The organism is Ruegeria sp. CDSA020, assembly GCF_059612345.1.
The window spans coordinates 55,746-281,191 of sequence record NZ_JBXWQK010000006.1 but is presented as its reverse complement, the minus strand read 5'-3'; the positions used below and the strand labels follow the sequence as shown (position 1 = coordinate 281,191).

Here is a 225,446-nt window from a genome sequence, read left to right as displayed (position 1 = left end):
GTGGTTCCGATACTGGTATTGGGGCGGCGCCTGCGGGTTATTAGCCGGGAAAACCAAGACTGGATCGCAGCCTCATCGGGCAACGCCGGTGAAGCGCTGAGCGCAGTTCAAACCGTTCAGGCCTTTACCCATGAGCAGGCCAGCCGAACTCAATTCGGTGAGATGACCGAAACGTCCTATACTGTCTCGCTGCGCCGAATTCAGACCCGGGCCGTGCTGACCGTCATCGTTATATTCCTGGTGTTTTCCGGAATCGTGGGCGTGTTGTGGATGGGGGCGAATGATGTCCGCAACGGTGTCATGACCGAGGGCGTTCTGATCCAGTTCGTGATCTATTCGATCATCATGGCCGGTTCGGTTGCGGCCCTGTCCGAAATCTGGAGCGAATTGCAGCGTGCGGCCGGTGCGACCGAGCGGTTGGTCGAGCTGTTGAATGCTCAGGACACCGTGAACGATCCCGGCCAGGCGCAAGCTTTCCCCGCGCCCGTGCGCGGCGAGATTCAGTTCGACGATGTAACTTTCCGCTACCCGTCGCGTCCGGATGTCGTGGCGTTGAATGAACTGTCGCTGACAGTCAACCCCGGGGAAACCGTCGCATTTGTCGGCCCCTCGGGGGCTGGAAAAACAACCGTGATCCAGATGATTCAGCGATTCTATGATCCTGACTCGGGACGCGTTTGTTTGGATGGCATTAACCTGCGAGATTTGGATCGTTCCAATTTCCGCCGTCATATGGCACTTGTACCTCAGGATCCCACGATATTTGCAGCATCGGCGCGCGAAAATATCCGATTTGGGCGGCTCGATGCGACGGATGCCGAGGTTGAAGACGCAGCCCGCGCAGCTGCGGCCCACGAATTCATCTCGACGCTGCCCGAAGGCTATGACAGCTTTGTAGGAGAGCGAGGCGTCATGCTGTCCGGGGGACAAAAACAGCGGATCGCCATCGCCCGCGCCATTCTGCGCGATGCTCCGATCCTGTTGTTGGATGAGGCGACATCGGCATTGGACGCTGAAAGCGAGCGCGCTGTGCAAGGGGCTGTTGACAGATTGCGTGCAGGGCGGACGACGCTGATTGTTGCGCACAGATTGGCAACCGTGAAAAAAGCCGACCGCATCATCGTCCTGGAGAACGGGCAGATCGTTGCGCAGGGAACGCATGACGATCTGGTATCGCAGGATGGGCTGTACGCGCGTTTGGCACGGTTGCAATTTACCGATGGTGTTGCAGCAGAGTAACCTGATGGCGAGATATTTTGTTTTGCGCCCCAGCGTCATTCTACATTCTGGGTTGTTCTGCCGTTAAGCCCTTACTTGCACATGAGCGGGTTTTACTTTCATCCTAGATGAGAGCCTGCGCGTGACGCAGTAAAAGTACAGGGAGGAACTAATGGCATTCGCGGGATTAGACGATAAGGCAAGAATAGAAAATGAAATGCCGTGGGAGGATCGAGACGTACCGGTAACCTTTCATCAGTTACTTTCTCGAACGGCGGCCAAGTTCCCCGACCACAAGGCCATTAGCTTTCAGCTGTTTTCCGGCCCAACCGATAAGGCCGAGACACTGACGTGGTCTGATCTGCTGGGTAAGGTCAATCAGGCCGCCAATCTTTTCAGATCCCTGGGTATCGGTGAAAACGATGTGGTGGCCTATGTGCTGCCCAACTGCAACGAAACTCTGGTGACCCTTATGGGAGGGGCCGTCGCAGGGATCGTGAACCCGATCAACCCGTTGTTGGAGCCCGAGCAAATCGCAGCAATTTTGCGCGAGACGAAAGCCAAGGTTGTTGTGACGCTAAAGTCATTTCCCAAAGCCGATGTTGCACAGAAGGTGGAAGAGGCCGTACGCCACGCGCCCGGTGTGAACACAATTCTGGAAATCGACCTGAATCGCTATCTGACGCCTCCGAAATCGTGGATCGTCCCCCTTGTGCGTCCCAAAATGGGCGACAAGGCTAAATTGGCTCATGCGGACTATTTGAATTTCAGTAAAGAGCTGGCGAAACAGCCCAAGACACTGACATTCGAAGACAGTAAATCAGACCGTGTTGCGTGCTATTTCCATACTGGTGGTACAACCGGCATGCCCAAGGTTGCACAACACAAATATTCCGGCCTGATCTATAATGGATGGTGTGGTGGCACCTTGTTGTTCGACGAAAACGATGTGGTCATGTGCCCACTGCCCATGTTCCACGTCTTTGCTGTGCATGTGATCGTCATGGCTGCGGTGAGTTCGGGTGCGCATGTGGTCTTCCCGACGCCTCAAGGATACCGCGGGGATGGCGTTTTCGACAATTTCTGGAAACTGATCGAGCGTTGGAAGGTCAGCTTTATCATCACGGTTCCGACAGCGATCTCTGCCAAAATGCAGCGCCCTGTCGACGCCGATATCTCGTCAGTGAAAACGGCCTTCTCAGGCTCGGCTCCTTTGCCGGTTGAACTGTTCCGTCGCTTTGAAGAGGCCACCGGCGTCACAATAGTCGAAGGCTATGGCCTGACCGAAGCCACCTGCCTTGTGTCGTGCAACCCGGTGGATGGCGAAAAGAAGATCGGTTCGATTGGCGTTCCGTTCCCTTATACGGATGTGAAAATCCTGCAGGATGGGCCCGACGGTCCGACCGAATGTGGCACTGATCAGATTGGTGAGATCTGTATCTCGAACCCCGGCGTATTTGCGGGCAACACGTATACAGAGGTCGAAAAGAACGTGGGCCTGTTCCACTATGACAAATATCTGCGCACCGGTGATTTGGGCCGGTTTGACGATGATGGCTATTTGTGGATCACCGGTCGTGCCAAGGATTTGATCATTCGCGGCGGGCACAATATCGACCCGGCCGAGATCGAAGAGGCGCTGTTGGGGCATGAGGCCGTGGCATTTGCCGGTGCGATCGGTCAACCAGACGCCCATGCGGGCGAAGTGCCCTGTGCCTTTGTCGAACTGGTCTCTGGGGCCAGTGTGACAGAGCAGGAGCTGATGGAATACTGCAGGGTTCACGTTCACGAGCGTGCCGCGCAACCTAAGCACATGACCATTCTGGACGAACTGCCCAAGACGGCAGTGGGTAAAGTCTTTAAGCCCGAGCTACGTAAGCAGGCGATCACACGCATCTACAATGGTGCGCTTGAAGACGCAGGCGTTGCTGCGCGTGTGGTTTCGGTTCTGGATGATAAAAAGCGCGGACTTGTCGCGCAGCTTGACGCCAACGGTTCCTCGGACGACGATGTCAGCAAAGTGCTGGGATCGTTCACCCGGCCATGGGAGTGGGCTGCCTGATCGCGGAGGGGCTATGGACTATGAACGTCTGATTGATGAAGAAACCTGGGCGTTCATAAGACGAACGGCTGAAAGCTATCCTGATGACGCGGTCGAATTGTCGATCGAAGATCAGCGCGGCGTCTATGACGTAATGTGCAAGGATTTTCGCCAGCCTCGCCCAATGGGTGTTGAAACAGAAGACAGGCGCGCCGATGGCGTGCCTGTTCGCATTTACACCGCAGGCAATCCAAGCCGGACGGTGATCTATTTCCACGGAGGCGGGTTTGTCGTCGGCGGACTGGACAGTCACGACGATGTCTGTGCCGAACTTTGTGCACAAACTGGGTATCGGGTGATTGCCGTGGATTACCGCCTGAGCCCCGAACATATTCATCCTGCCCAGTTTCACGATAGCTGGGCGGCAACCAACTGGGCGGTGCAAGAGTTCCAGGACCCTTTCGTTCTGGCGGGCGACAGCGCGGGTGGAAATCTGGCCGCCGCAGTTTCACAGCACGGACGGACGCAGTTCGACAATCTTCTTGGTCAGGTCCTCATCTATCCAGGCTTGGGCGGAGATTCATCCCGTGGTTCCTATAAGGAACATGCCCATGCGCCTTTGCTGACGCTGGAGGATGTAAGTTTTTACGAGAAGATGCGCTGTGGTGGAGATGTGCCGGAAAACGACCCGACATTCGCTCCATTGCATGACACGGATTTCTCGGGGCTGCCCCCAACCGTGGTGGTAACTGCAGATTGTGATCCCTTACGTGATGATGGTGCGATCTATTGCGAGCAGATCAGGGCTGCAGGTGGGCAAGCTCATTGCATCAATGAACCCGGCCTTGTGCACGGCTATCTGCGGGCGCGCACCATGGTCAAACGTGCGGCGGACAGCTTCGAGAGGATCTCGGTGGCGATAGAGGCGTTGGGCCAGCAGATCTGGCCCTACGACTGATCCCCTACTTCAAGAAGGGCTGACCCTTCATGGTTTCGGCAACCGGGGCACCCAAACGGTCCAGAATCGTGGGCGCCAGCTGTAGCTGGTCGATCACAGCGTCCGCATCGGGGCCTTCGGCGTCACCGAAGTAATACAGCGCGGTTTCCTGCTGCAATGCGCCACGCCCACCGTGATGGCCACGATCGTCCTGGCCGTGATCTGCGGTGACGATGACGTCGTAACCCAACTGCCGCCAGCGCGGGATAAACGGGGCCAGCATTTCGTCCATCACGAAACAGGCATGGTCCATCTCTTCACATTCATGAAAGAACCTATGACCCATGCTGTCCAAAGTGCTGGTATGCAGCAATCCATAGTCCAAGCCATGGCGTAGGCAGAGATTTGTCAGCGTCGCGAACAGATCGACGTCACAGGGCGTCATCTGGTTGGCTTTGCCATAGCCTGTCATCGTGTGGAAGCGACCATGATTGATCGTTTTGCTGTTGGGCTCGTCATATTCAACATCGCGGACATAGTCGAATGGATGGCGATTAAAGAATTGCGACCAGAAGCTGTGGGCCACAGCCCCAGTCACGCCGCCGGCTTCGCGCACTTGGCTGAAGATGTCCTTCTGACTCAGGCGGAACACGTTGCCATTGCCGGTACAGCCATGCTCCTGCGGTGTAACACCGGTATGGATCGAGGCATAGCAGCTTGCCGAGATTGACGGCAGCACAGCGCGCTTCTTCCAAACGCGCGCCTCGCCGGTGTCGACCCAGCCTTCCAGATTGCCGAACAAACGACGGAAATTGCGCCATGGAACACCGTCCAGAATGATGAGGAGAAGTTTGCGGTCCATGCTCTGACCCTTTTTCAGATTGCTTCAGCCGACCCTAAAAGATTCGGTGCGGTCTGGCTGCCTGATCCCGCCCCGAATGGCAAAATCCCGACACCTTAATCGAATGGCGCCGGGATTTCATAAACTTACGGGAAAGGCCAGGATCAGTTCCCGGCGCTTTCCATTTTGCGGTGGGCGACGACCTCTTCCAGCCAGCCCAGATGCATTTCGGGGACAGAGCTGAGCAGTAGGTCGGTATAGTCATCAAACGGTGGGCTCAGCACCTGCGACTTGGGGCCGTAGCGGACGACTCGGCCCTGATACATCACCGCAATACTGTCGCTGATCGCGCGCACTGTTGCCAGATCGTGGGTGATGAACAGATAGGCCACATCCTCGATCTTTTGCAGGTCCAGCAGCAGTTTGAGGATACCATCCGCGACTAGCGGATCCAGCGCCGAGGTGACCTCGTCACAGATGATCATCTTGGGCTTGGCCGCCAATGAACGCGCAATGCAAACACGCTGTTTCTGGCCGCCAGACAGTTCCGCCGGATAGCGGTCCATGTATTTTTCGCCCAGCTCGATCTCATCCAGCAGTTCCACGATCCGCTTGCGTTTTTCCGCGCCGCGCATACCGAAGTAGAACTCCAGCGGGCGCCCGATGATAGTGCCGACGGTCTGACGCGGGTTCATCGCCACATCTGCCATCTGATAGATCATCTGCAACTCACGCAGGTCTTCTCGGCTGCGGCCCTTCAGATCGCCACTGAGCTTGCGTCCGGCGAAATTGATCTCGCCATCGCGCGGTGGAAGCAGCCCGGTGATCACCCGTGCCAGCGTGGACTTGCCGGAACCGGATTCGCCCACAACCGCTAATGTTTGGCCTGGATGGAGCTCGACATTGACGTTGTGCAGCACGTCGAAATTCAGCCCCTTATAGCGCGCAGTGATCCCGTCAACTGTCAGCACTGGTTCGGATGTTGGCTTCTTTTCTTCATGTTCGATGGAGCGGACCGAGACCAGCGCCTTGGTATACTCTTCCTGCGGGTTGTTGATGATCTGATCGGTGTTGCCGTACTCGACCGTGTTACCCATGCGCAGAACCATGATGTCGTCGCTGACTTGCGCAACGACTGCCAGATCGTGGGTGATATAGAGCGCGGCAACGCCGGTATCACGAATGGCTTCCTTAATGGCCATCAGAACATCGATCTGGGTGGTCACATCCAGCGCAGTTGTCGGTTCGTCGAACACCACCAGATCAGGCTCAGGACAAAGCGCCAGTGCTGTCATACACCGCTGTAGCTGACCGCCCGAAACTTGGTGCGGATAGCGATCACCAATATTGTCCGGATCGGGAAGCCCCAGCTTGTCGAATAGTTCCCGCGCGCGGGCTTCGGCCTCTTTACGCGAGAACTTCTTGTGCTCCACGGCGGCTTCGATCACCTGATCCATGATCTTCTTGGCTGGGTTGAACGATGCTGCGGCGGATTGCGAAACATATGCTACCTCGCCTCCGCGCAGATTACGGATATCGCTATGCGGGGTTTTCAGGATATCGCGCCCGTTAACCCAAACCTCTCCGCCGGTGAGTTCAACACCACCACGGCCATAGGCCATTGAGGCCAGACCAATGGTGGATTTACCGGCCCCGGATTCACCGATCAGCCCCAACACCTTGCCGCGTTCAAGGTCAAAGCTGACCCCGTGCACGATTTCGATATCATGGGGTTTTTCACCCGGCGGATAGACGGTCGCGCCGATTTTGAGGTCGCGGACCTTGAGAAGGGTATCACTCATCCCCGGCCTCCTTTCAGCGATGTGGTACGGTTCAGGACCCAGTCAGCAACAAGGTTGACCGAGATGGCGAGGGTCGCGATGGCAACAGCCGGATATAGCGCCGCGCCGATGCCATAGACGATACCGTCTTTGTTTTCCTTCACGATTCCACCCCAATCCGCCAGCGGCGGTTGGACGCCCAGACCCAGGAACGAGAGGGTCGAGATAAACAGAACCATAAAGATGAACCGTAATCCGAACTCGGCCACCAGAGGCGACAGAGCATTGGGCAGGATTTCCCGGAAGATGATCCAGATACGACCCTCACCGCGCAGCTTGGCAGCCTCAACATAGTCCATCACATTGATATCCACAGCGACAGATCGCGACAGGCGATAGGGGCGCGTTGCGTCCAAAAGGCCCATCACCAGGATCAGGATCGGGACAGTCACCGGGACAATCGCCAGAATGACCAGCGCCAGAATCAGTGTCGGGATCGACATGACCAGGTCAACCGCTCGGCTGAGGACCTGATCGGCCCAGCCACCAAGAACAGCGGCCAGCAAGCCCAGCGTGGTGCCGGTGGCAAAGCTGAGGATCGTGGCAGCAGCAGCGATAAAGATGGTCGTGCGCCCGCCATAGATCATGCGAGTTAGCAGATCGCGCCCGATATTGTCCGTACCCAACAGGTGTTTGGCACTAGACGGTTCCCAGACATCACCGACCACCTCGGCCATGCCGTAAGGAGCGATCAGAGGTGCGGCGAGCGCCACGAAAAAGTACAGCCCGGTGAAAAACAGACCGATCATGGCCGAAATAGGAAGATTCTTCATCATTTCGGGTGCCTCAGTCTTGGATTGGCAAGGATGGACACGATATCGGCAACCATGTTCAGCCCGATATAGACCGCAGCGAAGACAACGCCGCAGGCCAGAACCACAGGCACGTCACGCTTGGTCACCGAGTCCACAAGATATTGCCCCATGCCAGGGTAAACGAACACCACTTCGACCACGACGACGCCCACGACCAGATAGGCCAGGTTCAGCATCACAACGTTGACAATGGGCGAAATCGCGTTGGGGAAGGCATGTCGTGCGATGACCTGAAAACTGGACAAACCTTTCAGCTCAGCCGTTTCGATATAGGCCGACTGCATCAGGTTTAGGATTGCGGCGCGGGTCATCCGCATCATCTGTGCCAATACCACCAGCGTCAGCACAAAGGCCGGCAAGGCGATTGCATAGAGCTTTTCGCCGAAGGACATCGAATCGTTGATCATCGCAAGCGAGGAAAACCAGCCCAGTTTTACGGAAACGAAATAGATAATCACGTAGCCGATCAGGAATTCGGGGATCGAAACCGTGGTCAAGGTCACAGCCGAGATCAATTTGTCCGGCATACGATTGCGATAACGGACGGCCAACAAGCCAAGGAAGATAGCGAGTGGTACGGAGACGACGGCGGCGGCACAAGCCAGGAACAGCGTGTTGCCCAGGCGCTTGCCGATGCTTTCAGCGATATCCAGTTTGTTGGTCATCGATTGGCCCAGATCGCCTTGAACGATCCCGCCCAGCCATTCGGCGTATCGGGTCAGGGCAGGGCGGTTCAGCCCCATTTCCTCACGTAAGTTAGCAAGAGCCTCAGGAGTTGCGGACTGTCCCAGGACGGCTTGCGCGGCGTCTCCGGGCAGGGCTTCGGTCAGGCCAAAAATCAGAGCCGAAGCGCCAAACAGCAATAGGAGTCCCAGCGCAAGGCGCTGGGAAACCAATTTGATGATAGGATGCATGATCCGTGGTCCTTATCAGGAGAACCACATCTTGCGGGACATGTTGCCGTTCATCATCTCTTGGGTCGGGTCGCTTTCCCAACCTTCCAGCTGATTGCTGACACCTTCGACGAAATCATTGAACATCGGGCAGATTACGCCGCCTTCGTCGCGGACCATCATGCCCATCTGTTTGTAGATGTCCTTGCGCTTGTCATTGTCCAGCTCGGCGCGGGCTGCAAACAGCATCTCGTCAAAGGCCGGAACCTTGAACCGCGTGTCGTTCCAGTCTGCGGTCGACAGATACGCGGTCGAATACATCTGGTCCTGCACCGGACGGCCACCCCAGTACGAGGCGCAGAACGGCTGTACGTTCCAAACCTCGGACCAGTAACCATCGTTGGGTTCACGCTTGATTTCCAGCGGGATACCAGCCTGAGCCGCGGTCTGCTGGAACAGGGCGGCGGCGTCCACCGCACCAGGGAAGGCGCCATCAGCGACCTGCAGAATGATTGGTGAGCCGTCATGACCCGACTTCTTGTAATGCTCAGCTGCTTTTTCGATGCTGAATTCACGCTGCGGGATCGAACCGTCAAACAGCGGGTAGGCCGCGTTGATCGGCATGTCATTCCCAATCGAGCCATAGCCACGCAGAACCTTGTCGACCAGATCCTGACGGTTAATCGCGTGTTTCAGGGCCAAACGCAGTTCATTGTTATCAAACGGTGCCGTGTCGCAATGCATGATAAACACATAGTGGCCACGGCCTGCGGTTGAATGCACAGTCAGGTTCGGTGCGCGACCCAGCAGATCAGCAATCTTGGGCTCAACCCGGTTGATCGCGTGGACCTGACCGGATTGCAGCGCGGCGGTCCGGGCGGTTGCGTCATTGATAACAACCACTTCGACGCTGTCGAAATTGCCATAATCGCTCCAGTGGTTGGCGAACTTTTTGAACACGTGGCGGACGCCGGGTTCGTTGACTTCCACTTGGTAAGGGCCGGTGCCAACCCCTGCGCCAGGATCTTCCATGCCGCCATCCGGCTGGATGATCAGATGATAGTCTGCCATCAGATAGGGCAGGTCGGCATTTGGTTCATTCAGCGTAACCTGGAAATTGTCGCCATCAGCCTTCATCGATTCGATGCCGCGCATGATTCCCAGAGCACCAGATTGGGAATCCTCGTTCGAGTGACGCTCCATGGTTTTCAGCACGTCTTCGCTGGTCATGGTCTTGCCGTTGTGGAATTCCACGCCCTGACGCAGTTTGAAGGTCCAGACCCTGGCATCCGCGCTGCCTTCGACGCTTTCTGCAAGGCGCGGTTCGATCGATCCATCGGGCGCAACCTCGACCAGTTGGTCGCCGAACTGCTTGCCGTTCTGGAACGGAACCGAGCTGGCATAGGTGGCCGGGTCAAGCGAGTTGGTGGATTCCCCGCCCTGCAGGCCAAATTTCAGATCACCGCCCTTTTTCGGGCCAGCCGCGCGTGCAGCATCGGCAAACATTGTGCTGGCCATCGCAGCAGACACACCAAGTGCTGCAGCTTTCCCCATAAATTCGCGGCGGGTCAGCTTGCCAGCTGTAACCTGCTTGGCCATGTGAGTGATTTGTTCGTTCATTCAGATATCTCCCAGTGATTTATCTCGTCAGCCCCTGACGGGTTTTTTTATTGACGCGCCAGTCAAGTTAGGCGCAATTCGGTTGGTCGAGCAAGAAAAAAGTCCGGCTCAGACCTGCTTGAATTTCACATATGATTACGCGGTACGGTATCCTCCTTAGTCTTTGAAAATACCAAACTGCCGTTTTCAAATGCCTTGAGTTCAGCACAGAGGTAGAAGTTTCCGGCGTCTGACCACATTTCGCAAGATGTTTCTGTACGCAGCTCTGTGCCGTCACGGATTATCTCTTGTGTCCAATGGCAATATCCGCGCGCAGATAACGGGTCATCAGGGCGAATCGACCAACGTTCAAAGGCTGTTCCGCCATGTGTCAGGCCGTGGTGGTTGTCTGTAACAAGGCCAAAGTCATCTTCTATAATCAGATGAGTTTCCCCCGAGTTCATGTCAGTTTCGACCTGTCGAGAGTTCCGGCTGTCTCGGACATTCGAGATGTCGTGTGCGGCCTCGGCATCCGGGGGAGGGAATACATATGCCTCGCTCGCCGCGTGACGGATGGGCAGCTTGATTTGGCCCTCGGTCAGATGCAGTTCTGCAGACTCGGGTGAAGGCCAGATCAGCGGCCAATAGGCGCTGGATACCGCAATCCGCAAGCGGTGTCCCCTTGGCACCCGATATGCGATATGGTCCAGATCCAGCGTGACCTCGTAAACCTTGCCGGGGACCAATTCGGTCGGTTGCGAATGGGTATCGCGATGGCACAGGTTAAGGACACCGTATGTTATGCGTGTTGTTGCCCCATCGGGATGGACGTGATTCAAGCGCACGGCCATCTGGGCATGGGGACGGTCGGCACTGATGTGCAGGCATATTTGCGGCGCGCCCACGATGTTCAAATCATTGGCCAGTGGGGCGCTGTCGAAGCAGGCCGAAAATGCATCATCCACACGCTGATCGCCCGGCATATCCGGCCCCAACCAGATGGCGCAGTATTCTCCGCCTTCCATCCCGCAGGTCTGGGGGGATCGGATGCACATGTCCAGCGGTCCGGGTTGGTCCAGCCCAGCATTAGAGATATTCAGAGTTTGAATAGGAAGATGCGAGGTCGCGCCTTTATCCTCGGTTATCCAGCAACCGGGCCGTTCCTTGTACCAGCGCTGGGGGCGTACCCCATCCATAAGATAGGCGCGATAGTCGGGTTCCTGGTCGACGCCAGTATCCTGGCCTTTCAACCAATGGTCCCACCAACGCAGGGCCTCTTGCAGAAATCCGATTCGGGGCTCGGGAACAGCAAAATGCGGATACTTGTGAACCCAAGGTCCGACGATCCCCTTGGCCGGAGAATCAAGCTGTTCAACCAATAAAGGCACCGTATTCTTATAGGCGTCACCCCAGCCGCCAACAGCCAAAGTCGCCGCCCGGATAGCGCTGAAATCCTCGCAGACTGACCCGTGACGCCAATAGTCATCTCGCGTCTGATGGCGCAACCAGACAGAGGGCAGAAAGGGCTCGTTCTCAAGGCGGTCCAGCCACAGCTCGCGCCAGTTCGGACGCAGGGCCGGATCGGGAGCGCGCGATGAATAAGACCACATGGTCGCACCCCAGCCGAGATTTTCGTTCAGCAGGCAGCCACCCTTGTAGTGGATGTCGTCCGCATACCGGTCGGCGGTCGAGCACAGCGTGATAATCGCCTTCAGCGCCTCTGGCTGTAGTGCCGCCACCTGCAAAGCATTGAAACCGCCCCAACTGATCCCCATCATTCCTACAGAACCAGAGCACCACGGTTGCTGCGCCAGCCACTCGATAGTTGCAACTGCATCGTCCAGTTCCTGCTGGGTATACTCATCCTCCATCAGCCCTTCGCTGTCACCATTGCCGCGCATGTCCACGCGGATGCAGGCATAGCCGCGCTTGGCAAACCATGGATGGGTCAGGGCGTCTCGTGTCGCAGTGCCGTCGCGTTTGCGATAGGGCAGGAACTCTAGAATGGCAGGTACAGGGTGGCTTTCTGCATTCGACGGCTTCCATATCCGGGCTGAAAGCCGGCACCCATCCGGCATGTGAATGCCGATATCTGGCAGGTCTTCGATGTCGAGTAGCGAATTGTCGGCTGGATTCATTCGGTCAGTCTCGGGGCCAAAAGGGTTTTGGTGCAGGTGAAAATCGTCAAATCAGCTTCGGATTGCGACAATAAGGTCCATTACGTTGGTACCGGTCGGTCCGGTGACGAAAAGAGCATTTACGCGTTCCAGATAGCTGCCGCTGTCAGCATCCCGCAGCGCCTTTTCCGCACCATCGCCCCAGGTGGTCCCGTCAACAATCGCCCCCGCGGCCTGGGTCGGCCCGTCGGTGCCGTCGGTGCCCCCGACAAGCAGCGTCAGCCCAGCAATACCCGCGATTTCTCTGGCCAACGCTAAAGCGAGGGCCTGATTGCGCCCACCCTTGCCTGGATTTCTGGGCAGCACGACAGTTGGCTCTCCACCGAAAACCATGACGCCTTCGGGCATATTGCGCAGCTGTGGCCCCAAACGGGCTGCTATGCTTTTCAGGTCATCGTGCAGGCATTCCTCATTCGCTAAAACGGGTGCGCCCTCGGCCATGGCCTGTCGGACGGCGGCAGCACGGGCATGCTTGTTCGATGCAACGATGCGAGCAACTCCCTGAAAATCGCGCGGCTCAGGAAGTGCGCCAATGCCCGATCCGATAACGTTCAGGTCATCGCCGGGCACATCGGAAATCGCCAGAACAGTCGCCTTCGCTCCTTTGAACTGGGCCAACAGGCCAGACCCTTTGATTTGGGACAGTTTGCGCCGTTCGGCGTTCATTTCAGAGATATTCAACCCTTCCGACAGCAGTTTTCGGTTCAACTGCTCCAGATTCGCCAGCGTTTTGCCGGGTACAAGGTCCTCAGCCAAAGACGAGGCCCCGCCCGAAGCCAGCAGCAGCAAATGCGAAGATGATCCCATCGACTGGACCATCTCACGCAGTGCGCGGCCCGCTTGCAGACTGCGGATATCAGGAACGGGATGAGAGGCCTCGATCACCCTGACATGGTCAGGCAGGGCGTCCCCGTGGCCATCCTTGGTGACAACCAAAGCGGGGAGGGGGCCGAAATGGTCCAGCGTTGCGCGGGTCATCGCCGCCGCAGCTTTGCCGACAGCTAAAATTTGGTCGGGCGCCTCGATATCATTCAGCGCCGTTAACGTCGCCGCATATCCACTAACCGCGTCAACCCCGGCCTGCCATATTCGGGTTGCCTTTTGCCTTTGCTCCATCAGCTTTCGACCCAGATCGTGACCGGGCCGTCATTGACCAGTTCGACGGCCATATCCGCCCCGAATTGACCGGTTTCGACAGGGACGCCAAGACCACTTAGCCGATGCGCGAAAACCTCATACAAGCGTTTTCCAACCTCTGGCGGTGCCGCTTCAGAAAACCCCGGGCGGTTCCCGCGCGAGGTATCAGCGGCAAGTGTGAACTGGCTGATTACTAGGGTCGAGCCGCCCATATCCAGAACCGACCTGTTCATCTTGCCGGCCTCATCCTTGAATATCCGCAGCTTCGAGACCTTGGCAGCAAGCTGTTCGGCCTTTTGGTCGTCGTCTCCTTGCATCGCGCAAACCAGTATCAGCAGGCCCGGACCGGTTTGTCCGATCACCGTACCCTCGACCGAGACTTTTGCCAGCGAGACCCTCTGCAACAGCGCACGCATTTGGTTCCTCCATTTGATGGTCAGTCGACCCACTCGACAAACGCGTCGGGCGCGGCGCGACTGGTTCTGAACCCGTTGGCCGGGTGGTCTTTGTCTGCATAGCCGAAAGAGATCGCACATAGGATCAGACGGTCATCCGGGATTTTGAAATATCGGTGCAGAAAAGGGCCATAGCTGGCCACTGCGGCCTGCGGAATTGTCGCTATGCCCAGAGCCTGCGCCGCCAGCGTGAAGGCCGTAACAAAGCCACCACAATCCATGGCGCCATAAGCGCCGAGTTCCGTTGGGCTGGATATGATTGCACAATGGGGCGCTCCGAAAAGGGCGAAATTCTCCATCATCTGCCGGGTGGACCCGGCGCGATCTCCGCGTTCAACGCCAACGGCTTCGTAAAGGGCCCAGCCGCATTCACGGCGGCGTTCCTGGTAGATGCCCGAATAGGAGGCAGGAAAGGGCAGGTCCGGGGATGGCGTGTCCGCGATTACCTCATCCTGCAGTGCCTTCCGAAACTTATCGGTCTCTGGCCCGCTGGTGATGGTTACGTTCCAGGGCTGCGCATTGCACCAGCTTGGAACGCGGGCTGCGCTGGTCAGGATCTGATTAATCTGATCCTTTGGCACCGGGTCAGAAAGGAAGGCGCGGCAGGAATGCCGTTGATCCAGTAGATTGTTCAGAGCGGATAGTGTCACACAGGCCTCCCCATCGGCGTTGACAGGGCGCAGGATGAGGTCAGACTGGCGGATGTTCAAGTGCTGATGAGGTTAGCCGGTCACGTCATTGCTGACCGGTTGCCACCATGTAACCAACACCGGCAGCTGCCAAAAGGCCAAGGCACACGGCGACAGAGATCTTGAGCGCTGACCAGGGACGTTCCCCCTGAACGCGCCCGGTGCGGCCGTTTACTACAAACCTGTACGTCTGCCCCCGATATTTGTAGGCGGCCATCCAGATCGGCAGGAGGACATGCTTGAAGGTCACATCCCGCACATCGGTCTCAACCGCATGAACGCGCTGCCGATCGCCACCAATGTCAAAGCGTACATCCCGTTCTATCACGCGGGACATATGTGTGCGGGCTTCGGTGTAGCCGTCATTCAATTCGACTGTATAGGCCTCGGCCCGAAAACCGGCGAGGTACTCAGGCTGATACGGTTCCAACGCGGGTAAATCCCAGGGTTCCAGCGCGTCGGTGTACTTCTTGGGCAAAGACTGGGATGCCAAAACCAGAACGTCATCAAAGAACCGTGCGACCCGGCCCGATTTCGGGGACCATTTCACCTTGGCGACCCTTTGCTGTACACGCTTGCCATCGCGCATGACGCTGCGTGTTTCATAGTAAACTATGCCGCGCTCGCCGTGATATGTGGATTTCGTATCCGCATCGAAGGTCCAGTATGGAACATAGATACCCTGCATCTTGCGCCCTTTGCGGGCATAATCCTTCAACCCGTTTGGGGCGAACCATAACCGTCCCAGCCAGTCTCCCATGGCCTTATGCGCAGTGCGTTCATCCAGCGCAAAGGGCAGCACGCCGCGGGGTTTGATGTGACGGCTGATGCCGGTATCCGTTACTACTGGGGTTGCGCAAAAGGGGCATTCGGCTGCGTGCGTGGCCGGGTCGAATTCAACCTGAGCCGCACAGTTGGGGCAGGTCAGAACACGCGTTTCCTCGATCTCATCGTCAGGCAGCTGATCCGAAAGCGCACTGTTGAAATCCAGCTCTTTCAGGCTGGCACCGCCCCACGGTCCGGCGCCAACCGCCTCGGAGTGACCGCAATGGTCACAGGTGAGCGTACCATCATCGGGATTGAACCGATAATCCGCCCCGCATTGATCGCAGGGAAAGCGGTGTTCGTCTACAATGTTAGGGTCGGTAGGGGCCATTGAAGCCTCGAATTTGCGTTATCGGCCAGAGGACAGGCGCATCCGGTGCAGCACCCCGTCCCGTTTGATGAAATGATGCCAGATGGCAAAGGCAGCGTGACCTAGTGCGACGAACAACAGGGCATTGCCCACGGTTTCGTGGACCTCACCAGCAACATGGATTCCCCCGAACCAGGCCAACATGCCGAAGATTGGCACCGCGACCATCAGCGCATAAAGCAAGAGATGTCCCAGTTTCGCAGCGGTCGCCATCAGGGCCGAGCTTTCCTCGACAGGGGCAGGCGCGCCCTGTCGCCACCGAAGAAGAATGCGGACCAGGATCAGTGCAAAGACGATGCAGCCAAGCCAGACATGAGGGGTGGCCCCTTCTGTCCCGACCGTGTTGCCATCAAGCCGGGCATGCAGGGCGCGTCCCATGCCATCGCTGCTGATCCATTCGCCGATGATGATCACAGCGATCAGCCAGTGCAATACGATTTGGGGCTTTGAGTAGCGGTCCAAAGTAGACATTCGTTTGCTCTTTCAGAAAGGTTGCGGATACGCGTTAAACGTTGCTGCCTAAGCTTTCCGTCACTTCAGGCTCCGGGCGGGGGCGGCGGCAAGATCGTGAACAACTGCGCCAGTTCCTGTACCTCACCCGCCTTTTTCCAGCCGTCCTGACCGGCGGTCCAGACATGGGTGTCACGGGTGATCTCTCCCTCTGTCGCCATGCGGCCCATCTTGGCCTTGGAAAATGGCCCGCTGGTTTGCCCGTCAACGGCGATATGCCAGACATGTTCCACTGGCGGTGGCGGCGGAGGCGCCGTATGCGCCGCAGGTTGCTGGGCAGCGGGGGCGGAACCGCCCCACGGACCGCTCGGCTGACCCGCTGCCATGTTTGACATCTGCTGTGCCATGGCCATGCCCATTCCCATGCCAAGGCCAGCGCCCATGCCACCGCCCTGACCGGGATTGTTGGCCGCGGCTGTCATCGCCTCAGCGGCTGAATACTGGGTGAATTTACCCAGATCACCAGCCAGCCCCATCGATGTCCGCTTGTCCAGCGCCGCTTCAACTGCGGGTGGCAGTGAGATGTTCTCGATATAAAATTCAGGCATCTCCAGCCCGTACCCGTCCAAGACCGGGGTCACTTCTGCCGCGATCAACTTGCCCAGATCGGCGGTATTGGCGGCCATGTCCAGAACCGGAATGCCTGATCCTGCGATGACCCGGCTGAATTCCTGAACGATGATATTGCGCACCTGAAAGCTGATCTCGTCCATCGTGAACTCACCATCGGTGCCGACGATTTCGATCATGAATTTTGCTGGGTCTTTGACCCGGGTTGTATAAGTACCGAAAGCGCGAATGCGGGTCGGTCCGAATTCCGGATCGCGCAGCATGATCGGATTCTTGGTGCCCCATTTCAGGTCATTGAAGCGAGTCGTGTTGACGAAATAAATCTCGGATTTGAACGGAGACTGAAAGCCATGGTCCCAATGCTGCAGTGTCGTCAGGATCGGCATATTGTTGGTCTCAAGCATATAGAGACCGGGGGTGAAAACATCCGCCAGCTGCCCCTCATGCACGAAAACGGCCGCCTGGCCTTCGCGCACGGTCAGTTTGGCGCCGTATTTGATCGCATGGCCCTCGCGTTCGAACCGCCAGACCATCGTATCGCGGGTGTCGTCGACCCAGTGGATGACGTCGATGAACTCGCCGGTCAGAAAATCGAAAATACCCATTTGGGGTCTCCTTATCTTGGGCTCACAGCTGCTGGCCCATCAGTTCGCGCGCAATGATCCGCACCACGGGACGCGCGTCTTCGACAGCCACGCCAGGCTCAAGACGCGGGTCATAGAGCATTGTCAGTAATTTCTCGTCATGGCTGGTCAGCAACGCAAATTCATCGTCATCATTAAAGATGGATGGTCGCGCAGCGTTGCTGTCATTGGAGAGTCCCAGCCCCTGCGCCATTTCTTCGTGGATGCAACTGCGCCGCAGCATATCAGGCAATTCAGCACGGATCAGCACCACCGCCCGAACAAATCGGTGCAGGGACCGGTTGGTCGGAGACGCGATGACAAAACAGTCAATATTTGAACGCGGGTTTGCAACCAGGTCAAGCAATGGCTGATCGATACCCGGCACAAGCTGTTTCAGGCGGGAGACCACGTATGCACTGTCATCCTTTCCCGCGAAAAAGACATGGAAATTTGCCTTGCGGGTAACGATAGACATCGGATGACCAGTCACTTTGGACAGCCGCGCGGTAAAGATCTCGACCTGTTCGGCATCCTTTGCCCGCATTTCGGGGGACACAGACGGGGCGAATTCTGTCTGAACACGGATGGGGGTGGACCATCGGCTAAGCTGGCCCTCGGTCGAATATGTGGTCGCGGTGACGGCGTGATCTGGATACTCGTTGAAAAAGGCAATCGCCTCGAAATTGCGCTCCAGATCGCTGGCATCATAGGGAGTGTCCGGCCCGCCGCCATCGCTGCGCAGCATACCACGCGTCAGCAGGTCACGTTCTACCCGCTGATAGAACCGCGCCAGATCCTGACTGGCCGCAGATGGAGGTACATAGGCATTAGGGGCAGGCGCTGGGGGGGCTACGGGGCGCGGTTGAGGGGCAACCGAAGACGTCAGGGCCTCGTCGCAGTTGGCCAGCGCCAGCAATGCGACCAGACCCAATACGGGCTTCAGATATCCCTGTGACCGCACCTTCAATCCACCATCAGCCCGGAACAGCTGTTCCGGCGTTGTCACCGATACCGTCCTTGCGCGCTTTGGCTGCGGCCAAAGTGTCGCGCAGTTCGGTTTCCATCTTCTGCAGCTCTTGCTCGGCAGCGGCGCGTTTGGCCTTGCCTTCATCCGCAATCTCCAGGCTTTCATTGATGGTTCCGATCAGATCGGCATTGGCCTGTTTTACGGCCTCGATATCAAAGACACCGCGCTCCATTTCCTGACGGATCACCTTGTTCGACTCGCGCAGGTTGGCGGCATTCGCGGTCAGAAGGTCGTTGGTTAGGTCATTCGCATCGCGCACGGCGGCGGCGGCCTCGGCGCTGCGCTGAATGGTGACGGCTTGTGCCAGCTGGGTTTCCCAGAGCGGCACGGTGTTCACCAGGGTCGAGTTGATCTTGGTCACCAGGGATTTGTCATTTTCCTGAACCAGACGGATCGAGGGCAGCGACTGCATGGTGACCTGTCGCGTCAGCTTCAGGTCATGCACCCGGCGTTCCAGATCATCGCGCGCAGCACGCAAATCGCGCAGCTCCTGCGCTTTCATCACCTGATCCTCTTCGGGCGCGGCCTGAACCTCGGCCTCTTTCTGAGGAATGTCCTGACTGTCCAGTTCGGTCAGCTTCTCTTCGCCGGCCGCGATGTAAAGTGCCAGTTCATCATAAAAGCCCAAGGTTTTTTCATACAGGATGTCTAGGGACTTGATGTCCTTCAACAGCGTATGTTCATGCGAAAGCAAGTCATCCGTGATCCGGTCGATCTGGCCTTGAACCTGTTCGTATTGGGCGGTGAACTTGGCGAACGGGGCGGCCTTGCCCAACAGTTTTTCCCACCAGCTACGCTCGCGCCGCACGTCGAGTTCGCTGACCGAGAAACCACGGATCGTGGTCACGATATTGCGCAGGCTGTCACCCGCCGGGCCGACATCCTTGTTGCGCACATCTGCCAGCATCGCCTGGCTGATTTCCTGCAACTCGGCCTGCGCACCCGAGCCGAAGGACACGATGGAATTCGTGTTCCCCATGTCGATCTCGCCCATGCGTTTACGAATTTCAGCACCTACAGGCTCGTCGGCCTCTTTCAGAAGGACAATTTCCGCCGTGGGGTCGGGCAGGGCGACGGCGGTCACTTCCTGTACCAGCGTTTCGGCTTCGACTGCCTTGTTCTTTACTTCCTCGGACATGGGGTAATCCTCTCTGTATACTTTGGGCCGGTCAGTCCAACCGAACGCCTTCGCGCTGCAACCGTTCGCGCAGCACGTCAATTTCAACCGTCAGATCGCTGCGGTCATCCAATAGCATCTTACGGGTCCTGGCAGAGAAATTCTGTTCCAGGTCATCCAGTAGAGACGAGTAATCCTGCAGTGACTGCGCATCACGTGTTCTGGCATAAACATCCGAGAACTTGACCGTCGCGTCACGGGCACCCTGCAGATAGACGGTCAGGTATTTTCTTGCTCCGGCCAGATCGCGCGGGTCTTCTTCGACGGTGCGAAACAAATCGCGGGCAGTTTCCTGAAATCGCTCGACCCGCGCTTCGATCCGGCGGTCCCCAGCACGTTTGATGGCGTCGGTCATTTCGGTCAGATGCGCCTCAGCGTCTTCGACTACCCGTGCGACACGGTCCTGCTGAAAGGTATCGATGCCTTCCATGCCTTTGTCTGACATAGGGTCCAGGCCGAAGGAAACGGAATGCAACACAGCAGCGGCGGTGCCGAATAAAACCGGGGCGATGAGGCTGGCGTCAGACACGGTTGCCGCATCGAGAAACTCGGATCGGTATGAGGCCAACCCGGCCCCAAGGCCGGTCAGAACGCTGGAAAATATCTTGCGGGGAATGGCCGGGCGCCGGGCTGTGCGCCGTGCGTTATAGGCCGCCTCTGCCCGCAATCCTTCGCGCAGCAGAAAGGCCGCCCCGGTCAGCAAACCAGCGGCAACAAGTCCAATGGTCATCCCGATCGCACCGTCGTTCAGCGACAGAAACACCAATGGAACAGCCGGGATAAACAGGATATTAGCTCGCGCGCCAGCCGGTTCTACGCGCGCGCCATCAAACTGACCGCGCGCCGGTTGATCTGTCGACGAATCTGAGTCGTTTGGGCTGTATTTGCCGCCAAAGCGTTTGGCCATGTGCTTACAGCCCTCCCAGTAACCCGGTGCAGACGCCGAACAACAGAACCAACAAGGCCACGTAAGCCAGTTTTTGTACTCCGGACCCGGACATGATGCTCCCTGAGTTTCTCTTTGCGGAAAACTTAGGGGATGCGCGGCCCCGGCGCTAGGGGGAAGGTTACCTAACCCTTATCATTTGCGAGATTTCTTGCCGATCGGAGGCCGTTTGCGCTGTGGTCGTGCAGGGCGTTTGGCCGGAGCCTCTGGCTCAGCCTCAAGACCAAGCTGATCACGCATGACCCGGCGGCGAATTTCCTCGACCTCTCCGGGTTTCAGTTTGCCCAACTGAAACGGGCCGTACGAGACGCGCAGCAACCGGTTCACGGCAAAGCCGATATCCTCGATCGCGCGGCGGATTTCGCGGTTTTTACCTTCGCGCAGGCCAATGGTCAGCCAGGCGTTTGCGCCCTGTTGCCGATCGAGTGTTACATCCATCGGTTGGAACCGTTCACCCTCGATCACCAGCCCCTTTCGGAGCGGCGCGAAATCCTCGTCTTTTGGACGCCCGTTTACACGGACGCGGTATCTGCGCAGCCATCCGGTGGCAGGAAGTTCCAGCTTGCGCTTGATGCCGCCATCATTTGTCAGCAACAGCAACCCTTCCGAGTTCAGGTCAAGCCGCCCGACGCTCATGACGCGGGGCATGTCCTCGGGCAACTTGTCGAAGATCGTCGCGCGGCCTTTTTCGTCCTTCGTCGTCGTAACCAGACCGGGTGGCTTGTGGTACAGCCAAAGACGTGACGGTTCCGGCTCGGAGACCGGTTTACCGTCGACGGTGATCTTGTCTTTGGCGGTAACGTTCAGCGCGGGGCTGTCGATGGTCTTGCCGTTCACAACCACACGACCTGCTTCGATCATGCGTTCCGCTTCCCGGCGCGAGGCGACGCCAGCGCGGGCAAGGACTTTGGCGATCCGGTCGCCTGGAGGAGGGGTATTAGTCATTTGCAGCCCATAGCGCATCCCGCCGCCTTGCGAAAGGCAGGTTTCTGATGCAGTCAGAGGCATGGAGTTCAAATCGTACATGGATATCGCGCTTGAGCAGGCGCGCGAAGCCGGTGAACGCGGCGAAGTTCCGGTAGGGGCTGCTATCGTGCTGGGCGACCGGGTTGTCGCCGTGGCAGGCAATCAGACACGCGAGTTGAACGACCCAACCGCACATGCCGAGATACTGGCCCTGCGCGCCGCCTGTGCTGCAACCGGATCGGAACGCCTGATTGACCACGACATCTATGTCACACTGGAACCCTGCGCGATGTGCGCCGCGGCTTTGGCCGCCGCTCGTGTTCGGCGGATCTATTACGGGGCCTCTGATCCCAAATCGGGTGGGGTAGCTCACGGGGCGCGGGTGTTTTCCCATCCACAGTCGCACCATAAACCCGAAGTGTTTGACGGTATTGCCGCCAAGGATTGCGAAGCCCTGCTGCGCGAATTCTTCACCAAAAAGAGGGACAGTAAATAATCTGGGTTGGGACCGACCTGCGGTGCTAGGGTTTGGCCCAGTCCACGCGATAGACCGTCTGTGGCCCACCGAACCCCTTTAGTTGAGCCGAAATCGGAGCGCTGAACTGCAGCCCGGCGGTCGCGCCCAGCAGCAATCGGGTAACGTCGGTGACAAGAATTTCATTAGCGCCACAAAGGCCAGTCACCCGTGCGGCCTTATTGACCACCGATCCAAAGAAATCCTCGTCACGCTGAATGACATCGCCGGTATGAATGCCAACCCGAAGACCCAAGGGTATATCAGACTGTAGGGCCGCATTTTCCCTTTGGAATTCGGTCGCCGCTTGGATCGCGTCGTGGACAGAGGAGAAGATCGACATCGTGCCATCCCCAAGTGATTTGACCAGTCGGCCGCCATGGGTGTGAATCAGATTTTCAGCCAGATCGAAATGGCTGGATATGAGCGCGGTCCATTTGTGATCTCCGACCTGACGCGTGATTTCAGAAGAACCTGCGATATCAGTAAACATGACCGATGCCGCACCCTCTTGTTGATCCTGAGTGAATTCCTGCCGAGCTGCCGCGATCAATGCGTTCAGCGCTTCATGCTCGATCCCGATTTTCTCCATGTTCGAAGTTGGGTTGGAGACATGCATCTGGATCATCTTCCAGGCACCGTTTTCCAGATGCAATACAAAGGTGAACCTATGGAGCGCGGCTTTGCCGTTTGATGTGAATGCAAGTGTTGCTTCGCAATGGGCCCATCCTATGTCACCGCATTCAAACGCCTCGAGCGAATGTTCGTCCCAGCTGAAATCCGGAATTTCGCGAGTGTGGTCGGCAAAGCCCTGGCGGAACACCTGTCCGGACCAGCTTTCGCCATCTGCCGACCCCTGATACCGCAAATGTTCAGATGACGAGAGCAGGTTCATCAGCGCGGCGCGATCCTTGAGGCGAACCGCATCATTCCAGCGCCGTATGACAGCGACCAGTTCTGGAGAGGGTGTTACCGCGTTACTCATCAAGCGGCTACAGCTTGATGGCTTGCATCAGCTGCGGTTCGATCACCTCGACACCCGGCAAACCGTCCTCCAGCACCTGCGCGGATTGCTCCAGAATCGGGAAGGTCTTGTAATGGCAGGGAATCACGGTTTTGAAATTGAAATAGCGCTTTGCAGCATAGGCGGCGCCTTTCATGTCCATGGTAAAATGGCCCCCTGCGGACAGGATACCAATATCGGGATTATAGTAATCCCCCATCCAGTCCATATCGGCCATGATATCGGTGTCGCCCGAAACATAGAGCATGTGCCCCTCGGATGAGATCATGAAACCGACCTCGCTGCCACCGGTGCGCAGCCCGTCTGGGGTCGAAAATGTCGAGCTGTGCGAGGCGGGTACCATCGAGACCATAACGCCGTTCAGGTTGACCGTGCCGCCTTTGTTGAAGCCGACTGTTTCCAGACCTTCGGCTTCGCTCCAGTACCCCATCAGGTCATACTGACCGACCACGGGGACGTTCAGATGTTTGGCCAATGAGACAACGTCAACAACATGATCGAAATGCGTGTGTGTCAGCAGGATATGTGTCGCGCCTTCCAAAGCAGCGTCATGCTGATCTTCAGGCAAAACGGGGTTGCCGGTCAGCCAAGGGTCGATCAGCAGAACCTGTCCTGCTGTTTCAATGCGAAAGCTGCCATGCCCAAGCCAGATGATATTCATGAAAAGCACTCCCAAATGAACTGTTGGCAGCAGACTAGCATCGGGTATGTAAAATTTCATGGATTGGTTTCGGGAAATTGACAGTTATTGCGAGCGTTTATCGCCTGCCTATTGGGCAGAGCCGATAAATGCGGTTACGAATGCCGCCTTTTTGATTGCGGCTTTCATTATGTGGCGGCGGGTGCGCGGGCCGGGGATGCCATTGGCAAAAATGCTTGTGGTTATCCTGGTCGGCATCGGAATTGGCAGTTATTTGTTTCACACCCATGCACAGGTCTGGTCCGCGTTGGCGGATACTGCACCCATCCTGCTTTTTATTCTGACCTATATTTTTGTAATGAATCGCAACGTCTGGCAGTTGCGGCCGCTTTACGCGGGGATCTGCGCGGCCCTGTTTGTGCCATATGCCGCTTTGACGATTCCGGTGTTCCAACTGATTCCGGGTTTGGGCGGATCGGCCGCCTATGCTCCGGTGCCGCTATTGATCCTGATTTACGCCGTCCTGTTGTCGAAACGCCTGCCTGATACCGCCCGCGGGCTGGCGACCGGCGCAGTGATCCTGATCGTGTCGATTACCTTTCGCGCTTTGGACGCACCGATTTGCACGCAGTTCCCGACTGGTACGCATTTTCTGTGGCACATCCTGAACGCCACGATGTTGGGCTGGATGATCGAAGTCTACCGCAGTCACCTAAGCCGTGCGTCTCAGGCCTGAAACGCAGCAGCCAGTTCTGCCGGCAGGTCAAATTCGGCCAGAACCCTGGTGCGTGCATCGGATGACATCTTACGCGCGGTTTTCTCGACAATGCTGAGGATTTTTTCCTGCGAGTGCTTTGCGGCGAAGGGAGCGAAATACCATTTGAGGAACACAAAACAGGCCACATCTTCCAGCGCCTGCACCTCGTTGTCACGTTTGATACCCTGCTTGCGCACCATGCGTCCGGCGTCTTGGATTTCGTTTTCTTCAAATCCGCACTGCTTCATCAAGGTCATGACGGTTTGCGCATGGTGTTCGCCCTGCGCCTTGCGCCAAGCCAGATATCCGGCGCGCCCTTCGGGATATTCACTTCGGGCCAGCTTCCAGCGTTCAACATGTTGCCCGCGTGCGGCGATCTCAAGCGAGTTCGATGCATCGGGAAAAAGCCTGGCCAGTTCAGCGCTCATGCGTTGTCCGTAAAGCAACGCTGCGGGTTGGCCGTTCTCTAAGGTTGGATCTTGGGTGTTGGCTGCGTCGATTGCGTCCAGGACTGCCTGTTTTCGCGCGCTCATTCTATGCTCCGTGGGCTTGCCGGAAATCCGGCGGTGTGTTCGGGCGCATCGTAGCGAGTCGGCAAATCAAACGCAGCAGTCAAATGCGAAATTCCGGGTCGGAGAGGGGGGATCCGACCCGGACGAAGTTGTGGCGTCAGTTACCCAGCTTCGTTTTGTCCTGTGTAACTGGTTCGGAAACCTGATCGGGGAAAGACAGGTCGCGGGTTAGCGAACCCATGGTGGGTCCGAATGCCTGAGCTTGCGCAGCAAGAACAGTAGTGGCCAACACAAATGCGGTCATGAGCGTTTTCATCATCTTACTCCAGTTAGTGGCTGTGCCATGCTGTAAGAAGTGAACGGCGCGGTTCACTTTTTCAAGGCGGATTCTGAACTAATTGGTTTACTTTTGTGCATAGGCGCTATGCATTTTTGTATGGCTAAGCCACCTCCTTGCATAGAAGGGGCAGAACAACCGCCTGCTACCCTTGCGACCGAGGCATCAGACAGGTAAATGCCCCCTGACGCATATGAGGTTTTCCGATGTCGATTGACCAAAGCACCGCCGCAAAGGTGGCCAAACTGGCCCGGATCAAGGTCGAGGATGACGCGCTGCCTGCGCTGGCATCCGAGTTCAACACCATTCTTGGGTTCATCGAACAGTTGAATGAAGTGGATGTCGACGGTGTCGAGCCGATGGTTTCGGTCGAACCGATGCGCCTGAAGCGCCGCGAGGATGTGGTCACCGACGGCAACCAGCAGGACAAGGTTCTGGCCAATGCCCCCGACGCACGCGAAGGTTTTTTCGCAGTCCCCAAAGTGGTGGAGTAAGATATGAGCGATCTGAACAAACTGGGCCTGGCCGAGGCCCGCGACGCGCTGCGTGCCGGTGATGTCACCTCGGTTGAGCTTACCGAAGCCTGCTTGACCGCCATTGATGCCGCCGATGCGCTGAACGCTTTTGTCCACAAAACGCCAGAGCTTGCGCTGGAACGCGCCAAGGCTGCGGATACGCTCATCAAAGCAGGGGATGCCCCGTCGATGTGCGGTCTGCCGATCGGCATCAAGGATCTGTTCTGCACCAAGGGCGTACCCTCGCAGGCGGCCTCGAAGATTCTGGAAGGCTTCAAGCCGGAATATGAATCCACCGTTTCGCAGCAACTGGCCGACGCCGGTGCCGTGATGCTGGGCAAGCTGAACATGGACGAGTTTGCCATGGGCAGCAGCAACGAAACTTCGGTCTATGGCAATGCGGTCAGCCCGTGGCGCCGTGGAAATGACGACGCACAGCTGACACCGGGCGGGTCCTCCGGCGGGTCGGCTTCGGCGGTGTCGGCTGATCTGTGTCTGGCCGCCACTGGCACCGATACTGGCGGCTCGATCCGTCAACCAGCGGCTTTTGTCGGGATTACTGGCATCAAGCCGACCTACGGCCGGTGTTCGCGCTGGGGCATCGTGGCCTTTGCATCCTCACTGGATCAGGCCGGGCCGATGACCAAGAATGTCCGCGACGCGGCGATCATGCTGGAAACCATGTGCGGTCATGACCCCAAGGATTCCACCAGCGCCGAACTGGCCGTCCCGAATTTCGAGGCCATGCTGACCGGCGACATCAAGGGCAAGAAGATCGGTATCCCCAAGGAATACCGGATGGACGGCATGCCCGCCGAGATCGAAAAACTCTGGGCAGATGGCGCGGCGATGCTGAAGGACGCAGGGGCCGAGATCGTCGACATTTCGCTGCCGCATACCAAATACGCGCTGCCCGCCTATTACGTGATTGCGCCTGCCGAGGCGTCCTCGAACCTGGCACGCTATGATGGTGTCCGCTATGGCCGCCGCGCGCAGTTGGGGCAGGGCGACGGCATCACCGAGATGTACGAGAAAACCCGCGCCGAGGGCTTTGGTCACGAGGTTCAGCGCCGGGTTATGGTCGGGACATATGTTCTGTCGGCGGGTTTCTATGACGCCTATTACAACCGCGCCCGCAAGGTCCGCACGCTGATCAAGAAAGATTTCGAGGACGTTTTCGCCGCCGGTGTCGACGCCATCCTGACCCCGGCCACGCCGTCGGCGTCGTTCGGTCTGGGTGAAATGACCGAGGCGGATCCGGTTCAGATGTATCTGAACGACGTCTTTACCGTGACGGTCAACCTTGCTGGTTTGCCGGGCATTTCGGTTCCTGCAGGTCTTGATTCTCAGGGTTTGCCGCTTGGTCTGCAGCTGATTGGCCGTCCATGGGACGAAGGCGATTTGCTGAACACGGCCTATGCGCTGGAAAGCGCTGCGGGCTTTGTGGCCAAGCCGGGGAAATGGTGGTAATCCTCTAATCAACAAGACAACGTAGAACGGAGCAGCTGGATGCGCTTTTCGATTCTGATCCCCGCAATCGGGCTGATGGCCGCCTGTAACACGGTGGCTCCGGTTCAGGGTACAGGGTTCAACACCCCGACTTATCAGGCGCAAAGAGAAGCTGAGCTGGCAGGGCAGGGCGGCACTGGAAGCCCTCTACCGGAACCCTATGAGGTCTCGCAACAACCTCTGGGGTCGTCCACATCGGGCGCGGATGGCGCTGACCTGGCCACGGCCACTGCTGCAGCGCTTGCAAGCACCTCGACGCAGGCGACCGCCACTTCAGCATCGGTGCCGACTGCCAGCAACAGTGGCATCTCTGACGAACAGGATTTTGCTGCGGTTTCTGAACGTCGCAGTATCGAAACCGATGCTGCTCGAATCGAACAGAACAGCCAAACCTATGAGGTTGTCGCCCCAACCGCGGTTCCGCAACGCGGAGCGGATGGTCAGCCAAACATCGTCCAATACGCGCTGAGCACATCCAATCCGGTCGGTGCCCAGCTTTACAGCCGTGCGGGGTTCAACCTGCAGGCCAAGGCACAGCGGAATTGCGCGAAATTCCCATCGGCGGACCAGGCGCAGATCGAGTTCCTGTCAAATGGCGGTCCCCAGAAGGACCGCAAGGGGCTGGACCCTGATGGCGACGGATATGCTTGCGGCTGGGATCCCAGCCCGTTCCGCAGTGCCGTCAACAACTGATCCAAAGCCCATCTGGCACCCATCCCCCAATTTCGGAGATCGCCGGGATGGGCTGACGCCGTCATTGATCGTTTTGCACTACACCGCAATGGACAGTGCACAGGCTGCGCTGGATCGCTTGTGTGACCCGGCCTTCGAAGTCTCTGCGCATTACCTGATCGGTTCCGATGGCACGCTTTGGCAAATGGTGCGCGAAGAGGACCGGGCCTGGCACGCCGGGGCAGGAGAGTGGCGCGGGCGAACCGATATCAATTCGCGTTCGATTGGGATAGAACTGGACAATCTTGGCACCCATCCTTTTCCCGAACCTCAGATGACCACGCTTGAGTGGCTTCTGGCCCGTATCATGGCCCGATGGGCGATTGCACCGGACGGGGTTATCGGCCATTCCGACATGGCTCCGGGGCGCAAGGTCGACCCCGGCCCTCGCTTTCCCTGGCAACGGCTCGAACATCTCAATCTTGCTGGCCAACGTGGCCAGGATGACGGCCCGCAAGAGGCCTCGATGCCGCTGTTCCGTGCGTTGGCGCAACAGATGGGCTTTTCGCCCGAAACGGACGACGACACGCTGCTTGCCACCGTGCGTCTCAGATACCGCCCTTGGACCAAAGGCCCGTTGGAACCTGCGGATTTCACCCCGCTCGGCCATGCGGCGCTCTGGACCTGATCGGCTTTTCATCTGACCAAAAATATCTCGGGGCTGAATTGACCGCAGGCCAAGAAGGGGCTGCCCCTTAACGCCCTATCGGCCCTTGACGCGGCCTGACACTGCGCATACCCACGTCTCCGCGCGGAGGGCCGGATGGCTGCTGGGGCGTAAGCCCGAGAGGAAAGTCCGGACTCCACAAGACAACGGTGCCGGGTAACGCCCGGGCGGGGCAACCCGACGGAAAGCGCCACAGAAATCAGACCGCCATGCGTGCATGGTAAGGGTGAAACGGTGGGGTAAGAGCCCACCGCGCCCCTGGCAACAGGGGTGGCACGGCAAGCCCCACCGGGAGCAATGCCAAATAGGGTCCCCACGCGGGCAGGTCGGCGTCCGCCGATACCGCCGCTAAGTGCGTCTTGGCCGAGAGGGACCGGGTTGGCAGCTTGAGCCGTGCAGCAATGCACGGCCTAGAGGAATGGTCATCGAAGGGGGCAACCCTGGAACAAGATCCGGCTTACAGGCCCTCCGCGCGTTAATATTGCTAAGACGAATCGCGTTGTTCCACAGGTGGGTCACGGCTGGAGTCATCCTTTGATAAAGGTCTTGCTGTGGCTGCTGAGCTGGCATCCCTTGTGGCCGAAATGGCCGCGTTAAGGTCTGCGATAAGCTGGGTGCAGGGACGATCTTGTGTTTTGATGAAATCTGCGCCGATCTACCCGAATTCAGGTTGACTCGGCTGCATGACCGGGTAAAAGCGCACGCTCATAGGAATTCAACCGAAAGGCCCCTGCCTTTTCGGACGCAGGAGATAACCATGGCGAAGCCGACGACAATCAAGATCCGTCTGAACTCGACCGCGGGCACGGGCCACTTCTATGTGACCAAAAAGAACGCGCGCACCATGACCGAGAAAATGACCGTTCGTAAATACGATCCGGTCGTTCGGAAGCATGTCGAGTACAAGGAAGGCAAGATCAAGTAATCTGCCGTCCAGCTTGGACAGAATAACAAGGGTCCTGTTTCGACAGGGCCTTTTTCGTTTGCGCGACGATGTTTCATACCTGAATCTATCGGGTCAAGGCAGCCGGAGCGCGCTTGGAGGCCGTTGCAGCGAAGCATCAGCAGCCGAGGCATTCGTTTGCCCGCTGGGTTGCTTTTTGGAGTGTATTGCAACTACGCTTGAGCTAACCGTTCCAAAATGTTGGCCGTCATGAAAAAAATCTTGTTATCCACAGCAACTATTCTGGCTCTCGCAGCCTGTGAAGACCCCTATAACCGCGAGGGTGTTGGCTTTACGGGCATTGATGGTGAGCCGCGGAGCATCAGCGAAGTGCCGGGTGCGGCGGCGTTTGTTCCAGAGTCCACCAATGTTCCCGCAGAGTTGGCAGAGCTGCCCCCGGTCAGAGTTTCAACGGACGAGACCGATCCGGGTAAAATTGCACGTGTTGCAATAGAAAATGGCGCGCGCAGCGATACCAGCGCAGTAGTCGTTTCCGGCTCAGATACAAACCTGTTCCTGAGCACTGTTGAAGTGAACGGAACGCTTTTCGGCGTCGTGCGTACCGAAAATAGCCGCACCAGGGTTCCGAATACGATTGGTGCAAACTTTGGTACTGGCGCTGAACAATTCACTGGCTGCTTGCCTGTCGGCGACGTTTATCGCAAAGGTTCAGAAAAGCGCAGCTCCGGATTTGCTGTTCAGTTGAACTGCAGCTAAATTCATATTGCTGTGGAATTGAAGGGCCTCTCATCGTCAGGATGAGAGGCCTTTTTTGTTGCGGCATTCGAGCCTAAAGCCAGTGCGCTAACCAGAAAGAACAAAGGCGGACCAATCGGCCCGCCTTTGACATTTTCAAAATGGTTGGTGGTCCGGACTATTCACGGCTTCCAAACAACTGCAGCAGGAACATGAACATGTTGATAAAGTCCAGATACAGGCTCAGCGCGCCCATGATTGCGGCTTTACCCAACCATTCCTGGTCGCCCGAATGAGCCATCTGCAGGTAGGTGGTTTTGATCTTTTGCGTGTCATAGGCGGTCAGACCAGCAAAGATCAGAACGCCGATCACCGAGATCGCGTACATCATCGCGGGTGACTGCAGGAAGATGTTTACAACCATCGCCACGATCAGGCCAATAAGACCCATGATCAGGAATGTACCCATTCCGGACAGGTCTTTCTTGGTGACGTAACCGTACAAGGATAGTCCTGCGAAAGCGATCGACGTGATCAGGAACACCTGAATGATCGACATGCCGGTAAAGGCAATGAAAATCCAACTGATCGACAGGCCCATCACTGCTGCGAATGCATAGAACACCAGCTGTGCAGCTGCGGCGGACAAGCGGTTAATACCGGCGCTAAAGCCAAAGATGAACGCCAGCGGTGCAAACATGATCACCCAGCGCAGAGGCGATGTATAGATCGCGGCACCCAGCGACGTCAGATAGGTGCCCGAGTTTATTTGCCCGGCTGCCGCCGATGGGTCGGTTGTGGTAGCTAGCCCGGAAACGGCCCAAGCCGCCATGAATGTAATCAGCATGCCCACGGACATTGTGCCGTAGACTTTGTTCATATGGGCGCGCAGGCCCTCGTCAATCTGGGCAGCGCGCGTACCGGTCGCCGTCCGGATCGTGTCAAATTGTGCCATTAAAAGGTCTCCCTCCACATATTCTTTCTGCGTCCCGATGTCAGGCCGCGCTCCTCGCAAATATCGGCAAGTGCGGGCTGTGTTTCAAGGGTTTAACGTGGGAAACAGGCTAAAACACGCAACAAAAATGGCGGCTTCGAGGTGTCAGCCGCCATTCAGTGGTAAAAGTAGTGGATTAGGTTCATTTTTGCCAGAATTCCGGAGCATCCCATATGCGGCGTTTTGCTTCGGCTTCGGCCTCTTCACGGGTAATGCCGATATCGAGAAGGGCGCGGTCGTCCAATCTGGCGAGCTGACAGCGTTGGCGCCGTAGCGATAGCGCATCCAGAACAGAAGTGAGCTTAAAGCGCTGCCGCGGCTTGCAATATGTTGAAGCTGTGATTTGCGTCATAGCCTTGTCCTTTCGGTTTTGCTGATGTGTTGTGCCTATTGCATCAACTTCCTTGATTTATATGGAGGGCTGTGACACATTTTGAAAATGAATATTATTGAACACATCCATAAGGAATCGTGAAGATGCGAAATCTGGACATCACCACTCTCCGCTCCTTTGTGGCAGTTGCCGATCAGGGTGGCGTGACGCGGGCAGCCGGTTTCCTGCACCTGACACAATCTGCCGTATCGATGCAGCTAAAGCGGTTGGAGGAGCTTTTAGGTCTGGAGCTGCTGGACCGAAGTGGCAGAACCATCGCGCTGACAGCGTCGGGCGAACAGCTTTTGGCCTATGCCAGACGCATGATCTCGTTGAATGACGAGGTGATGTCCAAGCTGACGGATCAGGCCTATGAGGGCGAGGTCGTTCTTGGTGTGCCGCATGATATCGTCTATCCGGCGATCCCCCGGGTGCTGCAGCGATTCAACGCGGATTTCCCACGCGTCCGTGTGCAGCTTATCTCCTCCTATTCGCTGCAACTGAAGGATATGTTTAAGCGCGGAGACTGCGATTTGATCCTAACGACCGAGGCGACAGTGGGGCAAGGGGCCGAGACGATTGCCGAGCTTCCTTTGCGCTGGATTGGTGCGCCGGGCGGGTCTGCCTGGCGAAAACGCCCCATTCCGCTAGCGCTTGGGCGTCGGTGTCTGTTCAGGCCGCAGGTCATTGCTGCGCTGGACGCGGCTGGAATTCCCTGGGAGCTTTCGGTGGAAACCGAAAATGACCGTACTATCGAGGCAACGGTCAGCGCCGATTTGGCGGTTCATGCCATGCTCGAAGGGACAGAGGCCGCACATCTTGCCCAGATCGATTCGGGTGGCGTCCTGCCAGAGCTTCCCGCGCATATGATAAATCTGTATGGCGGCGAAACTGGCCGCGGGGCCGTGGTTGAGGCGTTGGCGACGCTGGTGCGCCAGAACTTTCGTTTGCTTGGGGGGGTGCCGCTCAAAGCCGTTGTCGGTTGATCATCCCTCAGGGGGTTATGACGACTTTCCCGGTGGCCGTCCTGTCGCGCAGCATGGCCAGTCCGCGTTCGGCTTCGGACAGGGGCAGAACATGGCTGATATGCGGTTTGATGCGGCCCTCGCTATGCCAGCGAAACAGCGTTTCAAAGCTGTCCGTCACAATCTGAGGTCGAAACTTCAAGTAGCCTCCGATGTAGAGCCCGATAACTGTCAGGTTCTTGACCAGTAGGTGGTTGGCCGGAATTTGAGGCACCTCACCGCCCGCAAAGCCAATGGGCAAGATGCGACCTTCGGGGTTGGTCGCGCGAAAGGCGGCTTTAAACACATCGCCGCCGATCGCGTCATATACGACATCCGCGCCTCCTAATGCCTGGACACGGGCGCGGAGATCTTCGGATGCGTCGATCAGATGATCGGCCCCGGCCCTCTGTGCCACCTTGAGTTTCTCACTGCCGCGCGCCTGCGCAATAACCGTGGCGCCCATAAGCTTGCCGATCTCTACCGCCGTCAGGCCGACGCCACCTGCCGCACCGGTCACCAGCAGGGTTTCGCCGGGCCTGAGCCGCGCACGATGATCCAAAGCAATATGGCTGGTGCCATATGTGATCTGAATTGCGGCGGCGTCTTCAAAGCTCATAGAGTCAGGGATTGCGATTGCACGATCGGCGTCGAACACTCCGAATTCAGCAAGGCCGCCCTGGCCGGAATAGACAGCGACGCGGTCACCCGGGTTCAGGTGGCGTACATTGTTTCCAATTTCTCGAACAATCCCTGCGACTTCCATGCCCAAGGAAAAGGGCGCCACCGGGGTGTCCTGATACGTCTCCTTCTGCATAAGGAGATCCGCAAAATTCAAACCGCAGGCTTTGATTTGAATGCAGACCTGGCTGTCGCCGGGTTCTGGCGGGTCAATATTGCAAAGCTGGGCCTTGGCCCCGTTGGTCTGGATATGAAACGCCAGCATGATTTGGCTCCGTCTTTTCGGGCATAGGTCAGTGCTGTCGTGGTCTTGTCAATCTGTTACCCTGCTGAAGACCCCGTTAATCCGGTGTTGATCGGGTGATTGTTTCTAGATTGGAAGCAACGTGTGCGCGGTATTCACAACACAACTATAAACCATTGTTTGTGGAAACAGATTCAACCTTCTTGAAAAAAGCGCCAAAAAACGTAATAGTGCGCTATGGTGCTGATTTGGGGGGCATGTTCCAAATTAGGGAGTGGTTAAGTCGGGCTCGCTAATGTTGCGGTAACAAAGCATGTTGCGCACCCGTTTCAGTTGTGTGTGTAAGGGAGGATAGTACCAATGACCCATCACGTCGATGTCCATGTGGGCAAACGCGTCAGGCATCGCCGCTGGCTGATTGGCATGACCCAACAGCAGTTGGCACAGCAAGTTGGTATCAAGTTTCAGCAAATCCAGAAATATGAAACCGGTGCCAATCGAATCAGCGCGTCTCGTCTTTGGGACATTGCCGAGGCATTGGATGTTCCCGTCAGTTTCTTCTTTGAAGGCCTGGAAGAGGTCGAGAAAGGAAGCTCGGATAAGAAATCGGTACCTGCAGACCTTATGGGCGACAAAGAGGCCCTGGATCTCGTCCGCTCTTACTATGCCATACCGGAAAACCAGCGTCGCCGCTTGTTCGAGCTTGCGCGCGTTCTGAGTGATGTTGCCTGATTTCGCGGGTTGACTCTGATCCTGACGGAACGCACGGGTAGCGTATGGATAAGATGTCGCTGAGTGATCTTGAAGTAGCTGAAGAAATGGCCGACGCGGCGCGTGCGGCCATTCTTCCTTTTTTCAGGCAGTCTAATCTTGAGACTTCGAATAAGCTGGATCAGGGATTTGATCCGGTCACTGTCGCCGACCGCGCAGCTGAAAAAGCTATGCGCGCGGTTTTGGCCCGACATCGGCCCCAAGATGGAATCTTTGGCGAGGAATATGGGCAGCACGAGGGGCAAAGTGGCCGAACCTGGGTTCTGGATCCGATCGACGGCACCCGAGGGTTTATCAGCGGGACACCGACTTGGGGCGTTCTGATTGCGCTTAGCACGCAGGACGGGCCAATCATGGGGATCATCGACCAGCCGTATATCGGGGAACGCTTCATCGGCTCAGCGGATATCGCGCGAAGCCATGGTCCTACGGGCGATATGTCCCTGAAGACCCGGTCAACACCTTCTCTGGACCAGGCGATTCTGTTCACGACCTTCCCCGAGGTCGGCGCGTCGGAAGATCGTGCCGGGTTTGAGGCCGTGTCACAGCACGTACGCCTGACCCGCTATGGGATGGATTGCTATGCTTATGCTCTGCTTGCAGCGGGTCAGGTGGATTTGGTGATCGAAGCAGGTCTGAACGCCTATGACATTCAGGCTCCAATCGCCGTGATTCATGCGGCTGGCGGTATCGTTACAGACTGGCAAGGCGGCCCCGCCCATAATGGCGGTCGGGCTCTGGCGGCGGCAAACCCGGATATTCACGCAGCTGCGCTGGAAATTCTGCGCAACTTCTGAAAACTGTTGCGGCGACCCGGCGAGCGGATTAGCCTTGAGCCGGCTGGTTCTTGTGCCCGTTTTCCGCCAGCTTTTGCACTCCATGCATGAAACGGGCGATGCAAGGAGAGCAAGATGACTGATATCCTCATCAAAAATGCAGACACGATCCTGACCATGGATGACCAGCGCCGTGAGCTTTCTGGCGCGGATATTCTGATCCGAGATGGACAGATTGAACAGATCGGCCATGGGTTGCAGGCGAGCGCTGAGATCCATGATGCAAGCGGATGTGTGGTTACGCCCGGCCTCGTGAACACGCACCACCATCTGTACCAGACCCTGACCCGCGCCGTTCCTGGCGGGCAGGATGCGCTTTTGTTCGGATGGCTGAAAACGCTCTATCCGATCTGGTCGCGATTTGGCCCCGAAGAGATGTTCGTATCCGCCCAGATCGGTTTAGCCGAGCTGGCGTTGACGGGATGCACGCTCAGTTCCGACCACTTATATTTATATCCGAACGGTGCGCGTCTGGATGACACTATTGCTGCGGCTGCCGAGGTTGGCCTGCGGTTCCACCCAACACGCGGCGCCATGAGTATTGGTGAAAGTGATGGTGGCTTGCCGCCGGATTCACTGGTCGAAGCCGAAGCAGATATTCTCGACGACATGATGCGTGTGGTCGACGCGTTTCACGACCCGTCAGAGGGTGCAATGTGCCGGGTCGGGTTGGCACCTTGCTCGCCGTTCTCTGTCAGTCGTGACTTGATGCGTGACACGGCCATTCTGGCCCGTGACAAAGGCGTAATGCTGCACACACATCTGGCCGAAAATGACGAGGATATCGCCTATTCTCAGGAACAATTCGGGTGCCGTCCTGGTCAATATGCCGAGGATTTGGGATGGACCGGGTCAGACGTTTGGCACGCCCATTGCGTGAAACTGGACGGGGCAGAGATTGATCTATTTGCCCGGTCCCGGACTGGCGTGGCCCACTGTCCCTGTTCGAACTGCCGGTTGGGCTCGGGGATAGCACCGGTAAGGTCGATGCGAGATAGTGGCGTGCCTGTGGGTCTTGGCGTCGATGGGTCGGCCAGCAATGACAGTGGCAATCTGATCCTCGAGGCGCGGCAGGCCATGTTGTTGCAGCGTGTCGCCAGCGGTGCCGATGCCATGTCCTCTCGCGAGGCGCTTGAAATTGCCACGCGGGGTGGGGCGGATGTCTTGAACCGACCTGATTGCGGCCGTCTGGCTGTCGGAAAGCGTGCCGATATAGCCATTTGGAATACGCGCGGCATCGAAAGCGCGGGCAGTTGGGATCCGGCAGCCCTGTTACTTGCCGGTCCGACGAGGGTAAAGCACCTGTTTGTCGAAGGCCGTCAGATCGTGCGGGACGGGCAGATCGCAACGCTGGATCTGCCCCGGGTGATTGAACGGCAGAACCGATTGGCCCTTGCCTTGCAATCCTAGGTCCTGACAGGTTGACCTGCGATCCAAACCTCGGCAATCGCCCTGTCATCGCCCATCATGATGGTGGGAAAGAGGGCCTCCCACAGGTCATCGGCGCAGGCCTCGCGCTGAGCTATGGCCGGGGTGGAGGCGAGATCGAGCACGATCAGGTCGGCCTCCATTCCCGGGGCGATATTGCCGATGCTGTCATCCAGCCTCAGCGTTCGGGCCGACCCTACGGTGCCCAGCCACAGCAGTTGCGCGGCGTGCAGCGGCGTTCCGCGCAGTTGTCCGATCTCATAGGCCGATGCCATCGTGCGCAGCATCGAGAAACTTGAACCGCCACCAGTATCCGTTGCCAGACCAACCCGGTGTCCGTCGCGCATCAACCCTGCCATGTCGAACAGGCCTGACCCGATAAAGGTGTTTGAGGTCGGACAATGGATCAACGCAGCGTCGACCTCACGCAGTCGGTCGCGTTCACGTGCCTCAAGGTGGATGACGTGGCCATACAGGCCGTTGGGGCCCAGCAGGCCGAACTTTTCATAGGTGTCCAGATAATCGCGGGCGTCGGGAAACAGCTCGCGTACCCAGGCAATTTCATCAGTCTGTTCGCTGAGATGGGTTTGCATCAGGCAATGGGGATGCTCTGCCCATAATGCGCCCATGGCCTCTAGTTGTTCGGGTGTGGAGGTGGGTGAGAAACGCGGCGTAATCGCATAGGACAGGCGGTCGATCCCGTGCCATTTCTCAAGCAAAGTCTGGGATTGGTCATAGGCAGTTTGCACGGTATCTCTCAGGCCATCGGGTGCGTTGCGATCCATGCAGGTTTTGCCCGCAACCACACGTTGACCGCGTTGTTTGGCCGCAAGGAAAAAGGCATCAACACTCTCGGGATGGATGGTGCAATAGCTGCACATCGTGGTGGTGCCGTGTGCCGCTGTCAGGTCCAGATACCGGTTGGCAATCTCAGAGGCATAGGCTGCATCCCCGAATTTCATCTCTTCGGGGAAGGTATAGGTGTTCAGCCAGTCGATCAGGCGTTTGCCCCAACTGGCGATCATGGCGGTCTGCGGATAATGCACATGCGCATCAACAAATCCTGCAAGGATCACGTGCTTACCATGATCCACGACTTTTGCCTCGGGGTGGGCATTGTTCAGACTGTCGGCATCCGATACGCTGGAAATCCGACCGTTTTCGATCAGAACCGCTTCGCTGATTTTCACAGCCTTGGTCGGTTCGCCCTCGAACGGGGTGCCAGTGAAACTCAGGACACGCCCTTTCAGCAGCGTTTTTTGCGCCATACTCATTCATCTCCGCCTGTCTGGGACTGCGAAACAGCATAGGGGCAGGAAAGTTGTCGGTAAATCGGCGCATTGTCATTGTTTTCCGGTAGCTGCTTCTTCTATTTAGGGGCCAATGGGCGAACAGAGCGGGGGCAGATATGACAACAGGTATTAACGAACCCGTAACTGAACCGACTTCTGATGATGACGCCTATGCGCTGGATCGTCGAACGGTAGCATCCATTCTGTATGCAGTTGATGTCGATGACCGCGAAAAGCTGATCGAATTGATGGACCCGCTGCACGCTGCCGACATCGCCGACCTTCTGGAACAGATCAACCCCTATGACCGCGCCCGGTTGATCCGTCTGTATGACAAAGAGTTCGACGGCGATATTCTGTCTGAACTGGACGAAGGTGTCAGGGAAGAAGTTATTGAAGTCCTGCGTCCCGATGTTCTGGCGGATGCCGTACGCGACATGGAAAGCGACGATGTCGTCGATCTGCTGGAAGACCTTGAAGAGCCCCAGCAAGAAGCCATCCTGGGTGCGCTGGAGGATTCCGAACGGATCGCGGCCGAACAGGCGTTATCCTACCCGGAAAACTCGGCCGGTCGGCTTATGCAACGCGAAGTCGTCATGGCGCCCGAGCATTGGACGGTTGGGCAGGCCATTGACTTTATGCGTGCCAATGACGGGCTGCCGGACCAATTTTACCATGTGGTCCTGGTTGACCCGCGTCTGAAGCCAACCGCGCAGGTCACGCTGGGCAAGCTGATGGCCACTCGGCGCGAGGTGGCTCTGCATGAGATTGCCGAAGAAGAATTCTACACCATCCCGGTCGATCAGGACGAAGAAGATGTGGCTTATGCGTTCAATCAGTATCACCTGATCTCGGCCCCGGTGGTGGATGGTGACGGACGGCTGGTCGGGGTGATCACCATTGATGACGCGATGGTGGTTCTGGATGAGGAATACGAAGAGGACATGTTGCGTCTTGCCGGCGTCAGCAACGAAAGCTCGCTGTCCGACAGTGTGGCCGCGACAAGCAGGCGCCGCCTGCCGTGGTTGGCGGTAAACCTGTGTACTTCGATCTGCGCCTCGCTGGTGATTTCCCAATTCGAGGCGGCGATTGATCAGTTGGTGGCATTGGCCATTCTGATGCCGATTGTGGCCTCGATGGGGGGCAATGCGGGGACACAATCGCTGACCGTCGCAGTGCGAGCCCTGGCAACGCGCGACCTGACAGGTGCGAACGTGATGCGGGTGATCCGACGGGAACTGCTGGTGGGCATGTTGAACGGGCTGTGTTTTGCCACCGTTCTGGGCGTGGTGGGAATGTATTGGTTCGGCTCGCCGTTGCTGGGTGTCGTGATTGGCTCCGCTCTGGTCGTGAACATGGTGATCGCAGGCTTTGCAGGTACGGTAGTACCGGTCGTGCTGGACCGGATGGGTATTGACCCGGCGCTGGCTTCAGGGACCTTTGTGACGACAACGACGGATGTCATGGGATTCTTTATCTTTCTTGGGCTTGCCAGCGTGGTGCTATTGTGACCGATCTGACCGAAATCAAAGCTGCCGCGCGCAAAGCGGCCTTTGCCCGGCGCAAATCTGCGTTTGATGCAAATCCGCCCGGTGCCGCCGGGCGACTATCTGAAATTCTGGCCGGGCACCGCGGAGTACCCCTGTCGGGTTATATGCCCATCCGGACCGAGAGTGACCCGCTGCCCGCCATGGCCGAGGCGTCCGCTTATGGCCCGGTTGGCGTACCGGTTATTCAGGCGGTCGGGCAGCCGCTGAAATTCTCTCGCTGGACGCCCGAAGGCAGGCTGAAGGATGGCCCGTTTGGCGCCAAGGTGCCTGAGGTCGATGACTATTTCGATCCCGAAATTCTGATCGTTCCGCTGGTGGCATTCGATGCAAATGGAGGGCGTCTGGGTTATGGGGGTGGGTTCTATGACCGGACATTGGAAGGGCTGCGCGCGAAACGCCCGACTCTGGCCATCGGTTTTGCCTTCGATGCGCAAGAAGCAGACAGGTTGCCGCTGGAACCGACGGATCAACCGCTTGATATGGTTGTCACCGAAAGCCGCGTGTTGACCATTTAACCAGCCTATCAGCCCTGGTTTTTGGCGCGGAAGTATTCCCAGGCGTTTTTCTCGGTCCCATCAGGCAATATGCACACGCCGGTCTGGCCATTCTCTCCGTCCCGAATTTCATACCTCCCACCGCTGTCGATGCAATAGATGGCCGAGGGGTTTGGCAGCTGTGGGTTTGAGTTGACCGCTTGCTCTTCCGAGCAGGCAGCAAGGGTGGCACAGACACCAAAGGTCAGACCGATCCGAAACATAAAGAATCTCCTAAATAAAGAGTTTTGCCGTTCATTGGGTCAGCTTAACGGCTTGTACTTGCGAATTGCCACACTTAGACGGTTTCTATGAGGATACTTTTTCTGGGTGACGTTATGGGCCGCGCTGGACGCGCGGCTGTTCAGCAACATCTGCCACGTCTGCGCGACGAATGGCGGCTGGATTTCGTGGTGATCAATGGTGAGAACGCCTCGAACGGAATGGGTTTGACCGGGGATCATGCCAAGCTGCTGTTAGATGCAGGGGCGGATTGCCTGACGCTGGGCGACCACGCTTTCGACCAGAAGGACATGTTGCAATTCATCGAGAGCGAACCGCGCATTGTGCGCCCTGTTAACTTTGCCAAGGGTGCTCCGGGACGCGGGCACCGTCTGTATACCGCGCCGGGCGGGCGCAAGGTTTTGGTCGTACAGGTGCTGGGGCAGGTCTTTATGAAGCGGCCCTTCGATGATCCGTTTTCGGCGATCGAGCCAATTCTGAAGTCGCACCCGCGCGGCGGTCAGGCCCAGGCGATCATCGTTGATATGCATTGCGAGGCCACATCCGAAAAGATGGCGATGGGGCATTATTGCGACAAGCGCGCCAGCCTCGTGGTTGGAACCCATACGCATGTTCCGACCGCGGATGCTCAGATACTTCCGGGGGGAACAGCCTATCTGACCGATGCCGGGATGTGCGGGGATTACGATTCTGTCATTGGTATGGAAAAGCTAGAACCGATGCGTCGGTTCATCACCGGGATGCCCAAGGCGCGGTTTACGCCTGCAAATGGCGAAGCAACGCTAAGCGGTGTGTTCGTGGAAACCGATGATCGCAATGGTCGGGCAAAATCCGTGCAAATGGTGCGCGTTGGGGGTCGCTTGCAACAAGCCGGGCCGCAATAGCGCGACGTTGGGCTTGCCCTGCTGCCCGCAATACGGGAAACTGCCCGACGGGCGCGCAAGCTGGGCCAGGGTTCGGACTGAATACCACGAATGCAATTTCTTCAACTGACAGAAACGGGCAGCGCGATCGTGGCGCTATTGGTTGTCGCAGGCATGTTTGTCATGTTCCTGCGCGAGGCTTACCCGACCGAGGTTGTCGCCATCGCGGGCGTTGCCCTGATGCTGGTGACCGGTATCCTGCCCTATCAAAGCGCGTTGGCAGTTCTGTCCAATCCTGCGCCATGGACGATTGCGGCGATGTTCATCGTCATGGGGGCTCTGGTCAGAACCGGGGCATTGGATTCCTTTACCGCAACTGCGCAGAAACAGGCACAGGTTAACCCGCGTATCGCGATTGCCATGCTGATGGGGTTTGTGGTTCTGGCCTCGGCGGTGGTGTCAAACACACCCGTGGTCGTCGTGATGATCCCGGTTTTTGTACAGATTGCCCGCACGTTGAACGTGCCGGCCTCGAAATTGCTGATCCCGCTCAGCTACGCTGCCATCATGGGGGGGACGCTGACACTGATCGGCACCTCGACCAACCTGCTTGTGGATGGTGTCGCGCGATCTCAGGGTCTGGCTGCATTCACGATTTTCGAAGTCACGCCCTTGGGCATCGCAGTAGTGATCTACGGCATGATCTATCTGCGCTTTGTTGCGCCGCGCCTGCTGCCGGAACGCGACAGCATGGCCTCGCTTCTCAGTGATCGCTCTAAGATGAAGTTCTTCACCGAGGCCGTCATTCCGCCCGACAGCAACCTGATCGGGCGCGAGGTGACAGGGGTGCAACTGTTCAAACGCCCCGGCGTACGCCTGATTGACGTGGTCCGCGGGGACGAGTCTTTGCGGCGCAACCTCAAAGGGGTGACGCTTGAGGTTGGGGATCGCGTGGTCCTGCGGACCGAGATGACCGAGTTGCTGAGCCTGCAAAGCAACAAAGAGTTAAAGCGTGTTGATCAGGTTTCTGCGGTCGAGACCAAAACGGTCGAGGTGCTGATCACACCGGGGTGCCGTATGGTTGGGCGAACGCTGGGCGTGATGCGCCTGCGCCGCCGCTATGGTGTCTACGTTCTGGCGGTACATCGGCGGAACCAGAATATCGGTCGTCAACTAGACGACCTCGTGGTGCGAGTCGGGGATACTCTGCTGTTGGAGGGATCACCTGCCGATATCCAGAAGCTTGCCGCTGATATGGATATGGTCGACGTGACACAGCCCTCGGCGCGGGCGTTCCGCCGCAATCACGCTCCGGTGGCGATTGGCGCACTTATCGGGATCGTCGTATTGGCTGCTTTAGGTGTGGCGCCAATTCTGCTGCTGTCCATTCTTGCGGTCGCTCTGGTTCTGGTCACCCGCTGCATAGACGCGGATGAGGCGTTTTCCTTTATCGAAGGGCGACTTCTGGCATTGATATTCTCGATGCTGGCCATCGGGGCCGCGCTTGATAAGTCCGGGGCGGTTTCCCTGATCGTCGATGCAATCGCACCTGGGCTTAGTGCGCTGCCACCGTTCCTGATCGTTTGGGCCATCTATGTTTTGACCTCGGTGCTTACCGAACTCGTCTCCAACAACGCCGTTGCGGTAGTGGTCACGCCGATCGCAATCGGGTTGGCGCAGGCCGTCGGCGTAGACCCAAGGCCGCTGGTAGTTGCGGTGATGTTGGCGGCATCTGCATCCTTTGCGACACCAATCGGATATCAGACCAACATGATGGTCTATGGTCCGGGGGGATATCGGTTTGTCGATTTCATGAAGGTTGGCATCCCCTTGAACCTGACGGTAGGGCTGCTTGCTTCGTTGCTTATTCCGATCATCTGGCCGTTGTAACACCGGCGCGAACCCGCCGGTTTTGCGCTGACGGTCTTGTAAAGGCTGATCCAGACACAATCTTTTCCTCTAGAACTTGGACGAAAGGACGGGATTATGCCTTTTCCAAAATTTGGTCAATTGATCGTGATGGGTGCGATTATGGTGGCGCTGATTGGCAGCGATGTATCGGCCGGTTCGGTGACCGGTACCGCCTCCTATCGCGAACGGATTGCCGTACCTGAAGACGCGACGCTTTATATCGAGCTGCAGGATATATCGCTTGCGGATGCGCCAGCGGTAACGCTGGCTGCGCAGCGCTACGTGCTGAGCGGGGTGCCTGCCGAGTTTGAACTGACCTATGATGATGCTCTGATCCGTGACGGGATGACCTATGCGGTGCGGGGGGCAATATATCGTGGGTCACAACTGCTGTTTACGACCGACACGGTGTATCCGGTCCTGACCAATGGTGCGCCGGATACAGCCGACCTTTTGTTGGTCAAGACGGGCGGCCCCACGTCGGCGGGGCTGGAAAACACAAGCTGGACGGCGATTGGTGTGGATGGGGCCGTGCTGAACAGCGAACGCGCACCGCAACTTGATTTTGCGCAAGGCGGTGCCTTTAGCGGCTCAGGCGGTTGCAACCGGTTCACCGGGCAGGCCGAGATATCGGGCACTTCGCTGACGTTTCCAGACAATATTGCGGCCACTTTGATGGCCTGCCCGCCCGAGATGGAGCAGGTGGAGGATCAGTTCTTTGCCGCCCTGCAAAACGTGGTGTCCTATGCGGTGGCGGGCGATAGCCTTGCGCTGCTGGACAGCGCAGGCGACCCGGTTCTGAAATTCATACGCACGCAGTAATCAGGCCACAGCGCGCGACCGTCCTGCGTTGCGCCCGGAAAAGATGCAGCCGCCCAGAAATGTGCCTTCCAGCGCGTTGTATCCGTGATAGCCGCCGCCGCCGAAACCGGCGACCTCTCCTGCGGCGAACAGCCCGGGAACGACCTGACCGTTTGCGCCGATCATCTGACTGTCGAGGTTGGTCTGCAAACCGCCCAGCGTTTTGCGCGTCAGCATGTGAAGTTTGACCGCGATTAGCGGCCCATTGGCTGGATCAAGGAACTTGTGTGGTTTGGCGGTGCGGATCAACCTGTCACCCCGATAGTTGCGGGCCGCCAGAATAGCCGCCATCTGCGCGTCCTTGGTAAACGGGTTGTCGATCTGTGAGTCCCGCGCTTCGATTTGGGCGCGCAAATGCGCCTCATTGATCAGATCGCCACCCAGTTGGTTCATGCCGCTGACCAGTTCGGTCAGAGTGTTGGCAACGATGAAATCTTCCCCGTGCTGTTTGAAGGCCTCGACCGGCGCGGTGGCTTGCGATCCTGACAAAATGCGCTGACGGATAACCTCTTTCCAGCTGCCCGAGGTGAAATCCGGGTTCTGTTCCGACCCCGATAGCGCAAATTCCTTTTTGATCACCTTTTGGGTCAGCACAAACCAGCTGTATTCATAACCGGTCTTCAGGATCTCTTTCAACGTGCCCAACGTGTCGAACCCCGGCAAACAAGGGGGCAACAGACGATTGCCGCGCGCGTCAAACCACATAGAGCTTGGGCCGGGCAGGATACGAATTCCGTGCGATGGCCAGATCGGGTTCCAGTTTTTGACGCCCTCGGTGTAATGCCACATCCGGTCGCCGTTGATCACATGCCCACCGGCCTTTTCGCTGATGGGGATCATGCGGCCGTCAACGTGAAACGGCACGCCCGCGATCATGTCTTTGGGTGGTTCGCCCAGGCGGTCGCGCGGCCAGTTCTTGCGCACCATTTCGAAATTGCCACCAATACCGCCCGAACTGACGATGACCGAAGGAGCATAGACCTCGAATTCCCCAACCTCTTCCCGGTTGGTCTTGGCGCCATGCGCGGCTGCGTCCTCAGCCAAGACCTCTCCCGAGACGCCTTTGGCACAGCCGTTTTGCATAATGATATGGCTGACTTGGTGGCGGAACTTCAGCTGAATCAGGCCTGTGTTGACATGTTCGCGCACGCGACGGATGAAATGTTCCAGAACACCAGGGCCGGTGCCCCATGTGATGTGGAACCGGGGTACCGAATTGCCATGCCCATCGGCATAAGAACCGCCACGTTCGGCCCATCCAACCACAGGAAACCATCGCAGCCCCATATCGTGCAGCCAGGGCCGCATTTCACCGGCGGCGAATTCGACATAAGCCTCGGCCCATTTGCGGGGCCAAGCGTCTTCTTCGCGGTCAAACTGCGCGCTGCCCTGCCAGTCACGCAAGGCCAGTTCGTGGCTGTCCCTGATGCCCATCCTGCGCTGTTCCGGCGTGTCGACCATGAACAGTCCACCGAGGCTCCAGAATGCCTGACCGCCGAGGAAATGACCGGGTTCCTGATCCAGTATGATCACCTTTTTTCCGCGGTCGCCTAGCTCGGCCGCGGCCGCAAGCCCGGCCAGCCCAGCCCCAACGACAATGGCATCTGCGGTGTTATTGGACATGTTCTTTCCTCTCAGCGGCGGCGCAGCCAGGCGATAAATGGCAGGGCGACGACATACATCAAGATACCATAGACGGCCGATGGCAGAGCAAGAGGGCTTAGCCCGTTTTCCGTGCTGGTAATCAGCGCTGCCAATGTGATGCCAAGAGTCGAGTTTTGGATGCCAGTTTCGATCGAGATCGTCTTGCTCTCGTTCCATGACAGGTTCACGGCGCGGGCCAGTCCCAGCCCGATCAGCAGCAGCGCACTGTTCAGGGTGATCAACGCCGACCCCATCAGCCCCAAATTTTCGACGAACATTTCCCAGTTCCCGGCCAGCGCGGCGAGAACGATCAGGACGAAAAGAATCGAAGCCAGTTTGGACAATGGGGCATCGAAACGTTCTGCGAATCCTTTTGCGAAATGCCGTATACTGACGCCGATGGCGACGGGCAGGGTGGTGATCAGGAACATCGCTATGGCCAGCCCGGTGATCGAAACCTCGGGTGCGTCCTCGCCCATGAAGTGATTGATCGACCATGCTGCCAATACGGGTACCGTCACCATCGACAGCAAGCTGATGATGGCTGTCAGGCTGACGGAAAGAGCGACATCACCCTTGGCCAGTTTAGTCAGGATATTGCTGGTAACACCGCCGGGGCAAAAGCTGAGGAGCATAACACCGACTGCTATTTCCGGTGGCAGTGCAAAGAGATTGACCGTCGTAAATGCCACAATGGGAAGCAAGATCACCTGGCAGAACGCCCCTATCGCAAAAGGGTAACGTCTGCTGACAACCCGGCGGAAATCGGCGATCTCAAGCCCGACACCCAAGGACAGCATGATTATGGCCAACGATAGTGGCAGGCCGACATTAATAAGCAGATCCAACTACAACTCCTCCCAAAGCCGTTCGGACCAGCGTAAGCGAGGGTCAAAGCCGCAGGCAACCGCGCCGTAGGGTCAGCCGTAGCGTTGGGCGAACCTGCGCAGGATTTCACCGGGCAGAGTGACATTGGCGGCGTGGCAAATGTCGATCAGACGCTGCGCATCTTCGGGCGGGAAATAGCCGTGGTGTTTGTAGATGGTGATACGTTCTTCAAAGTCGCGGGCATCAGCCTCGGGGTGGAACTGTGTGGCATAGACATTCTGGCCCCAGCGGATCATCTGGAAGGGGCAAGGGTCCGAGGCAAGCAGATGCACGCACCCATCTGGCAGGGATTGCACAGCCTCTTTATGGCCCACAAAAGCATCAAAACTCTGACCCAGCCCCGAGATCAGTGGATCGGTTGCACCGTCCTCTGTCACGTGGCAGGTCGAAGGGCCGACGGGCTCTCCGAACTGGTCCTTGCTGACATCGCCACCCAGATGCGCGGTAAGAATACCTAGCCCATAGCAGCACCCCATGAACGGATGATCGCGCGCGGTGATCTGCGGCATCAGGCCCATGATCGCGGCTTCGATGCGGGCATCCATGTGCGACTTTGCAGTTGGATCATCGCTGACACAGCCGGGGCCGCCGCCGACGATCACTCCGGCATAATCTGTCACGTCCAAACCCTCGGGCAGGTCTTCGCAGTCCAGCCGGATGCGATGAGTTTGATCAGGGCTTAGGCCGGTCTTGTCCAGAATCGAGGCATATTCGGCATCCGACGCATCGGTTTCCGGGCGTAACTGCAGGATCAGAAATTGTTTCATGGAACGGCTCTTACCCGTCACAACGGCCAGAACACAAGGATGGCGGGTATCGAAACCGCAATGATCAGGATTTCCAGCGGCAGGCCCATGCGCCAGTAGTCTCCGAACCGATAGCCACCCGGACCCAGAACCAGCGTGTTGTTCTTATGCCCGATAGGTGTCAGGAACGCGGCCGAGGCTGCAACGGCGACCGTCATCAGAAACGGGTCGGGGGAAACCTCAAGCGTGCGGGCCATCTGAATGCCGACCGGGGCCGCCACAATCGCCGTAGCGGTGTTGTTCAACACGTCCGACAGGGTCATGGTGACCACCATCAGAACGGTCAGAATAGCCCATGCAGGCAGGCCGTTAGTTAACTGGATCAGCGCATTGGCGATCAGTTCGGTGCCGCCCGAGGTTTCCAGTGCGCTGCCCAGGGGGATCATCGAGCCCAGCAAAACGACCACCGGCCATTCGATGTGAGTATAGAGATCCGCGATTGGCATGATCTTGGTCAGCACATAGGCAACCACAACAAGCCCCAATGCGACCGGCAGGTAGATCAGCCCAACACTGGCCGCCAGCACCGCGGTGGCAAACAGGCCAATCGCAAGCCACGCCTTTTCATTGGCGGTGACGTTCAGACCGCGTTGGGCCAGCGGTAGGCATCCCAGCCATTCGGTCACATCGGCGCTGCGATCACGCGGGCACAGCAACAACAGGATGTCGCCAGCCTCAACCTCGGTTTTGCGGACCTGTTCGGTGATGCTGCGGCCCTGGCGCGAAATGCCCATCAAAACGGTGCTCTGCCGCCATGCCAATCCCAACCCCTGCGCCGTACGCCCGGTGATGCGGGCGTTTTCGGTCACGACAACCTCGACGACTTCCAGCCCGTCGCCTTCAGCGGTCAGAAGCTCCTGTCGACGTGTGTCCGAAAAATCCAGCTTCAGCGCCGCGCGGAATTCATCCAGCGCCTCGGGGCGGGCCTCAAGCACCAGCGCGTCACCCTGATTCAGTGTTGCATGGGCCGACCGGCCATAGCGGCGCTTGCCGTCGCGGATCAGGCCGATGATGGCGACGTCGGATTTCTCGGCATCTTCATAAAGCTCGCTGACCCGTTTGCCGATCAACGGCGATTCCGGTGGGACGGTCAGTTCTGCGATATATTCGGCCAGCGCCTCAGAGGTTTCGGTTTGCGGTCCCCGGTTCGGGATCAATCGCCAGCCCACCAGTGAGACAAAGGCAAGCCCGGCAATCGCAGCAATGCCACCCACAGGGGCGAAATCGAACATACGAAAGGGCTCGCCCAGAGTTTCTGCGCGGATTGAGGCGATGATGATGTTCGGTGGCGTGCCAATCAGGGTCGCCATCCCACCCAGAATTGTTGCAAAGCTGAGCGGCATTAGGGTCAGGCCGACGGCTCGTCCGGCTTTTCGTGCGGTCTGAATGTCGACCGGCATCAACAGGGCCAAGGCAGCGACGTTATTCATGAAGGCGGACAGAACAGCCCCGATACCGCCCATCAAGGCGATATGGGCCCCAAGGCCGCGTGACGCGTCAACCAGGGATCGCGTGATCAGGAATACCGCACCGGACCGGACCAGCCCGGCCGAAACGACCAGAACCAGCGCGACGATGATGGTTGCCGAGTGACCAAAACCGGCAAAAGCGTCATCGACGGGTACGACACCCAACACCACTCCGATCAGAAGCGCGGAAAACGCAACAAGATCATAGCGAAACCGCCCCCAAAGCAGCATTCCGAATACAGTGGCAAAGAGAGCGAAAAGTATGATCTGATCTGTCGTCATACCGCCAACATACTCGCAGAAGAAGCCGTCGCAAGCCGGTCTCTTGATCCCATGGCCCGCAAACGTCTATATGGGCGCCAAATACGCAATCACTATCACGAGGACGCACCATGGCAGGCCACTCCAAATGGGCCAATATCCAGCACCGCAAGGGACGTCAGGACGCCGCGCGGTCCAAACTGTTTTCCAAGCTGTCAAAAGAGATCACTGTTGCCGCTAAGATGGGCGACCCCGATCCCGACAAGAACCCGCGTCTGCGTCTGGCGGTGAAAGAGGCCAAGTCAAACTCGGTCCCCAAAGACGTGATCGACCGGGCGATCAAGAAATCGCAGGCGGGCGATGGCGACGAATACGAAGAAATCCGGTATGAGGGCTATGGCCCCAACGGCGTGGCCGTCATCGTCGAGACGATGACCGACAACCGGAACCGGACCGCATCGACCGTGCGCTCGACCTTTTCCAAGAATGGTGGCAATCTTGGCGAGACCGGTTCCGTCGGCTTTATGTTCGAACGCAAGGGTGAAGTGGTCTATCCGGATACGGTTGGTGATGCCGACACCGTGTTCGAAGCGGCCATTGAGGCAGGCGCGGAAGATGTTGAAAGCTCGGACGAAGGTCATATCATCTGGTGCGCCGACACCGATCTGAACGACGTCTCGAACGCGCTCGAGGCCGCGCTGGGTGAAACGGAATCCACCAAACTGGTTTGGAAGCCAAGCACCACGACCGAGCTGGGGCTTGAGGATATGCAAAAGCTGATGAAGTTGGTCGATGCGCTGGAAGATGATGATGACGTTCAGCGCGTCACAACCAATTTCGAAGCATCGGATGAGGTGATGGCGCAGCTTTGATCTGCCCCGCATCCTGAGATTTGGAAACCCGGCCCTCAGGCCGGGTTTTTTTGTTGGTTGGAGGATAGGGCTATTGGCCGATCAGGTTCGAACTCATAGGCTGGGTCGAATAGCTGGAGCAGCGAGTCAAAGTGCAGATGACCGAACCCCAATCTGAATTGGCCAAACGTAATGTGCCCGTCCTGACCGGGCAGAGCATTCTGTCCCAGGTCGCCTGGACCCTTGGCAGCCCGTCCATTGTCTTGCCGTTTCTTGCCGTTTCGCTGGAACTTCCGATGTTCATCGCCGGCGCGCTGGTTTCAATCCGCATGGTCGGCAGCATGATCGCCGACGTGTTTCTGGCCCAGGTCATTGCGCTGCGCGAACAGAAGAAACGCAGCATCGCGATGACCGAAGTATTGATCGGGGCCTGCCTTGTCATGGCTCTGGCGGCGGCCGCGACGGGCAGTCTCGTGTTCACGGCCACAGCCTTTATCACCGCATTTTTTTTGATCGGTCTTGTGGGTGAGATCCAGACATTGCTGCTTACTGACCTGCTGGGCGCGCACGTTCAGTCCAGGTCACGTATGATCATGCGATATCTGCAGTTAGGCGCCGGCGGATTGGGCGCAATCGGTCTTGTTCTGTTGGTCCATCAAATCACGCTGGGCAACCCTCCGTTTGCGCGCCATTCGGTTGTGATCGGAGTTGCAGTGGTGTTTTTTCTGTTGTCTGGCCTATCAATCCTGGCGATGTCCGAAGTTCCGCATCAGAAAATTTCCACAGCGCCTGAGGACGAAAACAAAAGGCATTGGTCCGAATATTTCACCGATATTCTGGCGATGTTCAACCAGACCTGGTTCCGGCGCTATATGGTCATGCGCCTTCCGATTGTGGTTGTCAGTCTATCGGTTCCGTTCTTTGCCCTGATGGCGGCCGAGGCACATCACAGTTCGGCCAAAGGCCTTACCGCAATGATCATTTCGTCGGCCTCTGGATATCTGGTCTCTGCGCCTTTGTGGCAGTTTGTTAACCTGAAATCCCACCGGGCGGTCATGGTATCCGGAACTCTGATGGTGGCCTTGACCGGAGCAGGGCTGCTGGCGGTCCATTACCTCCATATCGGTCATCAGGTGCACACTCATGCGGTTGCCCTGTTTGTGGTGACCGTGGCGGTTACAGGCATCAGCAGTGCCCGAAAGTTGTATTTTCTGGATATCGCCCCGTTTGATCAGCGGGTCAAAGGGGCGGCTGCGGTGAAAAGCATCTCGCGGATTGTTGCGGTCATCGTGTCGGCGGCGCTGGCTGGGCTGGCGCATATGCACGAGGTCTCTGCGGCGGTTTTGATCGTTGTCTTGGTCAGCCTGATCGCAGCTTTTGCCTGTTACCGGGTGGTGACGCCAATTCCTAAAGCGCCCGAGCCATCCTGATCGGCCAATCCTGTCTATCGTTGAATAAGCGCGTCGACAGCCGCGCGCTTTACAGCGGCGGTCAGCGGCGAAAGGGCCGAGGATAAGACACGCCCGACCTGCCAGGTCAGCGGAACATCAAGGGGCTTGTCAGGTATCAAGGGGCACAACAGGCCATCTGCCAAAGGCTTTTGTACCAACTCAATCGGGTTCATTCCCCACCCGATGCCGGCGATCGCTGCATCCACAAACCCGTGTGAGGATGGCAGAAAATGCGATGGCGGGGAAATGTGGTGCCCGAACTCTCTCGCAAACCAGGCTTTCTGAAGACCGTCCTTTTGATTGAAGGTCAGGCACGGTGCCATGGCAAGGCTGCTTTTGGTTACACCGTCCCGGAACCAGTTTTGCATAAAACCTGGGCTGGCCGTTGGAATATACCTGAAATCCCCAAGTGGATGGGCATCGCAGCCAGAGACCGGTTGTCCTCCGGTGGTAACAGCCGCGCTGACCTCACCGCGGCGCAACCAATCGGCCGAATGGTCCTGATCATCAATTACCAGATCGAACAGCAACTCATCTGTTTGGGCCATCGCAGCGATGAACCATGTGGCCAAACTGTCTGCAGGAATTGCAATGCGCACCTGGGTCGGGCCAGAGGTTCCCTCCAACGCCAGTTCACGGGCCAACTGTGCCTCAAGCAGCCCGATATCCTCGGCGTATCTGGCAATGCGCAAGCCGGCGGGTGTCGCTGTGCAGGGCGCACCACGAGTGATCAGGGCGGCGCCTATCCGATCCTCTAATGACTTGATCCTCTGCGATATCGCCGAAGGCGTCACCGACAGCTCTGTGGCGGCGGCGTCAAAGCTTCCGTGGCGTAGAATGGCCGAAAGTGCGGCAAGGTGATTGGGATCCAGCAACATTAGCAGAGCTTAACCAGGTGTAGCTTCTTTAATTTGATAAATCGACTGACTGGCTCTAGTCAATCAAAACGAACACAGGAGGTTTCATGTCCGCATCTCTGATTTCCGGATTCGCTCTGGGCTTTAGTCTGATTTTGGCCATTGGTGCGCAGAACGCCTTTGTCCTGCGTCAAGGGCTGCGCCGCGAACATGTTTTTGCCCTATGCCTGACCTGCGCCGTATCGGATGCCATTCTGATTGCGGCAGGGGTTGCCGGGTTCGGAACGCTTGCTCAGACTGCTCCTTGGTTCGAGCCGGTCATGCGCTATGGCGGGGCTGTGTTTCTGACCTGGTACGGGTTGCGCAGCCTGCTATCGGCCTGGCGCGGCGGGTCTTCCATGGATGTCAGTGAAGGGACACGTTCAAGTCTGAGGTCTGTCCTGCTGACCGTGCTGGCATTCACCTGGTTAAATCCGCATGTCTATCTGGACACGGTGGTTCTGATCGGGTCGATATCTGCACAGTATGATGACCGGTTGGCCTTTGCTATTGGAGCGATGCTGTCCAGCTTTGTCTTCTTCTTCTCGTTGGGCTACGGGGCAAGGATTCTGTCGCCGGTCTTTGCCCGCCCAAGGGCATGGCAGATTCTGGATGTTGTTATCGGTTTTGTCATGCTGGCGATTGCGGCCAAGCTGGTGGCGATCTGAGGTCTTGTTCCCGCCTGTGTTTCGGTGTTGAACCGTTAACATGACAACTCAACCTAACACCTATCGGCCATTGGCGGGAATGTTCTGGATGTTTTCCGCCGGTCTGTCCTTTGTTGTCATGACTGCGCTCGTCAAATCTCTGGGCACCTCCATGGACCCGATACAGGCCGCATTTCTGCGCTTTGTCTTTGGGTTGGTGTTCCTACTGCCAGCGTTACGGCTGATCGTTACGACACCTCTGACACGTAGGCATCTGACACTGTTCGGCATCCGCGGGGTGGTTCACGCCATTGCCGTGATGCTGTGGTTTTTTTCCATGACCCGAATTCCGTTGGCCGAAGTCACGGCCATGAACTACATGACGCCGGTCTATGTCACATTGGGTGCTGTGCTGTTTCTAGGCGAGAAGCTAGCCTTCCGCCGGATTGCCGCCATTGGTGTCGCATTGATCGGTGTAGCAATTATTCTCCGACCTGGGTTTCGGGATATCTCGGTTGGTCACGTGACCATGTTAGGCACTTCGTTGACGCTTGGTGCATCCTACCTGCTGGCCAAGATGCTGGTGCGAGATCTGCCGCCCTCGGTCGTGGTTGCACATATGTCCATATGGGTGACGATGGCGCTGATACCTTTCGCCATTGCCGTGTGGTCCCCTCCAAGTCTCCATGATTTGGCTGTGCTGTTTCTGGTTGCCTGTTTTGCCACACTTGGACACTATTTGATGACATTGGCCCTGCAGGCCGCCCCCGTAGCAGTGACGCAGCCCGTCACATTCTTACAGCTGATCTGGGCCACGCTGGTTGGGGCGTTGGTTTTCCACGAAAGCGTAGATTTGTGGGTGGTCGCGGGGGGCACGCTGATTCTGTTGGCAGTCAGTTTTATTGCCTGGCGCGAGGCCGTGTTGAACCGCAGCAGCCTGACGACCCCCAGTATTGCACCTAAACTTTAGCCGGTTTCTACCGAAAAAACGTTATTAATTGACGAGTCAATAAAAATCTCCTAGCGTTTTTCTATCAAAAGCAGTTGAGGGGTACGGATGCCGAAACTCGGAATGGAGCCAATCCGCCGTGATGCGATCGTAAAGGCAACGATTGCTGAGCTCGGGTCGAAAAAATCCCTCGATGTAACCGTCAGCCAGATCGCTAAGCGGGCTGGCATGTCCAGCGCGCTGGCACATCACTATTTCGGCGGTAAAGATCAGATTTTTCTGGCAGCGATGCGCCGCATCCTGTCGGATTTCGGGGCAGAGGTCCGGTCAGAACTGAAAACAGCCACGCCAAGTGGACGCGCGCAGGCGATCATCCGGGCATGCTTTGCCCCATCCTGTTTCACGCCGGATGTGACGGCAGCGTGGATGACGTTCTACGTTCTTGCGCAGACCAATGACGACGCCCTGCGATTGTGGCAGATTTATCAGGCCCGTATCCGGTCGAACCTGGTTTATGCGCTGCGCCCGCATTTGGCCGATCCGGTTGAGGCGGCCGGGAACATGATCGCCTTGATCGACGGACTTTATATCCACGCCGCGCTGAGCGCCCCGGAAGAACCGCAACTGGCTGTAAACCACGCGATGCGCGTGCTCAGCACCTTGCTCGAGGCCGAGAAATGACAAAACCTAATATTCTGATCCTGATGGTGGATCAGTTGAACGGGACCCTTTTTCCTGACGGTCCTGTCGACTGGCTGCATGCGCCAAACCTGAAAAAGCTGGCCGAACGATCCACGCGATTTGCGAATGCCTATACGGCGTCGCCCCTGTGTGCGCCGGGTCGGGCCAGTTTTATGTCCGGTCAGTTGCCGTCGCGCACTGGTGTCTATGACAATGCCGCCGAGTTTGGTAGTGATATTCCGACATATGCCCACCATCTGCGCCGTGCAGGGTACTATACCTGTTTGTCGGGCAAGATGCATTTCGTCGGGCCCGATCAGTTGCACGGGTTTGAAGATCGCCTAACCACCGACATCTACCCCGCCGATTTCGGCTGGACCCCGGACTACCGTAAACCAGGAGAGCGGATTGACTGGTGGTATCACAATATGGGTTCGGTCACGGGCGCAGGTGTAGCCGAGATTTCCAACCAAATGGAATATGATGACGAGGTGGCCTATAACGCCAAGTCCAAGCTATACGATCTGGCCCGTGGCAAGGACGACCGTCCATGGTGCCTGACTGTAAGCTTTACCCACCCGCATGATCCCTATGTTGCACGTCGCAAATACTGGGACCTGTACGAAGATTGCGAGCACCTTCTGCCCGAGATTGCCGACCTTGGTTATGATAATCAGGACCCGCATTCGAAACGGATTTTTGACGCCAATGACTGGCGCAGCTTTGACATCACTCAAGAAGATACCCGCAAATCACGCCGCGCTTATTTCGCCAATATCTCTTATCTGGACGACAAGGTCGGAGAAATCCTCGAGGTGTTAGAGACCACGCGGCAAGAGGCGATCATCCTGTTCGTTTCGGATCATGGCGATATGCTTGGTGAACGCGGATTGTGGTTCAAGATGACCTTCTATGAAGGGTCATCCCGCGTCCCGCTGATGATCTGTGCGCCCGATCTGCCAGCGGGCCGGATCGACGCTCCGGTTTCGACCATAGATGTGACGCCGACCTTGGGTGCTCTTGCTGGTGTCGATATGGCAGAGATCGCGCCGTGGACAGATGGCGAAAACCTTGTGCCGCTGGCCATGGGGCACGAGCGCAGTGCGCCGGTCGCGATGGAATATGCAGCCGAGGCCTCCTATGCGCCACTGGTGTCCTTGCGCTATGGCAAATGGAAATACAACCGATGTGCGCTAGACCCTGATCAACTGTTCGACCTCGAGGCGGACCCTTCCGAGTTGGAGAACCTCGCAGACAGGCCAGAGCATGCAGGAACGTTGCAGACCTTGCGTGCCAAGTCCGATGCCCGTTGGGATCTGGATCGGTTCGACGCCGAAGTTCGCGCCAGCCAGGCGCGTCGCTGGGTCGTGTACGAGGCGTTGCGCCAGGGCGGGTATTATCCTTGGGACTACCAGCCCCTGCAGAAAGCATCTGAGCGGTACATGCGTAACCACATGGATCTGAATATCGTCGAGGAAAGCCAACGCTTTCCACGCGGAGAGTAACAACCCGAATTAACAAGACCCTCTCCGGTCAGGCAGAGATTTTTCGATGAAAAATCTTGGCTCCGGTTGAGAATGGAGACCCGAAAATGGAAGCAGATTTCGTCATCGTCGGCGCAGGTTCCGCAGGCTGCGCGATGGCATATCGTTTGAGTGAGGCCGGTGCCTCGGTTCTGGTGATCGAGCATGGCGGCACCGACGTCGGGCCCTTCATCCAAATGCCCGCCGCGCTAAGCTATCCGATGAACATGTCGCGCTATGACTGGGGCTATCAATCCGAGCCTGAACCGCATCTGAACAACCGCCGTCTGGCCTGCCCGCGAGGGAAGGTGATCGGCGGTTCCTCTTCGATCAACGGAATGGTTTATGTGCGCGGCCACGCCCGAGACTTCGATACCTGGGCCGAGATGGGCGCGGATGGCTGGTCTTATGCGGATGTGCTGCCGTATTACAAACGGATGGAGACCTGGCATGACGGCGGTCATGGTGGTGATTCCGCGTGGCGGGGCACTGACGGGCCGCTGCATGTGTCGCGGGGCCCGCGTGCGAACCCGCTGTTCCAGGCCTTTGTCGATGCGGGCCAGCAAGCCGGGTATGAAGTCACGGGCGACTATAACGGTGAAAAGCAAGAAGGCTTCGGCCCGATGGAGCAGACCGTCTGGAAAGGGCGGCGCTGGTCGGCGGCAAATGCCTATCTGCGGCCTGCGCTCAAGCGCGAGAACTGTGATATCGTGCGCGGTCTGGCGACCCGGATTGTTCTGGAAAACGGAAGCGCTGTTGGCGTTGAACTGATCCGTGGCGGCAAGACAGAGGTCATCCGCGCCCGCCGCGAAGTGGTCATCGCAGCCTCGTCCATCAATTCGCCGAAACTTTTGATGCTGTCTGGAATCGGCCCGGCTGCGCATTTGGCTGAGCAGGGGATCGGAGTTGTTGCAGACCGTCCGGGGGTTGGCGCAAATCTACAGGACCATTTGGAGCTGTATATCCAGCAAGCCTCGCTTCAGCCGATCACGCTCTACAAACACTGGAACCTGGTCAGCAAAGGCCTGATCGGGGCGCAATGGCTGTTCACCAAGACCGGCCTTGGTGCCTCGAACCAGTTCGAAAGCGCGGCCTTCATCCGATCAAGGCCGGGTGTCGAATACCCCGACATCCAGTACCACTTCCTGCCGATGGCGGTGCGCTATGACGGGCAGGCTGCGGCCGAGGGGCACGGGTTCCAAGCACATGTGGGTCCGATGCGATCGGAATCACGGGGTGCTGTGACATTGCGCTCGGCTCGACCCGAGGACGCACCTGTCATCCGGTTCAATTACATGAGCCAGGAAAAAGACTGGGAGGAGTTCCGCACCTGTATCCGCCTGACGCGAGAGATTTTCGGGCAAGAGGCGTTCAGACCCTTTGCCGGGAAAGAGATTCAGCCCGGTGCTGCGGTACAAACAGATGAAGAGTTGAACGCCTTTATCGCTGAGCATGCCGAAAGTGCCTATCATCCCTGCGGCACCTGCAGGATGGGACGGGCGGATGACCAGAACGCGGTTGTCGACTCCGAAGGCCGGGTGATCGGCGTGGATCGGCTGCGTGTGGCGGACAGTTCGATCTTTCCGCAAATCACCAACGGCAACCTTAATGCGCCGTCGATCATGGTGGGCGAGAAAGTCTCGGATCATCTGCTGGGCAAAGATCCGTTGCCCAAAGCCAATGATCAGCCTTGGATTCATCCGCAATGGGCCTCGGCGCAGCGCTGATTTGATCCGCGTCAAAGCGGGGGGAGTGGGACCAATATAGACCTGAATCGCAACGCATTTTCTAAGGAGCGAACAGGAATGTCCCACACCCCGCACGAATTGGCCGAAGAGTTTCCCGACAAGGTCGAATTGATCAGTCAGCTTAAACAGTCTGATGCGCATTTTTCTCGGCTGGCCGAAGAGTATCACGAGGTCAATCGTATCGTGCACCGCGCGGAAACTAACGTCGAGCCGATGGAGGACCTTGCCGAAGGCGAGCTGCGCAAGAAACGCGCCGCATTGAAGGATGAGATCTGGGCGATTTTGTCGAACGCTTAAGGGTTGGGCGGGGGCATTGCCCCCGTTTCGGCTGGCCGCGGTTTTAGGCCGGGTAAAGCTCAGGTGACTTCATAGGGTAGGGTTCCGCGGGTATGAGTGTCGATGGACAGGCGACGTTCCAGCGGAGGAACTGACCGTTGGTGGCAGTTCTGGCGTTCGCAGATCCGGCACGAGATACCTATGGGCTCGTAGGCACTGGCGTTTGAGATATCCAGATTGTCCGCATAGACCAACGCTTCGGCGTGGCGGACCTCGCATCCCAGCGCAATCGCATAGCGCCGGACAGGCGCTCCGTACGAACCGCCCGATTTCGAAACATCCCGCGCTAGCGAGATATAGCGGACCCCGTCCGGGGTTTCGGCAAGCTGCCGCAGGAAGTGACCCGGAGTTTCAAAGGCGCGGTGCACATTCCACAACGGGCACGCACCGCCAAAGCGCGCAAATTGCAGGCGCGTGGCGGAGTGGCGTTTTGTGATCGTTCCGGCCTGATCCACCCGAACAAAGAAGAATGGTATCCCCTTTGCACCGGGGCGCTGCAGCGTCGAAAGCCTGTGGGCCACCTGTTCGATGGATGCTCCAAAACGATTGCTGAGCAATTCCAAATCATGGCGGTAAAGCTGGGCTGCACTGAGAAATTCGCCATAGGGCATCAGAGAGGCGCCAGCGAAATAATTCGCCAAGCCGATCTTCGCAATCGCGCGCGCCTCATCACTGTGAAATTTGGCGAAATCCAGTGTCGCTTCAAGCAGCTTGTCCTGATTGATTAGGGATACCTGCAAGAGCAGCTGAAACACTTGTGTTTGCGGTGCAATCCGTGATGACAGCAGCAATGTTTTGCTATCCGCATCGTATTTCCGGGTTTCTTCGATATCCGGGAACTGAACGCGAATACCATTTTCACCCAAGCTTTCGATTGCGGCGGCGCGAATTCCGCCTTTGTCCTGGGCGCGGCCAGAAAATCGTTCCGCAGCCCGGTCAACCGCGTCAATGTAGTTGTCGCAATAATGGAAAAAGTCTCGCACTTCTTCCCAGGGGCTGGCCTGAATCTGTGCGTCTTCACGTCCCAGGGCTTCGTCCAGCGAGGCCAGCCTTTCATGCGTCTGGCGATACGTGCGGTGCAGGGCGATAAACGCTCGGGCCATTGCGGGGGCGTTTGAAGCTGTCAGGCGCAGATCAGCGAGCGGTGGCATGGCGTCATCAAACACGGGGTCCGCCAGCGCCTCGCGCAGGTCTGAGACCAGACGTTCGCTGTCGCCAGTGCTAAGTTCGGTCACGTCCATGCCGAATTCCTGCGCCAGAGCCAGAACAACCGTGGTCGAGATCGGGCGGTTGTTATTCTCCATCTGGTTCAGATAGGGAAGCGAAACCCCCAGTTTGGCTGCGAATTCCTTTTGTGTCAGCGTCAGGCGCGTGCGCATTTCACGCAGTTTTGCACCAGCATAGAGCTTTTGGGTCGCCATGGCGTGCCTTTGCAACTTTTCTAATCTTGAACGCTAGCTTTGCAAACCGTCCTGCGCAAGGCGTGTTACAGGCCCAAATACCGTTCGCGCCGGATCACGATGGCAATAGCAACGATGGCAAATGTTGCAGAGGCCAACATCAGCCACAGCAGCGGCATCGCGCCTGTTTCATGGGTTAGTATTGCGCCCGTGAGCGCGCTCAGGCCAGCTCCGCCGCCCAGCATGATGGCCCCGCTCAGCCCAGATGCTGTCGCGGCCAGGTGCGGGCGGACGGACAGTGCGCCTGAAGTTGCGTTTGGAATGGTCATACCATTGCCCACACCAACAATGGTCATGAACCCAAAGAAGCTGAGAACCGAGCCGAAGCCCGTAAGGAACACGATAGTCGACAGTGCAACGCCGGTTGCGTTCATCCAGCACCCCCAAAGAACCATCCGGTTCACGCCAAAGCGGACAGAGAACCTGCCGCTGAAGAAGTTGCCGAAGAAATAACCCACCGCAGGGGCGCCGAAGTAAATGCCCAGTTCTGACGCTGTTAGGCCGAACAGTTCAGTCCCGACGAAAGGCGCGCCGCCCAGATAGGCGAAAAAAGCGCCCGACGACAGGGCTGAGGCCATGGAATAGCCCCAGAACCGAGGGGATCTGAGCAATTCCGGGTATTCACGAAACTGCTGCAGCAAGGTCAGCCCGCTTTTGCGGGATGTTTCTCCGAAGTCGGAATAGGTCAGCATTAGCGCCAGTAGACCCAGCCCGAAAGGAAGCCAGAAATTTGCCTTCCAGCCAAAGCTCTCTTCCAGAAAGCCGCCGATGGCAGGGCCAATCATTGGAACAATGGCCATTCCCATGGTGACATAGCCGATCATCGAAGCGGCCTGATCTGCTTCGTAAAGGTCTCGCACCGCTGCACGGCTAAGGACCATTCCAACTGCGACGACCGCTTGAAACATCCTGAAGGCCAGAAATACTTCGGCGTTCGGGGAGTAGATGCAACCCAGTGTCGCAATCAGAAACAGAACCAATCCCCAGAGAATAACTGGCCTGCGGCCAACCTTATCTGCGATGGGGCCGATCAGAATTTGGATTACTGCGCTGATCATCAGATACAGAGCGATCGACAGCTGCATGACTTTGTAGTCTGCGTCAAAATACGCGGCCATATTGGGCAGGCTGGGAAGGAAAAGATTCAAGCTCAGCGCTGACAGCCCGGATAGCATCACAAGTGTGGCAATGGTGGGGGGCGAACGACGCGCTGGCGAAAAAGTAAACTGCATGGTTCACATGTATAGTGACGGTTTTTGGGATTGCCATCCGTGACCGTGTCTCAGTGCGAAACTTTGCATGTTTACAATTACCCGAAACTGTATTTTCAAAGATTTGCAAATTTGCCGAATGAGGCTTTGGTCTGAACGAAACTAAGTATAGTGTCGCGCCAAATTTCAAAGGGGATCATCGTTATGAAAGACATCCTTTCCGAGCTTGAAGGCCGCCGCAACGATGCACGGCTGGGAGGTGGGCAAAAACGTATTGATGCGCAGCATGCGCGGGGCAAGCTCACCGCACGCGAACGCATAGAGCTGTTGGTGGATGAAGGCAGTTTCGAAGAATTCGACATGTTTGTCAGCCATCGTTGCACGGATTTCGGGATGGAAAATCAAAAGCCTGCAGGCGATGGTGTCGTCACCGGATGGGGCACAATCAATGGTCGTATGGTCTATGTCTTCAGCCAGGACTTCACCGTTTTCGGCGGGTCTCTGTCGGAAACCCACGCGCAGAAAATCTGCAAGATCATGGACATGGCAATCCAGAATGGTGCTCCGGTGATCGGCATCAACGATTCGGGTGGTGCGCGAATCCAGGAAGGTGTGGCCTCGCTTGCGGGTTATGCCGAGGTGTTCCAGCGTAACATCATGGCCTCGGGCGTGGTTCCGCAGATCAGTGTGATCATGGGCCCCTGCGCCGGTGGCGCCGTCTACAGTCCGGCGATGACCGACTTTATCTTTATGGTCAAAGACACCTCGTACATGTTTGTGACAGGCCCCGATGTCGTCAAGACAGTCACCAATGAGGTTGTAACCGCCGAAGAGCTGGGTGGTGCATCGACCCATACCAAGAAATCCTCGGTTGCCGACGGTGCATTCGAAAATGATGTCGAAGCACTGGCCGAAGTGCGCCGTCTTGTCGATTTCCTACCGTTGAACAACAAGGAAAAACCGCCCGTTCGTCCCTTCTTTGACGAGCCGGGCCGGATTGAGGCTTCGCTGGATACGTTGATTCCGGACAACCCGAACACGCCTTATGACATGAAAGAACTCATTGCCAAAGTGGCGGACGAGGGTGATTTTTACGAAATTCAAGAAGATTACGCCAAGAACATCATCACGGGCTTTATCCGTCTGGAAGGTCAGACCGTAGGTGTTGTAGCCAACCAGCCGATGGTGCTGGCCGGCTGTCTGGATATCGACAGCAGCCGAAAAGCCGCGCGCTTCGTCCGGTTCTGTGATTGCTTTGAAATTCCGATTTTGACACTGGTCGACGTGCCGGGCTTTTTGCCGGGAACCTCGCAGGAATATGGCGGTGTGATCAAACATGGCGCAAAACTGCTGTTTGCCTATGGCGAGGCGACCGTTCCGAAGGTCACAGTGATCACCCGAAAGGCCTATGGCGGTGCCTATGACGTGATGGCATCCAAACATCTGCGTGGCGATTTCAACTATGCCTGGCCAACCGCCGAGATCGCGGTGATGGGGGCCAAGGGCGCGACCGAAATCATCCACCGTGCGGATCTGGGCGATGCCGAGAAAATCGCACAGCACGCTCAGGACTATGAGGACCGGTTCGCCAATCCGTTTGTGGCTGCGGAACGTGGATTCATTGATGAGGTGATCATGCCGCATTCGACCCGCCGCCGCGTATCGCGAGCTTTTGCAAGCTTGCGTAACAAGCAACTGAAAAACCCCTGGAAAAAGCACGATAACATTCCGCTGTAAGCTGAAGGTCGCGGGGCAGGTGCTCTGGTGTGCCTGCCTCTCGGCACGTTGGTGTAAAGACCCCCAAACGGCGAATTTGACTTTGAGAGCAAAGCTGCTAGATGAAATGCCTTATTGGACATAGAAAAGCGCGGGCCAGTAGGCATGCGCGCGCGATCCCGGAGAGAGGAGCTCGCCTTTGGTGGGTCTGGGATCGCGCCTTATGTCTGGCAATTCTCTGTCTTGGTTCGCCTACATTCGCTGAAGCATTGGTGCCGGTGCCCTCTGGGCAGCCTGTACATCTGAACGACGTCCTGCTGGACAACAATCCGGGCGAGTTATGGCTGCGCTTTCGGTTCATCGCGCCAAAGATCGGCTCGGATGTGGGACGCATTGGATATGATGTCGCCACGATCGACATGGAGCACCTGTGTCAGACGCTGGCAGTGGCCTATGTCGCGCACCACAACCTGGAACCAGCCAGGGTTGTGATTTCCCTGTCGAACAAGCCGATAGATTTTGGCCATACCGCGCCGGATGCCACGCAGTTCTTCGAAGCGTATCTTCTGCAGGATTCCCAATGTGTCTGGGATGGAGGGATTTGAGAATGGTTGTCAATTACCACAATTTCTGTGCATTCCCCTTCGCCTCAAAGGACCTTAGCGAAGAGGCGCTGAAATGTTGAAACATCGCGGATTTCCCGGCCGTCTGACCGGGACGGATTATCAATTCACTATCAGACGGGCCAACCCAAAGGGTGTTACCCCACTGACAACGCGTGAACGGTTCCGGGATCGTAAACCTGCTGATCGTCGCGCGGATGCAGCCTTTATCGAGGCCTTGTGGGAGCATTTCGGCGACCAGCCATTCGAACGTGGCAATCTGGATGCCGGTCGCCTGAGCTGGTTTTTCGGGCGTGAGGTCATTCCGGCGGAGGATCCATTTGACCCCGCCAGCTATGATGCATTGCTGGTCATTGATCCGAGCGTGGCCAGAGCCTCGTTTCCTGACATTTTCGGCGGGGATAGCTGAAGGTGATCGACGTCGTCGCACATAAACGCCTTGGAAATTCCAACAGGGTTTCTTTGCCCCGGTTGGGCCAAGAAGGATATGTGCGCTGTGCAGATCGGGCGCGTGACAATCGCGCAAAATACCTGAGGGAAACGGCGCAAACCGCTGATTCTATGGCGTGTATCACCCGTGGCTTGGTGGTGGGAGAACCTTCAAGGCTTGGGCAGGAAAAAGGCCAGTCGGCGGGGGGTGGCCGCGGCGACTTAGGATCGAATTCTTCAGGTCATTCGCTCTCAGGTAGCGCTGATAAAACAAAGGTTTGCGTAACTGTCGGGGCGCGAATTTCACCCTGCTCAACCAAAGTTCACGCAAGCGGAATCGGCGCGTTTCTGCGCGATATTTCGCTGAATGGGCAGATTCTGGCCGGAAATTTCACCACTGGCCAATCCCGGTTTGCAGGTGCAACCGGGCCGTGCATGGTGAGCGGGTCGTGCGGCTCTACTTTGCCTGCGTCGCACGCGCACCTACTATTCCGTACCCCTTCCTTCCGCGGGCAGGCTTGTGGTTTTCACAATGTCCTGCCCGCGTTTTTCTTTGTGCAAACTTCAGTCATTGGATGGCATAAAACTGCGCAAATGGGCATTTCGGTAGGCTCGTTATTGAATAACAGTGGCGATTTCCCGCATCTGGCTCTGAAATTGTTAAAAAACCAAAAAGGGCAGACATCATGCGAATCTCGAAAGTCATTCTTGCAATGGCGACCTGTGCAGGGCTCGCGGCGTGCGGAGACTCGACCGGGGAGCAGGCGTTGCTTGGCGGCGGAGCCGGCGCCGTTGGCGCGGCAGTCGTCAGTGCCGACCCGCTGTTGGGTGCCGTGGTCGGCGCGGCAGGCAACGTGCTTTACTGCAAGACCCAGAACAACTGTAGATAACGAAATCTTCGGGGCCCCCGTCGCCCCGACCGTCATCGCGCGACACGCCGTCGTGGGGCCATTGCCCCGCGGCGGCGTTTTGCGTTTCCAGAACTTCAAGACAGAGGACGTTCCATGTTCAACAAGATCCTGATCGCCAACCGGGGCGAGATCGCCTGCCGGGTTATCAAAACCGCCCGCAAGATGGGCATCGGCACGGTCGCCATCTATTCTGACGCGGACAAGAACGCCCTGCATGTATCGATGGCGGATGAGGCGGTGCATATTGGCCCACCGCCTGCAAACCAGTCCTATATCGTCATCGACCGGGTGATGGAGGCAATCCGTCAGAGCGGCGCACAGGCGGTTCACCCGGGGTATGGTTTTCTGTCGGAAAACTCGAGATTCGCCCAAGCGCTGGATGCCGAAGGCGTGGCCTTTATCGGCCCTCCGGTCGGTGCGATTGAAAGCATGGGTGACAAGATCACCTCTAAAAAGATCGCGCAAGAGGCCGGCGTCTCTACGGTTCCGGGCTATATGGGCCTGATTGAAGACGCCGACGAGGCCGTCAAGATTTCGAATGAGATCGGATATCCGGTCATGATCAAGGCCAGTGCTGGTGGCGGTGGTAAGGGTATGCGGATCGCATGGACCGACGACGAGGCGCGCGAAGGGTTCCAGTCCTCCAAGAATGAAGCCGCGAATTCCTTTGGCGATGACCGGATTTTCATTGAGAAGTTCGTGACCCAACCCCGTCACATCGAGATTCAGGTTCTGTGCGACAGCCATGGTAATGGCATCTATCTGGGCGAACGCGAATGCTCGATTCAGCGCCGAAACCAGAAGGTTGTGGAAGAGGCGCCATCGCCTTTCCTGGACGAGGCGACACGCAAGGCGATGGGCGAACAGGCGGTGGCCTTGGCCAAGGCTGTGGATTATGCCAGCGCTGGCACGGTCGAGTTTATCGTTGATGGTGACAAGAACTTCTATTTTCTGGAAATGAACACACGCCTGCAGGTGGAACACCCGGTGACCGAACTGATCACCGGTGTCGATCTGGTCGAACAGATGATCCGCGTCGCGGCCGGTGAGAAGCTGTCGATCTCGCAGGACGATGTCACACTGACCGGCTGGGCGATTGAAAACCGTTTGTATGCCGAAGATCCTTATCGTGGCTTCTTGCCGTCCATTGGTCGTTTGACGCGCTACCGCCCGCCTCAGGAAACTGCCGCTGGTCCGCTGTTGGTTAATGACAAATGGCAGGGTGAGGCCCCCAGCGGAGAGGCCGCCGTTCGCAATGATACCGGCGTCTATGAAGGCGGCGAGATCAGTATGTATTACGATCCGATGATCGCCAAATTGTGCACCTGGGCCCCGACCCGTGATCAAGCGATCGAGGCGATGCGGGTGGCGCTGGACAGTTTCGAGGTCGAAGGCATCGGGCACAATCTGCCGTTCCTGTCGGCAGTGATGGATCACCCGATCTTCATCAAGGGCGAGATGACTACCGCGTTCATCGAAGAACAGTACCCCGATGGGTTCCAGGGCGTAGAGCTGCCCGAGGCTGACCTGCGCCAGATCGCAGCTTCCTGCGCCGCCATGCACCGGGTGGCTGAGATTCGCCGCACCCGTGTATCGGGCCGGATGGACAACCATGAACGCAAGGTCGGCAAACGCTGGGTCGTGACCCTGCAGGGCCAGGAATACGCAGTTCAGGTGAATGCCGACAAAGAGGGCGCGACGGTCAAATTCGAAGACGGCGCGACATTGCGCGTGGCCTCGGAGTGGACGCCGGGCGATCAGCTGGCGGTGCTGGACATAGACGGTAGCCCGCTGGTTCTGAAGGCCGACAAAATCTCGGGCGGGTTCCGGATCCGCAACCGGGGCGCGGATATGAAGGTGCATGTGCGCCGTCCGCGACAGGCGGAACTGGCCAAGCTGATGCCCGAGAAACTGCCGCCGGATACGTCGAAACTGCTGCTCTGCCCGATGCCTGGCCTGATCGTAAAGGTCGATGTCGAAGTGGGCCAAGAAGTGCAGGAAGGTCAGGCGCTGTGCACCATCGAGGCGATGAAGATGGAAAACATTCTGCGCGCCGAGAAAAAAGGCACCGTTGCCAAGATCAACGCAGGCCCCGGCGACAGCCTCGCCGTGGATGATGTGATCATCGAGTTTGAATGATCATGACCGTGCGTTTGTCATATCCTGCAAGGGAACCGGCGGTCGCCGCCGGGGCCGTCGGGTATGGGAAACGCGTTCAGCCGCCCTCGCGCCGTTCACGGATTTCGCGTTGGCGCAGGGGGGTCTTGTCGATGGAGCGACCGATTTCACGCACGCTCCAAGGGGAGGGTTTGCGCAGTTTGACCACGCCGTCCTTGTCGACAAACACCATCTGGAACCCACGCGGGCGCAGTTTTGACCGGATGGGCGAGCGGGCGTCAGGGTCAGTGTCGATCAGAACGACCACATCGCGGTCGCGCATGACGTCCTCCCCTTCCAAAAGCATGTCGACCTGCTGCTGGAATCGCGGGTCAGCAGGTGTATCGGCAAAGACAACAATGGGCCGCTTGATCCACAGATATTCGCTGAGCTCGCTATCCCCCACAGGGCGGACAAATTCATCGTCAACCGGGGCTACCCCGTCAGCTGCAAGGGCCGCCAGTGGAAATAGCGCCGAAAAAACAAAGGCTAGCGTTCGTGTCATTGGGCCTCCTGTTGGATTGAATATAGTCCCTGCGCGCCCGAATGCGACCAACGAAATGCACGCAGCCCATAAAATATTGCGTCCCACCCAATTCGAATGGGCGCAACCACGGATGATAACGCGCGGGCCATGCCCTTGCGCGACCCGAATTGAGAAAAGGATATCGCAATGACCAATAGGAAAGACTGGCAGGCGCTGGCCGAGAAAGAGCTGCGCGGTCGCCCGTTGGACGACCTGACAAAAGAGACGCTGGAAGGCATCGCCGTCAAGCCACTCTATACACAGGAAGATACGGCTGATCTGCCGCATATGGGCTCCATGCCCGGGTTTGGGCCTTTCACGCGCGGGGTGAAGGCCACGATGTATGCCGGTCGTCCCTGGACGATCCGCCAATATGCTGGGTTTTCCACCGCCGAAGAATCGAATGCCTTCTACCGTCGCAATCTGGCGGCGGGTCAGCAGGGGGTCTCGGTGGCTTTCGATCTGGCCACGCACCGCGGATATGACAGCGACCACCCACGCGTTGTCGGCGATGTGGGCAAGGCCGGTGTGGCCATCGACAGCGTAGAGGACATGAAAATCCTGTTCGACGGCATCCCGTTGGACAAGGTCTCGGTCTCGATGACCATGAACGGTGCCGTGGTTCCTATCCTGGCAAGTTTCATTGTAGCGGGTGAGGAACAGGGCCACGACAAATCCGTCCTGTCCGGCACTATTCAGAATGACATTCTGAAAGAATTCATGGTGCGTAACACCTATATCTACCCGCCTGAGCCTTCGATGAAGATTATCTCGGACATCATCGAATATACGTCGAATGATATGCCCAAATTCAACTCGATCTCAATCTCGGGCTATCACATGCAAGAGGCCGGGGCGAACCTGGTGCAGGAGCTGGCCTATACGCTGGCTGACGGGCGCGAATACGTTCGTGCAGCGACACAGGCCGGAATGGATGTCGACAAATTCGCTGGTCGCTTGTCGTTCTTTTTTGCCATTGGCATGAATTTCTTCATGGAAATTGCCAAGCTGCGTGCGGCCCGTACCCTTTGGCATCGGGTAATGACCGATTTCGGCGCGAAATCCGAGCGCTCTAAGATGCTGCGCACCCATTGCCAGACCTCGGGCGTGTCGCTGCAAGAACAAGACCCCTATAACAACGTGATCCGCACCGCCTATGAGGCGATGAGTGCGGTTCTGGGCGGCACCCAATCGCTGCATACTAACGCCTTGGACGAGGCGATTGCGCTGCCCACCGATTTCTCTGCTCGCATTGCACGGAACACTCAGTTGGTGCTGCAAGAGGAAACCGGGGTGACCGATGTGGTCGATCCGCTGGCCGGGTCTTACTATGTTGAAAGCCTGACCAATGAGCTGGTCGAAAAAGCCTGGGCTCTTATGGAAGAGGTCGAGGAAATGGGCGGCATGACCAAGGCCGTCGCATCCGGCATGCCAAAGCTTCGGATAGAAGAAAGCGCCGCCCGACGGCAGGCGATGATCGACCGGGGTGACGAGGTAATCGTCGGCGTCAACAAGTACCGCAAGGAACGGGAAGACCCGATAGACATTCTGGATGTCGACAACGTGGCTGTCCGCGAGGCGCAGTTGGCACGTCTGGAACGCATCCGTGCCACGCGCGATGAGGCTGCCTGCCAAAAGGCGCTGGACACCCTGACGACCACCGCCCGCGATGGCGGCAACCTGCTGGCCGCTGCTGTCGAAGCCGCCCGTGCCCGCGCATCCGTAGGAGAGATCAGCATGGCAATGGAAAAGGAATTTGGTCGCCACCGCGCCGAGGTCAAAACGCTGGCCGGTGTTTATGGGGCCGCCTATGAGGGCGACGAAGGCTTTGCCGCCATCCAGAAGTCCATTGAGGATTTTGCTGAGGCCGAAGGCCGTCGCCCGCGCCTGCTGGTCGTCAAGATGGGGCAGGACGGGCATGACCGGGGGGCCAAGGTGATCGCCACAGCCTTTGCCGATATCGGCTTTGACGTGGACGTTGGCCCGCTGTTCCAAACGCCAGCCGAGGCAGCACAAGACGCGGTGGACAATGACGTCCATGTCGTCGGCATTTCGTCTCAGGCAGCCGGGCACAAGACGCTGGCCCCGCAGCTGGTCGAAGAACTGAAAAAGGCGGGGGCTGAGGATATCATCGTCATCTGCGGAGGTGTCATCCCACAACAGGATTATAAGTTCCTCTATGATCACGGGGTTAAGGCGATCTTTGGTCCGGGTACGAACATCCCAGAGGCGGCACAAGATATCCTGAGTTTGATCGGCGAAGCCAAAGATTGACCCGGCGCCAAGTTTTTTCGTCGAAAAATCTTGTGATCCAGCGCCTTTGAGGAAAACATACGGCCAGACCCTTGCGGTCTGACCGTTTGTCATCTGGGGGGCTCATCCGTGTTACTTGATCACTTGGCGGTTGCTGGCGAAACGCTTGAACAGGCTTCGGCTCATGTCGAACAGGCGCTGGGCGTACCCTTGCAGGACGGCGGCAAGCACGAGAAATTCGGAACTCATAACCGGTTGTTGGGCCTGCGGGACGGTTTGTATCTGGAAGCCATCGCGATTGACCCCGATGCACCCAATCCGCAAAGAACCCGCTGGTTCGATCTAGATCGGTTTCAGGGCGCTCCCCGCTTGACCAACTGGATTTGCCAGGTTCCGGATATCGAGGCCTCGCTGACGGTCTTTCCGGACGGAGTCGGTCAACCGATCGACCTAAACCGTGGCGCGCTGCGTTGGCGCATGGCGGTGCCTCCCAATGGGCGCCTGCCGTTTGATAATCTTTTCCCGGCGCTCATCCAGTGGCAGGGTGATCTTCACCCGGCAAACATGCTGAACGACTGTGGCTGCCAGCTGCGCCGCCTAGTCGTCTATCACCCTGATGCGCTGGATCTCGCCAAAGCGGTGGGGCCGTTGGGGCAAGTTGAGTTCGACAGCGGTCCGGCGGCGTTGCGTGCCGAAATCGACACACCGCACGGGGTACGGGTATTGGAATGAACATCCGGCAAGCCCAGCCAGAAGATGCACCCGCTGTTGCGGCAATCTGGAATGCGATAATCCGCGATACGCTGATCACATTCACCACTGAATTGCGCAACGATGACGCCGTTGCCTTGGATATCGTCTCCAGGGGGGCGACGTTTCTGGTGGCCGAGCGTGACGGCGTTGTTCTGGGCTTCGCAACCTATGGTGCGTTTCGGTCAGGGCCGGGCTATGCCCATACGCGTGAACACTCGATCCTGTTGGCACCGCAGGCGCGGGGCCAGGGGATAGGCCGCGCATTGTTGCAGGCCTTGGAAGCCCGCGCACAGATGGACAATGTTCATGTTCTGATTGCGGGCATTTCCTCGGCCAACCCTGCGGCCATCGCTTTCCATACGGCTGCCGGATTTACACAAGTGGGCCTGATGTCCGAGGTGGGGTTTAAATGCGGTCAGTGGTTAGATCTTGTGCTGATGCAGAAAATTCTTGCCCCGCAGTGATCTGTCGCACCTGACAGTCGCGACGGAGCGGGTTAGGGTGCGCTCATGTCGATTTGGACCCGTATATCCGATGCGCTAAGCGCGCTTGCACAGGGCGAAAGCCTGACGGCCGTGTTCGAGAAACTGCGCACGCCGCCGGAACGCTCGGTCGCCTTTGCGATTGCGGTCATCGCCCTGGGGGCTAAGATGGCCAAGGCCGACGGGCAGGTCACGCGAGACGAGGTTACTGCCTTTCGGGATGTATTCCAGATCGCGCGCGAAGATGAGGCCGGTGCAGCCCGTGTCTTTGACATGGCGCGCACCGATGTCGCCGGGTATCAGGAATATGCCAGCAAAATTGCCTATATGTTCGCAGAAGACAGCACCACCTTGTGCGACCTGATGGAGGGGCTGTTTCATATCGCAATGGCCGACGGGTTTTATCATCCCAACGAAAATAAGTTTCTGGAAGATGTCAGCCGGATATTCGGTCAGACCGATGCTCAGTTTCTGGCCTTACGCGCACGGTTTGTACCGGATGCACCAAAGGATCCCTATACGGTGCTGGGTGTGCCGCGGAATATGCCTCTGCCCGACATTCGTAAGGTCTGGCGGCAACTTGTACGCGACACTCATCCCGACGCCATGATGTCACGAGGCGTTCCGGAAGAGGCCATTCGTCTGGCCGAAAAAAAGATGATCGACATCAATCGCGCCTGGGATGAAATCAAAGGCGCGCAGGCCTGAACCGATGCGATTGGCAACCTACAATATTGAATGGTTCGCCAATCTCTTCGACCGGCAAGACCGTTTGATCGTAGATGACAGCTGGTCCGGCAGATACAATGTCACCAAAGCTGAACAGATCGAGGCCATCGCAAAAGTGCTGACGGCAATCGACGCGGATGCCGTACTGATTGTTGAAGCTCCGAATACTGGTAAGACGCAGAATACGGTGCGTGCGCTGCAAGGGTTTGCCGAAGCGTTCGATCTGCGCATAGGAAACGCGATCATGGGGTTTCCGAACGATACCCATCAGGAACTTGCGTTTCTTTTCGATCCTCAGATCCTGTCATTGCGCCATGATCCCAAAGGAAACAAGGAAGGAAAAGGGGCTGCACCTCGTTTTGATGGCGTTTTCAAGATCGACCTGGATATTGATGCAACCGAGGATCATGTGCGCTTTTCCAAGCCGCCAATGGAGTTGTCAGCGCAGACGTCAGGCGGGGCGACGTTCCGCCTGATCGGAGCGCATCTGAAATCCAAAGCCCCGCATGGGGCAGAAAGCCGCGATGAGGCGATCCGGATATCCATCGCCAATCGACGCAAACAGCTTGCACAGGCTGTCTGGCTGGGGCGGCGAGTACAGGCGCATATTGCCGCTAACGAGCAGGTCATCCTTTTGGGCGATCTCAACGACGGGCCGGGCTTGGATGAGTTTGAAAACCTGTTCGGGCGCTCATCTGTCGAAATCCTGTTGCAGACCGGTCTGTTCGATCCGCATGCGGTGATGGCAAATGAGGCTGAATCCGAAATCTTACCCTCGTCCGCGCGCTTTGTGCGCCGCGACAGGGCTGATCATCTTGAGGCGCTGTTGGATTATGTCATGATCAGCGAAGGGCTGCGTGTTAAGCGCCCGAAATGGCGCATATGGCATCCTTTCCAGGACCCTGCATGCCATGCCTCGCGGGACCTGCACGAGGCGCTGCTGACAGCCTCGGATCATTTCCCGGTAACGCTGGATATTGATCTGTGACCTTTCATCGCCGGCGTTGGCGACTTATATCTGAAGCATGAAAAAGTTCATTTCAATATGCGTGGTCACAGCGGCCATGGGCGTTCCGGCACAGGCAGAGGACCACACAGACAAATCCTTGATGGAACAAGGGGCTGAGTTGTTCTTTGAAGGGCTGCGTCAGGAAATGGAACCCGCGCTTGAGGATTTGTTGGGGCTGGCAGATCAATTCGGCCCCGCGATGCAGTCGTTTTTTGAGGAAATGGGACCGGCCCTGGCGGAACTGGCCGCCGAAGTGCAGGACTGGAGCGTTTACGAGGCTCCGGAAATCCTGCCGAACGGGGATATCATTATCCGCAAAAAGCCGCCCGAGCCCGAGGTTGAGCCGGAAAAACCCGAAAATGAGCCCGAAGGCGAGATTGATATCTGAGGGTCAGCCTTTGATGATCAAGCGGGGTTCGGATTTCAGCGTGCTTGCCAATGAGTTCAGTCGTGCTTCGGCCACTTCGCTAAAGAGAGGGGCTGCGGCTTCGGGCAAAATCAGCTCTAGCTGACGTTTTTTAGGGTACAGCCGAAGCGTGCCCATCGTGGCTTCGTTCTGCATCCACAGCATTGCACCAAAGCGCATGGCTTTGCCCAGAATCTCGGCCTGTTCCTGATCTTTTTCGCCCAACAAGTCATAGAGAGGGGTAAACCGGTTGCCCTCACGCTTGTTGCGATACCTGTGCTGCAGGGCCAGCCCGATATAGACCCGTTCGGAATGCTTTAAACCGCCCAAGTTGGCGCGAGTTACGTAATCAAAGCAGGTTTCAGCTCGGTAATCCGGATGGGCGCGCCAACTGACATCGTGCAAAAGACACGCAGCCTTGATCAGCCTGACCCGCGCGGCCGGCGCGGATTTGAACAGAGGCATGACGAATTCGAACAGATGTTTGCCAAACCCGGGCAGGCGGGCATCTTTGGCTTCGGAAAAATAGCTGGCTTCGATCAGAGGGTCACGATCGCGCAGGATTTGTGGCATCTGTTCGTAAAGCAGGCCTTCGCGGATGCCATAGCTGGAAACGGCAATGTCCTTGGGTTTGAACGTTCGCACCAGTCGCGCAAGCACATCCATAGCATAAGGGATCAGCGCCATCCGAGAACCCGAGACGCCTGCCAGACTGCGCAGTTTTTCCGGGTCACCCTTTTCGATGAATTTGATGGTCTGATGCACCTGCTTTGTCGTCATCCGATATTCATGCAGCACGTTCAGGGGATATCCCCGGCGCAGCATGTCGAGCCTTGCAAAGGCCCGCCAGCTTCCGCCCACCAGAAACAGACGATCGCGCTGAGGGCCCATCTGGTCGCGCAGGTTTTCCATCGTCTCCTTGATTTGCGCCTTGCGCGCGCGACGACCGCCCTTGATATCCCGCAGCTTCAGCGGACCCAGGGCCGATGACAGGCGACGACCAACGTCGCCGCCACCGATCTCGGCCAGCTCCATCGAGGACCCGCCGATATCACAGATCAGACCATATGCACCGGGCCAGCCCAGTAAAACGCCCTGAGCGGACAGGCGTGCCTCTTCCCCGCCGTCGATGACCGAGACCGTCAACCCGGTTAGCGCGTGAACTTCGGCGCAGAAATCCGGGCCATCCTTGGCCTCTCGCACGGCGGCGGTGGCCACGACGTGCAGCCCCGGCAGACCCAGATCGTCTGACAGTCGGGAAAAACGCTTCAACGCAGCCAGGGCACGTATCCTGCCAAGCGGGTTCAGGCGGCCGGTCTCGGACAGGCCCGCGCCAAGCTCGCACATGACTTTTTCATTGTAGAAATAGGCAGGCGATCGCGCCGCACCATCAAAGATCACCATCCTGACCGAGTTTGACCCTACATCAACAACGCCGACGCGCGACAGGGCGCGGGCCTCGGGGTTGTCAAACAACGGCTTTCCGAAAGGTCCCCAGTCGGGAATGTTGGTATCTACGGCTTGATCCATATCTCGTCCAGATATTCCAGGCTTAAGATGCGAAATCACCGGGGACGGGTCAATCGCTGGTTTCGGCATCTTCCAGTTCCGCACTCAGTACTCGTACAGCCAGAGCCCGCGTGATGTCTCGTTTCTCAGACAGCGCCAGTTGATCCAGCAGCGCCACAGTGCTGGCGGCGGTTTCGAAACGGCGATCCATATGTTTGACGAGGTAAGCGATGACCTCGGGTCCGGGGTTCAGCTGTCGGTCTACGAACAGTTTGGCCAGCACGGCGCCCAGTAGCGCGTCATCGGGCGGGTCCAGCGCAACGTGATGTGCGCCTTCGATCCTGCTTTGCAGGTCAGGCAAGGGCAACTGCCAGAAATTTGGCGCCAGGCGCCCGGTCATCAGCAGGGCGTGGCCTTCTGCCAACACAAGATTGTGCAAATGGAATAGAGTTTTCTGCTGGTCCATATCGCCAGCAATCATGGGGACATCTTCCACTGCGATCGGTGTTTGGGCGAGGTCAGGAACCTCGTCGTGCTTGATCTGCGAGGCCTGCACAATTCGACCACCGGTCTCTGCCGCCCACACATGGGCCAGATGTGTCTTGCCCGCGCCAGCAGGTCCGCTGAGCACCAGTTTATTCCCCGGCCATGAGGTGGCCGAGATCATGGCCACGGCCAGAGCATTTGCGGGCGAGACGAAAAAATCCTCGCGCCCCAGCGCAGTCTTGGCCGGTAGATCAAAGCTCAGCTGTAGGGCCATTCAATCGTCTTCCTGGTCCAAACCCACAAGGCCAGTATACAGACGGCTATCCAAATAGATCGACGTGGCAAAGCGCGCCAGAACGCCAAGTGCTGCAGCGACCGGCACCGCGATCAGCATCCCGACAAATCCGAACAGGGCGCCAAAGACCGACAATGCCAGCAACAGCCAGACCGGGTGCAACCCGACCGAGCTGCCGACGAGCTTTGGCGTCAGAAAATTGCCCTCGGCCACCTGACCCAATGCAAAGACCGCTGCGACCAGCCCAATTTGCGTCCAGTCTCCCCAGAACTGGAACAGTGCCAAACCAATGGCCAGTGAGCCCCCGATCAGGGCGCCCAGATAAGGGATAAACGTGACTAATCCGGCGATAAATCCAACGACCAGCCCGAACTGCAGTCCGACGGCCATCAGCGCGACGGCGTAATAGGTGCCCAGGATCAGGCAGACCGTGCCCATTCCACGTACAAATGAGGCCAGAACGCTGTCAATCTCACCAGCCAGCCGCTTGATGGTGGGGGCGTGGTCGCGGGGCAAAAGCTCTGCGATACGAGCAATCATGCGGTCCCAGTCCAACAGCATGTAGACGGTGACCACTGGGACAATCACCAGCAGAACCACCACGTTGATGGCTGATCCAAGCGACGCAGCGACAGATTGCAGGACATCACCAGTTTTGGACTGAAGCGTCTCACCCAAGGACACCAGAAATTGGTGCGTGTTGGATTCGCGGTCCAAAAGCGACGGGAATTGCTGTTCGATAAACCCTCTTAGCTGCTTGAGAAGGCTGGGCATAACCTCGACCAGGTCGATCAACTGGGTGATCAGCGCCGGAACGACCATCAGGATAAGCAGTACGAAACCCAAAATGCCGACAACCGTGATTACCCCCGTAGCGGCCATGCGGGACAGGCCCAGCTTTTCAAGCCTATCCGCAACAGGATCAAGGAAATAGGCAATCGCGCCACCGATTACAAAGGGCAGCAATACATCGCCAAGTGCCCACAACAGCAGTACAATAACCACTGCGGCGATGCCCCAGTACCTGAGTTGATCTCTTACCGGCAAAGCCATGGCTGTCCCCTTGTTTCGGCACGTGCAAATGTTCTTGGCGTATGCGGCCCCACGATGCAAGCGCTTCATGACCCGCCAGAATCGCGCGGGGCTAATCGCTTAACGTGCCCAGTTCAGGGGTGGCGTCATGGGCTGTTTCGTCGGGCCAGTTGGTGCGCCAGATTTCGGCAGACCAATGGCCGCAATGAACGGATGGACGGTCAAAGCCGGGCAGAGGCGTCAAAAGCGGTTCGACAACCACATCATGCCGCGGCACCGCGAAATACGGGAAGGAATAGCGTTCCTGACCCGATCGGTTGACCACTCTGTGAGGGGTGGATTTCAACCGGCCACCCGACCATAGCTCTAGCATGTCGCCGATATTGACGACAAATCCATCCGGCGGGCAGTTGGGTGTGATCCAGCCGCCACCGCGGGTCTGAACTTCAAGCCCGCCGACCGGGTCAGGTGCGATGATGGTCAGCGCATCTGTGTCCTTATGCGGGTGGATTCCATAGCCGGTATCGTCCGGGGCCTGAGGGGGATAGTGCAGCAGGGACATATTGGTCATAGGATCATGAAACGCGTCTCGCAGCTGGTTCGCAGGTAGCTTCAAACCCATCTCCAGCGCGCCCAGCAGCATATGCGCGACACCGTCAAGCTTTGACCAGTAATCCAGAATCACCGCCTGTGCCCGTGGGACATGACGGGGCCAGATATTGGGACCATACAGGCCGCAATCTCCGCGGATGGGCGCTTCGATGGCCACTTGAAAGTGCAGCTTATAGCCCTCGTATTTATCCGCTTTGCCCGACCCGTCATTCGGGGTGAAAAATCCCATGGGTATGTATCCGCGATAGTTCTCGCGTGTGATCGCCTGATCCCATTTCGCATCATCGTCGATGTCGAAAATCGCCCGGACGCAAGTGCGCATGTTGTTGACGGTGTCCCGCGAAACGCCGGTGCCGGTAATCGACAGGAACCCAATCCGGGTGCAGGCATCCATGACTGCCTGAACGGTTGCGTTGAAATCGGGGTGACTGGAGTCACCCAGCGGAGCAATGTCGATTGTTGGGATGTGGTCCATCAGCGTATCCTCACGCCTTGCCGTGCCAGTTCTTTATGCACCGGGGCAAGGTTCAATTTATCGAGGTCTTGGTTGCTTTTGAGTGAAAGCGCAGCAGCAATCCCCGCGCCCTGACCCATGACCGTACAGCAAGCCATGTTGCGCGTCGCCGCATGGGCAATCCGGTCCGCCCCATGTGACCGGCCCGCGACCAGCAAGCCTCTGATCCCTTTGGGCAGCATCGACCGATAGGGGATATGCATGTACCGGCCCGTCGTGGGCAGGATCAGGATGCCATAGCCGTCGATGAATTCGGGGTAGATGCCGATGGTGTCTTCGAACCGGCCCTGATGACGGGCATCATCCTCGGTCATGTTGTACACCGCGTCGATCTTGCGGGTGTCGCGAATGCCGATGGTCATCCCGAAATTCCGCAGCCGGGCGTTCTCACACCCGGGCATGAACCGGCGCAGCGCCTCGATGGCGAGCATTGACTGACGCCGCCCTTCGATCTCACCGCGGGTCATGCTGTCGGGATCGGTGCCATCGATCTCGGCCAGATGAATCAGGTTCATATAGGTCAGCTCACCGGTGTCATGCATCGCGCCCCAAGTGCCCGCGATGGTGTTCAGATGTGCCGGGATCAGCCCCTGATCAATCGCCTGCTGGAACGGTTTGTGCACAAAGGGCGAGTACATGTCGTCCTCTTTACCGCTAGTCTCAATGTTCCATTCGCCGCCACCGCCCCAATCCTTATAGGTCTGGGGGTCGGCCTTTACGCCTTCGATAAAGGCGCGCTTGTCGACGCCCGCCAGATGGAACATGACCGAGGCCGCCATCATGTCTTCGCGTGCGGTCTTGTGCGTGGGCGCACCGGCGCGATGGGCGACATCTGCGTCCCCTGTAGCGTCAATGACAACCTTCGCCAGTATCGCCTCGCGCCCGGCTTTGGATTCGGTGATGATGCCGGTGATCCGGTCGCCGTCCATGATCGGAGCCACGAATTGCCGGTGCAGCATCGGATGCACACCGGCCTCTTCGATCAGTTTGTCGGCGACCAATTTGAACCCTTCGCTGTCCAACTCATAACTCAGCGACTGACTTTCTGGCACCGCCGCACCCATTTCCTTGGCGCGGGTTTCGAACTCCATGCCGATGCCGCCAGCCTCGACCGTTTGCTCGTGGCGATACCATGCAAAGCCTTCAACGCCGACAGCAGTGATATTGCCGCCCATGCAGCCGAAGCGGTCGACCAGCGACACTTCGGCCCCGGCTCGTGCGGCCGCCAGCGCTGCGGCCAGACCTGCAGGGCCAGAGCCTACGACAAGAACATCTGTGCTGTGCACAACCGGGATCTGACGGGCGGGTTCTTGAATGGTCTGCATGGGCGCCTCGGTGACTTTACATTGCCGCCACATTTGACGCAGCTGACTGGCGGGTCAATCAAAAAACCGACAGGCCCGTGGTCGTAAAATCCCAATGCGTGATTGCCCCCGGCGGGGCTTTGGCATAATCACCTTTGAAGTCGAATTTTACCTCTAAAGGTCAAGCCATGCGCCTCAGCCGTTACTTTCTGCCCGTTCTCAAGGAAAACCCCTCCGAGGCTCAGATCGTCAGCCACCGGCTGATGCTGCGCGCGGGCATGATCAAGCAGGCCGCTGCTGGGATCTATTCCTGGCTCCCGCTGGGGTTCAAAGTTCTGCGCAAGCTGGAAAACATCGTGCACGAAGAACAGGCGCGAGCGGGTCACATCGCCATTCAGATGCCTGTCATGCAATCGGCAGATCTGTGGCGCGAATCCGGACGTTATGACGACTACGGCCAGGAAATGTTGCGAATGAAAGACCGGCATGACCGGGACATGCTTTTTACCCCGACTGCAGAGGAACTGGTGACCGACATTTTTCGGGGTCATGTCAGTAGCTACAAGGACCTGCCGCTGACGCTCTATCAGATCCAGTGGAAATTCCGCGATGAAATCCGTCCGCGTTTCGGCGTGATGCGGGGCCGCGAGTTCTATATGAAGGACGGTTATAATTTCGACCTGACCAAAGAGGATGCGTTGCACGCCTATAACCGCCACCTGGTTACATATCTGCGCACCTATGAGCGCATGGGCTTGCAGGCGATCCCGATGCGCGCCGATTCCGGCCCAATCGGTGGCGACGATACGCATGAATTCCTGGTTTTGGCTGAAACCGGCGAGTCTGAGGTATTCTATGACAGCGCCGTCACCGACCTGACTTTTGGCGACCGTCAGATTGACTATGACGACCGTGGTCAATGTCAGTCCATTCTGGAAGAGTTCACTTCAAAATACGCCCGCACCGACGAGACGCATGACGAGGCGCTGTTCAATCAGGTGCCGGAAGATCGGCGCCGTGTGGCGCGCGGGATCGAAGTTGGCCAGATCTTCTATTTCGGCACAAAATATTCCGAACCTCTTGGGGCAACCGTTCAAGGCCCCGATGGCAAACCAGTTCCGGTCCATATGGGTAGCCACGGCATCGGTGTCAGCCGCTTGGTTGGCGCGATCATTGAAGCCAGCCATGACGACAAGGGCATCATCTGGCCAGAGGGTGTGACCCCGTTCCATTGCGGTATCGTGAACCTGAAACAAGGCGATGACGAAGCGGACGCAGCCTGTGAAAAACTCTATGCCGCGCTGACCGTGCTGGGGTTGGAGCCACTTTATGATGACCGTAACGAACGGGCAGGCGGTAAATTCGCCACGATGGATTTGATCGGCCTGCCTTGGCGGATCACGGTCGGTCCGCGCGGCCTGAAGAACGGTGTGGTGGAACTGACTTGCCGCCGCACAGGCGAAAGCGAAGAGTTGAGCCCCGAAGCCGCCGTCACCAAGATCGCCGAGATCTATGAGCGTATCGCCTGAAACCGACGCGCCGCTGATCTCGGTCATCACGGCGACATATAACCTACTGTCCCAAGGGCGGCAGGACAGTTTCCGCGAAGTCATAGCCTGTATGGCCCGGCAGAGTTGCGACCGGGCCGAACATATCATTCAGGATGGCGCATCGGATGACGGCACTGTGGCGTTTCTGGAAGAGCTGACGGCAGGTGCACCACGAACGCGCGTGATCAGCGCGCCTGATACTGGCCTGTATGATGCCATGAACAAAGGCGCCGAGGCTGCACAGGGTGAATATCTGCTGTTCCTGAACTCGGATGACTCGCTGGCATCGGATGGCATTTTGAACACCCTTGCCGACCTGCTTGCGGAATCTCGACCGGATTTCCTGTATGGCTCGACCCTGCGCAAATACGAGGACGGTTCGGAAAGTCGGGAAAAGCGCATGTCGCTCAAAGCGATCCTGCAGCGGATGCCGTTCTGCCACAATTCGGTGTTGCTGCGGCGGGATGTGTTTCAGGCGCTTGGCGGGCATGACACGCAGTTTCGGGTGGCTGCGGATTATGACCTGATGCTGAGGCTTGTCGCTACCGGATATCAGGGAGAGCGCACGGATGAGCCTGTTTCCATGTTCTGGGGCAGAGGCGTAACCAGCGACATTGTCAAAACCGCCGAGGATTATGCCCGCGTCTGGGTTCAATTCTATTCAGGTTTCAATGCAGCGCGGACCCTGACCCAACAGGATTTCTTCCGGTTCTACCGCCGCGGACATATGCCCGCCAATCTGATGATTGAATTGCTGCGGCGCCCAGATACTCCGGTCGGGATCAAACTGGCGGCACGCCATAGCCTATGGAAAACGGCCCGCCGATCCGTACAGTTTTGGCGGCGCTATTAGTGGCCTGTCGCAGTCGGTCGGACGGATAGCAGATCGCCATCAGCCTCGGATCCGCGTGGAACAACGATCGGACGGCCCAAGCGATTGACCAGGTCCTTAAATTCGAACCCCAGAAAGCGTATTCCGCAAACACGGTCGCCAGTCATGCGATCGGTGATACAGAGCCGCCCCTGTCGAAACGCCAAATGGTACCCTTTATCTTTCAGGATATCCGTCAGATTGCCCCAGCTTGCGGCACCGGAAAATATCGGGCGTATCGCCGCGCGCAGCAGTGCTGCGGTCTCGCAATCAATTTCTGTAGATAGTTTCCGGGCCGAAATTGCGCCCGGTTGTTCTGTTTCAGTACGAATATTCATGAGCGACCCCCGCTCTGGAAATGAATTCCCCCACAAAGTAGGGTGACAAAGTTTCTTTAAATAATCAAAAAGCGAAATAATATTGCGCCTAAAATGTTGCATTTTGAGTGCAGTTTCACCCTGAATGCTCACATTGACTTCATAGCTGAAACAATGCGGTGCTGTCTGTGAAGGGCTTCACAACCAAGGGTATAATGCGGCATGTGGAAATCATCCGTATTTTCAAAAACCCCGACCTGATTCGCCGATGGTTGAATTTCTTGCGGAATTGGATCACCTGGAATTTGCTGATACACGGGCCGAAAATCACAAAAGGATCCACGGTTTGCTGAGCTTCACAACCGTCGTCTATTCCAAAGACTTCCCCTTGCTTGAATTGCAGGCATTGTCTTTCGCCCGATTTGTTGACCCTGATCAGGTCGGCTCGATCCGGGTGATCATGAACGATGTGGACGAACCGGCACTGCGCGCGATGGTGGAACCGATTTTGGCTTCTTACGGTCCATTGCGACCCAAAGTTGAAGTCCTGAGCGGCGATGACGTATTGCTGGCTCCCGGGCAATGCGCGCGCCGGTCGATCTCGGACAGGATATTGGTCGAAAACCGATACCGCATTCCGGGCGCGCGCAAGGGTGGATGGCGTGGCAACAACGGATACCGGACACAGCAAGTTTTGAAATTGGGATCTGCTCGGGCTGCCTCGACAGAAAACATTGTAATACTGGACACCAAGAACCTGTTTCTGCGCCCCTTTCAGGAGGCCGAGTTTTTCTCGGACAGTGGTGCGGCGCGGATTCCGTTTATCGGTGTGAACAGCGATTATCATAGACGCTGGCTGGAACAGAGCTTTGATGCGCTGGGCGCGTCGATCCCGGAAACGGACGGCATTCAGACAACAAATTTCGCAACGCCGTATCCTGTGCGCCGGTCGCTGATCCTGAATCTGCTGCAAGAGATAAATGCGCGCCACGGATCGGTTCAGTCGCTATTTGCCTCTCGCAGGCGCCCGTCTGAGTTTATGTTGTTGAATGCATTTTGTCTGAAATCCGAAGCCGGTTTTGCGCCTTGGTTCGAACCCTCGGGAAACACTAGCATAGGGCTGTGGCCATCCTTTTCGGCGCAGAAACTGACTGATGAGCTTTCCCGCCTCGACGATCCGGAAACTCTGACCCTAGGCTTGCATAACAGAGCGCTTTACAAGCTGCCCGCCGACATTCGAAACCGGGTGTTTCACGAGCTGGAAAGCCGCGGTATCTGCGATCGTTCCTTCGCCGAGGCCGCCTTGAACAGAACCGCTGCTTTGACGGGGCAAGTCGAAGTGGGCGGATAACCGGCTTGACCCCCGGTCGAATTGCCGAGAGGGTCGCCACAAAACAAAACAAGCGGAGCAGACATGGCCAAGACACCACCGCCATTTGCGCTTTTTGAGTGGAAAATCGCTTGGCGATACCTGCGTGCGCGCCGTGCTGAAGGTGGCGTCAGCGTGATGACATGGATTTCGCTGATCGGGATTACCCTGGCAGTGTTTGCGCTGATCGCCACATTGGCCGTCAGGTCCGGTTTCCGGTCCGAATTTGTCGGAACCATTCTGGGGGCTAACGCCCATGTGACCGTGTATTCATCGGGTGAGTTCACTACGCAGGGGCAGGTAGATCGCACTATTGCGGATTATACGGACATGGCCGACCGGATCGCTCAGGTTCCGGGCGTTCAGCGTGCAGCACCTTTGGTGAAAGGTCAGGTTCTGATCACCAATCGCGACCGCAGCAGCGGGGTTGAGGTATTTGGCATCCAGCCCGAAGATTTGCTGGAACTGCCCGGTGTCGCCGAAAGCGAACAGGCGGTTGGTGATCTGTCGATGTTTCAGAACGGCCAGGACGTCATTGCCATAGGTTCAGGCGTCGCGCGCAGCATCGGGGCGACGGTGGGCGATACCATCAAGCTGACCTCGCCCAATGGGGTGAAGACCGCGTTTGGCACCTCTCCCCGAGTGAATGCCTACCAGGTGGTTTATGTGTTTTCTGCTGGGCGTTATGACATCGACCGGACGCGGGTCTATATGCCCTTCGAACAGGCGCAGGGTTTTTTCAACCGCGAGGGTGTGGCTGATGAGATCGAAGTTATGGTTGACCGCCCCGAAGAACTGACGCCGATCCTGATCCCGATCCTTGAAGCCGCAGGCGAGCGCAGCCAGATCTGGACATGGCAGGATGCCTCGGGCGGGTTCCTCCGCGCGCTTGAAGTGGAAGACAACGTCATGTTCATCATCTTGTCGATCCTGGTTCTGATCGCGGCGATGAACATCGTCTCGGGTCTGATCATGCTGGTGAAAAACAAGGGTCGAGACATAGGCATCCTGCGCACGATTGGCCTGAGCGAAGGCTCGATCCTGCGCGTGTTCTTTATCTGCGGGGCATTTACGGGGATCATCGGCACTGCGTTGGGCGTGGTGCTGGGCTGTCTCTTTGCAATCTATATCGACCCAATCTTCAGTTTTGTGAACTTTGTGATGGGGGGCGGGGTTTGGGATCCGTCCATCCGCGGCATCTATGCGCTGCCTGCCGAGCTGCATCTTTCGGATGTGCTCAAGGCCGTTGGCCTATCTCTGGGCTTGTCATTCCTGGTCACCTATTTCCCCGCCCGTCGCGCGGCGCGGCTGAACCCTGTTGAGGCGCTGCGCTATGAGTGATGTAATGATGCGATTGGCCGGTCTGACCAAGACTTACCTCAAAGGCACGCCGGGCGAAGTTCAGGTGTTGCGCGGTGTCGATTTGGACCTGCGTGCGGGCGAGGCCGTGGCTCTTGTGGCGCCCTCTGGTGCCGGTAAGTCGACGCTGTTGCATATTGCCGGATTGTTGGACACACCCGACACAGGATCGGTTGAGATTGTAGGCCAGAACGTGACCGGGAAAGGTGATCGCACGCGAACTGCGTTGCGGCGGCAGGATGTCGGCTTTGTCTACCAGTTTCACCATCTGTTGCCAGAATTCACCGCGTTGGAGAATATTACCCTCCCGCAGCTGGCCAATGGCGTGTCCGAGAAGGCCGCTCAGGAACGGGCGATGTCCCTTCTGGATCATGTCGGCGTCGCCGCGCGCGCCGATCACCGGCCGGCCGCCCTGTCTGGCGGTGAGCAGCAACGCGTGGCCTTCTGCCGCGCATTGGCTAACAAGCCGCGGGTTCTGCTTGCGGATGAGCCGACGGGCAATCTGGATCCTGAAACCTCGGATCAGGTGTTTGACGCTTTGATGGCTTTGGTGCGGGACGAGGGGCTCTCGGCTCTGATCGCCACGCATAACATGCAGCTTGCCGCCCGGATGGACCGAACACTGAGGCTGGACGGAGGCGCGCTTAGGCCAGTTGAGTGATGGCAACGCCTGCAGCCATCACTGCGATACCGCTTGCGCGAATCCATGTCAGCGGGGTGACCTGCGCGCCAAACAAGCCGAAGTGGTCGATGGCTGCAGTGCTGACGAGTTGCCCAAGAAGGACAAAGAACACCGCGTTGCCGACCCCAAAATGTGGCGCAACATGGGTGATCGACAGAACGTAAAAGGCGACAAGCACACCGGCCAGAAGCAGGTGCTTGGGGGCATCGGCAATTTTTGAAAGGGCTCCAAAGCCGGGAAAAACCACCATCAACGCTGCACTTGATGCAAAGGCTATCGCAAACAGGACCACAGCCGCTGTTGTTGGCGACCCGATCAATTTGCCCAATGCGGCATTCAACGCGGCAAGGATCGGAACCCCAATTCCAGCCACAAGCATAATAGCAGCATATTGTGTCATGCGGTTTTCCTATTGCCTCGTTGATCTGGATCATTGCGCCAAGCCCAGGCACGGGCAAGCCTGAAAATGTCAAATCTGACAGGAGGATGTGATGATCAGACAGGCAATGGGGGCGCTATCGATAGCGGCGTTTGTGACGGCGTCTCAGGTCAGCGCGCAGGATGCAGATACCGGCGCCGAGCTGTACCAGCATTATTGTGCAACCTGCCACGGGATCGACGCGACGGGCTATGGTCCAATGGCAGGCGTCCTTGTTATTCAGCCAACTGACCTGACGCGGCTTGCAAGCAGCGAAGGGGTATTCCCGACCGCTCGTGTTGTGGCGCGCATAGATGGACGAGACCCGCTGGTCAGCCATGGCAGCCCGATGCCAGTCTATGGACCGTATTTCGAAGGGCAGGATACGGCGATGAAAACACCAGATGGGCAGCCGATCCTGACCAGCCAGCCGATCGTGGATCTGGTGGCTTATCTGCAGACGCTGCAGGCCAACTGAACGTCACCGACAGATTCCTTCGATCTCGGCATCGGCCCAGGGGATGACCACTGCGCTTTGACGCTTGTCACCACGTAGCGGAGCCAGATCGAAATGTGCGCCCAGCATCTCGTGCAGACGTCTGGTGCGGGGTGCCGAAGGATCCAGCGCCCGGCAACAAATGTATTCTTCGACAATGGCGCCCTGCTGTTCGAACCCGTAGGAAAGGAAATCTGGCGAGCTCTCCAGGTCGAATTGATAGGGGTCGTTATTCCCGCCATGCTCGGCTGCGGCGCGCAGCGGATGATAGCCGGTCTTCTTGCGGTTTTGCCATTGCCACACATGGGTCAGTTCATGACCCAGCAACATCGCCGCGATCAGGTTCATCCGATCCGGGAATTCGGACATATAATCGTCCAGATACCAGTCCCGGGTGAAATAGACTTTGTTGAACAGGGCCACTGCCGCGGGTTTTGCGGTGACGACACCTTCTTTCGGGGCGGGAAAAATGCGCTCGCGGCAGGCAAGGCGTGACCGATCTTTACGATAGAAAGTTATTGGCGCGACTGGTGCGCCTTCGACCAACCGCACTTTGTTGAGTTTCAGCGTATCACCCTGAAGTGTGCGGGTAAAAGCAGCCTCCTGATCAGTCAGGGGGCGACCGCAAGCGGTGAATACCAAAAGGGACGTCATCAAAATGAGGCGTAACATGACAAAAAATCTATTCTGGCAGCACACGTGTGCAAATGGTTTTTTTACAGGCTCATTGCCAGGACGCGGCTGATTTCTGTCAGAGATCGCCCGGACTGTTCCATCCATGTGTTGAATGCCGCTTGAACCGAGGCCATCGCCTTTTTCGATGTCGGCGGCTTATCGACCACGCCCTCGGCCACCAGCCGTGCGGTCACATCCTGCGACAGGATGAAACTGTCACGCCCCGCAAATCGCATCGCATATTGCGCCGATGCGCCACCCAGACGCGACCCTCGCTTGCTCAGCATGTTCAGCAAACCGACATAGTCATCCGAAGGCCACCCACCCAGAATCTTTCCGACGCCACCTTCTTGGCGCAGTTCCAGCAAAAAGGCGGCATTGTCGCGGACCGTGGCGATCTTAGTGCCATTGCGCACGATCCGAGTGTCCTGCAGCAGAGCATCGAATTTTTCGTCGTCCATAAAGGCGCAGCGTCCAATGTCGAACCCGTCAAAAGCAGTTTCGAACCCGTCCCATTTGTTTTCGATGACCTTCCAGTTAAACCCGGCCTGAAAGTTGCATTTCGTGATAATCGACAGCCAGCGATCTTCGGGCATTTCAGCCAGTTCCGCAGGGCTTTTGGGTTTGGAAAGCTTGTTGCTCAGGGCATCTGTCCCGCCGTGACGGCTGGCGGCTATGGCGAAAATCTCGTCGAAATGGCGCATCTGCAGAATCCTCCAAACCTAGCGTCGCGTTTTGCGGTCGATGTTGCAAGGTGGCCCGGGACACGTGCCTGCCAAGGCAAAAAAACATCCCAAGCCCAAAAGAAATGCTCGACAAAGTGGGTGATTCTGGTTTGTGATTGACTCGTCAATCAATATCCGCACCGCAATGCTGGGGAAATGCAGTGTGCGCGGGCGCGTAGCATGATGCTGAAAGAGTGGAAACACTGGGGCAAAGGGGCGAGTTATTCCGTGCCGCGCCGAACTGTCTGCTTCCCTTCTTCGCCAGTTTTTGTGCATGTTGCGACATGGATTTGTCACATGACAAGCCGACTGGCGCGTAACAGCGCGCCGGACCGGGCAAAACGAATATTGCAGGGAGAAAATCAATGAAAAAACTGAGTGTAAGCCTGATGGCGCTGACCGTTGCAGGCTCTGCCTATGCCGCCGAGATGGGGGCCGTGGATCAGCCGATCAAACTGGCGATCAACGAATGGACTGGCCAGCACGTGACCACCCATGTCGCGGGTGAGATGCTGAAAGCTGCCGGATACAATGTGGAATATGTGACCGCAGGCATGATGAATCAGTTCCAGGCGCTGGCCGATGGTGACATCGACGCGACCCTGGAAATCTGGTCGTCCAACGTATCGGATGAATATGCCAAGAAGATCGACGAAGGCACCGTCGTTGAAATCGGCGATCTGGGCCTCGACGCCAAAGAAGGCATCGCCTATCCCGCGCATGTGGCTGATCTGTGTCCCGGCCTGCCCGCATGGGAAGCGCTGAAGGACTGCGCGCAGGTATTTGCGACGGCCGAAACACTGCCCGGGGGCCGTCTGGTCGATTACCCGGCTGATTGGGGTACGCCCGGCGCTGACCGTATGGTGGGCCTGGATCTGCCGTTCAAAGCGGTTCCCGCAGGTTCCGAGGGGGCTTTGATAGCCGAGCTTCGGGCCTCGACCGAGCGCAACTCGCCGCTGCTGATCACCTTCTGGCAACCGCATTGGGCCATGTCGGCCTATGATGTGCAATTCGTCGAACTGCCAGCCGTGGAAGACGCCTGTTTCACCGATCCCGCTTGGGGCCCGAACCCGAACGCTGTGAACGATTGCGATTTCTCGCCGTCGCGCATCTTCAAGGCAGGTTGGAGCGGCATGGAAGACAAATGGCCCGCAGCCTATGAAATCCTGACCAACTATCAGCTGGCGGTTGAAGATCAGCAGCCGATGATGGGTGCGATCGACGTTGATGGTGGTTCCGTCGAAGAGGTCGTCGCCGCTTGGATGGCTGAAAACGAAGGCAAATGGCGCCCTGTTGTTGACGCGGCAACGCAGTGAGCTGACATCAGTGACTGACGTAAATTCGCCAGCCATCGCCTGCCAGAATCTCTGGCAGGTGTTTGGCCCCGGCGCTGACAAAGCCCTGACCGACGCGCTGTCTCGGTCAGGGAATGACGCTGACAAAGCCGCTGCCGATCTGCGGGAAAACGGGTTCATCCCCGCCGTTCAGGATGCCAATTTCGAGGTCAAGGAGGGCGAGCTGTTTGTGATCATGGGCCTGTCCGGTTCGGGCAAGTCCACTTTGATCCGCTGTATCTCGCAGCTTTTGCCGGGCACGGGTGGCGAAATCCGTGTGGATGGCGAGAACGTCATCGGCGCGTCAAAGAAAGCCATGACCGAGCTGCGCCGCAAAAAGCTGGGCATGGTATTTCAGCATTTCGGCCTGTTCCCGCATATGACCGTTGCCGAAAACGTCGCCTATCCGCTGCGTGTTCAGGGTGTTAGCCGCAAAGAGCGGCAGGCCCGTGCGCAGGAGGTGATCTCGTTGGTCGGTCTGGAGGGGCGCGAAGACAGCTTCCCGCGTCAGCTTTCGGGTGGTCAGCGGCAGCGTGTCGGGATTGCCCGGTCTCTGGCCGTGAACCCCGATATCTGGTTTTTGGACGAACCATTCTCGGCCCTCGATCCCTTGATCCGCCGTCAGTTGCAGGATGAATTCCTGCGCATTCAGGCGACGTTGCAGAAATCCATCGTCTTCATCACCCACGATATTCAAGAGGCGCTGAAACTGGCCGACCGGATTGCCATCATGCGCGACGGAAAGATAGTCCAGATCGGTACACCCACCGATATCGTACTGCGCCCGGTGGATGATTACGTGCGAGAGTTTTCAAAGGATGTCGCCAAGGGTCAGCATGCCAAGGTCGCATCGGTCATGCGCCAAGACGGAGAGCGGGGACCAGATGACCCTGGCCTGACAACCTCGATGACATTAGACGCTGCATTGGCGCACTGCATGGAGTTATACGAACCGGTGCCCGTCAGGGATGCCGATGGTAACATCGTCGGAACGGTTCATCCGTCCGATCTGGCCGCCGCCCTGCAGGTTGATGAAACATGACTGTAGCGACGGAAGTTTCTGTGCCGCAGGCGCGCCTGAGCATTGGCGCGCGCGCCGCACTGATCACAGTCATCGTCGGTGCGTTGTGTCTGGCGCTGGAAGGCGTCGCGCCCTGGCTGGTCAAATGGCCCGCAGGCTGGGAACTGCCTGCAACGCAATGGGTCGGCACGTTTCTGGACTGGTTCCTGAACGGGATCAAACCGGCGGCGCGGCTGTTTTCCGATCTCATGGCCTATCCCATGAACTGGGCCAACTTTGTGCTCGGCAATACGCCATGGCCCATCCTGATCGGTCTGGTGACTGCGCTGGGTTGGTATCTGGGCGGTTTGCCGATGGCGGCGCTGGGCTTTGTGGGCCTTAGCTTTGTGTTGGCATCGGGCTATTGGGCCGAAAGTATGAACACCCTGGCGTTAGTGGCCGTTTCCGTGCCGGTTGCGCTGATCATGGGCGGAGCTATCGGTATCCTTGCCAACGAAGTACCGCGCGTGAAGTCATTTGTGCAGGCCGTGCTGGACGTGATGCAGACCGTGCCGACATTCGCTTATCTGACGCCGCTGCTGCTGCTGTTTGGTTTCGGTCCTGTGGTTGGGCTGATCGCCTCGGCCATCTATGCGGCCCCTCCGATGGCGCGCAACGTGATGTTGGGGCTGGAGCGGGTCGAACCGGAAATCAAAGAGGCTGCCATCATGTCCGGCGGCACGCGGTTTCAACAGCTGTTTCAGGTCGAGATCCCGGCTGCAGCCACGCAGATCATGGTCGGTGTGAACCAGTGCCTAATGGCTGCGCTGTCGATGGTTATCATCGCAGCCGTCATTGGCGGCTTCAACGATATCGGTTGGGAGGTTCTTCTGACCATGCGCAAGGCACAGTTCGGCGAAGCCTTGATGGCCGGTCTGGTGATCGTGGTCTTTGCCGTCGTCATCGACCGGATGAGCGGGACGCTGGCGACCGAACGTAAACGCTATGACCAGCGTGTCGCCTGGGCAGTAATTGGCGTTGCCGTGCTGTTCACCGCTGTCTTTTGGACCAGGCTGCCGAACCCGTCCGAACTGACCATTCTCGACCCGCTGGCCGGGGTGATTGACGGCGGGCTGACGGCGTTTACCCAGGCTAATGGGCCGTGGCTTGACGCGCTCAAGAACAACTCTTTGTTCTATGTGCTGCTGCCGCTTCGGATTGGTTTGGACCAGGCCGTGCTGCCGTTCACATGGGGTTTTCAGTGGACGCCCGTGATGAGCTATGGCCTGTTCGCCGCCGCCGCAGCGATTGCTGTGCTAATGGCATGGCGCGGACACTTGACCGGCGGGCTGGTGATGCTGATCCTGATCGGGATGCTGGAAACCGGCATTGCCAATCTGCCCTGGCCTTTCGTTCTGACTGCCGCCGCCGCGTTGGGTTGGGTGGCAGGGGGCTGGCGATTGGCGGCGCTTTCGGTCGGATTGCTCTGTACCATTCTTGTCTCGGGCCTGTGGGAACGCGCGCTGTTATCGCTGTATCTGAGCGGTGCTGCGGTGTTTTCTTGTGCCGTAGTCGGCGGTGTGATTGGTCTGGCCAGTGCAGTCTGGTTGCCTGTTTGGAAGGTGGTCCGCCCCGTCTGTGACATGTTGCAGACGATCCCACTGTTCGTGTTCCTGATTCCTGTGCTGATGGTGTTTCAGATCGGCGAGTTTTCGGCCTTTCTGGCAATCTGCGCCTATGCCGTTGTTCCGATGATCCGCTACACACGGCACGGGCTGGTCAATACACCGGATGAGATGATGGAGGCCGCCATCTCTAGTGGCGCGACCGAGTGGCAGATCATGCGTGACGTGCGCGCGCCTTATGCTGCGCCGACTATCTTACTGGGTCTGAACCAGACCATCCTTTACGCCTTTGCCATGCTGGTGATCGCTGCGCTGATCGGAACCACCGGTCTGGGCCAGTCGATCTATCTGGCGCTGGGGCAGGCGGATGTGGGATTGGGGATTTCAGCAGGGGCGGCGATGGCTATCCTTGCGCTGATAGCTGACCGCATCGTGCAGGGCTTTGCCGAGGAACGTCGCAAGGCGCTGGGCCTGTAAACATCGGTAGAAAGGCGGAACAACCGCCTCTCTGCCTCATTTGATTTCGGGCAAGGACGTTCCGGCGCAGGTGATTAAACCTGGCGCAAATGATCGGAGACTACCATGGCAGGCTGGCCCCTATTCTTTGCTGCACTGATAGCGTTTCTGGCGACCCATGCGATACCAGCGCGCCCCGCTGTGCGCGATCGCCTGATCACTACGTTCGGACGGCGCGGGTATTTCGTGGCTTATTCCATCTTGTCTCTGCTGGTTCTGGGTTGGTTGATCATCGCCGCAGCGCAAGCCCCGTATGTCGAGGTGATCCCACCCATTTGGATATTCCGCTGGATTCCCGTTCTGATGATGCCCGTTGTGTGCTGGCTCGCGGTTGCGGGCTTGACGATCCAGAACCCGTTTTCATTTGGTGGCTTGGGCCAGCGCCCGTTCGATCCGGAAAAGCCCGGCATTCTGCGCACCACGCGCCACCCGGTTTTGGTGGCGCTGTTGGTGTGGGCTGTCGCTCATCTGCTGGCCAATGGCAGCCTGTCCCACGTGATTTTGTTCGGTTTGTTTGCGGTATTTGCTGCGATGGGGCTGCCGCTGATTGATCGACGCAAGTCCCGTCAGATGGGTGCTGAATGGGGTCGGCTGTCGCGCAACACTGCAAGGTTTTCTTTGCGTGCGCCACGCCCTTGGCCGCCTGTTTGGATCGGGTTTGTAGCGCTGGTGGCATTTGCAATCCTGCTTCACCTACACAAACCGGTGATCGGATTGTCTCCGCTGCCATAAGCTGAGTGGTGGTCGGGGCGGGTCGTGCGTGCTATTTGATGTTTCGAATTGTTGCGACAAGGGGATTTGCATGTACCTCGCCTATGTTACGACCACCGACCGCGGTGCAACCGACCGTCTGCTGAGCGCGGCTGCGGATCGCCTTTTGGCCGCAGATGCGCAGTTGGCGGGTGTGGTGCAAACCAACACCGAATGCGCCGACAGCAGCAAGTGCGACATGGACGTCCGTGTCCTGCCCGAGGGCGAGACCATCCGGATTTCGCAGTCTTTGGGTACACAGTCGCGCGGCTGCCGTCTGGACCCTGCGGCACTTGAGCGGGCAGTTGGATATGTGACGGCATCGCTGGCAGAGAATCCCCATTTGCTGATCGTTAACAAGTTCGGCAAGCACGAGGCGGATGGGCGCGGTTTTCGCCCGGTCATCGCTGAAGCACTGGCGCAGGACATTCCGGTTCTTGTCGGGGTGAACGGTTTGAACACGGCCAAATTCGAAGAATTCACGGGCGGCGGTGCCGAGCAGATTGAGCCCGACCTTGAGGCGATCTTGGCCTGGTTTGACCGGGTCACTGCGCAACGTGAAGCTGCCGCCTGACAGAACGGTCATAAGGCGGGGCCATCGGTCCTGCCAATTTCTGCTTGGTACGGTGTGATCAGCCATCCATCACTCGCGCTGGCAAAGCTTGCTGAATGTCTGGAAGAAAATGGTGGGCGACCCTGGAATCGAACCAGGCGTGCGTCTCCGCGAGGGAGTTACAGTCCCCTGCCACACCTTGCGGCCTGTCGCCCACTGTCAGGCGTTGCACCTGACGTGGAGGCGTGATTACTAGCGCTCTAAAGGAGCGTCAACAGGAAAATACTGCTTTGACGCAGGAAACCGAATTCGCGGCCCGGAGGCCAAAGAAATGAAGAAACCCAAGTGGGTCGTCGAAAAAGAACAGGCGCGCAAAGCTGCCGCATCCGAAACTGTTTGGCTGTTTGGTCTGCATGCGGTGCGGGATGCGCTGATGAACCCAAACCGCACAAAATTGCACCTGATTGTGACGCAGAATGCGCGGGACAAGCTGGTGGAAGCCATTGAATTTGCAGGTATTGAGCCCGAGATGGTTGATCCACGCAAATTTACCGCTCCGATCGACCCGGGGTCGGTTCATCAGGGCGCGGCCCTTGAGGTTAAGCCTTTGGAATGGGGTGGTCTGGCGGAAAACTGCATCGGGCGCGAACACCCGCGCGTCATTTTGTTAGACCGCGTAACCGACCCCCATAATGTCGGAGCGATTCTACGGTCAGCTGAGGTTCTTGGGGCCAGCGCTGTAGTCGGTATGCGCCATCACGCGGCGCCGGAAACTGGCGCGCTGGCCAAGACCGCCAGCGGCGCACTGGAACGTCAACCCTATCTGCGGGTGCGTAACCTGGCTGATGCCATTGTCGAGTTGCAGGGAATGGGGTTTCTGGTCCTAGGACTGGACGGCGAGGCGGACGACACGATCGAGGCCGCCTTGGGAGGTAACCCGGACCAGCCAGTGGCATTGGTGTTAGGCGCAGAGGGACCGGGCCTGAGGCAAAAAACCAAAGAAACCGTCGACAAGTTGGTCAAAATTGACGCTGTGGGCGGGTTTGGTTCTCTCAATGTCTCAAATGCGGCGGCGATTGCCCTATATGCTTCTAGGCAAAGATAACGACAGGAGAACGCCATTTCCACGCCATCCAAAATTGCGACCTGCTGTTATTGTGGGACCCGGGCAGCGCTTGTTCTAAAAGGCACGCAGCGCCAAGAGCTCAGTTGTTCAAGCTGCGGTGCCCCGCTGCATAACCTCAAGATGATGCCAAAGCGCAAACTGGACGATGCCAAGGCGAACCGTCAAACAGCCAAGCAGGATCGTCCCTACAAAGGCAAAAAGAAGAAGAAAAAAGGCGTTTTCTCACGGGTGCTGGATGAAGCCTGGGATGTGATCGAGGACATTTTCGACTAAAGGCTGGCGTTGCCGGTTCGAATGTTCACAAGCGCGTTAAAAGGGGTTTCAGTTGCGATAATAAATTGCATCTTGATACCCTGAGTTTCTATTTGTGATCCGATGACCATGAACAGACGTTTCCTTTTTGGCGCGATTGCCGCCAGTGTGATTGCTCTTCCTGCGTTTGCGCAGGATCTGCCCGTCTTCTATCGGACGGACGGTGCAGCCATGGCCGGATATGATGCGGTGTCCTATTTCAATGGCGAAACACCTGTTCGGGGTCAGCCTGAATACGCGGTTATGTGGAAAGGCGCCGAATGGCACTTTGCCACCGCTGAGAATCGGGACGCGTTTGAGATGAATCCGCGTGCCTATGCACCTCAGTTCGGCGGGTACTGCGCCTTCGCAATGGCGCAAGGAGAGCTTGTCAGCACCGATCCGACTATTTGGCAGGTGATTGACGGTCGGCTATATCTGACCCACTCGCCAGAAATCGAGCGCATCTGGCAACGCGATACCGCAGCTTATATCCGCGAGGCCGAGGCGCATTGGCCAAGCGTTCTATATGAATAACAGGGCGGCGGCCGTTTTTTCTGATCTGTCATCACAAAATCGCGCGCTACCTCTTTTTTTCTCTGAACTCATGCTTAAATGTCACAGTGACCGCGGAACGGAACTGCCGCGGGTCATTTCACTGTCCCTCGTTCCAACAACTGGCGCTCAGGTATTCCTGGGCGCTTTTTTCTTTTGAAAACGGCGGCTAGGGTGGTCGAATGACTGAGTATTCCGATGAATTCCTGACCCAGATCCTGAAACATACCAAAACCGTTGCTGTGGTTGGGGTGTCGATGAATCCTGTGCGACCCAGCTATTATGTGGCGCGGTATTTGTCACTCAAAGGATACAAGGTGATCCCTGTTAACCCCGGTCATGCGGGCAAGATCCTGTTTGGCCAGACAATCCGTGCGTCGCTATCCGAGATTTCCGAACCGGTAGACATGGTCGATATCTTTCGCCGATCCGAATCTGTACCGCCCATAGTGGACGAGGCGCTTGAGGCGTTTCCCAATCTGCGCACAATCTGGATGCAGATTGGGATAGAACATGCCACGGCTGCGGCCACAGCGCAGGCGCGCGGGGTGGATGTCGTGATGAACCGCTGTCCGAAGATCGAATATCAGCGTTTGTTCGGCGAATTGCGCATGGGTGGTTTTGCCACCGGAATGATTTCGTCGAAACTCTGAGCGGTTATTCACCGAGATATGGTTGCAGTTCGCCGAATTGTTCCAAACGTCGCCTTTCCAGAACCACTTCGCGCGGGACCCAGTCATAGCGCGTGTCTTGTGGTAAGGGCGTCCAGTACAGCACGCCGCCATAGCGCCAGGGGTCCAGCACAACACCGTCATACATTGTCTCGCCTTTGCGACTGATGATTGCCGTGCTGTGGTCGATCCGGAACGGGTTGTCGGCATTAGCGATGGCGCGGTGCATTTCCAGCGTCTGGAAGTTTTCTTGATCCAGCCGCCGTTCGATATCCTCGGCCCAGTGCCAACACAGTCCGCGCGGCTTCAGGCCCTTGTTGACTTTGGCATTGTGGATCAGTGGCGGGTCCGTGATCTGATATTCCTGGGCCAGTTGATCGGTGTAGGCATAGGCAATGCGCGCGGCGCGGTTGGCCTCTTCAGGGTCGATGTCAGGCCCGAGGTTGCGGATTTCAGACGCCAAGCGCTGAACTTCATCACTGGTGGACGGCGGGGCAATTGCGCAGGCCCCCAAAACGGCTAACGCCAGCCCAAATACTAAAGCTCTGATCATCTGCGCGCCCTTTGACCTGCGAACCTGTCAGGATCAGAATAATGGATCGACAACACCTGCGTCACCCCTTGGGTCGCGCGGCCTTTTCCGCGATGCCGCTGGTGCCCTGACGCCGGACCAGTTCGGCCAACACATCATCCAATGCCACATCGCGCGCGGCCAGCATGACCAGCAGGTGATACAGTACATCCGCCGCCTCTGAGGTCAGCTTGGCCTGATCGCCCTTAACCGCCTCAATGATGGCCTCAACCGCCTCTTCGCCGAATTTCTCGGCGCATTTCTCGGGGCCTTTGGCCAACAGCTTGGCGGTCCAGCTGCCTTCAGGATCCGTCCCTTTGCGGGCCTCAATCGTTTGGGCCAGCTCGTGCAGAATGCTCATGTCAGCCTCATCTGGATGCCAGCGGCGGCCATGTGTTCCTTGGCCTCGCGGATGGTGAATTCGCCGAAGTGAAAGATCGATGCGGCAAGGACAGCGCTGGCACCGCCTTCGGTGACGCCTTCGACCAGATGATCCAGAGTTCCAACCCCGCCCGATGCGATCACTGGTACATTCACAGCATCCGAAATGGCGCGTGTCAGCGGCAAGTTGAACCCGGCTTTGGTACCATCGCGATCCATCGAAGTCAGCAGAATCTCACCCGCGCCCTTGGCGACGACGGTTCTGGCGAATTCGACCGCGTCGATGCCAGTGGGCTTGCGTCCGCCATGAGTGAAAATTTCCCACTTGCCGGGGCTGACGGTCTTGGCGTCGATGGCACAGACGATGCACTGGCTGCCGAATTGATCGGCGGCTTGGGCGATCACATCCGGGTTTGCCACTGCCGCCGAGTTGAAGCTGACCTTGTCTGCACCGGCCAGCAACAGAGCGCGCACGTCTTCCTTGGTCCGCACGCCGCCGCCAACGGTCAGGGGTACAAAGCACTGTTCCGCTGTGCGCTGCACCACATCGAACATGGTCCCGCGGTTTTCATGGGTGGCATGGATGTCCAGAAAGCAAATCTCGTCAGCGCCTGCCGCGTCATAGGCCTTGGCGGATTCCACCGGGTCACCCGCATCGCGCAGGCCAACAAAGTTAACACCTTTGACAACGCGGCCATCGGCGACATCCAGACAGGGTATGATACGGGTTTTCAGCATCTCTCGTCCTTTGTTGGCGCACCTCTAACGGCAAAGCCCCGCCGATGCCAGACTTGTGATTGTCACAACTCTGGAACCTGTGAAAACTGTCCCCAATTCATCAGGAGATCAATGAGATGCGTAGACTCTTTTTAGCAACCACTTTCATTTTCGCAGGAGCAGCTGCCGCAATGGCTGACGATATCATCAAGATGAAGACCGACAAATCGGTGACCCAGGCGCTGGACGCGCTTGAGACGGCGATTGGCAACGCGGGTGCAACGGTTTTTGCGCGGGTTGACCACGCGGCCGGGGCCGAAAAGGTCGGAACGCCGATCCCGCCCAATCAGGTGCTGATTTTCGGCAACCCTGCGCTGGGTACGCCTGCAATGCAGATCGACCCGCGTGCCGGACTGTTCCTGCCGCTCAAGGTGCAAGCGTATGAAGATGCCGACGGTCAGGTTTGGCTGATCTATGAAGATCCAAAAGAGACGATGGATGAGTTCGACGCGGTCGAAAACTCTCCCATCATCGAGAAAATGCGCGGGGCGCTGGCAAAGCTGACTGCGGCTGCAGCGCAGTAAATCAGGACAGGGCGCGAATGGCCTCTGCCAGGTCAATCGCGCCGTCATACAGCGCCCGGCCGGAAATCGCGCCGTTCAATTCCACACCGCAATCACGCAGAGCAATCAGATCATCCAATGAGCTGACGCCGCCTGAAGCGATCACCGGAATCGATACGGCACGGGCCAAGTCCGCGGTGGCCTCAATGTTAGGGCCCTGCATCGCGCCATCGCGGTTAATATCGGTATAGATGATTGCAGCAACGCCGGCGTCCTCGAAGCTGCGCGCCAGATCAGTGACCTGCACATTCGTCTCTTCAGCCCAGCCTTTGGTCGCGACCATGCCGTTGCGGGCATCAATGCCAACGGCAACTTTGCCGGGAAAGGTTTTGGCCGCTTCGCGCACCAGATCCGGATTCTCGACCGCGATTGTGCCCAGAATCACTCGGGCCAGACCTTTGTGGATCCAGGTTTCAATGGTGGCCATGTCGCGGATACCGCCACCAAGCTGGGCGGGAACGTTGCATTCCTTCAGAATTGCCTCGACTGGGGCGGCGTTGACCGGCTCACCGGCAAAGGCACCGTTCAGGTCAACCAGATGTAGCCATTCGCACCCCGCGTCGACAAAGGCACGGGCCTGGGCGGCGGGGTCTTCATTGAACACGGTCGCTTTGTCCATTTCTCCGCGCAGCAGGCGCACGGCCTGTCCGTCTTTGAGGTCGATGGCAGGATAGAGGATCATGTTGTCAGGCCTTGAATCGCTGTTTTCCCGGCGGGATATCGCACAGGCAGGGCAGGGGATGCAACGCGACGCAAAGTCAATCTTGCCCCACGTCCACCAGCGCGCCAGACTGCTGGTCAAATAGGGAGGATTTTATGAAGAAAACAACTTTTGCAGCAGCCTTGGGGCTGGCATCTCTGATTTCGGGAGCGGCGATGGCCGACCCGGTAGACGGTCTTTGGAAAACCCAGCCCGGAGACACCGGCGGATATCTGCATGTTTCGATCGCCGAATGCGGCAGCGCGATTTGCGGTACCATCGATACCGCTTTTGACAAAGACGGGAATGAACAGCTTGAATATGAAAACCTCGGCAAGCAGATCATCTGGGATATGGTGCCCGATGGCGACGGCAGCTATGGCGGGGGCAAGATCTGGGCTCCGGACAGAGACAAGACTTACAGCTCGAAAATGACCCTGGACAGCCAGAACAAGCTGACCGTCAAAGGTTGTGTTGCGGGTGGATTGGTGTGTCGCGGGCAGGACTGGACACGGGTTCAGTAACCGCTCAGGGCGTCCAGGTCAGGAAATTCCCGATCATGCGCAGGCCCACATCCTGGCTTTTCTCAGGATGGAACTGCATCCCGACCATAGTGTCACGGCCAATTACGGCCGTGACGTCCTGACCGTAATCCACATAGGCCAGACGCTGTGCGGGATCGCTGACCCGGAAATGGTATGAGTGGACGAAATAGGCGTGATCGCCTGATGTGACCCCGGCAAAGACAGGGTGTTCGCTTTCCAACACCAGATCGTTCCAACCCATATGCGGCACTTTCAGCGACCGGTCTGACGGCGCAATTTGCACCACATCCCCGGCAATCCAGTCCAACCCATCGGTGTCAGTGTACTCATGACCTTTCGAGGCCATCAGCTGCATACCCACGCAGATACCCAGAAATGGGCGGGCTTTCTGCTCGACCGCTTCGACCATCGCGTCATAGATACCCTTGTGCCCGCGCAGCTCGGCCGCGCAGGCAGGGAAAGCGCCGTCGCCGGGCAGCACCAGCCGGTCGGCGCGCGCCACGACATCCGCGTCGGATGTGACCACGACCTCGCCGGCGTCCAGTTCCCGCGCCATGCGCTGAAACGCCTTTTCAGCGGAATGCAGATTGCCGCTTTCATAGTCGATAATGGCGGTGAGCATTTACAACGCGCCCTTGGTCGACGGAATCGCATCTGCTTTGCGCACATCGGTCTCAACCGCGTCGCGCAATGCGCGCGCGACAGCTTTGAACGCCGCTTCTGCGATGTGGTGGCTGTTGAACCCGTGCAACTGGTCGATATGCAGCGTGATGCCGCCATGAGTGGCCAGCGCCTGAAAGAACTCGCGCACCAGTTCAGTGTCGAAGGTGCCAATCTTGGGTGTCGGCAGGTCTACGTTCCAGATCAGAAACGGTCGCCCTGACAGATCCAGCGCACAGCGCACCTGTGCATCGTCCATCGGCAGGTGACATTCGCCATACCGCCGGATGCCCTTTTTGTCGCCCAAGGCCTTTGTCAACGCTTGCCCCAGTGCGATTCCGGTGTCCTCGACCGTGTGGTGGTCGTCGATGTGGTAATCGCCCTTGGCGCGGATCGTCATGTCGATCAGAGAATGGCGCGCTAACTGATCCAGCATGTGGTCAAAGAAACCGACGCCGGTCTGATTGTCATACTGGCCGGTCCCATCCAGATTGACCTCGACCGTGATCTCGGTTTCGGCGGTCTGACGGCTGATCTTTGCGTTGCGCATGGGCGAATTCCTTTTACTACAGGCGTGCTTATAGACGGGGTAGGGCGGGTTGATCCAGACCATCCGTCGCAATCGCCGCAAACTGTTGCAGGGGATTGCGCCCGGGCGCAGCCCATGTCAGCCTGCGGCCAACTCAACCAACAAGGCCCGGCCCATGTCCACCTGTGTTTTCATCCAGATCCGCTGCAAACCCGGCACCACTTACAAGGTGGCTGAAGAGATCGCGTTGCGCGAAATCCACTCGGAGCTCTACTCTACCAGCGGCGAATATGACCTGCTGCTGAAGCTTTACATCCCCGAGACCGAGGATGTGGGACATTTCATCAATGAAAATCTGCTGGTGATCTCGGGTATAGAACGCTCGCTGACCACAATGACGTTCAAGGCGTTCTGACTCAGATCGTTGACTCAACGGCGGTGTTTTGTGTCGTCGTTGTGGCCAAAATCGCGCTGTTTCTTGATTGGTGATCAGATGCGCCTGCGCTGAAAAACTGCTGTAGTCCAAACATCATAGTCAGAGGCACCGCAACGGTAATCACCGAACGTTCCTGTGCCGTCAGCGACCAGACAAGACCCGTGGCGCAAATTGCAAGCAAAACAGCCGATTGCCACCGCATCTGACCAGGACTGTCAGTGCGATGCGTCAGAAAGCCGGTCTTTGTGGTCAGGGTAAGCAGTAGTCCAACTGCAAAAACGCTTCCAAGTATAAACGTATTGAGATTGTCGATCATTAGGCGTCCCGCGGTTCCCCAGCCTGAAGCAACGAAAAGCTCGATCAGCGGGGTAATCGCGACCATGAACAGATTGATTCCCAGCAGAATCGGATGTGGCTGCAACAGCTTTCGGACGTAGGTGAAACAGACGGCCGCGGCCAAAATCGACCCGACCCACCCGGCCAGACGCAGATCGTCTGTTGCGCGGGAGAGCACCAGAAAACTCAGGCTCGGCAGGTTTTCAAACATCCCAAGCAGAAAGCGCTTTTGTTGATCTCCGGGCATCGTCCACCATTTCAATGCAAGGCTCACTGCAAAGGTAGACGTGTTCGGTTCGGTCATGTCAATGAAATGATTACGTTTTTTGTGGTCTTCCGGGGTATCGATCAGAGCTGGTTGGACGATGTCCTAAGTGCCGTGCGCTGTCAGAAGGGCACAACAATTGGCAAGAATCCAGCGATCATAAAGAAGGTTTGTATCTGGAGCGGGCGAGGCGATTCGAACGCCCGACCCTAACCTTGGCAAGGTTATGCTCTACCCCTGAGCTACGCCCGCATCAGATACATATTTGGTCCTGAGACCTCTCAATGGAGCGGGCGAGGCGATTCGAACGCCCGACCCTAACCTTGGCAAGGTTATGCTCTACCCCTGAGCTACGCCCGCGCCGTTGAGTGAGGCGTGAAGTATTAATTCTGGCGGAAAGCTGCAAGGGGAAAAACGCGACTTTTGCAAAAAATCTTCTCGTGCGGAGGAAATCCAGACAGACTTGACCTCGCGTAGCAGCAGCCCGGTTCAACTGGACCGGTCGAGATTCCGCGTTAAGCTTTGCCCAGAGCTTAGGAATATTAATAGACGGAGCCACCCATGCTGACAATTACACCGGTTTATGCGGCATTAGCCGCCTTTTTGTATCTGGCGCTGAGCCTTCGGGTCATTGGCCACCGACGAGGCGAAAAGGTTTCCTACGGGGATGGTGGCAAGGGTCAAATGATCAAGGCTATCCGAACTCATGGCAATTTCGCCGAATACGCGCCGTTTGCGCTGTTATTGATGGCAATGGTTGAATTGCAGGGCGCCAGCGGGTTGCTGTTGAACCTGTTGGGATTGGCCTTGCTGGGTGGTCGCCTGCTTCATGCATATGGGTTTGGCAGGTCTCCGCAGATCGTTATCCTCAGGCAAATCGGAATGCTGCTGACATTTGGTTCAATCCTCGTAGCTGCAATAGCCAATATTGTGCTGGCGGTGTGAGCGCGGTGGGTCGCTCACGCCGAAAAAGGCCACCGTTTTACCCAAATTCAATTATTAACTAACTGTCAACATTATCTCAGGCGCTTGATTTTGTGGTATCTGCTGCCACTGCTCAAGAAGGACAGGTGAATAATATGAAACGGTTCCTGTTACTTTCGCGTGTAGTTGCGACCTCATTTCTGCTGCTTGGCGCTGTAAGCTTTGTGGCAGTTGTTGCCGCACCTGATATGGCCATCGCCAAAAATGGTGGCGGCAAAGGTAATGGCGGTGGCAAAGGCAATGGCGGTGGCAAAGGCAATGGTGGTGGAAATGGGAACGGCGCGGATAAGTCTGGCGACAAGTCCTCACAGGTGAAAGGTGGCAAGTCCTCGGGTAAAAAGGGGACGGGCAAAGGGTTGCTCGCCAGTCTTGGCCTGAAAAAGCAAAAAACTGCCAAAACGGGCGCTACGACTCAAAAGAAAAACGGGCTGGTCGCTTCGATTGGTAATCTGGTCAAGGGCAATAAGAAACCTGCCAAGATGACCAAAGTTACCACTGCTGTCGTTGATGAGAAGCCGGTTCACCCCAACAAGCACGGCAAAATTGCATCGGAGCTTAAAGGTCTGAACGCGGCCCATGCCAGCCAAACGGCTCTCATGAATGCGTCCCCGAACAGTATGCCAGGAAAGCTGTACTCTTATCAGCAGAACATCCTTGGTCATACCGACGCGACGACAGATCTGCAGGATAAGAACGACGAACTGGAAGACCTGCAGGAACTGACCGCAGAAGAGATCGAAGAGGCCTATGAGCCGACCGAGGACGAGCTTGCCGAGGGCATCACCGCTCAGGACAAGTACGACGACGCGGTCGAAGCGGCTGAGCTGGCTGTAGAGGAGGCCGAGACAAACCTGGCCGGATCTTCTGACCCGCAAGAGGCTCTGGATACTCTGACCGGCGGTCGCGAGTTGTCTGACGACGCCCTGAACGAGCTGCACGACCTGCTGGGTCTGCCGGCGCTTGCGGATTATGATGTTTCTGATGATGAAACAGAAAAGGCATTGGTCGAAGATGAGGTTGAAGAAGAAACCGTAGACGGCTGAACCTTAACCCAATGAAATGGAAAAGGCGCGCCCCAGAGGCGCGCCTTTTTTTGCTATTCCAGCTCGATCAGCAGGTCCTTGGCGTCAATTTGACCGCCTGGCTGAACGTGGATGGCTTTGACTACGGCGTCCCTTTCGGCGTGAATGCCAGTCTCCATCTTCATGGCCTCGATGGTCAAAAGCATATCGCCTTCTTTGACCTCTTGTCCCGAAGTAACCGCAACGGTTGCCACGACACCCGGCATCGGTGCGCCGATATGTGCGAGGTTGCCGATTTCCGCTTTGGGTCGGGCCTGCGTGGTTGACGTCACCAGACGGTTTGGCACCCGGATCACACGGGGCTGACCGTTCAGTTCAAAGAACACTTTGACCTCACCATTTTCATCGGTTTCACCGATGGCCTGACAGCGAATTTCCAGAGTCTTGCCGGGATCGATTTCCGCGGCGATCTCTTCGCCGGGCTCCATTCCATAGAAGAATGTGCGCGTGGGCAGGGTGCGGACGGGGCCATAAATCCGGTGGCGACCCATGTAATCAAGGAACACCTTGGGATACATCAGGTATCCGTTCAGATCCTCGTCGTCGACCTCTTTGCCGTCAAGTTGTTTGGACAGTTCGGCGCGCGTTTCCTCCAGATCGACCGGGGGTACGTCTTTGCCGGGGCGGTCAGTGTTGGGGCTTTCGCCCTTAAGCGCCTTGCTGATGATCGCATCAGGGAACCCGCCCGGAGGCTGCCCCAGATTGCCGCGCATCATGTCGATGACCGAATCCGGGAAGGCCACGTCCGAGTCCGGGTTTTCGACATCGGCGCGCGTCAGCCCTTGGCTGACCATCATCAGCGCCATGTCGCCAACCACTTTTGACGAAGGCGTGACTTTGACGATATCGCCGAACATCTGGTTCACGTCCGCATACATCTGCGCCACTTCATGCCAACGCTCTTCCAGGCCAAGGCTGCGCGCCTGAGCCTTGAGGTTAGTGAACTGGCCACCGGGCATCTCGTGCAGATATACCTCGGATGCAGGGGCCTGCAGGCTGGATTCAAAGGCCGCATACTGGCCTCGGACCACCTCGAAATAGTCGCTGATTTCGCGGATGGCCTTGATGTCCAGACCGGTGTCGCGTTCCGTATGGCGCAGCGCTTCGACCACAGTGCCCAATGTCGCCTGAGAAGTGTTGCCACTGAAGCTGTCCATCGCGCAATCCACTGCGTCCACACCCGCCTCGGAGGCGGCCAGAATGGTGGCGCTGGCGATACCGGCAGTGTCGTGCGTGTGGAAGTGGATTGGCAACCCGACCTCTTCTTTCAGCGCACGGATCAAAATCTTGGCCGAGGCTGGTTTCAGCAGGCCGGCCATGTCTTTCAGGCCCAGAATATGAGCCCCGGCATCGCGCAGCTCTTTCGCCATGCCAACATAGTATTTTAGGTCATATTTGGCACGGTTCGGGTCCAGAATATCGCCAGTATAGCAAACGGTGCCTTCACAGATTTTACCGTTCTCGACCACCGCATCCATCGCGACACGCATATTTTCGACCCAGTTGAGAGAGTCGAAGACGCGGAACACGTCGATATTTTCCGACGCCTGACGAACGAATTCCTGCACCACGTTGTCGGGGTAATTGGTGTATCCAACCCCGTTTGCGCCGCGCAAAAGCATCTGGGTCATCAGGTTCGGCATCACCTCGCGCAGGTCACGCAGACGTTGCCACGGACATTCCTGCAAGAACCGATAAGCCACATCGAAAGTGGCGCCGCCCCAGCATTCGACGCTGAACAGCTGCGGCAGGTTGGCCGCATAGCTCGGGGCCACTTTGATCATGTCGATCGACCGCATCCGCGTCGCCAGCAGCGACTGGTGCCCGTCGCGCATCGTGGTGTCGGTGATCAGCAACTGGCGCTGAGCCTTCATCCAATCGGCCACCGCCTGCGGGCCCTTTTGTTCTAGCAGATTGCGGGTGCCCATCTGCGGTTCACTTTTCAGAGCCGGGGCCTTGGCCTCTTTCAGATCGGTACGCGGTTCGGGACGATCCTTGGTTTCGGGATGCCCATTCACGGTGATATCCGCAATATAGGTCAGAACCTTGGTGCCCCTGTCACGGCGTCGTTTAAAGGTGAACAGCTCGGGCGTCGTGTCAATGAACTTGGTGGTGTATTCATTCGACAGGAAGGTCGGGTGTTTCAGCAGGTTGATGACAAAGTCGATATTGGTGCTGACGCCACGAATACGGAACTCGCGCAGCGCTCGGTCCATTCGCGAAATCGCGGCCTGTGGCGTCGGGGCCCAGGCCGTGACCTTGGTCAGCAGCGAGTCGTAGTACCGCGTGATTACACCACCCGCATAGGCCGTGCCGCCATCCAGGCGAATACCCATGCCAGTAGCCGAGCGGTATGCGGTGATGCGACCGTAGTCGGGAATGAAGTTGTTCTGCGGGTCTTCGGTTGTGATCCGGGTCTGAAGGGCATGACCGTTCAGGTGCACATCCGCTTGGCTGGCGGCGCCGGTGGCTTCGGCCAACGATTTACCCTCGGCAATCAGGATCTGTGCCTGCACAATGTCGATACCTGTGACTTCCTCGGTGACGGTATGTTCCACCTGAACGCGCGGGTTCACCTCGATGAAGTAGAACTTGCTGGTTTCCATATCCATCAGGAACTCGACGGTGCCTGCGCATTCATAATTTACATGGGCGCAAATCTTGCGGCCCAGTTCGCAGATTTCCGCGCGTTGTTCTTCGCTGAGATACGGGGCAGGCGCGCGTTCCACGACTTTCTGATTACGGCGCTGGACCGAGCAGTCGCGCTCATACAGGTGGTAAATTTCGCCATGTTTGTCGCCCAGAATCTGCACCTCGACATGGCGGGCGCGGATAATCATCTTTTCCAAATAGCCCTCGCCATTGCCAAAGGCAGCCTCGGCTTCGCGGCGGCCTTCCAGGACCTTTTCTTCCAGTTCGTCCTCGGATTCGATTGGGCGCATGCCGCGGCCACCTCCGCCCCAGGATGCTTTGAGCATCAGGGGATATCCGATCTCTTTGGCTTGTGACCGGATCGCGTCCATATCGTCGCCCAGCACTTCGGTCGCTGGGATCACCGGAACTCCGGCGGCGATGGCCACGCGGCGGGCGCTGGCCTTGTCGCCCAAGGCGCGCATGGTTTCGGCCTTTGGTCCAATGAAGGTGATCCCGTTCTGGACGCAGGCATCCACGAAATCTGGGTTTTCCGACAACAAGCCATAGCCCGGGTGGATGGCATCCGCACCACATTCCTTGGCCACGCGAATAATCTCGTCAATGCTGAGGTAAGCGGCAACCGGCCCCATCCCCTCGCCGATGCGATAGGCCTCGTCCGCCTTGAAACGGTGCAAGCCAAGCTTGTCCTCTTCCGCATATACGGCGACTGTGCGTTTGCCCATCTCATTCGCTGCGCGCATCACGCGAATGGCAATCTCGCCGCGGTTGGCGATCAGGATCTTGTCGAAATGTGTCATATCAGGTCCCGGTCCTGTTTGTTTGGCGAACTTCTAGGCGAACAATACGCGCAGGTATATCGGTGATTTGGGTAGAACCGGCATGTTAACGCTCGCAAACGCCTCCTGTTGGTGAATGCTTGATAGCCTTGCTGCGCTGCGGCATCAAGACTGGTGAATTGCGGCGTGATTTGGCGTGTTCATTAAAGACTTTTTGGCCACGGTCGGCAGGTGCTTTCCCAAGTTTCGACATAGCAGGCAAGTTGCGCGCATGGTCGTGCCGGGTGCCGAGCCGATTGACTTCAAGCACGTTGGGAATGAAAGGCCTGACCGCGCCCGGTTTTCGTGGATGTGCAGCCCCGAGAGGTTTCGGGCAGATCGTTTGCGTACCGCTTGCCTCAAATCATTGCGTCACTTCTTTATCCGATCCTCTGAAAGATCACCGACCGTTTAAGAGTCTAGGGATTGTGCTGCTCAAAAGCGATAGGGCTGGCTAGGACGGTTGGCAAGATCGCGATGTGGCCAAGATCTTGGAGAAAGCTAACAAGTATAGAAGTGGCTACCTTGCCCGCGCAGTCAGGCGCCGGGTAACTGAAGTTTTTGCTAAGTATTAGCAAGAGCTTCACGCCGCCGCGACTGGGCCTGAAGTCCGAACCTTTTGGCCGTTGCTATCAGCGGACCCGGTTTCGGTTGGCGTTCCCTTGGCGACTTGCACCTGATTGCGCCCTTTGTCTTTTGCCATATATAGCGCGTCATCAGCGGCGCGCATCAAATCTTGCGGCATGGTGCCATGCGCCGGGTAATGCGATACACCAACCGAAATCGTTATTCGCGGCAGCGACTTGTCACCGTATCGGACCGAGACCGCTTCGACCGACTGCCGTAATTTCTCGGCACGGCTCACCGCGTCATCCGGGGTGTTGTCCGGCAAGATCAGCATGAATTCCTCACCACCAATACGGCAGGCAACCTCGTCCCGGTCACAGCCCTGTTCCAAGGCGGCTCCGACTGCGCGCAGCACCATGTCGCCTGCATCATGGCCATGAGTGTCGTTGAACTTCTTGAAATGATCGACATCAACGGCGATCAGGCTCAGCGGTACACCGGTCTGTTGACTGCGTGAAATAGACTTGCGCAGGGTTTCCGTCATATGACGACGGTTGAACAGTCCGGTCAAAGGATCACGCACGGATTGGTCGTGCAGCTGATCGCGCATCCTCACATTTGCAATGGCCATGCTGATCTGTTCAGCGCAGAGCTGCGCCAGTTTCCTGCTGACGTGAAACTCTTCTTCGCAGTTTTCATGTGCCCGAAGATGCAACAATCCTACCGTCTCGCCATGAGCCAGAATCGGAAAGCAGAAATATTGGCGCCCGTCATGCGGTTCAGCATGCTCGCAGATGAAATCAATCTCGGAGGCGCCGAATTCATAGGTACGCCCCCGGCGCAGACCCCAGCACCCCTCGGGGTGGATATGCGCTTTATGGGTGCCGCCGTTCCAACTGGCACATCCATCCAGCACATCGCGCGAGTTCGAGTAGACGTAAACGCTGCCCTCTGCTTCGGGCAGGATATGGGTCATAAAACGTGAGACCATGTCGAACAGCTCATCCAGAGAACGGCTGGATTGCAGCCATTCGTTTAGCTCTCCCAGCAGCCGCACCTCACGCGCCAGCCGCAACTGGTCAGCCATCAGATCACGCTCTTTCTCGGATTGTTTGTGCAAAGAGCGCAGTTGCGCCCGGTTGGTCCTGTAGGTCACCAATGACACCATCGCCAGCGCCAACAGGGCCACACCGCTTAGAACGATCAGCGAAATTCTCAGCCGGGTTATGAAGGTCGCCCGCAAATCCGAGATATCGGTAAAAAACTCTATCGCACCGATGAAGCGACCGTTTTTTGTAACCGGCATAAAGACTTTGACTATGTGATGCGCACTGGAGTTCTGAATGTTGCCTGTGTGCAAATCCAAGCCGTCAATCTCGGATAGGGGCACTACCTCTTGTAAATAGTACACCATTCCCCGGGCAACATCGGCGCGAAAGAACGCGCTGTCTTCGCGCAGGCCGACCTCACCTTGACGAGTGGACCAGACCACGCGTCCACTCGTGTCGAACAACCTGAACCGGTAGACATCCGATGCTTCGGGCATCGAGGTCAGAAACTCTGCGTCATGCCCGTCTATATGGCCGGTTCGCAGCGTTGTTTCGGGGTCTTCAAGGTGCAAAACAACCCTGCGTTTCCACAATTCTGACTGTTTGAGGATATCTGTCCGCAGCATCCGTTCCACCAAGGGCGCAGGGAGCCTATAGACACCCCAGCCCGCTCCAATGGCGAGGCTGATCAGCAATAGGGTGATCCCGGTCCATTTGAGTCGATGATTGATCGTCCCCCGCTCAGCCAATGCCATATCCATATGCTCCCAAACCTTTGGGCCAAGCATCTGACCTAAGGCTTTACAGAGAGTTAAGGGCATCAGTCGAACACCGCTTCATTTGGTTAGAATTGAACGCAAGGAGAATCTTAAAAGCTTGTGAACAAGCCGTGAACAAAGCCTTTCCCTTTGCGCCCATCCGGCGTAGTTTGAGAGTATGAGCAGTTTTGACGAAATGGACGCCTTCGAGGGCGCATCGCTGTCGGCGCGGGCGATGGCGAGAAGGACTCCGCCGGACGACCTTCATCTAAAAGAATTGAATCCCGCACAACGGCAAGCTGCTGAGCAGGTCGCTGGACCTGTCCTAATTCTTGCCGGTGCCGGAACGGGAAAAACAAAAACCTTGATGGCGCGGGTGGCGCAGCTCATCAAATATGACCACGCTTTACCGCAGCAAATACTCGCGGTGACCTTTACAAACAAAGCGGCGCGCGAGATGGCTGATCGGCTGAGAAAAACGCCGTTCGCTTTGGATCACCCGATTAAATGGATGGGTACCTTCCATTCGCTCAGCGCGAAATTATTGCGCCGCCACGCCGAACTAGCAGGCTTGAAGTCGAATTTCACCATTCTGGACACAGACGATCATCTTCGCCTGTTAAAGCAACTACTTAAAGTCAACAATATTGATGACAAACGCTGGCCCGTGCGGATGCTGGCGGGGATCATCGACGACTGGAAGAACCGAGCCCTGACGCCCGATAAGGTGCCCGCTGAAGATGCAGGTGCATTTAACCACAAGGGTATTGAACTTTATGGCCAGTACCAGATCCGTCTGCGCGAACTAAATGCGGTGGATTTCGGTGACCTGCTGCTGCACATGGTCACGATTTTCCAGACTCACCCAGACGTCTTGGAACAATACCAGCGCTGGTTCCACTACATCCTGGTGGACGAATATCAGGATGCCAACGTCGCGCAGTATCTCTGGCTGCGGCTGCTGGCCGGGGGGCACAAGAACATCTGCTGTGTCGGCGATGATGATCAGTCGATCTATGGCTGGCGCGGGGCCGAGGTGGGTAACATCCTGCGGTTTGAGAAAGACTTTCCCGGCGCTTTCGTGGTTCGGCTCGAACAGAACTACCGCTCGACCCCGCATATTCTGGCCGCCGCCTCCAATGTCATTCGTGGCAATGAAAAACGACTGGGCAAAGAGCTTTGGACCGACCGGGAAGAGGGCGAAAAGGTTCGCCTGATCGGCCATTGGGATGGCGAGGAAGAGGCGCGTTGGATTGGCGAAGAGATCGACGCGATGCAGGGCGGGACGCGTGGTGTGCGCCCGATGAACCTGGACGAAATCGCCATCCTCGTGCGCGCGTCGCATCAGATGCGCGCGTTCGAGGATCGGTTTCTGACCATCGGGATGCCCTACAAGGTGATCGGCGGGCCTCGATTCTATGAGCGGATGGAGATTCGTGATGCCATGGCCTATTTCCGGCTGGTGGTCAGCCCCGAGGACGATCTGGCGTTCGAGCGGATCGTAAACACGCCCAAACGCGGCCTTGGCGACAAGGCGCAGCAGACGATTCAAGTGGTGGCGCGTGAAAACGGGGTGTCTCTGGTCGAAGGTGCGCGGATCGTGGTTGAACAGGGGCTGATCAAGGGCAAGGGCGGCAAGGCGCTGCGCGAGTTGATCGACGGGCTGGCTCGGTGGAATGCGATGACACGTGGACCACGGATTGAAGTGGATGATGACACCCTTATTGATGACGGGGTGTCTCCGATCCGCTATGGCGCGCCCGAGCACACGCATATCGAACTGGCGCAGATCGTGCTGGACGAGTCCGGCTATACCGCCCATTGGCAGAATGAGAAAACGCCCGAGGCGCCGGGGCGGCTGGAAAACCTCAAGGAACTGGTCAACCAGCTGGACAATTTCGAGAACCTGCAAGGGTTTTTGGAACATGTCAGCCTGGTCATGGACAATGAAAAGGAAACGGATGGGGCAAAGGTCTCGATCATGACGTTGCATGCGGCCAAAGGGCTGGAGTTTCCTGCTGTATTTCTGCCGGGGTGGGAGGATGGCTTGTTTCCGTCGCAGCGGTCGATGGACGAGACCGGAATCAAGGGGCTCGAAGAGGAACGGCGTCTAGCCTATGTGGGCATCACCCGTGCCGAAGAGGTCTGTACGATTTCCTTTGCCGCCAACCGCCGGGTGTTCGGGCAATGGCAGAATTCGATGCCATCACGGTTTATTGACGAACTGCCCGAGGAGCATGTCGAGGTTCTGACGCCTCCGGGGCTCTATGGCGGGGGGCAGCCCTCGGCCGGGATCGAAACCCGCGCGGCTGAGGCAAATGTCTATAACTCACCCGGCTGGAAACGGCTGCAGGCGCGGCAGGGACAATATGGCATGTCGCAACCGCGCGAAACACGCAACACGGTGATCGACGCAACCGCGGTGGCAAGTTTCACACTGGGTGAACGGGTGTTTCACAAGAAATTCGGCTATGGCGCAGTGGAGGGCATCGAGGGCGACAAGGTTGAGGTCGCGTTCGACAAGGCGGGCACCAAGAAGGTTGTTGCCCAGTATCTTTTTCCGAAGGACGACGTTCCGTTTTAACCAAAAGGAATGCGCCTGACGGCGCATGCTCAATGTTTTGAAAGGCGCCTGGGTGGGCGCCTTTTTCTTTGGGGGAAACGAAAAACGGCGGTTCCCAGGGAGGAGGAAGGAAACCGCCGTTCTTTTCAACACCAAGGCAGGGAGGAGGAGAGCCCCGATGTATCCGAACCCGGGTTTGATCCCGGTATGAGGAAGACGCGGCGACGTCAGGGAGGAGGAGAGACGTCGCCGCGTACTTTCAACATCAGGGCAGGGAGGAGGAGAGCCCCGATGTATCTGCTTCCGGCGTTCAGGGCCGGTATAAAAGGCGGCAACGTCAGGGAGGAGGAGAGACGTTGCCGCAGATTACAGACCCAAGGGAGGAGTAGGGTCTGATCTCTGTATTGCTGTGCGCTTAACGCGCGAATTGTTCTTCTGCGGCCTGCATTGCCAGCCGACGGATCATTGAGCGGTGCAGGCCCAGGTCGGCCAACTCGCGATCGGACAGCTCGGACAGTTCGTTAACCGTCTGGCGGTAGGCCCGATAGCGTGCAAACCGGGTCTTTGCGGTTTCGATCATCGAGGCCAGGCCGAATGCCGGAGCGCTTCTCAGAGCGGTTTGTTGTGTTGCTACACCCATCTGCGTAACCCGTTTCGTATGTTGGTGCCGAAGTGTATCGGCGTTTGCTTGAGGATGAAAATAAGCAAATGCTGCGATTGCACAATAGTTGACGTCGTCAATGCTGCTATGCAGCAAATGCATGGATATCAAAGAGTTGGATGTTGGCAATCGAAAATGCCTTAAAAATATGGGTTTGAGTTGCGCCAAGGGTGTCGCTTCTAATGCGGTTCCACTGAAAACCATAGGATCGTGACGTAAGGTCCGATTGCTTCGGTACGGTTATCGAAGAAGCCGAATGGCTGTGGTCGTGCGTTTATGGGAAATCGTGGGTTCAGGTGGTTTTTAGTAACTTGGGAGTGCGTGGGAACCGAGCCACCTTTGTTGATTCGTAGTTTGGAATGGAGGATTTGCTGGCTCTATCTACGGGGAATCGATGAAAGTGAAAAAATGTTGGGAATTCATGGGATGCTCATAATTTCTCTGATTTGTCTATATATGGTTGCTTTGAGGTAGTTGTGTTCTAATTCTGGTGTATAAATAGAGCTTCCATTCATTTTCTTATCGATTGCATTGTGAGTTGGGACGTGAGTGTGAGAAATTTTCTATTGATTTCCATGAATTCCCATGCCATCCCTTGGTTATCCGATGAGGACGAGGCACATGGGGCGCTAAACGACCCCGAACCAATAAAATCAGGTTTCATACAGGCATCTCGCTTTCATCAATCAAGAGATCCGGCGCGCGGGCGAGCAGACATCCCCCCAGGTGGCGCGCGCAGCTGGACATCCCGCAAAGCGGGTCAATGCGGCGGGTTGATCAGTGGCAGCAGATCAACCCGCCGTTTTAATTCTGGGGGGAGTGAGAATTTCAAGTGGGGCGCAAGCGAAAGGGACAGTCGTCTTGGCGCGCAGGTTTAGAGGTGAAAGCCGCCATAAGGTGGACACGAAGGGCAGGGTCTCGATCCCGGCCTCGTTTCGCCGTGTGCTTGAAGCTTCTGATCCCAACTGGCAGCCCGGTGACAATCCCGAACTTGTAATTGTTTATGGCGACCACCGGCGCAAATTCCTTGAATGCTATACTATGCAGGCGATTGACGAAGTTGACGCCAAGATTGATGCGCTTCCACGGGGCTCAATGCAGCGGAAGACATTGCAGCGCATGTTCCACGGACAATCCTTTCCGACAAACGTGGATGAGACCGGGCGTCTGGTTCTACCCGCCAAGCTGCGCAGCAAGATTGACCTAGAGGGTGAAGCCTTCTTTATTGCCGCTGGCGACACGTTCCAGATCTGGAAGCCTGAAACCTACGAGTCTGATGAATTGGCGGCGGCCGAAGAATGGCTGGATGATCAGCCCGAAGATTTTGACCCTCTGGTGTTCCTAGATGGCGTCGGGGACGCGTGACGGCATGGCCGGTGCGCAACCCTCTTCTGACAAACCACATATTCCGGTATTATTGCGCCCTTTGCTGGCTGCGGTCTCTCCGGTTTCGGGTGTTTGGTTGGACGGAACCTTTGGTGCCGGGGGATATACCCGTGGCCTGCTCGAGGCAGGCGCGGACAAGGTCGTCGGCGTTGATCGTGATCCGCTGGCCTTTGAAATGGCCGCGGACTGGGCCAAGGGCTATGGCGATCGGCTGGTGATGCAGCCCGGCGTCTTTTCGCGTCTGGACGAATACGCGCAGGACTTGGACGGGGTGGTGCTTGACCTTGGGGTTTCCTCCATGCAGCTGGATTTGGCCGAGCGTGGCTTTTCCTTTATGAAGGACGGCCCGCTGGACATGCGCATGAGCCAGGACGGCGAAAGCGCGGCTGATCTGGTCAACACTGCAAGCGAAGCGCAGCTCGCCGACATCCTGTTTCACTATGGTGAAGAACGCGCCAGCAGGCGAATTGCCAGGGCTATCGTAAAGGCGCGGGCGGAAGAGCCGATCACAACCACTTTGCGGTTGGTGGGGCTTATCGAATCCTGTCTGCCTAGGCCCAAACCCGGTCAATCGCATCCCGCGACACGCAGCTTTCAGGGGCTGCGCATCGCGGTGAATGCAGAATATGAAGAATTGTTCCAGGGCCTGATGGCCGCTGAGCGTGCGCTGAAACCTGGCGGGCAGCTGGCTGTTGTGACGTTTCATTCGATCGAAGACCGCATGGTCAAGCGGTTCTTTCAGTCGCGGGCTGGCAAAACAGGTCGGGCAAATCGCTATGCGCCCGAAATTGCGCAGGACCAGCCGCAATTTACGCTCAAAACCCGTAAGGCAGTGGGGCCGGACGAGCAGGAATTACAAGAAAATCCGCGTTCGCGCTCAGCCAAGCTGCGTGTCGCTGTGCGCACCGAGGCTCCGGCGGGGGAAATTGAAGCTCGCGCCATTGGGATGCCGCAACTAGGGGGAAGGGCAAAATGAAGAGTGTATTGTATGTGTTGACTGCCTTGGCCGTGTTCGGGGTGGCCCTTTGGGCGTATCAAGAGAACTACCGCACCCAGCAAGTTGTGAAAGAAACGCAAACACTGCAACGAGAGATCGGCGTGGCACAGGTCCGACTGGCCGTTCTGAATGCGGAATGGGCTTATTTGAACCGTCCTGATCGTCTTCGAGAGCTGGCGGATCTGAATTTTGAACGTCTCGGCCTGCTGCCCTTGCGAGCAGAGCAGTTCGGACGCGCGGATCAGGTTGCCTATGCCGAGGATCCTGATCTTCCGATTGTCGATCCCATCGAATTGCAGGCGATAACCAACATTAAGGCGTTGGGAGAGGTGCAGTTCCCATGACGCGCACGCCCCTCCGCCCTCTGGCCCGTGTCCTGGATGCGCGCGCACGCGGTGAAAACCCCAAGGTGATCGAGCGCGAAAACATCCAGAAACGCCACGAAGATATGAAGGACAGAGCCCGCGCTCGGGCCGAGGGCCGTTTGCTGGTGCTGGGTCTTTTCTTCTTTTGCGCCTTCTCGGTGGTTGGCGTTCGGATGGGGATGCTTGCGACATCCGAGGCGCAAGAACCCTTGGCCAACGCCCCCGGTGCCACAATCGCGATGCAGCGCGCCAATATTGTTGACCGTGAAGGGCGCATTCTGGCGACCAACCTAGACACCTATTCCGTCTATGCCCAGCCGCCGTTGATGATCGACCCGATTGCCGCCGCGGATCAACTGGTGGCAATCTTCCCGGATTTGGAAAAAGAGCGTCTGATCAAGGATTTCACCGGCAACCGCAAGTTCCTGTGGATCAAAAAGCGTATCTCGCCCGAGCAGAAGCAAGCCGTGCATGACATCGGTGATCCAGGTATTCTGTTTGGCCCCCGCGAAATGCGCCTTTACCCGAATGGCAAGCTGGCAGCACATATCCTTGGCGGGTCAGGTTTTGGGCGTGAAGGCGTGAGCGCTGCCGAGGTGATAGGCGTGGCCGGGATTGAAAAGCAGTTTGACGATTATCTGCGGGACCCTGCCAATGGAAACAAGCCGCTGCAACTCTCGCTGGATCTGACTGTACAGGCCGCTGTCGAACAGGTGCTTTTTGGTGGTATGAAGATCATGAACGCCAAAGGCGCCTCAGCCGTTTTGATGGATGCGCATACGGGCGAGGTCATCTCGGCGGCGTCGCTGCCATCCTTTGATCCCAATGATCGCCCGCGCCCCCCGACGTCGGGGTTCGATCCATCGGACAGCCCCTTGTTCAACCGCTATGTGCAGGGCGTTTACGAGCTGGGATCGGTGTTCAAGATATTCACCGCCGCGCAGGCAATTCAGCTTGGTCTGGTGAACTCTGAAACGATCATCGACACCTCGGGTCCGATGAAAATCGGGCGTTTTCCGATTGGTGAGTTCAACGGCAAGAATTACGGCAAGATCAGCGTGGCGGATGTGATCGTCCACAGCTCGAACCGGGGTACTGGGCGTCTGGCGCTGCAAATTGGCGCGCAGCGGCAACAGGAATTCCTGCGTTCGCTGGGCATGTTCGAACCGACCCCGTTCGAGATTGTCGAAGCAAAAGGTGGTGAGCCGCTCAAGCCCAAGAAATGGGGTGAGCTGAGCACAGTGACCATTTCTTATGGCCATGGCTTGTCGACCAGCCCGATGCATCTGGCGGCGGGATATGCGGCGATTGCCAATGGCGGGTATTATGTCAGCCCAACCATTCTGCGCCGGAGCGGGTCACAATATGGCCCGCGCGTGATGTCGCTGGGGGCGGCGACGCAGGCGCAGAAGATGCTGCGCAAGGTTGTCACCGATGGCACCGCCAGCTTTGGCGATGTCGCGGGGTATGACGTGGCAGGTAAAACCGGTACGGCAGACAAACCGAAACCGCGCGGTGGGTACTATGATGACAAAGTCATCGCCACTTTCGCCACGATCTTCCCGGCCTATGATCCGAAATACGTGCTGATCGTCACGCTGGATGAACCTTCCATCGTGGCCTATGGCGAAAAGCGCCGGACGGCGGGGTGGACAGCCGTCCCTGTGGCGGCAGAATTGATCGGACGGATCGCGCCCTTGCTGGGTCTGCGCCCCCGGCTTGAGCCTGAGGCGCGCGCTGCTATAACGCTGACCTCGAATTAGGCGTCCGGCGAAAGGTGGGTCATGGGCACTAGGACAAAGAAACTCAGCCAACTGGCCCTGACCGCGCGTGCGGGTGCAAACCCTGAGATTACCGGGTTGGCCGTTGATAGCCGCGAGGTCAAAGACGGTTATCTGTTTGCGGCACTTCCGGGAACGCGGGTCCATGGCGCAGAGTTCATTCAATATGCTCTGCGCATGGGGGCCGCCGCAATCCTCACCGATGCCGAAGGGGTCGAGGTCGCAGCGGATGTGCTTGCGGGGTCGGATGCCGCGCTGGTGGTGGTTGAAGACCCAAGGCAGGCGCTGGCAGGATGCGCAGCACTGTGGTTCGGAAAGCAGCCTCAGACCATCGTGGCTGTGACGGGGACCAATGGTAAAACCTCTGTCGCGACCTTTGTCCGTCAGATTTGGATGGAGCTGGGCCATGCCGCCGTCAACCTGGGCACAACCGGGGTCGAGGGCGCATGGACTGCCCCTCTAGCGCATACAACGCCCGAACCGATCACCCTGCATCGGTGTTTGGCCGAGGCGGCTGAGAATGGCGTGACGCATGCGGCGATGGAGGCATCCTCACATGGTCTCGAGCAGCGCCGCCTCGACGGGGTACAGTTGGCGGCAGCGGGTTTCTCGAATTTCACCCAGGATCATCTGGATTATCACGAAACCTTCGAGGCGTATTTTGCGGCCAAAGCAGGACTTTTCGACCGCGTGTTGCCTCAGGACGGCACGGTTGTGGTCAACATGAGCGATCCAAAGGGTGGGCAGGTTCGTCGTATCGCTGAAACCCGTGGACAAAATGTGCTGACCGTTGGATTGGGTGATGCAGATCTGTGTCTGCTCAATCAGCGCTTTGATGCAACCGGGCAGGATCTGCGGTTTTCGTGGCAGGGTAAGGTGTATCAGACCCGATTGAACCTGATCGGTGGGTTCCAGGCTGAAAACATCCTGCTGGCATGTGGGCTGGTGATCGCTGGTGGCGAAGATCCCACGCGTGTTTTCGAGACCCTGCCGCATCTGACGACGGTCCGGGGACGGATGCAACTGGCTGCGACGCGTGAAAACGGGGCTGCTGTGTTTGTCGACTACGCCCATACGCCAGATGCTGTGGCCACGGCACTCAAGGCTTTGCGCCCTCATGTTATGGGCCGGCTGATCGCCGTCATCGGTGCCGGCGGAGATCGTGATGCGACCAAGCGCCCGCTGATGGGCAAGGCTGCGGCCAATAACGCTGATGTGGTATTTGTCACCAACGACAATCCCCGAACCGAAGACCCAGCTACCATTCGTACTGCGGTGATGCTGGGCGCGCCCGAGGCAACCGAAGTGGGTGATCGTGCCGAAGCCATCCTGCGCGGCATAGATGCCCTGCAACCGGGTGATGCGCTGCTGATCGCCGGTAAAGGGCACGAGACAGGCCAGATCGTGGGCGATCAGGTTTTACCTTTCGACGACGTAGAACAGGCCAGCATCAGCGTGGCCGCCCTCGATGGGAGGGTGGCATGACGCTCTGGACTGCGGCTGAGGCTGTTGCGGCCACTGGCGGGCGTGCCACCGCCGATTGGCAGGTCAATGGCGTATCCATCGACACCCGCACATTGCAGCCCGGAGATCTGTTTGTTGCGCTGAAGGCGGCGCGCGATGGTCACGACTTTGTGACGCAAGCGCTTGAGAAGGGCGCAGGCGCAGCGCTGGTCTCGCAGATACCCGAAGGCGTTTCCCCGGACGCGCCGTTACTGATCGTCGAGGACGTGCAGACCGGGCTTGAGGCGCTGGGGCAGGCGGCCCGCGCGCGGACAGAGGCGCGCGTGATTGGCGTGACCGGGAGTGTCGGCAAGACATCGACCAAGGAAATGCTGGCCAATATTCTGGAAACGCAGGGGAAAACCCATGCCAGCGTTGCCAGTTACAACAACCATTGGGGTGTGCCGCTGACGCTTGCCCGGATGCCGCGCGACACTGAATTTGCCGTGATAGAAATCGGGATGAACCACCCCGGAGAGATTGCTCCGCTGGCGCGTCAGGCCCGCCCGCATGTGGCCTTGGTTACCACCGTCGCGGCAGTCCATCTGGAAGCCTTCGAGTCCGTCGCAGGTATAGCGAAAGAGAAAGCCGCGATATTCGAAGGGTTGGTCCCGGGCGGTGCGGCCATCGTGAATGCGGATATCGAACACGCCGACATCCTGCGCCAATACGCAGATGAGGCCGGAGCAGGGATCGTCGATTTTGGGCGCGCTGCGTCAGATTACGTGCTGACCGATGTTGCGCAGAAACCGGACTCGGTCCATGCAACGGCCAGGGTCGACGGAAAAGCCATCTCCTTTGATGTGCAATCAGCAGGCACTCATTTTGTCATGAATGCACTTGGGGCATTGGCGGCCTGCGTTGAACTTGGTGTCGACCTGAACGAAGCCATCGCAGGCTTGGGCAACTGGTTGCCGGTAAAAGGTCGCGGCGTTCGCGAGCAGATTTCACTGGCGGATGGTGGTCAGGTCGAATTGCTGGACGACAGCTATAACGCCAATCCAACTTCGATGGAGGCTGCCTTGGAAGTTTTGGCCGCCTCACAGGGCAGGCGCCGGATCGCGTTTCTGGGTGATATGAAAGAGCTGGGCGCGCAAGAGATCCCCATGCATGCAGCGATGGCGAATGTCGCGGCTATGACGCAGATGGATCAGGTTCACTGCATTGGCCCGCTTATGAAAGCGCTTTACGATGCGTTGCCAGCGGAAAAGCGCGGACTTTGGTTTGAGACCAGCGTTGAGATGGCTGAACGGCTGCCAGAGCTGATCTGCGCAGGCGACACTGTTCTGGCCAAAGGATCACTCAGCATGGCGCTGGCGCGAATTGTTGACGGTTTGCGGGAAATGGGGCAAGGGGACGCGCTTGAGCCATGATCGCCGCACGGGAAAGGTATTGATATGCTCTATTGGTTGACCGGCCTGTCGGACGGAGGGGATTTTTTCAACCTCTTCAGGTACATCACGTTCCGGGCAGGCGGTGCCTTTATGACAGCGCTGATTTTCGGGTTTATTTTTGGCAAACCGCTGATCAATGTTCTGCGTCGCAAGCAGGGCAAAGGGCAACCGATCCGGGATGATGGCCCCGAGGGGCACTTTTCCAAGGCGGGTACGCCGACCATGGGCGGCTTGCTGATCGTGGGCGCGCTTGTCACATCGACACTGGTTTGGGCACGGTGGGACAACCCCTATGTCTGGATGGTCTTATTCGTAACGTTGGCCTATGCCGCCATTGGGTTTGCAGATGACTATGCCAAGGTCTCCAAGCAAAACACCAAAGGTGTTTCTGGAAAAATGCGGTTAGGACTTGGTGTGATTATCGCGGTTCTGGCGTCTATTTGGGCCACGATGCACCACCCTGAGTCGCTGCAGAATCAGCTTGCGGTGCCGGTATTCAAAGACACGCTGCTCAATCTGGGGATATTCTACATTCCCTTCGCGATTGTCGTGATCGTTGGGTCAGCAAATGCGGTGAACCTGACCGACGGGCTGGACGGGCTGGCGATCATGCCCGCAATGATCGCCGCATCGACCCTGGGGATTATCGCCTATGCGGTGGGCCGGGTCGACTTTACCGAGTATCTGGATGTGCATTACGTGCCCGGAACCGGCGAAATCTTCATTTTCACTTCGGCCCTGTTCGGTGCTGGCCTTGGGTTTCTATGGTACAACGCGCCGCCTGCTGCCGTGTTCATGGGCGATACTGGATCGCTTGCCTTGGGCGGCGCTTTGGGAGCGATTGCGGTGGCCACCAAACACGAATTGGTGTTGGCTGTCGTCGGAGGTCTGTTCGTGGTCGAAGCGCTGAGCGTGATCATCCAAGTGCTGTATTTCAAGCGCACTGGTCGTCGCGTGTTCCTGATGGCCCCGATCCATCATCACTATGAGAAAAAGGGGTGGGCAGAACCCACCATCGTGATCCGGTTCTGGATCATCTCTCTGATCTTGGCGATGATTGGGCTTGCGACGCTGAAGGTCCGGTAGGCTCCCGCCAGGTTCGGAGGACAGCCGGCCCGCCGCCTCCTGTTGGGCCGGGCTCGCGCTGCGCACGAACCTGCTGTCGATCTTGCCAATGGCAGGTTCATCTGTGCAGTGTGTCGGCGCATTTGAAGTCGAAAGAAGGTGGGAAATATGATCCCGGTCAAAGGGTTTTCAGGACAGAAAGTTGCGGTTCTGGGGCTGGGTCGGTCTGGCCTGACCACGGCGCGCGCCTTGCGGGCCGGTAAGGCTGAACCCGTTTGCTGGGATGACAACCCGGCGGCTCGTGCGGGGGCCGAAGCCGAAGGGTTTACGTGTCAGGATCTTGGGCGTCACGGGGCGTTCGATGAGGTTGCCTGTCTGATTGTCTCGCCCGGGATACCGCATCTCTACCCATCGCCGAACCCTGTGGTGGCGGCGGCGCTTGAGGCCGGGGTGCCGGTGGATAACGATATCGGTTTGTTTTTCCGCTCTTTTGCCGGGCCGGAATGGGACAATCTGGATACTCCGCCCCGCGTGGTCGCGGTGACCGGGTCGAACGGCAAATCAACCACCGCCGCCCTTATCCATCATATCCTGACCGAAGCTGGCCGTGAGGCACAGCTGGCGGGGAATATCGGCCGAGGCGTATTGGACATTGATCCAGGGGGCAATGGCTCGGTCGTGGTGTTGGAGTTGTCGAGCTATCAGACAGAGCTTGCGCGGTCGCTGACACCTGATGTGGCCGTTTTCACCAATCTGTCACCGGATCATCTGGATCGTCACGGTGGCTTGGGTGGCTATTTCGCCGCCAAGCGCCGTCTGTTTGCCGAAGGTGGCCCTGACCGTGCCGTGATCGGAGTGGATGAGGACGAAGGCGCCTTTCTGGCCGGTCAGCTGGCCGAAGCGCCAACGGATGACCGGGTGATCCGTATATCAGTTGCCCGCAAGTTGACCGGACCCGGATGGCAGGTATTTGCGCGCAAAGGGTTCCTGTCGGAGTATCGCAAGGGGCGACAGGCGGGGTCGATTGACCTGCGCGAGATCAAAGGTCTGCCCGGTGCACATAATCACCAGAATGCCTGTGCCGCCTACGCCACGTGCCGCGCGTTGGGGTTGGCCCCTCGGATCATTCAGGATGCTTTGCACAGCTATCCGGGCTTGCCGCATCGCAGTCAGATCATCGCCGAAGCGGATGGGGTCACCTATGTGAACGATTCAAAGGCGACCAATGTCGACAGCGCAGTAAAGGCGTTGAACGCGTTCAAGAAGGTCCGCTGGATCTGTGGCGGGCTTGAGAAAGAGGGCGGGTTGTCTGCACTCAACTCAGCCAGTGAACATGTGCTCAAGGCTTATGTGATCGGGCGCGAAGCTGCCGGATTTGCAATGCAGTTACAGGCAGATACCCTGGTTTGCACCACAATGGCAGAAGCCGTTGAACAGGCAATGAACGACGCGCAGTCGGGCGAGACGATTTTGCTAGCCCCTGCCGCAGCCAGTTTTGATCAATATGACAATTTCGAACAACGCGGTGAGGATTTTGCCGAACAGGTTCGCAAACGGCTTTAGGACACGCCATTTGCAATAGATCGCCGGTTGGGCCAAGCTGAGAAGCTATCAGCTTGACGCGCCATATTTTTTGGTTTTGCTACCCGTCAAATTCAACACGAGGTTATGACTATGCCATATCGTAAGTTTTCCCTGATCCTGCCTGCCATTCTGATTGCGGGTGCCTGCACCAACACTGGCGCAAACTACCAGCCGATCATTGATGGTCCGGTTGGCCCTAATTACAACGTTGATCTGCAGCAGTGCCAACAGCTTGCGGCATCGCAGGCATCTGTTGATGGCACCACGGCCGGGAATGCAGCCATCGGTGCCGTTGGCGCAGCCGCAGTGACCGGGATCGTACAGGACAGCAGCGATAATCTGGGCCGCGCTGCAGTTGCAGGTGCGTTGGTTGGCGCCGGTGCGGATGTGATCAACAAGAACCAGAACAAAGAAGTGTTGGTGCGTAACTGCATGCGTGGCCGTGGGTACAACGTCGTCGGCTAGTGCCGCGCAAATACCGTGTCGGCTAACCACGACTGGCGATTGCAGTTCCAGCGGCATGGCCTGAGGACCATGCCCATTGGAAATTGTACCCGCCCAGCCAACCGGTGACATCCACCGCTTCACCAATCGCATAGAGGCCGGGGACATCCCTGGCCTCCATCGTTTTTGACGACAGATCATCGGTGTCGATGCCGCCCAGCGTGACCTCGGCGGTGCGATAGCCTTCGGTCCCGGACGGGGTCAGATGCCAGTTCGACAGGGCCTCGACCAGGTCCGAAAGGGCAGTGTCCGATTGGTCGGCCAGATTGCCCTGCATGGGAATGTGTTGGCTCAGGAAATCGACCAATCGCGCGGGTAACTGCCGGGAAAGTTCAGTAGTCAGGGCTTTGCGTCCGCTGTTTTGGCGCTGATCTCGCAGCAGGTCGAACAGTGGCATATCCTGGATCAGGTTGACCCGGATCGCCTCACCCTCGCGCCAGTATGAGGATAGTTGCAGCGCAGCTGGTCCGCTGAGGCCGCGATGGGTGAAAAGCAAAGCCTCGTCAAAGCTGGTCTGGTCGTTCGACAGCCGCGTCGGCAGCGAGACACCGGACAGGTCCTTGAACCTGCCGTCGGTAAAGGTGAACGGCACCAGAGCCGCGCGTGTCTCGGTCATCCGCAATCCAAACTGGTGTGCGATGTCATAAGCCAGACCCGTCGCCCCCATTTTAGGGATCGACTTGCCACCCGTGGCCAGAACCAGATTGGTGCAGGTCAGGGCATGACGCTGCCCCTCGCGCTCAACCGTCAGCGCGAAACCAGTGTCGGTTTTGCACAGGTCCTTCATCTCGGTCCTTACCCACAGCTCGGCCCCGGCGCGCTCTATTTCATCCAGCAACATTTGGATGATCTGTTTCGAGGAACCGTCGCAGAACAACTGCCCCAATGTTTTCTCGTGCCAGGCGATGTCATGACGCCCGACCATTTCAATGAAATCCCACTGCGTATAGCGTGCCAGCGCGGATTTGCAGAAATGCGGATTCTGCGACAGGAAATTGCCCGGCCCCGCATACATATTGGTGAAATTGCACCGCCCGCCGCCCGAGATGCGGATTTTCTCGCCCGGCGCCTTGGCGTGGTCGATCACCAGAACGCGCCCGCCGCAATGGGTCGCGCACATCATGCCAGCAGCACCGGCGCCAAGGATGATCGTGTCATAGGTCATGCGCAGCCCTTGGCCCGGATTGCCCGCGATGGCAAGCCGAAGTCGGTCCCGGCAGGGGTGTTTTATCCGCCTGGTCTGCATGATCAGTGCCTGCAAGCCCCCAAAACCTGCCGTCAGATCCCGGAACAGGCCACGCGGGCCGAGGGCATTTTGATGTATCATGGACACAGTTATGCCTGCACATATCTGCGGTGCTTGACCGGTTCTGGTAAGGCTCTCTATCAATTCTCAACCGTGACCCTGGTTAAGGGCCCGTTACAGAGTTTGGTGGAGTATCACCCCGATGCCGACAACAATCTTTGGCGCATTGCGCAGCGATTCAACCCTGACGGATGCCGGGGCCTCGTCTGCAGTTGTGGGGTCGATCTTCGAGATCTCGGAATACAGCCAGATCACCATTGAGGAAGGCGCTGACGGGACAGTTTTTGACGGTGACAATATTTCCAATGAAACCGCGAATGATCCGACCCAGACACTGAACGGTGACATCATATTCTGGGACTTCACAGTCGAGGTGACGGATGGCACCAATACCTACCTGATCGGCCTGTTCGACTATGATCTCAACAGTGATGGGGATTCGATCGGCGTTGATGCCGAAGACGGGTATTTCATGGCGTTTATCGATGGCACCATACCCCCGTTGGATACGCCGCTTGAGATCGTGGCGATTGTCGATAACGGGCCCAACATCGATATCGATACCGTTGTTCCCTGTTTCGTTTCCGGCACCGGTATCCGGACGCCCAAGGGGGTGCGGCGGATCGAAACGCTCAAGGCAGGGGATGTGGTTGATACCCTGGATAATGGCCCACAGGTGATCCGTTGGATCGGATCGCGGTCGCTGGACGGTATTGACCTGACACTCAAACCCAAACTGCGCCCGATCCGTTTTGCACAAGGTTCTCTGGGGCAAGGTCTTCCCGAACGTGATCTGTTGGTGTCGCCTCAGCATCGCATGCTCGTCCGCTCCGTCATCGCTGCCAGAATGTTCGCCAAGCAAGAGGTGCTGATCGCCGCCCATAAGCTGGTTGGAATGCAGGGCGTTACGGTCGAAGAAGACGCGCAGAACGTCACCTATTTCCACATGCTGTTCGACCGGCACGAGGTCATTTTTGCCGAAGGCGCCCCCTCGGAAAGCCTGTTCACCGGCCCCGAAGCGCTCAGGGGCATCGGACAAGCAGCCGTGGCTGAAATTCAGGCTCTCTTCCCCGAGATAAGCGCGGACCAATACGCTCCTCAGCTGGCCCGGCTGACCCCGGCGAAAGGGAAACAGGTCCGCACGATGGTCGAACGGCACAAGAAAAACGGCAAACCGCTGTTATCCTGACCGTCAGGCCACCCAAGGCCCGTAATGATCACGTCTTGGCGAATTTCCCAAACCGCTGTCATTCCACTGGCCCAAACGCAAAAATACCGGTAAACTCTCAATCAGATCCCGAAAACGGGACGTTAACGAGGCAGATAGTGGCGGTATCTCATGACTGAGATGGTGTATGGCGCGGTCCAGGACCAGCGCGGAGAACCGATTCTACCAAAGTGGTGGCGGACGATTGATCGTTGGACGATGTCCTGCGTTCTGATCCTGTTTGTCATCGGGCTGTTGCTGGGGCTGGCCTCATCGCCGCCGCTGGCCGGTCGCAACGGGTTCGATCCGTTCCATTACGTCGAACGCCAGGCGTTGTTCGGCGGAATGGCGCTTGTTGCGATGCTGCTGACTTCGATGATGTCGCCCACACTGGTTCGACGTCTGGCGGTGTTGGGGTTTCTTGCGGCGTTTGTCGCGCTGGTCTTCCTTCCCGTCTTTGGCACAGATTTTGGCAAAGGTGCGGTGCGCTGGTATTCGCTTGGCTTTGCCTCGCTGCAGCCGTCTGAATTTCTGAAACCCGGGTTTATCGTTGTGGCGGCCTGGTTGCTGGCCGCGTCACAACAGATCAACGGCCCGCCCGGTCGGCTATGGTCTTTTGCGCTGTGCATGGCGATTGTCGCCATGTTGGTTATGCAGCCCGATTTTGGTCAGGCCTGCCTGATCCTGTTTGGCTGGGGCGTGATGTATTTCGTTGCCGGTGCGCCGATGTTGTTGCTGGTTGGTATGGCGGGGTTTGTCGTGCTTGGCGGTATGTTCGCCTATTCCAACTCGGAACATTTCGCCCGACGCATTGACGGGTTCCTGAACCAAGAGGTCGATCCGACCACCCAGCTGGGCTATGCCACCAATGCGATCCGCGAGGGCGGGCTTTTCGGTGTCGGTGTGGGTGAAGGGCAGGTGAAATGGTCGCTGCCCGATGCGCATACGGATTTCATCATCGCTGTCGCGGCCGAAGAATATGGCCTGATCCTGGTGTTGATCATCATTGCACTGTATTCGCTGATCGTCGTGCGGTCATTGCTGCGGCTGATGCGCGAGCGCGACATGTTCATCCGTCTGGCGGGTACCGGTCTGGCCTGCATGTTCGGGGTTCAGGCGATGATCAATATGGGCGTCGCCGTGCGCCTTTTGCCTGCCAAAGGCATGACTTTGCCGTTCGTCAGCTATGGTGGGTCCTCGCTGATTGCAGGTGGTATTGCAATCGGCATGCTTCTGGCGTTTACCCGCACCCGCCCTCAGGGCGAACTTGGTGATATTCTACGCGGACGAGGCTGATGGGCAAACCCTACCTTCTGATTGCGGCTGGCGGGACCGGGGGCCACATGTTCCCGGCTCAGGCGCTGGCCGAGGCGATGCTGCACAGGGGCTGGCGTGTGCGCTTGTCCACCGATACGCGCGGCGCACGATATACGGGTGGCTTTCCGCATTCGACTGAAATTGTCGAGGCGTCCTCGGCCACATTCGCCCGTGGCGGACTGCCCGCCAAACTGATGGTCGGTCCCAAGATCGCAGGTGGTGTCGCCGGTATGGCGTTTCAGATGTTGCGCGACCGACCGGACGTCGTGGTCGGCTTTGGCGGCTATCCCTCAATCCCGGCGCTGGGCGCTGCGACGATGTCGAAGATCCCGCGCATGATCCATGAACAGAATGGCGTTTTGGGCCGTGTGAATCAGCTGTTTGCGACTCGCGTGGCGCAGGTGGCTTGTGGTGTCTGGCCGACTGATCTGCCGGACGGTGCAAAGGGCATACATACCGGCAACCCGGTTCGGGCCGCTGTGCTGGACCGGGCTGCGGCGGGCTATATCCCACCAGGTGATTACCCGATGTCGATCCTGGTGATGGGTGGCTCGCAAGGGGCGCGCATCCTTAGCAAGATTGTGCCCGAAGCGATTGCCGCGCTGCCTGATGAGATGCGCCGCCATATTCGTGTCGCGCATCAGGCCCGCGACGAAGACGGTGCCCGTGTTTCCGCGTTTTATGACGACCACGGTATCCGTGCCGAAGTGAAACCGTTCTTTCAGGATGTGCCCCGTCGTATGTCCGATGCGCAGCTGGTGATATCACGCTCAGGTGCGTCAAGTGTGGCGGATATATCCGTCATCGGGCGGCCCTCGATCCTGATCCCGTATGCCGCCGCCGCGGGCGATCATCAGACCGCCAATGCACGCGGGCTGGTTCAGGCCGGAGGGGCAATCATGATCCCCGAGAACCTGCTTGACGTTCCTTCGCTGACGCAGCAAATCACCGCAGTTCTGACAAACCCTGAAGCCGCACAAAAGATGGCCCATGCCGCCCTATCGACCGGCGCACCGGACGCGACCGAGCGTTTGGTCGCCCAGGTCGAACAGTTGGCGCAGAAGGAGACCGCATGACCCCAGCAACCAAACTGCCGCAGGATGTCGGGCCGATCCATTTTGTGGGGATTGGCGGGATCGGGATGTCAGGCATTGCCGAGGTGCTTTTGAATCTGGGTTACCGGGTGCAGGGCTCGGACCTGAAAGCGTCGAAAATCACCGACCGCCTTGCTGGTCTGGGCGCCGAGATCTTTGTCGGTCAAAGTGCTGAAAACCTTGAGAACGCCGCCGTGGTTGTGGTGTCGACCGCGATCAAACTGGGCAACCCGGAGCTGGACGGTGCCCGTGCGCGCGGCCTGCCAGTGGTGCGTCGGGCCGATATGCTGGCCGAGTTGATGCGCTTGAAATCCAACATTGCCATTGCCGGAACCCACGGCAAGACCACCACCACCACGATGATGGCTGAACTGATGGTGGCAGGGGAATTTGACCCGACCGTGATCAATGGCGGTATCATTCACGCTTATGGCTCGAATGCGCGGATGGGGCAGGGCGAATGGATGGTGGTCGAGGCGGACGAATCCGACGGCTCGTTCAACCGTCTGCCTGCGACCATTGCCATTGTCACCAATATCGACCCCGAGCATATGGAGCATTGGGGCGATTTCGACCAGCTGCGCGACGGGTTCTACGAATTTGTCTCGAACCTGCCGTTTTACGGGCTTGCCGTCTGCTGCACCGACCACGCCGAAGTGCAAACACTGGTGGGTCGCATCACAGACCGGCGCGTGCGGACTTATGGTTTCAACGCGCAGGCGGATGTGCGGGCCGAGAACCTGACCTATAAGGGCGGCGTCGCACATTTCGACATTCACCTGCAATACGAAGACAAGAGGATCGAGGGCTGCACCCTGCCGATGCCAGGCGACCACAACGTCTCGAACGCGTTGTCTGCGGTTGCTGTTGCCCGCCATCTGGGCATGAAAGCCGCCGAAATCCGCGAAGCGTTGGCTAATTTCGGTGGCGTCAATCGTCGCTTTACCAAAGTGGGTGAGGTCGATGGCGTCACAATCATCGACGATTACGGTCACCACCCGGTTGAAATCGCAGCGGTTCTGAAAGCCGCACGCCAGGCCACCGAAGGCCGTGTGATCGCGGTCCATCAACCCCACAGGTATTCGCGTTTGTCTAATCTGTTCGATGATTTCTGTACCTGTTTCAATGACGCCGACGTTGTTGCCATCGCCGATATTTTCGCTGCCGGAGAGGACCCGATCGAAGGGGCGTCCCGCGATGACCTGGTTCAGGGGCTCATCCGGCATGGGCATCGACATGCCCGCGCTTTGATGGACGAATCCGATCTTGAACGTCTGGTTCGTGAACAGGCCCGCCCCGGAGACATGGTTGTCTGCCTTGGAGCCGGTACGATCAGCGCCTGGGCCAATGGCCTGCCTTCGCGCTTGCAGAAATAACAGGCGATGTGACGTAATGGACTCTTTTGTGGTGCAACCCTAAAGAGTGATCGTGCAGCCGCAGAAAAAGCGGTCTCGGAGGCAAGATTTGGCGTACTCGGTATTATTTGCAGGGTTGTGGGTCATAGCGTCGACTATCGTGGCCATGCTACCGATGCGCCTGCAATTTCCACCGGGGATTGTGTTGGTTATCGTTGCGCCGGCGCTGATTGTCTGGCTGGGTTACGATTTCGGCTGGTTCTTTTCGGTCCTGGGCTTTGCGGCTTTTGCATCCATGTTCCGCAACCCAATTCGCCACTATTGGCAACGTTGGACAGGCCGAGGGGACGACGAATGAATTGGTCCATTGCCCTTGCCGCCCTGTGGGGAATTGTTGCGAATGTGCTGGCGATGATCCCCAGCAAGGATAATCACTGGACCCGCGCCTATTTCTTGATTGCTGCGGGTATTCCTATCGTTGGCTATGTCACGCTGCAGAACGGCCCATGGATCGGGTTGATTGTTCTGGTTGCTGGGATCTCGGTACTGCGTTGGCCCGTGATTTATCTGGGCCGGTGGTTGCGTCGGATCCTGGGTGCCGCGCAATAGCGGATACAGCTTGCTTTGGCGGTTCAAATCCGCGAATTAGCGGCCATGACTTCTGTTCCCTCGCCACGCGGCAAGCTCACCCAGAACCGCCCGCTGAATGATCTGACCTGGTTGCGGGTCGGAGGACCGGCGGATTACCTTTTTCAACCCGCCGACCAGGAAGACCTGCAGCAGTTTCTGCGCGACTTACCTGACGATATCACGGTTTTCCCGATGGGCGTCGGCTCGAATCTGATCGTCCGGGACGGAGGGCTGCGCGCCGTAGTGATCCGGTTGGGCCGGGGATTTAATGGCATCTCGATTGAGGGCAACATTGTCACCGCAGGCGCTGCGGCGCTGGATGCGCATGTGGCGCGCAGGGCAGCTGATGCGGGCGTGGACCTGACGTTTTTGCGGACCATTCCGGGGTCGATTGGCGGCGCTGTGCGGATGAATGCGGGATGTTATGGCAGCTATACGGCGGATGTTCTGTGCAGGGCGACGATCATCACGCGGCAAGGGCAGGTCGTCGATCTGACGCCCGAAGAACTGAATTTTCGCTATCGTCAGTCGGATCTGCCTGAGGGTGCGGTGCTGATCTCGGCCACGTTCGAAGGTCCCCTTGGTGATCCTGATGAACTGCATGCCCGCATGGACTCGCAGTTGAAAAAGCGGGATGAGACCCAGCCGACCAAAGATCGCAGCGCGGGCTCGACCTTCCGCAATCCGGCCGGGTTTTCCTCGACGGGCCGCGCAGATGATGTGCATGACCTCAAGGCCTGGAAGGTGATCGACGACGCGGGAATGCGGGGCGTGATGCGGGGTGGGGCGCAGATGAGCCCCAAGCATCCCAATTTTCTGATCAACACCGGCTCTGCCACCGCTGCCGACCTCGAAGGGTTGGGCGAAGACGTGCGAAAAAAGGTTTACGAAACAAGCGGCATCACGCTAGAGTGGGAAATCATGCGGATCGGTGATCCGCTGACAGATTAAAGCCCCGACCGTCAGACCCAAAACAGGCAAAATAGGGCGACGGATCAAAGGCATAAAGCAGGACGGACCACCACATAAGGTCCGCAGGATTTGAGGCGCACGACGTGGGTAGTTCGAGCAGGACAAACCCCAAAGTGGCGGTATTGATGGGTGGACCCTCGGCGGAACGTGAGGTGTCTCTCAGCTCTGGGCGCGAATGCGCAGCCGCCCTAAGGGGAGAAGGCTTTGAAGTGGTCGAACTGGACGCGGGTCCGGACCTCTATGCGCGCCTTTTGGATATCAAGCCGGATGTGGTCTTCAACGCTCTGCATGGTCGCTGGGGCGAGGATGGCTGCGTGCAGGGTATGCTGGAGTGGTTGCGTATTCCCTATACCCATTCGGGTGTGCTGGCTTCGGCGTTGGCCATGGATAAGCAGCGCAGCAAAGCGGCGTTCCGTATCGCGGGTCTGCCAGTCGCCGAAAGTGTGATCGAGGCCAAATCCGAAGTTGCCGCGCGTCATACGATGGAACCGCCCTATGTGGTCAAGCCCAATAATGAGGGTTCCAGCGTCGGCATTTATCTGGTGCATGAGGGCGCCAATACTCCACCGAAACTGGCAGACGACATGCCCGAACTGGTAATGGTCGAACAATATGTGGCTGGCCGCGAGTTGACCGTCACAGTCATGGGCGACCGCGCTTTGACCGTGACAGAAATCATGACGGATGGCTGGTACGATTACGATGCCAAGTACAAGCCGGGTGGGTCGTGGCATGTGCTGCCTGCTGAAATCCCGCAGGACATTTTTGACCTTTGTGTGGGCTTTGCCAAACAGGCGCATGATCTGTTGGGTTGCAAAGGCGTCAGCCGCACAGATTTTCGGTGGGATGACAGCAAGGGCGCAGAGGGCTTGTTCCTTCTGGAAACCAACACCCAGCCGGGAATGACGCCGACGTCACTGGCTCCGGAACAGAGCGCGCATTGCGGGATAACCTTCGGCCAGCTTTGCGCATGGATGGTGGAGGACGCATCATGCGACCGCTGACAGCCACCCGTGCGCCGGTTATCCACCGGTCAAAGCCACTTGCTGGTCCGGATGCCGATTTCGCTTCGGGGGACCGCAACAATGTAGAACCCAAGTTCCGCCTGCGGCGGCTTTGGGGGCGTAAGTCATCGGCGTTTGATCCGGCGCCGTCTCGCCTAAGCTATCGGTTACAGCGCTGGATGTTGACGCCTGGTGTTCGCCGTGGCCTGAAATATGGGCTGCCGGTCTTCGCTGTGTGTGCTGCGCTTGGCGGGTATTTCAGCTCTCAGGACCGGCGCGAAGCGATTGTGGCTCATGTCCATGATGTGAAAATCTCGATCCAGCAGCGACCAGAATTCATGGTCAACCTGATGGCGATTGATGGGGCGGGAACCAACCTTTCGGAAGACATTCGTGAAGTGGTGCCGCTGGACTTCCCAATCAGTTCCTGGGACCTGGATGTCGAACAGATGCGCGAAACGATCACAGGATTGGATCCGGTTAAATCAGCCTCTGTGCGCATCCGTCCAGGAGGTATCCTGCAGGTGGATGTTGTCGAACGGCAGCCCGCCATTGTCTGGCGTACCCGCCGAGGGGTCGAATTGCTGGATGAAACCGGCGCGCATGTTGAAATCATCGCATCGCGGCAGGATCACTCCAATTTGCCACTGATCGCGGGTGAGGGCGCGGATTCCTATGTACCCGAAGCGCTGCAACTGACGGCCACAGCCAGCAGTCTGGGCAATCGGGTGCGCGGTCTGGTGCGAATTGGCGAACGTCGCTGGGATCTAGTTCTGGATCGCGGTCAGCGCATCATGTTGCCGACGGAACGGCCAGTGCGCGCATTGGAACGCGTGTTGGCCGTGAACGAGGTTCAGGATCTTCTGGAACGCGATGTGGCCGTGGTGGATATGCGCCTGGGTCAGCGACCGACAATCCGAATGACCAAAGCCGCCAGCGAAGACTGGTGGAATACAAAAGTAGATGTGAGTAGCGGGCAGTAACGACAATGATGACCGATCTTTATCAGTCCCAACGGGCCATGCGGCAAATGCGCAGGCAGGCGATGCAACGCGGCGTTGTCGCTATTCTAGATGTCGGGAGCTCTAAGATTTCCTGCCTTGTGCTGCGGTTCGACGGCGCCGGGCGTTTGCACGAGGACAGTGGCATCGGGTCTCTGGCCGGACAATCCGGGTTTCGGGTGATCGGTGCCGCGACCACGCGTTCCCGTGGTGTGCAATTTGGCGAAGTCACTGCGATGCAGGAGACCGAGCGCGCCATTCGAACCGCGCTTCAGGCCGCGCAGAAAATGGCAGATATCCGTGTCGACCATGTGATCGCCTGTTTCTCGGGGGCAAACCCGCGGTCCTATGGTTTGGATGCCCAGGTGGATCTGGAAGGTCAGCTGGTAACCGAGGCCGAAGTCGGCCGTGTTCTCAATGCCTGTGACGTGCCCGACTATGGTGCGGGCCGCGAAGTCCTACATGCTCAGCCGGTGAATTTTGCGCTGGATAACCGATCGGGCTTGATCGACCCAAGGGGTCAGATGGGGCAATCGCTGGCCGTCGATATGCACATGCTGACCGTGGACGCGGTTGCAATCCAGAATATCGTGCGCTGTATCAAGCGTTGCGATCTCGAATTGGCCGGTATCGCGAATTCGGCCTATGTCTCGGGTATTTCGGCGCTGGTTGAGGATGAACAGGAACTGGGTGCCGCCTGTATCGACATGGGCGGTGGCACCACGAGCGTGTCAATATTCATGAAGAAACACATGATCTATGCCGATTGCGTGCGCATGGGTGGGGATCATGTGACCAGTGACATCTCGATGGGGCTGGGCGTTCCGGCGTCTGTTGCCGAACGGATCAAGACATTCAATGGCGGCGTTCACGCGACCGGCGCGGATGACCGCGACCTGATCGACATTGGCGGTGATACCGGCGATTGGGAACATGACCGCCGTACCGTCAGCCGGGCAGAGTTGATAGGTATCATGCGTCCACGTGTCGAAGAAATCCTGGAGGAAGTGCGTGTACGGCTGGATGCGGCTGGCTTTGAGCACATGCCCAGCCAGCAGATCGTCCTGACCGGAGGCGGCAGCCAAATCATGGGGCTGGACGGGTTGGCCTCTCGTATTCTGGGGCAGCGTGTTCGCCTTGGTCGCCCGCTGCGGGTCCATGGGTTGCCGCAATCGGCCACAGGGCCGGGGTTCTCTTCGGTTGTGGGGCTAAGCCTGTTTGCAGCCAACCCACAGGATGAATGGTGGGATTTTGAAATCCCCGTAGACACCTATTCCGCACGCCCGTTCAAGCGCGCTGTGCGGTGGTTCCGTGACAACTGGTAAAGCCGCGATCGCGGCGCTGGTCATGGCTGTGCCGTCAGCGATAGAGGCTCAGACCCGTATCACACCCGAAGCCTTCCTGGGGGCCGTTCAAGGAAAGACCGTAAAGTTTCACGTCTATGACAGCGGTATGCTGGTCGGCACCGAAGAGTTCCTGAGCCCGACTCTCTCGGTCTGGCGTATGGAGGGCAAGGGTTGTGTGTACGGGAAAATTACAACTCCTAATGGGCAGATTTGCTTTCTGTACGACGATGACGAGGATGGTCTGCCAGTTTGCTGGTGGCCGTTTTTGTATGAAGACCAGTTGATGGTGCGAATGGTCGGTTTCTCCAGGACAGAAATTCAAGAGGTCAGGGACATTTCTGAGAATGGTCTTAACTGCCCAAGTGCCCCAATTAGCTAAAGAAATATCTTGCAGGGGCTGTCAAAATCCCGCAAGATATCCACAGGGCCCGTCAGAGGCCTTGCGAGAGGGCTTGAGCAGTTTTCCGCAGACAGAATGTGAATGAATTGCAAGTGACGCGCCCGTCAATAGTGGCGCGAGCGTCGCATGTTTTGTGGTGCTTTGAGATAATTCCGCAACATCTGGCAATCTCTGCCAAATACTGTTTCCAGGTGCCTTATTTCCTCCATATTTTGTGGATTTTCGCGATTTTTGGCGTGACGTTTGCCGTTTGGATCGGTAGGATTGTTAGTGGATAGGTAAGAAAAACACCGCGTTGGCGGGTTATATAAACAGGCGGACAGAAGCATGACATTGAATCTTTCGATGCCCGGGCACGACGAGCTGAAGCCTCGGATTACAGTTTTTGGCGTTGGCGGAGCGGGCGGTAACGCCGTCAACAACATGATTGAAAAACAGTTGGACGGTGTCGATTTTGTCGTTGCCAACACCGATGCCCAGGCGCTGCAGCAAAGCCAGTCTTCGTCACGAGTTCAACTAGGCGTGAAAGTCACCGAAGGTCTGGGTGCGGGCGCGCGTCCGACAGTGGGTGCGGCAGCAGCCGAAGAAAGCATCGAGCAGATTGTAGACCATCTGGCAGGCGCGCATATGTGCTTCATCACGGCCGGTATGGGCGGTGGCACCGGCACGGGTGCCGCACCGATCATCGCGCAGGCAGCGCGTGAATTGGGTGTTTTGACCGTCGGTGTTGTGACCAAGCCTTTCCAGTTCGAAGGCGCCAAGCGGATGCGTCAGGCCGAAGACGGTGTTGAAGCCTTGCAGCGCGTTGTCGACACGCTGATCATCATTCCAAACCAGAACCTGTTCCGTCTGGCCAACGAAAAGACCACGTTTACCGAGGCGTTTTCGATGGCGGATGACGTTCTGTATCAGGGTGTCAAAGGCGTGACCGACCTGATGGTGCGTCCGGGCCTGATCAACCTCGACTTCGCGGATGTTCGCGCCGTTATGGACGAGATGGGCAAGGCGATGATGGGCACGGGCGAAGCCACCGGCGAAGATCGCGCCGTACAGGCCGCCGAGAAGGCCATCGCGAACCCGCTGTTGGATGAAATCAGCCTCAAGGGCGCCAAGGGCGTTCTGATCAACATCACCGGCAGCCACGACCTGACCCTGTTCGAACTGGACGAAGCCGCAAACCGTATCCGTGAGGAAGTGGATCCTGAGGCGAATATCATCGTCGGCTCCACGCTGGATACCGCAATGGAAGGCGGCATGCGCGTTTCGGTTGTGGCAACAGGTATCGACGCCAGCGAAAAGCAGGATGATGTGCCTGTCGCGCGTCGTTCGATGTCGGCACCGCTGACCCGTTCGGTTTCTGCAGAGGAAGCGGCCCTGGAAGAAATGTCAGTGGCGGCAAGCGCCGAACCTGAACCTCAGCCCGAACCAACGCGTGAACCTTCGCTGTTTGAGGCAACTGAAGAGCCGATGGAACCGCAGTTCCAACCGCGCGCAGAACAGGATGATGACGGCCTGCCACCCCCGGCCTATCAGCCGCGCGTGGCCGAATTCGAGCCGACTCCCGAGCCGGTCGAAGACGCCCCAGAAAGCTTTGTCGCACCTCAGCCGCAAGCACCCGCAGGATCGCCGTCACCTGAAGCGCTGAGGCGCTTGCAGGCAGCCGTCCAGAATGTACCTCCGGCTGAAAGAGGTCATCCTGCGCCTCGACCGCAGGAGGTCTCCGATAATCATGGGGATGCCGACCGCCCGCGATTTGGTTTTAACCGCCTGATTGATCGCATGACCGGCCACGCAACCGATACTCCGGCGCAGCAACCGGCCCGCCAGCAGCCGGTATTGCGCCAATCTGACGCCACGGCACCTGCACATGTCGAGGACGACCCGGAGCAGGATCGGATCGAAATACCGGCCTTCCTTCGCCGTCAAGCCAACTGATCGCGGTAACAATATGCTAAAGAGGGGCTGCCATTTGGCGGCCCTTTCCTATTTTAAAACAGTGGATTATCCCTATGTGAGCAGGGTTTTGCCGACCTGTCACATTCATGTTTCATTCGGTTGCAAAGAGTGAGTTGAGCCTTTTGACCTGCTTCCTTAGTTGAATGCCAACACGGCCATCACAGGTCGGACGCCACTCACCGAGGTCACACTTGCAACATACGCTCAAATCTTCGATCACGTTTACAGGCCTCGGGCTGCACAGCGGTAAGCCTGCGACGATGATCCTGAGGCCGGCTGCTGCTGGCCACGGCATCTGGTTCAAACGGACGGATATCGAGCTGGGCAATGCGTTGATCCCTGCAATCTACGATGTGGTCGATCGTACCCCGCTTTGTACCCGACTGGTCAATGAAGCGCGCGTTACGGTTTCCACCGTCGAGCATATCATGGCAGCTTTGGCTGGATGCGGTGTCCACAATGCGCTGATCGAGATTGATGGCCCCGAGGTGCCGATCATGGACGGGTCTTCGATTGAATTCGTTCGTGGCATCATGTTGAAAGGCGTGCGTCGTCAGGCAAGCCCGGTCCTGGCCTATGAGGTTCTTAAACCTGTGACCGCAACCCGTGAGGGTGCCAGTGCCTCGATTGCGCCTGCGGACGGTTTGATTATCGATTTTCATATCGATTTTGAAGACAGCGCCATTGGTCGTCAGACTAAGACGCTGGATATGTGCAATGGCTCTTTTGCACGCGAGCTTAGTGATTGCCGGACATTCTGCCGTCGTACCGACGTCGAAGCAATGCGCGAGAACGGCTTGGCTCTTGGCGGCACGCTTGAAAATGCTGTGGTCGTTCAGGGCGACGAAGTTCTGACCCCGGGTGGCCTTCGCCACGCAGACGAGGCAGTGCGTCACAAGATGCTAGATGCTCTGGGTGACTTGTATTTGGCGGGTGGACCGATTCTGGGTCATTTCATCGGCGACAAGTCTGGTCATGCGATGACAAACACGCTGCTGCGCAAGCTGTTTGAAACGCCCGGTGCTGTGCGTCCGATCCTGTGTACCCCCGAACAGGCCGCGCGTCTGCCCGGGCAGGGTCTGGTCTGGGACGAAATCCCCGAAGTCGCCTGATTGGTTCCACTCTGCTGACAAATCCGCCAAAGGGCCTACTAAGGCGTTTTGCACTGGAATTTTATGTGCTAGACCAAGGCCCAAACCGGGGTATTCCCATTAAGCAAGACGACAAGGATTGGCGGAATGATAGGCACCAAAGCGGCGGTCAGATTCGCAGGGGCGGTACTTCTGACAGCAGTTTTGACAGCGTGCAACAGCGGGGGCGCTGACCGCAATCAGAACCTAGAAGGGTTCACCCCCGAACAGATTTTCACGCGTGGGGAATTTGAGCTGTCGGAGAATCGTTCCGACGATGCGGCGTGGTACTTCTCTGAGGTTGAACGTCTTTACCCTTACTCTGACTGGGCAAAGCGAGCGCTGATCATGCAGGCGTTTTCGTACCATGCAGATGAGAATTACGAAGAAAGCCGTGCAGCGGCACAGCGCTATATAGATTTCTATCCAACCGACGAAGATGCGGCCTATGCCCAATATCTGTTGGCACTCAGCTATTATGACCAGATTGACGAGGTGGGCCGCGATCAGGGCCTGACGTTCCAGGCGCTTCAGTCATTGCGCACGGTGATCGAGGTCTATCCGGACAGCGAATATGCCACCTCCGCCGTGCTGAAATTCGATCTGGCCTTTGACCATCTGGCTGGCAAAGAAATGGAGATCGGACGTTATTATCTGCGTCAGGATCACTATACTGCCGCGATCAACCGGTTCCGCGTTGTGGTAGAGGATTTTCAGACAACTTCGCACACCGCCGAAGCGCTCTATCGCCTGATCGAGGCCTATCTCTCGTTGGGTCTGGTGGATGAGGCGCAATCGGCCGGTGCAATTCTGGGTTACAACTACCAATCCTCGGAATGGTATGACGCTGGCTATAAGCTGCTGACCTCTCGCGGGCTGAAACTCAAAAGCCGCGGCAACAACTGGCTCAGCACGATTTATCGCCAGACCGTCAAAGGTCAGTGGTTGTAATCGCCATGGCTAAAGGCGTGGGACGCTGAGACCCGATGCTGCGCGCCCTTGATATCCGCGATATGCTGATCATCGACCGGTTGGAACTGACGTTCCAGCCGGGATTGAACGCGTTGACCGGCGAGACCGGCGCGGGCAAGTCGATCCTACTGGATTCGCTTGGGTTCGTTCTGGGCTGGCGCGGGCGGGCAGAGCTGGTGCGTCAGGGGGCCGCTCAGGGCGAAGTTGTGGCCGAGTTCGAGCTGCACGAAAACCACCCCGCACATGCGATTTTGGCCGAAGCCGGATTGCCCGGAGGCGAAGAGCTGATCCTGCGCCGCGTGAACACAGCCGAGGGTCGGAAAACCGCATGGGTCAATGACCGGCGTTGCTCGGGCGACGTGCTGCGGGCCTTGTCGGAAACCCTGGTGGAACTGCATGGCCAGCACGATGATCGCGGCCTGCTGAACCCACGTGGCCACCGCGCGATGCTGGATGATTTTGCCGGGGCAGGGGGGCAACTGGCCACTGTGCGCTCTGCATGGTCCGAGATGTCGCGTGCGCGCAAGCTTTTGTCTGAGGTCGAATCTGCCTTGGCTGCCATGCGGGCAGAGGAAGAATTTCTGCGCCATGCGGTCACTGAGCTTGATAAGCTTGATCCGCAGCCCGGCGAGGATGCCGAACTGGATGCAAGGCGCCGCATGATGCAGGGGGCAGAGCGGATTCGCGATGACGTCGCCCGTGCCTATGACTTGCTTGGCAGCGATGGGGCCGAGGGCGCGATGTCTGATGCTCTGCGCTGGTTGGAAGGCGTGTCCGATAATGCGGGCGGGCAGTTGGAAGAGCCTGTTGCCGCACTCGGGCGTGCACTGGTCGAATTGGGCGAGGCGCAAGATGGCGTTAATGCCAGTCTTCAGGTGCTGGACTTCAATCCGGCTGAACTGGAGGCAGTCGAGGAACGGCTTTTCGCCATTCGTGCGTTGGCCCGAAAGCATGACGTTGCCCCGGACGACTTGGGCGGGTTCGCGGAGACCTTGCGTGAGCGGCTGAACCGTTTGGATGCTGGTGACGCTGATCTGGCCGACAGGCGCTTTGCGGTTGAGACTGCGCAGGCAGTTTATCACAAGGCTGCGGAAGCACTCAGTAGCCTGCGCCAACGGGCAGCGGGTGAACTTGACACCGCAGTGATGGCCGAGCTTGCACCGCTGAAAATGGAACGCGCTGTGTTCCAGACCGAGATCACCCCGTCCGATCCCGGCCCCGAAGGTGCGGATGCTGTGGCGTTCACCGTTGCCACCAACCCCGGTGCACCGTCTGGACCGTTAAACAAAATCGCCTCGGGCGGTGAACTGAGCCGCTTCTTGCTGGCGCTCAAGGTCTGTCTGACCGGCGATGACAGCGTGCGCACGATGATCTTTGATGAGATCGACAGGGGTGTTGGCGGCGCGACCGCGGACGCCGTCGGCAGGCGTCTGGCATCGCTGGCACAGGGCGGGCAGGTATTGGTCGTGACGCATTCCCCGCAGGTCGCCGCACGTGCCGCCTATCACTGGCGTGTTCAGAAACATGTGACCGATGGGCAAACTCTGTCGACCGTGGTGCCCTTGGCCCAGGCCGACCGGGTGGACGAGATCGCCAGGATGGTCGCCGGAGACACGATCACGGACGAAGCGCGCGCCGCTGCCCGTGCTCTTCTGGACGCATAGGTCCTCACAGACGCGCGATCCGGCTTTTATCCGTGCCCTCCGTGGCTTAGTAAGGGGTGTATCCTGATCCCCCGAGGGCAAATGACCCAGTCAACCCGCACCGTTCTGCGCAACCAGCTCAATCAGGCTCTGGCCGCGATAAAGGACGCGTGGCGGGTGATGCGCAGGCGTGGGCCCAGCCAAATCCAGTTCTGGTTCATCGCGCTGGCGATCGGGATTGCCGCAGGCTTTATGGCATTGGGATTTCGTAAGGCAATTCAGGCATTGCAGGCCTATGTTTACGACACCGGGGATATCTCGTTACTACACAGCCATGTGGAAAAGCTACCCTGGTTCCTGATCCTGATCACACCGATCATCGGCGGTCTTATCGTTGGCATCATCCTGCACCGGTATACCGATGACGGGCGCGTGCGTTCAGTTGCCGACGTAATCGAAGGCGCTGCCCTCACCGATGGTCGGGTCGAAGGCAAGGCGGGTATCGCGTCTTTTTTCTCCTCGCTGATTACGCTCAGCACAGGTGGGTCCACGGGTCGAGAAGGGCCGGTTGTGCATATGGCAGGCGTGATCTCGACCTGGGTCAGTAATCGTATCCATGCCGACGGAATTACCGGGCGTGATTTGCTGGGATGTGCGGTGGCGGCGGCAGTTTCGGCCAGTTTCAACTCACCCATTGCCGGTGCTTTGTTCGCACTTGAGGTGGTGTTGCGCCATTTCGCGGTGCATGCTTTTGCGCCCATCGTTATCGCTTCGGTCGCCGGGACGGTGATTAACCGGCTGGAATACGGCGACGTGACCGAATTCACTCTGGATACGCCCGGATCACTGCAATTCTATGTCGAGCTGCCCGCGTTTCTGATCCTTGGGTTGATCTGCGGGTTGGTGGCCTTGCTTCTGATGCGGTCGATCTTTTTTGCAGAAGATATTGGCAATCACATTCAAAGCCGGCTTACCTTGCCCGGATGGCTGCGTCCTGCTGTATCAGGCGCAATGTTGGGGCTGATCGCGATCTGGTTTCCCCACATCATCGGCGTTGGATACGAAACCACGATCCGGGCTCTGGCCGGAGATCTGGTTCTGACAACTGCCATTCTGTTCGCAATCATCAAAACTGTGGCTGTTGCGATCACGATGGGGGGACGTATGGGTGGCGGTGTGTTTTCACCCTCGCTGATGATAGGTGCGTTAACCGGGTTGGCATTCGGGTTGATTGCAACGGGTTTGCTGCCCGATGTATCGGGTACCCATACCCTCTACGCATTTGCCGGGATGGGCGCGGTGGCCGCTGCCGTGCTTGGTGCCCCGATTTCGACCACGATGATTGTCTTTGAACTGACCGGAGATTGGCAGATCGGTCTGGCGGTGATGGTGTCGGTTTCAATGTCCACGGCGCTGGCTTCGCGCCTCGTGGATCGATCCTTCTTCCTGACCCAACTGGAACGGCGCAATGTGCATCTGGCCGCGGGGCCACAGGCCTATCTTCTGGCGATGTTGCGCGCAGGCGCAGTGATGCGACCGCTTGGCGATGCACGTTCAATCACCCGGGAAGAAGCACAGGTTTTGATTGATCAGGGTCTTTTTGTTCAAGCAAGCGCCACGCTTGAGGCGGCGATGCCGTTCTTCGACCGAGACGAAATCCTCTGCATACCGGTGGTGGTGAGCGGTGATGACGGAGCTGAGACGCCAGTTGGTACGCTCTACCATATTGATGCGCTAAAGGCCTATAACCGCGCGTTGGCAGCCACGGCTGCAGAAGAACATTCATAACAGAGGCCCCTGTAACATTGGTCTTTGTCCATCTTGTTCCTTGATACAGGCGAGGCATCGAAGCGATACGATCTTTGGATCTGCACCTGCCGGGCGTGGCCAGTCGAAATCCAGAGGCTCATGTGTTCGATCTGACAAGCTGTGCAGAACTGAGCTTTCTGGCTGAAAAGCATCAGGCCTTGGAGTGCTGGTGAAGGACTAACTTTACCTCACTGACGCTCTGGAATTTGTGGAACGACGCGCAACTTTGAGCCGTCGACAGCTTCCCAGAATCTTTTCGAGCTAGCGGGTCATGCAATATTGGCCGTAACATCGAGGAATTCTGATCTATTGCGGACTCTTGTCGGTATCTGGCCAAAAAACGGCAGTGTGGTACAGCCCAGTTCCGCTGCGGCTGCACCAATGTCTGATTTTGAAAGTTAGATTCAATTTCCGCAGAATCCGATTTGCACACTCTTTGTCTGTCATCGCGCTCTGAGGGCAACAATCCGAGCGAGTGATGAACTATGCGCCAACACCGCTCCTTACGATCTGTTGGCATTCGCCGCTGGAAGGAGGCCATCCGGGCGTAACAGCAACAACAAGATGACTGAGGCCAGAACCATTGCATCCCGGTATGGGGCCAGACTGTCTGGCAGGAAAGCCTGTAGCAGAACCTCCAGCCCGCCGACGATGAACCCACCAAGGACAGCACCGCCCAAGCTGCCCAAACCCCCAAGTACGGTCGCTATGAAGGCCTTGAGAACGGGGAAAAATCCCATCAGTGGATCCACTGACCCGCGTTGTGCCGTCCAGATGACAGCGGCAATACCCGCAAGTAGCCCTGACAGGGCAAAAGCCACAGCAACGACCCGGTTGGCCTTGATACCCAGCAGTTTGAGCATCTCGATATCTTCGGCAGCGGCGCGCATGGCCATGCCAATCGTTGTGCGCCGCAACACGAATGTCAGGCCTGCAAGGGCTGAAAATGTTACGATGATTGATACGGTCGGGATAATGCCAAATGTCGTCTGGCCGAAATGATAGGTGCCAGACCATGACGCTGGAAAAGAGATCGGGACGGGTCTGGCTGAAATTCCGTTCTGGAACAGAACTTTGAGGATCTCGGACACAGCGAAAGATGTGATCAAAAGTGCAACGACATCCGCGCCGCGCATGGCGCGAAACGCTGTACGCTCCATTGCCATGGCCATGAACACAGAAGCCCCAAGCCCGACAACAAGAGCGGCGATCGGCGGCAGGCCAAAGCTCATGGCCAGAAAGATGCCATAGCCCCCGAACGTCATGATTTCGCCATGCGCGAAATTGATCAATCGTACAATAGAGAACACAATCGCCAGCCCCAGGGCCAGCATCGCATAAATTCCCCCAAGGCTAAGCGCGTTGATCATTTGTTGAAGAAGAACTTCCATCGCTCAAGCCGCCAGATATGCGGATTGCAAGACCGCGTTATTTGCTAGTTCCGACGGTGAACCGGCAGCGGCAACAGCGCCATTCGCCAGCACGACAGCATGATCGGCAATGTCCAGGGCAAGAGCCGCGTTTTGCTCGACCAGAAGCACTGAAATACCGTCGGCTTTCAATTCTTCTACGATGTCGAAAATCTGATCCACGACCTGCGGCGCAAGGCCAAGCGACGGTTCGTCCAGCAAGAGCAAGCGCGGTCCGCTCATCAAGGCACGTCCCACCGCCAGCATCTGTTGTTCGCCCCCCGACAAAAGCCCCGCCATCTGACGGCGGCGTTCGCCCAGGATCGGGAAACGCTCTTTCATCTCGGCCAAACGTTTGGCGCTGAGCTTCTCGTCGCCCAGAATTGATCCGGCCAGCACAAGATTTTCTTCGACCGTCAGCTGCGCAAACACGCGGCGTCCTTCCGGTGAGATGGCCACACCCGCCCGCACAATGGCGTCGGGTGCGGCCCCTGTCATATCCTTGCCAAAAAGGGAAACAGCGCCCGATACCACGGGCAAAGCACCTGCGATGGCCATGACCGTCGTGGTCTTGCCTGCGCCATTGGCCCCTAAAAGCGCCGTTATGCCGCCTTTGGGGACGATCAGGTCAATGCCCTGAACCGCGCGGATTGGGCCATAGCGGACGTGCAAGCCTTGGATATCGAGTGCTGTTTCCATTGGGTTCAGACCTTACGGCTGTGGCAGGATTGCGGGATCAGCTGAGGTGCGCAGGACAAACTCTTTTTCGCCTGCATCGGTAATCCGTGCGACCACAACATCACGCAGAGGCATCCGGTCGGTCCCCGCGAAAGTGAAATTGGACATGATACCCTCACCATTCTCAATGCCGGCCATCGCGGCAGTCACGGCAGCAGGGTCTGTCGTGCCAGCCGCTGCGACAGCATCCTCGATCATATGCGCAATATCGCAGCCATTGACGTAGTAATTGTTGTCAGGCGTGATTCCCTTTGCAGCAGAGAACCGCGCGATGAAATCGGCATAGGCAGAGCCTTCGTCTGGGAAGCCACCAGATGTATGCGCTACGCCTGTGACGACATCACCAAGGCCGCGTACGGTTGGTGAATCGAGTACGTCACCTCCCATCACCTGGGTATCAACCCCGGCACCGCGCAGCGCACGGATGAAGGCCGGGAAATCAGGCTCCCAAGCCCATGTGACGATCACATCCGGGGTGGTATCCGCATTCTTGATGGTCGTCACGATGGCAGAAAAGTCGGGCTGGTTCAGCGAATAGTTGCTTTCCCCGACAACGGCACCACCAAGCGATGTGAAGGCCTCGCCAAAGTACTCGGGCCCACCCAATGTGTAGGCACTGTCTGGGGATTTCACGAGCCAGACACGTTCGAACCCTTGCTCGCGTGCGTGGCCTGCCAGTACGGCGGCCTGTTGGTTGTCCGCGGGGTAACTGCCAAAGACATGTTCACCGACTTGCGTCAGAACCGGGGCTGTTCCGGCAAAGGTCATTGTTGGGATGCTGTCAGCCGCTGTGATCTGGGCCGCCGCGATTGTCGGATCGGCATCGGCTGACGCCACGATGAACTGCGCGCCGTCATCGATCATTTCCTGTACAACTTTAACGCCTTCGGCGATGTCAGACCGGGTGTCGCGCACAATCAACTCAACCGGTGTTGTGCCGTTCAGGCCCCCCTTGGCGTTCATTTCGTCAATGCAGAACTGGAACCCGGCATAGGCGGGTCCGTCATAGGGGGCCAGATAGCCCGATTGCGCGGACATTACGCCGATTTTATAACTCTCAGCCATCGCTGTTCCAGCCAGGCCGGTGATAACTGCTGTTGAAAGAAGAAGGGCATTACGTATCATTTTATTGCTACCTCTGTTGGTTGACTTCGGTTGGTTTCGCTAATTTCTGCTTTTTGGGCTGTGCGCCCTTTGCCGATGTAAGCCTCGATGACTTTGGGATTTGCGCGCACGTCTTCAGGCGTGCCTTGCGCGATGACGCCACCTTGGTGCATCACCACGATCCAGTCCGACAGGCGGTTCACGAACCTCAGGTCATGATCGATCAGAAGGACACCGATGCCGCGTGTTTTGCCGACCTTAATCAGCCGATCAGCCAGGTCATCTGTTTCGCCGGGATTCATGCCAGCGGCCGGTTCATCCAGTAAAAGAATCTTCGGGTCTTGTGCCAAAGCGCGGGCGATTTCCAGGCGCTTGCGGGCACCATATGGCAGGCTGTCGGCGCGATACCCGGCGACTTCCCCAAGATCAAAAGCATCCAGTTCACGCAGGGTGATAGCCGCGGCAGTCTTGCGGTCGTGACCTGCGGCCAAAGCGGCAACAAGAACATTTTCGTAGGCTGTCAGACCGCTGAACAGGCGCAAGTTCTGGAAGCTACGCGAGACACCAAAGCCTGGCACTTTGTGACGCGAGACACGGGTCAGATCAACCTCACCCATATGCGCAGAACCGGTGTCCGCCTGATAGGAGCGTGTCAGCAAGTTAACAAGCGTGGACTTGCCAGCACCGTTGGGGCCAATCAGGCCAGTGATGCGCCCAGTCGGAGCTTCGAAACTGACGTCTCTTACGGCTTTGACGCCTGCGAAACTTCTTGACAGGTTTGATGCTTTCAGCGTGGCTGGGACGACGGGCTCGGGCGTGCGCGCAGGAGTTACTCGGGACTTCAGGCGCCCGAGCAGATTTGCATCGGCGCCAGGGCCAAGTTCAAAGCCTCCGACCAGACCCTGAGGTCGCGCCCAGATCACCAGCAGGATGGCAAGCCCCAAGACAATCGTCGTCAGGCCAAAGACCTCGGGCAAGGTGACGCCAAGCACAGTTGAGCCGCCTTCGAACTGGCGCACAGTGTCCTGCAGCAGCGTCACCGCGATCACCCCGACCACTGCGCCGCCAACCGATGACATTCCGCCGACAATCATCATGACCACCTGCGCAAAGACGAGCCCAAGGTAGAAGGATGCGGGTGAAAATGCCCCCAGCATATGCCCGTAAAGTGCACCCGCGACTGTCGCCATGTTACCAGAGGCACACCAAGCGATGAATCTTGTGCGTCGGGCATTGATGCCAAGTGCTGTTGCGGCATCCTCATCGTCACGGGCCGCGCGGGAAAACAGGCCCAAACGGCTTTCGCGATACCAACGGGCCAGCAGGATTGCGACCGTGGCCGCGCCGAGGGCCAGAACCAGATCTGTCACCCTTGGCACACCGTAAAACGTCTGGCTGCCGCGTGTGATCTCGCGTGCGGCGATGGCCACGCCATGGGCGATGATCAGCAGGCCAAGCGTGGCAATCGTGGCAGACGCACCCACAAGCCGAGCGATGGCGCTTCCGGTTAGAGCTGCAAAGGCAAGTCCAGCAAGGGCGACCACCGGCAGCGACACCCAGATCGTTACTTCATGGCCTGCCAGAAATGACGGTAGATCCGGTAGGGCAGAACGTTGAAGAGCAGCAGGCATGGTGAGAATGCCTGACAGATAAGCGCCTAGCGCCAAAAACGCGCCATGCCCGAAAGACACAATGCCCGTGTTGCCGCAATAAATCGCAAGGGCCACTACAGCGACCACATTGACACACATCTGTACAGCAATCCGCTCGCCAGTGCGTCCAAAAATCAACGTCAGCCCAAGCACCACAGCCAGCAGCACAGCAACCGCCGCCGCCGTCCGGAGCAAGTTGGACGCCCGCAAGCGTCCGGGATGTGTATGAAGGGGGGCGATGCTCATGAGGGAATGTCCGCTACCGCTGTAAGGATTGCGTCTGCCAGCAGATCCGCCCACAGCCCGACTTGTGATTGTTCGCGGATTTGATCGTTTCGAATTTCAATCAGGCAATGCACAAGCTCACGGGGTTCTGCATGCGCTGGAATAAACCAATCGCCCTCAGTTTCGATCTGATAGGGCTTGTTCAACGCAAAGGTCATGTCAGGGCGGTGCTGCGCGATATGTGCCATCAATGCTTTGGCAGCACCGCCTGTACCGCGGCTTAAAAAGCCTGCCTGCCAAGGCCGGTCCTTGCCATCGAGATGCGGTGTAAAGGAATGGATCGAAAACGCGGCACGACGCGGACAGTTGGCAAAGAGCCGATTCAACTCTGCATCCATAGGTCGAAAGATTTCATCGACACGCATGGCCCGGCTCAATTCGGTGATCGCGCTGTTCCCCGGCACCTCAACCTGGTCGCTGATCGCAGGGACCGCCAAGGGGCTGTCAGGGGGACGGTTACAGTCAAATACCAGCCGTGAGTAATTTTGGACGACGAGAGGCGCGTTCAACTGTTCAGCCAACTGGCGCGCTACATTCTGAGCACCAATGTCCCAGCCGCGGTGGCTTTCAATGACGTCGCGGTGGACGCCCAAATCTCCAAGCATCTCGGGGACCGCATTGCCTGCATGCTCACACAGCAGCACGATCTCCGACGTGCTATCTGCATTAACGACGTCAATCGGCGCAGGATCGTTCGGCCCCAATAAGGTATGAGTACACAAATTCATGCAGCTTGGACCGCACGGTGTGTGTATCGTCTTATCATACCGAGCAGATCCTTGGGATCGTGCGGGTCGGCAATCAGATCCAGCATTTCGCTTGGGGCGCCGTCAGTCGCTTTTTTGTGCAGCCAGCGCGTGGCCGAGAAATCCTCGACCACAAAGCCAACACCATCGAAAACCGTGATCTGGTCTTCGGAGGTTCGTCCCTTTTTAGAACCCGTTAGAACCTGCCACAGTTCGTTGACCGCGTGATCCGGGTCGAGTTGCTGGATATCGCCCTCGATGCGCGTCTGTTTTGGGTACTCTACAGAAATGTCATTGCGCATCAGAATATCCCGTTGCCGATACTCGCAGCGGTTTTAGCTGATTTGGGGGCCAGTATACGCGTCACCATCGCCGTTGTTGCCGCCGTGCGAAGCGCCGTCAGAAGGGTCATTTCAGAAATGAGTCGTCGATAGCCGGTATCTACAGAGTCCAGCACACCAACGGCGGTTAGGGTTTGCAGGCCGACCTTGGTGTTCGATCGGTGCCCGTTCATGGACTTGAAGGTGTGATCCACACCATCAGAGGTTGGCATCAGTTCAATCGCACCGACCTTAGAATGGGACGCCACGCGCGGTGTCTTGTCAAATACCGGCCAGCGTTTGAAATCGGCTTCGATCATATTGGCCAATTCTGTAAGGCAGTCCCATAGGCCATGCTTATGGACCAGGGCCCGCATGTTTTCGACGCTGACAAATGGAACCAATGCTCTGTCAGAGGGCGCGCTCATCAGTATGTTCCTTCATACGCGGCGCATTTCTGTGCTGTGTCCATGTCTTTTACCGCGTCGATTTCTGCAGCCTTATGGGCGGCGTAGACACTCGCGAAATCTGGTCCGAACCAACCGGTGACTGTCGTATCCGCCTGAAACGCCTCAAGGGCGGCCTCAAGCGTTTCGGGCAGGCGCACAAAACCACGCGCCGTGAGATCATCCGCTGACAGAAGCGACAGGTCTTCCTCGGTCGGCGCAGGCGCTTTCAGCCCATCTTCGATCCCCTGAACACCAGCATGTACAACAGCGGCCAAAGCCAGGTAAGGCGACGCCGCTGCATCCGCCGCGCGGTATTCAATGTTGAATTGTCTGGCGATTGAAGCGGGGTCCTTTGCCGTCACAGGGCAGACCCTTAACGAGGCCTCGCGGTCTCGGAACCCGAGATTGTTATACGCAGCCGACCACCGGTGCGGAGTAAGGCGTTCGTATGACACGACAGACGGTGCCGTCAGCGCTAAAATGTTAGGCAGGTATTTTAGCACGCCAGCAGCGAACCCATCAGTAAGTCTGGACATCCCGCAGGGGCCGCTTGCATCAAATGTGACCGGCTCGCCGGCATCGTCGACAAAGCTCATGTGGATATGAACGCCATTGCCGACGCTCGCCACATCGCGGATTGGCGTAAAGGTTGCAGCCTCACCCAGGTGACGCGCTGCCGAGCGAGTAAGCTCGCGCAGGATTACTGCCGCATCTGCCGAGCGCACACCTTTGGCAGGGCCGATAACGACCTCGTATTGATTGGGGCCGAATTCCTTCATGATACTGTCTGGCTCGAGCCCGTTTTCGGCGAGTGTCGCCATCAGCACTTCGCAAAGCTTCCGCTGAATCTCGAACCCTTCGCGTCCGTATCCCTGGTTTTCCACCGCCGGTGGGCTTTTCAGTTGAAACTCGTGCTCGAACGCCGAGATCAGATGAACGCCTGCTACATCATGCAGGCGCTTCAGCGCGGATTTGAGGATAGCGCGCGTACAAAAGGCCCAAGGATCCCCGTCAAGCGTGACGACATCGCCCATCAGGAAATGCTCGGTCACATCTCCAAATGTCGCCCGGGCCTCTGCGTTTGCATCGGGAATCAAAAGCAAATCACCTAGCGCGCCGAACGGGCTGTCAGCGATTATGTCGAAACAGGTGATCTGCACATTGGTAGGGGTCCAGCCGACCCCCCGCACCAGCCGTTTCTCCAACTGATCAGCGGGAAAGGCTTTGCCGCGCACCTTTCCGGCAACATCGGATATGGCAGCAAAAATTAGCGGCAGGGTCATTTTTCATTTTCCTCTTGAGTAAAGCGCAAAGCATCCCAGGCCTTGATACGTTCTCGGGTCTGATCCCAGTTGTCCTCGGCGATCCGCGTCACGATGGCCTCGGTCACCGAGAGAGCCGCTGAGTAAGTATCCCACAAGGTGCCGCTATCAATTGGCACCGGCATGACCTCATGGGCGTGTTTGGCAATCGGTGAAATCCATTTGTCCGTCATCAGGATCACACGGGCACTCCGATCGCGTGAGGCAACAAGCGACAGCTGCTCCAGCGCGGGTTGGTAGCGGCGAAAATCAACAGCATAAAGGATATCCCCGGGCCGCATCCGCAACAGATATTCTGGCCAGCCTTCAGGCGTATCAGGCAGATGAAACACATCCTTGCGGATCTGACGCAGGTGGAACGAAAGATGCTTGGCGATCGTATCGCTGATCCGGCCACCCAGCACGTAAACGCTGCGTTTCGGGTCGGTCAGAAGGGTGCAGATCTGGTTAAACTGATCTTCGGTGATAGCATCAGCCGCCATGGCCATCTGGCTGGCCGATTTGGAAATAAAGTCCTTCAGATATCCCCCATGAACGGGCCGTTCCGCCTGGTGGAGTTGAACCGGCGAGCGGTGCCCTTCTTTCAATTCCGCGATAAGATCACGTTGGAAATCCTGATATCCATCAAGTCCAATCTTGGTAACAAACCGTGAGATTGAAGGCGGTGACACCTCGGCGTGTTTTGCCAGCTCCTGGATCGAGGAAAGGCCGGCAAATGGGTAATCCGACAGGATAGCTGCAGCAAGTTTGCGCTCTCCGCTGGTTAGCATATCGGCTGCGTTTTCGATGCGGTCTCTGATCAACATGCGCTATATGGTGATGGAAAAATATTTTCTGTCAATCTAAATTGAATTGACTTTGGAATTTTATTTTCTTTAAGTATGGACGTCATGATCGCCCTCATTCATAAAATTAAACCTCTTGGGCAAATATTTGAAAGCAGAGACAGACATGGAAATGACCCGCGATCTTCCACTAGAACATGACCAATCGGGATTGCTGTTTATTGACGTGCAGAACTTTGCAGCCCACAGGGATGGTGCCGAATTCGAAGGGCTGACAAATGCCGATTTTGACGCAAAGTTTGGCTGGTTTTTTGAGCAGCTGAAATCCCGTATCGTACCTAATATGCAAGCCTTGCAAAAGGGATTTCGCGCGGCAGGAATCGAGGTTCTTTACACAACGATTGAAAGTCTGACCAAAGACGGGCGCGACAGATCTCTGGATTACAAAATCACGGGCTTCAACGTGCCCAAAGGATCCTGGGACGGCAAGGTGATCGACGAACTGGCACCAGCCGATGATGAGATCGTGTTTCCAAAATCTTCGTCCTCAGTCTTTGTCTCGACCCACATAGATTACGTGTTGCGCAATCTCGGCATAAAGCAATTGGTGCTGGCGGGGATCGTGACCGATCAATGCGTCGAAAGCGCAATTCGCGATGCCTGTGATCTGGGCTATCTGGTCACCCAAGTGACGGATGCTTGCATGACCTACACGCAAGAGCGTCACGACAATTCCCTGCAAACGATCAAAGGCTACTGCCGTCAGGTGACGACAGCCGAATTGCTTGACGAAATCGGTCGTGGCTAGGTCGGTGAGGCGCCCAGCCGATCCGTTTGACGGCGCGTCTCAGGCGTTACCCACACCCGTTTTCTCGCCAAATTCCGATTTTCCCCTGCGCGTCAGTTCAACCTGTCATCATCCAAAAATTCGCTCAGAAATATTTGGCGAGGCACACTCAAAACAGCATGTGAGATCAGAGACAAATCCACACTTTTCGGTAAAACGTCCGAGCATTATCTGCCCTCACTACATGTTTTCCTTGATGCAGCGAATGCCAGTTTCAGAGTGACATACTAAAAAGGCTACATAAGTGGTCACGGATTTGCCGATACACAAAGCAAATGCCAGGTTGAAACCATTTTTTTGATCGGTATCGGGGCCTTGGGAACAGCGGTAAGGCCACGAGCGTTGTAATTGCGTCTCCAAGTGGTTATATAGGAACCACTAAAGTTCTGGTTTTCTGCAGCCCAGGCGTATCGCCTGCTAGAGTGAACTAAGTTCTTCCATCATGAAAATTCAGCTGTCACGTCCTCTACTTGGATATGATGTTTGGGAAAGTTGCCGATGTTTTCGCGCACGACCACATCGCTTGTGACGTTAGTTGATCCGTTTGTGGTGATCAGACGCACCGATGGCTTGCCAATAAACCACAACGCAACCGTTGATCAAATGAGCTTCCGATAGGCAAGAACTGCGCCTATCGACCATCGCGTCCTGGGATTGGCCCGGGCGCAAGATCAAGATTGCGCAGAAAGACATAAAACAGCGAGGCGGCGCTTTCTCCGCCAGAGGATCGAAAATGACATTTCCAGAATGGACGAAACCAGGCATCTACGGTGCTTTGTGTGGTGCGGTTGCGGTCTCAATCCTTGGCTTTACCTGGGGCGGATGGACAACCAGCGGCAGCGCTCAAGAGTTGGCGAAAGACCATGCAAGCGAAGAAGTAACGCTTGCGATGGTGCCGGTCTGCCTGAACAGGTCAACCGCTGATCCCAAGCGCGAAGAAATAATCGAAACACTGCAAGAGGCCTCTGGCTTCAACCGCCGCAAGGCCATGATGGATACAGGTTGGGCAACACTGCCGGGGTCAGATTCGCCAAGCCGCGACCTCGCAGATGCCTGTATCGCGGGGCTTGAGCTGGATGGATCATAAGGCAAAGGCAATGCCGCAACTCTTTCGGACGACTTGGCGCGCAAATCTGTCACTAGGCATTCAGATGAGTGCGGCGCTGATTGGGTTTACACTCGGTGCTTTGCTTTTATTTTCGATGCCTGCATTCGCTCAATCTACATCGCAATCGGTGCCAGAAAATGCCACTGCAACGAGCTACGGCGACGGTTGGAAATGCAACGCCGGGTATAGGTTGAGTGGCGACGTCTGCGCAGCTGTCGTAGTGCCAGAAAATGCCTATCCGACCAACCGTACCTATGGTTTGGGTTGGGAATGTCTTCATGGTTTTCGCGAGAACGATGAAGCGACCTGTGTTGCGGTGATTGTACCCGATGGCGGATTCCTTGATTCATCAGGTGAACGTTGGCATTGCTCTCGCGGTTTTCTCAAAATCGACGATACGTGCCAAGAAATTGTCGTACCCGCAAACGCTTATCTGGCTGATACGACCTATGGACCCGCGTGGGAATGCAAACGTGGGTTCGAAGCATTGGACGACCGTTGCGTCGCCATTGTGGTCCCGGCCAACGCGTATCTGAATTCATCAGGATACGGCCAACCCTGGACATGTGAACGTGGATATTTTGTACAGGATGGCACGTGCGCGGCCGTCGTGATCCCTGAACATGCCTACTTGGACGATGCAACGTACGGCACGGGATGGAAGTGCGAGCGGGGATACGCGACCTCAGGTGTGAATTGCGAAACAATAGAGCTTCCTGCGAATGCCCATCTTGACAGGTCCGGAAACCGTTGGAACTGCAACAAGAATTTCAAGTCATCTAAAGGCCTGTGCGTTCTCGATAACTGAGCGCGCGGCGCGACTATTTCGACTTTGGTATCCGATGGTGACGACCGTGTTGCCTTGGGTGTCGACCACACAAAGGAAACATCATGAAAACCGACTTTAACGTGGCAAACACGATCCGTCGTCCTGTTAGCGGGGCGCAGGCGCCGCCATTGACCAGCGACGAACCCATAAGATCAACTTCTGCCACTCAGATCATCTTGCCGCCAACTGCGATTGTCTATTGCCAAGGTAACTTTGCCAAGGCGGATGGCAAAACTGCAAATGGCCTCGTTCGCCATTCAGAGGCCTACAGGATCCTGTCTGTCATAGATAGCGATCACGACGGCAAAGACAGCGGGTTGGTTCTTGACGATACTGTAAACCACATTCCGGTCTTCAGAAGTCTGGACGCTGCTGTTGTCCATGAAGCCGTAATCCCAGATACCCTCATTTACGGGATGGCACCATCTACAGGCAGGCTCTCATCGACAGATCGTGACGTTGTTCTCGACGCGATATCACTTGGTATGAACATCGTCAGTGGATTGCATGAGTATCTGGGCGATGATCCAGAAATCGCCTCTTTTGCGGCCGAACGCAAAGTCACCATCCGAGATATTCGCAAACCTAAACCCAGCAAGGATATGCGCCTGTTCGATGGAAGTATTGCAGGTGTGAAAGCACTGCGCATAGCGGTTCTTGGAACCGACTGCGCCATTGGAAAACGGACAACAGCGACCGTATTGGCCCGTGCTTTGAACGCAAGAGGCATCAAGACTGTCCTTGTTGGTACGGGCCAGACAGGTTTGATGCAGGGTGCAAAATATGGGGTGGCAATGGATGCCGTGCCGCCGCAGTTCTGTTGCGGCGAACTTGAAGGCGCGATTGTTGACGCATCCGAGGTTGAACGACCCGATGTCATATTGATCGAAGGCCAAGGGGCGTTGAGCCATCCGGCATTCTGCACATCCGCCTTTATCCTGCGGGGCAGCCAGCCGGACGCCGTAATCCTCCAGCACGCTCCAAAGCGCGCGCATCGCTGTGACTTTCCCAATATGCCGATGCCCAAGCCTGCAAGTGAGATTGCCCTTATCGAAGCATTTGCTGACACAAAGGTCATTGGTGTCACGCTCAATCATGAGGGGATGTCCGAGGCCGAGGTAACCGACACGATCGCCGCACAGTCACAAATACTCGGGCTGCCGGTAACGGATGTACTCAGCCGGCCGGCTTCGCATTTGCTTGCAATGGTTGTTGCCGCTTATCCTGGGTTACATCACTCGACACCCGTGGCTGCGATATGAGTACCCCTCGCATTGAGGTGCATCTGAGCAAGATACGTCACAATGCGAAGACTGTTGTCGAGCGCCTCAAGACACGCGGCATCGGTGTCACCGGTGTGACCAAGGCAGTGTGCGGGCATCCAGCCATCGCTCAGGCAATGCTCGACGGCGGCGCTGTGGGGCTTGCGGAAGCGCGGCTTAGTAACGTGCGAAGGTTACGCAACGCGGGCATGACATGCCCGATCACATTGATCCGTACACCAACGCTGAGCCAGGTCGATCAGGTCATCCAATACTGTGAGGCGAGCTACAATACAGAAATCCTCGTGATTACCGCTCTGGCCGCCGCCGCGATCCGGAAAGACTGCATTCACGGCATTATCCTGATGGTTGAGATGGGCGATCTGCGCGAAGGGATCATGCCAAAGGACCTCGGCTCGGTTGCACAGCAAGTGGTGGACATGCCCGGCGTTACGCTGAAAGGCATCGGAGCGAACTTTGCATGTCTGGGGGGAATTGCCCCGAATGCTGCAGATATGGAGGCCCTATCTGACCTGGCGAATGAAACAGAGGGGCAGTGTGGTCCCTTCCTTCACACGGTATCTGGCGGAAACTCGGCCAACCTTCCTTGGGCCCTCGGCGGACACCCAGTTTGTCGCATCAATGATCTAAGGCTGGGGGAAGCAATACTTCTGGGCGTTGATCCGGTTTCCGGAGATCAGATAGGCGGGATGTATACGGATGCATTCACGCTTGTCGCTGAGGTAATTGAAACAGGGTCCAAACCTGCATCTCACCCTCAGAGCATCTGCGATCCGGTATTCAAAAGACTTCACCTCGTCCCGAAAAGCGGACAGAGCACACAAATAATTCTGGCCGTTGGTCAGCAAGATACGGACATTTTGGGGCTTTCGATGCCCCCTGGATACAGGTTTATCGGTGCAACAAGCGATCATCTTGTCGTTGGCACTTACCATTCGACGCAAAGCGTAGGATCGGAAATGAAGTTCCAAATGAACTATAGTGCATTGATGAATGCTATGTCCGCTCCTGACGTTAAGACAAAGCTGCTCCGTGGCAGTCATTCACGACACGCGCATGTCTCTCAAGGATCAGGCAATCACCTGGCATCGATTTGAACACTCAACTGATAAATGCACCGTTGAAAACGGTTAGGAGAATAACCATTGGCAAAGCTGACAAAAAAAACTGTCTTCAATGCACACGTTCCCAAGGCGGAAACACCGATGGACAAAACAACGCGGATCGTTAGAGAAATGGTCAACGAAGAAGCAGAGCAAAGACAGATCAAGAATGCCCGGCTCCGCAAAACTCGGCTCGAAAGGGATGCGAATACATTATCTGAAGCCTGTCCGCCGAAGCCCGTCAAAAAGCGGTGACAGGATAGTCGCCCCTTCTTTTTGCGCGACTGGAATGATCGAAACACGAACAAAGCGGCTAGCGAGCATTTTTTTTCCCATGCATCAATCGCACCCATACTCATTTTACGGATACTGCCATGACAATCTCAGATGAGAGCTCAGAAAAAATTCACTATATCTGCCAGACATATGTGGAAAATAAGCCCGGTCGCGGAGGGCAAGGAAGCTTGAAAATTGGCAAGCAATTTGAATATTCCACGGCAGCAGAGGCACAAAACAGAGCAGAAAGGGAAGCGCTATCCGACGATTGCGCTGGCGCTGATGCCTACATGGTCAGTGAGGACCCGAACAGTGGCGAGGTCGGGGCGCCGAGTTTCATCATTAGGCTTGGAAATGTTCCGGAATTTGATGAGTTTTAGATCTTGAGCAGGCTTCAGTTTAACTCTCTAAACTCACATTAATTGCGGCATTAGATCGACAAAAAGTAAATCTATTTGGTGCCAGAAAAACAGACCATTTTGGGCGTGGGTTTTGCCAAGAAACTGCGCCATGAATACCGGAAAAAAGCAGTTTTTAGTGTAGGCGCAGCGAGAAATCCCAAGGTGCAGGTCGGGCTCGTTTGATACTTTCGTGGTATCCAGCGTAAAGGATCGTTCTCTTACTTCGAGCCAGATTTTGACGTGAAGGCCAAAGCGATCTGGCCTTTCATATTGTGCAACAACTAGATTGAGTAGAGGTATTGCGCATCTGGGACATACGTCAGATTTGTTCGACCTTCACGGAATCAAGCGGGTAGAAGGCGACATGGCCTTTGATGTCTAAGGCAGAATGGATCGGGTCTTCATAGCTCCAAGCAGCGTTTTCAGTGACCGAGGATTTGTTGACGATCGAAAAATGCGTGGCTTGGCCCTTGTGTTTGCACTGCGTGACCTTGTCGGTAACATCCAGAAATGCCATCGCGATATCGGTACGAGGGAAATAGATGACCGGATCAAGATCGCCCTCGAGCAATTCCAGAGCATTTGTGGTTTCACCCAGAATGGCGCCTCCTGAACGGACGCTCCATTTGCCTGGTGTCTTGCGAATGGTGATCTCGGTCATCTTTGCTCTTTCCTCTGGTCCGGTTTCCCGCTTGTCCACTGCCCGGTATATGTAACGATGCGGTGTCAGATCAGTGCGGTTGCGGCATCCAACCACAGTTGGGCGTCATCTCCCAGCCTTGGTCGAACTTTTTCGGCAACTTCGCGGTGATATGCGTTCAGCCAGTCGCGTTCGACTGCCGTCAGCATATCGGTCAGAACCAAGCGTCGGTCGATAGGGACATAGGTCAATGTGCGCCATTCCAACATGGGACGTTCCGCGTCACCACTGGGCAGGGTAGGGGCAGATTGCACCACCAAAAGGTTTTCAATCCGGATTCCAAACGCACCTTCGCGGTAGTAACCCGGCTCATTCGACAAGATCATGCCCGGCAGCAAGGGCTCATGGCTGGCTTTGGACAGACGCTGAGGGCCCTCATGCACACTCAGATAGGCACCGACGCCGTGCCCGACACCGTGATTAAAGTCCTGACCCGCTGCCCATAGGGGCATACGCGCCACGGATTCGATATCACGTCCAGCCAACCCGGCAGGCCAGCGCAGCATAGACATGGCGATCATGCCTTTCAGCACGCGAGTAAAGCAGGCTTTTTCTTCTTCACCCACATTGCCGATAGCAATGGTCCGGGTAATATCAGTCGTGCCATCCAAATATTGTCCACCGCTGTCCAGCACCAGGATATGACCGTCTTGCAGCAGGCTGTCGGTTTCCTCGGTCACCCGGTAATGCATGATCGCGCCATTGGGTCCTGTCCCTGCAATCGTATCGAACGAGATATCCTGCAGGGCATTATCCTTGCGCCGGTTCTCCTCAAGCCGAGTGACCACCTGCGTTTCCGTAACATTGCCAGCGGCCTGCGCGTCCAGCCAGCACAACGTTTCGATCACAGCGACAGCATCGCGCAGATGTGCCTCGGCACTGCCTGCGATTTCGGCAGGGTTCTTGCAGGCTTTGGGCAGCGCACTAGGGTCGCCGCCATCGACCATCTGCCCCTCTAGCACATCGGCCACTGCCTGTGGCAGCGTACCAAGATCAACCTGAACCTTACCGTCAAGCGCTGCGACAGCCGTCAAAAACGTGTCCGGCGCATGAACTGTGACTGAATCGGCCATCGCCACGTTCAGCTTTTGGTGCGCCATGAACAGATCCACGCGGCCATCCGCATGCAGTATAGCAAACCCATGCGCCACCGGGTTGTACCCGATATCGGAGCCCCGAATATTCAACAACCACATGATCGAGTCGGGCAGGGTAATCACCGCTGCGCTACAGCCCGCGTCCTGCAAGGACTGCGCCAGACGCGCGATTTTGCTGTCTGCGCTTTCGCCCGCGAATTCGATCGGGTGCAGCTTTACCGGGTTCATTGGTGGATCGGGTTGATCCCGCCAAACCCGGTCCACCAGATTGTCGCTGCGCACCAGTGTAATATCTCGGCCTTCAAGGTCGGTCTGCGTTTTCGCGATCTGACCCGCCGAATGTAGCCACGGATCAAAGCCAACCCGACCACCCTGCGGGAGTTGTTCCTTTAGCCACGCGGCAAGGCTGACCTCGGGCCATGGAACAGGTGTGTAATCGGCGGCGACCTGCGCTTTGACCTGCGTGCGATAACGTCCGTCAATGAAGACGCCGGCCTTTTCTGCCAAAACCACGCAGAACCCGGCCGAACCTGTGAACCCGGTCAGCCAGGCAAGCCGTTCGTCGCGCGGGGCCACATACTCGCCTTGATGCACATCCGCGCGCGGGACCAGGAAACCGTCCAGCCCATCGCGTGCCAATTCGGTCCGCAGATCGGCCAGCCGGGGCGGGCCCTGTTCCGGCCGTGCGGTCACGGCGAAGGACTGAAACATGTCATACCTCTATCAGTTTGGAGCGCGCGACGCCATGTTATGGAAAAGGCGATTCAGCCTACTCTCTTCATTCCCATCACCCGTGCTCGTGCGCGCGGATCACTGTCAAACAGAGCGGCCAGTTGCTCGGTCATGGCTCCGGCCAGTTGCTCGACATCCGTGATGGTCACGGCGCGGTCGTAATACCGGGTCACGTCATGGCCGATGCCGATGGCAAGCAATTCCACCATCTTGCGCTTTTCGACCATCCCGATCACATCGCGCAGGTGCTTTTCCAGATAGTTTGCTGGGTTCACGCTGAGCGTTGAATCATCGACCGGCGCCCCGTCCGAGATTACCATCAAAATCTTACGCTGCTCGCGCCTTGCCGTCATCCGGCGATGCGCCCATTCCAGCGCCTCGCCGTCGATATTTTCCTTCAGCAGACCTTCTTTCATCATCAGCCCCAGATTGGGCCGGGCGCGTCGCCACGGGGCATCTGCGCCTTTGTAGATGATATGGCGCAGATCGTTCAGACGACCGGGCTGCTGTGGGCGGCCATCGTTCAGCCAGGCCTCGCGCGCCAACCCGCCTTTCCACGCTCGCGTGGTAAAGCCCAGAATCTCGACCTTGACGTTGCAGCGTTCCAGCGTGCGTGCCAGAACATCCGCGCAGATCGCCGCGATCGAAATAGGTCGCCCGCGCATCGAGCCCGAATTATCCAACAGCAGCGTCACCACCGTATCGCGGAACTCAGTGTCCTTCTCGACCTTAAAGCTCAGCGGTGTGGTTGGGCTTGCAACAACACGCGCCAGACGGCCCGCGTCCAGAATGCCTTCTTCGCGGTCGAATTCCCAGCTGCGGTTCTGTTGCGCCTGCAACCGGCGCTGCAATTTGTTGGCCAAACGGCTGACGGCGCCTTTCAGCGGTTCTAGCTGTTGATCCAGATAGGCCCGAAGGCGTTCCAGCTCAGCGGGCTCCGCCAGATCCTCGGCGGCGATCTCTTCGTCATGGGTGCTCAGGTAGACCTTATAGTCGGGATCAGCATCGGATGCAGGCGGAGGGGCAGGCGGCTCCAACGGGGCCTCGCCCTCGGGCATCTCGGCCTCTTCTCCCATTTCATCCTCGGCCATCTCATCCATGGAGACTTGGGCCTGAGACTGATCCTGCTGTTCTTCCTGTGACTGCTCAGGCGTCGCATCCGCGTCCTGTTCGTCCTGATCATCCTGACCAGTGCTGTCGGGGTCGGGCTGTTCTTCGGCGTCGTCTTCGGCCTGATCTTCCTGATCTTCGTCCAGCTCATCCGGGTCATCGCCCAGCTGATCGCCATAGCCCAGATCCTTGATCATCTGGCGTGCAAACTTGGCGAATTCGGCCTGGTCCGAAAGCACCTCGTCAAGGTTCTCCAGTACGCCCCCTGCCTGATCTTCGATAAACCCGCGCCACAGGTTCATGACATTGTCAGCCGCAGGCGGCAGGTCGCGACCAGTGGCCAGGTGCCGGATCAGATAGCCGGCGGCCACCGAAAGAGGCGCGTCAGCTGGCTGTTTGCACTGATCATACCCACGCCGGATCGCTTCGTGCCCGATCTTGACGTCGATGTTGGACGCAGTGCCTGGCATGTCCCGCGCACCCATCGCTTCGCACCGGGCAACCTCCATCGCCTCATACAGATCGCGGGCCATGTCACCCGGAGGCGCATAGCGATTATGAGTAGCATCATCGTGATAGCGTCGCTGCAAAGCCAAAGCATCCGCGGTCCCGCGCGCCAACAGAACCTCTTCCCGCGTCATGCGCCGCGAGACCTGAGGCAACCGCATCGACTCACCCGACAGGCCCGACGGGTCGACCGTATAGCTCACCGTAAGTTCCGGATCGTCGGCCATCACTTTGGTGGCTTCGGCCAGAGCTTTCTTGAACGGATCAGCGGGGTTGTCTTTGGGTTTGCTCATCGGTGGCAGGTCCGGTCTTGTTCTACTTGGGCAACCTAGAGCCAATCATAGGTCTTGACCATAGGGTCGGCCTTGTTTTCCGGGTAATCAGCGGCACGCCCGAATTGCAAAAACGCCGGACTTGTAGAAAAGGGGCAACGCCCGGCTTCTGCGTGGCCTGTGATTCTAACTGGGGGTGACTTTTCCATCAGTACAATGCAAAACGAACGGTACACGAACGCGTGATATAGTTATTTGTTTGGGACGGTTTTATGGGACTCTGAAGACAAATTCGAAAATTGTTCGGGATCAAAAGGCAGACCATAGATTTACAGCCCTCGGGCTGGCTAGCCGAGAATGTTTTCTGTCAGTCACCCTCAACGCCGCTGAGTGAGATAGTTCACGTTTTCGATCCCAAATACAAAGATCCTGACCCAATCAACCTAGTGCATATCGTCAATTTCTTTTCTGTCGACGGAGCGATGAATGATGTCCAGCGCGCTACGTTGGATAGCATGGTGACTGCCTAATCAGATCCGTTGGCTGGTGAAGGTGAAACAACTTTGGTGTAGGTTCCGGTGCATGGGGACGAAGATCTGATTCAGGCCCATTACGGCCTGCAAGTTGCGACAAAACTGAAACGCACGGTTCTGGATGTCGGAACGTTTCGAATTCCTCGGCCTTTGCCACTTTTGTTTGATGTTCTGGAAAAGGGTGCATCCGTTGCGAAACCCGGAGATTTTGTAATCTACACTAATGCAGATATTTGTCTTCAGCCCTATTTTTATGGCGCGGTACGTCAGCTTATTGCGGGTGGTTTCGATGCCATCACGATCAATTGTCGGACATTTGGCGATGCGCATGGGTTTTCCCATGACCCCCTGTCTATGGGTGAGGTCGGTATGCAGCATCCGGGTTTCGACTGCTTTATTTTTTCCAAAGAAGTTTTCGATCAATTTGTCCGCACAGATTCCTGCCTCGGGATGTCTGGGGTCATACAGCCAATGCTATTCAATCTCGCTGCGCACTCGAAACGAATGCTGATGCTCAAGAATGTCGGTCTGACGTTTCATTTCGGCGATGATCGGCCGTGGAAAACCCAGGACTTTGATGATTATGCCATGCATAACTTCACAGAGGCGGCAGATAGTTTAACCAAATTGGCGGAAGACGTCAGTAAACGCGGTCATCTTCGCGAATTCTGTGACAATCACATTGGAATCTGGAAACTTGACGACGATGGATTGTTGGCTCCAGATGCGGCTCAAGAAGTTGCACAGGCACATTTGGCCAATAATGCATAAAGGCTAACTTTCGTAGCATTTGATGATGTGGCCCTACCAGAGCTTCCGAAAGCCTGTGCCACGCACAAGCCCCCGGCAATTCCGTATAATTTGTTATCCCAAGCTGGTGCTTGCAGCGCTTTCCGGGAGTTCCTCGTCAAAACACCGCTGATAGAACTCGGCCACTGTCTGGCGCTCCAGCTCGTCGCATTTGTTCAGAAAGGATAGGCGGAAAGCATAGCCGACATTGCGGAAAATCTCGGCGTTTTGGGCCCAGTTGATTACCGTTCGGGGGCTCATCACGGTCGAAAGATCACCGTTCATGAACGCAGTCCGAGTCAGATCGGCAACGGTGACCATCTGAGCGACGATCTTGCGGCCCTCGGCAGTGTTGTAATGCGGCGCTTTGGACAGAACGATCATCGTTTCTGCGTCATGGCTAAGGTAGTTCAGCGTCGCGACCAGAGACCAACGGTCCATCTGGGCTTGGTTGATCTGTTGTGTGCCGTGATACAGGCCGGTCGTGTCACCCAGGCCAACAGTATTGGCGGTGGCAAACAGGCGGAAATACTTGTGCGGGGTCAGAATCTCGTTCTGGTCCAGCAGGGTCAGGCTGCCATTGGTTTCCAGAACGCGCTGGATCACAAACATCACGTCTGCGCGCCCGGCATCGTATTCGTCAAAGACGATCGCAACAGGGTTACGCAGAGCCCAGGGCAGAATTCCTTCGTGGAAATCCGTGACCTGCTTGCCGTCGCGCAGTTTGATCGCGTCCTTGCCGATCAGGTCGATCCGGCTGATATGGCTGTCGAGGTTCACACGCACAGCCGGCCAATTCAGGCGTGCGGCAACCTGTTCGATATGGGTCGATTTACCGGTGCCGTGATAACCCTGAATCATCACGCGGCGGTTATGGGTAAACCCTGCGAGGATTGCCAGCGTCGTATCTGGGTCGAACTTATATGTCGGGTCGATCTCGGGAACCCGTTCTGTCTGTTCGTAAAAGCGTTTGACCTGCATGTCAGAATCGATGCCGAACACATCTCGGACCGAAATCTCTTCTGTTGGTTTTGCGTTTGCGTCAATCGGCCAATCCATGCCTGTCGTCCTTATCCTGATACCGCGGCCCCCGCGCGGGCTTCTGAACCCGTGTGTGGTGCAACATATTGCGGGTAAGGGCAAGGGGAAGCGGCGAGGCTAAAAGACTGAGGCGCAGTTTCATTCGTATTGACGCGCTCGGCATACCGCCTCCGTTCGTTTCAGATAAAGGCACAGTGCCCAATCGGATTACACATAAGGAGATGGTCTTGGTGAAATTGCACTTTTACATCAGGCGATATTGTTGGCCAGCAGGCAACAATATGCGTTCAAATATGAAAATATCACTTAGTTTGGGGGTAACTGTGTTTTAGACTGAACATATTGGTGAGTTTTGATGGGTTCCGAGTGAGGTAGTTTATGAGAAGCTTGGTTAAGGCTGCTTTTAGTTCTGTACTTTCCGTGGTCATTTGTTGGCGCATTCGGTCGTCAGCATCCTGGGCCTGACCAATGGCTTTTGATGCCCTTCTCCATACTGTCAACAGCACTGGCCGCGGAGACCTGATCGTTCAGGGCACGACCGTTCCTGCCATTATCTCTGGCTCTACGATCTCGTTCGATGGTGGGGCAACGTTCCAGACCTACACATATCTTGGCCAAGGCAATTACCGTGGCACAGGGGAATCTGGCGAGTTCATTCGGGTGGGCGGCCAGGTTTATGCCTGGGACACGGCGAACCCGACGGGCCCGATGACATTGGGGAACTGGAAGATCACGACCTCGGATCTTGATCCAACAGACCCGCCCTGTTTTGTTTCCGGGACTTTGATTGATACCGACAACGGACCGGTCCCGGTCGAGAAATTGGTTGTTGGCGACAGGGTGCTCGTCTCGAATGGCGGGGCACTGCCTATTGTCTGGATCGGCAAAAGGGCTCTTAGCACTATGGCTTTGCACAGCAGGCCAAAGTTCAGACCTGTCTGCATCCGGAGAAATGCCCTGGGCAAAGGGGTGCCGGATCAGGATTTGTACGTGTCGCCTCAGCATCGGATAGTGCTGGAAGGCTGGCGGGCCGAGTTATTGTTTGGCGAAGCAAAGGTTTTTTCGGCTGCCATCCATTTGGTCAATGGCGATACGGTCTATCAAGTGTCGCCCGATAAGCCGGTAGAATATTTTCACATTGCCTGCGAACGGCACGAGATTTTGACATCCAATGGCGTGCGCAGCGAAAGCCTGTTTCTGGGCGACAGGGCGCTGCAATCCTTTCACCGCGAAGACGTCGACGAATTGCGCGCGCTATTCCCTGAACTGTGTGCTGAGGCGTCGGTTCCTCGAACGCGGTTACGTTGCTTGAAACGCCCCGAAGTGCTGGCGCTGCAGGGTATGGCCAGCAATTAAAACGCCTATTTAAAGTTCCGGCTGTCTTTGATCTGGTCCCAGGCCCAGACAACTTCTTGCAGTTGCTCTTCCTGCGAGCGGTCGCCGCCGTTCATATCGGGGTGCAACACCTTGATCAGCTTTTTATAGGTCTTTCGGATTTCGGCCTTGGACCAGCTGTCATTGGCTTCCAGAATCTCGATAGCGCGACGTTCGGTCGGGGGCAGGCGGCGGCCGCCTCCGCCTGTAGTGCGCCCTTTGTTCTGGGTACTGTTCGCGCCCAGCACCTGGTGCGGGTCTTCGATTCCCAAACGGGCCCAGGCACGTGCCTCGGGATCGCCCATGGGTTTGGTTTCACGCTCCCAGACTTTGTCCTTAGACTGTTGAGCATTCATTTCGGCCTCGGTCGTGCCGTCGAAGAAATTCCATTTCTGGTTATACTCGCGCACATGCTGCTGGCAGAACCAGAAGAAATCATCCAAAACATCCGGTGCTTTCGGGGCCCGAAATTTACCAGGCTCTTCACAGCCCTCATGGTCACAGATTCGCACCGAAGTTTCAGACGCGCCAGACATACCACGCCGTCCACGCGGGTTTTTTTTCTTCGCGCTGGAGACGGACATATCGAATCCAAATGGGTCTGATTTCGTCATGCTATGATCCTTAAGAACGCATCTTCTCGACTCGGAGGCAGCAGTTTAGTCTAAGCAGCCGAAAGTAGAAGAGGGGGGCGGTAATATTTTTGCCGCTGAGCGTAAAAATGACCGTGACCGAAGAAATGCGAAGCCGCCTGCAATCGGCGTTTGATCCACATGAGCTTGAAATTGTTGACGACAGCGAAAGCCACCGCGGGCATGCCGGATTCCAAGAAGGTGGTGAAAGCCATTTCAACATCCGAATCCGCGCGGCTGCATTCGAGGGGCAATCTCGCGTTGCCCGCCACCGCGCAGTGCACAAGGCGCTTGGAGATATCGTGCCGCGGATCCATGCTCTGGCATTGGATATCGGTGTTTAGGCAGGCTTTTGTAACGCGGCCCGGAACGGTCGCACCCCTGCAGCGAAGACAATTCGCGGGTTTTGCCGTGATCGTTCAGAGATTGGCACAGGGTCGCGGGTTGGATAGGTGAAAGCCGGCCGGTAATTTTTCGGCGTTTTGGTGATTTCGACCGGTTTCTTGCACTGATTGCAACAAATCAGGAAATTCAGCCTGAATGTGAAAACATTCCATGCATAACAGTTGCTCGAACGCGGGCCCTAATCTACCCTCCATTGACGGGATGTTTTTCAGGTATTTGGTTTTGAGAGTTCTTTTTGTGCAGGCTGGATTTGGGCCTGGGGGGGCAGAGAAAGTAATCGCCATGGTTTCAGGGCATTTTGCCCGGCGCGGTTGTGCTGTTCACGTTACCGGTTTTCAGATGCCGACCGATGGTCCCTATTTCCCGATGCATCTCGATGTTGAACTCAGCGTTGCAGAAAAGGCAACGGGACAGGCGTCACGTATTACGCATATCCGCTCTGTCATAAAGAAATTTCGACCGGACGTTGTAATCTCATTCCTGACCAAGGTGAATGTTCAGACTCTTCTGGCAAGCGTTGGAACCGGGATTCCCGTTATCATTTCTGAACGCAATAATCCGCTGCGACAGGACGCACATCCCCTTTGGGCACCGCTTCAGGGGATTGCGGGGATAAAGGCAGCAAAGGTTGTCGGGCTGACACATCGCGGATTGGCGGATCTTCCCTTCACTTTGCGCAAGAAGGGGATGGTTATTCCGAACCCGATCCTCCCCTTTGAGCGAGTTGAAACCTCTGGCACGAGGCAGGGTGTGCAACTGGTCGCGGTTGGCCGCCTCGTTCGGCAAAAGGGGTTCGACATGTTGCTGCAGGCGCTGCAGCGCATTCATTCCCAAGCTCCAGATACTAGGCTGATTATCTATGGTGAGGGCAGCGAGCGGGAAAATCTGCAGAAACTGCGCGATGATCTGGGGCTACAGTCGGTTGCTCGGCTGCCCGGCAATACGATCCAGGTCGGGGAATGGGCGCAGCGCGCAGACATTCTGGTAGCGACCTCGCGGTTCGAAGGGTTTCACAATGTCGTCGCTGAGGCGGCGGTCAGCGGGATACCGGTCGTGTCTTTCGATTGCGATTACGGTCCGTCAGAGTTTATTCAAAACGGACGGAACGGATATCTGGTTCCCGTCAACGATGTCAGTGGTTTGGAACAGGCAGTGCTGAAGCTGATCCATGAACCCGACCTCAGGGCACAGATGTCCAAGGTGTCACCTACGCTAAAGGCCGATCTGTCCCCGGATCAGGTCTTTGCCCAATGGGACACGCTAATTCGCGACGTCACGAGCTGAGATTCAAAACGCTACTCCTGACAGCTGTTTTTGACAGACCCGGTTAGGGCAATCAGGTTTTTTGACCTTCAGTCTCTGCAGTTTCGTCTTCCGGTTTTTCTGTTTCAGCACCTTTCAGCGACAAAGGCGGCTCTTTGGCCTGTTCCGCAATGGGGGCCGGGGCCTGAACGGTATCGGGACCAGGAACAGGTTGAGCAAGAGCAACGCCATCCTTTGTTTCGGTCGGGCCAGGTGTCGGGGCAACAGGCACATCAATTTCACGGCGGAATATCAGCACATTGCGCCAGTTCACGGTGCTGCCGGTCAGGCCGGAGCGTTCCTCGCTGGGCAACAACTCGGCGCGTTGATATTCCCAGCCATCCTGCCCCATCTGGTTTAGCACCTGTTCAATAGAAGCAGCGAAACGTCCCTCGGCTGACTTTTCACCCTTGGTCTTGGCAGACTTTTGGGGGGAAGGGACAACTTTGTATTCGTAGCGGGGCATCGGAATTCCTACCTGTAAGTTCCGGGTAATCTAGCAGGTTGATCACAATGGGAAAGTCATCATAGCGCAGCGGGCGAATTCCGGCACATCTGCTGGTGCGGGCCTGGTGCCACAAATGACAAGCGGCGGGACTTTGCGCAAAGGCTAAAGTCCCGCCGCCGAAATCAGTAAAACCGAAAGATCTACGATCCCAGTTTCTTGGCAATCAGCTCGTTAACGGCCTTGGGATTGGCCTTGCCGCCAGTCGCCTTCATTACCTGACCAACGAACCAGCCGGCCAGTTTCGGGTTTACCTTGGCCTTCTCGACCTGTGCCGGATTGGCGGCGATGATCTCGTCCAAAGCGGCCTCGATCGCGCCCGTGTCCGTCACCTGCTTCATGCCGCGGTCTTCGACGATCTGCGCCGGATCTCCGCCTTCGGTATAGACGATTTCGAACAAGTCCTTGGCGATCTTGCCCGAGATCGCGTCCGAGGAAATCAGGTCGATGATGCCGCCAAGCTGTGCAGGTGAAACCGGCGAGTCGGTGATCTCGTGATCTTCCTTTTTCAGGCGGCCAAACAGTTCGTTAATGACCCAGTTTGCAGCCAGTTTGCCATTGCGACCCTGCGCGACCTCTTCGAAATAGGCAGCCGATTCAACATCAGCAGTCAGCACCGATGCGTCATAGTCCGTCAGTCCGAACGTGCTGATAAAACGCGCTTTTTTATCGTCAGGCAGCTCGGGAAGGTTGGCGGCGATGTCGTCAACCCAGGCCTGCTCGATCTCTAGCGGCAGCAGGTCAGGGTCAGGGAAGTAGCGATAGTCATGCGCTTCTTCCTTGGACCGCATCGAACGCGTCTCGCCCTTGTCCGGGTCATACAGGCGGGTTTCCTGATCGACCTTGCCACCACCTTCGACGATGGCGATCTGGCGACGGGCCTCGACCTCAATGGCTTGCTGGATGAAGCGCATCGAGTTCATGTTCTTGATCTCACAACGGGTGCCCAGATGCGAGAAATCCTGTGTTTCCTGATACTTTTCATAGGCCCCCGGCAAACAGATCGAGACGTTCACGTCTGCCCGCAAATTGCCGTTCTGCATGTTGCCATCACAGGTGCCCAGATAGCGCAGGATCTGACGCAACTTGGCGATATAGGCGGCGGCCTCTTCCGGGCCGCGAATGTCGGGGCGGCTGACGATCTCCATCAGGCAAACACCGGTTCGGTTCAGGTCGACGAAGGACATATGCGGGTCCATGTCGTGGATCGACTTACCCGCGTCCTGTTCCATGTGGATGCGTTCGATCCGCACCATGCGCGCGGTGCCGTCGCCCATCTCGACCAAAACTTCACCTTCGCCGACAATAGGCTGATAAAGCTGGGAAATCTGATAACCCTGCGGAAGGTCGGGGTAGAAATAATTCTTGCGGTCAAAAGCCGATTTCAGGTTGATATCGGCTTTCAGGCCCAATCCAGTACGCACGGCCTGTTCGACGCAATATTCGTTGATCACCGGCAGCATCCCCGGCATTGCCGCGTCCACAAAGGCCACGTTCGAGTTCGGCTCGGCCCCGAATTGGGTCGACGCGCCAGAGAACAGCTTGGCATTGGACGAGACCTGCGCATGCACCTCCATCCCGATTACCAGTTCCCAATCGTGCTTGGCCCCGGCAATGGTTTTGGGCTTAGGCATTTCGTATGTCAGGTCGAGCATGGCGCGCCTCATTTCCGCAGAAGTCTAAGCCTGCGTATTAGGCCCGGCGCGCCAAAGGGGCAAGGGGGAATCAGTGTCCGGACAGGTGCAACCCTGTCGGAGTAAAGGTCACATCCATGCCGCTGCGCAGTTCCTCGCGAAACAGGTCGCCGATTGCCCGCAACGCATCGCGGTGCCCGCGGGCTGCAAACCGTTCGGGCGAGTTGATGCGGACCGAGTTATTGAACCCTTGTGCCGCATGGGCCCAGATCAGCGGATGCAGTTCGGTCAGGTGATCACGGATCAGCCAGTTGGCCGCGTCGTGGATCTGAGCGCGCACCGCGTCGGCCTTTTCATTCCCCCCAAGGCCGTTCTGGATGGTTATCGCACAATAGGCAGCTAGCATATTGACCATCTGCTGGTCGGGGCGGTTGCGCAGTATATCGTGCAAACCCTGCAGGAAATATTCGATATCCAGTCGTGCGCAGGCTTCGTCGTCCAGGGCGATGGCATCAAACTGGACCCACGTGTAGCCACCGGCGCCCCAAAGGTCATGAGTCCGGGCTGCATTGCGCAGGGCCTGAACCTCAAGCTCTTCATAGCTGCCGAACCAGCGTGGCAGCAAATGGGTGCCCATTGCACGCATATGGCGTTGGTTATGCGGGTCCAGCGTAATCAACTGTTCATACTGATCAGCCACGCGCAGATTGGACTTGCGCTGACCTGCCAGCAGAGCACAGCCAACAGCCGCAACCAGCGCATTGTTGGGCGCGGCTTCGCGGCATTTTGGCAGGATATCGGCCGCGCGGTCGAAATGGGCGGTGCAGCGAGACCGGTGCAAGGGGGGAAGAACTGCGTTTGTCGCAGTGCCGCGCCACGCCCAGGCCAGGTCAATATGCGCCATAGCCACAACAAGGGCGATCATCGGATCATCCTCATGCGCCCGCATTTCATCCTCAAGCTCAGAAATTCCGCCAAGAAGATCATAGTCTGACAATGCCCGATAATCGGACAGAGCGTGTTCGACCGCCAGCACCACATCGGACCGAGCGCCGAATGCCAGCAAATCCGCGATTGGCATCCCATCGGGCGCAGTTTCGCGCGCGTCATCGGCGGCACGCATCTTTGCAGAAAGGTCTGCCCACCGATCCTGGCGGGCCAGATCGCGGCCAAGTTCGATGACGTCCTGACCGATCAGTTCATCGGCCGAGACATTTGCGACGGGGATATTTACCGAACCCTGATCTGGCAGAGCAGCGGCCAGCACTGCATCGGCGGCGTCGAAATCTGACGCAATTTTCAAGGATGGATGTGGAACGCGGGCCTTTTGGGCCATCAGAAACCGGAACATGCTTACACTCGAAACAAAAAAAATCGTAACCTAGCTTTAGAGACTGGCCTCTATTTGGCTCAAATTCAAGCTACAAGCGTCTTATTGTCGCTTTGTTCCGGTCAATGTGCCCTGAGGCTCGGGATCGTTTCAAAATGGGCCGAAATGATGCCGTTCAACCTTTAGACCAGCCTCTTTCAGGCGGGACTCGAGTTCCTTATGCGGAGGGGTCGACTCATCGGGCAGGCGAATCCGCTTTTCCGAGGTCAGCACCAGCGACATGCGCACCGAGAAATCCCAGCGTGTATCCAGACGCACATGGTCGATTTCGCTCAATCTTACGCCAGCCTCGCGCCGCCCCGAGAACCACCGCAGCCCATCCTGATCCAGCCGGAGCCCCGAACGGGTGTTTTGTGCAAAGTCCCATAATGCGGGCAGGGTGAACAGGGCCAGCAGGCCAATCAGCCACCAGACGGCATCAAAGGCGATGACCAACACAGCCAGCGCGGAATAGACCGACAGCAGAATGGCGATGACCTGCGGTGACCTGTTATGCCGTGTATAGGAATAGGGGGTCATGCGTTCAGGATGCGCGTCACCATTTCGGTCGTGTCCCGTGAAAGGTCTGGCGTTTCGGCGATGCGGGTCAGCTGGGTGCGGATAAGGGCCTGGCGATCTGCGTCATAGCGCTTCCACGTCTGGAATGCCGAACACATCCGCGCCGTGGTCTGCGGATTGACCGGATCCAGTTTGATCAGCCAGTCCGCCAGCAGAGAATAACCAGCTCCATCAGCACGGTGGAAACCGGCGTGATTCGTCGCCAACGCCCCCAGAACAGCCCGGAAACGGTTCGGGTTCCTCCAGTTGAAATCCGGGTGCCCGGTCAGGTGGCTTACGATATCTGCTGTCTCTGCCGGGGCTGACATCGCCACCTGCAGGCCGAACCATTTGTCCATCACCAGCCGGTCATCTTGCCACCGGTCATAAAACGCGTTCAGTTCCTGTTCCCCTTTGCCCGCACGCAACAAGCAGGACAAAGCCGAAAGCTGAAGGGTCATGTTATCGGCGCGCTGATAATCCTCGGCCGCTTTTGCACCCCCGTCCAGCCGTGAGGTCAACGCCAATGCGGCCCCACCCAGAGCCCGCTGGCCGGCTTGTTCTGCGTCCGGGCTAAAGGCGGCTTCGATGCTGGTTTCGCTGTGCAGGCGGGGCAGCAGATCCTGAACGTGCTGGGCCGTTACCTGCCGCAGCGTTTCAACAGCGGTCCAAATGGCCATCGGGTCGGGCGTGACACCCTGTTCATGCATCATCGCAGCAAGTTCAGATTGGGAGGGCAACCCCAGCATCAAGGCACGATAAGACGGGTCAAGATCGCTGTCGCGCAATACGGCGAGGATGCCATCGAGATAATCCGTTTCCGGTGCCGCATCCGTCAAGATCATCTTGATCAGCGTGTCTTCGGCTAAAGATCGCCCTGCTTGCCAGCGGTTGAACGGGTCGCTGTCATGAGCCAGCAAAAAAGCTCGCTCAGCGCTGCTCTGGTCATGTTCCAGAATCACGGGGGCCGAGAAATCGCGCAGGATTGAGGCCGTGGGTTTGGGCGGATTGGCACCGGACACGCGTTCCGCTCCTTCGCAACCCTGCAAGCGCCAGCCTTCTGCTGTGTATTCGAAAGCAAAGCTCTGGGTTTCCTGCGTGAACTCCAGAATGGTTGTGGGCATGGTTTCATCCCCGTTCGCGCCGATCAGCCCGACCGCAACGGGGATAACCTGCGGCAGTTTTTCTGACTGTCCGGGGGTCGGGTCGGTGCGCTGTCTCAGCGTCAAGGTGTAGATGCCATCAGTCCATTCTTCGGTCACCGATACGCGCGGGGTGCCAGATTGGCTGTACCAGCGTTTGAACTGGGTCAGGTCGCGACCTGTGGTGTCTTCAAACACCTTGATCCAGTCCTCGATGGTGCAGGCCTGACCATCATGCCGATCAAAATACAGCTCCAGCGCCTGTGCATAGGCCTCGTCACCTACCAGACGTTTCAGCATTCCGATCACCTCGGCGCCTTTTTCGTAGACCGTCGCGGTGTAGAAGTTGTTGATCTCCTGAAAGCTCTCTGGCCTTACCGGATGTGAAAGCGGGCCGTTATCCTCGGCGAACTGGCGCGCCCGCAGGTCTATGGCATCGTGGATGCGCTTCACCGGGGCTGAACGCATGTCCGAGGTGAATTGCGCATCGCGGAACACGGTCAGACCCTCTTTCAGGCACAGCTGAAACCAGTCGCGGCAAGTGATGCGGTTGCCGGTCCAGTTGTGGAAATACTCATGCGCAATGATCGCCTCGATCCGTTCGAAATTCATATCGGTGGATGTCTCAGGGCTGGCCAGCACGGCGGACGAGTTGAAAATGTTCAGACCCTTGTTTTCCATCGCCCCCATGTTGAAATCATCGACGGCGACGATGTTAAAGACATCCAAGTCGTATTCGCGGCCATAGACGTCCTCGTCCCATTTCATCGACTTCTTCAGCGCCTCCATACCGAAGGCGCATTTTCCCTCATCACCGGGGCGCACCCACAGGTTCAGTTCAACCTCGCGGCCCGATTTGGTTGTGAACTGACCGGGATGTGTAATCAGGTCGCCTGCGACAAGGGCGAACAGATAGGCGGGTTTGGGCCAGGGGTCATTCCATTCGGCCCAGCCATCCCCCTTGCCGGTCGGGTTGCCGTTCGAGAGCAGAACCGGCAACGCGCCATTAATGCGTACGGTGAAGATCGACATCACGTCGGGTCGGTCGGGATAGAAGGTGATCTTGCGAAACCCCTCGGCCTCGCATTGGGTGCAATACATGCCGTTCGACATGTAGAGCCCCTCAAGCGCAGTGTTGTTGCCTGGGTCGATTTCGACTTCGGCTTCCCAGACAAATGCCGCGTCGGGGACAACCGCTGTCAGGCCGGTCTCTGTAACGTCTGGAGTGATCTCAACCCCGTCAACAGTAGCACGGATCAGTTTCAGTTGCTCACCATGCAGGAAAAACTGACGGTCTGAGGCATCAGGATTGGGCCGGAAGGTGATGCGCGAAGTCACTCGGGTCGCATTTGGGGCCAGATCAAAGGTCAGATGTACGCTGTCCACCAGATAACCAAACGGTGTGTAGTCTTTCAGATAGATCGTCGTGGGGGCTGCGTCGCGCATCGGTGGCCTCGAATGGGTTGGTATCAGGCGCGACGTTATGGGTTGCTGCGATGGGCTGCAAGCGGTGCAAGTAAGCTTGCTCAATAGGCGATAAGTATCTGTCGATGTCGAAGTGGCCTGACGACCAAAGACCCAAACTGACCAAGACATGTTGCCTATCGGAAATATCCGCCCTAATTGGGGCCTGTATACAACGGCGTACATACGAGGGAATGTGGCATGAGCAGCAGACAGGTGCGGAGCGGACTCAAGGTCGACGGGATTCTGACCGAATTCATAGAAGGGCATGCTCTGTCTGGAACAGGCGTTGCGGCTGACACCTTCTGGAACGGGCTTGCGCAGATGGTTCACGAGTTGGGCCCAAAGAACCGTACACTTTTGGCAAAGCGGGCCGATATCCAGGGGCGCGTCGATGCCTGGCATCTGGAAAACAATGGCCAGCCGCATAATGCTGCCGCCTATCAGGATTTCCTGCGCGAGATCGGTTATTTGGTGGCTGAAGGCAGGGATTTTCAGATCGAAACTGACAATGTGGATCCCGAGATCGCGTTGATTCCCGGTCCTCAGCTGGTGGTTCCTATTACCAATGCGCGTTTTGCACTGAACGCTGCGAATGCGCGCTGGGGCAGCTTGTATGACGCGCTTTATGGCACCGACGCGATGGGCGATCTTCCCGTCGGTGGTGGTTATGATGATGCGCGCGGAGCACGCGTGATTGCTTGGGCCAAAGCGTTTCTGGACGATGCCGCCCCGCTGGCCAGCGGATCATGGGCTGAAATGTTAGAACTGCGCGTTGAAAATGGGGTTCTGGTGCCCGCGCTGGCAGATGCAGCGCAGTTTGTGGGTTTTGGCGGTGCCGCTGAAAACCCGGACTTTGTTCTGCTGAAGAACAACGGTTTGCATGTCAAAGTCGTGATTGACGCTTCCAGCACCATTGGCGCCACCGACCCGGCCGGTATTGCTGACGTGCATCTTGAATCGGCGCTGTCGACGATCATGGACTGCGAAGATTCAGTCGCCTGTGTGGATGCCGAGGACAAGGTGGTTGCCTATGGCAACTGGCTGGGCCTGATGAAGGGTGATCTGACCGAAGAGGTCAGCAAAGGCGGCACGACTTTTACACGCAAACTGTCCGATGACCTGACCTTTACCGCGGCGGACGGTGGCGCTGGTGTTCTTAAGGGCCGGTCGCTGATGCTGGTCCGCAATGTGGGGCACCTGATGACCAACCCCGCCGTTTTGGATGCCGAAGGGCGCGAGATCGGCGAAGGTCTGATGGACGCGCTGTGCACCACTCTGATTGCGATGCACGACCTGCAGCGCGATGGCGGCAACTCGGTCACTGGTTCAGTCTACGTGGTAAAGCCCAAGATGCACGGACCTGAAGAGGTAGCCTTTGCCGTCGAAATTTTCGATATGGTTGAAGACATCCTTGGCCTGCCGCGGAATACCGTTAAGCTCGGTATTATGGATGAAGAGCGCCGCACCTCGGCGAACCTCAAGGAATGTATCCGCGCCGCCAAATCGCGCGTGGCCTTCATCAACACCGGCTTTCTGGACCGGACCGGGGATGAGATCCACACCTCGATGGAGGCAGGACCAATGCTGCCCAAGGGCGACATCAAGAACACGCCGTGGATTGCGTCTTATGAAGATCGCAATGTTGATATCGGTCTGGCATGTGACTTGAAGGGCAAGGCACAGATTGGCAAAGGCATGTGGGCGATGCCAGACCGTATGGGTGACATGCTGGACGCCAAGATCGGTCACCCGAAATCGGGTGCAACTTGCGCCTGGGTGCCGTCGCCGACTGCCGCGACACTGCACGCAACACATTATCATAAGGTCAACGTCCTAGAGCGCCAGGACGAATTGGCTGCCGGTGGCGCACGTGGTACGCTGGATGATCTGCTGACCGTGCCTTTGCTGGGCGGCCGCAACCTCAGCGAAGATGAGATTGCGCGTGAGATCGAAAACAACGCGCAAGGCATCCTGGGCTATGTGGTTCGCTGGGTCGATCAAGGTGTTGGCTGTTCGAAAGTGCCGGACATCAATGATGTTGGCCTGATGGAAGACCGTGCCACCTGCCGGATTTCGTCTCAGGCCTTGGCCAACTGGCTGCATCATGGCACTGTGGATGAGGCGCAAGTCATGGCCGCGATGCGGAAAATGGCCGTAGTGGTCGATCGGCAGAATGATAACGATCCGGCGTATCGCCCAATGGCTCCCGGTTTCGACGGCATCGCCTTCCAGGCGGCCTGTGATCTGGTTTTCAAAGGCCGTGTTCAGCCCTCGGGTTATACTGAACCTGTCTTGCACGCCCGCCGTCTGGAGATGAAAGCCAGCCTTTAACCCAACAGAAATGACTGGATCGAATATGGTAATTTCTTTGCGCAAAGCCCGTACCCTTATCCGCAAAGCCCTTGAAAAAGGGCGCGAGTTGGGGCTGAAACCCCTCTCGGTCATCGTTCTTGATGCTGGTGGCCACGTCATCGCGTTTGAGCGTGAAGACGGTGCTGCCCCTGGTCGTTTTGCGATTGCGCAGGGCAAGGCCTACGGCTCGGTCATGCTGGGGATGGCGGGCACAGCCCAGATGCAACGCGCCGAGGCGCAGGCCTATTTCATGGCCGCCGTAAACGGTGTTTATGGCGGTCAGGTCGTGCCGGTTCCGGGCGGTGTCCTGCTGCGTGACCGAAAAGGTGCCGTAATTGGCGCAGTCGGTGTGACCGGCGACACGTCGGATAACGACGCCATCGCTGCCATGGCCGGGATCGAAGCGGCCGGGTTGACTGGCGAAGTTTGACCTTTGGTGAACTCGGAGAGCCGGCAAAAGCTCTCCGATCTTTACGAGGCACAAGCGGCGCGCAAAGCGAACAGGGCCTATTCGGCGGTGGTCCGATCAGGCCCCTTGTTGTGCAGGGGTGAACAGAGACTTGCGCTGACACACAGGCTATGTGCTATTGCGCGCCTGTGACCCTGTCGATACCTTTCCCGGAACGTGCGGAAAGAACTAGGAAAGAATAATGGCTCGACCTGTCGTCGGTATCATCGGCAATTCATATTTGATGAACGATCAATATCCGACTCATGCCGGCGGCACGATGAACTCGGATGCGGTGGCCAATGTCTCGGGTTGCTTGCCGATGCTGATCCCTGCCGACCCGCGGTATGTCTGTGTTGAGGAACTGTTGCAAGTCTGTGATGGCTTCCTGCTGACAGGAGGACGCCCCAATGTACATCCCGAGGAATATGGCGAACCCGCAACCGAAGCACACGGTGATTTCGACCGGGCTCGCGATGCGATCACGTTACCTTTGGTGCGGGCCTGTGTCGAAAGGGGGCAGCCCTTTTTCGGTATCTGCCGCGGCTTTCAAGAAGTTAACGTGGCCATGGGCGGAACACTTTATCCAGAAATCCGGAATTTGCCGGGGCGAATGAACCACCGGATGCCACCCGACGGCACGTTGGAAGAAAAATTTGCCCTGCGCCATGTGGTCAACCTGACCGAGGGGGGCGTGTTTCATCGGTTGATGGGCGCTGCCGAGGTGATGACCAACACGCTGCACGGGCAGGGGATCAAAACGGTTGGACATCGCATTGTGATTGACGGCGCTGCACCAGACGGCACGCCCGAGGCGATTTATGTGCAGGACGCGCCCGGTTTCACCCTGTCGGTGCAATGGCACCCGGAATGGGACGCGGTCAATGACCCTGTCTCGCGGCCGCTTTTTGAGGCGTTTGGCGATGCGGCACGCGACTGGTCCGCAGGAGTGCGATCGGGATTGGTTAAACAAACCGCCTGAGTCCCTGCGCCGGCCCTGATTGAAGGGACCGGCGCTTTGCTATCAAACCAGCAGATTGAATTGATTGATCAACGGCAAGCTGCGTGCGCGCTTGCCGGAAAGGTCGAACAGGGCGTTGCCAAGTGCTGGCATCGACGGAGGCGTGCCCGGTTCACCCACACCACCCAGATGGCGATTGGTTTCCAGAATGCGGACCTCGGTCACCGGGGCATTATGCATCCGCAGCGCGTCATAGTCGGGGAAGTTAAATTGCTCGACCTCACCGTCGGCGAAGGTGATCTCACCCATCACGGCTGCTGACAGGCCATAGATCATGCCACCGAACATCTGCGCTTCGACCGTTCCCGGATCCAAAGCAAGACCCACATCGCAGGCAATCCACGCCTTTGCGATGCGAATGGTGCCGTCCTCATCGACCACCTCGATCACCTGCGCTACCGGGGTGCCAAAGCTGTAGGTCATTGCTACGCCACGACCAACACCGGCAGGCGTTTCACCCGTCCAACCTGACATTTCCTTGACGGCTTGCAGGACACCTGCCGACGGCGCGTGCTCGGTTTGGGCCAGCTCAAGACGGAACTCCAGCGGGTCGCGACCGGCGGCCAGGGCTAGCTCGTCCATGAATGTCTCGTGGAAGAACCCGTTATGGCTATTGCCGACCGAACGCCAGAACCCGACAGGTACATCCAGATCGGCGATGTGGCCGCTGACGCGATAGTTGGGCACGGCATAGGGCTGGTTAAAAAGACCTTCGACCAGGACCTTGTCGGGGCCAGCGCCGGGCAGGCCCGATATGCGTTCCACAGCCTGTTGCGTGCAGGATTGCGATGCAACCTTCGCGTCGATCAGAACCGCCTTGCCGTCTTTGACCGCGCCGCGCATCCGCGCCAGCGCGCCGGGGCGGTAGAAATCGTGGCGCATGTCCTCCTCGCGGCTCCAGGTGGTCTGGACCGGAGTGTTGGGCATGGCCATGGCGACCTTGGTTGCGATTTCGATGAAATCCAGCTCTCCACGACGACCAAATCCGCCCCCAAGATAGGTGGTGTGAATCTCGACCGCTTCTTTATCCAGATTCGCCGTGTTTGCGGCGCGGGTCAGAAGGAATGTCGGCGCCTGGTTGCCACACCACAACTCGAGCTTGGAACCAGTGAACAGCGCGGTGGCGTTCATCGGTTCCATCGTGGAATGCGCCAGATAGGGCACCTGATATTCAGCGGTAATTTCGGTGGCCCCTTCGGGCAAGGTTTCAACATCGCCATCGTCACGCATGGTCGAATTTGGCGAGTCGTCAAACGCCTCGGCAATTTTTGCGAATATACCGTCAGTACCCGGCGGGTATGGGGCGTCGGCCCAATCGACGTCTATTACCTCAACCGCTTGAATGGCCAGCCAGGTGTTATTGGCAATAACGGCCACGCCGTTGCCCAGATCGACCACCTTTTCCACGCCGGGCATGGATTCCGCGGTGCTGGCGTCAAAGCCGTTCATCGCACCGCCCAGTTTCGGGTTCATCCGAACCGAGGCGAATTTCAGACCCTCGGGGCGCACGTCAATGCCGAACTCGGCCGTGCCCGTGGATTTGCCGACCACATCGACACGCGGCAGGTTCTGTCCCAGCAAACGCCAGTCTGAGGGATCGCGCAGCTCGACCTGCATGGGTTCGATCTGCCCGGCGGCCTCAGCCAGTTCGGTATAGGGAATGCGCGTCCCGTCCGGCGCGATCACGGCGCCGTTTTCGGTCTTCAACTGGTCACGCTCCACGCCCAGACGATCAGCCGCTGCTTGTTTCAGCGTTTCCCGGGCTGTTGCCCCGGCTTCGCGCATGCGTTCGAACCCATCGCGCATCGAGGTCGAGCCGCCTGTGACCTGCAGACTGACAACCTTGCCCAGAACGCCCAGCGACTGTGCCAGATTGTGCTGGAAATTCGAGATGTCATATCCCTTGTTCGGCAGGCTCTCACCCAAAATGGCCGAGTTGTAATAGGCGGCTGCCGCAGGCCCGTGAAGGACCCGGATATCGTCCAATTCGACGTCCAGTTCTTCGGCAATCAGGGCTGCCCAAGTGGTCATTACGCCCTGTCCCATCTCGGCACGTGGCGCGAACAGGGTTACGCCCTGCTGATCAATCAGGATGAACGGGCTAAGCGCGGTTTCCCCATCGCCAGGCTTCAGCGGGTTAGCTGCCGGGCGGCTGACATAATAGGCGCCAAACGCGACGCCGCCAACAATGGCGGCTGAGCCGATGAGAAACGTGCGGCGAAGAATTTTTCCTACGGAGGCCATCGCTTATGCCTCCTTCAGTCTGGAGGCTGCGTCATGGATCGCGGCACGGATACGGGGATAGGTGCCGCAGCGGCACAGATTGCCCTGCATCGCATCGTCTATGTCCTGATCCGTGGGGCTGGGGTTCTCGGCCAATAGCGCGGCGGCCTGCATGACCTGACCCGACTGGCAATAACCGCATTGCGCAACCTGATGGTCAACCCAGGCCTGCTGTATCTTGGCCATCGCGTCCGGGCTGCCCAGACCTTCGATTGTGGTGACGTCACCCCAGACATCGGACAAGGCAACCTGGCAAGAGCGCACGGCTTCTCCGTCTATATGAACGGTACAGGCGCCGCATGCCGCAACCCCGCAGCCAAACTTGGTGCCGGTCAGTCCGATCTCGTCGCGCAGAACCCATAAAAGGGGGACATCCTCGGGTAGATCGACCTCATATGACGTCCCATTTATCTTTAAGCTGGCCGTCATAGCTGCGTCTCCCTCTTGGCATTTAGTGACGTTCTGACATAAATGGGTGTGAGTGTCAGAGTGTCAACTGACAAATTGAGTGAAAAGTGTCAAAAGGTTCAGATGAGAGATTTCGTGCTAGACGTAAAGTGCCTTGCCATACTGGATTCGGCGCGTAAGGCATTCGCGGCTTACGGCTTTAAAAAGACGTCGATGGATGAAATCGCAAAGGGCGTGGGGATCTCGCGCCCGGCATTGTATCTGTATTTCGACAACAAAGAGGCAATCCTGCGCAGACTCACCGAGTTGCACTATGAGGAGAAGATCGAAGCCGTTGCGAAAGCCCTGCAGGCAGACGGCTCGGTTTCGCAGATCATCGGCCAGGCAATCCACGTGCAGACCGATGGTATGGCTCAGATCATGTCCTCTCCACACGGGATGGAACTGTTAGATGCAGGAAAGTCGCTGGCCTCGGATATCATCACGCAGGGCGAGGCCCGGCTGCAATCTTTATATACCGGGTGGCTACAGAAAGAAGCGTCGAATGATCGTGTCCGTTTGTTTGATGGCGCAAGAGAGACCGCGGAGACCATTGCCTCTGCGCTGCGGGGAAACAAAATCAGCGCGACGGATTTTCAAGAATTTGACCGGATGAACTCGAACCTTGCCGCCATGATTGGTGCAGCGTTGGAAATCAGGTAACCCGCTGTCTGACTTTGTATTCCGGTGCGTCCCATAACCGGTTGGTCATGATGTCGGCCAGAATGTCCACCGCTCCGTTTACATCCTGCTCATCGATATAAAGCGGGGTGAACCCAAAGCGCATGATGTCCGGGGCGCGGAAATCACCGATCACGCCGCGCGCGATCAAGGCCTGCATTGCGGCATAGCCATCGGCGAAACGGAATGAAACCTGACTGCCACGCTGCGCAGGGTCGCGGGGGCTGGCCAGTTTCAGGTCAGGGCAGGTGGCCTCGACGCCCGAAATAAACAGCTCGGTCAGTTCGATTGACTTGGCGCGCACGTCCATGATGTTGGCCATGTCCCAGATGTCCATCGCCGCAGACAGCGCGGTCATCTGGATGATCGGAGGTGTGCCGACACGCATCCGCTCGATACCCTGTCCGGGGCGGTAATCCAGATCGAACGTGAACGGGGCTTCATGGCCCAGCCACCCGGATAATGCAGGGCGCACGCGATCCGCATGGCGGGGCGCCACATAGATGAACGCCGGCGCGCCAGGGCCTCCGTTCAGATACTTATAGCTGCAGCCAACGGCAAAATCTGCATTGCAGCTGGACAGCTCAACCGGGATCGCCCCTGCGGAATGGGCCAAATCCCAAACGGTTATTGTGCCGTTCGCATGGGCCTGTTCCGTCAGCGCCTCCATGTCATGGATCCGGCCAGACCGGTAATCGACCTCGGTCAGCATCAGAACCGCGACGTCTTTGGTGATGTTTTCGGAAACTTCCTCGGGTGCGACCACCCGTAATTCGTATTCCGATCCGAGTGAACGCAGCAGGCCGTCGACCATATAAAGGTCCGAAGGGAAATTGCCGTTATCAGACAGCACAACCTTGCGGTCGGGGCAAAGCTCCAGCGCCGAGGCAACAGCCTGATAGACCTTGATCGACAGGGTATCGCCGGTCACGATGGTACCCGGTTCCGCCCCGATCAACCGCCCGATACGGTCGCCAAGCCCGGTCGGAAGCCCCATCCACCCGGCCTTGTTCCAACCGGTGATCAGCATTTGACCCCATTCGTGTGTCATCATTCCACTCACCCGCTCGGCAGCAGCACGTGGCAATGGGCCAAGCGAGTTGCCGTCCAGATAAATGGTTCCATTCGGCAGATCGAACATGGCTTTGGTTGCAGCGAAATCAGTCATGGAGGTCCTGTGCAGAATTCTGACAAATGTCTGACTAAAGGGCTATCTGATCAGTTCTGCCGTGTCTACGCGTTCGGCCGAAAATGCACAGATGCGACCAACTGTGGTTTTGCTTTCGTGGATGCAAAGCGGTACATACCCCGACAAATGCGACATCCATACCGCAGGATCAAAGGAACAAGCATGAAGCGCAAACTCGACATTCCGCCCGCTTGGTTGGTGGCCTTTGCTGTTCTCGCCTGGCTGCAGGCGACCTATGCGTCCTTCGGTCTGTCGCTGGCCAGCGGGTTTACCGACCTGCTCAGCGGCCTTCTGATCGGGGGCGGCGTCGTTCTTGTCGTGCTGGCGATTGCCGAGTTTCGTCGGCATCGAACGACCGTCCTGCCGCATGAAACTCCATCGAGTCTGGTTCAAACAGGTATCTTCAAGCGCAGCCGCAATCCGATCTACGTTGGTGATGTACTTATTCTGGCCGGCTTGATTCTGCGTTTCGACGCGGTGCTGTCCTTGGTGTTGATGCCTATTTTTGTCTGGATTTTGGAACGCAGGTTTATTGCGCCGGAAGAAAACCGTATGCGCCGTGCCTTTCGCACGGATTTCGCCAGATATGAAAGGCAAACCCGCCGCTGGATCTGAGGTGGACGGGATTTTACACGACGTAACAATGCTGCGCTTGCGAAATAATCTTGCGCAGTTAAAACTGGTTCTTCAGATAGAATGCCAACTATCCTTGCGAACTGACCGAAAATTAGGGGGACGCGCCGTTGAAGATTGGAACGCCAAAGGAAACATTTGACGGTGAGAACCGGGTCGCGATGACTCCGGATTCAGCCCGTCAACTGCAAAAGCTCGGGTATGAGTGCCTGATCGAGAAAGGGGCCGGCGCTGCGGCCGGGTTCTCGGACGCCACATATAAAGAGGCGGGTGTCGAGGTTATCGGAACCGCGGCTGCGCTGTGGAAAGCCGCCGACATCGTCGCCAAGGTACGTCAGCCAAATGAAACCGAGCTGAAGCGTCTTACCAAGGGCAAGACATTGATCTCGTTCTTCAACCCCGCAGGGAATGAAAAGGGCATGGAGGCCGCCAAGTCCAAGGGCGCCAACGTGATCGCCATGGAAATGGTGCCGCGTATCAGTCGTGCCCAGAAGATGGACGCTCTGTCGTCGATGGCCAACATCGCGGGCTACCGCGCGGTGATCGAAGCGGGTAACAACTTTGGCCGGTTCTTCACCGGTCAGGTGACGGCTGCTGGTAAAGTACCGCCTGCCAAGGTCTTGATCGTAGGTGCCGGTGTGGCCGGTCTGGCCGCGATCGGGACATCGACCTCGCTGGGGGCAATCACCTATGCGTTCGACGTGCGCCCCGAAGTGGCCGAGCAGGTTGAATCCATGGGCGCCGAATTTGTCTATCTGGACTTCGAAGAAGACCAGCAGGACGGCGCGGCAACCGGCGGTTACGCGAGTGTTCAGTCCGATGAATTCCGCGAGGCACAGCTGGCCAAGTTCCGCGAACTTGCTCCGGAAATGGACATTGTCATCACTACGGCGCTGATCCCCAACCGCGAAGCGCCTGAGCTTTGGACCAAGGACATGGTCGAAGCGATGAAACCGGGTTCGGTGATCGTGGACCTTGCGGCGGAAAAAGGCGGCAACTGCAAGCTGACCGTTGCTGACGAGAAGATCGTGACCGATAATGGCGTGACCATCATCGGCTATACCGATTTCCCCAGCCGGATGGCGGCGCAGTCTTCGTCGCTTTACGCAACCAACATCCGTCACATGATGACAGACCTGACGCCTGAAAAGGACGGTCAGATCAACCATGACATGGAAGACGACGTGATCCGCGGCGCAACCGTGACGCATGAAGGTGAAATCACCTTCCCGCCACCGCCGCCGAAAGTTCAGGCGATTGCCGCTCAGAAAAAGCCTGAGGTCAGGGAGCTGACCCCGGAGGAGAAAAAGGCGCAGGAAGTTGCGGCCTTCAAGGCACAAACCAAACAGCAGTTCACCTTGCTGGGTATCGGCGGTGCGCTAATGCTGTTGATCGGTCTGATTGCTCCGGCCAGCTTCATGCAGCACTTCATCGTCTTTGTGCTGGCGATCTTCGTGGGATTCCAGGTGATCTGGGGCGTTGCACACAGCCTGCACACACCGCTGATGGCGATCACCAACGCGATCTCGTCGATCATCATCGTTGGCGCAGTGATGCAGATCGGATCCGGGTCGTTCCTGGTTATTCTGCTGGCGGCTCTGTCCGTATTCATGGCCGGGATCAACATCTTCGGTGGCTTCCTCGTAACTCGGCGCATGCTTGCCATGTTCCAGAAATCTTAAGGAGGCCGGGCGCATGGATTATGGCTTCACCACTGCCGCCTACGTTGTTGCGGCTGTTCTGTTCATCCTCTCGCTTGGCGGCCTGTCGAACCAGGAAAGCGCCAAGCGCGCTGTCTGGTATGGCATCGTCGGTATGGCGCTGGCGGTTTTCGCTACGCTGGTCGGCCCCGGTTCGGGCTTGTGGCTGCTGTCACTGCTGCTGATCATAGGTGGTGGTCTGATCGGTCAATATGTGGCGCAGCGCGTCCAGATGACCGAGATGCCACAGCTTGTGGCTGCGATGCATTCGCTGGTTGGTTTGGCGGCTGTGTTCGTGGGTTTCAACGCGCATTTTGAAATCAAGAATGTCGCCGAAGTTTTTGCGGTTGTTGATGCCGCCAAAGACGTCGACCTGTCCGACCTGGGCGCGTTTGCCAAGCTGATCGCCAAGAAGACAGCGGCAGAGCTGGCAATCCTGCACGTGGAACTGTTCCTGGGCATCTTCATCGGCGCGATCACCTTTACCGGTTCGGTCGTGGCTTATGGCAAGCTGGCTGGCAAGGTCACATCGACGGCAACCAAACTGCCCGGTGGTCACGCGCTGAATGCGTCTGCGGCGGGGCTCTCGCTGATCTGTCTGGTCTGGTACACGTCCACGGGCGGATTCCTGCCCCTGTTCCTGATGACGCTGGCCGCCTTGTTTATTGGTTATCACCTGATCATGGGCATCGGCGGTGCCGACATGCCGGTGGTTGTGTCGATGCTGAACAGCTATTCAGGCTGGGCGGCTGCGGCCATCGGCTTTTCGCTGGGCAACGACCTGCTGATCGTGGTCGGTGCGCTGGTGGGCTCGTCCGGTGCGATCCTCTCCTACATCATGTGTAAGGCGATGAACCGGCACTTTGTCAGTGTGATCTTGGGTGGCTTTGGTGGTCCGCAAGGTGAGCAGATGGCTGTCGAAGGCGAGCAGATTGCAATTGAGGCCGACGGTGTTGCCGCAGCCCTGAATGACGCCGACAGCGTGGTGATCATTCCGGGCTATGGCATGGCCGTGGCGCAGGCACAGCAATCGGTGTCCGAACTGGTTCGCAAGCTGCGGGCGCAGGGCAAGAATGTGCGCTTTGCGATCCACCCGGTTGCCGGTCGTTTGCCGGGCCACATGAACGTTCTGCTGGCCGAGGCCAAGGTGCCGTATGACATCGTTCTGGAAATGGACGAGATCAACGAGGACTTCCCGGAAACGGATGTTGCCATCGTCATCGGTTCGAACGACATCGTGAACCCTGCAGCACAGGAAGACCCCAACAGCCCGATCGCCGGTATGCCGGTTCTGGAATGCTGGAAGGCCAAGCAGGTGTTCGTGTCCAAACGTGGTCAGGGTACGGGGTATTCGGGTATCGAAAACCCGCTGTTCTTCAAAGAGAACACCCGCATGTTCTATGGCGACGCGAAACAGTCGCTGGACAAGCTGCTGCCAATGATCGATTGATCTAAAGCCTTAACCAAAATGCAAAGGGCGCCTTCGGGCGCCCTTTTCTTGTTTGTCATGTTGGGGGCTTTGCCTCCAAGCCCCCAAGATTTTTCTGGCCAGATGAGGCGGGCGGAATGTGGTATCCTTGGGCTATTATAGAAAGACTAGGAGGTGCCCCATGGAAAAGGTCAACGGCATAGGTGGCGTGTTTTTTCGCGCCAGAGATCCGGAAGCGCTGCGGGATTGGTACGAGACCCATCTTGGCGTTCATCATTACGATCCCGTCCCCTGGAAGCAGCGCGAAGGCTATACGGTCTTTGCCCCGTTTGCGCAGGACACCGATTATTTTGGCCGCGCCGAGCAGCAGTGGATGATCAATTTTCGGGTTGATGATCTGTCTGCCATGACGACCCAGTTGCAAGCCGCAGGCATTGCCGTCGAGACCAATCCGGAATGGGATAGCGAGGTTGGAAAATTCGCACGTATTCACGACCCTGAGGGCAACCCAATCGAACTGTGGCAGCCAAATCAATGACATAAGGGGTTTGTATACCGTAGTATCCATGTAAGTTATTGAAATAAAAAGATAATTGATGTATTTTTGAACTGTCGTATAGTGCGCCGGACAACGCCGGAGCATTCAATGACGCCGATCGACGATCATCCATTGCGCTATTCGCTGGCCAACGAGTTGCATGCGCGCCCGTTTCCCGTGGCCTCGACGCCATGCACCGTTGCGTTTTTGGCCATCAAGAAACCCGTGGCGGCGGTAGCGAGGGACCGGAGCGAAGACATTGCCCATCTGGTCAATCTTCTGGACCGTCACGGTGCGCAGCACCCGCAGCCGGACGCGACGCATTACGCGGGTCAGATCGGGCGTCACTGGCTCAAGTGGGAGCAGCACACGGAATTTGTGACCTATACGGCGATCACCCGGAATGTCAGTGACCGGGCCTTCAACCCCGCTGATTTTGAAGCTTTCCCACCTGATTGGCTGATGGCCAGCCCGGGCCAGAGGATAACCTCGGCCATGGTTCGGGTGACTGAAAGACCAGATGATGAGGCGGTAAAAGCCGCGCTGGCCGAATGGTTCGAACCCGAAAGCCTTGCGGTTGCGCGCGTGCTGGATGATGCTGCGATTTGTGCCAGTGACTTTCGGATTGATCCAGCTGGGCATATGCGGTTCGCGCTCTTCGTGACCAAGGGAACAGGACAGCGCCGAACCGGGCGCATCATCCAGCGCCTGTGCGAGATCGAAACCTACAAGGCCATGTCCATGTTGGGCTTTGCTCGCATCAAGCAACTGATGCCGAAAATCGGAGAGCTGGATGGAAAGCTGACCCGGCTTATGGGGCAGATGACAGATAACTCGGCGCATCCTGACGAACTACTGCCGGATCTGCTGTCAACATCCATCGAATTGGAAACGCTTTCTGCCCGATGCGCATTTCGCTTTGGGGCTACCGGGGCCTATGAAGCCATCGTTAACCAACGGATCGAAGTATTGCGCGAGGAAAGGTTCGAGGGCCGTCAGTCCTTTGCCGATTTCATGATGCGCCGGTATGAGCCCGCAATTCGGACAGTGAAAGCCACGGAAAGTCGGCTGCAGACCTTGTCCGACCGGGCGATCCGGGGGGGTGAGTTGCTGCGGACCCGGGTAGATGTGGAACGCAGCGCCCAGAATCAGGCATTGCTGGAAAGTATGGACCGCCGTGCTGATCTGGCCCTGAGGTTGCAGCACACAGTCGAGGGGCTTTCCGTGGTGGCGATTAGCTATTATGCGGTCTCACTGGCCGGCTATCTGTTGTACCCGTTGACCGCCACCGGGATCAGCAAGGGGATGCTGACCGCGGCAGCAACCTTGCCGGTTGTCCTGTGTGTCTGGCTGGGTATCAGGCATATACGAAAGCGGTTGGCCTAATCCGCGTTTGCTAAACCTTCCCCAGGCTGTAGAACTGACAGGGGCGGGCGCGGAGCAAAGGAAAATACGTGATCGGAATTATGGCCGCTTGGCGGGCCGTGGCGGCCATGTTCATTTTGAACGGCGCTTTGTTCGGGATCTGGGCCTCGCGTATTCCCGCAGTCAGGGATCACCTGGACCTGTCGCACGAAGCGCTTGGCTACGGCTTGCTGTTCATGGCGGCTGGGGCTGTGTGTTCGTTCCCGGTTACCGGACGTCTGACAGATCGGTTCGGGGCTGTGGTGATCACACGGATCATCGCCATTCTTTATACCGCATCCCTTATCTTGCTGGCCTTTGCCGGAAGCTTTTGGGCATTGGCGTTTTTCCTGTTCGTATTCGGGGCCTTCCACGGCTCAATGGATGTTGCGATGAACGCCTGGGCAGCAGAGGTTGAGCGCGCTTATGACAGGCCCGTTATGTCGTCTTTTCACGCGATGTGGAGCCTGGGGGCCGGTCTGGGAGCGCTGAGCGGATTTGGTGCGATACAGATGGGCCTGACGGTGTCACAGCACTTTTTGCTGGCCGGTGGCATCGTAGTTGGGCTGACACTGGCTCTGTCCCGTGTGCAGTGGAATTCGCACCGTGTTGTGGCCGCGGGCGGGGCGATATTTGCACTTCCGTCGGGTGCGTTGATACTTGTCGGATTTATTGCCCTGTGCGGGGCATTGGGTGAAGGGGCCGTCGCGGACTGGAGCGCGATTTTCCTGCGGGATGTGACCGGTGCACCCGAAAGCGTCGCGGCGCTGGGATATGCCGTCTTTTCGGTGACAATGGTCGCGTTCCGTCTGGTGGGTGGTGTCGTGATCGCGCGGTTCGGACCAACCGCGACGGCCCGTTTCGGAGGGGTATGCGCCGCTTTGGGGGTGCTGGCTGTGGTATCGGCCTATGATGCCGGGATTGCTCTGGTTGGGTTTGGACTGATGGGGCTTGGATATGCAGTGATCATGCCGCTTGCGTTCAGCAGGGCGGCAAATGATCCGCATGTCCCGCCTGGTCAAGCCATCGCCAGCGTGGCCACATTAGGGTATGGCGGGTTGTTGATTGGCCCGCCCCTTATTGGGTTTCTGGCAGAGATGCTTACATTGCGTCTTGCATTCATGGCCTTGCTGCCGCTGGCTGTTTTCATTGTCCTGTTGTCAGGCGCGTTGCGTCCCGGTGACAGCGACGAACGATGATTTTGGGAGATACACATGCCGATCAAAAACCGGTTCGCAGAACTGCAGAGTGAAATCACGGAATGGCGGCGTGATATCCACCAAAATCCAGAGATCCTGTTTGAAACCCATCGCACCAGTGCGCTGGTGGCGGAAAAGCTGAAAGAGTTCGGCTGCGATGAGGTGGTAACCGGAATTGGCCGAACGGGCGTGGTGGGTGTGATCAAGGGCAAGGCGGACACGGGCGGTAAGGTTATCGGTTTGCGTGCCGATATGGATGCGCTGCCGATCCATGAGGCGACCGGATTGGACTATGCCTCGAATACCGATGGGGCGATGCACGCCTGCGGCCATGATGGTCATACTGCGATGTTGTTGGGGGCGGCGAAATACCTTTCGGAAACGCGGAATTTTGACGGGACAGTGGTGGTCATTTTCCAACCTGCCGAAGAAGGTGGCGGCGGTGGTCGTGAGATGTGTGAAGACGGGATGATGGATCGCTGGGGCATTCAGGAAGTATACGGAATGCATAACTGGCCCGGCCGTCCGGTGGGCAGTTTCGCCATCCGTCCTGGCGCGTTTTTCGCAGCTACTGATCAGTTCGACATCGTTTTCGAAGGCAAAGGCGGCCACGCAGCCAAGCCGCACGAAACCGTGGATACAACTGTGATGGCGGCGCAGGCGGTTCTGGCGCTCCAGACCATCGCGGCGCGAAACGCTGACCCGGTGGATCAGGTGGTTGTTTCGGTGACCTCCTTCGAAACCTCTTCAACCGCATTCAACGTGATCCCTCAGACTGTAAAGCTGCGCGGTACGGTCCGTACAATGAGCCGGGACATGCGGGATATGGCCGAAAAGCGCGTGACCGAGATCTGCACCGGAGTGGCCGCCACATTTGGAGGAGCGGTTGAGGTGACCTATTACCGGGGATATCCGGTAATGGTGAACAGCGATGATCAAACCGATTTCGCAGCCCAGGTGGCGCGGTCGGTCTCGGGCGATTGTGACCAGGCTCCGCTGATCATGGGCGGCGAGGATTTCGCCTTTATGCTCGAAGAGCGTCCGGGCGCCTATATTCTGGTGGGTAATGGGGATACCGCTGCGGTTCACCATCCTGAATACAACTTCAACGATGAAGCTATCCCCGCGGGATGCAGCTGGTGGGCCGAAATCGTGGAGCAAAGGATGCCAGCGGCTTGACCCCAAGGGGCAGGCACCTGCGCTGCCCCTAATGCCCTTAGCCAGATGAAGGTTTGGTCTTCAGGTCAAGCCGGTCGCACAGGGTCTCGACAATGGAATCGAGCGCGGATTTCTGCGTGTTGACGCAGGATTTCGCGGCATCGCGCGCTGTATCCAGCGCGTCCTGATCGCTGAGCCAAACCGCGACCGCGTCTGCCAGGGCCTGCGCCGAGTTCACCTCAACCGCGCCACCGGTTTCGATGAGCGGCGCAAAGGTCTCGGCAAAGTTGAAGTATCCGGGACCGGTTATTACCGCCGCCCCAGCCTGCGCGGGTTCGAACGGGTTATGGCCGCCGATCTCGTGCAGCGAACCGCCCAGAAATACGATTGGGCACAGCGCATACCACGTGCCCGTCTCGCCCAGTGTGTCGGCAACAAAGACCTGTGTTTCAGTTTCGATCCGCCCCTCCGATGTTCGGAAAACTGCGGATTGACCGGCCTGTTTCAACAGCGCGGCCACATCCTGTCTGCGTTCGGGGTGGCGCGGGATCAACAACAGCAGCAGGTCCGGCCAACGTTCCAGCAATTTTGCATGGGCAGCCAGAACGATTTCTTCTTCTCCGGCATGGGTCGAGCTGGCGATCCACACAGGACGCCCTGCAATCTGGGTCTGAATATCTTCCAACACAGAATTATCGACCGGAAGCGGATCGGACATCGCTTTGAGGTTGGTTCCCGGTTGCACGCGGTCCGCCACAGCCCCCATGTCCACCAGATTAGCGGCGGTTTTGCCATTCTGGGTCAGGAACAGGCTGAAATTGTCCAAAATGAATCGTGCGGTTTGTGGACGTTTTTTCCAACCTTCGACGGATTTATCTGAAAGGCGCGCATTCAACAGGGCCAGAGGGATTCCCCGTCCAGCCGCGTCAACGATCAGGCGTGGCCAGATTTCGCTTTCGACAAATACTCCGGCTTCGGGGCGCCAGTGATCCAGAAATCGCCGGACCGGCCCTGCGGTGTCCAGCGGCGGATACTGGTGTCGCGTACGGGGTGGCATCCGTTTTTCGATCAGCGCCGCCGAAGTTGGGGTGCCCGAGGTAACCAGGAACTGGGCATCCGGCAGGCGTTCACCCAGCCGTTTGATCAGGCTGATGACCGACAGGGTTTCCCCCACACTTGCAGCGTGGAACCAGATCAATCGGCCCTTGGGGCGTGGTAGGCTGGCATGGCCGAGCCTTTCATGCTGGCGAATTGTCGGGACATCTGCCGCCAGGAGTTTCTTGCGCACGGTGCGCCAAGCCAAAGGTGCAGCAACGGCGGTCAGGCTGCAATACAAACGGTAAAGCAGCGTCGGCTGGCCAGAGGGGGCGGTCATGTCAGCCGCCCGTATGGCTCATATGGCGGCTCATCTTGCCGTCGACCGCCTGGCGGGAATAGTCGAAGTCGTGGCCTTTGGGCTTAAGATTTATCGCCGCGCGGATGGCCTGTTCCAGCGGCGCCTCGGTATCGAGATGATCTCGCAGGGGGGCACGCAGATCGGCCATATCCTCTTGCCCCAGACACATATACAGCTCACCCGTACAGGTCAGGCGGACGCGATTGCAGCTTTCGCAGAAATTATGCGACAGCGGTGTGATAAAGCCGATCTTCTGGCCCGTTTCTTCAAGCCGCGCATATCGCGCTGGTCCACCAGTGCGTTCTGCCAGATCGGAGACGGTATAGTGGCTTTCATATTCCTTGCGGACATCCTTGAGCGACCAGTACTGATCCAGACGGTTCTCGTTCCCGATATCGCCCATCGGCATCACCTCGATCCAGGTCAGATCCATGTCGCGCTCAGCGCACCATTGGGTGATTGTTGGAAGTTCGGCCTCGTTGAAACCCTTCAGGGCCACAGCGTTGATCTTGACCCGCAGGCCAGCCTTTTGGGCAGTATCAATTCCGTTCAGAACCTGTTTCAACCGGCCCCAACGGGTGATCTGGCTGAATTTCTCATCATCCAACGTGTCCAGCGACACATTCACCCGGCGCACGCCCGCCGCATAGAGATCGTCAGCAAAGCGGTGCAGTTGCGAGCCATTGGTTGTCAGCGTCAGCTCTTTCAACGCGCCGCTGTCCAGATGCCGGGTCATGGCATTGAAGAATGACATGATGTTTCGGCGGACCAGCGGCTCGCCCCCGGTGATGCGCAGCTTTTCCACGCCCATCTTCACGAAGGTCGTGCACATACGGTCCAGCTCTTCCAGCGTCAGCAGGTCCTTTTTCGGCAGGAACTTCATGTCTTCGGACATGCAGTAAACACAGCGAAAATCACAGCGATCCGTAACGGAGACGCGGAGATAGGTGATGGCACGTGCGAACGGGTCGATAAGCGGAGCTGTCATGCGTCATACGTAAAGCGGCGACTGGCCTGCGACAAGCCTGAACTGTGCTTTGTGCTGGCACAGTCCTGTGAGGGGGGCTAAGTTCAGGCCATGAAATACGCTCTGCTGACCATTTGTATCCTTGTTGCAGGCTGTGACACTGTCCGCTCGACAACTGATCGAGTTTTCGGTCGCGACAAACCTGCGGCTGAACCAGAGGTCGCCGCGGAAGCTGACGTCACCGAATCCGTTCCGGTCCCCGCAACCGCCGCTGGTTGGGTTGGCGCCAAGACCACCATTGCCAGCTTGGGTGATCCGACAACGCCTGGACGCTGGATGGAAACGCCTTTGGTCGAGACAGAGTTCACAGGACGTGTTGTTGTGCCCAGAACAGGGGCGCAGGCCTATATCACGCTGGTCCCGGCCCGTGGGCCCGAAAGCGGCGGCAGCAGGCTGTCGCTGGATGCAATGCGGGCGCTGCTTTTGCCTTATGACGAACTTGTCGAGCTGGAAGTTTATTCCAACTGACCTTTCAGATATTTGCCAGCTTCACGCCGGGCAAAGGGCTTCATGGCCGCACTATGGTCGCGCAGAAAGTTAACCACTCGGTCCGCGTCATGTTTCGACAGCTCGCGCAGCCACCATGCGATTGCTTTCTGGATGAACCAGTCACGGTCGGGCACATAGCCCGCTGCCCAGCCAAGAATACGGTCGCGCCGGTTCAGGTCTTCTGGCTTGGGGTGGTTCTGCTTGGTCCAAGGCAGGGTGGCCACCAGCGCGGCGCGCCGTGTCCACATGTGGTCTGACGCTGTCCAGCTTTCGACCTGTTCCAACCGCGCCGGGTCCGCAGACAAGCGTTTCTGCATCGCCATACAGGCGTGATCTGCCACCGCCCAGGCGTCGAAATCTGGTAACCAGCTTTGCAGCAGGTCCCAAGCAGCCTCATCGGGGCGGATACGGGCTTGGGTTAGCAACTTGGCTGCGGCCAGACGGCCCTCGTGGATATCGGTCTGCCAGAGGGCGTCAGCCAGATCCACCCGCGCAGCAACGTCCAGTTCCTGTCGCCATAGTTTGCTCAGGTCGTTCAGAACCGGATTTGCAACGCCCAGATAGAGGCGTTCGACCTTGTGATAAGCCGCCATCTGCACGGCGCGCTCTGGGTCGGCATGGGCCCGGATCTGGTCAAGATAGGTGACGGGCGTCATTGGTCCGCAGCGCGTGTTGGCTTGCCGTCGATCGTCTGATGGTTCCGCTCAACCCAATAATCGCGGATATCGTCATCGGACTTACCGTCGACCCATTTCTGCATCGTGTCCCTTTCGGACTGGTATTCCATGAACGGTACGGCATACCCGCAAGAGGTCTGAACCATGTCAATCGCAATGTCATAGATCTGGCGGGCGCTGCGGTGGTCGGGAAACAGCCCGGCCAACGCGTCCCAGCCCTCGTCCCCGGCATGCAATGTACGCGCGGTGCCATAGGTCCTCAGGATCAGCGGGCGTGTGGTGAAGGAACACCACATGAGGGTCATGCGATTGACCTCAAGCAAATGCCCGGCGGTTTCATTGCCACTGCCGGTCAGGTTCATCCAGACAATCCGATTGGGCCCCAGTACCCGCAGCGAGTCCATCCCTTTGGGAGAGATATTGACCCGTCCTTCAGGTCCGGCGGTGCCGACGAAGAACAGATGCTGATCCTCGATAAACTTGCGATGGGCGTCATCCAGCGCCGGAAATTGCTTGGACATGTGTCACTCCACCGTTACGGATTTCGCCAGATTGCGCGGCTGGTCCACATCCGTGCCCTTGGCCACCGCGGTATGATAGGCCAGCAACTGAGCGGGCACCGAATAGAGGATCGGTGCAAGGCTGGGGTGCACATGCGGCATGCGGATCGTGCTCCAGACCCCGTCTTCGGCCTCGGCGATGCCGTCATCATCGGACACCAGGATGACTTTACCCTTGCGTGCCATGACCTCTTGCATATTCGACACGGTTTTGTCGAACACCGTGTCTCGCGGGGCCAGAACCACCACGGGCATGTGTTTATCGATCAGGGCAATGGGGCCGTGCTTTAGCTCACCCGAAGCATAACCTTCGGCATGGATATAGCTTATTTCCTTGAGTTTCAGCGCCCCTTCCATCGCCAGCGGGTACATCAGGCCGCGTCCCAGAAACAGAACATCGCGCGCCTCGGACAAGCGCTGGGCGGATTTCCTGATGGCCCGGTTCTGATCCAACGCGGTGTTCAGCACCGAAGGCAGCCCGCGCAACGCGGCGGCGTGATCGGCAAGTTCCTCGTCGCTCAACGTGCCACGGTCCTCGGCAGCCTTGAGCGCCAGCATCAGCAACACGCTCAGCTGACAGGTGAAGGCTTTGGTCGAGGCGACGCCAATCTCGACCCCGGCATGGATCGGCAGGGCGATGTCGCTTTCACGTGCGATCGAGCTTTCTGGAACATTGACGACTGAGACGACCTTGTCCGCTTTGCCGTCGCAATACCGCAGGGCGGCCAGCGTGTCGGCGGTTTCACCCGATTGGCTGACAAACAGCGCCATAGTGCGTTCCGGGATCGGAGGTTCACGATAGCGAAATTCGCTGGCGATATCGACTTCGACCGGTATTCTGGCAAGTTGCTCGAACCAGTATTTGGCGGTCAAACAGGCGTAGAAAGCAGTCCCGCAAGCGACCATCGTCAGACGGTCCAGCTTGGTGAAATCCAGATCCCCCGGCAGAACGACCTGATCCCCGGCAGAGGGCAGGTAGGACCGGATCGCCTCGGCAACCACAATCGGCTGTTCCGCGATTTCCTTGGCCATGAAATGCTTGTGCCCGGCCTTGTCGGCGCGGCTGTGATCCACTTTGATCTTGCGGGTTTCGCGATTGGCAAGCTCACCTGCTTCGTTGCGGATTTCCAGCGATGTGCGGGTCAGAACCGCACGGTCACCTTCTTCCAGATAGGTGATGCGATCCGTCAGCGGCGCTAGCGCGATGGCGTCCGAGCCGACAAACATCTCTCCGTCCCCGTGCCCGATTGCCAGTGGCGAGCCTTTGCGCGCGGCTACGATCAGGTCATCTTCGCCGTCAAACAGAAAGGCCAGGGCAAATGCGCCGACCAGGCGGTCGATGGTATTATAGGCGGCCTCAACCGGGGACAGCCCTGATTTGAGGTAATGTTCCGCCATCAGGGCGACGGTTTCCGTATCGGTTTCGGTTTCGAACCCGATCCCGTGTTCCGCCAGCTCTGTCCGCAGCTCCCGATAGTTTTCAACGATGCCGTTGTGAACAACGGCAACCGGCCCGGCCCGGTGGGGATGGGCATTCGAAACTGTCGGCGCGCCATGGGTGGCCCAGCGGGTATGGCCGATACCGGATTTACCCGGAAGCGGGTCATGCACCAGCAGGTCGCTGAGGTTTACCAGCTTGCCCACAGCCCGACGCCGACCCAGAGATCCGCCATTGACCGTAGCAATGCCTGCACTGTCATACCCCCTGTATTCCAGCCGTTTTAGGGCCTCGACCAGGATAGGGGCAGCTTCGTGCTTGCCCAATACACCTACAATCCCACACATCTGTCAGGCTCCTTTGTCGCGACGAGCCTTCTTCGCCGTCAACATGTCAAACAATTTACGCGCATAACCGGGCTTGTTGTCCTGCTTGGCGCGCGCTACGGCCAAAGCATCCGCTTCCACATCGCGCGTCACCACGGTTCCGGTGGCCGTCATCGCGCCGTCACCAATGGTGACAGGTGCCACCAACATGGTGTTCGATCCGATAAAGACGTTCTGGCCGATGGTTGTTTGGTGCTTCATTACGCCATCGTAATTGCAAGTGATCGTACCCGCGCCGATATTCGTCGCCGCCCCAACCGTTGCGTCCCCGATATAGCTGAGATGGTTGACCTTCGCGCCTTCGGCGATCTCAGCATTTTTGATCTCGACAAAATTACCGACGCGGGTGTTTTCTGCCAGCTCAGCGCCGGGGCGCAGCCGGGCATAGGGGCCGACGATGGCGCCGCGGCTGACATGGCAGCCCTCAAGATGAGAAAATGCCCGGATCGTCGCGCCGCTTTCCACCGTGACACCGGGGCCAAAGACCACATTGGGTTCTATCACTGTGTCGCGGCCAATGACGGTGTCGGCGGCCAGATAAACGGTTTCCGGCGCCATCAGCGTGACCCCCAGATCCAGCAGATCGGCGCGGGCACGGACCTGAAAAACCGCATCCGCAGCGGCCAGGTCAACGCGCGAGTTCACACCCAACGTTTGTGCCTCGTCACAGGCGACTGCGGTGACATTCAGGCCACGGGATCGGGCGATTGCCACGACATCCGGCAGGTAATATTCACCGGCGGCATTGTCATTTCCCACGCTGTCGATCAGCGAAAACAGCAATTCAGCGTCACAGGCCAAAAGGCCAGAATTACAAAGTGCTATATCGCGCTCTTTATCTGAGGCGTCTTTGTATTCGACGATGCGTTCAAGGGTCTGTCCGTTCATGACCAACCGGCCATAGCGTGCAGGATCTGCGGCCTCAAAACCCAGAATAACCAGATCGTTCTTGGCCCGCGCTTCGATCATACGTTCCAACGTATCGGGTTGCAAAAAGGGCGTGTCCCCGTACAGAACAACCACGTCGCCGTTGAAACCCTGCAGCGCTTCACGCGCCTGTGCGACAGCATGGGCGGTGCCCAGCTGTTCGGCCTGAATGGCGATTTGTGCGGTCTCGTCCTCGGCCAGGGTTGCTTTGGCAACGGCTTCGGACCCGTGCCCGGTGACAATGACGGTCCGCTCGGGCGACAGAACAGCACCAGCGCGCATGGCATGGACCAGCATAGGCGCCTGAGCAATCGGGTGCAGGACTTTCGGGATATCCGAATTCATCCTGGTGCCTTTACCGGCAGCAAGGATGACAAGGGCGATACTCATGAAATCGTTTTCTCTTTGTGTTTTGTTGCAGTCCGTTTTATCCGCTGAGGGTAAAGTCGCAAGCGGTTCAGCCATCAAACTAGATTGCCGTTTGCAACAAGACGTGGCGAAAACCCGCCGAGGCAGGAGGCGTAATGCGAACAGTCATCTTTGATCTGGACGGGACACTGGCGGATACTTCCGGGGATTTGCTGGAGGCCGCAAACCATTGTTTTCGCGATATGGGGCACGGCGATGTGCTGGTCCACGGGCAGGATGCTGGCATCGCTTTGCGTGGTGGGCGGATGATGCTGACCCACGGTTTGAAGCGGGTTGGGGCCTATGACGAGCAGGCTGTTCACGCTTATTACCCGATGCTTTTAGAAGCGTACTCGGAGGCGATTGACACCCATACCCGGTTTTATCCAGGCGCGCTGGACGCGGTTGGAAAGTTGAAAGAGGCCGGCTATGGCGTTGGTATCTGCACTAATAAACCCGAGGCTCTGGCACATCAGTTGCTGACCCAAATGGGTGTGCGCGACCGGTTTGGCTCACTCGTCGGTGCGGATACTTTGCCGGTTCGCAAACCCGATCCGGAGCCCCTGCGTGAAGCTGCCCGCCGGGCAGGTGGGCACCCGGATCTGTGCGTTCTGATCGGGGATTCCGACACCGACCGGAATACGGCGCTTGCTGCAGGTGTACCTTCGGTGCTTGTAACATTCGGGCCATCTGGCGACGACATGGCTGCGCTGAAACCCGAAGCGCTGTTGCATCATTTTGATGACCTGCCGAAACTTGTTTTTGATTTGGTCGGAGCTGCAGCCTGACCCCTTGACCCCGGCCCATCGCGGCCTCAAGAGCGAAAAGATGACTGAGAAGTTTACTGGCAATTTCACCCAGCAGGAACCAATCCCGGATGAGGCGATCGAGGCGGCTCTGGCCGTTTTGCGTCATGGCCGGCTGCACAGATATAACGTGTCGCCCGGCGAACTGGCCGAGACCGCCCTGTTAGAACAGGAATTTGCCGCGCAGACCGGCGCAAAATATTGTCTGGCGGTCTCCTCGGGCGGCTATGCACTGGCGACAGCATTGCGCGCGATAGGGGTGCAGCCCGGAGATACGGTTCTGACCAACGCTTTCACCCTGGCGCCGGTGCCGGGGGCGATTGCCTCGATCGGAGCCAAGCCGGTATTTGTCGGTGTGACCGAAGCGCTGACGATTGATCTGGATGATCTCGAAAGCAAACTGGATCAGTCTGATGTGCTGATGCTCAGCCATATGCGCGGGCATCTGTGCGACATGGATCGGTTGATGCAAATCTGCGATGCCGCCGGTGTGGCCGTGATCGAAGATTGCGCGCACACGATGGGCGCCGCATGGCGCGGGCAAAAATCCGGACGGCAGGGCGTTATCGGGTGTTATTCCTGCCAGACCTACAAGCACATAAATTCCGGTGAAGGCGGTTTGTTGATTACCGATGACGAGGAACTGGCTGCCAAGGCGACGGTCCTTTCAGGATCCTACATGCTGTATGAGCGCCACCTTGCAGCGCCGGGCCCAGAGGTGTTCGAGCGGATCAAGTACACCACGCCCAATGTCTCAGGGCGCATGGACAATTTGAGGGCCGCGATCCTTAGGCCGCAGCTTCGCAATCTGGAACAACAGATTGACCGGTGGAATGAGCGCTATGTCGAGATCGAAAAAGGGCTGCGCGGCACGCCGGGACTTACCATTGTCGAACGACCCGAGGCGGAAACTTATGTGGGCTCGTCTATTCAGTTCTTGCTGCTGGACTGGTCACCCGAACGGATTGCTCTTGTGATGCAGCGCTGCGCGGCGCGTGGTGTGGATCTGAAATGGTTCGGCGGAGCAGAGCCCACCGGGTTTACCTCGCGCTATGACAGTTGGCGATATGTGGAAAGCGCGCCTCTGCCTGCGAGTGACCGCATTTTGACCGGGATCATGGATATGCGAGTGCCATTGACTTTTTCACTGGATGATTGCCGGTTGATCGCACGGATCATTCGCTCCGAAGTCGGCGCGGTGTTCCAGTCCTGATCACATTACCTGTGACTCGAGCGGGGATTTTTGGTTCTTCCGCAGCCGCTCGACCAGTCTTTTTTGCAGCCGAATTTCAGGGATCGGATAAGACGGCACCGTATTCTTGGCTTCCAGCAGATTCGGAAAGATCATTTGGATTTCTTCGCGGGCCTGCGCCGTAACGGATGCCAGCGACGTGTCGGTCAGCAACAGGCTTTCGCTCGGGGCGCCATTTGCAAAAACGATTTCGTGGCTGTCGAACAGCAGGTGGTAATACACAACCTGATCAAGGCTGTTGTCTATCTCGATTCCCGGCAATTCCGACAGCTTGATGGCCGCGACCAGCACATCCGGCGATCCGAACATGCGCTGCGCCACCGCCGAAGAGATTTGCATTCTGTGCTGCCGGGAAACCAATAGATCCTGTTTCGGCAAACCGTCCCCCAATGCGGATTTCGCGATTCGAACCGGATTCAGGTTTGGATTGATTGCCAGATCGGTTGCCGAAAGATGCCGCTGTCCGATCCATCTGACAGGTTTCAGCCCCGATCGGGTCAGCACAAGATCACCTTCGCGCAAGGTTTCAACGGGACGTTCCCCGAATTCCGTCTCGATCAGGGTGCCCTGACAAAAACACACCAGTAACTCGATGTTATCGACAATGGCGCCAAGGCTATCATTAGGGCCAAGTTCGGTAAGGCGCAGGGTATAGTCACCGGCGGAAGGGAAATCGACCTGCATGGTGAATGTGGAAAAGCTGTTCGCAGTCGGCAGAACAGTCATCGAGGCGATAACGACGCCGTTGCTGTCCAGAATCTCGACGGTAAATCCTTCGCTGCCTGCATTCGAGTTAGATGCCGTCCTAAGTGCGGAATCCAGACTAAGCTCGCCGGATTTGGGGTCATCCAGCGTAAAGGTTTGCTCCATCACCGTGACTTGGCTTGCGTTGCCATCCATTTCGGCCACACGATTCGATGAACCATTCCCAAGATAGGCACCCTCAGTGTGGTCAGCTTCGATATCCGTACCAGACCAATTTGCGGAACCGCTATTAAAAGTACCATTTACGATGACATTGGTTGGGGCCATTCGCAGAATCCTTGAAGCAAAAAACCTTAACGGCTTTGGCGATCTAATCGTCGAGTATGGTGAATTTGTGACGCCCCGGACCGGCTCGCGGGTGAACCTTTTTCGGTCAGCGCTTGACCCGGGTTCATGGTCATGGCAGATTATTTGAACAATCGTTCATTTACTGGGAGAGTTCGATGTTCACGGCGGCCATGCAATTCGATCTGGGTGAAGATGTGAACGCACTGCGTGAAATGGTGCATCGCTGGGCGCAAGAGCGGGTGAAGCCGATGGCCGCGAAGGTCGATGCCTTGAACGCGTTTCCCAATGAGCTTTGGCGCGAGATGGGCGAATTGGGCCTGCTGGGAATTACAGTGTCCGAGGAATATGGTGGCGCGGCCATGTCCTATCTGGCCCATACCGTCGCAGTCGAAGAAGTGGCGCGGGCCTCTGCCTCAATCTCATTGTCATACGGGGCGCATTCAAACCTGTGCGTCAATCAGATCAAGCTGAACGGCAGCCCCGAGCAAAAGGCGAAATATCTGCCTCGGTTGATTTCCGGCGAACATGTGGGCGCGCTGGCCATGTCTGAGGCGTCCGCCGGATCAGACGTCGTTTCGATGAAGCTGAAGGCGGAAAAGCGCAACGACCACTACCGGCTGAACGGAAGCAAATACTGGATCACGAACGGGCCGGACGCGGATACTCTGGTCGTTTACGCCAAGACGGATCCTGATGCTGGATCCAAAGGGATCACCGCCTTTCTGGTCGAAAAAGAGATGACGGGCTTTTCCACGTCGCCCCATTTCGACAAGCTGGGCATGCGCGGATCAAACACGGCGGAATTGATTTTCGATGACGTCGAGGTGCCCTTTGAAAATGTACTGGGCGAGGAGGGTAAGGGTGTCACGGTTCTGATGTCAGGGCTGGATTACGAACGCGTCGTGCTCGCCGGGATCGGAACCGGAATCATGGCCGCCTGTCTGGACGAAGTCATGCCGTATTTGGCCGAGCGCAAGCAGTTCGGCAAACCGATTGGCAGCTTTCAGCTGATGCAGGGCAAGATTGCTGACATGTACACGGCCATGAATTCAGCCCGGGCTTATGTCTACGAGGTCGCCAAGGCCTGTGACCGCGGGGATGTGACCCGGCAAGATGCGGCAGCGTGCTGTCTGTATGCTTCGGAACAGGCCATGACGCAGGCCCATCAGGCAGTTCAGGCTATGGGCGGCGCGGGGTTCCTGTCGGATTCGCCGGTCAGCCGCATTTTCCGCGACGCCAAGCTGATGGAAATCGGCGCCGGTACCAGCGAAATCCGCCGGATGCTGATCGGACGGGAACTGATGAACGAAATGCTCTGAGCAAAAAAACGCCCCGCCGACGAGGTAACGGCAGGGCGTTCTGTGTAAAGGATCAGAAGCGGTGAACGTAGGATACGCCGACCAGCCAAGGATCGATTTCAGCGGTGCCGATATCGGCACCGTTCAGTGTGACATCCGAGTCGATATCGAACCAGCGAACGTTCAGACGCACGGCGCCTTTCTCGGTGACCATATAGTCCAGACCGGCCTGCAGTGCGAGGCCGACCGAGTTGTCGAGTTCGAGATCACCCAGAGCCGATTTTTCGTCGAAGAAGATGGTATAGTTGATGCCCGCGCCGACATAGGGTTTCCAGACCGAGTTGGTCGGGAAGTGATAGTTCAGCGACAGTGTGGGCGGCAGGTGTTTGACGGTCCCTGCGTCGAGGCTGCCACCCAGTGTGACCTCATGGCTGAACGGTGTGGCGGCCAGCAGCTCGATACCCAGATTATCCCGAACGAAATACTCGGCAGTAAAGATCGGGCGTGTGTCGGAATCGACATCTGCATCCAGCCCGGCGAGGGACCCATTGTCGGATTTCGGGTCGAGATAGCCGACACCGACACCAACGGTCCAGTCGCCCTGATTTTGGGCGAAAACGGGCGCAGCAAACGCGACGAGCGCGGTCGAAAGGGTCAAAGCGGCGAGTTTCTTGGTCATTTTACGGCCTTTGGATTTGTTGATGACCGGGTTTTGCATGAAGCAAAGCCCGCCGACTCTGATCTGCATCAAATTCCCGTGACCGTCTTTGGTGGCTCGATTCAGAAAAGACCTAGAAAAACAAAGGGTTTCGGTAATGTGTCCCGCTGAAAGCATACCTGGTTTGCATCAGGGTGGGGGCTGGGACCTGCCGGACCGGTTGAACATGGCGCGGCAATGTTTGGAACAGCCCCCAGAGCAGACGGCGATCATCGACCTGACCGGGGGTGAGGGCAAGGTCGTCACGTTTGCACAACTCGGACGCTTGGCCGATGACATCGCACTCGCCTTGCTCGATCGGGTGCGGGCTGGGGATCGCGTTGGAGTACTGCTCAGCCAGTCACCCGGCTGCGCGGCGGCGCATCTTGCGATCTGGAAGATCGGCGCGATTTCGGTGCCTTTGTTTAAATTGTTCAAACATGACGCGCTGGCCTCGCGTGTCGCGGATGCAGGGGCGCAACTGGTGTTGACAGACGCAGAGGGTGCTGCGCTGCTGGGGGATTTGGCCGTACCGGTTCGGGTCGATCAGATAGCTCCGTCTGATGATCCGGTGCCCTTTGCGGATACCGGCCCCGAGGATCCGGCAGTTCTGATCTATACTTCCGGCACCACGGGCAGCCCCAAAGGCGCGCTGCATGGGCATCGGGTTTTGACCGGCCATTTGCCGGGGGTCTCGATCAGCCACAACCATCTGCGCGAAGGTGACTGTCTGTGGACGCCCGCCGACTGGGCATGGATTGGCGGGTTGTTCGATGTGTTGATGCCAGGGCTGGCGCTGGGCATTCCCGTTGTGGCGGCCCGGCTTGAGAAATTCACCCCAGAGGCCTGTGTGGATGTTATCGCACGTGGCGGGGTACGGAACGTGTTCTTTCCGCCTACCGCATTGCGGATGCTCAAGGCCACGGATCAGGCGATCCCCGGTCTGCGCTCGGTCGCTTCCGGAGGGGAGCCGCTGGGTGCCGAGATGTTGGAATGGGGGAAGCAGGCGTTCGGCCTGACGATCAACGAATTCTACGGCCAGACCGAATGCAACATGGTCGTGTCTTCCTGCGCTGAGGATTTTCCCGTGCGCCCGGGTTGCATCGGGAAACCGGTTCCGGGGCATGATGTTGCAGTGATCGACCAGGATGGCCAGCCCACAGATCAAGAGGGCGACGTGGCCATCCGCCGAGGCTCGGCCTCGATGCTGCTGGAATACTGGAACCGACCTGAGGCCACGGCCGAGAAGTTCCGCGGCGATTGGCTGATCACCGGAGATCGCGGCGTGTGGGAGGGTGACTATCTACGCTTCGTCGGTCGTGAGGATGATGTGATCACCTCCGCCGGCTACCGCATCGGCCCTGCTGAGATCGAGGATTGCCTGTTGACCCATCCGGCGGTGGCGACAGTTGGTGTGGTCGGCAAGCCCGATCCGTTGCGGACCGAGATCGTGAAGGCGTATGTGGTGTTGAAACCGGGAGCCACGGTTGCGGAGCGGGAGTTGCAGGATTGGGTCAAGGATCGTCTGGCGCAGTATTCCTATCCGCGCGAGGTGGCGTTTCTGGAGGAACTGCCGATGACTGTGACGGGGAAAGTGATCCGGAAGGAATTGAAGGCGCGGGCGGCGTTGGAGGTCAGAAGATGAGTTTCAGAAACTCCGCGTCATTTGGAAAGCGCATCGAATATTGGGTTATCGGGCTGCTGCTAAAAGATGGCTTCGATGTATTTGTACCGCTTGTCGATGATGATGGCATTGACGCGATCATCCGAGGCAGAGCAGGACAAAAGATCGACCTGCAAATCAAAGCACGTTCGGGTCAGGTGAAATTTGGTTCTTCCGCTTTGTTCGGCGTCGGGCAGTCTCATCCGAAGGAACGAGATGGTTATTACTTTTTGTTCTATTCAGAACGTCTCGACGAAATGTGGCTAATGTCGTCAGCGGATTTCATAAAGAACTGCGTGACCACTTCCTCTGGAAAAAATGCAGGACATCGGAGTATTTGGATGAATGGGCGCTCGAAAGTCAGAAATCAAGAATATCCGAACCCAAGGTTTGATACATGGCGCATTTCAATGCAGGGCCAACCCGACTTTTCGCGATTGAGACAGGCGCTAGGGGAATAAGATGAAACTCACATCAAAAGCCATACCCACCTCTGAGGGCTTTAAAGCAAACCGCGCGGCTCATCTCGACGCGCTGGGGCAAATCTCTGACGTTGCCGAAGCGGCCCGTATGGGCGGGGGTGAGAAATCCCGCGCGCGGCATGAATCGCGGGGCAAGATGCTGCCCCGGCGCCGGGTTGCGAACCTGCTCGATCCGGGGTCTCCGTTTCTCGAAATCGGCGCGACGGCGGCGCATGGGATGTATGGTGATGCAGCGCCAAGCGCTGGTGTGATTGCGGGCATTGGCCGGGTGCAGGGGCGCGAGGTCATGGTGGTTTGCAACGACGCCACCGTGAAGGGCGGCACTTATTATCCGATGTCGGTCAAGAAACACCTGCGCGCGCAGGAGATTGCCGAGGAAAGCCAACTCCCCTGTATCTATCTGGTCGACAGCGGCGGGGCGAACCTGCCTAATCAGGATGAGGTCTTTCCCGACCGCGACCACTTTGGCCGCATCTTCTATAATCAGGCCCGAATGAGTGCCAAAGGAATCCCTCAGATCGCGGTGGTCATGGGTTCGTGTACGGCGGGCGGGGCCTATGTGCCCGCGATGTCGGATGTGACGATCATCGTCAAAGATCAGGGCACGATCTTTCTGGCCGGTCCGCCTTTGGTCAAGGCCGCGACCGGGGAGGTTGTCAGCGCCGAGGATCTGGGCGGTGGCGACGTCCATACCCGTCTGTCCGGCGTGGCTGATTACCTGGCTGAGGACGACGCCCACGCGCTGGCCTTGGCGCGGCAGGCGGTGGGATCGTTGAATCTGCGCAAACCGCAGACCGTGGATTGGGCCAGCCCCGAAGACCCGGCTTATGACCCCGAGGAAATTCTGGGCGTTGTTCCCGCCGACCTGCGCACGCCCTATGATATCCGCGAGGTGATCGCGCGGCTTGTCGATGGCTCTCGGTTCGACGAATTCAAACCGCGCTTTGGTGAGACGCTTGTGACCGGCTTTGCCCATGTCAAAGGCTGCCCGGTTGGGATCATCGCCAACAACGGCGTGCTGTTTTCCGAGGCCGCCCAAAAAGGCGCGCATTTTGTCGAGCTGTGCTCGCAACGCAAAATCCCGCTGGTATTCCTGCAAAATATCACCGGCTTTATGGTGGGCCGCAAATACGAAAACGAAGGCATCGCGCGGCATGGGGCCAAGATGGTGACAGCCGTTGCTACGACCTCGGTACCCAAGATCACCATGCTGGTGGGCGGCTCGTTCGGGGCCGGGAACTATGGCATGGCCGGGCGGGCCTATCAGCCCAGGTTCCTGTGGACTTGGCCGAACTCGCGTATTTCCGTAATGGGGGGCGAGCAGGCGGCGGGCGTGCTGGCCACCGTCAAACGAGACGGGATCGAGCGGCAGGGTGGCAGTTGGTCGGCTGAGGAAGAGATCGAATTCAAGCGCCCAACATTGGATATGTTCGAGGAACAATCTCACCCACTCTATGCCTCGGCGCGCCTATGGGACGACGGCATCATCGACCCGCGCAAAAGTCGCGATGTTCTGGCCTTGTCGCTGAGTGCCGCCCTGAATGCCCCGATTGAGGAGACACGTTTCGGCGTGTTCAGGATGTAGATACGATGAATCTAAAAAAGAAAATTCTTGATACCATGCCTGAGGTCAAAGTGCCGGACCTCACTAAAAGAGCAGAGATTTCTGTTTTTCTGGTGCACAACTCTCGCGATCCGGAGGACTACTTTTTTCTCTTTGATTTCGAGGAATTTGTTGATCGGTCGAATGGCGGCTACTTCGTTCGCCCGGCGTTAAAGATATTCTCTGGGCGAGACGATTTCAGTCGCGTTCGGTTTGCGCGCGAATTTCGCCAGGTTTTTGCGCGTGAATTTGATCGGATGCGTGCAGAACTCGCAGCCGAGAAGGGTAAGCGTGGTTGGTTGAGTTGGAGTTTCGGATTGAACTCGGCTGTGGATATCGTTGGCGGATTGGTCGGTAACATAATTTTGGCAATCGCCCTATCCGTAGGGAAGAAAGTGTTCGGTGACATCGCTTTGCCACGCATCTTGATGGGTAAAAGCGATGAAGCCAAGCTTGCGGACGAAATTGACAGAACAAAGACTAAGGTCGAAGGCGCGCTGGCTGAGATCGAGATCACTATTCACCCCGAACTTTATCACCACGCATATCGCGATGGTCATCTTGGCAAGATTAGCGGCATGGATCGGGATGCATGGCCGTTGCCGAACTTTGTTCGCGTGCATTTGACAGACGAAAAGAGTGGGTCATGGTGGTAGGAGGCGATCAATGTTCAACAAAATCCTGATTGCTAACCGGGGCGAGATTGCCTGTCGGGTGATGGAAACGGCTCAGAAAATGGGTGTGTCCTGTGTTGCAGTGTATTCGGACGCGGACGCCTCGGCCAAGCATGTGCAAATGGCGGATGAGGCGGTGCATATCGGTGGAGCGGCCCCGGCGGACAGCTATTTAAAGGGTGATGTGATCATTCAGGCAGCGTTGGATACAGGCGCGCAGGCGATCCACCCCGGCTATGGGTTTCTGTCTGAAAACCCCGGTTTCGTTGACGCGGTTGAGGCTGCGGGTCTGATCTTTATCGGGCCCTCGGCGGATGCGATCCGCAAGATGGGCCTCAAAGACGCGGCAAAAGTGTTGATGGAGCAGGCGGGCGTGCCCGTGGTTCCGGGTTATCACGGCGATAACCAAGACCCTGATCATCTGGCGGGCGCGGCCCAGACCATCGGCTATCCAGTGCTGATCAAAGCCGTTGCGGGGGGCGGCGGCAAGGGGATGCGGCTGGTAGAGCACCCCGAAGACTTTACTGAGGCTCTAGACAGTGCGCGGGGAGAGGCAAAAACCGCCTTTGGCAACGATGCCGTTCTGGTCGAAAAATTCGTATCCAAGCCCCGGCATATCGAGGTGCAAGTGTTCGGCGATGGCACCCAAGCGGTGCATCTGTTCGAACGCGATTGTTCGCTGCAACGGCGGCACCAGAAAGTGATCGAAGAGGCCCCGGCTCCTGGAATGACAACTGAAATGCGTGAGGCCATGGGGCAGGCGGGCGTGCGCGCCGCCGAGGCGATTGGCTACAAGGGCGCAGGCACGGTTGAGTTCATCGTCGATGCCTCGGACGGGCTGCGCCCGGATCGGTTCTGGTTCATGGAGATGAACACGCGCTTGCAGGTGGAACACCCCGTGACCGAGGCGATTACCGGCGTTGATCTGGTCGAATGGCAGTTGCGAGTCGCTTCGGGTGAGGCGTTGCCAAAAACGCAGGATGACCTGACGATCAACGGGCATGCGTTCGAAGCCCGGCTTTACGCCGAGGACGTGCCCAAAGGGTTTCTGCCCGCAACAGGTACGCTGACACATCTGCGCTTTCCTGCGGAATGCCGCGCCGATAGCGGAGTGCGGTCCGGCGATACAATCAGCCCCTGGTACGATCCGATGATTGCCAAGGTCGTGGTGCATGGCCCGACGCGTGCGGTGGCGCTGGAAAACCTGCACCGGGTTCTGCGGCGGACCGAGGTTGCCGGGACGGTCACGAATCTCTCGTTTCTTGGCGCGCTGACCCGGCACCCTGGATTTGCGGCGGGCGATGTCGATACCGGGCTGATCGGTCGGGATATCGACGGGCTGGTCCGAACTTCTGACGCGGGCGCGCGCTTGATTGTTGCAGCAGCCATGACGGCGCTTGATCTGGTCGAGACCGGGCCCGACACGGGTTTCAGCCTGTGGGCGCCGCTGCACCGGGCCGTCCAGTTGAAGTGCGATAGCGAGCTCATTGATCTAGACGTACAGGTCGAAGGACCTGACCGGCAGGTCTGGCAGATCAAGGACACAACGGTTCTGGCGCAACGGCGCAATGGAGGCTGGTACATAGATGACCGCCCGATGCCGCCCGTGGCACTGGCTGGTGCGACAATCACAGTATTCGATGACTATGGGCAAGTGTTTGAGCATGTCGATCCGCTGGATCGCGATGCAAGCGCCTTGGGCGATACGAATGTGGTCGAGGCGCCGATGCCCGGTCTGGTCAAGGCCATGTTCGCCACCGTAGGGCAAGCCGTCTCAGAAGGTGATCGACTGGCCATTCTGGAAGCGATGAAAATGGAGCATTCTCTGCTGGCCGCCCGCGATGGCGTGATCGCCGAGGTGCTGGCCGAAACCGGCGCTCAGGTCGAGGCCGGCGCGGCGCTGGTCCGGCTGGAGGAGGAATGATCTGTCCCGCTGCGCCGCAACGTGGCACAGTCGTGACAACACGGCATAACGGGAGGCGAAAGCTATGGGTGAACGGGTCGACATTTTTGAAGTAGGGCCACGTGATGGGCTGCAGAACGAACAGCGGGAAATTCCTGTTGCCGAGAAGGTCGCTCTGATCGATTGCCTGAGCAAGGCGGGCTTCAATCGGATCGAAGTTGCCAGTTTTGTGTCTCCGAAATGGGTGCCCCAGATGGCTGGCAGTGCCGATGTTCTGGCCGGGATCCAGCGGGTTGGTAAGGTGCGCTATGCGGCGCTGACGCCGAATATGCGTGGGTACGAGGACGCCTTGTCTGCCAAAGCGGATGAGATTGCCGTATTCGCATCTGCCTCGGAAGGGTTCTCGAAGGCCAATGTCAACGCGACCATCGCCGAATCCATTGAGAGGTTCAAACCGATCCTAGAGGCTGCGCGCCATATTGACCTGCCGGTGCGCGGTTACGTGTCCTGCGTGACCGACTGCCCCTATGATGGTCCGACCCCACCCGAGAAGGTGGCCGAGATTGCGGACACACTATTTGCGCTGGGTTGCTATGAGGTATCGCTGGGAGATACGATCGGGCAGGGAACACCGGACACTATCGCCCATATGCTTCTGGCGGTGCGTGAGACGGTGCCTGTTACCCGCTTGGCGGGACATTTCCACGACACCAATGGTCGGGCCATCGACAATATCGACGCTGCATTGGCGCTGGGCGTGCGGACATTTGACTCAGCAGTCGGGGGGCTGGGCGGTTGCCCCTACGCACCTGGCGCAGCAGGGAACGTGGCCACCGAAGCCGTGGTCGCGCATCTAGAGCGTCTTGGATACGAAACGGGACTTGATCTGGGGATCGTGGAACAAGCGGCACAAATGGCACTGGCCATGAGGGCGGAGTAGGCGATGTTTGAAACGATCTCGGTCACGGTTGATCCACGTGGCGTTGCAACCCTGACGCTGAACCGCCCGGAAAAGCATAATGCGATGTCCGCGCAGATGATCCGGGAACTGACACAAGCGGCGGTGCAGTTGGGCAGCGATGGCACAGTGCGCGTCGTCGTTCTGACCGGAGCAGGCAAAAGCTTTTGTGCCGGTGGGGATCTGGGCTGGATGCAGGACCAGATGGCAGCGGATCCTCAGACACGCTTTGTCGAAGCACGCAAACTGGCCGAGATGTTGCAGGCGTTGAACGTGATGCCCAAACCGCTGATCGGAGCGTTACAGGGCAACGCCTTTGGTGGCGGCGTGGGACTTGCCGCCGTCTGCGACGTGGCAATAGGTGTCGAGACCCTGAAAATGGGCTTGACCGAGACGCGACTGGGTCTGATCCCGGCCACCATCGGCCCCTATGTTGTCGCTCGGATGGGGGCGGCACGTGCGCGGCGGGTCTTTATGTCGGCCCGATTGTTTGACGCGGCCGAGGCCGTCGATTTGGGCCTATTGGCCAAATCGGTCTCAGCAGAAGATCTGGCGGACGCTGTCGAGGCCGAGGTTGAACCCTATCTGTCATGTGCGCCTGGTGCGGTGGCCTCGGCCAAGGCCTTGGTCCATGGTTTGGGGCCGCGTGTTGACGATCCCGTTATCGACCAAACGATCCGGGCGCTTGTTGCGCGCTGGGAAACCGACGAGGCGCATGAGGGAATCAGCGCATTCTTCGACAAGCGAAAACCTGTATGGAATAGTTAGGTTTACGTTCTGTCGGTTTGGGCGTTTCACGGATCGAAGTTCGGCTGGAATGAAACGGAATATTAGGGTGCCATGCGGTTGTGTTTGGTTGACCCTCTGACCCCGCGCGGATAGAGAATGTCCAGTCAACACGCTAATTGACGGCGCTCCCCTACTGGGCACGCGCAGGAAAGGAGCTATTCGTGGAAGACCTGCTGCGGGAGTACCTCCCGATCCTGGTGTTTCTGGTCGTCGCTGCGGGCCTTGGAATCGTCCTGATTCTTGCCGCTGTGGTGCTGGCCGTCCGCAATCCCGACCCTGAAAAGGTCAGCGCTTATGAATGCGGCTTCAACGCCTTCGATGATGCGCGGATGAAATTCGACGTCCGATTCTATCTGGTCGCGATTCTTTTCATCATCTTCGATCTGGAAATTGCGTTCCTGTTCCCTTGGGCCGTGGCTTTCAAAGACATCAGCGATGTCGGATTCTGGTCCATGATGGTGTTCCTGGGCGTTCTGACCATCGGCTTTGCCTATGAATGGAAGAAGGGGGCCCTGGAATGGGAGTGATGACGGGTGCAAACACCGCCGGCGTCGACAAAGAAGTCGCCACCCAGGCCCTGAATGCCGAGCTGCAGGACAAAGGCTTTCTGCTGACCTCGACGGAGGACATCATCAACTGGGCCCGAACCGGGTCGTTGCACTGGATGACCTTCGGGCTGGCCTGTTGCGCAGTTGAGATGATGCACACCTCGATGCCGCGTTATGATGCAGAACGGTTCGGTATCGCGCCACGCGCGTCCCCACGTCAGTCAGACGTTATGATTGTGGCCGGAACGCTGACCAACAAAATGGCGCCTGCGCTGCGTAAGGTCTATGACCAGATGCCCGAGCCGCGCTATGTGATCTCGATGGGCTCCTGCGCCAACGGCGGCGGGTATTACCATTATTCCTATTCTGTTGTGCGCGGCTGTGACCGCATTGTGCCGGTCGATATCTACGTGCCTGGATGCCCTCCGACGGCTGAGGCGCTGTTGTATGGTCTGATGCAGCTGCAGCGCAAAATCCGCCGCACCGGCACCATTGTACGCTGAGGAGGGGGCAATGAGCGAAGCACTCAAAGAACTCGGCGCGCAGCTGGAACTCAAACGGACCGATTGCGTTCTGTCCTGGGATGTCACCCATGATGAGTTGAACGTGGACGTGGCCCCGTCGAACCTTGTGGAATTTATCGAATTCCTGAAGGGCGATGCCAGTTGCAAGTTTTCGACCCTGGTGGACATCACAGCCGTTGACTATCCCGAACGGGCCAAGCGGTTCGATGTGGTCTATCACTTCCTGTCGATGTACCAGAACCAGCGTATCCGCCTGCGCGTGTCGATCCGTGAGGATGACATGGTACCGTCGATTGTCGATGTTCACCCTTCGGCCAACTGGTTCGAGCGCGAGGTGTTCGATATGTTCGGCATCCTTTTCTCGGGCCATCCTGATCTGCGGCGAATCCTGACCGACTATGGCTTTCGTGGCTATCCGCTGCGCAAGGATTTCCCGACCACCGGTTATACCGAGGTCCGTTATGACGAGGCGCAAAAGCGTGTGGTCTATGAGCCGGTCAATCTGGTGCAGGAATACCGTCAGTTTGATTTCATGTCTCCGTGGGAGGGTGCGAATTACATCCTGCCCGGCGATGAGAAACAGGAGAACGAATAATGGGTGGCATTTGGTGGCTGATCCTATCTGCACTGACCATCATCCCGATGGTGAAGATTTTGCCGTTCTTCGGGATTAACAAATACTGGTGCCTGCTCTGTCTGATCCCCTTTGGCACGATCGCGTTGCTGTGGTGGGTCGGGCTGAAACTGCAAGAGCTGGAGCGCCGCTGAGATGATGATGCTGGGGGAACTGATCGTGCTGGGTGCGCTGGGGGTCCTTCTGGCGGGGGCTGCAGCCAAGGCGGCCGAGGCCGAAAAGGTCCGGGTTCGGGCTGATGCAAAAAAGAATAAGCGGGGGCGTTGATGGACGGCTCAAGATACGATGACGGCAGCACGGACGCGCTGAGCGGAGAACAGAAGATCCGCAATTTCAACATTAACTTTGGCCCGCAACACCCTGCCGCGCATGGGGTTTTGCGGCTTGTGCTTGAGCTGGATGGCGAGATTGTTGAGCGTTGCGACCCGCATATCGGTTTGTTGCACCGTGGCACCGAAAAACTGATGGAAAGCCGGACGTATCTGCAGAACCTGCCGTATTTCGACCGTCTGGACTATGTGGCGCCGATGAACCAGGAACATGCCTGGTGTCTGGCCATCGAAAAGCTGACCGGGGTCGAGGTGCCGCGCCGCGGCTCATTGATCCGGGTGCTGTATTCCGAGATCGGGCGCATTCTGAACCACTTGCTGAACGTGACCACCCAGGCGATGGATGTGGGCGCGTTGACTCCGCCGCTCTGGGGCTTTGAAGAGCGCGAAAAGCTGATGGTGTTCTATGAGCGGGCATGCGGTGCCCGCCTGCACGCGGCCTATTTCCGCCCCGGCGGCGTACATCAGGACCTGCCGCCGGAACTGCTGGACGATATCGAGGCGTGGAGCCACGAATTCCCCACCATTCTCGACGATATTGACGGTCTGCTGACCGAGAACCGCATCTTCAAACAGCGCAACGCCGATATTGGTGTGGTGACTGAGGATGACATCCAGAAATACGGTTTTTCGGGTGTAATGGTCCGTGGATCGGGTCTGGCCTGGGACCTGCGTCGCGCGCAGCCCTATGAATGCTATGATGAATTCGAGTTCCAGATCCCCGTCGGCAAGAACGGCGACTGCTATGACCGTTATCTCTGCCGCATGGAAGAGATGCGTCAATCACTGCACATCATCCGTCAGGCCATCGCCAAAATCCGGGACTGCCCCGGAGACGTTCTGGCCCGTGGCAAGATCACCCCGCCGAAACGCTCGGATATGAAAACCTCGATGGAGAGCCTGATCCATCACTTCAAGCTGTACACCGAAGGCTTCCACGTGCCTGCGGGCGAGGTCTATGCCGCCGTCGAGGCCCCGAAGGGCGAATTCGGCGTCTATCTGGTCGCCGATGGCACCAACAAGCCTTACAGAGCCAAACTGCGCGCGCCGGGCTTCCTGCACCTGCAAGCCATGGACCACATTGCCGGAGGCCACCAACTGGCCGACGTCGCAGCCATCATCGGCACCATGGACGTTGTGTTCGGGGAGATTGATCGGTGAAGAAGCTCTTAGCGTTTACCTTAGCTATCCTTCCTATGGGCCATGCGGTATCGGCGGCGCCTTTGAGTGATTTTTGCCTCTTTCTATCCCCAGACATTCTGGAGAAAGTAGCCGACTGTAGCGCAACGAAAGGTTGTTATCCGGTTGACGAGTTTCCGGAGGTGTTCGAGCACTACAGATCGCTTGAAGAGCGCGCTTCGAACTATGTGTTGAGCAAACTTAGCTCATCAGAAAGCTGCATGGTGTATTCTAGATTGTTGGCGGGGTCAGGCGTTGAGAACTGTCCCGCCGGACAAGAGCCATTTTTGTGGGCCATTTTTGATCTAGTGGACGCCAAAGTGATCTCGTCCAATAATTCAAATGATCCAAATTTATGGAAACTTGGATTGGCAGAAAATGGGGAATGTGCTTAATGCTCCGCCGTCTCTATCCTGAACAACCCGATAGCTTTGCCTTCACCGCTGCCAACCGGCAATGGGCCGAAGCGCAGATCACCAAATACCCCGAAGGCCGTCAGGCCAGCGCGGTGATCCCTCTGCTGTGGCGCGCGCAAGAACAAGAGGGCTGGCTGAGCCGTCCGGCGATTGAATCCGTCGCTGACATGCTGGGAATGGCCTATATCCGTGTGCTCGAAGTCGCCTCGTTCTATTTCATGTTCCAGCTGCAGCCGGTTGGCTCGGTGGCGCATATTCAGGTCTGCGGCACCACCTCCTGCATGATCTGCGGGGCCGAGGATTTGATTGCGGTCTGCAAGGATAAGATCGCCGCCAAGCCGCATGCTTTGTCCGCCGATGGCAAGCTGAGTTGGGAAGAGGTCGAATGCCTGGGCTCTTGCACCAACGCGCCGATGGCGCAGATCGGCAAGGACTATTACGAAGACCTGACCGCCGAGGGTTTTGGCAAGATCATCGACGATCTGGCCGCTGGCAAAGTGCCGACACCGGGTCCTCAGAACGGGCGCTATGCGGCAGAGCCTTTGAAGGGGCTGACCAGCCTGTCAGAATATGACAGCGGCCGAACCCAGTATAACGCCAGCGTTCAGTTGGCGACTGATCTGGGGGATACCGTCAAACGCATCGACGGGACCGAGGTTCCGATCCTTACGCCATGGCTGGGCAAGGATGGCAAGGCAGCGGCGACAAAGGCTGCTCCGAAACCTCCCAAGGCCCCCGCACCTGCCAAACCTGCGGTGAAACAAGCGGCTGAAGCGAAGGCGGTCAAAGAAGACCAACCCGACACGCTTTCGGGTGCGCGGGACGGCAAGTCGGACGATCTGAAGCTGCTTAAAGGTGTCGGGCCTAAGCTTGAGAAGACGCTGAACGAGCTGGGCTTCTATCATTATGATCAGATCGCCAAATGGACGCCCGAGCAGGTTGCCTGGGTTGATGCGCGGCTGAAGTTCAAAGGCCGGATCGAGAGAGACGGCTGGATTGATCAGGCCACCAAGCTGGCGGCGGGTGAAGAAACCGAGTTCGCCAAGCGGGTCAAGGACGACGGTACATACGAAGACTAGGATGTGTGCCCGCTCTGGGCATTTAGGACAAGATGGACAAGGACAAGGAACAGGCCATGGCCCGCAAGGGTCGACATATCGGAGTGGTCATCGCCGTGACCATGCTGATCTGGCTTGCCATGACCATGTTCATTGGCCCTGCGATGGAACTGCCGGGACGCTATGCGCTGCTGTTTGATTTTGCCGCGCTGGCCGGGTTCATCTATGCGGGCGTCAACATTTTTCAACTCTGGCGCATGCGTCAGGACAGCTGAAGGTAACACATGATGCTGAAGGATCAGGACAGGATCTTTACCAACATCTACGGGATGCATGAGCGTACATTGCGCGGTGCACAGGCCCGGGGGCATTGGGACGGCACCGCTGGCCTGATCGGCAACGGGCGCGACTGGATCATCCAGACGATGAAGGATTCAGGGCTTCGCGGGCGTGGCGGTGCGGGTTTCCCAACCGGGTTGAAATGGTCATTCATGCCCAAAGAAAGCGACGGCCGCCCATCCTATCTTGTTGTGAACGCGGACGAATCCGAGCCTGGCACATGTAAAGACCGTGAGATCATGCGCCACGATCCGCATACGTTGATCGAGGGGTGTCTGATCGCCTCATTCGCGATGAATGCGCATACCTGCTATATCTACCTGCGCGGAGAATATATCCGTGAACGCGAAGCGCTGCAGGCCGCGATTGACGAAGCGTACGACGCGGGCATGCTGGGCAAGAACGCCGCTGGGTCAGGCTGGGACTTCGATCTGTTCCTGCATCACGGGGCGGGCGCCTATATCTGTGGTGAAGAAACTGCTCTGATCGAAAGCCTTGAGGGCAAAAAGGGCATGCCGCGGATGAAGCCGCCGTTCCCGGCGGGCGCAGGTCTGTATGGGTGCCCAACCACGGTGAACAATGTGGAATCCATTGCGGTAGTGCCGACGATCTTGCGTCGCGGGGCCGACTGGTTCGCGGGCTTTGGCCGTCAGAACAACGCGGGCACCAAGCTGTTTGCGATCTCGGGCCATGTGAACAATCCTTGCGTCGTTGAAGAGGCGATGTCGATTCCGTTTGAACAACTGATCGAAACCCATTGCGGCGGCATTCGCGGCGGCTGGGACAATTTGCTGGCGGTTATTCCGGGTGGTTCGTCGGTGCCCTGTGTGCGCGGTGAGAACATGCGCGACGCGATCATGGACTTTGACCACCTGCGCAACGATCTGGGCTCGGGCCTGGGTACGGCTGCGGTGATCGTGATGGATAAATCCACCGATATAATCAAAGCGATCTGGCGATTGTCGAAGTTTTACAAACATGAAAGCTGCGGTCAGTGCACACCGTGTCGTGAAGGCACCGGATGGATGATGCGCGTCATGGATCGCCTTGTGCGCGGTGAGGCCGAGTTGGAAGAGATCGACATGCTGTTTGACGTAACCAAACAGGTGGAAGGCCACACGATCTGTGCCCTCGGTGATGCGGCAGCCTGGCCAATCCAGGGCCTGATCCGCAATTTCCGGGAAGAAATCGAAGACCGCATCAAGGCCCAGAAATCGGGCCGCACGGGTGCGATGGCAGCGGAGTGATTCAAATGGAAGTATTCTCGGACTATGGCCATGCACTTGCATCGGTGATGATCTTCACCCTCGTCGTCCTGTTCCTAGCCCCATTTTCGGCAATGGCCAAACAGGGCAAAGGGCTGGCGCCAGGCGCCACGCCCGAGCAAGATTATTCAGACAGGGCCTATCGGTTGAACCGTGCTTATCTGAACGGCACTGAAACGCTTCCTGCTTTTGCGGCGGTTACGATCGCGGCAATTTTGGTGGGGGTCAGCCCGTTTTGGGTAAACTTGCTCGCCTCGGTGGCACTGGTTTCGCGTCTGGCAATGCTGTTTGTTCATCTGCGTGGACTGGGTAAGCCGAACTCTGGCTTGCGCTCGGTTCTTTACGTGGTTGCCTGGCTTTGCATGTTCGTGATGGGGATCATGGCATTGGTGGCGGCGTTTTAATGATTGTACGAACTGTTGATCTTGTGACCAGAACCAAGAATGTTTCCCTCATCGGCGCAGTTTTACTGCTGGTGGCGGTTTCGGCCTGCGGGCTGATTAAGCCTTCGGAAGATCGTATTCTATTCGATGGCAAGTCGTTCAGAGCCAAAGCAAAGCACATCAACAAAAAAGCGTCTCCTTCGGATTTCACGGTTGTGATCAAAGGAGTATCTGCCTCATTGGATGGTGCGCGCGAGGCTGGCCGTTATGAGGGCACCAAGTTTTGCATCGCGAATTTCGGATCCTCCAGGATCGACTGGAAGGTCGGGCCGGATACCGAACCACAAAACCTTCAGATCAACGATGACAGACTAACCTTTGCCGGGAGCTGCCGCCGTCCATGAAGCGGGTTTTTGCATATCACGCCGTGACAGGCCCATTGCTATTGCATAGCAATGCTGGCCTCCGTCGTCTTGGTCTTTCCAAGACGAAAGGATTTGTCATGTCTGGTATCAAAATGCTTGCCGTTGCAACGGCGCTGACACTGCCCGCGGTTGCTTTGGCTAAACCTCCCTTGCGCGAAGTCAAAGAGATCGACAACGAACTCTATTACATCGCAATCGCGAACGAAATTTCGGAATACTGCCCCTCCATCAGCGGACGGCGTATGAAGGCGATTGGTGTGATGTGGGGCTTGCGGTCGAAGGCGAACCAGTTGGGCTATTCCGACAGTGAAATCCGCTCCTATGTCGATTCGGATGCAGAAAAAGACCGAATGCGCGCCAAGGGCGAGGCCTATCTGGCCCAAAATGGCGTGTCGTATGACCGGCCGAATTCCTTCTGTACGCTTGGTCGCGCGGAAATTGAAAGAAACAGCGCCATCGGCGTGTATTTGAGGGCGAATTGAGTATGGGTTTCAGAGCTTTGATGACGGGCTTTGCTGGTGTTTTGCTTTTGGTCTTAGCTGGATGCGAGTCAACATCCAGCCAAGCTTTGGACGCTGACACATCTCGCGCTCAGTTTCGTACACAGGTTCCGCAGAGCCTCTATGATGTGGCCTTTGCCAACGCTATGGCAGAGCAGATTGCAGGCGGTTGTCCGAATTTGTCGCTCAATCGTTCGCAGATCAGGCAAAGCATGAAAACGGTAGCTGACGACCTAGAAGCCAAGGGGTATCGGGAAAGTGATTTTGTCTATCTCGAAAGAAATTTGCCGCGGAAGCGGATACAGGACGACGCTATTCGTTATATCCAAGGAAACGGCATCGTGATTGGCGTTCCAGATACGATGTGCTCGGCAGGGCGAAGCGAAATCGCCAAAAAATCTGCTATCGGCACATTCCTGAAAGGGTAGTTTAAATCATGTCTGACCTCCGCAAAGTTAACATCGACGGACAGGAAATCGAAGTCGATGGTGCGATGACCCTGATTCAGGCCTGCGAACAGGCCGGGGTCGAAGTGCCGCGCTTTTGCTATCACGAGCGTCTGTCGATTGCCGGGAACTGCCGGATGTGTCTGGTCGAAGTTGTTGGGGGGCCGCCTAAACCTGCGGCCTCTTGTGCCATGCAGGTGCGCGATCTTCGTCCGGGGCCGGAAGGGCAAGCACCGGTGGTCAAAACCAACTCGCCCATGGTCAAGAAGGCCCGCGAAGGAGTGATGGAGTTCTTGCTGATCAACCATCCACTGGATTGCCCGATCTGCGATCAGGGTGGCGAGTGCGATCTGCAGGATCAGGCGATGGCTTATGGCATGTCGGGCACGCGGTTTAAGGAAGCCAAGCGCGCGGTCGATGATCTGGATCTGGGTCCGCTGGTTGGTACCGCGATGACCCGCTGCATCAGTTGCACCCGCTGCGTGCGCTTTACAACCGAAGTGGCCGGGATCACTCAGATGGGTCAAACCGGACGGGGCGAAGACGCCGAGATCACGTCATATCTGAACCAGACGCTGGATTCGAATCTGCAAGGTAATATCATCGACTTGTGCCCCGTCGGGGCGCTGACCTCGAAACCCTATGCTTTTACCGCGCGCCCTTGGGAACTGACCAAGACCGAAAGCATCGACGTGATGGATGCATTGGGTTCGAACATTCGTGTGGATACCAAAGGGCGCGAAGTCATGCGCTTTTTGCCGCGCAATCATGATGGCGTGAACGAAGAATGGATCAGTGATAAGACGCGGTTTGTGTGGGACGGCCTGCGTCGTCAGCGGCTGGACAAGCCATACTTGCGTGAAAACGGTAAGCTGCGCCCGGCGACGTGGCCCGAGGCGTTGACCAAAGCGGCCGAGGCGTTGAAAGGGGCTGAAAAGCCCGCCGGTATCGTGGGCGACTTGGCCCCGGTCGAGGCTACGTTTGCTCTGAAGCAGATGATTGAAGGGCAGGGCGGGGTTGTCGAATGCCGTACCGATGGCGCCAAGTTGCCAACGGGCAACCGCGCGGCCTATGCCGGGACCGCTGCGATCGAAGATATCGACAGCGCCGAGCGCATTCTGCTGATCGGAACCAACCCGCGTGATGAGGCGCCGGTGCTGAACGCGCGCATTCGCAAAGCCTGGGCGCATGGGGCCGAGATTGCTATGGTCGGTCCAGCAGTCGATCTGACCTATGATTACCACCATGTCGGCGATGATCGTGCGGCATTGCAGCAGGTGGTGGATATGGGCGGAGATGATGAGGTCAAGGGCAAACGCTCGTTGGTCATCATTGGTCAGGGTGCATTGCAGGAAGCGGATGGCGCTGCGGTTTTGGCCGCTGCGCAAACCATTGCGGCGAATACCGAAAGCGGTTTGATTGTCCTGCACACAGCCGCCTCACGTGTTGGTTCTATGGATGTCGATGCCACCAACGAAGGTGGCATGGATACAATCAGCGCGGCGGATGTGATCTATAATCTCGGTGCCGATGAAGTTGAAATCGGCGACGGCGCCTTTGTCATCTATCAGGGCAGCCATGGCGATCGAGGTGCGCACCGCGCCGACGTGATCCTGCCGGGTGCAGCCTATACCGAGGAAAACGGCCTGTTCGTGAACACCGAAGGCCGCCCGCAACTGGCGATGCGTGCCGGGTTTGCACCAGGTGAGGCGAAGGAAAACTGGGCGATCCTGCGCGCTTTGTCTGCCGAACTGGGTGCGACGCTGCCTTATGACTCGCTGGCGCAACTACGCACCGCGCTGATCGAGGCGGTGCCGCATCTGGCCCGTATCGACGAGGTGATCGAAAACGAGGTTCAGGCGCTGAAGCTCGGCCCTCTGGGCAAGGCGAGCTTCCGTCACACCGTCAAGGACTTCTACCTGAGCAACCCGATTGCACGGGCCTCGCAGTTGATGGCTGAGCTATCGGCGCAGACGCAGGCACGCAAAGGCGAAAAGATCGCGGCGGAATGAACCGAAACTCTGTCATATCGCATTTCGACCCTGTGCTGGTCGGACAGGGGCTCGCCCCTGTTTTGCCTATGAAACGGAATAAAAAGGGTGGCGTAGAGGCTGCAGATGCTGTTTACACCAACGCGCCGACCCAGACGCACTTTGCGCAGGCACATGGCCTTAGCATTTCGTGCGGAAAACGGAATACCCACGGTGTGAGGACCAATGGCTGAATTCTTTAACACCCCAGGCGGAATAGCCCTCATCATTCTGGCACAAGTGCTTGCCGTTGTGGCCTTTGTGATGATCTCGCTGTTGTTCCTTGTCTATGGAGACCGGAAGATCTGGGCGGCGGTTCAGATGCGCCGTGGCCCCAACGTGGTGGGCGTCTATGGCCTGCTGCAATCGGTGGCCGACGCACTGAAATATGTGGTTAAAGAGGTGGTTATCCCAGCGGGTGCAGATCGCACCGTCTTTATCCTCGCGCCGTTGACCTCATTTGTTCTGGCGATGATCGCCTGGGCTGTGATTCCGTTCAACGACGGCTGGGTGTTGTCGGATATAAATGTCGCCATCCTGTATGTCTTCGCCGTGTCCTCGTTGGAGGTTTATGGCGTGATCATGGGGGGGTGGGCGTCGAACTCAAAGTACCCTTTCCTTGGCTCATTGCGCTCTGCCGCTCAGATGATTTCCTACGAGGTCTCGATTGGTCTGATCATCATCGGTGTGATCCTGTCGACCGGGTCGATGAACTTCGGTGACATCGTGCATGCGCAAGACGGGCGCTTTGGGTTCTTCAGCTGGTACTGGTTGCCGCATTTCCCAATGGTCTTCCTGTTCTTCATCTCGGCGCTGGCCGAAACCAACCGCCCACCGTTTGACCTGCCAGAGGCGGAATCCGAACTGGTCGCGGGCTATCAGGTCGAATACTCGGCCACGCCTTTCCTGTTGTTCATGGCTGGCGAATATATCGCCATTTTCCTGATGTGCGCGCTGACCACGCTGCTGTTTTTCGGCGGCTGGCTGTCCCCGATCCCGGGCCTGCCCGACGGCGTGTTGTGGATGGTCGCGAAGATGGCGTTCTTCTTCTTCCTCTTCGCAATGGTCAAGGCGATCACGCCGCGCTACCGCTATGACCAGCTGATGCGGCTGGGTTGGAAAGTCTTCCTGCCGTTTTCGCTGGCCTGGGTGGTATTCGTGGCCTTTGCGGCAAAATTCGACTGGTTCTGGGGTGCATTCGCTCGCTGGAGCGTAGGAGGCTGACATGACCCAAATCGACTACACCCGCGCCGCCAAGTACTTCCTGCTACAGGACTTCTGGGTCGGCATGAAGCTGGGACTGAAGTACTTCTTCGCACCGAAGGCCACCCTGAACTACCCGCATGAAAAGGGTCCTCTGTCTCCGCGTTTTCGCGGTGAACACGCCCTGCGTCGTTATCCCAACGGTGAAGAACGCTGTATTGCCTGCAAACTCTGCGAGGCGATCTGCCCTGCACAGGCCATTACAATCGACGCCGAACCGCGCGAAGATGGCAGCCGCCGTACCACGCGCTATGACATCGACATGACCAAGTGCATCTATTGCGGTTTCTGCCAAGAGGCCTGCCCGGTCGATGCCATCGTCGAAGGTCCGAATTTCGAATTCGCCACGGAAACCCGCGAAGAGCTGTTCTACGACAAGGAAAAACTGCTGGATAACGGCGAACGCTGGGAAGCCGAGATCGCCCGCAATCTGGAAATAGACGCGCCGTATCGCTAAGCGAGAAAACTAATGAATGACGCAACAGAAAGTTTCCAATTTCATGTGTCCGGTCTGCCGGCGCTGTTGTTAATATTGGGCATAGCATTTTTGGCCGTTGGTATTCCCTCGCTAAAGATTGCGAAAAGAACAGGTTCATCGAAATGGCTGGCACTTCTGATGTGTATCCCATTCGTGAACATCATTGTCATTTGGGTTTTTGCGAACTCTCCCTGGCCCAAGGTTGATGGGAAATTGATCAATGAATGACAGCCCGACAAATCCGTTCGAGCTGATGATGAAGCAAGCTCAGGACATGGCCAAGGCGATGAACCCTGCGATGGAGAGCTTCTCGCCCAAAGGGTTCGAAACTCTATGGCCGACCATGCCGAAAGAAGTCATGGAGATGATGTTCGGCAACACCGTCAACAAAGACGGGTTGGATGCCAAAACGCGCCTGTTGCTGACACTGGCCGGGCTGACCTGTCAGGGCGCGCAGGCGGATGCGGCGGTGCGTCAGACCGTGCGCCACGCTGTGGAAGCCGGTGCCAAGAAACAAGAGATCGTGGAAACGATCGGTCAGATGTCGGTCTTTGCCGGCATCCCGGCCATGACCCGCGCGCTGGAATTGGCGCAAGAGGTCATGGGCGATAACGAGGATGAGGATCAATGACCGTCTTTGCCTTCTATCTGTTCGCCATCAGCGCCATCACCGGCGGGCTGTTCACGGTGATCAGCCGCCAGCCGGTGCATTCCGTGCTGTGGTTGATCCTGTCCTTCCTGTCCGCGGCAGGATTGTTTGTGCTGCTGGGGGCTGAGTTCGTGGCGATGCTGCTGATCATCGTCTATGTCGGCGCGGTCGCGGTTTTGTTCCTGTTCGTCGTGATGATGCTGGACGTGGATTTTGCTGAGCTCAAGGCCGAGATGGCGCGCTATATGCCGCTGGCCCTGCTGATCGGTCTGGTTATCCTGATGCAGTTTGTCATGGCCTTTGGGGCTTGGGACAGCGCGCAGGGTGCTTCCGCCAATCTGGCACAGCCGGTTCCGGTGGATCGTCACAATACCGAGGCACTGGGTGTCATCCTTTACGACCAATACTTCCTTCTGTTCCAACTGGCGGGCCTGATTCTGCTGGTGGCCATGATCGGCGCCATCGTGCTGACGCTGCGCCACCGTCAGGACATCAAGCGTCAGGACATCATCGGCCAGATGATGCGCGACCCGGCCAAGGCGATGGAGTTGAAGGACGTGAAACCGGGGCAGGGGTTGTGAGGTTTAGCAAAACCATAAGTTTGGCGATTGCCGTCACAGCCGTCTCACTTGTGGGTGAGACCTCGGAGGCCTGTTCAATAGAAGAGCCAACCAAGGCTGAGAAACGTGAGAAAAACCGGGCAGCACGCGCATCAAGCGAACCTGTCCTAGTAGGTAAAAGCTGCGAGTTTTTGAATGCTGGTATCAGGGACCGTGTCAGTGCAGAACCCGCGATTTCTCTCGGCAATTCTCGATATTACCAAGTGCTTGGTCGTAATGAAGATAAGGTTATCGACGTTCTTGTAGCAGACTGTACTTCGCGTGAAGTTTTTCGCGTTTTCAGCTTTGAAGAGTGGTCGGTCGAGCGGCTGGACTCAGCTTGCAACTTTGTGGGGCGGGAGCCCGTTCCATTGTTGGAGAAAGACGGACCATTCATGCTGACAGAGGGCTCAAATCTTACCGGATTGAAAAGCCATCTGTCAGAGTTTTCGGATCAAGTCACCGTAGATGAGGCTTTAGAACAGCTTCTTTTGGATGACTTCGGAAAGAAGGTGCCCAAGAAGGATCGTTTTGATCTTTTTTGCGGCTGCAAACTCTACTACCCCGACTCGCCAGGAGCGAAGCTATGATCGGACTTGAACACTATCTTACGGTCGCGGCGACGCTGTTCGTCATCGGCATCTTCGGTCTCTTCCTGAACCGCAAGAACGTCATCATCCTGCTGATGAGCATCGAACTGATGCTGCTGGCGGTGAATATCAACCTTGTGGCGTTCTCCAGCTTCCTGGGCGATCTGGTCGGGCAAGTGTTTACGCTGTTTGTGTTGACCGTGGCGGCGGCCGAGGCGGCGATCGGGCTGGCCATTCTGGTCTGTTTCTTCCGCAACCGCGGCTCGATCGCGGTTGAAGATGTCAATATGATGAAGGGGTAAGGGCACATGGAAACCACCATCCTCTTTGCCCCGCTGGTGGGCGCGATCCTGTGCGGGTTCGGCTGGAAGTTCATTGGCGAGAAAGCCGCCATGTGGACCGCCACGGGCCTGCTGTTTCTGGCCTGTCTGCTGTCGTGGATCGTCTTCCTGACGTTCGACGGCCACACCCAGCAGATCGAGATCATGCGCTGGATCGAAAGCGGCTCGCTCTCGACAAGCTGGGCCATTCGTCTGGACCGGTTGACCGCGATCATGCTGATTGTGGTGACGACCGTCTCGGCGCTGGTGCACCTGTATTCCTTTGGCTACATGGATCACGATCCGCAATGGCGCGAAGGCGAAAGCTATAAGCCACGCTTCTTTGCCTATCTGTCCTTCTTTACCTTTGCCATGCTGATGCTGGTGACGGCGGATAATCTGGTTCAGATGTTCTTTGGCTGGGAAGGTGTGGGCGTCGCGTCTTATCTGCTGATCGGGTTCTATTACCGCAAGCCAAGCGCCAATGCGGCGGCGATGAAGGCGTTTATCGTCAACCGG

The 225,446-nt window shown here is 57.5% G+C and carries 221 protein-coding genes, 3 tRNA genes, 1 other RNA gene and 2 pseudogenes (2 of these 227 cut by a window edge); 142 read left to right on the top strand and 85 right to left on the bottom strand.

The genetic code is table 11. From position 1 onward, the window contains the following. The 3 genes from AC2FJW_RS12945 to AC2FJW_RS12935 all read left to right on the top strand — a co-directional run. Positions 1-1,239, top strand: partial view of an ABC transporter transmembrane domain-containing protein gene (locus AC2FJW_RS12945; RefSeq protein ID WP_496750262.1) — the 3' portion only. Its footprint begins 582 nt before the window's first position; only the last 1,239 of its 1,821 coding nucleotides appear in the window; its start codon lies beyond the left edge, outside the window; its stop codon occupies positions 1,237-1,239. A gap of 151 nt (positions 1,240-1,390) precedes the next feature. After that, positions 1,391-3,280 carry an acyl-CoA synthetase gene (locus AC2FJW_RS12940; RefSeq protein ID WP_142636690.1) on the top strand — a complete coding sequence of 630 codons (1,890 nt, stop codon included), beginning with the start codon at positions 1,391-1,393 and terminating at the stop codon, positions 3,278-3,280. 13 nt (positions 3,281-3,293) lie between these two features. Beyond that, positions 3,294-4,217: an alpha/beta hydrolase gene (locus AC2FJW_RS12935; RefSeq protein WP_496694752.1), complete on the top strand. Its 924-nt coding sequence runs from the start codon at positions 3,294-3,296 to the stop codon at positions 4,215-4,217. A gap of 4 nt (positions 4,218-4,221) precedes the next feature. Here AC2FJW_RS12935 and AC2FJW_RS12930 read toward each other — a convergent pair whose 3' ends face one another. From AC2FJW_RS12930 to AC2FJW_RS12855, 16 genes and pseudogenes are all read right to left on the bottom strand, one after another. Beyond that, positions 4,222-5,058: an alkaline phosphatase family protein gene (locus tag AC2FJW_RS12930; protein WP_496750261.1), complete on the bottom strand. Its 837-nt coding sequence runs from the start codon at positions 5,056-5,058 to the stop codon at positions 4,222-4,224. A gap of 143 nt (positions 5,059-5,201) precedes the next feature. Next, positions 5,202-6,839: an ABC transporter ATP-binding protein gene (locus AC2FJW_RS12925; RefSeq protein WP_496694753.1), complete on the bottom strand. Its 1,638-nt coding sequence runs from the start codon at positions 6,837-6,839 to the stop codon at positions 5,202-5,204. After that, positions 6,836-7,651: an ABC transporter permease gene (locus AC2FJW_RS12920; protein WP_142636698.1), complete on the bottom strand. Its 816-nt coding sequence runs from the start codon at positions 7,649-7,651 to the stop codon at positions 6,836-6,838. Before AC2FJW_RS12920 ends, AC2FJW_RS12925 begins: the two co-directional genes overlap by 4 nt. After that, on the bottom strand, positions 7,651-8,607 hold the full coding sequence (locus AC2FJW_RS12915; RefSeq protein WP_142636701.1) for an ABC transporter permease: 957 nt from the start codon (positions 8,605-8,607) through the stop codon (positions 7,651-7,653). Before AC2FJW_RS12915 ends, AC2FJW_RS12920 begins: the two co-directional genes overlap by 1 nt. Positions 8,608-8,622: 15 nt before the next feature. Continuing rightward, positions 8,623-10,206 carry an ABC transporter substrate-binding protein gene (locus AC2FJW_RS12910; RefSeq protein ID WP_142636703.1) on the bottom strand — a complete coding sequence of 528 codons (1,584 nt, stop codon included), beginning with the start codon at positions 10,204-10,206 and terminating at the stop codon, positions 8,623-8,625. A 125-nt stretch (positions 10,207-10,331) separates the two neighbouring features. Further along, positions 10,332-12,323, bottom strand: coding sequence for a CocE/NonD family hydrolase (locus AC2FJW_RS12905; protein ID WP_496750260.1), 1,992 nt, complete (start codon positions 12,321-12,323; stop codon positions 10,332-10,334). A 51-nt stretch (positions 12,324-12,374) separates the two neighbouring features. Then, positions 12,375-13,478, bottom strand: a complete 1,104-nt coding sequence (locus AC2FJW_RS12900) for a glycerate kinase type-2 family protein (RefSeq protein ID WP_496750259.1) — start codon at positions 13,476-13,478, stop codon at positions 12,375-12,377. Then, on the bottom strand, positions 13,478-13,915 hold the full coding sequence (gene dtd, locus AC2FJW_RS12895) for a D-aminoacyl-tRNA deacylase (protein ID WP_496750258.1): 438 nt from the start codon (positions 13,913-13,915) through the stop codon (positions 13,478-13,480). The genes AC2FJW_RS12900 and dtd overlap by 1 nt, the downstream gene beginning before the upstream one ends. 20 nt (positions 13,916-13,935) lie before the next feature. Beyond that, a complete protein-coding gene (locus AC2FJW_RS12890) occupies positions 13,936-14,604 on the bottom strand; it encodes a nitroreductase (RefSeq protein ID WP_496750257.1) in 669 nt (222 codons plus the stop codon). Positions 14,605-14,689: 85 nt separating this feature from the next. Further along, positions 14,690-15,799: a TFIIB-type zinc finger domain-containing protein gene (locus AC2FJW_RS12885; RefSeq protein WP_496750256.1), complete on the bottom strand. Its 1,110-nt coding sequence runs from the start codon at positions 15,797-15,799 to the stop codon at positions 14,690-14,692. Between the two features lie 18 nt (positions 15,800-15,817). Beyond that, positions 15,818-16,309, bottom strand: coding sequence for a cytochrome b (locus tag AC2FJW_RS12880; protein WP_496750255.1), 492 nt, complete (start codon positions 16,307-16,309; stop codon positions 15,818-15,820). A gap of 65 nt (positions 16,310-16,374) precedes the next feature. Then, complete coding sequence (locus AC2FJW_RS12875; protein WP_496694759.1) at positions 16,375-17,523, bottom strand: SPFH domain-containing protein; 1,149 nt, start codon at positions 17,521-17,523, stop codon at positions 16,375-16,377. Positions 17,524-17,545: 22 nt separating this feature from the next. Then, complete coding sequence (locus AC2FJW_RS12870) at positions 17,546-18,550, bottom strand: DUF2927 domain-containing protein (RefSeq protein WP_496750254.1); 1,005 nt, start codon at positions 18,548-18,550, stop codon at positions 17,546-17,548. Further along, positions 18,519-19,709 (bottom strand): toxic anion resistance protein, encoded by a 1,191-nt coding sequence (locus AC2FJW_RS12865; RefSeq protein ID WP_496701574.1) that lies wholly within the window; start codon positions 19,707-19,709, stop codon positions 18,519-18,521. Before AC2FJW_RS12865 ends, AC2FJW_RS12870 begins: the two co-directional genes overlap by 32 nt. Positions 19,710-19,740: 31 nt before the next feature. Further along, on the bottom strand, positions 19,741-20,655 hold the full coding sequence (locus AC2FJW_RS12860; RefSeq protein WP_496750253.1) for a 5-bromo-4-chloroindolyl phosphate hydrolysis family protein: 915 nt from the start codon (positions 20,653-20,655) through the stop codon (positions 19,741-19,743). Between the two features lie 177 nt (positions 20,656-20,832). Then, positions 20,833-21,639: pseudogene (locus tag AC2FJW_RS12855) on the bottom strand (pseudouridine synthase); the annotation flags it as partial. Positions 21,640-21,700: 61 nt separating this feature from the next. Between AC2FJW_RS12855 and AC2FJW_RS12850 the strand changes: the two are divergent. After that, entirely contained in the window at positions 21,701-22,156 is a 456-nt protein-coding gene (locus AC2FJW_RS12850) for a nucleoside deaminase (protein WP_496750252.1), read from the top strand. A gap of 25 nt (positions 22,157-22,181) precedes the next feature. Here AC2FJW_RS12850 and AC2FJW_RS12845 read toward each other — a convergent pair whose 3' ends face one another. Continuing rightward, a complete protein-coding gene (locus tag AC2FJW_RS12845; RefSeq protein WP_496750251.1) occupies positions 22,182-23,159 on the bottom strand; it encodes a nuclear transport factor 2 family protein in 978 nt (325 codons plus the stop codon). A gap of 7 nt (positions 23,160-23,166) precedes the next feature. Beyond that, positions 23,167-23,859: a metal-dependent hydrolase gene (locus AC2FJW_RS12840; RefSeq protein WP_496694764.1), complete on the bottom strand. Its 693-nt coding sequence runs from the start codon at positions 23,857-23,859 to the stop codon at positions 23,167-23,169. A 58-nt stretch (positions 23,860-23,917) separates the two neighbouring features. Between AC2FJW_RS12840 and AC2FJW_RS12835 the strand changes: the two genes are divergently transcribed. Then, positions 23,918-24,574, top strand: coding sequence for a ceramidase domain-containing protein (locus AC2FJW_RS12835; protein WP_496750250.1), 657 nt, complete (start codon positions 23,918-23,920; stop codon positions 24,572-24,574). On the opposite strand, the gene AC2FJW_RS12830 is transcribed toward AC2FJW_RS12835, so the two are convergent. Together AC2FJW_RS12830 and AC2FJW_RS12825 are read right to left on the bottom strand one after the other, a co-directional pair. Continuing rightward, positions 24,565-25,128 carry a DUF4202 domain-containing protein gene (locus AC2FJW_RS12830; protein ID WP_281972715.1) on the bottom strand — a complete coding sequence of 188 codons (564 nt, stop codon included), beginning with the start codon at positions 25,126-25,128 and terminating at the stop codon, positions 24,565-24,567. The two genes, AC2FJW_RS12835 and AC2FJW_RS12830, sit on opposite strands and share 10 nt — an antisense overlap. Positions 25,129-25,264: 136 nt before the next feature. After that, complete coding sequence (locus AC2FJW_RS12825; protein WP_496677714.1) at positions 25,265-25,423, bottom strand: hypothetical protein; 159 nt, start codon at positions 25,421-25,423, stop codon at positions 25,265-25,267. 227 nt (positions 25,424-25,650) lie between these two features. Here AC2FJW_RS12825 and gatC point away from each other — a divergent pair, with 227 nt between their 5' ends. The 7 genes from gatC to AC2FJW_RS12790 all read left to right on the top strand — a co-directional run bounded on the left by gatC (position 25,651) and on the right by AC2FJW_RS12790 (position 30,527). Further along, positions 25,651-25,938, top strand: a complete 288-nt coding sequence (gatC, locus tag AC2FJW_RS12820; RefSeq protein WP_039536649.1) for an Asp-tRNA(Asn)/Glu-tRNA(Gln) amidotransferase subunit GatC — start codon at positions 25,651-25,653, stop codon at positions 25,936-25,938. A gap of 3 nt (positions 25,939-25,941) precedes the next feature. Continuing rightward, complete coding sequence (gene gatA, locus AC2FJW_RS12815; protein WP_496750249.1) at positions 25,942-27,429, top strand: Asp-tRNA(Asn)/Glu-tRNA(Gln) amidotransferase subunit GatA; 1,488 nt, start codon at positions 25,942-25,944, stop codon at positions 27,427-27,429. A gap of 39 nt (positions 27,430-27,468) precedes the next feature. Further along, complete coding sequence (locus AC2FJW_RS12810) at positions 27,469-28,161, top strand: hypothetical protein (RefSeq protein WP_496694768.1); 693 nt, start codon at positions 27,469-27,471, stop codon at positions 28,159-28,161. Next, on the top strand, positions 28,112-28,828 hold the full coding sequence (locus tag AC2FJW_RS12805; RefSeq protein WP_496750316.1) for an N-acetylmuramoyl-L-alanine amidase: 717 nt from the start codon (positions 28,112-28,114) through the stop codon (positions 28,826-28,828). Before AC2FJW_RS12810 ends, AC2FJW_RS12805 begins: the two co-directional genes overlap by 50 nt. A 123-nt stretch (positions 28,829-28,951) precedes the next feature. Then, positions 28,952-29,343, top strand: an RNA gene (rnpB, locus tag AC2FJW_RS12800) — RNase P RNA component class A. A gap of 281 nt (positions 29,344-29,624) precedes the next feature. Continuing rightward, positions 29,625-29,792, top strand: coding sequence for a 50S ribosomal protein L33 (gene rpmG, locus AC2FJW_RS12795; protein WP_007799108.1), 168 nt, complete (start codon positions 29,625-29,627; stop codon positions 29,790-29,792). 216 nt (positions 29,793-30,008) lie between these two features. Further along, entirely contained in the window at positions 30,009-30,527 is a 519-nt protein-coding gene (locus AC2FJW_RS12790) for a hypothetical protein (RefSeq protein WP_142636739.1), read from the top strand. Between the two features lie 157 nt (positions 30,528-30,684). Here the strand turns inward: AC2FJW_RS12790 and AC2FJW_RS12785 are convergent, their stop codons facing one another. Next, complete coding sequence (locus AC2FJW_RS12785; protein WP_496694770.1) at positions 30,685-31,461, bottom strand: Bax inhibitor-1/YccA family protein; 777 nt, start codon at positions 31,459-31,461, stop codon at positions 30,685-30,687. Positions 31,462-31,642: 181 nt separating this feature from the next. Next, complete coding sequence (locus AC2FJW_RS12780; protein WP_142636743.1) at positions 31,643-31,852, bottom strand: DUF1127 domain-containing protein; 210 nt, start codon at positions 31,850-31,852, stop codon at positions 31,643-31,645. A gap of 125 nt (positions 31,853-31,977) precedes the next feature. On the opposite strand from AC2FJW_RS12780, the gene AC2FJW_RS12775 reads away from it, so the two are divergent. Next, positions 31,978-32,859, top strand: coding sequence for a LysR family transcriptional regulator (locus AC2FJW_RS12775; protein WP_142636745.1), 882 nt, complete (start codon positions 31,978-31,980; stop codon positions 32,857-32,859). A 7-nt stretch (positions 32,860-32,866) separates the two neighbouring features. On the opposite strand, the gene AC2FJW_RS12770 is transcribed toward AC2FJW_RS12775, so the two are convergent. Further along, entirely contained in the window at positions 32,867-33,823 is a 957-nt protein-coding gene (locus tag AC2FJW_RS12770; protein WP_496750248.1) for an NADPH:quinone oxidoreductase family protein, read from the bottom strand. A 339-nt stretch (positions 33,824-34,162) separates the two neighbouring features. Between AC2FJW_RS12770 and AC2FJW_RS12765 the strand changes: the two genes are divergently transcribed. From AC2FJW_RS12765 to AC2FJW_RS12755, 3 genes are all read left to right on the top strand, one after another. Continuing rightward, complete coding sequence (locus tag AC2FJW_RS12765) at positions 34,163-34,534, top strand: helix-turn-helix domain-containing protein (protein ID WP_142636749.1); 372 nt, start codon at positions 34,163-34,165, stop codon at positions 34,532-34,534. Between the two features lie 44 nt (positions 34,535-34,578). Beyond that, positions 34,579-35,370 carry a histidinol-phosphatase gene (hisN, locus tag AC2FJW_RS12760; protein WP_496750247.1) on the top strand — a complete coding sequence of 264 codons (792 nt, stop codon included), beginning with the start codon at positions 34,579-34,581 and terminating at the stop codon, positions 35,368-35,370. Between the two features lie 114 nt (positions 35,371-35,484). Further along, positions 35,485-36,819, top strand: coding sequence for an 8-oxoguanine deaminase (locus tag AC2FJW_RS12755; protein ID WP_496694773.1), 1,335 nt, complete (start codon positions 35,485-35,487; stop codon positions 36,817-36,819). Here AC2FJW_RS12755 and guaD read toward each other — a convergent pair. Beyond that, on the bottom strand, positions 36,816-38,105 hold the full coding sequence (guaD, locus tag AC2FJW_RS12750) for a guanine deaminase (RefSeq protein WP_496750315.1): 1,290 nt from the start codon (positions 38,103-38,105) through the stop codon (positions 36,816-36,818). The genes AC2FJW_RS12755 and guaD overlap by 4 nt on opposite strands. 140 nt (positions 38,106-38,245) lie before the next feature. Between guaD and mgtE the strand changes: the two genes are divergently transcribed. After that, entirely contained in the window at positions 38,246-39,640 is a 1,395-nt protein-coding gene (mgtE, locus tag AC2FJW_RS12745; protein ID WP_496750246.1) for a magnesium transporter, read from the top strand. Continuing rightward, positions 39,637-40,194, top strand: a complete 558-nt coding sequence (locus AC2FJW_RS12740) for a 5-formyltetrahydrofolate cyclo-ligase (protein WP_496750245.1) — start codon at positions 39,637-39,639, stop codon at positions 40,192-40,194. Before mgtE ends, AC2FJW_RS12740 begins: the two co-directional genes overlap by 4 nt. Positions 40,195-40,202: 8 nt before the next feature. Here the strand turns inward: AC2FJW_RS12740 and AC2FJW_RS12735 are convergent, their stop codons facing one another. Next, a complete protein-coding gene (locus AC2FJW_RS12735; protein ID WP_142636759.1) occupies positions 40,203-40,436 on the bottom strand; it encodes a putative hemolysin in 234 nt (77 codons plus the stop codon). 87 nt (positions 40,437-40,523) lie between these two features. Between AC2FJW_RS12735 and AC2FJW_RS12730 the strand changes: the two genes are divergently transcribed. From AC2FJW_RS12730 to AC2FJW_RS12720, 3 genes are all read left to right on the top strand, one after another. Further along, positions 40,524-41,339 carry a TIGR00282 family metallophosphoesterase gene (locus AC2FJW_RS12730; protein WP_496750244.1) on the top strand — a complete coding sequence of 272 codons (816 nt, stop codon included), beginning with the start codon at positions 40,524-40,526 and terminating at the stop codon, positions 41,337-41,339. 90 nt (positions 41,340-41,429) lie between these two features. Next, positions 41,430-43,208, top strand: a complete 1,779-nt coding sequence (locus tag AC2FJW_RS12725) for an SLC13 family permease (RefSeq protein ID WP_496689672.1) — start codon at positions 41,430-41,432, stop codon at positions 43,206-43,208. A 96-nt stretch (positions 43,209-43,304) separates the two neighbouring features. Then, the gene (locus AC2FJW_RS12720; protein ID WP_496694776.1) at positions 43,305-44,051 is read left to right on the top strand and encodes a YbaY family lipoprotein; all 747 of its coding nucleotides are present in this window, start codon (positions 43,305-43,307) and stop codon (positions 44,049-44,051) included. Here the strand turns inward: AC2FJW_RS12720 and AC2FJW_RS12715 are convergent, their stop codons facing one another. The 4 genes from AC2FJW_RS12715 to AC2FJW_RS12700 all read right to left on the bottom strand — a co-directional run bounded on the left by AC2FJW_RS12715 (position 44,052) and on the right by AC2FJW_RS12700 (position 49,179). Beyond that, a complete protein-coding gene (locus AC2FJW_RS12715; RefSeq protein ID WP_496750243.1) occupies positions 44,052-45,713 on the bottom strand; it encodes an FAD-binding dehydrogenase in 1,662 nt (553 codons plus the stop codon). Between the two features lie 11 nt (positions 45,714-45,724). Continuing rightward, positions 45,725-46,582 carry a bile acid:sodium symporter family protein gene (locus AC2FJW_RS12710; protein ID WP_496750242.1) on the bottom strand — a complete coding sequence of 286 codons (858 nt, stop codon included), beginning with the start codon at positions 46,580-46,582 and terminating at the stop codon, positions 45,725-45,727. A 72-nt stretch (positions 46,583-46,654) separates the two neighbouring features. Then, positions 46,655-47,389 (bottom strand): glutamine amidotransferase, encoded by a 735-nt coding sequence (locus tag AC2FJW_RS12705; protein WP_496750241.1) that lies wholly within the window; start codon positions 47,387-47,389, stop codon positions 46,655-46,657. 17 nt (positions 47,390-47,406) lie between these two features. Then, positions 47,407-49,179: an SLC13 family permease gene (locus tag AC2FJW_RS12700; RefSeq protein WP_142636773.1), complete on the bottom strand. Its 1,773-nt coding sequence runs from the start codon at positions 49,177-49,179 to the stop codon at positions 47,407-47,409. Positions 49,180-49,289: 110 nt separating this feature from the next. Here AC2FJW_RS12700 and AC2FJW_RS12695 point away from each other — a divergent pair, with 110 nt between their 5' ends. Together AC2FJW_RS12695 and AC2FJW_RS12690 are read left to right on the top strand one after the other, a co-directional pair. Then, positions 49,290-50,030, top strand: coding sequence for a YebC/PmpR family DNA-binding transcriptional regulator (locus AC2FJW_RS12695; protein WP_142636775.1), 741 nt, complete (start codon positions 49,290-49,292; stop codon positions 50,028-50,030). Positions 50,031-50,167: 137 nt separating this feature from the next. Continuing rightward, a complete protein-coding gene (locus tag AC2FJW_RS12690; RefSeq protein WP_496750240.1) occupies positions 50,168-51,439 on the top strand; it encodes a permease in 1,272 nt (423 codons plus the stop codon). 14 nt (positions 51,440-51,453) lie between these two features. Here AC2FJW_RS12690 and AC2FJW_RS12685 read toward each other — a convergent pair whose 3' ends face one another. Beyond that, on the bottom strand, positions 51,454-52,338 hold the full coding sequence (locus AC2FJW_RS12685; protein WP_496694781.1) for a LysR family transcriptional regulator ArgP: 885 nt from the start codon (positions 52,336-52,338) through the stop codon (positions 51,454-51,456). An 86-nt stretch (positions 52,339-52,424) separates the two neighbouring features. Here AC2FJW_RS12685 and AC2FJW_RS12680 point away from each other — a divergent pair, with 86 nt between their 5' ends. The 6 genes from AC2FJW_RS12680 to AC2FJW_RS12655 all read left to right on the top strand — a co-directional run bounded on the left by AC2FJW_RS12680 (position 52,425) and on the right by AC2FJW_RS12655 (position 58,201). Continuing rightward, positions 52,425-53,024: a LysE/ArgO family amino acid transporter gene (locus AC2FJW_RS12680; RefSeq protein WP_496750239.1), complete on the top strand. Its 600-nt coding sequence runs from the start codon at positions 52,425-52,427 to the stop codon at positions 53,022-53,024. A gap of 40 nt (positions 53,025-53,064) precedes the next feature. Continuing rightward, the gene (locus AC2FJW_RS12675; RefSeq protein ID WP_496750238.1) at positions 53,065-53,973 is read left to right on the top strand and encodes a DMT family transporter; all 909 of its coding nucleotides are present in this window, start codon (positions 53,065-53,067) and stop codon (positions 53,971-53,973) included. Positions 53,974-54,060: 87 nt separating this feature from the next. Then, positions 54,061-54,633, top strand: coding sequence for a choline-binding transcriptional repressor BetI (gene betI / locus AC2FJW_RS12670; RefSeq protein ID WP_496750237.1), 573 nt, complete (start codon positions 54,061-54,063; stop codon positions 54,631-54,633). After that, positions 54,630-56,138: a choline-sulfatase gene (gene betC, locus AC2FJW_RS12665; protein WP_142636786.1), complete on the top strand. Its 1,509-nt coding sequence runs from the start codon at positions 54,630-54,632 to the stop codon at positions 56,136-56,138. Before betI ends, betC begins: the two co-directional genes overlap by 4 nt. 86 nt (positions 56,139-56,224) lie before the next feature. Further along, entirely contained in the window at positions 56,225-57,883 is a 1,659-nt protein-coding gene (gene betA, locus AC2FJW_RS12660; protein WP_496750236.1) for a choline dehydrogenase, read from the top strand. A gap of 78 nt (positions 57,884-57,961) precedes the next feature. Further along, positions 57,962-58,201: an HP1242/YdcH family protein gene (locus AC2FJW_RS12655; RefSeq protein ID WP_142636790.1), complete on the top strand. Its 240-nt coding sequence runs from the start codon at positions 57,962-57,964 to the stop codon at positions 58,199-58,201. 59 nt (positions 58,202-58,260) lie between these two features. Here the strand turns inward: AC2FJW_RS12655 and AC2FJW_RS12650 are convergent, their stop codons facing one another. Together AC2FJW_RS12650 and AC2FJW_RS12645 are read right to left on the bottom strand one after the other, a co-directional pair. After that, the gene (locus AC2FJW_RS12650) at positions 58,261-59,661 is read right to left on the bottom strand and encodes a helix-turn-helix domain-containing protein (protein ID WP_142636792.1); all 1,401 of its coding nucleotides are present in this window, start codon (positions 59,659-59,661) and stop codon (positions 58,261-58,263) included. 65 nt (positions 59,662-59,726) lie between these two features. Then, positions 59,727-60,932 (bottom strand): multidrug effflux MFS transporter, encoded by a 1,206-nt coding sequence (locus tag AC2FJW_RS12645; RefSeq protein WP_281972733.1) that lies wholly within the window; start codon positions 60,930-60,932, stop codon positions 59,727-59,729. Between the two features lie 183 nt (positions 60,933-61,115). On the opposite strand from AC2FJW_RS12645, the gene AC2FJW_RS12640 reads away from it, so the two are divergent. The 5 genes from AC2FJW_RS12640 to AC2FJW_RS12620 all read left to right on the top strand — a co-directional run bounded on the left by AC2FJW_RS12640 (position 61,116) and on the right by AC2FJW_RS12620 (position 66,729). Further along, a complete protein-coding gene (locus AC2FJW_RS12640) occupies positions 61,116-62,648 on the top strand; it encodes an acyl-CoA carboxylase subunit beta (RefSeq protein WP_142636795.1) in 1,533 nt (510 codons plus the stop codon). Positions 62,649-62,905: 257 nt separating this feature from the next. After that, the gene (locus tag AC2FJW_RS12635; protein ID WP_496750235.1) at positions 62,906-63,232 is read left to right on the top strand and encodes a DUF6497 family protein; all 327 of its coding nucleotides are present in this window, start codon (positions 62,906-62,908) and stop codon (positions 63,230-63,232) included. A gap of 73 nt (positions 63,233-63,305) precedes the next feature. Beyond that, the gene (locus tag AC2FJW_RS12630) at positions 63,306-63,659 is read left to right on the top strand and encodes a hypothetical protein (protein ID WP_142636799.1); all 354 of its coding nucleotides are present in this window, start codon (positions 63,306-63,308) and stop codon (positions 63,657-63,659) included. 706 nt (positions 63,660-64,365) lie between these two features. Further along, positions 64,366-64,569: a hypothetical protein gene (locus AC2FJW_RS12625; RefSeq protein WP_142636801.1), complete on the top strand. Its 204-nt coding sequence runs from the start codon at positions 64,366-64,368 to the stop codon at positions 64,567-64,569. A gap of 114 nt (positions 64,570-64,683) precedes the next feature. Continuing rightward, positions 64,684-66,729: an ATP-binding protein gene (locus AC2FJW_RS12620; RefSeq protein ID WP_496690938.1), complete on the top strand. Its 2,046-nt coding sequence runs from the start codon at positions 64,684-64,686 to the stop codon at positions 66,727-66,729. A gap of 76 nt (positions 66,730-66,805) precedes the next feature. On the opposite strand, the gene AC2FJW_RS12615 is transcribed toward AC2FJW_RS12620, so the two are convergent. Then, a complete protein-coding gene (locus AC2FJW_RS12615; protein WP_271949456.1) occupies positions 66,806-67,252 on the bottom strand; it encodes a DUF4174 domain-containing protein in 447 nt (148 codons plus the stop codon). A 168-nt stretch (positions 67,253-67,420) separates the two neighbouring features. On the opposite strand from AC2FJW_RS12615, the gene scpA reads away from it, so the two are divergent. From scpA to AC2FJW_RS12585, 6 genes are all read left to right on the top strand, one after another. Then, positions 67,421-69,547, top strand: a complete 2,127-nt coding sequence (gene scpA / locus AC2FJW_RS12610) for a methylmalonyl-CoA mutase (RefSeq protein ID WP_496677727.1) — start codon at positions 67,421-67,423, stop codon at positions 69,545-69,547. A 108-nt stretch (positions 69,548-69,655) separates the two neighbouring features. Next, positions 69,656-70,258 carry a VOC family protein gene (locus AC2FJW_RS12605; RefSeq protein ID WP_496750234.1) on the top strand — a complete coding sequence of 201 codons (603 nt, stop codon included), beginning with the start codon at positions 69,656-69,658 and terminating at the stop codon, positions 70,256-70,258. Further along, positions 70,255-70,743: a GNAT family N-acetyltransferase gene (locus tag AC2FJW_RS12600; protein ID WP_496694788.1), complete on the top strand. Its 489-nt coding sequence runs from the start codon at positions 70,255-70,257 to the stop codon at positions 70,741-70,743. The genes AC2FJW_RS12605 and AC2FJW_RS12600 overlap by 4 nt, the downstream gene beginning before the upstream one ends. A gap of 45 nt (positions 70,744-70,788) precedes the next feature. After that, positions 70,789-71,469, top strand: a complete 681-nt coding sequence (locus AC2FJW_RS12595) for a molecular chaperone DjiA (RefSeq protein ID WP_142636813.1) — start codon at positions 70,789-70,791, stop codon at positions 71,467-71,469. A gap of 4 nt (positions 71,470-71,473) precedes the next feature. Then, positions 71,474-72,478, top strand: a complete 1,005-nt coding sequence (locus tag AC2FJW_RS12590; protein ID WP_496750233.1) for an endonuclease/exonuclease/phosphatase family protein — start codon at positions 71,474-71,476, stop codon at positions 72,476-72,478. A 37-nt stretch (positions 72,479-72,515) separates the two neighbouring features. Continuing rightward, positions 72,516-72,887: a hypothetical protein gene (locus AC2FJW_RS12585; RefSeq protein ID WP_496750232.1), complete on the top strand. Its 372-nt coding sequence runs from the start codon at positions 72,516-72,518 to the stop codon at positions 72,885-72,887. Positions 72,888-72,890: 3 nt separating this feature from the next. Here AC2FJW_RS12585 and AC2FJW_RS12580 read toward each other — a convergent pair whose 3' ends face one another. The 5 genes from AC2FJW_RS12580 to AC2FJW_RS12560 form a co-directional block, all read right to left on the bottom strand. Next, the gene (locus AC2FJW_RS12580) at positions 72,891-74,435 is read right to left on the bottom strand and encodes a Ppx/GppA family phosphatase (protein WP_496689682.1); all 1,545 of its coding nucleotides are present in this window, start codon (positions 74,433-74,435) and stop codon (positions 72,891-72,893) included. A 49-nt stretch (positions 74,436-74,484) separates the two neighbouring features. Continuing rightward, positions 74,485-75,174 (bottom strand): P-loop NTPase family protein, encoded by a 690-nt coding sequence (locus AC2FJW_RS12575; protein WP_142636820.1) that lies wholly within the window; start codon positions 75,172-75,174, stop codon positions 74,485-74,487. Then, on the bottom strand, positions 75,175-76,248 hold the full coding sequence (locus tag AC2FJW_RS12570) for an AI-2E family transporter (protein ID WP_496750231.1): 1,074 nt from the start codon (positions 76,246-76,248) through the stop codon (positions 75,175-75,177). A 91-nt stretch (positions 76,249-76,339) separates the two neighbouring features. After that, positions 76,340-77,314, bottom strand: a complete 975-nt coding sequence (locus AC2FJW_RS12565; RefSeq protein ID WP_496750230.1) for an isopenicillin N synthase family dioxygenase — start codon at positions 77,312-77,314, stop codon at positions 76,340-76,342. Then, positions 77,314-78,678 (bottom strand): FAD-dependent oxidoreductase, encoded by a 1,365-nt coding sequence (locus tag AC2FJW_RS12560; RefSeq protein ID WP_496750229.1) that lies wholly within the window; start codon positions 78,676-78,678, stop codon positions 77,314-77,316. Before AC2FJW_RS12560 ends, AC2FJW_RS12565 begins: the two co-directional genes overlap by 1 nt. Before the next feature lie 167 nt (positions 78,679-78,845). On the opposite strand from AC2FJW_RS12560, the gene proS reads away from it, so the two are divergent. Beyond that, positions 78,846-80,186, top strand: coding sequence for a proline--tRNA ligase (gene proS, locus AC2FJW_RS12555; RefSeq protein WP_271949474.1), 1,341 nt, complete (start codon positions 78,846-78,848; stop codon positions 80,184-80,186). Continuing rightward, positions 80,170-81,060 (top strand): glycosyltransferase family 2 protein, encoded by an 891-nt coding sequence (locus tag AC2FJW_RS12550; protein ID WP_282027547.1) that lies wholly within the window; start codon positions 80,170-80,172, stop codon positions 81,058-81,060. The genes proS and AC2FJW_RS12550 overlap by 17 nt, the downstream gene beginning before the upstream one ends. On the opposite strand, the gene AC2FJW_RS12545 is transcribed toward AC2FJW_RS12550, so the two are convergent. Next, positions 81,057-81,416 carry a hypothetical protein gene (locus AC2FJW_RS12545; protein WP_281994920.1) on the bottom strand — a complete coding sequence of 120 codons (360 nt, stop codon included), beginning with the start codon at positions 81,414-81,416 and terminating at the stop codon, positions 81,057-81,059. The two genes, AC2FJW_RS12550 and AC2FJW_RS12545, sit on opposite strands and share 4 nt — an antisense overlap. 247 nt (positions 81,417-81,663) lie before the next feature. On the opposite strand from AC2FJW_RS12545, the gene AC2FJW_RS12540 reads away from it, so the two are divergent. The 3 genes from AC2FJW_RS12540 (at position 81,664) to AC2FJW_RS12530 (ending at position 84,784) form a co-directional block, all read left to right on the top strand. After that, positions 81,664-82,746, top strand: a complete 1,083-nt coding sequence (locus AC2FJW_RS12540; protein WP_496750228.1) for a DUF6492 family protein — start codon at positions 81,664-81,666, stop codon at positions 82,744-82,746. Positions 82,747-82,809: 63 nt separating this feature from the next. Continuing rightward, positions 82,810-84,105, top strand: coding sequence for a lipoprotein-releasing ABC transporter permease subunit (locus tag AC2FJW_RS12535; RefSeq protein WP_496750227.1), 1,296 nt, complete (start codon positions 82,810-82,812; stop codon positions 84,103-84,105). Next, positions 84,098-84,784 (top strand): ABC transporter ATP-binding protein, encoded by a 687-nt coding sequence (locus tag AC2FJW_RS12530; RefSeq protein WP_496750226.1) that lies wholly within the window; start codon positions 84,098-84,100, stop codon positions 84,782-84,784. Before AC2FJW_RS12535 ends, AC2FJW_RS12530 begins: the two co-directional genes overlap by 8 nt. On the opposite strand, the gene AC2FJW_RS12525 is transcribed toward AC2FJW_RS12530, so the two are convergent. Next, positions 84,768-85,205, bottom strand: a complete 438-nt coding sequence (locus AC2FJW_RS12525; protein ID WP_142636840.1) for a DMT family transporter — start codon at positions 85,203-85,205, stop codon at positions 84,768-84,770. The two genes, AC2FJW_RS12530 and AC2FJW_RS12525, sit on opposite strands and share 17 nt — an antisense overlap. 91 nt (positions 85,206-85,296) lie before the next feature. Between AC2FJW_RS12525 and AC2FJW_RS12520 the strand changes: the two genes are divergently transcribed. After that, positions 85,297-85,701, top strand: coding sequence for a c-type cytochrome (locus tag AC2FJW_RS12520; RefSeq protein WP_496690926.1), 405 nt, complete (start codon positions 85,297-85,299; stop codon positions 85,699-85,701). 3 nt (positions 85,702-85,704) lie between these two features. Here AC2FJW_RS12520 and AC2FJW_RS12515 read toward each other — a convergent pair whose 3' ends face one another. Further along, on the bottom strand, positions 85,705-86,391 hold the full coding sequence (locus tag AC2FJW_RS12515) for a hypothetical protein (protein ID WP_496750225.1): 687 nt from the start codon (positions 86,389-86,391) through the stop codon (positions 85,705-85,707). Positions 86,392-86,435: 44 nt separating this feature from the next. Next, positions 86,436-87,098, bottom strand: a complete 663-nt coding sequence (locus AC2FJW_RS12510; protein WP_496750224.1) for a DNA-3-methyladenine glycosylase I — start codon at positions 87,096-87,098, stop codon at positions 86,436-86,438. Between the two features lie 386 nt (positions 87,099-87,484). On the opposite strand from AC2FJW_RS12510, the gene AC2FJW_RS12505 reads away from it, so the two are divergent. The 5 genes from AC2FJW_RS12505 (at position 87,485) to AC2FJW_RS12485 (ending at position 92,918) form a co-directional block, all read left to right on the top strand. Further along, a complete protein-coding gene (locus tag AC2FJW_RS12505) occupies positions 87,485-88,435 on the top strand; it encodes an ABC transporter substrate-binding protein (protein ID WP_496750223.1) in 951 nt (316 codons plus the stop codon). Positions 88,436-88,445: 10 nt separating this feature from the next. Beyond that, a complete protein-coding gene (locus tag AC2FJW_RS12500) occupies positions 88,446-89,495 on the top strand; it encodes a quaternary amine ABC transporter ATP-binding protein (protein ID WP_271949493.1) in 1,050 nt (349 codons plus the stop codon). Next, positions 89,492-91,555: an ABC transporter permease gene (locus tag AC2FJW_RS12495; RefSeq protein ID WP_496702051.1), complete on the top strand. Its 2,064-nt coding sequence runs from the start codon at positions 89,492-89,494 to the stop codon at positions 91,553-91,555. The genes AC2FJW_RS12500 and AC2FJW_RS12495 overlap by 4 nt, the downstream gene beginning before the upstream one ends. Before the next feature lie 105 nt (positions 91,556-91,660). After that, a complete protein-coding gene (locus AC2FJW_RS12490) occupies positions 91,661-92,326 on the top strand; it encodes an NnrU family protein (protein WP_496750222.1) in 666 nt (221 codons plus the stop codon). A 70-nt stretch (positions 92,327-92,396) separates the two neighbouring features. Continuing rightward, positions 92,397-92,918, top strand: coding sequence for a DUF2478 domain-containing protein (locus AC2FJW_RS12485; RefSeq protein WP_496694801.1), 522 nt, complete (start codon positions 92,397-92,399; stop codon positions 92,916-92,918). A gap of 110 nt (positions 92,919-93,028) precedes the next feature. On the opposite strand, the gene AC2FJW_RS12480 is transcribed toward AC2FJW_RS12485, so the two are convergent. Then, positions 93,029-93,112: transfer RNA gene (locus AC2FJW_RS12480), tRNA-Tyr, on the bottom strand. A gap of 116 nt (positions 93,113-93,228) precedes the next feature. Between AC2FJW_RS12480 and rlmB the strand changes: the two genes are divergently transcribed. The 4 genes from rlmB (at position 93,229) to AC2FJW_RS12460 (ending at position 95,522) form a co-directional block, all read left to right on the top strand. Continuing rightward, positions 93,229-94,002 carry a 23S rRNA (guanosine(2251)-2'-O)-methyltransferase RlmB gene (rlmB, locus tag AC2FJW_RS12475; RefSeq protein ID WP_496750221.1) on the top strand — a complete coding sequence of 258 codons (774 nt, stop codon included), beginning with the start codon at positions 93,229-93,231 and terminating at the stop codon, positions 94,000-94,002. Between the two features lie 15 nt (positions 94,003-94,017). Beyond that, positions 94,018-94,296 (top strand): hypothetical protein, encoded by a 279-nt coding sequence (locus AC2FJW_RS12470; protein ID WP_142636860.1) that lies wholly within the window; start codon positions 94,018-94,020, stop codon positions 94,294-94,296. Between the two features lie 108 nt (positions 94,297-94,404). Continuing rightward, positions 94,405-94,851: a YHS domain-containing (seleno)protein gene (locus AC2FJW_RS12465; RefSeq protein ID WP_496694802.1), complete on the top strand. Its 447-nt coding sequence runs from the start codon at positions 94,405-94,407 to the stop codon at positions 94,849-94,851. Between the two features lie 200 nt (positions 94,852-95,051). Further along, complete coding sequence (locus tag AC2FJW_RS12460) at positions 95,052-95,522, top strand: CoA-binding protein (RefSeq protein WP_496750220.1); 471 nt, start codon at positions 95,052-95,054, stop codon at positions 95,520-95,522. A gap of 4 nt (positions 95,523-95,526) precedes the next feature. On the opposite strand, the gene AC2FJW_RS12455 is transcribed toward AC2FJW_RS12460, so the two are convergent. The 3 genes from AC2FJW_RS12455 to hisF all read right to left on the bottom strand — a co-directional run bounded on the left by AC2FJW_RS12455 (position 95,527) and on the right by hisF (position 97,230). Further along, entirely contained in the window at positions 95,527-96,093 is a 567-nt protein-coding gene (locus tag AC2FJW_RS12455; protein WP_496694804.1) for a hypothetical protein, read from the bottom strand. A 61-nt stretch (positions 96,094-96,154) separates the two neighbouring features. After that, positions 96,155-96,472: a phosphoribosyl-ATP diphosphatase gene (locus AC2FJW_RS12450; protein WP_496750219.1), complete on the bottom strand. Its 318-nt coding sequence runs from the start codon at positions 96,470-96,472 to the stop codon at positions 96,155-96,157. Then, positions 96,469-97,230: an imidazole glycerol phosphate synthase subunit HisF gene (hisF, locus tag AC2FJW_RS12445; RefSeq protein WP_496750218.1), complete on the bottom strand. Its 762-nt coding sequence runs from the start codon at positions 97,228-97,230 to the stop codon at positions 96,469-96,471. The genes AC2FJW_RS12450 and hisF overlap by 4 nt, the downstream gene beginning before the upstream one ends. Before the next feature lie 170 nt (positions 97,231-97,400). Here hisF and AC2FJW_RS12440 point away from each other — a divergent pair, with 170 nt between their 5' ends. After that, positions 97,401-97,793: a DUF302 domain-containing protein gene (locus tag AC2FJW_RS12440; RefSeq protein ID WP_271949511.1), complete on the top strand. Its 393-nt coding sequence runs from the start codon at positions 97,401-97,403 to the stop codon at positions 97,791-97,793. Between the two features lies 1 nt (position 97,794). Here AC2FJW_RS12440 and hisA read toward each other — a convergent pair whose 3' ends face one another. Continuing rightward, positions 97,795-98,514, bottom strand: coding sequence for a 1-(5-phosphoribosyl)-5-[(5-phosphoribosylamino)methylideneamino]imidazole-4-carboxamide isomerase (gene hisA / locus AC2FJW_RS12435; protein ID WP_496750217.1), 720 nt, complete (start codon positions 98,512-98,514; stop codon positions 97,795-97,797). 134 nt (positions 98,515-98,648) lie between these two features. Here hisA and AC2FJW_RS12430 point away from each other — a divergent pair, with 134 nt between their 5' ends. Beyond that, positions 98,649-99,056, top strand: a complete 408-nt coding sequence (locus AC2FJW_RS12430; protein WP_496750216.1) for a DUF2147 domain-containing protein — start codon at positions 98,649-98,651, stop codon at positions 99,054-99,056. Between the two features lie 4 nt (positions 99,057-99,060). Here AC2FJW_RS12430 and hisH read toward each other — a convergent pair whose 3' ends face one another. Next, on the bottom strand, positions 99,061-99,699 hold the full coding sequence (hisH, locus tag AC2FJW_RS12425; protein ID WP_496690913.1) for an imidazole glycerol phosphate synthase subunit HisH: 639 nt from the start codon (positions 99,697-99,699) through the stop codon (positions 99,061-99,063). Next, a complete protein-coding gene (gene hisB / locus AC2FJW_RS12420) occupies positions 99,700-100,287 on the bottom strand; it encodes an imidazoleglycerol-phosphate dehydratase HisB (RefSeq protein ID WP_496750215.1) in 588 nt (195 codons plus the stop codon). A gap of 154 nt (positions 100,288-100,441) precedes the next feature. Here hisB and AC2FJW_RS12415 point away from each other — a divergent pair, with 154 nt between their 5' ends. Then, positions 100,442-100,681 (top strand): Lrp/AsnC family transcriptional regulator, encoded by a 240-nt coding sequence (locus AC2FJW_RS12415; protein WP_496750314.1) that lies wholly within the window; start codon positions 100,442-100,444, stop codon positions 100,679-100,681. A 1-nt stretch (position 100,682) separates the two neighbouring features. On the opposite strand, the gene AC2FJW_RS12410 is transcribed toward AC2FJW_RS12415, so the two are convergent. The 3 genes from AC2FJW_RS12410 to AC2FJW_RS12400 all read right to left on the bottom strand — a co-directional run bounded on the left by AC2FJW_RS12410 (position 100,683) and on the right by AC2FJW_RS12400 (position 101,663). After that, positions 100,683-101,342 (bottom strand): hypothetical protein, encoded by a 660-nt coding sequence (locus AC2FJW_RS12410; protein WP_496750214.1) that lies wholly within the window; start codon positions 101,340-101,342, stop codon positions 100,683-100,685. Between the two features lie 138 nt (positions 101,343-101,480). Continuing rightward, a tRNA-Gly gene (locus AC2FJW_RS12405) sits at positions 101,481-101,555 on the bottom strand. A 33-nt stretch (positions 101,556-101,588) separates the two neighbouring features. Beyond that, positions 101,589-101,663: transfer RNA gene (locus AC2FJW_RS12400), tRNA-Gly, on the bottom strand. A gap of 201 nt (positions 101,664-101,864) precedes the next feature. Between AC2FJW_RS12400 and AC2FJW_RS12395 the strand changes: the two genes are divergently transcribed. Both AC2FJW_RS12395 and AC2FJW_RS12390 read left to right on the top strand, forming a co-directional pair. Continuing rightward, complete coding sequence (locus AC2FJW_RS12395) at positions 101,865-102,248, top strand: MAPEG family protein (RefSeq protein WP_496690910.1); 384 nt, start codon at positions 101,865-101,867, stop codon at positions 102,246-102,248. A gap of 134 nt (positions 102,249-102,382) precedes the next feature. Then, positions 102,383-103,330 carry a hypothetical protein gene (locus AC2FJW_RS12390; protein WP_496750213.1) on the top strand — a complete coding sequence of 316 codons (948 nt, stop codon included), beginning with the start codon at positions 102,383-102,385 and terminating at the stop codon, positions 103,328-103,330. A gap of 53 nt (positions 103,331-103,383) precedes the next feature. Here AC2FJW_RS12390 and AC2FJW_RS12385 read toward each other — a convergent pair whose 3' ends face one another. Continuing rightward, on the bottom strand, positions 103,384-106,821 hold the full coding sequence (locus tag AC2FJW_RS12385) for a pyruvate carboxylase (RefSeq protein WP_496706549.1): 3,438 nt from the start codon (positions 106,819-106,821) through the stop codon (positions 103,384-103,386). A gap of 601 nt (positions 106,822-107,422) precedes the next feature. Then, positions 107,423-109,210, bottom strand: a complete 1,788-nt coding sequence (locus AC2FJW_RS12380) for a sensor domain-containing diguanylate cyclase (RefSeq protein ID WP_142635191.1) — start codon at positions 109,208-109,210, stop codon at positions 107,423-107,425. A 181-nt stretch (positions 109,211-109,391) separates the two neighbouring features. Here AC2FJW_RS12380 and AC2FJW_RS12375 point away from each other — a divergent pair, with 181 nt between their 5' ends. Next, positions 109,392-111,797, top strand: a complete 2,406-nt coding sequence (locus tag AC2FJW_RS12375) for an ATP-dependent helicase (RefSeq protein ID WP_496750212.1) — start codon at positions 109,392-109,394, stop codon at positions 111,795-111,797. A 394-nt stretch (positions 111,798-112,191) separates the two neighbouring features. On the opposite strand, the gene AC2FJW_RS12370 is transcribed toward AC2FJW_RS12375, so the two are convergent. Next, positions 112,192-112,416 (bottom strand): DUF1127 domain-containing protein, encoded by a 225-nt coding sequence (locus tag AC2FJW_RS12370; protein ID WP_142635057.1) that lies wholly within the window; start codon positions 112,414-112,416, stop codon positions 112,192-112,194. Between the two features lie 918 nt (positions 112,417-113,334). Between AC2FJW_RS12370 and mraZ the strand changes: the two genes are divergently transcribed. The 9 genes from mraZ to AC2FJW_RS12325 all read left to right on the top strand — a co-directional run bounded on the left by mraZ (position 113,335) and on the right by AC2FJW_RS12325 (position 122,977). After that, complete coding sequence (gene mraZ, locus AC2FJW_RS12365; RefSeq protein ID WP_246097158.1) at positions 113,335-113,802, top strand: division/cell wall cluster transcriptional repressor MraZ; 468 nt, start codon at positions 113,335-113,337, stop codon at positions 113,800-113,802. A gap of 4 nt (positions 113,803-113,806) precedes the next feature. After that, entirely contained in the window at positions 113,807-114,799 is a 993-nt protein-coding gene (rsmH, locus tag AC2FJW_RS12360) for a 16S rRNA (cytosine(1402)-N(4))-methyltransferase RsmH (RefSeq protein ID WP_496677605.1), read from the top strand. Then, complete coding sequence (ftsL, locus tag AC2FJW_RS12355; protein WP_142635053.1) at positions 114,796-115,164, top strand: cell division protein FtsL; 369 nt, start codon at positions 114,796-114,798, stop codon at positions 115,162-115,164. The genes rsmH and ftsL overlap by 4 nt, the downstream gene beginning before the upstream one ends. Then, on the top strand, positions 115,161-116,948 hold the full coding sequence (locus tag AC2FJW_RS12350; protein ID WP_496690904.1) for a peptidoglycan D,D-transpeptidase FtsI family protein: 1,788 nt from the start codon (positions 115,161-115,163) through the stop codon (positions 116,946-116,948). The genes ftsL and AC2FJW_RS12350 overlap by 4 nt, the downstream gene beginning before the upstream one ends. Positions 116,949-116,969: 21 nt before the next feature. Then, positions 116,970-118,451 carry a UDP-N-acetylmuramoyl-L-alanyl-D-glutamate--2,6-diaminopimelate ligase gene (locus AC2FJW_RS12345; RefSeq protein WP_496750211.1) on the top strand — a complete coding sequence of 494 codons (1,482 nt, stop codon included), beginning with the start codon at positions 116,970-116,972 and terminating at the stop codon, positions 118,449-118,451. After that, entirely contained in the window at positions 118,448-119,842 is a 1,395-nt protein-coding gene (locus tag AC2FJW_RS12340) for a UDP-N-acetylmuramoyl-tripeptide--D-alanyl-D-alanine ligase (protein WP_496750210.1), read from the top strand. The genes AC2FJW_RS12345 and AC2FJW_RS12340 overlap by 4 nt, the downstream gene beginning before the upstream one ends. 24 nt (positions 119,843-119,866) lie before the next feature. Beyond that, positions 119,867-120,949, top strand: coding sequence for a phospho-N-acetylmuramoyl-pentapeptide-transferase (gene mraY / locus AC2FJW_RS12335; protein WP_496708774.1), 1,083 nt, complete (start codon positions 119,867-119,869; stop codon positions 120,947-120,949). Between the two features lie 147 nt (positions 120,950-121,096). Next, entirely contained in the window at positions 121,097-122,491 is a 1,395-nt protein-coding gene (gene murD / locus AC2FJW_RS12330; protein WP_496750209.1) for a UDP-N-acetylmuramoyl-L-alanine--D-glutamate ligase, read from the top strand. 111 nt (positions 122,492-122,602) lie between these two features. Beyond that, positions 122,603-122,977, top strand: a complete 375-nt coding sequence (locus tag AC2FJW_RS12325) for a glycine zipper family protein (RefSeq protein ID WP_246097157.1) — start codon at positions 122,603-122,605, stop codon at positions 122,975-122,977. Positions 122,978-122,999: 22 nt separating this feature from the next. On the opposite strand, the gene AC2FJW_RS12320 is transcribed toward AC2FJW_RS12325, so the two are convergent. After that, on the bottom strand, positions 123,000-124,181 hold the full coding sequence (locus AC2FJW_RS12320) for a BaiN/RdsA family NAD(P)/FAD-dependent oxidoreductase (RefSeq protein ID WP_496750313.1): 1,182 nt from the start codon (positions 124,179-124,181) through the stop codon (positions 123,000-123,002). Positions 124,182-124,464: 283 nt separating this feature from the next. On the opposite strand from AC2FJW_RS12320, the gene AC2FJW_RS12315 reads away from it, so the two are divergent. From AC2FJW_RS12315 to AC2FJW_RS12240, 16 genes are all read left to right on the top strand, one after another. Beyond that, entirely contained in the window at positions 124,465-125,511 is a 1,047-nt protein-coding gene (locus AC2FJW_RS12315; protein WP_496750208.1) for a Hint domain-containing protein, read from the top strand. Between the two features lie 150 nt (positions 125,512-125,661). Then, a complete protein-coding gene (gene ftsW, locus AC2FJW_RS12310) occupies positions 125,662-126,825 on the top strand; it encodes a putative lipid II flippase FtsW (RefSeq protein WP_496689711.1) in 1,164 nt (387 codons plus the stop codon). Next, positions 126,825-127,922 (top strand): UDP-N-acetylglucosamine--N-acetylmuramyl-(pentapeptide) pyrophosphoryl-undecaprenol N-acetylglucosamine transferase, encoded by a 1,098-nt coding sequence (locus AC2FJW_RS12305; RefSeq protein WP_496750207.1) that lies wholly within the window; start codon positions 126,825-126,827, stop codon positions 127,920-127,922. Before ftsW ends, AC2FJW_RS12305 begins: the two co-directional genes overlap by 1 nt. After that, positions 127,919-129,316 carry a UDP-N-acetylmuramate--L-alanine ligase gene (gene murC, locus AC2FJW_RS12300; protein ID WP_496750206.1) on the top strand — a complete coding sequence of 466 codons (1,398 nt, stop codon included), beginning with the start codon at positions 127,919-127,921 and terminating at the stop codon, positions 129,314-129,316. The genes AC2FJW_RS12305 and murC overlap by 4 nt, the downstream gene beginning before the upstream one ends. Before the next feature lie 88 nt (positions 129,317-129,404). Beyond that, positions 129,405-129,653 (top strand): DUF2484 family protein, encoded by a 249-nt coding sequence (locus AC2FJW_RS12295; protein WP_142635033.1) that lies wholly within the window; start codon positions 129,405-129,407, stop codon positions 129,651-129,653. Next, the gene (locus tag AC2FJW_RS12290) at positions 129,650-129,904 is read left to right on the top strand and encodes a DUF2484 family protein (RefSeq protein WP_496694819.1); all 255 of its coding nucleotides are present in this window, start codon (positions 129,650-129,652) and stop codon (positions 129,902-129,904) included. The genes AC2FJW_RS12295 and AC2FJW_RS12290 overlap by 4 nt, the downstream gene beginning before the upstream one ends. Before the next feature lie 45 nt (positions 129,905-129,949). Next, positions 129,950-130,876 (top strand): UDP-N-acetylmuramate dehydrogenase, encoded by a 927-nt coding sequence (murB, locus tag AC2FJW_RS12285; RefSeq protein WP_496750205.1) that lies wholly within the window; start codon positions 129,950-129,952, stop codon positions 130,874-130,876. A gap of 104 nt (positions 130,877-130,980) precedes the next feature. Then, a complete protein-coding gene (locus tag AC2FJW_RS12280; RefSeq protein ID WP_496750204.1) occupies positions 130,981-131,901 on the top strand; it encodes a D-alanine--D-alanine ligase in 921 nt (306 codons plus the stop codon). Further along, positions 131,889-132,884 (top strand): cell division protein FtsQ/DivIB, encoded by a 996-nt coding sequence (locus AC2FJW_RS12275; protein WP_142635027.1) that lies wholly within the window; start codon positions 131,889-131,891, stop codon positions 132,882-132,884. The genes AC2FJW_RS12280 and AC2FJW_RS12275 overlap by 13 nt, the downstream gene beginning before the upstream one ends. A gap of 8 nt (positions 132,885-132,892) precedes the next feature. Continuing rightward, positions 132,893-134,227, top strand: coding sequence for a cell division protein FtsA (ftsA, locus tag AC2FJW_RS12270; RefSeq protein WP_281972769.1), 1,335 nt, complete (start codon positions 132,893-132,895; stop codon positions 134,225-134,227). Then, positions 134,214-134,627: a hypothetical protein gene (locus AC2FJW_RS12265; RefSeq protein WP_496750203.1), complete on the top strand. Its 414-nt coding sequence runs from the start codon at positions 134,214-134,216 to the stop codon at positions 134,625-134,627. The genes ftsA and AC2FJW_RS12265 overlap by 14 nt, the downstream gene beginning before the upstream one ends. Positions 134,628-134,975: 348 nt before the next feature. Continuing rightward, positions 134,976-136,583, top strand: a complete 1,608-nt coding sequence (gene ftsZ, locus AC2FJW_RS12260) for a cell division protein FtsZ (protein WP_496750202.1) — start codon at positions 134,976-134,978, stop codon at positions 136,581-136,583. 212 nt (positions 136,584-136,795) lie between these two features. Next, positions 136,796-137,716, top strand: a complete 921-nt coding sequence (gene lpxC, locus AC2FJW_RS12255) for a UDP-3-O-acyl-N-acetylglucosamine deacetylase (protein ID WP_496750201.1) — start codon at positions 136,796-136,798, stop codon at positions 137,714-137,716. A 126-nt stretch (positions 137,717-137,842) separates the two neighbouring features. Beyond that, on the top strand, positions 137,843-138,685 hold the full coding sequence (locus tag AC2FJW_RS12250; RefSeq protein WP_142635022.1) for an outer membrane protein assembly factor BamD: 843 nt from the start codon (positions 137,843-137,845) through the stop codon (positions 138,683-138,685). A gap of 35 nt (positions 138,686-138,720) precedes the next feature. Then, positions 138,721-140,370 carry a DNA repair protein RecN gene (recN, locus tag AC2FJW_RS12245; protein WP_496750200.1) on the top strand — a complete coding sequence of 550 codons (1,650 nt, stop codon included), beginning with the start codon at positions 138,721-138,723 and terminating at the stop codon, positions 140,368-140,370. 81 nt (positions 140,371-140,451) lie between these two features. Next, on the top strand, positions 140,452-142,137 hold the full coding sequence (locus tag AC2FJW_RS12240) for a chloride channel protein (RefSeq protein ID WP_496750199.1): 1,686 nt from the start codon (positions 140,452-140,454) through the stop codon (positions 142,135-142,137). Between the two features lie 524 nt (positions 142,138-142,661). Here the strand turns inward: AC2FJW_RS12240 and AC2FJW_RS12235 are convergent. The 8 genes and pseudogenes from AC2FJW_RS12235 to AC2FJW_RS12200 all read right to left on the bottom strand — a co-directional run bounded on the left by AC2FJW_RS12235 (position 142,662) and on the right by AC2FJW_RS12200 (position 150,989). Beyond that, complete coding sequence (locus AC2FJW_RS12235; protein ID WP_496706527.1) at positions 142,662-143,549, bottom strand: branched-chain amino acid ABC transporter permease; 888 nt, start codon at positions 143,547-143,549, stop codon at positions 142,662-142,664. A gap of 3 nt (positions 143,550-143,552) precedes the next feature. Then, positions 143,553-144,266: an ABC transporter ATP-binding protein gene (locus AC2FJW_RS12230; RefSeq protein WP_496750198.1), complete on the bottom strand. Its 714-nt coding sequence runs from the start codon at positions 144,264-144,266 to the stop codon at positions 143,553-143,555. Between the two features lie 12 nt (positions 144,267-144,278). Further along, complete coding sequence (locus tag AC2FJW_RS12225) at positions 144,279-145,430, bottom strand: ABC transporter substrate-binding protein (protein WP_142635012.1); 1,152 nt, start codon at positions 145,428-145,430, stop codon at positions 144,279-144,281. Then, positions 145,427-147,307 (bottom strand): branched-chain amino acid ABC transporter ATP-binding protein/permease, encoded by a 1,881-nt coding sequence (locus tag AC2FJW_RS12220; RefSeq protein WP_496750197.1) that lies wholly within the window; start codon positions 147,305-147,307, stop codon positions 145,427-145,429. The genes AC2FJW_RS12225 and AC2FJW_RS12220 overlap by 4 nt, the downstream gene beginning before the upstream one ends. Then, entirely contained in the window at positions 147,304-148,074 is a 771-nt protein-coding gene (locus AC2FJW_RS12215) for an N-formylglutamate amidohydrolase (RefSeq protein WP_496750196.1), read from the bottom strand. Before AC2FJW_RS12215 ends, AC2FJW_RS12220 begins: the two co-directional genes overlap by 4 nt. Next, positions 148,071-148,840: pseudogene (locus AC2FJW_RS12210) on the bottom strand (Rossmann-fold NAD(P)-binding domain-containing protein). The gene AC2FJW_RS12215 and the pseudogene AC2FJW_RS12210 overlap by 4 nt, the downstream one beginning before the upstream one ends. Beyond that, positions 148,840-150,144: a glutamine synthetase family protein gene (locus AC2FJW_RS12205; protein ID WP_142635006.1), complete on the bottom strand. Its 1,305-nt coding sequence runs from the start codon at positions 150,142-150,144 to the stop codon at positions 148,840-148,842. The pseudogene AC2FJW_RS12210 and the gene AC2FJW_RS12205 overlap by 1 nt, the downstream one beginning before the upstream one ends. Then, positions 150,141-150,989, bottom strand: coding sequence for a MurR/RpiR family transcriptional regulator (locus AC2FJW_RS12200; protein ID WP_496750195.1), 849 nt, complete (start codon positions 150,987-150,989; stop codon positions 150,141-150,143). The genes AC2FJW_RS12205 and AC2FJW_RS12200 overlap by 4 nt, the downstream gene beginning before the upstream one ends. A 145-nt stretch (positions 150,990-151,134) precedes the next feature. Here AC2FJW_RS12200 and AC2FJW_RS12195 point away from each other — a divergent pair, with 145 nt between their 5' ends. The 7 genes from AC2FJW_RS12195 (at position 151,135) to AC2FJW_RS12165 (ending at position 156,794) form a co-directional block, all read left to right on the top strand. Beyond that, a complete protein-coding gene (locus AC2FJW_RS12195; protein ID WP_496743201.1) occupies positions 151,135-151,776 on the top strand; it encodes a cysteine hydrolase family protein in 642 nt (213 codons plus the stop codon). 772 nt (positions 151,777-152,548) lie between these two features. Next, on the top strand, positions 152,549-152,902 hold the full coding sequence (locus AC2FJW_RS12190) for a hypothetical protein (protein WP_142635000.1): 354 nt from the start codon (positions 152,549-152,551) through the stop codon (positions 152,900-152,902). Between the two features lie 115 nt (positions 152,903-153,017). Further along, on the top strand, positions 153,018-153,731 hold the full coding sequence (locus AC2FJW_RS12185) for a hypothetical protein (RefSeq protein WP_496750194.1): 714 nt from the start codon (positions 153,018-153,020) through the stop codon (positions 153,729-153,731). Positions 153,732-153,814: 83 nt separating this feature from the next. Then, positions 153,815-155,014, top strand: a complete 1,200-nt coding sequence (locus AC2FJW_RS12180) for an N-acetyltransferase DgcN family protein (RefSeq protein ID WP_496690883.1) — start codon at positions 153,815-153,817, stop codon at positions 155,012-155,014. Next, entirely contained in the window at positions 155,011-156,132 is a 1,122-nt protein-coding gene (locus AC2FJW_RS12175) for an alanine/ornithine racemase family PLP-dependent enzyme (protein WP_496750193.1), read from the top strand. The genes AC2FJW_RS12180 and AC2FJW_RS12175 overlap by 4 nt, the downstream gene beginning before the upstream one ends. 48 nt (positions 156,133-156,180) lie before the next feature. Further along, the gene (locus tag AC2FJW_RS12170) at positions 156,181-156,393 is read left to right on the top strand and encodes a hypothetical protein (protein WP_281972780.1); all 213 of its coding nucleotides are present in this window, start codon (positions 156,181-156,183) and stop codon (positions 156,391-156,393) included. A gap of 119 nt (positions 156,394-156,512) precedes the next feature. Then, positions 156,513-156,794 carry a hypothetical protein gene (locus AC2FJW_RS12165; RefSeq protein WP_282021446.1) on the top strand — a complete coding sequence of 94 codons (282 nt, stop codon included), beginning with the start codon at positions 156,513-156,515 and terminating at the stop codon, positions 156,792-156,794. Between the two features lie 340 nt (positions 156,795-157,134). Here AC2FJW_RS12165 and AC2FJW_RS12160 read toward each other — a convergent pair whose 3' ends face one another. The 3 genes from AC2FJW_RS12160 to cobT all read right to left on the bottom strand — a co-directional run bounded on the left by AC2FJW_RS12160 (position 157,135) and on the right by cobT (position 161,254). Next, positions 157,135-157,476, bottom strand: coding sequence for a DUF427 domain-containing protein (locus tag AC2FJW_RS12160; RefSeq protein WP_142634990.1), 342 nt, complete (start codon positions 157,474-157,476; stop codon positions 157,135-157,137). 65 nt (positions 157,477-157,541) lie between these two features. Then, positions 157,542-159,323: an aminopeptidase P family protein gene (locus AC2FJW_RS12155; RefSeq protein ID WP_496750192.1), complete on the bottom strand. Its 1,782-nt coding sequence runs from the start codon at positions 159,321-159,323 to the stop codon at positions 157,542-157,544. Positions 159,324-159,376: 53 nt separating this feature from the next. After that, the gene (cobT, locus tag AC2FJW_RS12150; RefSeq protein WP_142634986.1) at positions 159,377-161,254 is read right to left on the bottom strand and encodes a cobaltochelatase subunit CobT; all 1,878 of its coding nucleotides are present in this window, start codon (positions 161,252-161,254) and stop codon (positions 159,377-159,379) included. Between the two features lie 671 nt (positions 161,255-161,925). On the opposite strand from cobT, the gene AC2FJW_RS12145 reads away from it, so the two are divergent. Beyond that, complete coding sequence (locus AC2FJW_RS12145) at positions 161,926-162,537, top strand: hypothetical protein (protein WP_496750191.1); 612 nt, start codon at positions 161,926-161,928, stop codon at positions 162,535-162,537. A 93-nt stretch (positions 162,538-162,630) separates the two neighbouring features. Here the strand turns inward: AC2FJW_RS12145 and cobS are convergent, their stop codons facing one another. Beyond that, positions 162,631-163,614, bottom strand: a complete 984-nt coding sequence (gene cobS / locus AC2FJW_RS12140) for a cobaltochelatase subunit CobS (RefSeq protein WP_496690879.1) — start codon at positions 163,612-163,614, stop codon at positions 162,631-162,633. Positions 163,615-164,064: 450 nt separating this feature from the next. Between cobS and AC2FJW_RS12135 the strand changes: the two genes are divergently transcribed. Continuing rightward, on the top strand, positions 164,065-164,952 hold the full coding sequence (locus AC2FJW_RS12135; RefSeq protein WP_496750190.1) for a Hint domain-containing protein: 888 nt from the start codon (positions 164,065-164,067) through the stop codon (positions 164,950-164,952). Between the two features lie 5 nt (positions 164,953-164,957). Here AC2FJW_RS12135 and AC2FJW_RS12130 read toward each other — a convergent pair whose 3' ends face one another. Further along, positions 164,958-165,584: a J domain-containing protein gene (locus AC2FJW_RS12130; protein ID WP_496689725.1), complete on the bottom strand. Its 627-nt coding sequence runs from the start codon at positions 165,582-165,584 to the stop codon at positions 164,958-164,960. 107 nt (positions 165,585-165,691) lie between these two features. Between AC2FJW_RS12130 and AC2FJW_RS12125 the strand changes: the two genes are divergently transcribed. Both AC2FJW_RS12125 and AC2FJW_RS12120 read left to right on the top strand, forming a co-directional pair. Further along, positions 165,692-165,946 carry a BolA family protein gene (locus AC2FJW_RS12125; RefSeq protein WP_142634975.1) on the top strand — a complete coding sequence of 85 codons (255 nt, stop codon included), beginning with the start codon at positions 165,692-165,694 and terminating at the stop codon, positions 165,944-165,946. Positions 165,947-166,157: 211 nt separating this feature from the next. After that, on the top strand, positions 166,158-167,291 hold the full coding sequence (locus tag AC2FJW_RS12120) for a glycosyltransferase family 4 protein (RefSeq protein ID WP_496750189.1): 1,134 nt from the start codon (positions 166,158-166,160) through the stop codon (positions 167,289-167,291). A 52-nt stretch (positions 167,292-167,343) separates the two neighbouring features. On the opposite strand, the gene AC2FJW_RS12115 is transcribed toward AC2FJW_RS12120, so the two are convergent. The 5 genes from AC2FJW_RS12115 to pepN form a co-directional block, all read right to left on the bottom strand. Further along, positions 167,344-167,775 carry a DUF4177 domain-containing protein gene (locus AC2FJW_RS12115; protein ID WP_496701695.1) on the bottom strand — a complete coding sequence of 144 codons (432 nt, stop codon included), beginning with the start codon at positions 167,773-167,775 and terminating at the stop codon, positions 167,344-167,346. 182 nt (positions 167,776-167,957) lie between these two features. After that, positions 167,958-169,469, bottom strand: coding sequence for an Asp-tRNA(Asn)/Glu-tRNA(Gln) amidotransferase subunit GatB (gene gatB / locus AC2FJW_RS12110; protein WP_271950243.1), 1,512 nt, complete (start codon positions 169,467-169,469; stop codon positions 167,958-167,960). Positions 169,470-169,539: 70 nt separating this feature from the next. Then, on the bottom strand, positions 169,540-170,799 hold the full coding sequence (locus tag AC2FJW_RS12105) for a hypothetical protein (protein WP_142634967.1): 1,260 nt from the start codon (positions 170,797-170,799) through the stop codon (positions 169,540-169,542). Between the two features lie 129 nt (positions 170,800-170,928). Next, the gene (locus tag AC2FJW_RS12100) at positions 170,929-171,357 is read right to left on the bottom strand and encodes a hypothetical protein (RefSeq protein ID WP_496690875.1); all 429 of its coding nucleotides are present in this window, start codon (positions 171,355-171,357) and stop codon (positions 170,929-170,931) included. After that, on the bottom strand, positions 171,354-173,963 hold the full coding sequence (gene pepN, locus AC2FJW_RS12095) for an aminopeptidase N (RefSeq protein ID WP_496750188.1): 2,610 nt from the start codon (positions 173,961-173,963) through the stop codon (positions 171,354-171,356). The genes AC2FJW_RS12100 and pepN overlap by 4 nt, the downstream gene beginning before the upstream one ends. 219 nt (positions 173,964-174,182) lie before the next feature. Here pepN and AC2FJW_RS12090 point away from each other — a divergent pair, with 219 nt between their 5' ends. From AC2FJW_RS12090 to AC2FJW_RS12080, 3 genes are all read left to right on the top strand, one after another. Then, positions 174,183-176,315: a malate synthase G gene (locus AC2FJW_RS12090; protein ID WP_496750187.1), complete on the top strand. Its 2,133-nt coding sequence runs from the start codon at positions 174,183-174,185 to the stop codon at positions 176,313-176,315. Between the two features lie 25 nt (positions 176,316-176,340). Then, on the top strand, positions 176,341-176,766 hold the full coding sequence (locus AC2FJW_RS12085; protein WP_271950308.1) for a GlcG/HbpS family heme-binding protein: 426 nt from the start codon (positions 176,341-176,343) through the stop codon (positions 176,764-176,766). Positions 176,767-176,986: 220 nt separating this feature from the next. Further along, positions 176,987-177,766, top strand: a complete 780-nt coding sequence (locus AC2FJW_RS12080; protein WP_496694845.1) for a gamma-glutamyl-gamma-aminobutyrate hydrolase family protein — start codon at positions 176,987-176,989, stop codon at positions 177,764-177,766. A gap of 42 nt (positions 177,767-177,808) precedes the next feature. On the opposite strand, the gene AC2FJW_RS12075 is transcribed toward AC2FJW_RS12080, so the two are convergent. Together AC2FJW_RS12075 and AC2FJW_RS12070 are read right to left on the bottom strand one after the other, a co-directional pair. Continuing rightward, positions 177,809-180,049: a xanthine dehydrogenase family protein molybdopterin-binding subunit gene (locus tag AC2FJW_RS12075; RefSeq protein WP_496750186.1), complete on the bottom strand. Its 2,241-nt coding sequence runs from the start codon at positions 180,047-180,049 to the stop codon at positions 177,809-177,811. Between the two features lie 3 nt (positions 180,050-180,052). Next, positions 180,053-180,517 carry a (2Fe-2S)-binding protein gene (locus AC2FJW_RS12070; RefSeq protein WP_496690871.1) on the bottom strand — a complete coding sequence of 155 codons (465 nt, stop codon included), beginning with the start codon at positions 180,515-180,517 and terminating at the stop codon, positions 180,053-180,055. A 102-nt stretch (positions 180,518-180,619) separates the two neighbouring features. On the opposite strand from AC2FJW_RS12070, the gene AC2FJW_RS12065 reads away from it, so the two are divergent. Further along, on the top strand, positions 180,620-181,198 hold the full coding sequence (locus AC2FJW_RS12065; RefSeq protein ID WP_496750185.1) for a TetR/AcrR family transcriptional regulator: 579 nt from the start codon (positions 180,620-180,622) through the stop codon (positions 181,196-181,198). Here AC2FJW_RS12065 and kynU read toward each other — a convergent pair. Beyond that, positions 181,191-182,384, bottom strand: coding sequence for a kynureninase (gene kynU / locus AC2FJW_RS12060; RefSeq protein WP_496750184.1), 1,194 nt, complete (start codon positions 182,382-182,384; stop codon positions 181,191-181,193). The two genes, AC2FJW_RS12065 and kynU, sit on opposite strands and share 8 nt — an antisense overlap. A gap of 183 nt (positions 182,385-182,567) precedes the next feature. On the opposite strand from kynU, the gene AC2FJW_RS12055 reads away from it, so the two are divergent. From AC2FJW_RS12055 to AC2FJW_RS12025, 7 genes are all read left to right on the top strand, one after another. Then, positions 182,568-183,020 carry a methyltransferase family protein gene (locus AC2FJW_RS12055; RefSeq protein WP_496750183.1) on the top strand — a complete coding sequence of 151 codons (453 nt, stop codon included), beginning with the start codon at positions 182,568-182,570 and terminating at the stop codon, positions 183,018-183,020. 128 nt (positions 183,021-183,148) lie between these two features. Beyond that, positions 183,149-184,720 (top strand): Re/Si-specific NAD(P)(+) transhydrogenase subunit alpha, encoded by a 1,572-nt coding sequence (locus tag AC2FJW_RS12050; RefSeq protein ID WP_496750182.1) that lies wholly within the window; start codon positions 183,149-183,151, stop codon positions 184,718-184,720. Positions 184,721-184,733: 13 nt separating this feature from the next. Then, positions 184,734-186,188 (top strand): NAD(P)(+) transhydrogenase (Re/Si-specific) subunit beta, encoded by a 1,455-nt coding sequence (locus AC2FJW_RS12045; RefSeq protein ID WP_496690868.1) that lies wholly within the window; start codon positions 184,734-184,736, stop codon positions 186,186-186,188. 160 nt (positions 186,189-186,348) lie between these two features. Further along, positions 186,349-186,705 (top strand): VOC family protein, encoded by a 357-nt coding sequence (locus tag AC2FJW_RS12040; protein WP_142634943.1) that lies wholly within the window; start codon positions 186,349-186,351, stop codon positions 186,703-186,705. 108 nt (positions 186,706-186,813) lie between these two features. Beyond that, complete coding sequence (locus AC2FJW_RS12035) at positions 186,814-188,091, top strand: DUF3422 family protein (RefSeq protein ID WP_496750181.1); 1,278 nt, start codon at positions 186,814-186,816, stop codon at positions 188,089-188,091. Between the two features lie 68 nt (positions 188,092-188,159). Continuing rightward, positions 188,160-189,308, top strand: a complete 1,149-nt coding sequence (locus AC2FJW_RS12030; protein WP_496690867.1) for an MFS transporter — start codon at positions 188,160-188,162, stop codon at positions 189,306-189,308. A gap of 15 nt (positions 189,309-189,323) precedes the next feature. Next, a complete protein-coding gene (locus AC2FJW_RS12025) occupies positions 189,324-190,487 on the top strand; it encodes a M20 aminoacylase family protein (protein ID WP_496690866.1) in 1,164 nt (387 codons plus the stop codon). A gap of 37 nt (positions 190,488-190,524) precedes the next feature. On the opposite strand, the gene AC2FJW_RS12020 is transcribed toward AC2FJW_RS12025, so the two are convergent. Then, positions 190,525-191,841 (bottom strand): 3-deoxy-D-manno-octulosonic acid transferase, encoded by a 1,317-nt coding sequence (locus AC2FJW_RS12020; RefSeq protein ID WP_496750180.1) that lies wholly within the window; start codon positions 191,839-191,841, stop codon positions 190,525-190,527. A gap of 1 nt (position 191,842) precedes the next feature. Continuing rightward, positions 191,843-192,850, bottom strand: a complete 1,008-nt coding sequence (moaA, locus tag AC2FJW_RS12015; protein ID WP_142634932.1) for a GTP 3',8-cyclase MoaA — start codon at positions 192,848-192,850, stop codon at positions 191,843-191,845. Between the two features lie 90 nt (positions 192,851-192,940). Here moaA and AC2FJW_RS12010 point away from each other — a divergent pair, with 90 nt between their 5' ends. Next, positions 192,941-193,357: a hypothetical protein gene (locus tag AC2FJW_RS12010; protein WP_496750179.1), complete on the top strand. Its 417-nt coding sequence runs from the start codon at positions 192,941-192,943 to the stop codon at positions 193,355-193,357. On the opposite strand, the gene AC2FJW_RS12005 is transcribed toward AC2FJW_RS12010, so the two are convergent. From AC2FJW_RS12005 to glmU, 4 genes are read right to left on the bottom strand one after another with little or no spacing between them, the layout of a single operon-like run. After that, positions 193,345-194,034 carry a DNA alkylation repair protein gene (locus AC2FJW_RS12005; protein WP_496713049.1) on the bottom strand — a complete coding sequence of 230 codons (690 nt, stop codon included), beginning with the start codon at positions 194,032-194,034 and terminating at the stop codon, positions 193,345-193,347. The two genes, AC2FJW_RS12010 and AC2FJW_RS12005, sit on opposite strands and share 13 nt — an antisense overlap. Further along, complete coding sequence (locus tag AC2FJW_RS12000) at positions 194,031-194,576, bottom strand: pyridoxamine 5'-phosphate oxidase family protein (protein WP_496702129.1); 546 nt, start codon at positions 194,574-194,576, stop codon at positions 194,031-194,033. Before AC2FJW_RS12000 ends, AC2FJW_RS12005 begins: the two co-directional genes overlap by 4 nt. 3 nt (positions 194,577-194,579) lie before the next feature. Continuing rightward, positions 194,580-196,400, bottom strand: coding sequence for a glutamine--fructose-6-phosphate transaminase (isomerizing) (glmS, locus tag AC2FJW_RS11995; protein ID WP_496750178.1), 1,821 nt, complete (start codon positions 196,398-196,400; stop codon positions 194,580-194,582). A gap of 3 nt (positions 196,401-196,403) precedes the next feature. Continuing rightward, positions 196,404-197,756 (bottom strand): bifunctional UDP-N-acetylglucosamine diphosphorylase/glucosamine-1-phosphate N-acetyltransferase GlmU, encoded by a 1,353-nt coding sequence (gene glmU, locus AC2FJW_RS11990; protein ID WP_496750177.1) that lies wholly within the window; start codon positions 197,754-197,756, stop codon positions 196,404-196,406. A 134-nt stretch (positions 197,757-197,890) separates the two neighbouring features. On the opposite strand from glmU, the gene AC2FJW_RS11985 reads away from it, so the two are divergent. Both AC2FJW_RS11985 and AC2FJW_RS11980 read left to right on the top strand, forming a co-directional pair. Further along, entirely contained in the window at positions 197,891-198,562 is a 672-nt protein-coding gene (locus AC2FJW_RS11985; protein ID WP_496750176.1) for an HAD-IA family hydrolase, read from the top strand. A 40-nt stretch (positions 198,563-198,602) separates the two neighbouring features. After that, positions 198,603-199,793 (top strand): DegT/DnrJ/EryC1/StrS family aminotransferase, encoded by a 1,191-nt coding sequence (locus AC2FJW_RS11980; protein WP_271950215.1) that lies wholly within the window; start codon positions 198,603-198,605, stop codon positions 199,791-199,793. Here the strand turns inward: AC2FJW_RS11980 and AC2FJW_RS11975 are convergent, their stop codons facing one another. Beyond that, complete coding sequence (locus AC2FJW_RS11975; protein WP_496750175.1) at positions 199,794-200,864, bottom strand: Hint domain-containing protein; 1,071 nt, start codon at positions 200,862-200,864, stop codon at positions 199,794-199,796. A gap of 176 nt (positions 200,865-201,040) precedes the next feature. Between AC2FJW_RS11975 and AC2FJW_RS11970 the strand changes: the two genes are divergently transcribed. Further along, positions 201,041-202,204, top strand: a complete 1,164-nt coding sequence (locus AC2FJW_RS11970; RefSeq protein ID WP_496750174.1) for an isovaleryl-CoA dehydrogenase — start codon at positions 201,041-201,043, stop codon at positions 202,202-202,204. Positions 202,205-202,256: 52 nt separating this feature from the next. Here AC2FJW_RS11970 and AC2FJW_RS11965 read toward each other — a convergent pair whose 3' ends face one another. Next, on the bottom strand, positions 202,257-202,862 hold the full coding sequence (locus AC2FJW_RS11965) for an OmpW/AlkL family protein (protein WP_142635181.1): 606 nt from the start codon (positions 202,860-202,862) through the stop codon (positions 202,257-202,259). 136 nt (positions 202,863-202,998) lie between these two features. Between AC2FJW_RS11965 and AC2FJW_RS11960 the strand changes: the two genes are divergently transcribed. From AC2FJW_RS11960 to nuoL, 30 genes are all read left to right on the top strand, one after another. Next, positions 202,999-204,525 (top strand): AMP-binding protein, encoded by a 1,527-nt coding sequence (locus tag AC2FJW_RS11960; RefSeq protein ID WP_496750173.1) that lies wholly within the window; start codon positions 202,999-203,001, stop codon positions 204,523-204,525. Continuing rightward, positions 204,522-205,004 carry a DUF4365 domain-containing protein gene (locus AC2FJW_RS11955; RefSeq protein WP_281994878.1) on the top strand — a complete coding sequence of 161 codons (483 nt, stop codon included), beginning with the start codon at positions 204,522-204,524 and terminating at the stop codon, positions 205,002-205,004. Before AC2FJW_RS11960 ends, AC2FJW_RS11955 begins: the two co-directional genes overlap by 4 nt. Before the next feature lies 1 nt (position 205,005). Continuing rightward, complete coding sequence (locus tag AC2FJW_RS11950; RefSeq protein ID WP_496750172.1) at positions 205,006-206,610, top strand: carboxyl transferase domain-containing protein; 1,605 nt, start codon at positions 205,006-205,008, stop codon at positions 206,608-206,610. 5 nt (positions 206,611-206,615) lie between these two features. Next, complete coding sequence (locus tag AC2FJW_RS11945) at positions 206,616-207,284, top strand: hypothetical protein (RefSeq protein WP_496750171.1); 669 nt, start codon at positions 206,616-206,618, stop codon at positions 207,282-207,284. Between the two features lie 10 nt (positions 207,285-207,294). Further along, on the top strand, positions 207,295-209,226 hold the full coding sequence (locus tag AC2FJW_RS11940) for an acetyl/propionyl/methylcrotonyl-CoA carboxylase subunit alpha (RefSeq protein ID WP_496750170.1): 1,932 nt from the start codon (positions 207,295-207,297) through the stop codon (positions 209,224-209,226). A gap of 64 nt (positions 209,227-209,290) precedes the next feature. Then, a complete protein-coding gene (locus tag AC2FJW_RS11935; RefSeq protein WP_496750169.1) occupies positions 209,291-210,145 on the top strand; it encodes a hydroxymethylglutaryl-CoA lyase in 855 nt (284 codons plus the stop codon). A gap of 3 nt (positions 210,146-210,148) precedes the next feature. Then, a complete protein-coding gene (locus AC2FJW_RS11930) occupies positions 210,149-210,931 on the top strand; it encodes a crotonase/enoyl-CoA hydratase family protein (RefSeq protein WP_496750168.1) in 783 nt (260 codons plus the stop codon). 182 nt (positions 210,932-211,113) lie between these two features. Further along, on the top strand, positions 211,114-211,479 hold the full coding sequence (locus AC2FJW_RS11925) for an NADH-quinone oxidoreductase subunit A (RefSeq protein ID WP_496690852.1): 366 nt from the start codon (positions 211,114-211,116) through the stop codon (positions 211,477-211,479). Further along, positions 211,470-212,003 carry a NuoB/complex I 20 kDa subunit family protein gene (locus tag AC2FJW_RS11920; RefSeq protein ID WP_037307875.1) on the top strand — a complete coding sequence of 178 codons (534 nt, stop codon included), beginning with the start codon at positions 211,470-211,472 and terminating at the stop codon, positions 212,001-212,003. The genes AC2FJW_RS11925 and AC2FJW_RS11920 overlap by 10 nt, the downstream gene beginning before the upstream one ends. Before the next feature lie 10 nt (positions 212,004-212,013). Then, positions 212,014-212,619, top strand: coding sequence for an NADH-quinone oxidoreductase subunit C (locus tag AC2FJW_RS11915; RefSeq protein ID WP_496701738.1), 606 nt, complete (start codon positions 212,014-212,016; stop codon positions 212,617-212,619). Then, on the top strand, positions 212,619-212,792 hold the full coding sequence (locus AC2FJW_RS11910) for a hypothetical protein (RefSeq protein ID WP_170433422.1): 174 nt from the start codon (positions 212,619-212,621) through the stop codon (positions 212,790-212,792). The genes AC2FJW_RS11915 and AC2FJW_RS11910 overlap by 1 nt, the downstream gene beginning before the upstream one ends. 7 nt (positions 212,793-212,799) lie before the next feature. After that, positions 212,800-212,925 carry a hypothetical protein gene (locus AC2FJW_RS11905; RefSeq protein ID WP_496689750.1) on the top strand — a complete coding sequence of 42 codons (126 nt, stop codon included), beginning with the start codon at positions 212,800-212,802 and terminating at the stop codon, positions 212,923-212,925. After that, complete coding sequence (locus AC2FJW_RS11900; protein ID WP_496694871.1) at positions 212,925-214,148, top strand: NADH-quinone oxidoreductase subunit D; 1,224 nt, start codon at positions 212,925-212,927, stop codon at positions 214,146-214,148. The genes AC2FJW_RS11905 and AC2FJW_RS11900 overlap by 1 nt, the downstream gene beginning before the upstream one ends. Continuing rightward, positions 214,145-214,561 (top strand): hypothetical protein, encoded by a 417-nt coding sequence (locus AC2FJW_RS11895; RefSeq protein WP_496708807.1) that lies wholly within the window; start codon positions 214,145-214,147, stop codon positions 214,559-214,561. The genes AC2FJW_RS11900 and AC2FJW_RS11895 overlap by 4 nt, the downstream gene beginning before the upstream one ends. Next, positions 214,561-215,661 carry an NADH-quinone oxidoreductase subunit NuoE gene (nuoE, locus tag AC2FJW_RS11890; protein ID WP_496750167.1) on the top strand — a complete coding sequence of 367 codons (1,101 nt, stop codon included), beginning with the start codon at positions 214,561-214,563 and terminating at the stop codon, positions 215,659-215,661. Before AC2FJW_RS11895 ends, nuoE begins: the two co-directional genes overlap by 1 nt. A 32-nt stretch (positions 215,662-215,693) precedes the next feature. After that, positions 215,694-215,915, top strand: a complete 222-nt coding sequence (locus tag AC2FJW_RS11885) for a DUF5337 domain-containing protein (RefSeq protein WP_271950193.1) — start codon at positions 215,694-215,696, stop codon at positions 215,913-215,915. Positions 215,916-215,927: 12 nt separating this feature from the next. Further along, a complete protein-coding gene (nuoF, locus tag AC2FJW_RS11880) occupies positions 215,928-217,226 on the top strand; it encodes an NADH-quinone oxidoreductase subunit NuoF (RefSeq protein ID WP_496750312.1) in 1,299 nt (432 codons plus the stop codon). Between the two features lie 5 nt (positions 217,227-217,231). Then, positions 217,232-217,648 carry an MAPEG family protein gene (locus AC2FJW_RS11875; RefSeq protein ID WP_281994871.1) on the top strand — a complete coding sequence of 139 codons (417 nt, stop codon included), beginning with the start codon at positions 217,232-217,234 and terminating at the stop codon, positions 217,646-217,648. Beyond that, complete coding sequence (locus tag AC2FJW_RS11870) at positions 217,648-218,031, top strand: hypothetical protein (protein WP_496750166.1); 384 nt, start codon at positions 217,648-217,650, stop codon at positions 218,029-218,031. Before AC2FJW_RS11875 ends, AC2FJW_RS11870 begins: the two co-directional genes overlap by 1 nt. 98 nt (positions 218,032-218,129) lie before the next feature. Then, complete coding sequence (locus tag AC2FJW_RS11865) at positions 218,130-218,534, top strand: DUF5333 domain-containing protein (RefSeq protein WP_271950189.1); 405 nt, start codon at positions 218,130-218,132, stop codon at positions 218,532-218,534. 20 nt (positions 218,535-218,554) lie between these two features. Next, positions 218,555-218,980: a DUF5333 family protein gene (locus AC2FJW_RS11860; RefSeq protein ID WP_271950187.1), complete on the top strand. Its 426-nt coding sequence runs from the start codon at positions 218,555-218,557 to the stop codon at positions 218,978-218,980. 8 nt (positions 218,981-218,988) lie between these two features. After that, positions 218,989-221,010, top strand: coding sequence for an NADH-quinone oxidoreductase subunit NuoG (gene nuoG / locus AC2FJW_RS11855; protein ID WP_496750165.1), 2,022 nt, complete (start codon positions 218,989-218,991; stop codon positions 221,008-221,010). A gap of 204 nt (positions 221,011-221,214) precedes the next feature. After that, a complete protein-coding gene (gene nuoH / locus AC2FJW_RS11850) occupies positions 221,215-222,252 on the top strand; it encodes an NADH-quinone oxidoreductase subunit NuoH (protein WP_142634879.1) in 1,038 nt (345 codons plus the stop codon). Position 222,253: 1 nt separating this feature from the next. Continuing rightward, on the top strand, positions 222,254-222,748 hold the full coding sequence (gene nuoI, locus AC2FJW_RS11845) for an NADH-quinone oxidoreductase subunit NuoI (protein WP_496689756.1): 495 nt from the start codon (positions 222,254-222,256) through the stop codon (positions 222,746-222,748). Between the two features lie 12 nt (positions 222,749-222,760). Continuing rightward, positions 222,761-222,997, top strand: a complete 237-nt coding sequence (locus AC2FJW_RS11840; RefSeq protein ID WP_496689757.1) for a hypothetical protein — start codon at positions 222,761-222,763, stop codon at positions 222,995-222,997. Further along, positions 222,990-223,400 (top strand): carboxymuconolactone decarboxylase family protein, encoded by a 411-nt coding sequence (locus AC2FJW_RS11835; RefSeq protein ID WP_496750164.1) that lies wholly within the window; start codon positions 222,990-222,992, stop codon positions 223,398-223,400. The genes AC2FJW_RS11840 and AC2FJW_RS11835 overlap by 8 nt, the downstream gene beginning before the upstream one ends. Next, the gene (locus AC2FJW_RS11830; protein ID WP_281972815.1) at positions 223,397-223,999 is read left to right on the top strand and encodes an NADH-quinone oxidoreductase subunit J; all 603 of its coding nucleotides are present in this window, start codon (positions 223,397-223,399) and stop codon (positions 223,997-223,999) included. The genes AC2FJW_RS11835 and AC2FJW_RS11830 overlap by 4 nt, the downstream gene beginning before the upstream one ends. A 20-nt stretch (positions 224,000-224,019) precedes the next feature. Then, the gene (locus AC2FJW_RS11825) at positions 224,020-224,607 is read left to right on the top strand and encodes a hypothetical protein (RefSeq protein WP_496750163.1); all 588 of its coding nucleotides are present in this window, start codon (positions 224,020-224,022) and stop codon (positions 224,605-224,607) included. Continuing rightward, complete coding sequence (nuoK, locus tag AC2FJW_RS11820; RefSeq protein WP_050602759.1) at positions 224,604-224,909, top strand: NADH-quinone oxidoreductase subunit NuoK; 306 nt, start codon at positions 224,604-224,606, stop codon at positions 224,907-224,909. Before AC2FJW_RS11825 ends, nuoK begins: the two co-directional genes overlap by 4 nt. A 6-nt stretch (positions 224,910-224,915) precedes the next feature. After that, positions 224,916-225,446, top strand: partial view of an NADH-quinone oxidoreductase subunit L gene (gene nuoL / locus AC2FJW_RS11815; protein ID WP_282021421.1) — the beginning only. It continues 1,620 nt past the right edge of the window; 531 of the gene's 2,151 nt are visible here — the first part of the coding sequence; it begins with the start codon at positions 224,916-224,918; its stop codon lies off the right edge, out of view.

What these genes read in the sequence shown, in the direction of transcription:
- AC2FJW_RS12940 (WP_142636690.1), top strand. Translation starts at nt 1,391, where the DNA reads ATGGCATTCGCGGGATTAGACGATAAGGCAAGAATAGAAAATGAAATG.
- AC2FJW_RS12935 (WP_496694752.1), top strand. Translation starts at nt 3,294, where the DNA reads ATGGACTATGAACGTCTGATTGATGAAGAAACCTGGGCGTTCATAAGA.
- AC2FJW_RS12930 (WP_496750261.1), bottom strand. Translation starts at nt 5,058, where the DNA reads ATGGACCGCAAACTTCTCCTCATCATTCTGGACGGTGTTCCATGGCGC.
- AC2FJW_RS12925 (WP_496694753.1), bottom strand. Translation starts at nt 6,839, where the DNA reads ATGAGTGATACCCTTCTCAAGGTCCGCGACCTCAAAATCGGCGCGACC.
- AC2FJW_RS12920 (WP_142636698.1), bottom strand. Translation starts at nt 7,651, where the DNA reads ATGAAGAATCTTCCTATTTCGGCCATGATCGGTCTGTTTTTCACCGGG.
- AC2FJW_RS12915 (WP_142636701.1), bottom strand. Translation starts at nt 8,607, where the DNA reads ATGCATCCTATCATCAAATTGGTTTCCCAGCGCCTTGCGCTGGGACTC.
- AC2FJW_RS12910 (WP_142636703.1), bottom strand. Translation starts at nt 10,206, where the DNA reads ATGAACGAACAAATCACTCACATGGCCAAGCAGGTTACAGCTGGCAAG.
- AC2FJW_RS12905 (WP_496750260.1), bottom strand. Translation starts at nt 12,323, where the DNA reads ATGAATCCAGCCGACAATTCGCTACTCGACATCGAAGACCTGCCAGAT.
- AC2FJW_RS12900 (WP_496750259.1), bottom strand. Translation starts at nt 13,478, where the DNA reads ATGGAGCAAAGGCAAAAGGCAACCCGAATATGGCAGGCCGGGGTTGAC.
- dtd (WP_496750258.1), bottom strand. Translation starts at nt 13,915, where the DNA reads ATGCGTGCGCTGTTGCAGAGGGTCTCGCTGGCAAAAGTCTCGGTCGAG.
- AC2FJW_RS12885 (WP_496750256.1), bottom strand. Translation starts at nt 15,799, where the DNA reads ATGGCCCCTACCGACCCTAACATTGTAGACGAACACCGCTTTCCCTGC.
- AC2FJW_RS12880 (WP_496750255.1), bottom strand. Translation starts at nt 16,309, where the DNA reads ATGTCTACTTTGGACCGCTACTCAAAGCCCCAAATCGTATTGCACTGG.
- AC2FJW_RS12875 (WP_496694759.1), bottom strand. Translation starts at nt 17,523, where the DNA reads ATGGGTATTTTCGATTTTCTGACCGGCGAGTTCATCGACGTCATCCAC.
- AC2FJW_RS12865 (WP_496701574.1), bottom strand. Translation starts at nt 19,709, where the DNA reads ATGTCCGAGGAAGTAAAGAACAAGGCAGTCGAAGCCGAAACGCTGGTA.
- AC2FJW_RS12860 (WP_496750253.1), bottom strand. Translation starts at nt 20,655, where the DNA reads ATGGCCAAACGCTTTGGCGGCAAATACAGCCCAAACGACTCAGATTCG.
- AC2FJW_RS12850 (WP_496750252.1), top strand. Translation starts at nt 21,701, where the DNA reads ATGGAGTTCAAATCGTACATGGATATCGCGCTTGAGCAGGCGCGCGAA.
- AC2FJW_RS12845 (WP_496750251.1), bottom strand. Translation starts at nt 23,159, where the DNA reads ATGAGTAACGCGGTAACACCCTCTCCAGAACTGGTCGCTGTCATACGG.
- AC2FJW_RS12840 (WP_496694764.1), bottom strand. Translation starts at nt 23,859, where the DNA reads ATGAATATCATCTGGCTTGGGCATGGCAGCTTTCGCATTGAAACAGCA.
- AC2FJW_RS12835 (WP_496750250.1), top strand. Translation starts at nt 23,918, where the DNA reads ATGGATTGGTTTCGGGAAATTGACAGTTATTGCGAGCGTTTATCGCCT.
- AC2FJW_RS12830 (WP_281972715.1), bottom strand. Translation starts at nt 25,128, where the DNA reads ATGAGCGCGCGAAAACAGGCAGTCCTGGACGCAATCGACGCAGCCAAC.
- AC2FJW_RS12825 (WP_496677714.1), bottom strand. Translation starts at nt 25,423, where the DNA reads ATGAAAACGCTCATGACCGCATTTGTGTTGGCCACTACTGTTCTTGCT.
- gatC (WP_039536649.1), top strand. Translation starts at nt 25,651, where the DNA reads ATGTCGATTGACCAAAGCACCGCCGCAAAGGTGGCCAAACTGGCCCGG.
- gatA (WP_496750249.1), top strand. Translation starts at nt 25,942, where the DNA reads ATGAGCGATCTGAACAAACTGGGCCTGGCCGAGGCCCGCGACGCGCTG.
- AC2FJW_RS12810 (WP_496694768.1), top strand. Translation starts at nt 27,469, where the DNA reads ATGCGCTTTTCGATTCTGATCCCCGCAATCGGGCTGATGGCCGCCTGT.
- AC2FJW_RS12805 (WP_496750316.1), top strand. Translation starts at nt 28,112, where the DNA reads ATGCTTGCGGCTGGGATCCCAGCCCGTTCCGCAGTGCCGTCAACAACT.
- rpmG (WP_007799108.1), top strand. Translation starts at nt 29,625, where the DNA reads ATGGCGAAGCCGACGACAATCAAGATCCGTCTGAACTCGACCGCGGGC.
- AC2FJW_RS12790 (WP_142636739.1), top strand. Translation starts at nt 30,009, where the DNA reads ATGTTGGCCGTCATGAAAAAAATCTTGTTATCCACAGCAACTATTCTG.
- AC2FJW_RS12785 (WP_496694770.1), bottom strand. Translation starts at nt 31,461, where the DNA reads ATGGCACAATTTGACACGATCCGGACGGCGACCGGTACGCGCGCTGCC.
- AC2FJW_RS12780 (WP_142636743.1), bottom strand. Translation starts at nt 31,852, where the DNA reads ATGACGCAAATCACAGCTTCAACATATTGCAAGCCGCGGCAGCGCTTT.
- AC2FJW_RS12775 (WP_142636745.1), top strand. Translation starts at nt 31,978, where the DNA reads ATGCGAAATCTGGACATCACCACTCTCCGCTCCTTTGTGGCAGTTGCC.
- AC2FJW_RS12770 (WP_496750248.1), bottom strand. Translation starts at nt 33,823, where the DNA reads ATGCTGGCGTTTCATATCCAGACCAACGGGGCCAAGGCCCAGCTTTGC.
- AC2FJW_RS12765 (WP_142636749.1), top strand. Translation starts at nt 34,163, where the DNA reads ATGACCCATCACGTCGATGTCCATGTGGGCAAACGCGTCAGGCATCGC.
- hisN (WP_496750247.1), top strand. Translation starts at nt 34,579, where the DNA reads ATGGATAAGATGTCGCTGAGTGATCTTGAAGTAGCTGAAGAAATGGCC.
- AC2FJW_RS12755 (WP_496694773.1), top strand. Translation starts at nt 35,485, where the DNA reads ATGACTGATATCCTCATCAAAAATGCAGACACGATCCTGACCATGGAT.
- guaD (WP_496750315.1), bottom strand. Translation starts at nt 38,105, where the DNA reads ATGGCGCAAAAAACGCTGCTGAAAGGGCGTGTCCTGAGTTTCACTGGC.
- mgtE (WP_496750246.1), top strand. Translation starts at nt 38,246, where the DNA reads ATGACAACAGGTATTAACGAACCCGTAACTGAACCGACTTCTGATGAT.
- AC2FJW_RS12735 (WP_142636759.1), bottom strand. Translation starts at nt 40,436, where the DNA reads ATGTTTCGGATCGGTCTGACCTTTGGTGTCTGTGCCACCCTTGCTGCC.
- AC2FJW_RS12730 (WP_496750244.1), top strand. Translation starts at nt 40,524, where the DNA reads ATGAGGATACTTTTTCTGGGTGACGTTATGGGCCGCGCTGGACGCGCG.
- AC2FJW_RS12725 (WP_496689672.1), top strand. Translation starts at nt 41,430, where the DNA reads ATGCAATTTCTTCAACTGACAGAAACGGGCAGCGCGATCGTGGCGCTA.
- AC2FJW_RS12720 (WP_496694776.1), top strand. Translation starts at nt 43,305, where the DNA reads ATGCCTTTTCCAAAATTTGGTCAATTGATCGTGATGGGTGCGATTATG.
- AC2FJW_RS12715 (WP_496750243.1), bottom strand. Translation starts at nt 45,713, where the DNA reads ATGTCCAATAACACCGCAGATGCCATTGTCGTTGGGGCTGGGCTGGCC.
- AC2FJW_RS12705 (WP_496750241.1), bottom strand. Translation starts at nt 47,389, where the DNA reads ATGAAACAATTTCTGATCCTGCAGTTACGCCCGGAAACCGATGCGTCG.
- AC2FJW_RS12700 (WP_142636773.1), bottom strand. Translation starts at nt 49,179, where the DNA reads ATGACGACAGATCAGATCATACTTTTCGCTCTCTTTGCCACTGTATTC.
- AC2FJW_RS12695 (WP_142636775.1), top strand. Translation starts at nt 49,290, where the DNA reads ATGGCAGGCCACTCCAAATGGGCCAATATCCAGCACCGCAAGGGACGT.
- AC2FJW_RS12690 (WP_496750240.1), top strand. Translation starts at nt 50,168, where the DNA reads ATGACCGAACCCCAATCTGAATTGGCCAAACGTAATGTGCCCGTCCTG.
- AC2FJW_RS12685 (WP_496694781.1), bottom strand. Translation starts at nt 52,338, where the DNA reads ATGTTGCTGGATCCCAATCACCTTGCCGCACTTTCGGCCATTCTACGC.
- AC2FJW_RS12680 (WP_496750239.1), top strand. Translation starts at nt 52,425, where the DNA reads ATGTCCGCATCTCTGATTTCCGGATTCGCTCTGGGCTTTAGTCTGATT.
- AC2FJW_RS12675 (WP_496750238.1), top strand. Translation starts at nt 53,065, where the DNA reads ATGACAACTCAACCTAACACCTATCGGCCATTGGCGGGAATGTTCTGG.
- betI (WP_496750237.1), top strand. Translation starts at nt 54,061, where the DNA reads ATGCCGAAACTCGGAATGGAGCCAATCCGCCGTGATGCGATCGTAAAG.
- betC (WP_142636786.1), top strand. Translation starts at nt 54,630, where the DNA reads ATGACAAAACCTAATATTCTGATCCTGATGGTGGATCAGTTGAACGGG.
- betA (WP_496750236.1), top strand. Translation starts at nt 56,225, where the DNA reads ATGGAAGCAGATTTCGTCATCGTCGGCGCAGGTTCCGCAGGCTGCGCG.
- AC2FJW_RS12655 (WP_142636790.1), top strand. Translation starts at nt 57,962, where the DNA reads ATGTCCCACACCCCGCACGAATTGGCCGAAGAGTTTCCCGACAAGGTC.
- AC2FJW_RS12650 (WP_142636792.1), bottom strand. Translation starts at nt 59,661, where the DNA reads ATGGCGACCCAAAAGCTCTATGCTGGTGCAAAACTGCGTGAAATGCGC.
- AC2FJW_RS12645 (WP_281972733.1), bottom strand. Translation starts at nt 60,932, where the DNA reads ATGCAGTTTACTTTTTCGCCAGCGCGTCGTTCGCCCCCCACCATTGCC.
- AC2FJW_RS12640 (WP_142636795.1), top strand. Translation starts at nt 61,116, where the DNA reads ATGAAAGACATCCTTTCCGAGCTTGAAGGCCGCCGCAACGATGCACGG.
- AC2FJW_RS12630 (WP_142636799.1), top strand. Translation starts at nt 63,306, where the DNA reads ATGTTGAAACATCGCGGATTTCCCGGCCGTCTGACCGGGACGGATTAT.
- AC2FJW_RS12625 (WP_142636801.1), top strand. Translation starts at nt 64,366, where the DNA reads ATGCGAATCTCGAAAGTCATTCTTGCAATGGCGACCTGTGCAGGGCTC.
- AC2FJW_RS12620 (WP_496690938.1), top strand. Translation starts at nt 64,684, where the DNA reads ATGTTCAACAAGATCCTGATCGCCAACCGGGGCGAGATCGCCTGCCGG.
- AC2FJW_RS12615 (WP_271949456.1), bottom strand. Translation starts at nt 67,252, where the DNA reads ATGACACGAACGCTAGCCTTTGTTTTTTCGGCGCTATTTCCACTGGCG.
- scpA (WP_496677727.1), top strand. Translation starts at nt 67,421, where the DNA reads ATGACCAATAGGAAAGACTGGCAGGCGCTGGCCGAGAAAGAGCTGCGC.
- AC2FJW_RS12600 (WP_496694788.1), top strand. Translation starts at nt 70,255, where the DNA reads ATGAACATCCGGCAAGCCCAGCCAGAAGATGCACCCGCTGTTGCGGCA.
- AC2FJW_RS12595 (WP_142636813.1), top strand. Translation starts at nt 70,789, where the DNA reads ATGTCGATTTGGACCCGTATATCCGATGCGCTAAGCGCGCTTGCACAG.
- AC2FJW_RS12590 (WP_496750233.1), top strand. Translation starts at nt 71,474, where the DNA reads ATGCGATTGGCAACCTACAATATTGAATGGTTCGCCAATCTCTTCGAC.
- AC2FJW_RS12585 (WP_496750232.1), top strand. Translation starts at nt 72,516, where the DNA reads ATGAAAAAGTTCATTTCAATATGCGTGGTCACAGCGGCCATGGGCGTT.
- AC2FJW_RS12580 (WP_496689682.1), bottom strand. Translation starts at nt 74,435, where the DNA reads ATGGATCAAGCCGTAGATACCAACATTCCCGACTGGGGACCTTTCGGA.
- AC2FJW_RS12575 (WP_142636820.1), bottom strand. Translation starts at nt 75,174, where the DNA reads ATGGCCCTACAGCTGAGCTTTGATCTACCGGCCAAGACTGCGCTGGGG.
- AC2FJW_RS12570 (WP_496750231.1), bottom strand. Translation starts at nt 76,248, where the DNA reads ATGGCTTTGCCGGTAAGAGATCAACTCAGGTACTGGGGCATCGCCGCA.
- AC2FJW_RS12565 (WP_496750230.1), bottom strand. Translation starts at nt 77,314, where the DNA reads ATGGACCACATCCCAACAATCGACATTGCTCCGCTGGGTGACTCCAGT.
- AC2FJW_RS12560 (WP_496750229.1), bottom strand. Translation starts at nt 78,678, where the DNA reads ATGCAGACCATTCAAGAACCCGCCCGTCAGATCCCGGTTGTGCACAGC.
- proS (WP_271949474.1), top strand. Translation starts at nt 78,846, where the DNA reads ATGCGCCTCAGCCGTTACTTTCTGCCCGTTCTCAAGGAAAACCCCTCC.
- AC2FJW_RS12550 (WP_282027547.1), top strand. Translation starts at nt 80,170, where the DNA reads ATGAGCGTATCGCCTGAAACCGACGCGCCGCTGATCTCGGTCATCACG.
- AC2FJW_RS12545 (WP_281994920.1), bottom strand. Translation starts at nt 81,416, where the DNA reads ATGAATATTCGTACTGAAACAGAACAACCGGGCGCAATTTCGGCCCGG.
- AC2FJW_RS12540 (WP_496750228.1), top strand. Translation starts at nt 81,664, where the DNA reads ATGGTTGAATTTCTTGCGGAATTGGATCACCTGGAATTTGCTGATACA.
- AC2FJW_RS12535 (WP_496750227.1), top strand. Translation starts at nt 82,810, where the DNA reads ATGGCCAAGACACCACCGCCATTTGCGCTTTTTGAGTGGAAAATCGCT.
- AC2FJW_RS12530 (WP_496750226.1), top strand. Translation starts at nt 84,098, where the DNA reads ATGAGTGATGTAATGATGCGATTGGCCGGTCTGACCAAGACTTACCTC.
- AC2FJW_RS12525 (WP_142636840.1), bottom strand. Translation starts at nt 85,205, where the DNA reads ATGACACAATATGCTGCTATTATGCTTGTGGCTGGAATTGGGGTTCCG.
- AC2FJW_RS12520 (WP_496690926.1), top strand. Translation starts at nt 85,297, where the DNA reads ATGATCAGACAGGCAATGGGGGCGCTATCGATAGCGGCGTTTGTGACG.
- AC2FJW_RS12515 (WP_496750225.1), bottom strand. Translation starts at nt 86,391, where the DNA reads ATGTTACGCCTCATTTTGATGACGTCCCTTTTGGTATTCACCGCTTGC.
- AC2FJW_RS12510 (WP_496750224.1), bottom strand. Translation starts at nt 87,098, where the DNA reads ATGCGCCATTTCGACGAGATTTTCGCCATAGCCGCCAGCCGTCACGGC.
- AC2FJW_RS12505 (WP_496750223.1), top strand. Translation starts at nt 87,485, where the DNA reads ATGAAAAAACTGAGTGTAAGCCTGATGGCGCTGACCGTTGCAGGCTCT.
- AC2FJW_RS12495 (WP_496702051.1), top strand. Translation starts at nt 89,492, where the DNA reads ATGACTGTAGCGACGGAAGTTTCTGTGCCGCAGGCGCGCCTGAGCATT.
- AC2FJW_RS12490 (WP_496750222.1), top strand. Translation starts at nt 91,661, where the DNA reads ATGGCAGGCTGGCCCCTATTCTTTGCTGCACTGATAGCGTTTCTGGCG.
- AC2FJW_RS12485 (WP_496694801.1), top strand. Translation starts at nt 92,397, where the DNA reads ATGTACCTCGCCTATGTTACGACCACCGACCGCGGTGCAACCGACCGT.
- rlmB (WP_496750221.1), top strand. Translation starts at nt 93,229, where the DNA reads ATGAAGAAACCCAAGTGGGTCGTCGAAAAAGAACAGGCGCGCAAAGCT.
- AC2FJW_RS12465 (WP_496694802.1), top strand. Translation starts at nt 94,405, where the DNA reads ATGAACAGACGTTTCCTTTTTGGCGCGATTGCCGCCAGTGTGATTGCT.
- AC2FJW_RS12460 (WP_496750220.1), top strand. Translation starts at nt 95,052, where the DNA reads ATGACTGAGTATTCCGATGAATTCCTGACCCAGATCCTGAAACATACC.
- AC2FJW_RS12455 (WP_496694804.1), bottom strand. Translation starts at nt 96,093, where the DNA reads ATGATCAGAGCTTTAGTATTTGGGCTGGCGTTAGCCGTTTTGGGGGCC.
- AC2FJW_RS12450 (WP_496750219.1), bottom strand. Translation starts at nt 96,472, where the DNA reads ATGAGCATTCTGCACGAGCTGGCCCAAACGATTGAGGCCCGCAAAGGG.
- hisF (WP_496750218.1), bottom strand. Translation starts at nt 97,230, where the DNA reads ATGCTGAAAACCCGTATCATACCCTGTCTGGATGTCGCCGATGGCCGC.
- AC2FJW_RS12440 (WP_271949511.1), top strand. Translation starts at nt 97,401, where the DNA reads ATGGCTGACGATATCATCAAGATGAAGACCGACAAATCGGTGACCCAG.
- hisA (WP_496750217.1), bottom strand. Translation starts at nt 98,514, where the DNA reads ATGATCCTCTATCCTGCCATCGACCTCAAAGACGGACAGGCCGTGCGC.
- AC2FJW_RS12430 (WP_496750216.1), top strand. Translation starts at nt 98,649, where the DNA reads ATGAAGAAAACAACTTTTGCAGCAGCCTTGGGGCTGGCATCTCTGATT.
- hisH (WP_496690913.1), bottom strand. Translation starts at nt 99,699, where the DNA reads ATGCTCACCGCCATTATCGACTATGAAAGCGGCAATCTGCATTCCGCT.
- hisB (WP_496750215.1), bottom strand. Translation starts at nt 100,287, where the DNA reads ATGCGCAACGCAAAGATCAGCCGTCAGACCGCCGAAACCGAGATCACG.
- AC2FJW_RS12415 (WP_496750314.1), top strand. Translation starts at nt 100,442, where the DNA reads ATGTCCACCTGTGTTTTCATCCAGATCCGCTGCAAACCCGGCACCACT.
- AC2FJW_RS12410 (WP_496750214.1), bottom strand. Translation starts at nt 101,342, where the DNA reads ATGACCGAACCGAACACGTCTACCTTTGCAGTGAGCCTTGCATTGAAA.
- AC2FJW_RS12395 (WP_496690910.1), top strand. Translation starts at nt 101,865, where the DNA reads ATGCTGACAATTACACCGGTTTATGCGGCATTAGCCGCCTTTTTGTAT.
- AC2FJW_RS12390 (WP_496750213.1), top strand. Translation starts at nt 102,383, where the DNA reads ATGAAACGGTTCCTGTTACTTTCGCGTGTAGTTGCGACCTCATTTCTG.
- AC2FJW_RS12385 (WP_496706549.1), bottom strand. Translation starts at nt 106,821, where the DNA reads ATGACACATTTCGACAAGATCCTGATCGCCAACCGCGGCGAGATTGCC.
- AC2FJW_RS12380 (WP_142635191.1), bottom strand. Translation starts at nt 109,210, where the DNA reads ATGGCATTGGCTGAGCGGGGGACGATCAATCATCGACTCAAATGGACC.
- AC2FJW_RS12375 (WP_496750212.1), top strand. Translation starts at nt 109,392, where the DNA reads ATGAGCAGTTTTGACGAAATGGACGCCTTCGAGGGCGCATCGCTGTCG.
- AC2FJW_RS12370 (WP_142635057.1), bottom strand. Translation starts at nt 112,416, where the DNA reads ATGGGTGTAGCAACACAACAAACCGCTCTGAGAAGCGCTCCGGCATTC.
- rsmH (WP_496677605.1), top strand. Translation starts at nt 113,807, where the DNA reads ATGGCCGGTGCGCAACCCTCTTCTGACAAACCACATATTCCGGTATTA.
- ftsL (WP_142635053.1), top strand. Translation starts at nt 114,796, where the DNA reads ATGAAGAGTGTATTGTATGTGTTGACTGCCTTGGCCGTGTTCGGGGTG.
- AC2FJW_RS12350 (WP_496690904.1), top strand. Translation starts at nt 115,161, where the DNA reads ATGACGCGCACGCCCCTCCGCCCTCTGGCCCGTGTCCTGGATGCGCGC.
- AC2FJW_RS12345 (WP_496750211.1), top strand. Translation starts at nt 116,970, where the DNA reads ATGGGCACTAGGACAAAGAAACTCAGCCAACTGGCCCTGACCGCGCGT.
- AC2FJW_RS12340 (WP_496750210.1), top strand. Translation starts at nt 118,448, where the DNA reads ATGACGCTCTGGACTGCGGCTGAGGCTGTTGCGGCCACTGGCGGGCGT.
- mraY (WP_496708774.1), top strand. Translation starts at nt 119,867, where the DNA reads ATGCTCTATTGGTTGACCGGCCTGTCGGACGGAGGGGATTTTTTCAAC.
- murD (WP_496750209.1), top strand. Translation starts at nt 121,097, where the DNA reads ATGATCCCGGTCAAAGGGTTTTCAGGACAGAAAGTTGCGGTTCTGGGG.
- AC2FJW_RS12325 (WP_246097157.1), top strand. Translation starts at nt 122,603, where the DNA reads ATGCCATATCGTAAGTTTTCCCTGATCCTGCCTGCCATTCTGATTGCG.
- AC2FJW_RS12320 (WP_496750313.1), bottom strand. Translation starts at nt 124,181, where the DNA reads ATGACCTATGACACGATCATCCTTGGCGCCGGTGCTGCTGGCATGATG.
- AC2FJW_RS12315 (WP_496750208.1), top strand. Translation starts at nt 124,465, where the DNA reads ATGCCGACAACAATCTTTGGCGCATTGCGCAGCGATTCAACCCTGACG.
- ftsW (WP_496689711.1), top strand. Translation starts at nt 125,662, where the DNA reads ATGACTGAGATGGTGTATGGCGCGGTCCAGGACCAGCGCGGAGAACCG.
- AC2FJW_RS12305 (WP_496750207.1), top strand. Translation starts at nt 126,825, where the DNA reads ATGGGCAAACCCTACCTTCTGATTGCGGCTGGCGGGACCGGGGGCCAC.
- murC (WP_496750206.1), top strand. Translation starts at nt 127,919, where the DNA reads ATGACCCCAGCAACCAAACTGCCGCAGGATGTCGGGCCGATCCATTTT.
- AC2FJW_RS12290 (WP_496694819.1), top strand. Translation starts at nt 129,650, where the DNA reads ATGAATTGGTCCATTGCCCTTGCCGCCCTGTGGGGAATTGTTGCGAAT.
- murB (WP_496750205.1), top strand. Translation starts at nt 129,950, where the DNA reads ATGACTTCTGTTCCCTCGCCACGCGGCAAGCTCACCCAGAACCGCCCG.
- AC2FJW_RS12275 (WP_142635027.1), top strand. Translation starts at nt 131,889, where the DNA reads ATGCGACCGCTGACAGCCACCCGTGCGCCGGTTATCCACCGGTCAAAG.
- ftsA (WP_281972769.1), top strand. Translation starts at nt 132,893, where the DNA reads ATGACCGATCTTTATCAGTCCCAACGGGCCATGCGGCAAATGCGCAGG.
- ftsZ (WP_496750202.1), top strand. Translation starts at nt 134,976, where the DNA reads ATGACATTGAATCTTTCGATGCCCGGGCACGACGAGCTGAAGCCTCGG.
- AC2FJW_RS12250 (WP_142635022.1), top strand. Translation starts at nt 137,843, where the DNA reads ATGATAGGCACCAAAGCGGCGGTCAGATTCGCAGGGGCGGTACTTCTG.
- recN (WP_496750200.1), top strand. Translation starts at nt 138,721, where the DNA reads ATGCTGCGCGCCCTTGATATCCGCGATATGCTGATCATCGACCGGTTG.
- AC2FJW_RS12240 (WP_496750199.1), top strand. Translation starts at nt 140,452, where the DNA reads ATGACCCAGTCAACCCGCACCGTTCTGCGCAACCAGCTCAATCAGGCT.
- AC2FJW_RS12235 (WP_496706527.1), bottom strand. Translation starts at nt 143,549, where the DNA reads ATGGAAGTTCTTCTTCAACAAATGATCAACGCGCTTAGCCTTGGGGGA.
- AC2FJW_RS12230 (WP_496750198.1), bottom strand. Translation starts at nt 144,266, where the DNA reads ATGGAAACAGCACTCGATATCCAAGGCTTGCACGTCCGCTATGGCCCA.
- AC2FJW_RS12225 (WP_142635012.1), bottom strand. Translation starts at nt 145,430, where the DNA reads ATGATACGTAATGCCCTTCTTCTTTCAACAGCAGTTATCACCGGCCTG.
- AC2FJW_RS12220 (WP_496750197.1), bottom strand. Translation starts at nt 147,307, where the DNA reads ATGAGCATCGCCCCCCTTCATACACATCCCGGACGCTTGCGGGCGTCC.
- AC2FJW_RS12215 (WP_496750196.1), bottom strand. Translation starts at nt 148,074, where the DNA reads ATGAATTTGTGTACTCATACCTTATTGGGGCCGAACGATCCTGCGCCG.
- AC2FJW_RS12205 (WP_142635006.1), bottom strand. Translation starts at nt 150,144, where the DNA reads ATGACCCTGCCGCTAATTTTTGCTGCCATATCCGATGTTGCCGGAAAG.
- AC2FJW_RS12200 (WP_496750195.1), bottom strand. Translation starts at nt 150,989, where the DNA reads ATGTTGATCAGAGACCGCATCGAAAACGCAGCCGATATGCTAACCAGC.
- AC2FJW_RS12195 (WP_496743201.1), top strand. Translation starts at nt 151,135, where the DNA reads ATGGAAATGACCCGCGATCTTCCACTAGAACATGACCAATCGGGATTG.
- AC2FJW_RS12190 (WP_142635000.1), top strand. Translation starts at nt 152,549, where the DNA reads ATGACATTTCCAGAATGGACGAAACCAGGCATCTACGGTGCTTTGTGT.
- AC2FJW_RS12185 (WP_496750194.1), top strand. Translation starts at nt 153,018, where the DNA reads ATGCCTGCATTCGCTCAATCTACATCGCAATCGGTGCCAGAAAATGCC.
- AC2FJW_RS12180 (WP_496690883.1), top strand. Translation starts at nt 153,815, where the DNA reads ATGAAAACCGACTTTAACGTGGCAAACACGATCCGTCGTCCTGTTAGC.
- AC2FJW_RS12175 (WP_496750193.1), top strand. Translation starts at nt 155,011, where the DNA reads ATGAGTACCCCTCGCATTGAGGTGCATCTGAGCAAGATACGTCACAAT.
- AC2FJW_RS12165 (WP_282021446.1), top strand. Translation starts at nt 156,513, where the DNA reads ATGACAATCTCAGATGAGAGCTCAGAAAAAATTCACTATATCTGCCAG.
- AC2FJW_RS12160 (WP_142634990.1), bottom strand. Translation starts at nt 157,476, where the DNA reads ATGACCGAGATCACCATTCGCAAGACACCAGGCAAATGGAGCGTCCGT.
- AC2FJW_RS12155 (WP_496750192.1), bottom strand. Translation starts at nt 159,323, where the DNA reads ATGTTTCAGTCCTTCGCCGTGACCGCACGGCCGGAACAGGGCCCGCCC.
- cobT (WP_142634986.1), bottom strand. Translation starts at nt 161,254, where the DNA reads ATGAGCAAACCCAAAGACAACCCCGCTGATCCGTTCAAGAAAGCTCTG.
- cobS (WP_496690879.1), bottom strand. Translation starts at nt 163,614, where the DNA reads ATGGATTGGCCGATTGACGCAAACGCAAAACCAACAGAAGAGATTTCG.
- AC2FJW_RS12135 (WP_496750190.1), top strand. Translation starts at nt 164,065, where the DNA reads ATGGCTTTTGATGCCCTTCTCCATACTGTCAACAGCACTGGCCGCGGA.
- AC2FJW_RS12130 (WP_496689725.1), bottom strand. Translation starts at nt 165,584, where the DNA reads ATGACGAAATCAGACCCATTTGGATTCGATATGTCCGTCTCCAGCGCG.
- AC2FJW_RS12125 (WP_142634975.1), top strand. Translation starts at nt 165,692, where the DNA reads ATGACCGTGACCGAAGAAATGCGAAGCCGCCTGCAATCGGCGTTTGAT.
- AC2FJW_RS12120 (WP_496750189.1), top strand. Translation starts at nt 166,158, where the DNA reads ATGCATAACAGTTGCTCGAACGCGGGCCCTAATCTACCCTCCATTGAC.
- AC2FJW_RS12115 (WP_496701695.1), bottom strand. Translation starts at nt 167,775, where the DNA reads ATGCCCCGCTACGAATACAAAGTTGTCCCTTCCCCCCAAAAGTCTGCC.
- gatB (WP_271950243.1), bottom strand. Translation starts at nt 169,469, where the DNA reads ATGCTCGACCTGACATACGAAATGCCTAAGCCCAAAACCATTGCCGGG.
- AC2FJW_RS12105 (WP_142634967.1), bottom strand. Translation starts at nt 170,799, where the DNA reads ATGTTCCGGTTTCTGATGGCCCAAAAGGCCCGCGTTCCACATCCATCC.
- AC2FJW_RS12100 (WP_496690875.1), bottom strand. Translation starts at nt 171,357, where the DNA reads ATGACCCCCTATTCCTATACACGGCATAACAGGTCACCGCAGGTCATC.
- pepN (WP_496750188.1), bottom strand. Translation starts at nt 173,963, where the DNA reads ATGCGCGACGCAGCCCCCACGACGATCTATCTGAAAGACTACACACCG.
- AC2FJW_RS12090 (WP_496750187.1), top strand. Translation starts at nt 174,183, where the DNA reads ATGAGCAGCAGACAGGTGCGGAGCGGACTCAAGGTCGACGGGATTCTG.
- AC2FJW_RS12085 (WP_271950308.1), top strand. Translation starts at nt 176,341, where the DNA reads ATGGTAATTTCTTTGCGCAAAGCCCGTACCCTTATCCGCAAAGCCCTT.
- AC2FJW_RS12080 (WP_496694845.1), top strand. Translation starts at nt 176,987, where the DNA reads ATGGCTCGACCTGTCGTCGGTATCATCGGCAATTCATATTTGATGAAC.
- AC2FJW_RS12075 (WP_496750186.1), bottom strand. Translation starts at nt 180,049, where the DNA reads ATGGCCTCCGTAGGAAAAATTCTTCGCCGCACGTTTCTCATCGGCTCA.
- AC2FJW_RS12070 (WP_496690871.1), bottom strand. Translation starts at nt 180,517, where the DNA reads ATGACGGCCAGCTTAAAGATAAATGGGACGTCATATGAGGTCGATCTA.
- AC2FJW_RS12065 (WP_496750185.1), top strand. Translation starts at nt 180,620, where the DNA reads ATGAGAGATTTCGTGCTAGACGTAAAGTGCCTTGCCATACTGGATTCG.
- kynU (WP_496750184.1), bottom strand. Translation starts at nt 182,384, where the DNA reads ATGACTGATTTCGCTGCAACCAAAGCCATGTTCGATCTGCCGAATGGA.
- AC2FJW_RS12055 (WP_496750183.1), top strand. Translation starts at nt 182,568, where the DNA reads ATGAAGCGCAAACTCGACATTCCGCCCGCTTGGTTGGTGGCCTTTGCT.
- AC2FJW_RS12045 (WP_496690868.1), top strand. Translation starts at nt 184,734, where the DNA reads ATGGATTATGGCTTCACCACTGCCGCCTACGTTGTTGCGGCTGTTCTG.
- AC2FJW_RS12040 (WP_142634943.1), top strand. Translation starts at nt 186,349, where the DNA reads ATGGAAAAGGTCAACGGCATAGGTGGCGTGTTTTTTCGCGCCAGAGAT.
- AC2FJW_RS12035 (WP_496750181.1), top strand. Translation starts at nt 186,814, where the DNA reads ATGACGCCGATCGACGATCATCCATTGCGCTATTCGCTGGCCAACGAG.
- AC2FJW_RS12025 (WP_496690866.1), top strand. Translation starts at nt 189,324, where the DNA reads ATGCCGATCAAAAACCGGTTCGCAGAACTGCAGAGTGAAATCACGGAA.
- AC2FJW_RS12020 (WP_496750180.1), bottom strand. Translation starts at nt 191,841, where the DNA reads ATGACCGCCCCCTCTGGCCAGCCGACGCTGCTTTACCGTTTGTATTGC.
- moaA (WP_142634932.1), bottom strand. Translation starts at nt 192,850, where the DNA reads ATGACAGCTCCGCTTATCGACCCGTTCGCACGTGCCATCACCTATCTC.
- AC2FJW_RS12010 (WP_496750179.1), top strand. Translation starts at nt 192,941, where the DNA reads ATGAAATACGCTCTGCTGACCATTTGTATCCTTGTTGCAGGCTGTGAC.
- AC2FJW_RS12005 (WP_496713049.1), bottom strand. Translation starts at nt 194,034, where the DNA reads ATGACGCCCGTCACCTATCTTGACCAGATCCGGGCCCATGCCGACCCA.
- AC2FJW_RS12000 (WP_496702129.1), bottom strand. Translation starts at nt 194,576, where the DNA reads ATGTCCAAGCAATTTCCGGCGCTGGATGACGCCCATCGCAAGTTTATC.
- glmS (WP_496750178.1), bottom strand. Translation starts at nt 196,400, where the DNA reads ATGTGTGGGATTGTAGGTGTATTGGGCAAGCACGAAGCTGCCCCTATC.
- glmU (WP_496750177.1), bottom strand. Translation starts at nt 197,756, where the DNA reads ATGAGTATCGCCCTTGTCATCCTTGCTGCCGGTAAAGGCACCAGGATG.
- AC2FJW_RS11985 (WP_496750176.1), top strand. Translation starts at nt 197,891, where the DNA reads ATGCGAACAGTCATCTTTGATCTGGACGGGACACTGGCGGATACTTCC.
- AC2FJW_RS11980 (WP_271950215.1), top strand. Translation starts at nt 198,603, where the DNA reads ATGACTGAGAAGTTTACTGGCAATTTCACCCAGCAGGAACCAATCCCG.
- AC2FJW_RS11975 (WP_496750175.1), bottom strand. Translation starts at nt 200,864, where the DNA reads ATGGCCCCAACCAATGTCATCGTAAATGGTACTTTTAATAGCGGTTCC.
- AC2FJW_RS11970 (WP_496750174.1), top strand. Translation starts at nt 201,041, where the DNA reads ATGTTCACGGCGGCCATGCAATTCGATCTGGGTGAAGATGTGAACGCA.
- AC2FJW_RS11965 (WP_142635181.1), bottom strand. Translation starts at nt 202,862, where the DNA reads ATGACCAAGAAACTCGCCGCTTTGACCCTTTCGACCGCGCTCGTCGCG.
- AC2FJW_RS11960 (WP_496750173.1), top strand. Translation starts at nt 202,999, where the DNA reads ATGTGTCCCGCTGAAAGCATACCTGGTTTGCATCAGGGTGGGGGCTGG.
- AC2FJW_RS11955 (WP_281994878.1), top strand. Translation starts at nt 204,522, where the DNA reads ATGAGTTTCAGAAACTCCGCGTCATTTGGAAAGCGCATCGAATATTGG.
- AC2FJW_RS11950 (WP_496750172.1), top strand. Translation starts at nt 205,006, where the DNA reads ATGAAACTCACATCAAAAGCCATACCCACCTCTGAGGGCTTTAAAGCA.
- AC2FJW_RS11945 (WP_496750171.1), top strand. Translation starts at nt 206,616, where the DNA reads ATGAATCTAAAAAAGAAAATTCTTGATACCATGCCTGAGGTCAAAGTG.
- AC2FJW_RS11940 (WP_496750170.1), top strand. Translation starts at nt 207,295, where the DNA reads ATGTTCAACAAAATCCTGATTGCTAACCGGGGCGAGATTGCCTGTCGG.
- AC2FJW_RS11935 (WP_496750169.1), top strand. Translation starts at nt 209,291, where the DNA reads ATGGGTGAACGGGTCGACATTTTTGAAGTAGGGCCACGTGATGGGCTG.
- AC2FJW_RS11930 (WP_496750168.1), top strand. Translation starts at nt 210,149, where the DNA reads ATGTTTGAAACGATCTCGGTCACGGTTGATCCACGTGGCGTTGCAACC.
- AC2FJW_RS11920 (WP_037307875.1), top strand. Translation starts at nt 211,470, where the DNA reads ATGGGAGTGATGACGGGTGCAAACACCGCCGGCGTCGACAAAGAAGTC.
- AC2FJW_RS11915 (WP_496701738.1), top strand. Translation starts at nt 212,014, where the DNA reads ATGAGCGAAGCACTCAAAGAACTCGGCGCGCAGCTGGAACTCAAACGG.
- AC2FJW_RS11910 (WP_170433422.1), top strand. Translation starts at nt 212,619, where the DNA reads ATGGGTGGCATTTGGTGGCTGATCCTATCTGCACTGACCATCATCCCG.
- AC2FJW_RS11905 (WP_496689750.1), top strand. Translation starts at nt 212,800, where the DNA reads ATGCTGGGGGAACTGATCGTGCTGGGTGCGCTGGGGGTCCTTCTGGCG.
- AC2FJW_RS11900 (WP_496694871.1), top strand. Translation starts at nt 212,925, where the DNA reads ATGGACGGCTCAAGATACGATGACGGCAGCACGGACGCGCTGAGCGGA.
- nuoE (WP_496750167.1), top strand. Translation starts at nt 214,561, where the DNA reads ATGCTCCGCCGTCTCTATCCTGAACAACCCGATAGCTTTGCCTTCACC.
- AC2FJW_RS11885 (WP_271950193.1), top strand. Translation starts at nt 215,694, where the DNA reads ATGGACAAGGACAAGGAACAGGCCATGGCCCGCAAGGGTCGACATATC.
- nuoF (WP_496750312.1), top strand. Translation starts at nt 215,928, where the DNA reads ATGCTGAAGGATCAGGACAGGATCTTTACCAACATCTACGGGATGCAT.
- AC2FJW_RS11875 (WP_281994871.1), top strand. Translation starts at nt 217,232, where the DNA reads ATGGAAGTATTCTCGGACTATGGCCATGCACTTGCATCGGTGATGATC.
- AC2FJW_RS11870 (WP_496750166.1), top strand. Translation starts at nt 217,648, where the DNA reads ATGATTGTACGAACTGTTGATCTTGTGACCAGAACCAAGAATGTTTCC.
- AC2FJW_RS11865 (WP_271950189.1), top strand. Translation starts at nt 218,130, where the DNA reads ATGTCTGGTATCAAAATGCTTGCCGTTGCAACGGCGCTGACACTGCCC.
- AC2FJW_RS11860 (WP_271950187.1), top strand. Translation starts at nt 218,555, where the DNA reads ATGACGGGCTTTGCTGGTGTTTTGCTTTTGGTCTTAGCTGGATGCGAG.
- nuoG (WP_496750165.1), top strand. Translation starts at nt 218,989, where the DNA reads ATGTCTGACCTCCGCAAAGTTAACATCGACGGACAGGAAATCGAAGTC.
- nuoH (WP_142634879.1), top strand. Translation starts at nt 221,215, where the DNA reads ATGGCTGAATTCTTTAACACCCCAGGCGGAATAGCCCTCATCATTCTG.
- nuoI (WP_496689756.1), top strand. Translation starts at nt 222,254, where the DNA reads ATGACCCAAATCGACTACACCCGCGCCGCCAAGTACTTCCTGCTACAG.
- AC2FJW_RS11840 (WP_496689757.1), top strand. Translation starts at nt 222,761, where the DNA reads ATGAATGACGCAACAGAAAGTTTCCAATTTCATGTGTCCGGTCTGCCG.
- AC2FJW_RS11835 (WP_496750164.1), top strand. Translation starts at nt 222,990, where the DNA reads ATGAATGACAGCCCGACAAATCCGTTCGAGCTGATGATGAAGCAAGCT.
- AC2FJW_RS11830 (WP_281972815.1), top strand. Translation starts at nt 223,397, where the DNA reads ATGACCGTCTTTGCCTTCTATCTGTTCGCCATCAGCGCCATCACCGGC.
- nuoK (WP_050602759.1), top strand. Translation starts at nt 224,604, where the DNA reads ATGATCGGACTTGAACACTATCTTACGGTCGCGGCGACGCTGTTCGTC.